Below are 230,686 nucleotides of genomic sequence, written 5' to 3' on the forward strand. Positions count from 1 at the left end.
TTTCGTTCTCTACGATTGGCAAGCGGCGAATTTGATGGTCAGCCATTTTTTCCGCCGCATCTTCAGTGCTCATATCAGGAGACCCGGTGACCATCTCAGCAGACAGAATTTCCGAGACCGGGCGATCCAGTGATTTTTTTTCGGCAATGCCGCGGATCACGATATCCCGGTCCGTGATAATACCGATCAATTTATCATTATCCGTTACTGGAATGGATCCGACATCCAAGTCCTTCATTTGTGCCGCAACTTCCTGCAGTGACGTTTGAGGCGAACAAGTTTCCACATTTCTGGTCATGACTTCTGTGACTTTCATGGATTTGCCTCCTTCAGAATTGAACTTAGTATCCTTTTGCCTTTACAGCCCGAACAAAACATTTTTTTGCGAAAAATAAAAAAATGGTTCCAGTTGACTAGCTGGAACCATTTTCCGTCTGATCGTATTGCCTTACTTAACCATTTGAATGAATTGCTTTGTCCGCTCGTTCTTCGGATTTTCGAAGAATGTCACCGGATCGGAAGATTCAATGATCGTCCCTTTATCGAGCATGATGACGCGATCCGCGACTTCTCTCGCGAATGTCATCTCATGCGTTACAACTACCATGGTCATACCTTCCTGTGCAAGCTGTTTCATAACCTGCAGCACTTCCCCGACAAGCTCAGGGTCAAGGGCCGATGTCGGTTCATCAAACAGCAGTACTTTCGGCTCCATTGCCAGCGCCCGGGCGATTGCCACCCGCTGCTTCTGTCCGCCGGATAGCTTGCTCGGATACACGTCTGCCTTATCGGCCAGTCCGACTTTATCCAGCAGTTCCCGGCCCTTTTTCTCCGCGACTTCCTTCTTTTCCTTTTTCACGATGATCGGCGCTTCCATCACATTCTCCAGCACTGTCTTATGCGGAAAGAGATTGAAGTGCTGGAAAACCATGCCGACTTCCGCTCGGATCTCAGAAAGATTGTCTTTTTTCGGATTCACGGACTTCCCGTCGATTGTGATCTTGCCGCTGTTGATCATCTCCAGAAAATTAAAGCACCGGAGCAATGTACTTTTTCCTGATCCACTGACGCCGACTAGGACGACCACTTCCTGGGGCTGGACATGAAGATCGATGCCCTTCAGCACTTCCAGGTCGCCAAAAGACTTATGGATGTCTTCTCCAATAATCATGTTTATTCCCCCTTACGCTTTGTCCACATCAAGCCTGTTTTCATACCATCTGAGAAGGGCGCTGAAAATCAGGACGAGAACTAAATAATACGCGCCGACTACAATGTACGTCTCAAATTGCTTAAATGATGCGGCAGCTTCCCGTGTCGCGATTGCAAACAGCTCGGAAACACCGATCAGGTAAACGAGTGAAGAATCCTTCAGTGTAATGATGAACTGATTGCCAAGCGGCGGAATCGAGCGGCGGAGCGCCTGCGGGAAGACAATTCGGCGCATGGTCTGCGTGCCTGTCATCCCAAGGGCCCGGCTCGCTTCCGTCTGGCCATAGTCGATGCCTTGGATTGCTCCGCGGAAAATTTCGGCGATATATGCTCCGTTATGGACACCAAGCGCAATCGCCCCCGCCCAGAAAGCATCGAGGACAACGATCTCCGTAATGCCGAAATACAGGAACATAATCTGTACGATCAATGGCGTTCCCCGGATGACGGTGATATAAAAGTTTGCAATGGCTTGAAAAATCTTTGATTTTGAAATTTTCATTAAAGCAAAGACGAGCCCGAGCAGCGTCCCAAGAACGACGGAAACAGCTGTAAGTTCAAGCGTTATAACTACCGCTTTCAGAAACCCGGGCCACGTAGTAAGAAAAATGTCAAAAATCGTTTGGATACTTTCCATCAGGCTTCCCCTCTTTCAGCTTATCGCAGGATTTCGACGCCTTCAGTTTCTGTTTCAAGAAGGTTTCGGCCGAACCATTCTTCAGAAATCTCGGCATATGTGCCATCTTCGATGATTGCATCGAGCGCGCGATTAACTTCTTCGAGAAGCGCTTCGTCTTCCTGACGGACCGCTACTGCCGCTTCTTCAATCCAGAGGTTATTCCCAACATCTTTGATCTCGAGTCCCGCATCCATTGCTTCATACCCGACGATGTCAGCTGTGATAACGGCATCAAGTCTGCCAGTCGTGAGATCCTGCAACGCAGTTACGTCACTGTTGTAGTACTGGATATCTTCTGTATATTGCTGTGCCGCTTCATCGTAAGTCGACTGGGCAACAACACCGATCGTCGTTCCTTCAAGATCTTCAGGTCCTGCGATTTCCGAATTATCGGCAGCTACGAAAATTTTCCCGCCGGACAGGTAATACGGATCCGAGAATGCGACCGTTTCAGCGCGTTCGTCCGTAATGGCCATCGAACCGACAACCGCATCGAATTTTTCACCCATCAGCGCTTGAATAATCGTTTCCCATGGCGTTGTCACCGGGTTCGGCTCCAATCCCATTTCTTCAGCCAGCGCTTTACTGATCGCGATGTCAAATCCGGTCAATTCGCCATCTTCCGTGAAGTTAAATGGCTTGTATAAGCCGCTTGAAGCTGTCGTGAACTGACCTGGATTAACCAAGTTCAGATCAGCTGCCGCGACTTCTTCCCCTTCGACTGCTTCGGTTTCTTCGGTCTCTTCAACGCCTTCAATTTCTTCGACTTCTTCAATCGCTTCTTCTTCTGTCCCCGCTTCTTCTTCACCGCATGCGCCTAAAATCATACTTGCTGTAACTAACATGCCTAACACAGGATACGTCTTTTTCATCTTTGTTCGCCCCTCTTCCAGTTTTATGCATCGCAAACCGCCGGAGCGATTTGTGCGTGCCGAAGATTAAGTATTCCTGATCCTCAACAGGATCAATGGTAAACATTCTTTCTTAAGTACATGGCTTCTGTCCGGTCATAATTCAGCTTTACTTTATCATGTTCTTTCACGGAGAGGAACCGCATGATGGAGGTGAGAAGAGCGCTGGCTGCTGTATACGAATCAATGCCGAGATCCGAATTCATCGGAACTTCCAGTACAATATCCGCGTACTTCACAGCAGGCGCCGATACGGAATCCGTAATCACAATGACGCTGGCTCCCTGCTCCTTGGCTGTGTTCAGCGTCTCGGTCACTACCTTTTCATAGCGCGGAAAGGCGAAAGCAATCACTGTACTGGCTATACCCAGTTTTGAAAGCTGCAAATAGTACTGCCCGTCTCCGTATATGAGCATCTCGGTGTGATCTAGCGTATGATTCAGCCACGTCGTGAAAGAATACGCCATTCCATAATCAAATGTATTGCCGGTAACATAGATCTGCTCCGCCTGGCTGATCAGATCCACAGCCTGCAGCAGCTGCTCTTCATCCAGTGACTGTTTCAGCTGCTGAAGGTTACTGATATCTGAATTGAGCAGATTTTTCAGGAGGGATTGCCCCTCCGTCTGCGGCGACACATCCGTAGTCAGCTGCTCCAGCCGTTCTTGTGCCAACTTCTGCTGCACAATTTGCTGAAATTCGGCATATCCCTTATAGCCGAGTTTCTGCGCCCAGCGAATCACAGTGGATTCACTTACATTCACATTGCGACCAACTTCCAATGCAGATGAAAAAGCAAGAAAGATTGGTTGCTCAATGAACAGATCAGCGACTTTTTTTTGCCCCGTACTAAAATTCTTATAAGAATTTGCGATGTTTCGCAGTATTTCCTGCAAATTTTCCACCTCCATTGCAAGAAACCGCTCAAAATCCTGTTTTTATTATACATCCATGCAGGAAAACCTGCAACATTTACCTGAAAATTTAACTTTTATCCGCGCGTTCAAGTCACCAGATTCCCCCTTGCCGGCATCATGGATTTTTGAAGCTAAAAGCACCAAAAAAGCTTTCCGGCTGCTGTCAGCCGGAAAGCTTTTTGCACATTAGCTGTCGATCAGACTGACAGCCACTTTTACATCCAATGTCTGGTTGCCGCCCCGGTACACGCCCTGCACCGGACTTACGTCGTTATAATCCCGTCCGACGCATACGCGGATGTGATTTTCGAGCGCTTCCACGTTATTTGTGGGATCAAGGCCGACCCAGCCGATCCCAGGCACCATGAATTCAACCCAGGCATGACTCGCTGCATCCCCGACAAGCGCTGAATTCTCTCCGACATATAAGTAGCCGCTGACATAGCGGGCAGGAATCATCTTACTGCGGAGAATTCCCAGCATCACGTGCGTGATGTCCTGGCACACTCCTTTGCGCAGATTGAAGGATTCCTGTGCCGGTGTTGATACATTTGTGGATACTTCGTCGTATGAGAAACGGTCGTGCACCAAATCCATTACATTCAGTGCATACTGGACCGGATTCGTCATTTGGCCGAGTTCTTCATCCACTTCTTTGATCTGGTCCGGCGTCAAATACGTATAGGATGTATTGCTCAGATAGGCGAAATAATGCTCTCTGAATAACTGGGAGTGGAAGATCGCATTCATTTCCGGTGAGTAATCGATCCGGCGGACAAACGGGCTCCGCTGAATGCTGACGATGGACGTCGTCTTCACTTCCAGGTGCTGATGGTGTTCAGCGATATAGAATGTTTCAACACTATTGCCCCAGATGTCCGTGTACTCTTTCGTAAGCGTGGCGGGCTTTATATCCGCCCGGTACGACAGCAGCCGCTGCACTTCATCCGTCCGCGGCTTCAAGCGGATCGTGTTCATGCTCTGATCCACGATCGTTTCATAATCGAAAACATTCGTATGTTCGATCTGGTACTTCATCGTCGCGTGTTCGCGGAATTGCGTGATCGGCACAAAGCCACTCGCTTGACTCTGGAATGCCGGCTCACTCAAATAATACGTTTTCGAGAAAAGCTGGCCGATCTGGTTGCAGTCATTCTGGAACCCGTTCAGGAAGTTCATCATTTCCCCGGAATCCATTTTTTCCACGTTCAAATTCTTCAGCACTTCAAGCAAGCGGTCAAGCGCGGCGAACAGATCCTGCGAGTAATGCATGATCTTCCCGTTTTCGATTTCCGATACTGAATCCCGGACATGTTCCATGCAATAGCGGATGGAACGTGGAAATGTAGGATCCGATACCAGGAAATCCAGAACCGGTTTCGGATCAAGTTTCGGCGGGTGATTTTTCAGATATGCCTCATAGCCATTGCTCATCCGAAGTGCGGCCCGCCAGTAATAATAGTCCTCCACGCCCGCTTCCAGCTGCCGTTCCCGTGTATGTTCGCACACCACATTCAGGATGCGGGCTGTTTTTTCTGCCCGTTCCAGCCATTTGCCGATTTTGATGATCTGGTAAGGCATGGCGCGCGACATGGCCGATTCGATGATCCCCTGCGACAGTAGGGAAGTCTCTCTCACCTTCTCAAGAAAAGCGCGCATTTCCCGGACGGACGCGCTCGCCAGTTTCCGCTCTTTCAACTCCAGGTGACTGGAATTCCAAGCCTGCCAATAATCTTCCGGAATAAGATCGCGGCTTGTGCGCGCATTTTCACGCGTATATCCGACACAATTCATTACGGAATTGGGATTATCTTTTGATAGGGCAAGGAACCGGGCAAACCGGTCTTCGTCTTTCGAAGTAGCCGTCAGCTCCTCCAGTTCTTCAGTGGAAGCGCAAATTTCGAAAATCAGCCGCCAGTCCCGTTCCCAGCTCAATTCTTCTTCTGATGTCTCAATTTGCTGCAGCAATTGCACGTCCAGAATACGCGCGTTATTCTCTGCCCGTTCTGCATTTCGGGACATCCAATACAGCGAGTTCGCTACGCGACTCAGCATTAGTCATCCCTCCTTTCCTGTTTAAACACCCATGTATCCTTGCTGCCGCCGCCCTGTGAGGAATTGACGACGAGCGATCCTTTTTTAAGCGCTACGCGTGACAGTCCGCCCGGCAGCACATGGGATTTCTTGCCCCGCATCACAAAGACGCGAAGGTCCACGTGAGCCGGGTAAAATTCTTCCCCTTGATAAGCAGGCGCTCTTGACAGCTTCAGTGTCGGCTGCGCAATGTACTGGTTCGGCTGCTCGATGATTTTTTGTCGGAACGTTTCAATCAGCTCTTTTGAGGCATGCGGGCCGATCAGCATATCATATCCTCCGGAGGCACCTACATTTTTCACGACCAATTCCTCCAGGTGTTCCAGTACGTATTCCCGTTCATCTTCGCGGTCAAGCATATACGTCTTGACGTTGGCGATGATCGGTTCTTCCTTCAGATAATAGCGGATCATTTCCGGAACGTAAGCATAAATCGCTTTATCATCCGCGACTCCGTTCCCGACTCCATTCAAAATGGCGACATTCCCCTGCCTGTAGGCGCCCATCAGACCGGCGACGCCAAGTTCGGAATCTTCCCGAAACGCTTCAGGATCCAGGAAATCATCATCAATTCTGCGGTAAATGATATCCACTCGCTTCAGACCTCGGGTTGATTTCATATAGACAACGTTATCTTTAACGATCAAATCCCGTCCTTCGACCAGTTGCATCCCCATCTGCTGGGCAAGAAAGACGTGATCATAGTAAGCGGAATTATAAGTCCCCGGCGTCAGAAGGACTGCGAACGGCTTTTTGTTTTTTCCGCCGGGCGCTGTTGCCGGCGCGTGATCAAGCACCGCTTCGTGCAGGTAAGAAAGCTGATGTTCAAGCGTCTGGATCCTGTATTTGCCGAACAGTTCCGGATAGATCTGCCGCATCACATATCGGTTCTGGTATACATAGGACATACCGGAAGGGTTGCGGAGATTGTCTTCCAGCACATGATATTTACCGTGCTCATCCCGGATTAAATCCACACCGGCCAAGAAAATATGATTATTGAGCGGGATATCAATCCCTTGAACCTGCTTGGCGTAGTAATACGGATTGTTCTCGATCAGATGCCGGGGAATCACGCCATCATTCAGAATCTGCTGCTCTTTATAAACATCATCCAGGAATAGATTCAGCGCCTCCACCCGCTGCACCATTCCCTTTTCAATGATTTCCCACTCTTCCGGCGGAATAATAATCGGCACGAAGTCAAATGGCATTGTCCGTTCCGTGCTGCCGCTTTCCTCATTGTATACAGTGAATGTAATTCCTTGTCTTAAAAAAGACAGCTGCGCAGTGATATGCTTTTCCCTCAGTTCCTCCTCGGAAAACTGCTCCAGCAAATCACGGAATTTCCGGTAATGCCGTTTAGGTGTTCCATCTGCATCGAACATTTCATCAAAAAACGGTTCAATCGAATATGAATCGAACATAAACATTCCCCTTTCGTAAAATTCTGAAAAACGTATGTAATAAAAAAGCTAAGGTCCGTCGCTACGGACAATAGCTTTCCTGCAAACTATTCCGTTATTTCTTTTCTTCTGAACTATTGAATGAAGTTGTATGCGGAGGCTCGAAATGGTTCACATTGCTTTCAGTGGAATCGGGTTTCACGGTTGTACCGTCCTGCCGTTCTGCTGTGCCTTCCCCTACACCCGTCGGCGCATTGCTCACTGAAGTGCCTGCCGGTACGCCAGCCGCTTTGCTGTTCGTAGTGCCTGTCCCTGGCGCTCCTCCGGGGGTCGGCGTGCCGGTTGGTGCACTGCCGGATATTCCTGTTGTGCCAGTTGAATTCGTCGTCTGCTGCTGTTTTTCGATGGCTTCCTTCGCTTTGTCGAGCGCCTTGCTCACTTGCGGCATCGCCTTATCAACCATGCCGCCGGACTTTTTGTTCAGTGTATCAAGCCCTTTTTGCAGCGTGTCTTTCATGTTGCCCTGCCCGGCGCTTCCTGTGCTGCTTGACGTTGAGCCCGTCTTCTTCTTCTTCGACGCCATTGAACCGATCAGTGCGCCCGCTCCAAGCAGTGCCAATTTGCCGAATTTGCCTCCAGATCTTCTTTTGGCCACCATAACCCTCTCCTTTTCTAATAAAAAGCATTATTAATCTATTATAGACTAAATACTCAGTATTTAAACATATCGAAGGTGAATGGACAGTTTATTATTCAAAATTGAAAGTTTCTGCACACCTGGTACATCGGCAATTTCACTCGTAACTTTTCTTATTCTCATTTTTTTCCGGGATAGTAAAAAAGAATGAGGATTCCTGCATCGCCTGCCGGATTCCTCATTCCTGCTGTGTCAGTTTCCCTTCTTCTTTCAGTACTTCCATAAAAGCTGCCACCACTTCAGGGTCATACATAATCCCACTGAGTCGCTGGATCTCATCGACAGCCGTCATGACAGAAAATGCTTTCCGGTATGCCCGGTCTTCGGTCATTGCATCAAACGTATCGCATACCCCGATGATCTTAGCTTCCGTCAGAATCTCTTCACCCTTCAGTCTGAATGGATACCCGGAACCATTCACCCGCTCATGATGCTGTTCGATAATCGGAGCAATATGGGCATAAGCCGTCTTCCGGACCATGTCCGCCCCGTCCACCGGATGCTTTTTCAGCCCGTCGAACTCTTCATCCGTCAGCTTCCCTACTTTATTCAATACTTCTTCAGGGACGTTGATCTTGCCGATATCGTGGAGGACAGCAGCGATCATAAGATTTCGAATTTTCTCTTTATTATGTTGCATTTTAGTTGCAGTTTTTACTGCATAATTAGCCACACGAGTACTGTGATTAAATGTATAACGATCTTTCTGCTCGACCTGTTCACCGACTTTTCGCAGTTCAGCCATCTCTTTGCTTACGAGATGGAAAAGCGGCGTTGATGTAACGACGAGTACACTAACTTCTGTTTTCACTTGAAATTGCACAATCTCAGATAACCCTTGTGCACTGAAAAAGTCCCCAGCATTCAATTCAATAGTTTCTCCGTCTACAACCCCTTGAATAACTCCACTGATAATATAATAAAACTCGACTGAGTCAAGATCATCGCCAGGAAACAGAGCTAACTGTTTTCCTTCAGCTGACGTTAGTTTCGTCACTTCTATTCCATCTCCATGGCCTAATAATGACACAGACGCAGCACCTTGCTTTACTGTCTCGAGATAGGAATTTTTTAAAAAAGAAAAGCCCTTCAAGAGCTACACCCCTTACAGAAAAATTAACGAAAATTCCTCTAAAGAATATATTACTCTATCGGGCTTTTCTTCTCAATACAGTTTTACCAGCCAATCGGAATAAGTGGCGCACTTACCGGTCCGCTTGTTGCAGGTGCTGCCATTGCAGACGTGCCGAACAAGCCCATAACTACAGTTGATAGAACAAGAACTTTTAAAGTCTTTTTAATCATAGCAATCTCTCCTATCCTATTAGGTGTGAAACATTTCCAGTATAATTGAATCATTTTAAAAGAACAATAGTTTTCAAAAAATTCGTTTTTACTTATTTTATATTTCGTAATTTTAAATAATTAACCAATACTTTAGATATAAAATTACTACCACATCAACGTTCATCAAACTTATTTGAATATACCTCTAGGTCTGTAGACTTTAGGTTTTTAAACTATATTAATGGGCTTATTGCCATAACTCCTTCTCTTCATATATAGAAAACCTTTTCACTGGTCGGCAGCTTTTCCGTATAACTCTTCGACGTTGATTCGCGTTTCTCCCAACATGCACAGCTTTTTATCTTGTATGAAAGAATGTTCTGCTCCTGTGCCAACTGTTTCTAAGCCTGACGATAGAAAGCAGGATGATTGAATTCCTTATCTTGGCTGTTCGTTTTCGATATAAAGACCATCCACTGCAAAGTCTAGGCCCATGTTTTTGGCCCTCTGCTTCTTCTAATCATTATTTACGCAACCTGCTTACCTATTAAAAGACCACATCAGCTTTTCTCCAATTATTTCCCTATTTAATTAATAATTTGGATAATTTTATTGTTAATTCAACCGTTTATAAAGTCTAATTACCTATATACCATAGTATTTATGGTTCACATGTTGCGATTTACTTTTTTTCATAATGTTTTTGTAGCTTTTTTCCAAACTGCGATATATATTGTAATAGTTAGAAAATTGGACATCAATTTCAGGGAGGAATCTTGTTTGAACAAGAAATTACTCACAACCACAGCAATCGCTGCAACAGTAGGATTTAGCAGCTTTTCCGTCGGTGGTTACTCATCCGTACCAACTGCACAGGCAGAAGAAAAATTAACAGAGTTCCAAGCAACTCAAGGCGGATCACCAGTTGATATCGGTCTTGCTAATGACGAAAAGCTCATTGAGATGCTGAAAAAGGATGGACGCATTGCTGAAAATGCAAGTCCTGCAGAAGCACAGAAAGTCCTGAATGCCTTCCTCGCTAAGAAAGAAAAAGCGAACAAAGTAGCAAATAAGGAAGCCTTGGCCAAGAATGGTGCCAACCAGCTGCAAGATAAAAATAGTAAGAATGGTGTCTTAAACGGCAAGGGGAATAAGCTTGGCCAAGCGAAAAAAAATCAAGTAGATTCAGTTAATCTAGAAAACTTTGATGGCGAAGTACGAGAAGATAAAGTTCTTGTCTTAGCAATTGACTTTCCTGACTACCGAGCCAGCTCAATTACAAAAGAAGAAACAGACATGTTTTATGAAAACTACCCAATCAGTCATTTTCAGGACATGGTGTTTGGTGAAGATGGTTATGCCGGTCCCAATGGTGAAGATTTCGTCTCCATGAAGGAATACTACGAACAGCAGTCAGGCGGAAGCTACACAGTTGATGGTGAAGTAGCCGGCTGGTATACAGCAGAACACAATGCCGCTTATTATGGCGCTAACGTTCCTGCTCCTGATGGAAATGACGCCAATGCAGCTTTGTTAGTTTATGAAGCATTGAAAGCAGCTGCACAAGATCCAGCAATTGATCTTTCAGAGTACGACGAGTGGGATCGTGACGATTATGATGGTGATGGCGTGTATGCTGAACCTGATGGTATCATTGACCACCTCATGGTCATCCATGCAGGTGTCGGTGAAGAAGCGGGTGGAGGATTTCTCGGCGACGATGCAATTTGGTCCCACCGCTCGAGCCTTGGACTGGTTGCGGTACCTGGCGCCAAATCGAACAGTGACCGTTTTGGTGGTTTGTTAGGAGCAGCAGATTACACTATCGAACCTGAAGATGGAGCGGCTGGCGTATTCGCTCATGAATACGGCCATGACCTTGGCCTACCGGATGAATATGACACAATCTACTCTGGTGCAGGTGAAGCCGTTTCTTATTGGTCTCTTATGTCCAGTGGCAGCTGGGCAGGCGATATTCCTGGAACTGAGCCTCCTGGGATGAGTCCATATGCAAAAGAGATGCTCCAGACAATACATGGAGGCAACTGGCTGAGCGGAATTACGCTCAGTGCAGCAGAAATCACAACAAAAGGAACAGACATTCTGTTGGATGAAGCTGTTACAAAAGGAACCAATAACGATGCCGTGCGCATTGATCTCCCACAGAAATTGAATGTCCTGAATACACCTGCAGCCGGTGAATTCGAGTATTATGGCGGTAAAGGTGACGAGATTGACCATAGCATGGTTACTTCTACAATCGATCTGACCAACGCAACTGAAGCGTCTCTTACATTTGACACCTGGTACAACATCGAAGAAGATTGGGACTTCGCGATGGTACAAGTTTCCGCTGACGGAGGTCAAACTTGGACTTCACTCTCTAATGAGAACACAGTAAGTGAAATTCATCCACAGGGATACTCTACAATCAAGGAAAACATTCCAGGATTCACTGGTTCCAGCAATGGATGGGTTAACGAAACCTTCAACCTGAATGATTATGCCGGTCAAGAAATCCAAGTTCAGTTCCGTTACATGACAGACTGGGCTACGAACATGGATGGATTTTTCGTGGATAACGTCACAGTCACCGCTGACGGCGCTGAAGTCCTTTTTGATGGCGCAGAAACAGACAGCCAGTTTACTTTCGATGGTTTCAAAAAACATGATGGAACATACTATACTGATCAGTACTACCTGCTTGAATGGCGATCTCATAATGGCGTGGATGAAGGACTTTCTCATATCCGCCGCGGGGCCAGCCTTATGAGCTTTGACGACGGACTTGTTGTCTGGTACGTAGACGAAGCTTATGATAATAACTGGACAGGTCTTCACCCTGGAGATGGCTTCCTCGGTGTAGTCGATGCGGACCAGCACACGAACTTCTGGAGCAATGGTGAAGTTGCTTCCACTCGTTATCAGGTTCACGATGCAGCGTTCAGCTTGGAGAAATCCGACAAAATGCTCCTGGATTATTCAGCTATCAACGGAACCACACTGAAGGATTACTTCACACAGCGCAATCCATTGTTCGACGACAGTGCTGATTACAGCAATGCCGGCCTTGTAGATGCAGGACGCAATGTACCAGAATACGGTCTGAAGTTCCGCGTCACTGGCCAGAGCGCTGATGGCACTGTAGGTAAAGTAACAGTTTTCAAGTAAGAGATTAAAATAAAGCTGATTCAGAACCGGATACCCGGTCTCTGAGTCAGCTTTTCTTTTGTTCTAAGGAAGTATGAAGCAAAACAGCGGAGACTCCTGCGGGACAGCGCCGTGCCGAAATCCACTCGGGCGCCATGCCCGAGTTAGTTCGGCGCAAGCCTGCGGAAAGCGTAGCTGTTTTGCGAAATACCATCAAAAAAGACACCCTCTCCCGAAGGTGCCTTCTCCTGCTTATATCTCCATATCCCAGCGTTCCTGCTGGGTCTTCTTCAGCTGCTCTTCTGTCGCTTCCGGATAAACCGTCCGGAATTTATGGTGATCCGCCGGAATAACCTCGATCATTTTCGTGATCATCCCTTCCGGATCATACTCATCCTTCAGGCTCTCTTCCGCTTTCTCCATGCTCTTTGCCGGTGTGAAGTTCTTGTCTTCACTGTACCATTCCCATTTCTCTTCAGCTGCCCGACGGTTGAAACCTGTTTCAAAGGTACCGGGATTGATGGTCGCCACTTGAACCCCGAAATCCTTCATTTCTTTCCGCAGCGTTTCAGCCATCGCTTCAATCGCATGCTTCGTTGCACTGTACGGTCCGACGAATTTTGAAGCAGCGATACCGGCCATCGAACTCGTGAATACAATTTTTCCGGATCCTTTTTTCACAAAATGCCGAATAGCTGCCTGAGCCGTCGCCAATGTGCCGAACACATTCACTTCAAACAGCGCCCGGAACCGGTCCATCGGCACTTCTGCGAGCGGCCCTTCTTCATTGATGGCCGCGTTGGCCACGAATACATCAAAATCGTAGTCTTCAATCCTTGAGACATCCCGTGGATTCGTGACATCCAGCTTCAGGACTTCTAAATCCAGCCCTCGCTCGCCCGCTTCTCTGATCAAGTCTGTCTTCTGCGGGAGAATTTCCACGCCCGCAATCACTTTATGTCCTTTTTCAGCAAGACCCAGTGCAGTTCCTTTGCCAAGTCCACTGCCTGCCCCTGTGATGAATATCGTTTTCGCCATTAACTTTCGCCTCCCAAATTTTCACTGATAGTCCTTATGTTCCCGGACTGCAGAAGCGTAAACGAAATCCAATCAAAACGGAGAGCCTATGGAGATCTTCGGATTAATCTCCGGCAACTGCGCGATAAAAGCGTTCTGGCCTTTTGGCGAAATTATAACCGTACCGCAAATCTCCTTGTTCCATTTCCAGCCGGTCCAGCGACAGCGCTGGAGATGACAGCGGCAGGAGGAATATTGCGGCAACCCAATCTCCTCTCATAACGAGCGCACCTGTAAAGACGATTGCGGTGCGCCAAAAACCACTGCCAGCCATCCTTTTTTTGATAAAAAAAACGATACTACCCTCTCCAACTTCTAAGCTAAACCACAGCAACTATTATTCGGGCAATCAAAAGACCTATCCGGCCGGCTGCTGCCGTCCAGATAGGTCTGTACATTCCATTTATAGATTCCCGTAATTGCCCATGCGGCGTCTCACTTGGATGTATGAGGCCGCATCCGCTATTTCATCCTCATTCATCGGTCGGTTGTCGACAACGAACGTATAGCCACTCAGCCCTTGTTTGTTCTGCAGATCAAGTTTGACCTGGTCAGTCGAGCGATCAAGCAAATAATCTGCCGAAACACCGAAAAAGTCTGCAATATTTGTGAGGTGGGTAACCGTGATCAATTTCTTTCCGCCTTCATATGCCCATACTGTACTTTTTGCAATGCCAAGTGCTTTTGCGAACTCCTCATCCGATAAGTTCCGCTCTTCACGAAGCGCTTTTATTTTCTTGCCGATAGATTCCATTCTCTCTCTGCCCTTCTATTAATTAACTGACAATTTAAAATTTACTGTTCACTTTATTCATTCTATCATAGAAATGAGTTATCTTGTTTGAATTTTTTATGAACGTTTAGAACTATTTTTCTTTTCTTTTATTCGTTCATTATCTTTATTATATCAGACTAGGGAATGTTAGTAAAAATATAAGCAATTGTCGGAAAAGTATGATTTGGAAATAATGTTTTTTCTTTCGTTTGGCGAAAAGCATTATTCCAGAAACTGAATGATACGTCAGTCAGTTTCTTTCACAATCAGGCCTAATTGTTTCGCAAAACCGATCGCTTGTTGAGAAGTGACGATGCAACCCGCCAGTTTTTCTGTGGTCACTTGGATGGAGTCATAGTGGGAAGCCGTTAAATCGATTCCGGCTAAATCCGTCTCCGCAAAACTGCTGCCGCTCAGCTCACATTCATTGAACCGGACGGCATTCAAACCAGTCTCATAGAAATCGGCGTTTTCCAATAGGCAATCCTGATATGCGGTTTTTTGCAGACGAGCGAAACTGAACATTGTGTAATTCATCTTGCAGCCGCTAAACATTGCGTCTTTAATGGAGCTTTCAGTAAAGTCCGTCCCCGCCAGCCGGCAATTCCAGAATTCCACCCGGCGGAAAACAGATCCTCTAAGATTGAAGTTGGACAAGTCACAGTTCACGAATTTCACATCCAGCCACTCACTGTCCGGCCAGCCGCCTTCCTGAAATGTCACGTTTTCAAAAATGACCCCATCAAACCGCAACGGTTCCTCGGGTCCATGTGAAATCGTTTCTTCTGTAATTCTGCAATTCGTTATGTATCGGTTATCCACTGCCTCCCGCCACTTTACTTCACTTAATTTTGCCGGCAGTTTCGGCGCCTGGAATTTTACAGATTTCATGCAGCCCACATCCTTTTCTGTTTCTTCCATTGTACGCCGGAAACAGTAAAAAGGACTGAAATCGGTTGATTTCAGTCCTTTTTGCTTATTTATCCTAACGGAGATTAAACACTGTCAGCAGCAGCAGCCATAACTTCACTCGGGCGGATGGTTTGCCTGTTCGCTGCTGCCAGCGGTACCGATGAATGTCCGTGTGCATTTCTTCCCTTTTCAGACGCAATACCAATTCATCCAAGTGGTTCATGAAAAATTCCTCCTTTTAGTTTATAGCGATAATTCGCCAATGTTCTGCAGACTGCTTGTTGGCACTTGGCGGATCTCTGATATCAGTCCTTCGTTCACCCGAAGTTTCGTCCGCAGCGCCGCCCGGACTTTCGCGTTGTCCGTCTGCAACTCGCCAAACAGATCGAGCGTACTGATCTTCTCTCCCACGCTCGCCGGCTCCACATCATCCATGAAGGTCAGCTTCCCTTCAATAATGACGGCTGATGGCTGCCCGATCGCCTGCAGCTGCGCTTCATCCCACTCCTGTTCACCTTCAATGAAAATGAAATCGGTTTCGTACGGGAGAATTTCCGTCTCAAGATTTTCGAGTTTTTCATACATCAGATCTTCCAGTTCGTCATTGCAGACAATGTACGAAGTCGACCGGATACTGCCGATTGCCGCTGCCTGCTCACGCCCGATACCTGCCTCAAATAAGAGTGGCTTTTTGGTGAAGATGTTCTTTCCAGCCAGACTTCGGATAGAGCGTGCATTCAGCCGCCGTGTTTTTTTCAGCCGCTCATAACCTGCCGGCAGTACTTCCATGGCACCGTGTACCCCCGATTCCATTTTGCTGTGGACTGCTGTCAGCTGTTCCTCAAACAGCTGGATGAGCCCGTTCACTTCCATCTTTTCAATCTTCTCTGTGAACAAATCCAAGTCAAGCTCTTTCGACAGCTCCAGTTTCCCGTTAACCACCAAATGGACCGCTGTTTCAGCTGACCGCAAAAACGCGTTGGTCATCGTGAAATGGCCGTTCTCCATCCGGATATCTCCTGAATAACTCTTCACATCCCGGCTTCCTTCAGGAAAACGCTGACTGATCATGCCAACGAGAGGGGATGGCGCATATATATCACCGTGGACGATCAGCTGCAATTCCTCACGGTCGAGCAGTTCCCCGGTCACATCTTTCCTGATGATGACTCTGCCGCTGACGACAAGCCGCAGCGGTTTCTTCAGCGACTCCAGGTAATTGCGGTCGATCTCCAGGACGCCAGTGAGATAGCTGTAGCCATCCGGCACTTCAACGGTCGATCCGATGTTCTCGGCTGTCAGGGAGGAAAGCAAATGGCCTTGGCCACTGCGATAAAGCACGACACCAATATTGCCGATTGCCCCTGCTTTTCGGATACTCTCTTCAGTCGCCTTCAATAAATTCAGCACACCCACGTTGCCAATTTGTTCTTTCATATCACTTCAGCCTCCAATTGTTTTCTCAGTTTTTTGATTGCAAAATGCAGTTTGTACCGGACGGTCGCGGCGGGCATTCCAAGAACCTCGCCAATCTCTTTGCTGGTCATCTGCAGCCAATAGCGTTTGAAAACAATATCGCTCAATTCGGAATCGAGTGTCGACAGTAATTCCATCGTTTCCAGCCGATTGCCCATGAATGATTGCTCCGGGAATTCCTCTTCTTCTTCTTCTTCCCAGCCCGACAGGCGTTTTTCTTTACGTCTGTCATCAATCAGCCGGTTTTTCATCACCCGGAAGAACCAGGCCCGCTGCTTGTGGACGGGCAGATCAGCTAACCCTTCCTGTTTTAATGATTTTTCTGCAGCATCCTGCACGAGATCAAAAGCTTCCTGCTCATGCCGCGCGATGGAACGGGCGAAGCGCAAGAGATCCTCTTTCAGGTTTTCATACATCTCAACTGCTTCCACGCCGCCCCTCCTTTCCGCTTATTGCCTTTTTCATTAAGATAACGGCTCAGAGGGCAAAAATGTTTGAACTAATTTAATTTTTTTCAAAAAAAATCCGCCAGACCCTTTTCAGGTCTGACGGTTGGCCAGTCAATTAATGACGTTTCGCCGGGTGTCCTTCTTCTTCAGCTTTGTTGACACCTTTATTCGCTGACAGGGAGCTGTCGCCAACTTCCATTTCATTCATCATGTTCATTTTCTTTTCGATCGCTTCTTTTACACGGCGGCCATAATCTTCGTCCGCTTTCGTAAAGTTCTCGATCATCTGGTCTTGGATACGCTTATCGCTGACAGCGAGTGCATCACCCAAGTTGTTGATCAGTTCATCACGCTCAAAGTCGTTGAAGCTGCGATACGTTTCGCCTGCCTGACCAAAGTTATTTGTGCGGTCGATCGGCTGGCGCACGAGACGCGCATTGTACTCTGGCTGATACTCTTTGTTATCGCCCTGGTCGGCTTCTTTCAGACCGCCAATGACAGATGGCTCATAATTAATATGCGGGTTTGAACCGGCTTCGTCTGAACGGTGCACATCCATCGCTCCTCGCTGCTGGTTAGTGTTCACCTTGTTCTGCGGTGCATTCACTGGCAGTTTCAGATAGTTGGCACCAACGCGGTAACGCTGTGTATCCGAGTACGAGAACGTACGCCCCTGAAGCATTTTGTCATCCGAGAAGTCGAGTCCATCAACAAGGACGCCTGTTCCAAATGCCGACTGCTCGATTTCTGCATGGTAGTTTTCAGGGTTGCGGTTCAGTACCATCTTACCAACCGGCAGCATCGGGAATTTATCTGTCGGCCACAGTTTTGTATCATCAAGCGGATCAAAATCCAGTTCCGGATGTTCATCGTCGCTCATGATCTGAACCTGAAGTTCCCATTCAGGGTAGTCTCCGCGTTCGATTGCTTCGTACAGGTCCTGTGTCGCATGTCCAACGTTTGTCGCCTGAATTGCATTCGCTTCTTCCTGCGTCAGGTTGCGGACACCTTGTTTCGGCTCCCAGTGATACTTGACAAGTACTGCTTCACCATCTTTATTGACCCATTTGTACGTATTGACGCCCGAGCCTTCCATTTCGCGATAGTTCGCCGGGATTCCCCATGGCGAAAACAGCCATGTGATCATGTGTGTTGCTTCCGGTGTGCGGGCAACGAAGTCAAACATACGTTCAGGGTTCGGGATGTTTGAAGCAGGATCCGCTTTGAACGCGTGGATCATGTCCGGGAATTTCATCGCATCACGGATAAAGAAGATTTTGATGTTGTTGCCGACGAGATCCCAGTTGCCGTCTTCTGTGTAGAATTTGACTGCGAATCCGCGCGGGTCGCGTGCCGTTTCAGGTGAATCCTTTGCACCTGCCACTGTTGAGAAGCGGACCAATGTCGGTGTCTGTTTGCCTTTGCCTGAAAATACTTTTGCACGTGTGTATTTTTCGACCGGCTCATCACCGACAGTGCCGTATGTTTCAAAATAACCGAAAGCTCCTGCTCCGCGTGCGTGCACGATTCGCTCGGGAATTTCTTCACGGTCGAAATGGGAGATTTTTTCAATGAAGTGATAGTTCTCAAGAGTTCCGGGGCCGCGGTTGCCGACAGTGCGGATATCCTGGTTATTAACGACCGGATGCCCTTGCCGGGTAGTGAGCGTTTCACGTTCCTCATTGTTGCCAGACTGATTATTTGTCTTGTTTTCGTCCTTCATTAAGTAAATTCCTCCTTTAGAATGATTATTATCTTGGAATCATACTTCCTTTCTAAAAATAACATATACTTTAAAAAAATTCGACTGATAACCCTTCTTTTTTTCTCTTTGTAGAAGATGGAAAAAGCATGTCAGCAGACTCCCAAACAGTCGCTTGTCCGCAAAACACCGGAATGCATAACGTTGCGCAGAAGCAGAACGGCCGCCTTCCCAACGCCGGTCAGCGAATCTGTTCCTGCAGGTCGTCAGGCCACAGCCAGTCACTGACTTTTACCGCATCGGTTATATGATGCGGCTTGCTTGCACCGATGATCGCCGAAGTGACGCCCGGCTGATTCAGCACCCAGCCAAGTGAGAATTGCGAGAGATTGACGCTGTGCTCCTCAGCCAGCTGGCGATAGATCGCCACCTGTTCAAAATTTTCATCGGTGAAGTATTGCCGGATCAGTTCTTCGCCGAGTGCGGCCCGACTGCCTTCCGGCAAATCGCCGGCTGACGTATACTTGCCTGACAGCATGCCGCGGGCCATCGGACTGTACACTAGAAGTCCCATGTTCTCTGATTGGCAGAACGGAAGGATTTCCCGCTCGAGCTCACGGGACAGAAGATTATATTGAGACTGGGATGAAACGAAATGCTCCAGCTTCAGCATATCGCTGATGCCATTCGATTTCGCCATTTGCCAGGCAGCGAAATTCGAGCAGCCGATATAGCGGACCTTCCCCTGTTTAACCAGTTCCGTCAGTGCAGTAAGTGTTTCATCAAGCGGCGTCCGCTCATCAAAGCGGTGTACTTGATACAGATCGATATAGTCGGTCTGCAGCCGCCGGAGTGATTGTTCCGCTTCCCGCATAATATGAAAACGGGAAAGTCCGCGGTCATTGACCCCCTGCCCCATCGGCAATCCCACTTTCGTTGCCAGGACGACGCTGTGCCGCCTGCCTTTCAATGCCCGGCCGATAATTTCTTCCGACTCCCCGGTACCGCATTTAACAACTTCATCCTGGCCTTTTCCATAAAAATTCGCCGTATCCACCACGTTAACTCCCGCTTCAAGTGCCGCATCCAGAATATCAGCAGATGCCTCTTCATCGATCCACCGGCCGAATGCCATCGTGCCAAGGCTCAGGTTTGATACCTGTAAACCTGTTCTTCCCAGGTTCGAGTACTTCATACGCATCCTCCTCTTATCTTTCATTGTAGGCTGAATGTTTTAATTTTTCCAATAAGCACTTTGGAATCGAAAAATTTCTTGTGCTATAGTTAGTAAAAACAGTCAAAAGGACAAGGGGTGAATGCAGTGACAACAGAGCTCTATTTGGACGACAGTTACTTAACAATGTGCGAAACGACAATCATTGCTGTGGAGGGCAATAAAGTGCAATTGAGCGGCACTGTCTTTTACCCGGCGGGCGGCGGACAAGACAGTGATACGGGCATGCTGATGCAGCTCGGAGAACAGGTGGAAGTGCTCCGCGTCAAAAAAGAAGCGGGCACCATTATCCATTATGTAGAGGAACCGCATAAACTGGCACTCGGGCCGGTGACGGCTGCCATCGACTGGGACCGCCGGAGCGGGCTGATGAAGCATCACACCCTGCTGCACGTGCTTGCAGCCGTGTGCCACCGTTCGTATAATTCCCTTTGCACCGGAAATCAGATTTATCCGGACAAAGCCCGCATCGACTTGACCGGAATATCCGAGCTCAGCCGGGAAGCCATTGACAGACTGATCCAAAAAACGAATGAAGAACTTCTCGAAAACCATGAAGTCACCGTCCGGACCGTCCCGCGCAGAGATGCCGAACAGCTGTCCGGCGCCATCAAAACGGTCGTGAACCTGATTCCGGAAACGGTGCAGGAAGTCCGGCTCGTAAAGATCGGGGATATCGATGAACAGGCGTGCGGCGGAACGCATGTTAAAGAGACCGGCATCATCGGCCAGTTCATATTGGAGAAAATGAAGAATAAAGGAAAAGGTGTAACCCGCCTTGAGGTTCGGGCCATCTGATATGCAGAAAGCGTTCCCCCTATACCAGGAGAAACGCTTTTTTTGCTGATTACAGCCGGATCTGCAGTTCAATCGGACAATGATCGGAACCCATTACATACCGGTGGATCACCGCATCGATCAGCCGGTCAGCCAACCGCTCCGATGCGAGGAAATAATCAATCCGCCAGCCGATATTCCGCTCCCGGCAATTTGTCCGGTATGACCACCATGTATAGCTGCCTTCCTGCTCGGGGTAGATGTAACGATAGGTATCGATCAACCCGCCGGCCAGCAGATCGGCAAACTTTCCCCGTTCCTCCGGCGTGAACCCGGAGTTTTTCAAATTCGCTTTCGGATTGCGTAAATCAATCTCCTCATGCGCCACATTCAAATCTCCGCAGAAAATCACCGGCTTGTGATTGTCCAATTTCTGAAGATGATTCGCCAATGCCTCTTCCCAGCGAAGCCGGAAGTCCAGGCGCAGCAACCCATGCTGGGAATTCGGTACATAGGCGGTAACGACATAGCATTCTTCCATTTCCAGTGTAATGATCCGGCCTTCCGTATCAAATTCCGGGATTCCTAATCCATGGCGAACAGACAGCGGACGCTGTTTGGTGAAGATCGCCGTGCCTGAATAACCTTTGCGTTCCGCATAATGCCAGTAGGAAAAATAACCGGGCGGACTGAAATCGATCTGCCCTTCCTGGAGCTTGATCTCCTGCAGACAGACAACATCTGCATCCGACTGTTCAAAAAAATCAATGAACCCTTTTTTCATAACGGCCCTGAGTCCGTTCACATTCCATGAAATCAGTTTCAATGCCATTCCCGCTTTCTTTTTGCCATCCTTTTATCTTACTGGACCTCTTATCCTGCCACAATCATTGAGACAAATATTAAATCAGCATTAATTTTCAGATTCTTGTACCCTCAAAGCGGTTTTCTCTAGTAAAATAGGAGTATGTTTAAGCGCAGAGGGGACGAAACTTTCCATGAAAAATCTCTACACGAAGGAAGAACGCAGCTGGATGCTTTATGACTGGGCAAGCTCTGCTTATTCCATCATTATCACGACTGCCGTCTTCCCGATTTTTTATAAAGCGGCGGCAACGGATGCCGGTGTTGCCAGTGCCGATTCCACCGCCTACCTCGGCTACACCATCGCAATTTTCACGTTCATTCTTGCCTTGATCGGTCCCATTCTCGGAACCATCGCCGATTATCAGGGAATGAAAAAGCGGTTCTTCGCCTTCTTCTTCGTCCTTGGTGTAGGAGCCACCGCTGCCCTTGCCTTCATCCCTGCCGGTGAGTGGTTTCTACTGCTTGCCTGTTATACGGTTGCAGCGCTGGGTTCTACAGGTGCAAACGTATTTTACGATGCCTTCATCACGGATGTTACAACAGAAGAGAAAATGAACCGGGTCTCCGCACGGGGGTTCGGCCTTGGCTATATCGGCAGCACAATCCCGTTTTTGATCAGCATTGCCATCATTGTGCTGGCGCAGCAGCAGCTTATTCCGCTTTCTCCGTCAAATGCCAGCCGGCTTGCCTTTCTGATTACAGCGCTTTGGTGGGCCGTATTCGCTATTCCCATGCTGCGGCATGTGCGGCAAATCCATTTTATCCGCCGGGAACCGAAACTCATCGCAGAAAGTTTCCGCCGGCTTTCCAAAACGGTCCGCGGCATCCGGCAGTATCAGGCGCTGTTTCTGTTCCTGCTTGCCTACTTCTTTTACATTGATGGCGTCGGGACCATCATCTCGATGTCCACTGCATACGGAACCGACCTCGGCATCGGAGCCATCAGCCTGCTTATCATCTTATTTGTGACTCAGGTAGTCGCAGCTCCGTTCGCCATTCTTTACGGGCGGCTCGCCGAGCGGTTCGGCGCGAAACGCATGTTGTATGTTGGGATTATCGTGTATATTTTCGTCTGCATCTATGCCTATTTCATGGAAACCGTTACCGATTTTTGGGTGCTTGCCATGCTGGTTGCAACGAGTCAGGGTGGCATCCAGGCGCTCAGCCGCTCGTATTTCGGAATGCTCGTCCCTAAACAGAATTCCAATGAATTTTTCGGCTTCTATAATATCTTCGGTAAATTCGCTTCCATCATGGGTCCATTGCTGGTTGGCGTCACAGCTCAAGTAACCGGAGATTCAAGCAAGGGCGTTTTCAGCCTCATCATCCTGTTCGTCATCGGATTGGTGATCCTGTCCTGCGTTCCGGAACCGGAAAAAATCGCTGAACCGGAAACGGTCCTATGAAAAATGGCGCCGGGCAAAATGCCCGGCGCCACTTTCTATTCAGTTATTTTTTCTTTTTCACTTCAGTTTCCGTCTGCTTCACAACGACTTCATTGTCATCGTGTTTCACTTCAGCATCGTCCAGTTCAAACACTTTCACGCCGCTGCCCTGGCCTTTCTGCTGTTCTTTTTCAGACTTCTGCATTTCCTTTTCAGCCTGCTTTTGAGCATTTTCATGCTCTTTGCGGGCTTTTTGTTCCGCTTTCACTTCTTCAGCAACTTCTTTCTGTGCCTGCATCATGTCTTTCTTTTCTTTTACTTGCGCAGCTTTATCGCCCACTTTGCCAGACATATCTTTCGCTTTTTCTGTTACGCCAGACGCTTTATCGCTTGCTTTTTCTTTGACGTCTTTCGCTTTATCGGTAAGACCGGAAGCTTTTTCTTTTAATTCACCAGCTTTTTCTTTCAGCTGACCCATTTTGCCGCCGGAAGACTGACCTTGTCCAGAGCTGCTTTTTTCCTGCATAGTTTCTTTCTTTTCTTTTACCATTTCTTTCATTTCTTTACCGCTTTTCGGTGTCAGAAGAAGTGCGGCTGCTGCCCCGGCTGCTGCGCCAGTAGCAAGTCCCGCTACAAAAGTACCGCCGGAAGATTTCTTCGGTGGCTGCTCTTCAATTTTACCGGCACGTGCCAAACGTTCTTCCACTTCTTCCACAACTTCGTTTACCGTACGGCCACGGGCTTCAACAAGTGATCCGCTCATACGGAAATCAGCGAAATCTTCATGATCACGCACGACTACTACGTCATAGCTGACTGCGTCTGTTTTCTGTTCAATCATATCCGCCTGATATCCTTTGTTCTCCAATGAGCGGCGAATGTCTGTGAATGGGTGTTCGACTGCGATTCTAATCATAATTGTTATCCACTTCCTTTACAGATATTTTATACTACTATGTAATTCCCATACATCCCGCCTGCTTAAACATCCATTCTGCGGATAAATAAAAAAAGAGAGCCTCAGCTCTCTTCTGATTCCTCATATTCAGCTTACGCGTTTTGCAAATAAAAACCGGTCAGCCCAGTAGCCCTCATCAACCGGCGCGTACTTCACGCCGCCATTCTGGGCGCTGACCATTTCACCGTTCCCCGCATAGATCCCGGCATGGCTGACACCGCCTGAACCTGAAGTGGCAAAGAAGAGCAAATCTCCCACTTGCAATTCATCCATTGCGACAGCTTCACCGATCTGTGCCTGCGCCGAAGAAGATCTCGGCAACTCAATACCGAGCTGAGAAAAAACCCGTTTTGTGAATGAAGAGCAGTCAAATGCATCTGTCCGTGATGTGCTTGCCCCCAACAGATAATCCGCTCCAAGATACTGTCCTGCAATATCCAACACTTTGGAGGAAGCCTGGCTTGTGCTTACCCCTTTTACTGCAGGCGCTGCCGGCAGCGCTTCAAACACCACTTCCCTGCCTTGAAGAACCGCAATATCATTTTCTGCCGGTTCAGTATTCCCTGAAACGACACCAAAAAGAATAGAAGTTCCCAGTGCAGCTGCTGCGCCTGTCAGTAAAAGAGTTTTTTTCAAGATTGGTTTCCTCCAAATTATTTAGTATTTTTTTGTTACTATTATCACTATTCATATTGTACAAATTACTTCTAAAGAAATACACCAATCTGCATATTAAGAATATGTTACAAGTATTGCAAAGAAATTACCGATTTCTATTAACTTCTGAAATTGTTTTTTAAAATATGATATTCTTTACTTTTTTTGGGTATAAATCTATAAGTTAGTTTTTTGAATCCATCCCATTAATCCTTTGCAAATTATTAGATTTTTTTGTTACTATAGCCGTTATATTGTTTTAAGTTGTATTCATCAAGCTGTCAGAATCTGATTGTATAGACGAAATTCACAGAGAGGAGCGTGCATTTTCCAGTTACTTATCCAGGAACTTATATCTCCTCTTTCCCTTTTCACGTGAATGGCTGCAAGAAGTTTTCAGTGGCCTTTTTTGCTTCAAGTCTGTAATTTCTTTTTAAACAATGGATCACTCAACGAACTTTACACCAAGATAGGATGTGGAAAGATGAAATTACTCCGGCAAGAATGGCAAAAAGTTTTTCAAAACAAAATGTTACTTCTTTCAGTGATCGTTATGATGTTCATTCCCATTATTTACACAGGAGTAATCTTAAATTCTTACTGGAATCCCTATGACAGAACTGATAATTTGGCGATTGCTGTTGTTAATCAGGATGAACCGACCCGATTCGAAGAAAAAACACTTCGTATCGGTGAAGAACTGGTCGATCGTCTGAAGAACAGCAATGATGCCGACTGGCATTTTGTGAATGCAGAAAATGCGAAAAAAGGCTTTGCGCGCGGTGATTACTATATGGTCATCACCATACCCCCGAATTTTTCTGAAAATGCTTCCACCGCTTTCAGTGATACCCCCGAGCAGATGAATCTTCTCTATGAAGTGAACCCCGGACGGAATTTTTTCTCTGAAACGCTTGGCAGAGAAGCGATCAACGACATCAATATCGAAGTATCCTCTAACGTTACAAAAGAGTATGTGAAAACTATTTTTGCCCATTTTGAAGAAGCGGGCACTGATTTGGACCTGGCAGCCGATGGGGCATCTCAAATTGAAAAAGCCAGCGATCAGCTGCAGACAGGAAACGAACAAATTACAGCAAACCTGAATGAACTCTCCGCCAGCACTTCGGAATTTGAAGATGGCACAAGTGAAGTCGATTCCGGCATCAGTGAAGTTACAGATGGCGCTGAAGAACTGAATACCGGTGCAGCCCAACTGAACGGTTCCCTCAATTCACTGGCGGCAGGAAGCGCTGATTTGCAGAGCGGCCTGGAAGAGATGAACAGGCAGCTGCCTTCTGAAAGCGAGATCAGCCAGCTGACCCAAGGGCTTGCCGAAGTCCAGTCTGCTGTAAATCGGCTGCAGGCGATTGCCGCAGAATCAGATCTTGCTCCTGAAATGCTGCAGCAAGTGAATGAACTTGCCAGCTCCGTCAATTCCACCCAACAGGGAGCAATTGATGCACTCGGAGGTTATTCAGTCATCCGGACAGCACTGGAGGGCGAAGGCGGGCTCATCCAAGGATCATCACAGCTGACGAGTGGACTGTATCAGGCGGCTGACGGAAGTGCCGCTCTGGCTGAAGGAACCGGGGAATTGACAGAGCAATTGCCTGCACTGGAGGCAGGTGTCAGCCAACTGGCTGATGGCGCATCTGACATCCACAACGGATCAGCTGCATTGGCAGACGCATCCGGCCAGCTTGGTGAAAGAATTGAATCATTGAACGATGGCACAAGCGCACTTTCTTCCCAATTGAATGAAGGCATCAACACCATTAACAGTACAGCAATGATAGACGGCAACTACGACATGATCGCCAATCCGCTGACTGTTACGGAAGAGGAGACGAACACAGTTCCGAATTACGGACATGCACTTGCCCCTAACTTTTTGTCGCTTGGTCTCTATATCGGCGTCCTGGCATTCAACCTGGTGTTTCCAATCCACGCTGCCATTCACGGACCGGCCACCGGCAGAGTCCGATGGTTCAGTAAATTTTCGCTGGGGTTTGCTTTTGCAGTTGCCGGAGCGCTGATTCTCGATATCATCATGATTTTCGGCATGGGGCTGGTCGTGGAAAATGCTTGGAAATTCATCGTGATTTCGGTGTTGGCCTCTCTCACGTACATGTTTATCGTCATGCTGCTTGGAGTCGCTTTGGGTGATCTTGGACGCTTTTTATCAATGATTTTCTTGGTCCTGCAAGTTGTCGCAAGCGGCGGTATGTTTCCGGTTGAATTGCAGGGCACTTTCTATCAGGCAGTGAATCCTTATTTACCGATGACTTATGTCATTTACGGATTCAGGGAAGCAATGACGTCCGCTCTCGGAGACGGTATTTTTATAACCAGCGTTTCCATTCTTATAAGCTGGATTATCATCTGCAACCTGCTGCTGTATTTGGTCGTTCGCAGACGGAAGGAAAATACCCCTTTCCTGCTTATCAGAACTTGAAGAAAAGCCCGGTTTCTCTGCGTAAGAGAAACCGGGCTTTTAGCTTTTTCGGTATCATCATCCTGTAAATACACACCCGGATATCCAGGCGCTAAGTTTGATTCTATACTATCAAACGGTTTGTTTTTTCTTGATCTGCTTGCTGCGGAGCTGTCCGCAGGCAGCATCGATATCCGTGCCGTTCTCGAGACGGACACCGCAATTGATGCCGTTTTTCTTCAATGTTTCATAGAAAGCTTTAATCGCTTCCGGCGTGCTGCGCTGGTATTGTCCATGCTCATCAACCGGGTTGTATGGAATGAGATTGACATAAGATAAATGGCGCTTATCCTGCAGCAATTTCGCCAATTGGCGCGCTTCCTCTTCGTGGTCGTTCACATCGTGAAGCAGGATATACTCAAACGTGATCCGCCGGTTCGTTTTCTCCAAGTAATAATCGATTGCCGCCATGAGTTTTTCGACCGGATACGCCCGGTTGATTTTCATGATGCGTGTCCGAAGTTCATTCGTCGGCGCATGAATTGAAATGGCCAGATTGATCTGAAGACCTTCTTCTGCATACTCGTAGATTTTCGGTACGATGCCGCTCGTCGATACGGTAATATGACGGGCGCCGATGGCCAAGCCTTTCTGATCGTTCACGACGTTCAGGAAGCTCATCAAATTCTCGTAGTTATCGAATGGTTCACCAATTCCCATTACGACGATATGGCTGACCCGTTCGTTTTTCTCTTCCGCATCAAAATGCTTCTGCACTTTCATGATCTGCTCAACGATTTCACCTGCAGACAAGTCCCGGCTCTTCTTCAGCAGCCCGCTCGCGCAAAAACTGCAGCCGATATTGCAGCCGACCTGTGTCGTTACACAGACGGATGCCCCGTAGCTGAAGCGCATAAGTACTGTCTCGATGAGATTGCCATCTGCAAGGCGGAACAGGAATTTGATCGTTCCGTCTTTCGATTCCTGTTTAACAGCGACTTCCATTGTGTCGATATTAAAACTGTCTTCCAGAAGCGCAATCGTCGCTTTGCCGATGTTGCTCATCTCTTCAAACGACGTTACCCGTTTTGTATATAACCAATCCCAAACCTGCTCTGCCCGAAACGGTTTCTGACCTTGATCAACAAACCACGTTTTCAGCTGTTCCATGGTCATGCCATAGATGGATGGTTTCATGTTTTAGCCCTCATTTCAAAAATTTCACTGCCACCTATCTTACTAAAAATCTGCCGCACATACAACTTTCCGGCTTCTGTGATGGCTGGTATGGTAATTAATCCGCATTCAGCGGTCGCTTATCCGCATTCAACGGTCGCTTATCCACGTTCAACACACGTTTATCCGCGTTCATAGAAAAAAGACGGCCGCAGCCGCCTTTTTGCCATCAGTTATTTATCGTCTTCAACCGGGAACCAGCCCGGGGCATTCATGATCGTGTTCCATAAATTATCCGGTACAACCAGCCGGTCCTGGTCATTCGGGTCGAGGGTCACTTTGATGGAATCCTCTTCGCCGTACTGGACTTTCTGAACCCACGTCGGCTCCATGATCAGTTCACGGCCGAGCGCGATAAGCGGCACGCCGGTATCGAGTGCCCGCTTCACGTCTGCCGGTGTATGGAGTGAGCCGACTCCGATTACTGGAATCTTGTCACCCACTCGCTCCTGAATCATCATAACACGTGATTCCGTATCCTCTTCATCGCGGATCGATCCGCGCCAGAAATCCTGAACCGACACGTGAAGATAATCCAGTTCCTGCTTGGCGAGTGTATCCACCAACTGCAGGGTATCTTCCATCGTAATGCCCGGCTCTTCGATTTCTTCCGGTGACAGCCGGTAACCGACGATGAATTCATCATGCGAATGCTCTTCAACGGCTGCATTCACGCGGTCAATAACAGCGAGCGGGAATGCCGCCCGTCTGCTGATCGTCGTACCGCCCCATTTATCGGTCCGGCAATTGGAATGCGGTGAGAAGAATTGCTGGATCAGGTATGTGTTGGCACCGTGAATCTCCACACCGTCAAATCCGGCTTCAATGGCCCGGCGTGTCGCATCACCGAATTCCTGAATAATGGTTTCAATCTCTTCTTCCGTCAATTCACGCGGTTTAACCAGGCCCGGCCGATTCGCCTGTACGGCGCTTGCACTGACCGACTGGCCATCCGGCAGCAGTTCCGGCGGCGCCATGCGTCCGGCATGGAAAATCTGCAGGATCGCTTTTGCGCCTTCCCCTTTAATGGTTGCGGCAAGCCGGCGCAGACTCGGAATCATGTCATCCGAGTGCGCAGAAATTTCACCCGGGAATCCCTTGCCGCCCGGCGTAATATACGCAACAGCCGTCACGACTGCTCCGACGCCTCCTGCCCGCTCTTTATAATAAGCCAGTTCTTCTTCCGTCACTTTCCCTTCGTCATCCGATGAATAATTCGTCATCGGCGCCATAAGAATCCGGTTTTTGAGCTCAATACCGTTAGGCAGCGTGAAGGGTTCGAATAATGATTTATACGTATCGTTCATTGTTCGCGTGTTCATATTGATTTATGGCCTCCTCGTTGGAATAAAATCCCTTTCTGTTTTAGGACCTGTTACAAATATTCCCGATAAGCCCTTGTTTAATCCTTGAACTCGTGATTTATTGTTAACAATTCACGGGGGTTATCACATTTCTTTCACGAGCAGCAGATCGGTTTGCCGATCTCCACCCAATTCGAATGTGTGGCGGCCACGCTCCTCGAATCCGAGTTTTTTATAAAACTGAAGAGCTTTCTCATTCTTCTCCCACACTCCGAGCCAGATATGCCGCTTGTCGAGGTCAAAAGCCGCCTCCAGCGCCTGTTCGATCATCGCTTTGCCGAAGCCCTGCCCCTGAAACTTCTCCTTCACGTACAGCCGTTCAATTTCAAGCGAATTCTCAATCACGTTTTCAGTTTGCGCTTCCTCATCATTCAGCTTTAAATATCCGGCAGTTTCGCCGGCCGCCTTCAGGAAATAAAACAGGGAATTCGAGTTGACGAGTTCATTCGTCAGTTGATCCAGGCTGAAAGCCTCTGCTGTATAAGCTTCCAAATTGCCAGCCGTATTCCCGTCCCGGAAAGTTTCTATGAACGTTTCCCGCGCCACTTGCTGCAGTTCTTCCAAATCTTCCGGCGTCAATTTCACAAATTCCGTCTCCATATTCTCCAGCTCCTTCCGGTTTATTCAACTAACAGAAAAACCTGCTCCGGCGGAACAGGCTGTTCTCCATTATTCATCTCTTCCCGTTTAACATCGGAATTATTCTTCCGGTATCAATGGATATCCCTTTTCTTGAAACTGCCGCCGCGCACTTCATTAATATCCGCTACCGCTAAAAATGCAGACGGATCAAGCTCTTCGACAATCGATTTCAGTTTGGCTTCTTCAATTCGGGTGACTACACAGAAAATCACTTTTTTGTCCTCTCCCGAATAGCCGCCGATACCGCTAAGATAGGTTACCGTGCGTCCCAAGCGGGCGACGATTGCATCTCCCACTTCTTCGGGATTATTGCTGATGATCCAGGCTGACTTGGACTGGTCGAAGCCGTCAATCACGATATCAATCGTCCGAAAGGCGATGACATAAGCGAGCACGGAATACATGGCCCGGTCCCATCCAAGGACAAAACCGCCCCAGCCAAAGATGAATACATTAAAGAACATGATGATTTCGCCTACGGAAAACGGGAATTGTTTATTCAGTAAAATCGCGAGGATTTCACTGCCATCAAGTGCGCCGCCATAGCGGATGACAAGTCCGACCCCCGCGCCAAGGAAAATGCCGCCGAATACAGTAGCCAGTAACTCATCTTGTGTAAAAGCGGCGACACTGTGAAGGTAGTTTGTTGCCAGCGACAAAACAGTGATTCCGAATACCGTTGAAATCGCAAATGTCTTACCGATCTGTTTATAGCCTAAAAAGAAGAAGGGAATGTTCAGCAAGAAAATGAACAGCCCGAGCCTGACATCCGTCAGAGTATACAGAATGATGGAGATACCGACAATGCCGCCATCCATGATCATATTGGGCACAAGGAACACTTCAATTCCCATCGCCATCAGGACAGCGCCTGTAAAAATGAACAGCATCCGCTGGAGGATTCTGCTCTTGCCCAATCGCCGGTGCTGCTGTCTGCGCTTGATCTGCTGGTATATCTCCTGGTTGTCGCTCAATCGATCAGCCCCTCTCATTCCAGTACTGGTCCAAAACGGAGGGCAGACCCGCCTGCCTTGACCGCAGAATATCCTTGTTCAGAATTTTTCTGTCGCGCATCGATGTCCGCTGTCTGAATTAATGCAGGGTTTACAAAATATATCTTAATTATAAAGCAATTCAGACTTATTTTTAAGTTTTTGGGCAGAATCTTTTTGCTTCCCCGCAAAATGGAGTTTTTTAAATTTTCACCATCAAAAAGACCTGTCCCACAGATTGGAACAGGTCCTTATTATTGAATTGCCGATTCAACTGGTTCCGGTTTTCTGAAGGGGATGAAAGATCACCACTTATCAATGTCTTTCCGTTCGCCTTTGAAATTATTTTTAACCGCATGCCGCGCATGAAGCACGTCTTCCACTTCCCGCAGCGATACTCCCTGCTCATGCAGCAACACAGTCAAATGATATAAGAGATCCGCGGTTTCATTCACCACTTCCCCGCGGTCCCGGTTTTTCGCCGCAATCGCCACTTCGAAACTTTCTTCGCCGAATTTCTTAATGATTTTATCAATTCCGGCTTTAAGTAAATACCGGGTATATGACGACTCATCTTCCGCCTTCGCCCGGTTTGCCACTGTCGTTTCAAGTCCTTGAAGCGGTTCCGGTGTGACTTCACCAAAACAGCTCTCTGTCCCCAAATGGCATGTCGGTCCGGCTGGTTCTACTTGAACGAGGAGCGTATCATCGTCGCAATCGAGCGCCATGCTTTTTACATGCTGCACGTTGCCGCTCGATTCGCCTTTTTTCCAAAGGCGATCCTTGCTACGGGAGAAGAACCACACGACCCCATCCTGCTGTGTTTTCTCAAACGCTTCTTCGTTCATATAGCCAAGCATGAGAACCGTCCGCTTGGTCCAGTGCTGCAGGACGACCGGCAGCAGGCCTTTCGAAAAATCAGGTTTCACGTACTGCCACCCCGTTTCGTTTGGATAACGCCTTCACTTCATTGATCGTTACTTCTTTATTGTGAAAAATGGATGCCGCAAGCCCTGCCGATACATCCGTCTCCAAAAACATATTGGCAAAATGTTCGGCGTTCCCGGCTCCGCCCGATGCGATGACCGGCACAGACACACGCTCTTTCACGCGCAGCAATAAGTCATGGTCGAATCCTTGCTTCATGCCGTCCGTATCCATGCTCGTCAGGAGAATTTCCCCGGCGCTGAGCGCTTCCGCCTGTTCGACCCAATCCAACACCCGGACATCCGTCTGCTGTCTCCCGCCGTGCGTATAGCAGAACCAGTCGCGGGCTTCCTCGTCCCATTTCGCATCGACCGACAATGCGATGCATTGACTGCCATAGCGTTCGGAAGCTTCCCGGATCAGTTCCGGGCGTTTCAGTGCCGCTGAATTGATGCTCACTTTGTCAGCGCCCGCGTTCAGTAGCCGGCCGACGTCTTCCGCTGTCCGGATACCGCCGCCGATACCGAGCGGGATGAACAGCACTTCCGCCGTCCGCTGGATCACTTCAAGCATTAGATCGTGCCCCCGCTCTGTAGCCGAAACATCGAGAAAAATCAGCTCATCCGCGCCTTCTTCGTTATAGCGCTTCGCTAATTCGACCGGATCGCCGACATCCCGCAATCCTTTGAATTGGATTCCTTTAACAACGCGGCCGTCTTTTACATCAAGGCATGGGATAATCCGTTTTTTGATCATCGGATATCCCGCCAGAATTCCGGTGAATTGGCGGCTTTCCCGACAATCGCTGCCGCAACGCCTTCCGCTTTCAGCCGGTTGATGTCATCGATGTTCCGGACCCCGCCCGATGCGGTCACCGGCCATTTCGATGCGCGTGCGAGGCGGCCGGTCATTTCAACGTTCGGCCCTTCCATGCGCCCGTCTTTTGAAATGTCCGTGTAAATGACACCGCCGATTTCCGAACCGGCCAGCTCGTCAAGCACATCGAAAACCGTTTTTTTCGATTCTTCCTGCCAGCCGTTCAGCGCGACCCGTTCGCCTCGCGCATCGAGCCCCAGGTAAAGCCTGCCTGGATACTTTTTCGACAGCCCGGTCAGCCATTCCGGATCGGACAGCCCCTTTGTGCCGATGATAAGGTACGTCGCCCCCATATCGAAATAAGTCCGGACAGTTTCTTCCGAACGGATGCCGCCGCCGATCTGCACCGGTTTTTTCGCTGCTTTAATCAGCTGTCCGAACAGATCCGCTTCAACCGGCGCTTTTTTCAGCGCGCCCATCAAGTCGACTGTATGGATGCGGCCGACTTGTTCAAACCCGCTGTAGAATTCGACTGCTTCCAGCGGTGTCCGGCCCATTGCCGTCTTTGATCCGTAATCGCCTTCCGTCAGGCGGACGTTCTGTGAATTGATAATATCGATTGCCGGCCAGATCTCAATCACCGGAATCCCCCTTTCATCGCGCGGTCCAGGATTTCCAGCCCTGCGTCTCCGCTTTTTTCGGGATGGAACTGGATGCCGATCAGATTGTCTTTCTGCACAATGCCGACGACTTCCGCGCCGCCATACTCGGCAGACGCCACTGTCAGGTCATCCGGCACCGCCCGGTAGGAATGAATAAAATACACGTCTTTGTGAAGGGTTTCGTCTTCGCTTTTCAGCTGATTCCAGCCAAGATGCGGCACGGGCAGCTTCGTCCGGATGCGTTCGATTTTCCCTGGCAGGAAACCGAGCCCTTTCACATTGCCTTCTTCACTTTCTTCGTACAGCAGCTGCATGCCGAGACAGATGCCGACAAACGGTTTCGCGTCTTTCAGCTCTGCCAGTACCGGAATCAGCCCATCCGCTTCAAGTTTGCGCATCGCGTCACCGAAATGCCCGACGCCCGGCAAAATGAGTGCGTTCGCCCGGCGGAGCGCGTCGGGATCTTTCGTCAGTTGCACTTCATAACCCAAGTACTCGAGTGCCCGGCGCACGTTGGCGATGTTCCCGAGGCCGTAGTCGACGATGGCGATCATTAGAGAACCCCTTTCGTCGACGGCAGGCGGCCGTCCCCCGGTTCCATCGCTTCGCGCAGCGCACGCGCGAACGATTTGAACAGCGACTCGATTTCGTGGTGGGCGTTCCCTCCGCGAATCAAATCCATGTGCACAGTCAGTCCTGCGTTTATGACGACCGCCCGAAAAAATTCTTCGGCAAGTTCCGTATCGAACGTTCCGACTTTTTCCTTTGAAATGACAGCATCATATACAAAGAACGGCCGGCCGCTGATGTCGACGACCGTCCGGCTGAGTGTTTCATCCATCGGCACATAGCTCATGCCGTAGCGCCGGATGCCGGATTTGTCTCCGATCAATTCCTTCAATAGACCGCCGAGCACGATGCCGGTATCCTCAGCTGTGTGATGATCATCGATGTGCGTATCACCTTTCACCCGGCACTCGAGTTCCAGGCCGGAGTGAAAGGTGAAAAGCGTCAGCATGTGATCGAGAAAGCCGACTCCCGTGTCGATGACCGATTCTCCTGTCCCCCGCTGAAGCGTCAAGTCGATGGCTGTTTCTTTTGTTTCCCGTGAAGCTGATACTTTCATTCTGAATCCCTCCGTTTTCCAAAGCGCGCTTCAATGGACGCGGCATGCGCATGCAGTTCTTCAGAGCGTGCAATCGGAAGCGCCGCATCTGCCAGCCGGCTATAATCTGTTTCCGCCACGCGGATCACCGCATTGGCCGTCAGGAAATCATTGACGGATAACCCTGACTGAAAACGCGCATTGCCGTTCGTCGGCAGCACATGGCTCGGTCCTGCCGAATAGTCACCGAGCGCTTCCGGTGAAAAGCCGCCGATGAATAATGCGCCGGCATTACGGACGTCCGCCGCGTATGTTTCCGCGTCTTCCGTCTGGACCGCCAGATGCTCCGGCGCAATATCGTTCAGCAAGCGGATGATTTCCGCCCGGTCTTCAGCCAAAATGGTGTAATGATTGTTTTTCAGGCTTTCCTTGATGATCGCCGACCGTGGCGCTTCTTCCGCAAATTGTGCAGCAAGCCGGCTTACTTCTTCCAGTTTTGCCCGGTCAGTGGACAGTAAAAACGTTCGCGCCATTTCATCATGCTCCGCTTGTGCCAGCAGATCGAGTGCGGCCCATTCAGCGTTCGACGAGGCATCGACGACGACCGCAAGTTCGCTCGGCCCCGCAATCGAATCGATGCCGACGTCGCCGTATACGAGTTTTTTCGCCAATGCGACGTACTGGTTGCCCGGTCCGACGATTTTATCGACGCGGGCAATGGACTCCGTGCCGTAAGCGAGTGCGGCGATAGCCTGCGCGCCGCCCACTGTATACACCCGGTCAATGCCGCACATATAACAGGCAGCAAGGGTTGCCGGGTTAACCGGCGGTGGTGTGACTACGGTCAGTTCTTCCACACCGGCGACACGTGCCGGCAGTGCTGTCATGAGCACCGTCGACGGATAGCTCGCTTTGCCGCCGGGCACGTAAATGCCGGCGCTCCGGATCGGATGGAGAACCGGATACAGGCCTTCCGCTTCCGGCTGCGGCCATTTGATTTTACGCTGATATGCTTCGATGTTCTTTTTTGCCTGGGTCAATGCCGCTTTCAGATCCACAGGCAGGGCGTCATGTGCCGCTTTCAATTCCGCTTCCGGCACCGCCCGGACTTCGGTTTCCGCACCATCGAATTGCTTCGTGTAGCGGTCAAGCGCGGCATCACCTTCTGTCTGCACCGCTTTAATGATTGCCAGTACATCATTCACTTTCGACCAATCAAACTGGTTCTGAGATGTATAGACGTCGTCAAATTCTTTTGCTGTCAACATTCAATTCACCTGCAATTCATTGATAAAGGCGCGGATTTCCGCCGATTTTGTGAAAAACGCGTGTTTATTGGCCACAAGCCGGGCGCTGATCTCATCCAGTTGAATCCGTTCTTCCAGCCCGTTCATGCGGAGCGTCTCGCCGGACTGGACGATATCGACGATGGCATCCGCCATACCGATGACGGCAGCCAGTTCGACCGATCCGTTCAATTTAATGATTTTCACCGGCTGTCCGGCCTGATCGAAATAATCGCGTGTCACGTTCACATATTTCGTGGCGATCGTCCGGTATGCCGGCAATTCTTCTTTCGAAGCGATCGCAAAATGGCAATGGCCGAACGGCAGCTTCAGCAGCTCGTTCACGTCAGATGACTGTTCGGCGAGAATGTCGCTCCCCGTGATGCCGAGGTCCGCGATGCCTTCTTCAACATAGGTCGGCACATCGTCTCCTTTGACGAGCAGGAAGCGGATCTCCCCTTTTTCGACAAGCAGCTCGCGCTGTGCGTTCGTCAACGCATCATACCAGCCGGGATGGCCATTCTGGTTCAAGTAATCGAGGAAGCTCTTCAGGAGCCGCCCTTTTGATAATGCGATTGTAAGCATAATTTTCACCCTGACTTAATACTCTAAATGAGTGTATTTAGCTAAAGATAATTCCATCGTTGAATGTCTGCAATCTATGAATGAAGCGGTCAATTGATCCTCTTCAGTGTTAATGAAAGGAATCGCTCGAGCCAGACGCTTTCCGCGGGGCGGTCTGCAAGCCGCTTCGATCGCTTTGCGATCTGCAGGGTCTTGCCAAGCCCGTTGATCCCGTCGGAGTCGCCGTCTCTCGCTCTCCCTTTCAAAAAATTGTTTCTGAGAAGGAGATTTCCGAAAAAGGACAAGAAGCTAGTGACAGGCATAAGGACTTTGGAGTCGGTTTGTTCAGCGGACTCCAAATCCTCCTCACTTGTAAATTGTCTTCTTTTTTCACTGTGCTTTGTGAGCAGCAGCTCGGTGAGTCGCCTGCGGAAGACCGGACGGAAGAGACCCCGCAATGCTGCACTGCACCCCAAATGTTGGACACCCACATTGGAGGTGCAGTGCTAATGAGGAAATTCACAGAAACCGAAAAATTCGAAGCGGTCCAGCAATATCTGAATGGGAATGCCTCCTATCGGGGCATCGCTGAACAGATTGGGATTGATCACAAATCAGTCCGGAAGTGGGTTGGTCTGTATCGGGCGCACGGGATGGATGGTCTCCGGCTCCGTTCTTCATGTACAAACTACTCGGTTACGTTTAAACTGGACGTACTCAAGGACATGATGGAGACGGGCGCCTCCCTCCTGGCTACGGCTGTCAAGTACAATATCTCTTCCCCGCAGACCGTGCTTCGCTGGAAACGGCAGCTAATGGACCGGCCAGAGACGCTCCTCTCCCTCGAGAAGGAGGAGTCGGCGGTGAAACGGGACCAACGGAAGACGTCAGATCAGCAGGATGCACTGGAAAAGGCGTTGGCAGCTGCCGAGGCGGAGAACGAGCGCCTGCGCATGGAGCTTGCCTATTCAAAAAAGCTGAGAGCCTTAGCTCAGAAAAAGGAGTCATCACCAACCAAGAACGGGCGCAAGCCGTCTTCGAGTTAAGGCATGAATTTCCGGTGAATCAACTGATCAAGGTGGCGGGCATGGCCCGCAGCACCTATTATGCATGTGTAGCGCGCATGAACCGGCCAGACCCGGACGCGGCACTCAAAGAACAGATCCAGGCCATCTATGATGAACACGACGGCAATTACGGGTATCGCCGCATCTGTGATCAACTGGTGAACCAGGGGATACGGGTGAACCATAAAAAAGTACAGCGCCTCATGGGCGAACTGGGATTGAAAAGCACCTTTCGACCGGTACGGACCCGGAAGTATAATTCGTATCCCGGCAAAGGCAGCCATGTGGCGCCGAACCTTCTGGATCGCCAGTTCACAGCGGATCAGCCGAACGAAAAATGGGCCACCGACATCACGGAATTCAAAGTGTGCAGCCAGAAGCTGTATCTGTCACCGGTGCTGGATCTGTTTAACGGTGAAATCATTACGTATACCTTAGGCGCGCGTCCAACCTACAAACTGGTGTCCACCATGCTGGACCAAGCGCTCGAGCGCTTAACACCGGGCGATGACCTTCTTCTGCATTCCGACCAAGGCTGGCATTACCGGATTGAGCCGTACCGTGAAACGCTTGTGGCGAACCACATTACCCAGAGTATGTCCCGAAAGGGTACCTGCTTGGATAATTCGGTGATGGAGAACTTCTTCGGCATCATGAAATCCGAATTTCTGTATAAGCGGACATTTGCGACAGTTGAGCAGTTCGAACGGGAATTGGCCGACTACATGGAGTACTACAACTGCAAGCGCATTAAGAGCAAACTGAATGGCCGGAGTCCGGTTCACTACCGACTCCAGCTACAGGCCGCTGCCTGAAAGCAAATTCATGTCCAAGAATTGGGGGTCACTGCATGCGCAGAGCGCATGAGGAGGCTCGACCGTTCGTCCGCGGCAAGCGAGCGGGCTGCGTGAACAGAGAACTGAAGGTATCCTAGTGAGCTTTTTAACGGATAAAAGAGCTTATTCTCACATATTATCTGTAAAAGCATAGAATAAATATGCTTATTTAGATTTAATAGAAGATTCCCATGCCGAAAGCTTTCGACTGGGCTGTATATTGGCCGCCGGATGCGAACGGTGTCGTCCGGCCCGGCTCGTAAAATTGAATGAAAGCGCCATCGTAATAAGACTGCGAAGGCAAAGCCGTGATATCTGGATACACCGCTTCAATGCCGGATTTCCGGATCTCCTCTTCCCAGTCGACCAGTTCTTCTAGGATCGGCTGGAGCTGCGGAAACAACTCGCGCAGTTTATGAAGCTGGGACTCCGGCTGCAATTCCAGCAGCTGCGGCAGCGGATGATCGCCGAGCAGCTGGCGGAGCCTGGAAATACTGCGCTGGGACAGTGCCCGGCGAATGTCCGGATTCTCATACTGTTCAGTAGTCAGAATCGATTTCAGCAGCGCATAATGGCTGATCACCGCTGTGCGGATATCTTTTTGCATCCGTCTCTGGATAAATTCCAGCAGCAGTGCAAGCCCCCGCTGCTGGCTTGCCGGGTTATCGGAAAACACTTCCATGCCGAACTGATGGGCGCCTTCCCCGTTCTTGTAAACAGGACCTGAATAGGCCACTTGTTCAGATTGCAGCCGGTATTTCTGCAAGTAACGCACAATGGCATTCGTCCAATCATGGCGGAGCGTATGAACTTTTCCGTTCTGCACCCATGTTTCACGGCTTGGCATGAGCTGCAGATCGTCCGGTGTCATGCCTGCCCAGTCGAACACTTCCACGACCGGCAGATCAATGACATCAAAATGATGCGAATGGAAAAACGTCAGAAATTCCACTTCCTGCTCTTTCTGGCGAATCAATGACGGATTGAAGATGAAGGCGGTCATAACAGGCACTCCCTTTACTTTAGCACTCTACCTTGTTAAAGTGTTTATTAGGTGAAATAGTATCATATCTTATTTTTCTTTGCAACGGCATAAAAATTCTTATACGATCATGGTACCAAAAGGAGGGATCACCATGCGAATCGACGGACACGTTCACTCTCATTTCTGTCCCCATGGAACAGATGCGCCGATGGAAGAGTATGTCCAAAAAGCAATCGGGCTGGGACTTGAAGTTATTACATTCACAGAACATGCCCCGCTGCCTGAAGGATTTGCCGATCCGGTACCGGGACAGGACAGCTCAATGCGTGCGGAAGACGTGCCGGCTTACCTGGCGGAAGGCCGCCGCCTTGCCGATAAGTATACCGGACAAATCGAGGTGCGGACAGGGTTTGAAGTCGACTACATTGAAGGGTTTGAAGAAGGCACCAACGCATTTCTGACAGCTTATCCGGACGCCGCCCGCCATTCAATTCTGAGCGTGCATTTCCTGAAGCTCGATGACGGCTATTTCTGCCTGGACTACAGCGCAGAAATGTTTGAAAGAAAAGCGGAAGAAGTCAGCGTCCAATCATTGTACCGGGCATATGAGCGGACACTCCGCCTTGCCATCGCCCGGCCGTTCGGTGATTTGACGCCGCCGGTGCTCGGTCACATCAATTTAATCCACAAATTCCGGAAGCGGGTAAAAGCGGATGATCCGATCGACTGGGAAGACGTGCTGCGGCAGGCAGAAACAAACGATTTTACACTCGATTATAATTTCGCCGGAATCGACAAAGCGGATTACGGCGAAGCTTATCCGGATGCAGACATTCTGGCTATTGCCCGGCTGTATTCAACCCCTTTGCAGACCGGATCTGACGCCCATCATCCCGATGACGTCGGAAGGTATTTTGCCGGCGATGACGAATTGCAAAAGCTATAGCAAAAGGACCGCTGCGGCGGTCCTTTTAAAATAAGATTGATTGTTCACGTAATGCCGACCAGGATATCCGCCTCTCTTAAAAATGCGGCTGTTTCCTGATGCACCAGTTCTGAGCCTTTCCCGAACCAGATAAGATGTCCCCACGTGTCGACGATAAGCATCAGCGCGTCCGGAATCGCTCCGCTCGCATGCAACGCGTGATCCAGACGGACTGCCTGGTCATGCTTGCTGTGGATGATCAGAACCGGGCAGCGGATTTGCCGTGAATGGGCCGGATCCAGCTGGGCGGTTTGCTGAAGATCGATAAAGAAGCCGCTGCCTGAACGCTGCCGGCTGTTCATTTTCCGGAACGCCTCGAGATCCCCTTCTTGTATATAGGGCTGTACCTCTTTTAATTTCAGCGTGCTAAATGACGGCAGCATTTGCCGGAACAGAAATTTCGGTGAAAGATTCGTACAGAGACTGACCAGCTTCCAACTGTATTTCTCGCGCGCCGGATGAAATAGAATTCGGGCTGCTTTATATTCCTTGTCCTGAGGAGTCAGCCATTCTTTTGTGACAGCCGACTGCAGGGTCAGACTGCTCACCCGGCCGGGATAAAGAGCCGCAAAGGTGATGGCGCTTGGCCCGCCCGCAGACATTGCGACGAGATGCACACGTTCCACCTCCAAGTGATCCAGCAATTCGGCGTAGGCCCGGCAGGCAGATTTCAAACTGTTGCCGATTAACCGGTCGGTCTTTCCATAACCCGGACGCGAAGGCGTGATGATCGCATAGCCTTGATCCATTAATTCCTGATAGCCAAATTCTTCCTGACAATTCGAATGGCCGCCATGCATCATGAGGATGGGTCTCCCTGTACCGGCCACTGAATATTCCAGCTGCAGGCCGTTCCTGGTCTGAAAATAACGCGCCTCTCTCATTACATCACCCTTCTTTCCTTTATAGCTGTTTAATTCGATATAGAATTACAAAAAACCTTTACGGAAAATAAATAACTCATTCAAGGCTGCGGACGCAGCTGTCGGAGACCGGCAATTCCGCTATGGAAGGCAGCGGTATCGCACAACACTTGCGGGTTCGGGAAAACCGCTTGCGGATTTACAGGGATTACTTGCAGGCGAATCCGGCCCGCTGAAAATCCCGGACTGCTTGAAGTAAGTTTGCAAAAGATACCGTAGTATTCCCGAAATTTCCGATTTTATTCAAGGTTCCCTGAAGTTCCTGGAGCACCAATGATCAATTGCTTTTTCCGTCCACGAGAACACTTCCTTTGCTTCCGGTCCGCGCTTCCTCTATGTTAGTAGCAGACACAGCGACAAAAGGAGGGCTATGCAAATGCGTTTTCATCAAAAACCCATCATGCACGTTTCCCAAGTGAATTTGAAAGTGCAGAATATCGACCGCTCATTGGCGTTCTATACGTCGGTCATCGGACTGAGTGTGCTAAACCGGACCGAAACATCCGGCCAGCTTACTGCGGATGGAAAGACGGTTTTAGTGTCTCTTGAACAGCCGGAGGGCGTCACGCCGAAACAGCCGCGCACCACCGGCCTTTATCATTTCGCTATTCTGCTGCCGGAACGGTCGGATCTTGCGGCAATCGTCCGCCACTTCACGCAAATCGACCTGCAGTTCGGTGCCTCCGACCATCTGGTCAGTGAAGCCCTGTATTTTTCTGATCCGGACGGAAATGGCATTGAAATTTACAGGGACCGCGATCCCGATGAATGGACATGGAATGGAGAAGAAGTCGTGATGACGGTTGATCCGCTCGATTTTGATGATTTGCTGGAGAACAGTGAACCGAAAGAATGGCAAGGCTTGCCGGCGGATACGGCAATAGGCCACATTCACCTGCATACAGGTGACTTGCAGCGGTCGGAACAGTTCTACACCGAGGGGCTCGGACTGGACATTGTGTGCCGATACGGCAGTCAGGCTTCCTTTATCTCTGCAGGGAAGTATCATCACCATATCGGGATCAATACGTGGAATGGAGTCGGCGCACCTCCCCCTTCGCCGCACAGCGCCGGGCTGGCGTCCTACTCGCTTATGCTGCCGGATGAAAACACGCGTCTCCAGATCATTGAGCGTTTGAAAGCGAAGGAGGCACCGGTTTCCGAGGCGGATCACGGCTTCACGACGGAAGATCCATCAGGCAACCGAATACAGCTTCTGGTCTAATGACGATAAACAGTTTCCCGGAGATTCGGCGGACCATGTTAGAATCTCCCTTTCTCCGGGTATAGTAATAAAAATTTGTTCAGAGTCGAAGGAGGATGCGGAATGGAAGAAGAAGTGTGGTATTACATAGCACTCGGAATCATCGTCGCGGGGATTGCGGCAGTCATCATCGCTGCTGCCATGTCAATGAAAGCGATCAAAGGACCCATGAAAGAAATGAAGAAGTCGGCGGATGACCTGAAGGAACGGATGGACCGGTTTCAATTGGAAACGACTGCCCTGCAGCATAATGTGCAGGAACTGACAGATGACATGAAGTATAAAACAACAGCGATTTCTGTACTGACCAATGCAGTGAAAGGTACGGTCAACTCGGTTCTGGATTTGAACGCCTCCATTCGGTCGATTACAGCGCATATTACCGAGCGGACAGACCGGGATCCCAAGCAGCAGAAAGAGACGAACCGCTTCGTCGATACAGCGATGGATCTTGTTGATTTGGTGAAAGAGTCAAATACATTGAAGCCCCATTCGTACACGACGCATTCGGAACGGATCATCATCCGGGAAGAACCATCAGATAGAATCCGTTAATCCACATGCGAATAACAAAAGGGTGACCCCTCCAGTTTTAGGGTCACCCTTTTTCATTTAGCCCATTGCATGAAACACGAAGTTCATAAAGAACAATGCAGCAATGATATATAGCGGAATCGATACGTCACGCGCTTTGCCGATCGCGATTTTCAGAATCGGATACAAGATGAAACCGACTGCGATTCCATCTGCGATGCTGTACGTAAACGGAATAAGCGCGATGATCAGCAATGCCGGGAAGCTCTCACTGAAATCCGACAGATCCAAGTGACGGATGTTCTGCAGCATCAGCCCGCCAATGATGATCAGGATCGGCGCAATAGCACTGTCCGGAATCACTTTAATAAGCGGGATGAAGAACGTCGATAGCAGAAACAGAATCCCGAACACAATGGCTGTAAGGCCGGTCCGGCCCCCTGCCGCTGTGCTTGCAGTCGTTTCCACCGTCGCCACTGTCGGGCTCGTGCCGAAAATGCCGGACAGCATCGTCGAGATTGACGTCGCCTGAAATGATTTCTTATACGCTTCCGGGCGGCCGATGAATGCCGTATGGCCATGGACAAGTCCGATGTTTTCAAACACAAGGACCATGGTCAGTGAGAACACAGCAATCCAGAACGGGAACGTCAGCAAGCTGTCGAACGACAATGCACCGAATACGCCAAGGTAATCGGATAACACAAATGGCTGCTGTTCCTGTCCCACACCGGTGATTCCAAACAGGAGACCGATGATCGTTCCGGCTACGACAGTGATGAGGAAATTCCCCGGCACATTGCGGACAAATAAAATGATGGCAATCAGGAAAGTCAGCGCTGTCGCCTGCACATACGGATCCGTCAGTGAACCAAGCACGAGAATGACGCCGTCCCCCTGCTCCACGATGCCGCCTTTTTCAAGACCGACGAGAATGAGGAACATTCCGAGCCCGACGGTGATGGCTTCTTTGAGCGAATGCGGAATCGCCGCACTCAGCAGCCCGCCCATGCGAGTGAACGCCACCAGCATGAAAATCAGGCCGGAAACGAATACTGCAGCGAGCGCTTCCTGCCACGTCAGTCCCATTGACTGGACCATCGTATAAGCGAATAACGCATTGATCCCCATGCCCGGAACGAGCAGAATCGGCGCATTCGCCCAGAAGCCCATCAGAAATGCGCTGACGACCGATACGAAAATCGTTGCCAGTATTGCGCCTTCCAGCGGGATTCCCGCTTCCGATAAAATCAGTGAATTTACGGCAATGATGTAGATAAGTGTGAAAAAACCGATCAGTCCGGCCATGATTTCCGTCTTCACATTCGTGCCGTACTTTTCCAGCCCGAATCGGTTATTTAACCAATTGTTCATTCATATTCCTTCTTAAAAAAATAGCCCTCTCCCTACCCGCTTTTCCTGAAACAAATCAGGCAAGCCAAGAAATAATATTAGGGACAGAGCAAAGAAAAGTCAAGAGAAGAGCTTACCGGCTGTCAAAAGCGGAAATTTTAGATTAGCAGAGATTAGGGACTATTTGCCAGAAGTAGAGGGTTATTCGCCAAACTCCGGTTCCATTCGCCAAAACTGGCAACCTATTCGCCAAACTCCGGTTCTATTCGCCAAAACTGGCAACCTATTCGCCAAATTCCGGTTCCACCTGCCAAAGCCAGGTTCCTGGCCCCGTTCTCTTGAACTAAAAAATCGCCGGCCCGTTTCCGGACCGGCGATTCTCTTTCATTCAATTAAACGAACATACCTGCAATCGCTGCGCTCAGAAGTGATGCGAGCATACCGGCTGCAACGGCACGCATGCCGAGGCGGGCAATATCCGGGCGTCGGGATGGTGCAAGACCGCCAAGACCGCCAAGCAGAATGGCGAGCGAGCTCAAGTTGGCAAATCCACACAGAGCGAACGATACAACGATCACCGTCTTCGGTGACAGTTCTTCGATCATCGGCGCAAACGCAGCGTAGGCTACAAATTCATTGAGCACAAGTTTCTGGCCGATAAAACTTCCTGCCAGCACGGCTTCATCCCACGGAACACCAATTGCGAACGCGAGCGGCGCAAAGATGAAACCGAGAATGCCTTGCAGTGTCAGATCACCAAAACCGAACGGTTCACCGATAAAGCCGATAATTCCGTTGACGAGTGCGATCAATGCAATGAAGGCAAGGAGCATCGCGCCAACATTAAGCGCGAGCTGCAGACCGACGCCTGCACCGCGCGCGGCTGCGTCGATAACGTTGACGGTTTCTTCGTCTTTTTCAAGTTCTACAGGATCAGTGTGCTTTGGTTCTTCTGTTTCCGGTAAAATCATTTTCGCCATGATCAGACCGGCTGGCGCAGCCATAAAGCTCGCCGCAAGCAAATATTCAAGCGGAACTCCGAGAAGTGCATAACCAGCAAGCGTAGAGCCGGCGACTGACGCAAGACCGCCTGTCATGATAGCGAATAATTCCGATTGCGTCATATTTCCGATGAACGGCCGGACAACCAGCGGCGCTTCAGTCTGGCCGACGAAAATATTCGCAGCAGCCGACATGGATTCCGGACGGCTCGTGCCAAGCATTTTAGCCAGCAATCCGCCCAATAATTTGATAATGACCTGCATGATTCCCAAGTGATACAGCACCGCAATTAAGGACGAGAAGAAGATGATGATCGTCAGCACCTGAAACGCAAAGACAAATCCGAACTCCTCTACGTTCGCTGCAGGACCGAATACAAACGAAATTCCCTCACCTGCATAATCAATGATATTCTGGACGCCTTCAGCGAATGTCTGGAGCGCCGCTCTTCCGGCTTCCCATTCCAGCACGACAAATGCAAATGACAGCTGAATCGCCAAGCCCACTAAAATCGTGCGCGGGTTGATCGACTTGCGTTTTGATGACAATAAAAACGCGATACCGAGTACCACGATAATCCCTAAGATTCCCCATAAGAAATTCACAAATTTACACCTCGATTGAATGATAGTTAAAACGCTTCCACAAGAGAGTATAACAGGTTTTCCTTGGTTGTCGGTCGTCAGACAACCGATTTAGTGAATTAGGTGCATGAGAATTTGAAAGGTTTGTGAACTCTCGAAACCAATAAAAAAAGAACCTGCTTGTCAAGCCGGTGCCAAAAGGCTTTTCAGCTTAACAAGCAGGTTCAGCGTTTTTCATTTTATTTGTGCCTATCGAGTGTCGGTCAAACTGCAAAAAGCAGCATCAGGGAGCCTCATTCCGCTGACCGTTTCTTTTCCATCTCTTCCTGGCTGATCCGCTCCACCGGAAATTTATCCGATAATTGATCGATTTGCTTGAGGGCTTCTTTGTAAAATTCCATATCCGTGAATTCATCCGCATAGTAAAATGAACCATTCCCGGTCTCTAGCAAGAGGCGAACGGCCTGCGTCGCCTGATTGCCGACATCTTCATCCCCGACAACCGGACCGCCCGGCTGTCCATCGATCTCCAGCAGATAAGCCGTGCCATTCACGCCATCCTGTTTCGCTTTATCTGCAAACTCAAGCACTTCCTGCATATCTTTTGCTGTTTCCCGCATCGTATCCGCTCCTTTCAAAACTAGCTCTAATTTAAGTATTCACTTTCGCTTCATTCCCTAAACCCGTATACTTGTCAATGAAGTCAGAAAACTCTGCGTAAGGAGATATGCAAATGACTTACACATTTACGTCGCTTGGCGACCGGGCAGTCATGATCGAAGCCGCCTCTGAGATCGGTTCCGATGCACAGCGCCAGGTCCGGATGATTACAGCCTTACTGGAATCAGAATCCCCTTCCTGGGTTCTTGAATACATTCCTGCCTTCACAACAGTCGCCATCTTCTATGATCCCATGCTACTTACATACCGGCTGGCAGTTCAGCAGCTGCAGACATTGCTGAACCGGCTGGCAGAGAATCGGCTTCCGGCTGCACGCACGATTGAAATTCCGGTATGCTATGGCGGTGAATTCGGACCGGACTTAGCATTCGTCGCTTCCCATAACAATCTCACTGAAGAGGATGTCATCCGCTTGCATACAAGCGGCGAATATTCCGTCTATATGATCGGCTTCGCACCTGGCTTCCCTTTCCTTGGCGGCATGCCGGAACAAATCGCTGCACCCCGAAAAGATTCACCGCGCCTTCGCATTCCGGAACGGACAGTCGGAATCGCGGGCAAACAGACCGGTATTTATCCGATTGAGACGCCTGGCGGCTGGCAGCTGATCGGCCGAACTCCACTCCGCCTTTTCTTACCGGAAAATGAAGTGCCAAGCCTTCTTCAGGCGGGCGATTCAATTACATTCAAAGAAATTTCAAAGGATGAGTACTATGCATATAAGGAGCAGTCCCATGCTGAAGATCAATAAAGGCGGCCTCCAGACAACGGTCCAGGATTCAGGCCGCTATGGCTTGCAGAAATTCGGCGTTATCACAAACGGTGCCATGGATCCGTATGCATTCCGCATTGCGAATATCCTCATAGGGAACACAGAATTCGAAGCGGCTCTCGAAATCACGCTCGCAGGACCGGTGATTGAGTTTGAGCAGGACGCTATGATTGCGTTATGCGGCGGAGACCTCTCACCGGTAATCGATGGACAGAATGCAAAAATGTGGCGGCCGCTGTTCGTTCCAAAAGGCAGCACATTAACATTTGGCGCACCGCGAACTGGCACCCGGGCTTATTTAGCGGTTGCCGGGGGAATTGATGTGCCGGAAATCATGGGCAGTAAATCGACGTATCTGCGGGCGGGCATCGGCGGATTCAAAGGGCGGGCACTTGAAGCGGGAGATGAACTGACTGCCGGCCGGCTCTCTTCCCGGCAATCCGCCCTCCTGGCTGCCCATAGCAAGAATAATGTGTGTCAGCCCAGCTGGTCTGTTGCATCTCTTTCTTACTCCGCTGAACCGGTGATTCAGGTAATGGAGGGAAGACAATTCAGCTTGTTTGACAGCCGGAGCAGAGATCATTTTTTCCAGGAGACATTCTCCATATCGGTCCAGTCTGACCGGATGGGCTGCCGGCTGGAAGGTGTGTCATTGCATTTGGAAGAAACCCAGGAATTGATCTCCGAAGCAGTTGCGTTCGGATCTGTCCAAGTTCCGCCGGACGGCAATCCGATCGTTTTATTGGCAGACCGGCAAACAACTGGCGGTTATCCGAAAATCGGTCAAATCGCTTCTGTCGATCTTCCGCTGGTCGCTCAGTTAAAACCGGGCGACCGGCTTCACTTCCAGAAGATCAGCCTCGAAGAAGCCCAGCAGCTTTACCGGGCACAAGAACAGCTGATCCGGCAGCTTAAGACCTCAATTCGATTAAAGCAGGAGGAATGGATATGACATTTCAAGTGGACATAAATTGTGATATGGGAGAAAGTTTCGGTGCCTATTCAATGGGACGGGACGCGGAGATTCTGGACTATGTGACATCGGCTAATATTGCCTGCGGGTTCCATGCGGGTGACCCGCCGACGATGCGAAAAACCGTAAAACTCGCCCTCGAGAAAAATGTCGGGATCGGCGCTCATCCGGGGCTTCAGGATCTAGCCGGGTTTGGGAGGCGCACGATGAATATTTCGCCCCGGGAAGCATACGAACTGACGGTTTATCAAATCGGGGCATTGGCGGGTTTCGTGAAAGCGGAAGGTGCACAGATGCAGCATGTAAAAGCACACGGTGCTTTCTATAACATGGCCGCAAAGGATGCCTCCCTTTCAGAAGCAATTGCAGAAGCCGTATACGATGTGGACCCGCAGCTGATTTTATTCGGCTTGTCGGGGAGCGAATTGATTAAGGCGGGGAATAAAACCGGACTCCGGACAGCGAGCGAAGTGTTCGCAGACCGTACATACCAGCAGGACGGCTCGCTCACTTCCCGGTCGGAACCGAATGCGTTACTGACCAATACCGAGGCTGCCATAAACCAGGTCATCCGCATGGTCAAGGAGCAAAAAGTACATTCTGTTCAAGGTCTGGATATCGGGTTGCAGGCAGATACGATCTGCATTCATGGCGATAAACCGACGGCACTTGATTTTGCTATGCATATTTCAGCATCATTAAAAGAAGCCGGAGTGGACGTCACAAAAATACGGGATGTTCTTTAATCCATCAAGCAAAAGGAGCATTTATGAAAAATTCTAACCGCAGTATTTTACTGGGAGCCGCATTTCTGATGGCCACTTCCGCTATCGGACCCGGATTCCTGACTCAGACCACTGTTTTTACTGAAACCCTTCTTGCATCATTCGGTTTTGTCATCTTAATTTCCATCATTATTGATATTGGCGCACAGATGAACATCTGGCGGATTATCGCCATGGCGGAAATGCGGGCACAGGACATCGCAAATGCCGTTCTTCCAGGGCTTGGCTACTTCCTGGCTGTACTGGTTGTCATGGGTGGCCTTGCATTCAATATCGGGAACATCGCCGGCGCGGGCTTGGGGCTGAATGTATTGTTCGGCATCTCTCCTGCAATGGGGGCACTGCTGAGCGGCATTCTGGCGATCGGCATCTTTCTGATCAAGGAAGCCGGCCGGGCAATGGACCGGTTCGCCCAGCTGCTCGGCTTTATCATGATCGCGCTGACCCTGTATGTGATGTTCACGGCCCAACCGCCTGTTGGTGAAGCAGTGGCCAGAACATTCGCCCCTGATACGATTGATATTCTCGCTATTGTTACGCTCGTCGGCGGAACAGTCGGCGGCTACATTACATTTGCCGGCGGGCATCGCTTGATTGATGCCGGATTGAGCGGTAAAGCTGCACTTCCTGAAGTGACTCGGAGCTCCGTCTATGCAATCGGTGTCGCTTCCATCATGCGGGTCTTTCTGTTTCTTGCTGTTCTTGGCGTTGTTTCCCAAGGACTGGCACTGGATCCTGATAATCCGCCTGCATCGGTTTTCCGGCTGGCGGCCGGCGAAGTCGGCTACAAGATCTTCGGCGTGGTCATGTGGTCGGCGGCTGTCACTTCCGTCGTCGGAGCAGCGTATACATCCGTTTCATTTATCCGGACATTCAGCCCTGTACTCGAGAAGTATCATCGCTGGCTCATCATTTCATTTATCATCATCTCCACCATTGTCTTCGTGTCCATCGGGCGTCCGGTTCTGATCCTGATTCTGGTCGGTTCGCTGAATGGCCTGATTCTCCCGATTGCGCTTGGTGTCATGCTTGTAGCTGCACACCGCGCTGATATTGTTGGGGAGTACAAGCACCCGGTGTGGATGACGGCATTTGGTGCAATTATCGTGATAGCCATGGCCATTCTCGGAGCCTATGCACTTATGAACGGGATTCCGCAGCTCTTCCGCACATAAACGCCTGTCATGTACGCAGGTTCTTCCTGGCCCTGTTGCAGTAATCTCCCTGCAACAGGGCCTTATTTGCTAAAGTTCTACTAAAAAGTATATAAAAGTGGTTTAATAACTCCCTTTTTTGGTTATACAGTAGTATTACACGTTATGTTATGCAAAATTGTCCAATTGAAGAGTTTTCTGCCCACAGTCCATTTTATTTGTGCAGATAAATCCCAATTGCCGCCGTTTGAATTTTAAACGAAAGGGGTTTTTTTTAATGAAAAAAGTAATTACGTACGGCACATTCGATCTCCTGCACTATGGCCATATCAACATTCTGAAGCGGGCAAAACAGCATGGTGATTTTCTTGTTGTTGCGCTGTCCACAGATGAATTTAATGCTATTAAAGGAAAGGAAAGCTACTTTAAATATGAAGAACGAAAACAGCTTTTAAATGCGATCCGCTATGTCGATCTGGTTATCCCGGAAGAAAGCTGGGATCAGAAAGCGCGTGACATTCAAAAATACGATATTGATTGTTTTGTCATGGGAAATGACTGGGAAGGAAAATTTGATTTTCTGAAGAAGTATACAGAAGTCGTCTATCTCCCCCGGACACCTGAAATTTCAACAAGCAAGATCAAAGATGACCTCGGATTCGGCTCCACCGGCTAAGTCCGGGGCCGTTTCTCAGTTAGGAGCGTGAAGGAAACCCTTGATGACACAATTGGCACGCTGGATCGCTTCATTCCTGGCCGTATTCGTACCGATCAAGCGGGGTACTGTGCTGCTGCTCGAGTACAGCTATCCCTCCGGTTCGAATACAAAAGTGCTTGGTGAAGCATTAGAAGAAGAATACATAGTATATACAACGGATGGCGCTGCGTTCCTCAAACCGATTGAACATATCAGCGAGCTGCTGCCGAAAATCCGGCTGTTTGTGTACACAGCGCAGTTCGAAATCCTTGTATCGACGCACGGACTGAAAAAGATCAAAAAAAGACAGCTCATGATTGAGCTGTGGCACGGCATCCCGCTGAAAGCGATGGGGTCAATGGAAACGACGGATGCCGACAGTGTCAACAAACGCTTTAATATGGATTTCCTGATGACCACATCCAAATTGCATTCCCTCCAGCTTGATGCCTGTCTGCATATCGATTTCTACCGCCACCGTATTCTTGGCAACCCGCGCAATGATTTGCTATTCCGTGAACCCGCCGGTCTGATCGGCCAGCTGCACATCAGGCAGGACTTCGACCGGGTGCTCTTGTACATGCCGACCTTCCGCCAAGGATACCTGGACCGGACAGAAGGCAAAGTCGGCCCGGATCTGTTCAATTTCGGCAGCTTGGAAGAAGAAGCGGCATTCCTGCAATGGCTGGAAGAACAAAACATGCTGCTGATGGTGAAATTGCACCCGATGGAAGAGGAAGTGCTGATGGAAAAGGTCCGCAGACTCAAATCGGACAATATTCTTGTCCTGCAATCATCGCTTCTGAAGCAGCACGGCATCGATTTATATGAACTGCTGCCGGAAACCGACCTGCTCATCACTGATTACTCAAGCATTTACTTTGATTATCTGTTGCTGGACCGGCCGATCGTCTTCACGAATGCTGACCTTGATTTGTACCGGGCGGCACGGGGCTTGCTTCTTGAACCATATGATTACTGGACGCCCGGTCATAAAGCACAGAGTTATGCTGAGCTGCAGACTGCTATTTCTAGAAGTTATGCCAACGACAGTTTCGCAGACAAGCGAAAAGAGATTAAAGACCTGTTTCATGCCCACCAGGACGGTCAGACATCCAGAAGGATCACAGATTTTATTCGCGGAAACCGGAAAATCTAATAAAGCGACGGGCATATCGGTAACCCGCTCGATTGAATCGCATGAAATCTAAAGGACCACGCTGCCCTTCCCGCTAATTCCAGTACGAATTAGCGGGCCTTTAACATGTTGCATACTGTCCGTGTAGCGTTTCCAAATAAATCGCATCGTTAATCAGCAATTGCCAACCAATCAAATTAACCATTGATGTTACGTTATCGTTTTTCCAGGGACAATATGCATAAAAACCTAGACGAACCTATTGGGCCAGATTATTATACAACGTTTTCTAACCCTGTAGAATGTAAGTTAACTGGAATAAAGCAATTTGACAGTTCTAAATATAAGTTCGGTAAAATGCGGCAGACGATAGCGCTGCCTGCAAAGCCGCAAAGGGTCATTGGATCCTTTGCGGTTTTTTTATCCTATTTAATGAATCAGCACCAAGGCCACGGCAGTCACAGAGCAGCGGATGAGATGAAATCAACAGAAACAGCAACTCGGTCTGTCATTGTTCCTCTTGATATGGGACAGGAAACGGACCCAGGAAAGTAGATGTTCAGTTAAAGGTGAATTATGTTTTGCAGTCTCCTTTGAAAAATCTTTCTCTCTTGTTCATTCCTTTTAAAGAGATTAAAAGCAATAGTCCGGTCTGTTTATTGATGAAGTGAGACCCACTCAACCAAATCAGCGAACAGGAGATGATCTAAATGCCATATGTCATAATTGCAGTCAAATTAATCATGGGATTGGCTGCATTAGTTGCAGTGGCGCGGCTGCTTGGAAAGAAGACGATGTCTCAGGTGACACCATTCGATTTTGTTTACGCCATTGTGCTTGGAGGGCTGCTGACAGAGACGGTTTACGCAAAAAACGCATCGATCTGGCAGCTATAGTTCGCTGTAGTCGTATGGGGTGTATTGATGTACGCAATCGAATTAGGGACCGAAAAATCCGATAAATTCCGGATCTGGATTAAAGGAGAAGCCGCAGTGTTGATGAAAGATGGCGAATTCAATTACAGTGAATTGCGAAAGAACGAATTGGACATGGAACAGGTCCGGTCAATGCTTCGCCAGCAAAGCATCTTCTCCATCGATGAAGTAAAAGACCTGATTTTGGAACCAGGCGGGAAATTCAGCGTGAACAAATACAAAAAGCAGGGATCCGTAACACCGGAAATGCTGGGATTGAAACCACTGGACGACCCTGTGACCTATCTCTTGGTCGATAAAGGGGACCTCGAAGAAAAGATGCTGGAACGGATGGGCAAGTCGGAAAATTGGCTGCGCGAACAATTGGAAAATCGCGGGTATCCGCCACTGGAGAAATTGCTGTACGTCGAGTGGTGCCCGGAAAAGGGATTTTCGGTAAAAACGAAACTGGATGATAAAATACAGCGGGACAAGCTCAATTAACAACCCGATTGAGGTATCACCTGAGAGCAAAAGGCAGAACTATTTTGCAGAAGGGCAATGGAGAGATTTAACCTAGCTCAACAAAAAGGAGTGTACTTATGACAACGACAAATTGGATCAGTTTATTGTTCATCATCGGCTTGATTATTCTTCACTTCAGCGAGAAATACTTGAACTTATCAACTAAGGATCCGCGCAGTAAACTATTGTCATTCGCTGGCGGCGCAACCATCGCTTATTCATTCATCTTTCTCATTCCGGAGCTTGCTCATTATAATGATGTATTGAAACGGCTGATCGGATCAGAAAGCTGGCTGGCATTCTTCGAGGAATACACATATACCCTTGCGTTTCTCGGACTGCTTATCTATTATGGACTCGATCTATTGATGAGCGCGCGGAAAAAAAAGACTGGAGACACTGGAAATGGGTTGTTCGCAGTCCATATCGCCGCTTTCTTTTTCTATAATTTTTTCATCGGTTACCTTTTAGTCATCCAGGACTTCAAGAGTTATTGGGCCATGATCGTTTTCTTTATCGCATTGGGACTCCATTTTATCGCCTCGGATCACTCGCTGAAAGCTATTCACGAGGAGGACTATGACAAGTACGGCAGGTGGTTCCTCGTAGCCGCCATTTTTGCCGGCTGGCTGACTGCAGTTCTGTTCAACCCGTCTGAAGCCTTTGCCGCAGTCGGTATCTCATTTTTGGCAGGCGGACTTCTTTTTAATACATTTAAGGATGATGTGCGAGAAGGCAGCTCCCACAATTATTGGGCATTCGCAGGAGGAGCGGTTCTTATTGCATTCCTCTACATGCTCACCCATTGAGCCAACAGCAAAGTAACCGTATTATCGATCAGCAAACACAGAAAAACCCGGCAGGTTCGCAAATAAACAGGCTCACTTCGCAAGTGTTCAAATGTGTCCTCTTTCAATATAACGAAAACAGCCTGCTGATCCGCATATGGATCAGCAGGCTGTTGCTATCGAATATTTATAAATTCTCAAGGAAAACCCGGATAACATCCGCTCCCCCGATGAAGGTGCCGATCGAGCTGCCGACATTCGACAGGACGACGACAAGCAGCACCCGGGTGACTTTATTGTCCCAGAACCCTTTCACTGTAAATACATCTTCTGACAGCCGCTCGAAATCTCCAACGTTCGGCCGGCGGAAGTAAGCCTGGGCGAACCCGGCGAACCAGCCTGCCGCAATCAGCGGATTGAGCGATGAAATCGGTGCGGCGATGAATGCTGTCAAAATGGCCAGCGGGTGCGCGAAGGCAATCGCCGCACCGAGCGCCGACAGTCCACCGTTCCATAGAATCCAGCTCATCGCCTGATAGAGCCCGTCCTGCGGATTGGTCATGAACGTATACGCAATGATGGCGATAATCGACAGCGGGATGAGCCAGCCGATGACTTTCGGCCATTTCGCTTTCGGTGGCCGCTGCGATAACGCCGCTAAATCATGTTCCCGGTGGATTTCTTTTGTGATTCCCGGTACGTGAGCAGCGCCGAGTACAGCCACCACTTTATTCCCCGGCGCCTCTTTGATCTTCTGCGCCAGGTACTGATCCCGTTCATCGATAAGCGGTGTTTTCAATTTCGGAAATGACTTCGTCATTTCCGCAAGTGCGGCATTCAGCGTATCCTGCGATTTCATTTTCTCGAGTTCTTCCTCGGAAATCTCTTCCCGGCTGAAGATGCTGTAGAAGACGGAAGTTAGGAGCTGAGACTTGCCCCAGAACCCGATATTGCCCCAAATGCGTGAAAACGTCACTTGGATATTGCGGTCTGCGAGTACAAGTTCCGCGCCTGTTTCTTTCGCGGACTCGATGCCTTGGATCATTTCCTGTCCGGGCGAGATGCCGAATTGCTTCGCCAGCCGGTTCTGGAATGACGAGACAGCCAAGTTCATCAGCAGCAGCGAGGATTGCCCGCCCCGGATGACTTTGAAGATATCCGTCTCTTTCCATCTATTCTTATCCGTGACCGATTGATAGCGCTGTTCATCCAGTTCAATGCAGACAGCATCCGGACGTTCCCGCTCAATCACTTCTTTTACCTGTTCGGCACTCAATTTCGAAACATGTGCAGTGCCGATCAGAATTACTTCTTTTCCATCTAAGTCGATTCGGGTCACATTTTCTTCGTGCATAGTTGCCGTCCTTTATTTGAAAGATTTTCTGTCTATTTCAATAATGAACGAACGGACGCCGGATTTCAATCAGCTTCCGCATGTCCGTGAGAAGTTTCTCTGTCGGCAGCCGCTTGGGGCATGCTCTTATTCCCTTTCGGGTTTGGCAAAAGAAGGGCGACGATAATTCCGATCGCACTTGCGACACCGACCGCCATGAATGTAACGTTGACGCCCCGGACAGCTCCTTCAGCTCCATAGACGTCGGGATTCAGTGCAGCGCTTGCCATAATGGTGACCAAGAGTGCCGTTCCGATCGAACCGGATACCTGGCGCATTGTGTTATTCAATGCTGTTCCGTGCGGGATAAGGCGCGCCGGAAGCTGATTGAGACCGGCCGTGGTCGCCGGCATCATCACCATCGCGACACCGAGCATCCGGAACGCGTTTACGACAGCAAGGTAAGTAAATGATGTCTCTGTCGACAGATCGGAAAACATGAACGTCGTAATGGTCACAAGCGACATGCCGCCGATTAAGAGCCACTTGCCGCCGCCTTTATCGAAAATACGGCCGGTGATCGGATTTGAAAGTCCCATCACAATGGCGCCGGGAAGCAGCATCAGCCCGGATGCCAATGGTGTAAAATTGTGCATCTGCTGCATGTAAATCGGCAGGATGGTCGCCCCGGAAATCATGGCGACGAACACGATGATGCCAATAATGGTCGCCAGTGTAAACACCCGATACTGGAACACCTTAAATTCAAGCAGCGGCTGTTTGAGCTGAAGTTGCCGCCGGATGAACCAGATCAGCGTTACTGTCCCCACCCCGATTGAGGTCAGCACCGGCCAGCTGCCCCAGCCGAAGTCGCCTGCACTGCTGAAGCCGTACAGAATGCCGCCAAAACCGAGTGTCGACAGGATGACCGATAAAACATCCAGCTTTGGATAGGACTGCTCGGTTACATTTTTCAATAAATAGTATGCTGCTACAAGATTGAGCAAAGCAATCGGAATGATGATGTAAAAAAGCGACCGCCACGGATAATGTTGCACAACCCAGCCCGATAGCGTCGGTCCGATTGCCGGCGCAAACGAGATGACGAGACCGAAGAGCCCCATCGCCTGGCCGCGTTTTTCTATCGGGAAAATCACAAAAAACACTGTCATGATAAGCGGCATCATGATTCCTGCTCCGGCTGCCTGGACAATCCTTCCTGTCAGCAGAACCGGAAAACCCGGCGCAATGGCGCATATGACGGTCCCGACCGCAAACAGGCCCATGGCGGTCAGGAACAGACTCCTCGTTGAAAACCGTTCAATCAGGAATGCTGTTACTGGAATCATGACACCGTTGACGAGCATGAATCCGGTCGTCAGCCACTGGGCAGTGGTTGCATCAATCTCGAGATCGTCCATGATCGGCGGCAATGCCGTGGCCAGCAGCGTCTGATTCAAGACAGCGATGAACGCCCCTGCAATCAGGACGGCCAGCAGCGGCACTTTATTTATTTCCTGCGGTTCAACCGCATTTGTTTTCACCATAATTAAAACCCTCTTTGTTAAACTTCCTCATGTCTTCACAAAAGAAGCAGTGTTTTTTCGGGAAACGAACTTTCTCCTTGTCTGTCTGATTATACGCATTTTCCATGCGACGGGCAAAGACCGCACTCCAAAAGGGACGGAATGCGGTCTTTTTAAAACTGACTGACATCTTACAGTTCGATTGCGTTGAATGTATCACCGGCTTCAATCGTCCCCGACTCGAAACCCCGGTAAAACCAGCGCTGCCGCTGTTCACTCGTGCCATGCGTGAAACTTTCAGGTACAACATAGCCCTGCGTCCGCTGTTGAATCGTATCGTCTCCGACAGCGCTCGCCGCTGCCAGGGCTTCCTCCAGGTCCCCTTCTTCCAAATAGCCCATGCCTTCCGCGTAATGCGCCCAGACACCGGCGAAATAGTCAGCCTGCAATTCAAACCGGACTTGGTATTGATTGTACTCTTCCTCGTTCAGCCGCTGCCGGATTTCCTGTAATTGTTCCGTCGTACCGAGAAGTGTCTGCACATGATGGCCGACCTAGTGGGCGATGACATATGCCATCGCAAAGTCACCCGGAGCCTGGAATTGCTGACGCAATTCCTGATAGAAACTCAAATCGATGTACAGGTTTTGGTCCCCCGGACAATAAAACGGTCCGACAGCAGCATTTGCCGTCCCGCAGGCGGAATCGACGACTCCGGTATACAGTACAAGAGACGGCTCTATGTATTCAAGCCCCTGTTCGGCAAACAATTCACTCCAAACTTGCTCTGTATCTGCCAAGACGACCGATACGAAATCGACAAGCTCCTCTTCCTCCGCCGTTGCTTCGTATGGTACGTCACTGGCAGGTGCCGGGTCATTACTGCCCAGCAGGACGCCCGGGTCACCGCCAAGGAACACGAACAGCAGAACGATCAGGACACTCCCGATTCCGCCCCCCGCAATTACTGTCCCGCCGCGGCCACCGCGGCTGCCGCGCCGGTCTTCCACGTTCCTGCTCCCTTTTCTTCCCCGCCATTTCATGTCAGTTCCTCCAATTCTGGTTGCTTGTCTTTCGTCTATACCCGGAATGGACGGACATTAATTCACTTTCTGAAAATCATAAACCGCTCATTGCTGTTGCGTTCATACAGGCCCGGCACTTTCACTTCACCGATCAATTTAAATGACTGTTCCGCAAACTGAATGTAATCTGCCGTCGGGAAATAAAGGATTAGTGTAACCGGACGTGGATTCTGTTCTGCCGATTCAAGAATCCGGCTGATCACAGTCATGAAAATTTGGACAGAAAACGGATTGAAAAAGTAAAACATGCTGTCCTCGGGATTGATGGGATACTCTTCTGCGAACGTCCGGATAAAATGGACACTCCCTTTTTTCTGTTTTGTTTTTGCCATATAGCTTGCCTGGTTTTCCAACGCTTCCTGATAGAGGTGACCGCTCATCTCAATACCGGTCGCTGTTATACCGAATTTGCGGTGTACATAAAAAGGCACCCGCCCTTTACCGCAGCCAAAATCGACGAAATGCCCGTCCGGCTTTAGCCCGTACTCTTCAAATAACGCCTCAAGCCCTGCATAAGGCGTGGCTTCATACCTGTTATAATGCGCTGACTGGTAAATGCCGCTCAACGTCCCGGCTGTTTTAATACGGAGTGCCCGGTCCCATTCATGTTCTGTCATGCAGTTCCCTCCAGTTTCTCCTCTTTATCCATTATACAGAGCCGCCAGCCGTCAGCGAATTCTTAAACTGAAATTGGAATGATGTGGAGAACGAAAGAGCTGATGGACCTGAAGAAGGGGTATGCAGAAAAAGCGAATCAGCGCGTAATCAGCAAATACCTGTCATTTACTTTAAAAAAATACTTCAGTTTCTATAAAAACTGATATGATTACTTTACATTGACATTTCAAATGATTCAGACAGGGTGATATGATATGAATACTGTTCCTTATCGGAACCGACTCGCGCAAGTTTATATGCTGATCATATCGGCTCTTGGCTGGGCAGCTGCTGCATACTCACTGTTTCATCTGCCTGCAATCGGAGAGCCGGTTGAACTGCTGCTTCTTTTGGCGTTTCTCTTTGTCTGTGAATTCTATCCGATGCCTTTTCCAAAAGGCAGCTCATCGCTGTCTTTTCCGGTAGTGTATTTGACGTATTTGATATTCGGACTGGAGATAACGGTCATGTTGCATTTCATCTCTGTGCTGCTGGCCGCCCTGATCAATCGACGGCCGGCGCGCATCGTGTTTTTCAATCCTGCTCAGTTTGTACTGAGCCTCCTGGTTGCACATTTCGCATACAGCGGAGTTGCGGTTTTAGACGCGGCAACTCTCTGGCCGGTCTTCGTTTCGTTCCTGATATTCATCTGCACCTATTATACAGTGAACAACGGAATTGTGGATTTCGTCCTCCTGATTCGCCCGGAGAAGTACCCGCTCACTGTATGGGCGGCGAAAACACGCGGAGAACTGTTCAGTTTCACCATTTCTCTCATCTATGGCTTCCTGCTTCATTTCCTCGGCAGTCAGGCACGGCGGGAAGCCGATATTTTTTCTTATTTCTTCTTTTTATCACCACTTATTTTCCTGTCGATCTTAAGCTCGGTGATTATCCGGCTTCGGGCTGACAAACAGCGGCTGAAAGCACTGTTTAATTTTTCGTCAGAGCTCAATAAGGCAATTCCAGTGAAGCGCTGGGAAACCGATATCCAGCAGCTGATCGGCCAGATCGTATCTTACGAGGAGTGTTTTCTGTTCCTGACGGACGAGAAAGATGGCTGGCGGCTCGCGTTTGCCAACGGCTCCTTTCAATTGCCGGAGGACCGGTATAAGGAGTTAGATGCACTTCAGCAACTGCAACAGACTACTGTCTTCAATAAACCTGATTGGATGTACGCCCCGCTTTCCCAATATTTTGAGGAAACGGTCCAGACGGCGGTGTACGCACCACTCACGCTGGACTCCGAATCGGTCGGCTGCCTGATTATGACAAAGACCCGGACCAAGGGATTTTCAGGTGAAGATGTGCAATCCATTGCAACGATCGCCAATCAGTTGGCCATCTTCCTGAAGACGCAGCTGTTATTCAGCGAAAAAGAGCAACGGATGCTGCTGGAAGAACGGAACCGAATTGCACAGGACATTCACGATGGCATCGCTCAAACGCTGGCCGGCGCTATTATGAAGCTCGATACTGCCGCAAAGAAAATAAGCTCCCGTCCGGCAGATGCCCGGCAGCTTGTCATTAGCAGTAATGATGTTCTGCGGGATGGGCTGAAAGAAGTGAGGAATTCAATTTACGCCTTGCGGCCGATGCCTACTGAAGAACTCGGATTGCACGCAGCCATTGAGCGGAAAATTGAGGAATTTGCACGGAACGGCCCAGGAGGCCCGGCAATTTCCTTCAGTGTCCGCGGTGCACAGCAGCAGCTTAGCCTGCTCACTGAAAAAGTCATCTTCTCTGTTATTCAGGAAAGCATCCAAAATTCCTTAAAGCATGCTAACGCCACAAAAATCGATGTTCTCCTGCGCTATCAGCGGGAAGAAATTTTCCTTAAGATCAAAGATAACGGCATTGGTTTTTCTCTTTATGAAGCCATGACGAAAGCGATGAAAGAACCACATTACGGCATCATTCAAATGAACGAAAGCGCCGCAAAAATCGGTGCTGCGCTGCAGATCAGCAACAGTGGTGAAACAGGTACAGAAATCATAATGCGCATACCGAAAATGGGATTGGAAGGAGCGGAGGCTGTTGATTAACGTCATACTGGTAGACGATCATGCCGTTCTTCGGGACGGACTGAAAACGATTATTTCGCAGGAAAATGATATGGAGGTCGTCGGGGAAGCGACCGGAAGTGAAAAACTGCAAACGATGCTCGAAAACGTCACCCCGGACGTCATCATCATGGATATCAATATGCCGGACATGAACGGCATTGATTTGACCAAATGGGTAAAAGCCCGCTATCCGGCTATCAAGATTATCATGCTGACGATGTACAAAAACGATGAATACTTCATGGCAGCAATACGGGAAGGCGCAGATGGTTACCTGCTGAAGGATTCGCCATCGGAAGATGTTGTCGCGGCCATCCGCACAGTCAGCAATGGTGAGTCGGTGATTCCCCAAGCAATGACTAAAAAACTGCTGTCACTGCACCAGGCGGAATCGAAACCCGAAGATAACGCCTTGACGCCCCGGGAAAAGGAAGTGTTGCTCGGGCTCGTGGAAGGGTTGTCGAATAAAGAAATCGCAGACCGACTGTTCATCAGCGACAAAACCGTCAAGATCCATGTCAGCAATATCTACCGGAAACTCGACGTCAAAAGCAGGTCCCAAGCGATTATTTATGCAGTGCAAAACAGGCTCGTGCCGCTGCTGTAGAAGGAGTACATAAAATCCCCCATGCTTTTCTCAGCATGGGGGATTTTAATTTGCCCATCAGCTTTTCTCTCGAAGTCGAGCCTGATTCTAACGAATGAAGGATAGCGATGTGCAAGCAGTCATTTTTATACTTTCGAACAAGCCAGTTTACCTGCCCTTTCACTGCTGCTAAACTCATTTTAGTGAACTACCCGCCACTTAATTTTCTTCGAAAATTTGAAGTGGGGGCTTCGGGAAAGAAAAATTCCCCTCTTTTATTGCTTGGTCATTCACAGGGCCAACGCCCCATGTCACAAGCCTTGAATTCGTGGCGTCCCGACCACTACTCAGCGGGAAAATACGTTAGCTGGAGACGGGGGCGGCTAAGAACCCCAAATTCGACAGCTTGCGGATGCCGTAGTTCTTGAGGTTGAGGGCCGCGTTATGGTCCCGGTCGATCACGGCTTGGCAATGCGCACACGTATACGTCCGTTCAGAAAGCCGCAAGTTCTCTTTTTTTGTGCCGCAGGCGCTGCACAGTTTACTGGATGGGAAGAAGCGGTCGGCGACGATGTAGTGTTTCCCTTTTCGTTCCGCTTTGTATTTGAGCATATTACGGAACATGCCGAACCCGTTGTCGTGCAGTTTCTTGCCGAGTTTCAGGCACTGCGCCAGGTTTGACAGATCGAGGTCTTCCACCACAATCGCATCGTAATCATTGGTTATCTGATGACTGCGCTTGTGAAGGAAATCGTTCCGCTGGTTCGCCGCCTTTGCCATGGTCTTTTGATAGTGTACAACTGTTTGCCGGTAGTTCTTCGAATAGACAGGCTGTCCGTTTTCATCTTTCATCGCGCGTTCTTTCATCCGGGCCAGTGATTTGTTCAGCCGCCGCTGCCGTTTCCCGATCAATTCATGGAACCGCGGGTATTCCGCCTTTTGCCCCTCGCTGTCCATGTACAAATCGGATTGGCTGTAGTCCAAGGCGGTAATTTTGGATGTGGCGACCTTTTCCACGAGTTGCAGCTTTTCAAATGGATAATCGACGGAAATGGCCACGATGTAGCGGTCACCTTCCCGTTTGATGGTCGCCTTTTTGATCAGCCCATCGGCGGGCAGTTCCCGATGCAATCGAACGGGTATACCTTCAGGGAATTTCGGAATCCGCAGAAACGTCGCGCCGTCCCTCGATTCGATGCGGATATTCCCGTTCGTCTGGTTGGTTGTATAGCTGAATCCGCCTTGCTTTTTACTGTGGAATTTCGGCAGCCCCTTGACGTCTCGAAGGGAAGGCACATAGCCGGCTTTCATCTTTTTCTGTACAGATTTCTTGTAGTGCAGCGGGCGTTTACCGTAGGTCTCGTTATATTTTTTGATGGCTGCCTGAAAACGGATCTTGGCATCGTTGTAGACAAAGGCGTCATTTGACTTGTCAAGGAAATCAAACCGATTAGTGATCGTCGTGTAATTCGGAACCTTGTAGGTCAAAAAACCGCCTGAGAATTCGATGGATGTTAGGTGTTCAACCAACCCGGCCACGTACTCATTGTAGATTTTCCGCTCACATCCGAATGCCATCTCCAGGCGCTGCTTCTGTTCATCGGTCGGAAAAATGGCATAACGGAACGCGCCTGTTATCCACCCGTCAGGCAATTGCTTTTTCGTGCCTTTGATGTGACTTCCCTTCTTGTCAGCCGCCATAACGATGCCTCCTTCCTGTTCATTCATTGCCCTTTGTATACTGGAACTCACGTTCTGTTTATGTCGAGTATACAGGCTAGTTTGACAGAAAGAAAAGAAAAAATGTCGGCGTTCGCCGACCGAAATTCATCCCCACCCTGCTCGCTCCGCTTCCCGAGGATGGGAACTTCTTTCGGAATTCGTTAAAAATACGCCATCGGTAGTACTGGGACTAGTCCATCCGGATTTTTAAAATACGCCATTAGCGGAATAGGAAATGCTCTCCAGTACCCCCATAATCAAAAGTAAGAATTTTAAACCAATTATGAAAAGAGGCGGAGAGATGAAAAGATTATTTTCCATTGTATGCACCTTGGTCCTGGTGCTATCGCTGGTCCCTGCAGCATTCGCAACGGGCCTTGCCCCTGCTGCAGCGGTCGATGACAAAGTGTGGTCTGTGCTTGAAGAAAGTGAGACAGCGCAAATTGTCATCACCTTTAAAGGAGATTCAAAGCCGTCCGCAGACCAGCTGGCTCTGCTTGAGAATCTCGGCATCGATTCAGCAATTTCAATGAAGAGCTTGCCGATTGCCGGTGCCATAGCAACAAAGAGCCAAGTGGAAAAACTGGCAACAAATGACGAAGTCCTTTCGGTTTATTTGAATGAAAAGCTTGCGTACTACAATGCGGACGCCACGCAGATTACGGGTGTCGATAAAGCCGCCGCCGACCGTACATTCCAGGAACTGAACGGCGGATTCCCTGTCTCCGGCAAAGATATCGGCGTTGTCGTCAATGACAGCGGCGTGGATGGCGCACATAAAGATCACGAGTTTGGCCGTAATCTTGTTCAAAATGTGCTCGGGCAGACAAATCTGCAGAGTATCGTAGGAATTGTTCCCGTCTCTTATACTGAAGGAGTCATCAACACAGATACGAACTCCGGTCATGGCACCCACGTCGCCGGCACAGTCGGCGGTACAGGCGCAATGTCAGGCGGTGAGTATGCAGGAGCGGCACCAGGTGCTGATTTGATCGGCTACGGTTCAGGCGCAGCATTATTCGTCCTTGACGGCATCGGCGGATTTGATTATGCCATTACCCATCAGGAAGAGTATAACATTCGAGTGATCACAAACTCATGGGGTTCTTCCGGTGATTTTGAACCTCTTGCACCGATCAACGTAGCCAGCAAAAAAGCTTATGATCGCGGAATTACTGTTTTGTTCGCAGCTGGCAACTCCGGCCCTGGCGAAAACACACATAACCCTTACGCAAAAGCACCTTGGGTCATCTCAGTAGGTGCCGGTGAAAAAGACGGCACATTGGTTGATTTCTCCTCACGCGGTACAGAAGGTGTCGGCGGCACATTCGAACTTGACGGCAAGACATGGACTTGGAAAGACGAACCGACACTCGTAGCACCTGGTGTGGATATCGTCTCAACTCGCACTGTCTCACCGGTCACTTCACTAGCCACTGAGCAAGATGTAAATACATTGGATCCCGCTCACCTGCCGTATTACACAATCATGAGCGGAACATCGATGGCGACACCGCATGTTGCCGGTATCACAGCTCTTCTCTTGGATGCGGATCCGACACTGTCTCCGGATGAAATTAAATCGATCCTGACACAGACGGCGACGAACATGCCGGGCTATGAGACATGGGAAGTCGGCGCCGGGTATGTGAACGCTTATGCTGCACTCGATGCGGTATTTAACGGCAACACGTATGGCGCAACGCTGAACAGCACGAAGGACTTCAACGCGGATGCGGTTGCAGAATCCAACACACAGGATTTTGCAGTCGACTACACAGTGAACGTTAGCACCCAGCATAAGTTTCCGGTAGCGGAAGGCACGTCTGTCCTTTCGGCTACTGCGAATGCTCAGGGACTCATTGAGCAGACTGGCAATCCGGTCAATCTTGTACTGATCGCTCCAGATGGAACGGAATACAGTTCCGGCATCAGCCTGCTGTTTGCCACCACCTATGAGCGGACAGTCGTTGTCAATGGTCCACAGACAGGCGAATGGACACTCGAGGTCCGCGGCTTGAAAGGAACAGCGGAAAATCCGATCGCCCTTGCCGTTCCGGAAACTGTCCAAGGTACGGTTAAAACAACCCGTATCAGCGGGATAACCGGTGCGGCGGATATCGCTGGACATGAAGCGGGAGAAGCGATCGCATCAGGCATCGAGAACCGCTTGTTTGATTCTTATGAGAATGGTCTGTTCAAACCGGATTCTAAACTGAGCCGCGCTGAACTTGCGACTTACCTGGTAATGGGTGCCGAGGTTCGCCAGAACTTATCTGAGGCACCAAATTTCACAGATGTTTCAGCCGAACTATCTCCTTATGCAGAAGCAGTCACAGCCCAGGGAGCAGCGTTCCGTGATTATGATCAGTTCAATGCAGGCGTCATGACTGTCAAAGCAGACGGCACGTTCGATCCAAAAGGAACTGTTTCAAAAGCGGAACTCGCTTACTCACTTGTTCAGAGCCTCGGTCTTGAAGAAGAAGCTGAAGCATTTTCAGGAGATGTGACCGTCCAATACGGTGATACACGCGTTGCAATTACTGACCAAGGGGATATCCCAGCTCACTTGAAAGGCTATGTGCAGCTGGCACTTGATCTGAATATCCTGAATGCGCAATTCTCTGTAACTCAAGGCACATACGACCTGACACCGACAGTACAGGCATCATTCAGTCCGGCTGAAAAAGTTTCGCGCGGTGATTTTGCTGTAGCGTTCACACGGTATTACGAAGTGTTCTTTGCACAATAAGAGATTGATCGAAGCCGGCTCCTGGAGTCGGCTTTTTCATTGCAACTATGGTGTATTTGCTGCGTTACCTATGAGTTCCGTTAATCTCTTCCTAAATTCATAAGCATTCTTTATTTGTGCTAAGATAAAAGAAGCTTGGTATTGAAAGATTCCTTCACGCTGAACTGATATTAGAAAAAACAAATGTGAAAATGATTCATTTATTCAGCATCGATTTGCTGGAACTCGAATGGAACAATGGCTCCAGTTTGGGAAATGAAGCATTGACAGCGATTAAGAGCTTCGATGCCTGGAATTTCTCTCTGGAGCAGTACACAGAAACGGCCTTGGAGAACACGTAGTTTTTCGATGCTCTTCCAAGCTTTCAAGCAAAATTTAAGAGGAAGGCAGATTCCTCATTAGTCCTGAAAACAGGCGCCTGATGCCTCACATCAACAGAAACGAAAAGAGAGGAAGTTAGCGATGCGCCTGACAGAAGAACGAATTGTTCCGGATAATATGGATCCGATGAACGGTATGCTGCTTGAACACATCGCCCGCTATCATTTCGCAATTTACTATTGCCGCGGCACTGTGCTCGACATTGCATCCGGTGCAGGCTATGGAACACAATTGATCGCAAAAACATGTAAAGACAAAGTCACCCAGGTCATTGGCGCGGATTTGTCACAGGAAGCAATCACTTATGCACGCGGCCGCTATCATCATCCCCTTGCATATTTCCGACAAGGCGATGCATTGGACGACTCTTTCATGGACTCACTCGGTCAATTCGATACAATTTTAAGCTTTGAAACCATCGAACATGTCCCCGATGACCGTTTGTTTTTGGAACAGCTGATGAAGCGTCTGAAACCCGGCGGCACGCTGATTCTGTCCACTCCGTTCGGCCGCGGCCGCGGACAGCCAAGTAATGACCCTTTTCACGTGCATCAGCTCACACCCGGAGAATTCCGCAATCTCTTCAGTCCCTATCCCGGGACTGAATTCTATTACCAGCGGGGCGTCCTGATCGAACCGCCGCGCGAGAATATGTATCATCCGATCGGCATTGCCTTATATACAAAAACAAGCGGCCGCTGACTGCGGCCGTCTGCCTGTTATTCACTGGAGAATTCCTCGTTCAGCCACTCTTTGAATAATTCATAATCCTGTTCCACCTGCCGCTTATAAAACAGCGCCAAATGTGAAATATCTTCTGCAAAACGGTTGATATCGCCGATCGCTTTCAGAATTTCCGTTTCGCTGTCATATGGAAGGGCATCGTCCACATCGTGGTCGGCCCGCGCATGGATTTTCGCAGTCACTTTCCCCATGGCTTCTATCGTGTCAAGCATGCTTTCAGTGCTCTGCAGCGACTCCGGATCAACACCTTCATCAAACGATGAATTTTCCCGCACATAGAAATGGCGTTCACCGATCGAAAAGAAACCAAGATACGGGTCCTGCAAATAATGCATCGCTTTTTGCGTTCTGATTACGCGGCGTCCCTGATGCATGACTTCATCCGGACTGAACAGGTCATCATAAGAGAAATAATAGCCCGTTGCGGGATAACGCGCTTCTTTTGCTTCCAGGATGATATCATCCAGGTGGTCCTCCCCTTCACCTTCAATCAGGATGAAGTAGCGGTTCAGGCCGATTGACCCTGTCCCTTTCCCTTCAAGCCGGACGGCATCTTTTATCTTAAAGTAATTATTGACGGTCTCTTTATTTTCATCCAGTGACCGGATGTATTCCGGCCAGGCAACTTCCAGCTCTTGCCGTTCCGTGTCAGTCAGTGCCTCAAGCTCTCCATCCGTCTTAAACTGACGTTTACCGTCTTTCACCGCCGTCATTTCCTTCAATTTCTCTGCAGCTTCACGCGCCTCAAGACTGCTCAGCGCATTGGCGACAGGTCCGCCTGTGTTGTTTTTGGTGAACAAAAGCGTTTTCGGATCCTCTCCCTGTTTTGCAAAAATCTCAAGCTGCTGGTGGTACATCTTCAGAAAAGTAACGATGAATTTCGCTTCATCAGCCTCACTGTAATCCAGCTCTTCCGCATACAAGCCGATGCTGACAGCCATCCGGAAGACATCATATAAATAAGATCCTAGATAGCCTTCATCAAAATCATTCGAATCGAACACCATCTCGCCCTGCTCATTCCGGAAACCGCCGAAATTATCAAAATGCAGGTCCCCCTGAATCCAGGTCGGTTTATCCTCGGGCGTATGGTAGGAAAGTGGGAATCGGGAAATATCAAAGTAAAACAAATAGGCGCTTCCTCTGTAGAACCGAAACGGATTCCGGCTCATCTTTTTGTATTTGACCGAACGCTTTTGCCGGTCCAGGCCAAGGATTTCACCATCATAATGATTCAGCACTTCAGCGATCGTATACTTGCGCAAGCGCGCTTTCAATTTCTTGGTGCTTTCCATATTCACCCTCCTTTGAGTGATTTTCATTCATCATACCATCATTGCAGGGTGGCATCTAAAGCAAGGAGTTGAACATGAACTTATCTCCTCTACGGGCACCGGCGTTTTTCTGATAAATACAGAGGGTATTGAAGAAGAAATGCTTTTGGAGCGGCGACTGTGCCAGACTGCTGGGTAAACTCGCTCTGTTCCTTCAGCTGCGTGCCGGAAAGGGAGGAGAACAATAGTGCATGAACTTTACTTTATTTTCGGCGTTTTCATCCTGCTTTTCGTGATTACGGATCTGCTCTGGACTACTTTATGGGTGGATGGAGGTGCTGGACCGATTTCAAGCCGGCTGACAACAGTCATTTGGAAAGGGCTTCGGTTCATCACCAAAGACAGATCAAAACTACTGAGTCTGGCAGGGCCGATCATTCTGGTTTCCATTTTATTTATGTGGATTTTATCAATATGGGCAGGCTGGGTCTTCCTGTTCACAGGAGATGAAAATTCATTGATTGATACCCGTGATGATGAACCGATTACCTGGGCAGCCCGAATATACTTTGTGGCATATACAATGTTCACCATGGGAAATGGTGACTTCTCTCCCAAAGACGGCTTCTGGCAGATCGCCACTTCGCTGACAACAGCAAGCGGTATGCTTTTTGTAACGCTCAGTGTTTCCTATGTCCTTTCCGTACTGGGAGGCGTTACACAAAAACGGTCATTTGCAGAAGGTGTTACCGGTCAGGGAGAAAAAAGCGAAATCATTGTAAAACAAGGATGGAACGGCAAGGATTACAGTAATATCGACCTTTTCCTGAAAGATTATTCCGCCCAACTCAGCACACTGACTCAGCAGCACAAAGCTTATCCTATCCTCCACTATTATCACAGTGAAAAAACGGAACAAGCCTCCGCGGTGGCAGTAGTGGTATTCGATGAGGCGCTGACGCTGTTCAAGTATGGAATACCCGAACACCGGCAGCCAAATAAAGTCTGGGTTAGAGAAGCCCGTTCAAGTGTGCAGAGCTATTTGAGTACCCTGAACTCCGCTTTCATCAAATCTGCGGATCACGCACCCCCGCCGGTTGACCTGGAAAGCCTTCGATCAGCCGGCCTGCCTGTAACTTCAGAAAAAGAATTTGAACAAGCACATTCCAAGCTTGAAGAACGGCGAAAAAAACTGTTAGGGATGATCAGAGCCGATGCTTGGAAATGGCCCGCTGAACAGCAATGAACTCAGAAGGCATCACGCCAGCCCAGCAGAAATGGAGGTGGACACACATGAAGAAGTATCTATTCGTTTTAACGCTATTTACAGCTTCACTGACAGCTGCCGGATGCGGCGAGACAGAGGAAGTCCCTGAAGAAGAAGTCACTGAGGAAGAAGTAATTGAGACAGACGGAAGTCCCCTGGAAGATCCGGATGCTGAAGCTGTAGAAGAACCGATCGAAGAAACGGAAGAAGAGACAGTGGAAGAAGAAACGGATGAAGTATTGGAGGATGCGCCGCCGGTTGAGGAGTAATTTACCTGTGCGCTATTTAAAACCGTGCCGGTCTCATGCCGAAAATACACAGCTTCTTTTCTACAACATAGAAGAGGGGCTGTGTATTTTACTTGCCCGGTAATTTATCTATTACTCCTTTATGCCTCTCAACGTCTCTTTTGAGCTGTCTTCTTCCTTTTTGACAATTGACAGTGAACCGTTTCCTTTGAGCACGATCGCTTCCACTTCATCCAATGAACTCATTCCATGTTTTCGCACTTTTGCATACAGATCCTCGATACGGATCTGCTGCTTCTGCATCTGTTTTTCATTGAACCGGCCGTCAGCATACAAAAAAGCGGGAGAAGCTTTAATAAGATCAGCAATTGCATTGAAATTTGTCGTTAACTTCGCTACGATAAACTGCAGCAGAGTCAGCATGAATAAAATGACTGCTCCCTCCGCAAACGAAACCTTGTCATTCGTCAGAACACTTCCCAGTGTCGCGTCATATGTAATGGTGATGATGAAATTGAAAATGTTTATTTTAGTGAGAGTGCGCTTTTCGAATAGCCGCAGCAGCAGAATCAGAAAGGGATATGCCAGCAGGCCATGAAGAAGGCGCGCATGAGACTGTTCCAGCCGTCAAACACTAATGTATCAAGCATACATATCCCTCCTTTTGATATAATTCTGCAGAAAACATCCTAGCCCAATGAGACTTGAAAAGTTCCATTTAAATCAATCGGCAGAGCTGAACACGCCCGAATCACCCTTATTTTGAGTTTTCCTCTTCATCCTTACCATCCGGCCAGGGCCGTGCATCAAGTTTTACCAGTGAATAAAGAGATTTGCGACGGTCATTCAACTTATCGAGCGCATTCAGAAACTTTTCATCAGCCACTGTCGGCAGCCCTTTCTCTCTAAGATGGGCTAGATTCGGATGTGGGGGAACCGAACTTTCAGACCCATCAATTTTTGCCGGCAACGCTTCCAAATAGCTTTTAATGCCGGAACGGGTGTCTTCCAGGAGGAAGCGGTTCGACTGATGGGTCTCCGGTACGCCAAACTCCAGAATAGTCAATGCTTCATCCAGCACGGTAACACCAATAGAAGCCGCTTTTGTCAAGTCCAAACTATGATAGTAATGAAGAATTGGAAAAGCCCGATGCTGTGAAGCAAGGGTGCCTAATTGGGAGATCGCTGAATTCAAGAGGAGATCAATATCACGAAAATCCTGTCCGTTCCACGCTTTCCCCGCAACTTCATGTCCTGATTGTCCGATACCTGTAATACCAGAAGCGAAGGAGCGTTGGGTTGTCACAGCTCCGAGGATTGATAAGATATACGTAACTCCGAGTGTGATAAAAAGCATTCCGTTCCCGGATGCAATAGCTGTTGCAACCTGCCAGGGACCTTCCTTCGGTACATAATCTCCGACGCCTAATGTAAAAACCGTAAAACCAGTGAAATACACGAGTTCCCTTAACTCGGTCGGCAAATTATCCTGCGTATCGATGACTGCCTGGTCTCCGCCCATAAACAGCAGCAGCCAGCCGAGCCAGAGTAGCAGAATCCATCCTACAAGTGTCAATGTCAGAATGACCGGCCCCGCTAAGCTGAGTATCCGGCTATGTTTTCTTCCAATTGTCCGGATGAATTTCCATGTATACACCGCAATCCGATTAGAGACAGGTCCTGCTCCTCCTTCCACCTAAATTGTCGTTATAAATATATCTGCTGTAACAAGCAGCAGAATTAATAATCCGCTTATGAAAAAGAAAACTTCCATATTCCTCCTCCCTTTCAGAATACCTTTTTCCTTTTTTCTTTTAATTCCCTTGGATTCCAGCCACCAGCGGATTGCCCGCTTGCCGTAAGACACGGGCAATGACAAACCGAATTTTCATGGGGATTACTGTGAGACATAAACCAGAAGGCCACAGGACTGAAAATCCCTCAAGCATGGACAATTCAACTTTCCCTGGCTTCTTGCTTACCGCCTTCTCCTGCTTCCTGCCTTTCTCTCTTCAGCGCAAGCCCCATTGATAAACAGACGACCAGCAGGATGAAGGCGAAAGGAAGTGCCACAATAACGGAGGCGGCTTGCAGGGCTTCTAAACCTCCGCTGAGCAGCAATGTTGCTGCAATTCCAATGATGCCGGCTCCCCATGCAGCTTGGATTTTTTTACTCGGCTTCAACGTTCCGGCCGAAGACAGCACACCGAGTACATAAGTGGCTGAAACAGCGGAAGTCACGAAAAAAATGATGATCAGCACAAGGGCCAGAATACTGAGCGCAAATCCGAAAGGCAATTCATCCAGTAACAGGAATAATGCGATTTCCGGCGTATTTTGTGCCTTAGCCGCAATATCCGCAGCGCCACTGCGTTCTAAATAGATAGCGGTTCCGCCGAAAACGACAAACCAGAAAGCCCCGAGCAAAGCCGGGACAAGCAAGGCACCCAGCACAAACTCCCGGATGGTCCGTCCTCTTGAGACACGGGCGATGAACATGCCGACAAACGGCGCCCAGGCAATGAGCCAGCCCCAGTAAAAGAATGTCCATTCCGCCTGCCAATTTGTATCGCGGTTCGGGTGCAATTCCAGACTTAAATATGCATAATCTCTAATATACGTACCGAGAGAGACGAAAAAATCACCGATCAGCCGGACAGTGGGACCAAACAAAAATACGGCCAGCAGAAGCAGTGCGGCAAGTGCCAAGTTAGCATTGCTTAACCGCCGCATGCCTTTATCGATACCGGCAAAGACAACACCGATAAAGACAACGCCGACTACGCCTGTAATTATAAGTTGAACCATTACGGAATTCGGAGTGCCGAACACCTCGCTTATGCCGCCGCTCATCTGCATGGCACTAAAACCGAAGGTAGTCGCAATTCCTACAGTCGTCGCCACTGTGGCGATAATGTTGACTGTCTTGCCGAGCGGTCCATCGACCTTGTTGCCCAACACCGGCCTCAGCGTTTCACTGATCAGGCTGGGCTTGTTTTTCCGGAATTTAAAATAAGCGATCGCTATGCCGACAACCGCATAAATCGCCCATGGTTGGATTCCCCAATGAAAAATACTGTAAACGAGTGAAGCCCGGGCAGCTTCCACAGTACGGCCTTCCACACCGGGAGGCGGCTCGATATAATGCAGAATCGGTTCTGCTGTCCCCCAAAACACAAGACCGACGCCCATACCGGCGGCAAAAAGCATGCCGATCCATGACAGAAACGAATAATTCGGTTCGCTATCGTCGCTCCCCAGCTTCACGTCCTGGTTTCTGCCGAACGCCAGATAAATACTGAACACTACAAAAACCGCAGTCGTCATCACATAGAACCACCCCAAATTGGTGGTGACCCATTGAAGCCCTGCACTGGTTACGCTGTTGAAATTATCAGTCGCAAAGACACCCCAGGCTACGATGACCGCAACAATCAAAATTGATAAATAGAAGACGGATCCCGGTTTCTTCTTTTTTAAAGCAGTCATATAATCCCCTTTCTCTTTATTGGTATAAAACAAGGTTTGTTAAACAGCATTATTGAAAGCGAAGATGATTCCCAAAACCGCTTCCTTTTCACCTATAAACGAAAAAGGACACATTGCGAATGGAAATGCATCCATGAAAAGTATTTGCTGAAATCCCAGCTTTACTTATTTCCCCCTTTCTTAGAAATTAAGTCATTCCCCCTTCTTTAGTTTCATCAGACTTTCGAGTTCCATTATCAGGCATAACATAAAAGTGATATCAACGGTATAAAACGGTTGCTTCCGATTCAATTCATCATAAACATAGAGACCACATTCCTTTTCGTCCTTACCTTTTATACGAACCTGGAAGTGGCGCCGTTTTACGGGATAGGAACAGTGAGAAGCAATCATCTTTGCCCTCCTTGAGCGTTCTGTATACACGGTCTTTAATCCAACATATATAATAACAGCCCGTAAGAACCCCTCCGGTTCAATAAAGCAAAAAAGACCATCATGGATGGCCAGTCTTCGCTGACTTTCCCGAATAACCCTTCTTCCTCGGTCATTAACGAAAATCCCTTGATTCTTCACGATATTGGCTCATAAGCCGATAACCTGCCAACGACCCCAGAATGACCGCCAGTCCGACCAATACGTTCTTCATCTGCAATTTCCTCCTCATTTTGCCGTCTTCGTCCCGGCTGCAGCCGGAACGATCAGAACGGCCGCAGTTTTCCTTTTTTCAGTACCAGTTTTGGTCCGCCCATGAGGTAAAGGGAGCGGTTATCTACAATTTTCTTCATTGCCGCAGCCTGTTTGCCTTTCAGTTTGACACCGGTGAATACATTGCCGATGCCGTCTGAATTGCCGAGTGATGCGACTGTTCCCTTGTCATCAAACACAAATTCCTTCAGCGCCCGGCCGGTGAGCAGCGCCTGCAGGTTCGCCGCCACCGTATCTGCTTCCTGCATCGCCAGCTGGGCAGTCGGCGGATAGGGCCGGTCCGCTTCCTTATTCCAGACCCACGAACAGTCACCGATCACAAATATATTCTCTTCGCCCGCAAGGCGCAGATCACCATTGACATTGACCTTTCCTTTTGTCAGTTCAAAGCCGGATTTTTCCAAAACCGGACTGCCTTTAACGCCGCCGGTCCAGACGATCGTGCCCGCTTTGATCAATTCCTTTTCGTCACCGACGATAAATCCTTCCGGTGTACATTCTGAAATCGCAGCGCCGGTCCTGATTTCGACACCACGGTCTTCAAGTGATTTCCTTGCATATTCCACAAGCTCTTCATCGAACATTGGAAGAATCGACGGTGACGCTTCCACATTGATAATCCGGGCTTTGCTGCGGTCTATGTCATATTCCTTGCAGAGTTCCGGCACCCGTTCTGCCAGTTCACCCACAAATTCGATGCCGGTGAACCCGGCACCGCCGACCAAAATATTCAGGTTTTCTTCATCAGCGGCCGGATCACTTCGGTATTTTGCGAATTGATACTCTAGATGTTCGCTGATCAGCCGGCTCGAATCAATATCTTCGATTGCGAATGCATTTTCCGCCATGCCCTTAATGCCGAAATCATTGGATTTCCAGCCGAGCGCAATAACCAAGTAATCATATGTGAGTTCGTCATTCTCCAAAATGACCCGGTTCTCATCCTTTCTGATTTCCACTACCGTGTCATAAATCAGCGTGGCCTTGTCCGGACTGATCACATCGCTGATCATGACGCGGGCCGAATTCGGCGAACGCGTTCCGGCAGCCACTTCGTGCAGCCAAGTCGCCTCATAATGGTAATTATGCTTATTGACCAGCACGATTTCCGCTTGCTCAGATGACAATGTCCCGATTAATCTCCTTGCGGTTGTCAGGCCGGCATAGCCTGCCCCAAGGATGACGATTTTCGGTCTAGCACTCATTACATCTCCGCCTTTCTTCTATATATTAATTAACAGTAAAAGCCGATAGGACCCGACGCTTAACCTGGACGCCGCTTTCCTTCCCGAATCGGGGTATTCATTTATCGTACCAGAGTCCGTCATATTGTGCGAAAGTACAGAATAATATCGATTACCAAATCAGCTGTTCGCCAATACTTATAACCATCACTGTACTTATTTCCTATGAGTGACCCCGATAAACAGATTGGAATGATTGTATACCAGAGATCATAATTATCAATAACTTCTTTAATTGACCATAACTCGTCAATATTAAAGAATATTCTGTCTAAAAAAGCCCGAGTAGATTATAATAAAAGCAGTACATCCCGATAAGTAAATGCCAAGAAAAAGATATTCATAAGGTCGGACGCACCACTGATACACGGCCCGGAAATGGAGGAGGAAGATGAATGTACAACAAAATTTTACTGGCTTCTGACGGTTCCGCCCATGCTGAGCGTGCTGCAAAGGCTGCGATCAACCTGGCACTGCCTGAAAAATCATCAGTCACCGTCTTATATGTTTGGGATTCGTCAAAGTCAAAAAAGGAAATCGCTGTCAGGAATGACGCTGACACTTTACAGGAAATCAGAGAAAGCCGGCTGGCCGGTACTGTGCAAATACTGGAGCGGGCCGGGCTTTCCTACAGCATTGAACTGACTGAAGGCGAACCCGGTCCAGCCATTGTTTCCTTTGCCAATGCCCGGGATTTCGACATTCTTGTCATGGGCAGCAGAGGACTGAATGCATTTCAGGAAATGGTGCTGGGCAGTGTCAGCCACAAAGCCATCAAACGGGTATCCTGCCCGATTCTGATTGTAAAATAATCATGAATATCAAAAGGCAGGCTTCACTGGCGCCTGCCTGTCGTTTCATCGCAATAATCGGGATTCCCTCTTTGTCGGCTGGGTGCTCAGAAAAGCTGCTGCAGCGCCGATGGCCGGAATGATCATCGCCAGCCACACCGCTTCCGTATAGTCCCCGAACATATCGTATGCCAACGCGAACGGCAACGGACCCAACGCTGAGCCGAAAACCATGACTCCAGTCACAAACCCCTTGATCGAACCGATATGGCGGCGGCCGAAGTATTCAGGGAACACCACCGCGAGTGTCACCCGTTCGATGCCCCCGATAACACCCCACAGTACCGCGAACCAAATTGCCGCTGTAAAAGTGCTCACTTCCTGCAGGACCAGCAAATATAGAAGCTGGCCGACAAAGATTGCCGCCAGCACAAGCCGGATCTGGACTTTCTCAAGGATGAACCCGATGGCTAACGTCACGGGAAACCCAACGACCGCCATGATACTTAAGAGCGCTGCTGCTTCCCCTGCCGTCAGTCCTTTGCTGCTGAAGATCGAGACGATGTGGAAGGTAAGGCCCGTATTGATCAGTGCGGGAATCGAGACACAGATGAGGAGCAGCCAAAACTGGTAGGTCCGCATCGCTTCTTTAAGAGTCCAGGATATTTCCGTAAACACGGTGTCTTTCCCATCAGCTTCCGCTTCCACCGGTTCCACCGCAGCGTTATCCGGCAGCAGGCCGATGTCTTCAGGTTTATTCACAAGAAACTTCAAGACAACCGGAATCATAATGACTGCTGTCCCGATGCCGAGCACCAGCCACGCTCCCCGCCAACCGACCATGTCAATCAATTGAACATTAATGACAGGAAACAGCGCCGAACTGATAAATGCGCCGATTGCCATCAGACTGAACGCCCGCCCTTTCTTGGAGATGAACCATTGCGGGATGAGCGTGTTGCCGAGCAGCGACATTGATCCCTGTCCAAGGAGCCGGATAAAAAAGAAGCCGATGAACAGCATCACCGGATGTGTGATAAAAGAGTTCCAGACAAGCGCGCCGGCAAACAGGGTGATAATCGCCACCGCCATCTTCCGGTGCCCGAACCGGTCAATCAGGCTCCCGATAAAATACAGCAGAAAACCGGCGCATAACGTGGCAGCGGAATAGATGCCCGAAACCAGATTCCGGCTCCATCCGAGATCTTCTATATAGGATTCGATGAACAGCGCGTTTGAGTACGTCTGCCCCGGTCCGGAGAAAAACAGGAACAGTCCCCCGATCGCGACGATCGTCCAGCCATAGAAAACAGGGGAAGTTCTGCGCTGTGCAGCTGATTCATTCATTTGCTTTCCCCTCTCAGCTTTCCAGATTCCGGTAGAGTGTCGATTTGCTGATACCTGTCTTTTCTTTGATTTCCTCCAATGAGTAGCGTTTGGTATGATACATTTCCAGCGCCTCGTTTATCGCGTCCGGCGATTTTTTCGGCCGGCCGGCGTTATTGCCTTTCTTTTGCGCTTCCAACAGCCCCATCTTTGTTTTTTCACTGATCGCTTCTGTTTGAAATTGCGCCAGTTCTTCTAAGACCGTCAAAAAAGAATAAGCGGAAAAAGGCCGCGTATCGATTCCGCTCGACAGTACATGAAGCTCTGCTTCCCGCTCATTCAAAAGCCGCACGATATCCAGCAGATGGCGCGTCGAATCCGCCAGCACATACAGACTGAACACATACAACCTGTCCCCTTCCTGCACTGCTTCAAGCAATCCTTCCAAGGCAACCCGGCGTTTTGCACCGGCATGTTCTTCTTCAACAATCTGTATTCCTCCGACAGACTCCAGCTCTTTCCGCTGATGGCGGTTCATTTTATCATCTGCCAGCGGACGGATGTATCCGTAATTCATCTCAGTCAACCTCCAACTCTTGCACGCCGTCCATTATAGCATATTCTTCTCCAAAACCTTTCTCTTAATTGTTCCTTTTTGGGAACATGCATGGTATACTCCATTTCGTGATTCAATATAGAAAGGATGGAATGAATTGATAGATACAATAAAAACTGAATGGTTTTCGAATGTCAAAGGGGACATCCTGTCCGGCGTCGTCGTCGCCATGGCATTGATCCCTGAAGCGATCGCCTTTTCGATCATCGCCGGTGTTGATCCGATGGTCGGCCTGTATGCTTCATTCCTCATCGCCGTCATTATTTCGTTTGCCGGAGGACGTCCCGCGATGATTTCAGCTGCAACCGGAGCTATGGCACTCGTCGCCGCTCCGCTTGTCGCAGATTATGGTGTCCATTATTTACTGGCTGCCACGATTCTGACGGGGGTGTTCCAATTATTATTCGGTGTGTTCAAAGTTGCGAAACTGATGAAATTCATCCCGCGGGCGGTTATGATCGGCTTTGTCAATTCGTTAGCCATTCTTATTTTCATGGCTCAGGTTCCGCATTTCCTCGGCATTTCGAGCATGACCTATGTATTCGTCGGCATCACGCTCGGTATCGTTTATATTCTTCCGCGTTTTTTCAACGCTGTTCCGGCCCCGTTGATCGCAATTGTTTTACTGACGATTGTCGCGGTTTACTCGAATTATGACTTGCGGACTGTCGGCGATCTTGGCACGATCACTCAGTCGCTGCCATCCTTCTTTATTCCGGATGTGCCATTCACGATTGAGACACTCATGATCATTCTGCCTTACGCACTTGCCCTGTCTGTCGTCGGACTGCTCGAATCCCTGCTGACGGCAACAATCGTCGATGATATGACGGACACAGGCAGCAATAAGAACCGGGAAGCCCGCGGACAAGGCATCGCCAATTTTGTCACCGGCTTTTTTGGCGGCATGGCGGGTTGCGCCATGATCGGTCAATCGGTCATCAACGTGAAATCAGGCGGACTTACCCGGCTTTCCACATTCATTGCAGGAGCGTTCCTCATGTTCCTGATTCTCGTCCTCGGATCGGTCGTCGTCCAGATTCCGATGGCTGTTCTCGTCGGCATCATGATCATGGTATCGATCGGTACGTTTGACTGGTCTTCGTTTTCTTACATGACGAAAGCACCGAAATCGGATACAGCGGTTATGCTCGTCACCGTGATCATCGTGGTTGTTACACATGACTTGTCGCAAGGCGTCATTGCCGGTGTCATCCTGAGCGCGGTTCTCTTTGTTTCTAAAATCTCAAAGATCCAAGTGAAAAAGACCATCGAAAACAGCGTCACCCGCTACGCAATCGACGGACAGCTGTTTTTTGCCTCCGTTGAAGATTTCCTTGATGCCTTCGAATTGGATGTGCAGCATAAAAAAGTCGTGCTCGATTTCACCGACGCCCATATTTGGGATGATTCCGGTGTCGGAGCCGTAGATCGGATCGTGCTGAAACTGAGAGAAAACGACAATGAAGTCATCATCGAAGGCTTGGATGGCGGCAGCAGAAAATTGGTTGAAAAAATTGCCGTGTTCAACAGCAAGAACGCCAAATTGCCTTCTCATTAAAAGGAGTGTTTACTATGTATAAATCTATTCTACTGGCAGTCGATGGCTCTGATCATTCCATCCGCGCAGCGCGTGAAGCGATCAAAGTCGCTTCGCTCTCTCCGGATTCGAAAGTGACGGTCGTTTATGTGGCGGATCATAACAATGCGAAAACAGAAGTGCTCCATAGCGGCAGTACAGCAGAGCTTGACTTCACCCGCCGCAAGCGGCTCCAACCGATCGAGGAAATATTAGCTGAAAACAACATCGGCTGTGCTGTCAAAATGCTGCATGGCACACCGGGGCCGGCAATCGTTGAATTCGCCAATGAGAAAAATTTCGATATCCTCATTATTGGCAGCCGCGGACTGAATACCTTGCAGGAAATGGTGCTCGGGAGCGTCAGCCACAAAGTCGTCAAGCGGGCCGACTGCCCTGTACTCATCGTGAAGTAAGAAAACCAGCCCATCCGCTCCAGTAAGCGGATGGGCTGGTTTGTTGTTTTTCAGCAATGGCAAATACAGTCTGCTGCCATCGATTGGATTGCGTTAGTATCAAAAGAAAGGGATAATGAAAGTAACATTGAAGGCCTGGATGGCTTCAGCAGGATGCCAGACCACCTTCTCAATAAAAAGGAGTGTGCTGAATGTATAATTCTATTTTATTGGCAGTAGACGGTTCTGACCATTCCATCCGCGCAGCGCGTGAAGCGATCAAAGTCGCCTCACTTACCCCGGATTCAAAAGTGATTGTTGTCTATGTCGTTGATCACAATAAGGCAAAAGATGAAGTGCTGCAAAGCCCGAGCATAACTGAGCTCGATGCCGCCCGTCGCAAGCGGCTGCAGCCTGTTGAAGAAGCACTGGCGGAACATAACATCGATTATGCGGTTAAAATGCTGCATGGCACGCCGGGTCCGGCAATCGTCGAATTTGCCAATGAAGTTGGTTTCGACATTCTGGTTATCGGCAGTCGGGGCATAAACGCTTTACAGGAAATGGTGCTCGGAAGCGTCAGCCACAAAGTCGTCAAACGTGCTGAGTGCCCGGTATTGATCGTAAAGTGAACAAAAAAACAGCTCCTTCCGTTTTCATGACGGAAGGAGCTGTTTTTTCACTTTTTGCCAATCGAAACCCGGCTCTCAATGCCGTGAAACGCAGGTTTAGTCACCAAGCAGTCATAGCGGGGGAAAAGTACCCGCAATTCCGCTGCGATTTCTGTTTCGCTGCCTTGCGGGACAGCGATGAAGATGGAAGGCCCGGCGCCGCTGATGGCTGAACCATACGCACCCAGCGTCCGGCATGCCTGTCTGATTTCATCAAAATCAGGCAGCCGGTCTTTCCGGTAGGGCTCATGGAACAGATCCTTCTCCATCATGCGCCCGGCTGTCTTCCAGTCCCCGCTGATCAGCGCTGCACTGACGACATTGGCGGCAGCACTTCCGGTAATCGCTTTTTCATAAGGCAGTACAGATGGCAGCAGTCCCCGCGATTCAACCGTCAAGAAGGCAGCTGCCGGCACAAGCAGCAGGATACCGAGCGCAGGTTCAGCCACATGGACGGTTGCCAGTTCGTCTTCATCATAGTAGGAAACGGTCAGTCCGCCCATCAGCGATGCCGATATATTATCCGGATGGCCCTCCAGCCTGCTGCCAATTTCCACTTTCCTGGTCATCGGCCAATTCAGGCCCAGCAGCCGATCCGCAATTTCAATGCCAGCCGCGATGGCTGCGGCACTGCTGCCAAGCCCTTTTCCAAGCGGAATTTCAGATATCACCTGCAGATGGGCCGGCGGCAGTGAACGTCCTGCTTCAGCTGCGACGGTCCGGGCTGTGTCGATGATCAGATTATCCGGTTCATCGGATAAATGCTGATGATGATCATCCAGATATTCTGCCCGCCATTCATCCGCGGGCGAGACCTGAACAGTCAAATAGAGATCAATCGCCAAGCCGATGGAATCGAATCCCGGTCCGAGATTTGCGGTCGAAGCCGGTACTCTGACAGAAAATCGTTCATCCGTCATACAGATACGCCTCCGCGCAATTCCGCCCAAAACCGCTCTCTGTCCGCCGGCGTCAGTTTCGCTTTATGCTGATTCACTGCAATGGCGGTATCAGGATCTTTCAATCCGTTCCCTGTCAGGACCGCGACCACTGTTGCGCCTTTTGGCAACGCACCGCTTTCCACCCGTTTTTTAATCCCCGCAATCGATGCACAGGAAGCCGGTTCTGCAAATACACCTTCCGTCGCAGCCAGCAATTGATACGCTTCCAGGATTTCTTCATCCGTTGCAGCCAGAATCGTGCCGTTCGATTCCTCGAGCGCATTCAATGCAAGCTGCCAGCTTGCCGGATTGCCGATCCGGATTGCCGTCGCGACTGTTTCCGGTTTTTCAACAACCTTGCCATTGACGATTGGTGCCGCTCCCGCTGCCTGTACGCCGAGAAGTTCAGGACGGATTGCACCGGTCCGGTCAGCATGTTCCGAAAATCCTTTCCAGGCAGCGGAAATATTCCCGGCATTGCCGACGGGCAGTGCAAAGATATCCGGCACCTTGCCAAGCTGCTCCACAGCTTCAAATGCGATGGTTTTCTGACCTTCCAGGCGGTAAGGATTGATGGAATTCACAAGGGCAATATGCTCTTCTTCGCCCAGTTCCCGCACCATCTCCAGTGCCTCATCGAAATTCCCTTCAATTTCAAGAATTTCCGCACCGTACATTTTTGCCTGCGCCAGCTTGCCGAGTGCGATGCGCCCTTCCGGAATCACCACAATTGTCCGAAGACCCGCCCGTGCGCCATAAGCGGCAGCAGAAGCGGACGTATTGCCCGTAGAAGCACAGACCAAGGTTGTCTTGCCTTCTTCTTTTGCTTTTGCGACCGCCATGACCATTCCGCGGTCCTTAAATGAACCGGTCGGATTGGCGCCTTCAAACTTTACATGGAGGTCAATTCCCCATTTTTCCGATAACGTATTAAGCCGGATGAGCGGCGTATTGCCTTCCAATAATGTCAGTGCCGGTGTGTTTTCTGTCACCGGCAGCCACTCTTTATATCGTTCAATCAACCCTGGCCAATTCATGCTTATTCCTCCCCTGCAATCCGGTAATGGCTAATCATGCCAGCCAAGCCATCGAGATCTGTGATGATATCCAAATGCTGCTGCCTTGAAATGCGGTGTGTGACGAGAATCAGTTCCGCCTGTCCATCCTGCTCGCTCGGATGCTGCATGACCGATTGCAGGCTGGCTCCGTGCTTGCTGTAGACCGCTGTCACATTGGTCAGTACGCCGATTTCATCATTGACGAGCAGCCGGTGAAAATATTTGGCCTGCTGTTTATTCGCCGGTTTGATCGGCCGGGCATGCTGAGGGGCATGCTGCCTTTTGCCTTTCACTTCAAGAAGAATATTGCGGCAAGCCGCAATCACATCGGCCACAACGGATGTCGCAGTAGGAAGCGAACCCGCTCCGGGACCGTACAGCATGGTTTCCCCGACTGCCGCCCCCCGAATGTAGACAGCATTAAATTCATTATTCACAGAAGCAAGCGGATGGGCATCCGGCAGGAACACCGGTTCAGACACCACTTCAATCCCGTCTTCATCCGTCTGGGAGGCGCCCACCATCTTGACGGTGTAGCCAAAGCGGGCAGCCAGTTCCACATCCCCTTCCTGGATCTCATCCATGCCGCGGACAACCACATCGTCGAGGGACACTTCCGTGGAATATGCAAGTGAAGACAAAATCACCATTTTCCGTGCCGCATCAAGCCCGCCCACATCCGCTGTCGGATCGGCTTCCGCAAAGCCAAGTGCTGTTGCCTGGGCGAGCGCATCTTCATAGCTCATGTTTTCCTGTTTCATTTTTGTCAGGATGAAATTCGTCGTTCCGTTCACAATCCCCATTAAATTCGAAATGCGGTCAGAAGCCAGTCCATCTTCAAGTGTGCGGATGATCGGAATTCCGCCGGCAACGCTCGCTTCATAGAACAGGTCCTGCTTTTGAGCATCCGCCAGCTGCAGCAGTTCATGTCCATACTGCGCCATGACATCCTTATTGGCGGTCACTACCTGTTTGCCTGCCTGAAGCGCCTGCTCAATAGCCTGTTTCGCCTCTTCAATTCCTCCCATGACTTCCACAATAATATCGATGGAAGGGTCATTCACGATATCCGCCAACTCGGTTGTGAACACATCGGGAGACAGCCCGGTGTCGCGGTCCTTCGTCAAATCTTTAACCAGTACTTTATCGATCGATACCTCTGCTCCCAATTTATGCAGCAAATCCTGCTGATGCTGCTGAACGATTGCGGCGACTCCGCTCCCGACTGTTCCAAACCCTAATAATCCGACTGATACTCTATTTTCCATTGACGCACCTCCATGGTCTATGTACACTGATGGGAATACCCATTTACCTTTGTGATTTATGCCATTATAGAGGTCATTGCCGGCAAGCACAACCTTAATCGAAAAATTCAGCGAAAATGGAGGGGATGAGATGAAAGTCTGCAAATTCGGAGGCACTTCTTTGGCAAGTGCCCAGCAAATCAAAAAGGTGGCGAATATCATTACCGCGGACACCTCTCGCCGGATTGTTGTTGTCTCAGCCCCGGGTAAACGGTTTGATACTGACATAAAAATAACCGATCACCTGATCTCGCTTGCAGATGCCGCATTATCCGGAAATGATACGTCTTCAGGCTTCCGCCAGATCATGGAGCGCTACGAGGAAATCATCAGCGGGCTCGGGCTCGAAAGCAGCCTGCTGAATGATATCGAAGAAGACCTGTATAACCGGCTGCATTCCAGCAGGAAAGATGCCGGATTATTCACAGATACCTTGAAGGCGAGCGGTGAAGATGCATCGGCCAAACTGGTTGCAGCTTATCTGACAGCGACCGGCCTTTCAGCTCAATACTGCAATCCAAAAGATGCAGGGCTTCTCTTGAACGATCCGCCTGCTTATCCACAGCTCCTGCCGGAAGCATACGGCAGATTGGCTGCCCTTAAGGATAATGAAGCCATTTGCGTGTTCCCTGGCTTTTTTGGCTTCACAGCTTCAGGTGTTCTGCGGACGTTCAACCGGGGAGGCTCAGACATCACCGGCGCTATTCTGGCGGCCGCTGTCAAAGCCGAACTGTATGAGAACTTCACGGATGTGGACTCCGTCTTTGCCGCAAACCCCCGCGTTGTGGATCAGCCGGTCAGCATTTCACACATGACGTACCGGGAAATGCGCGAGCTGTCGTACGCCGGTTTCGCTGTTCTGCATGATGAAGCGTTAATGCCTGCATTCCGGGCGGCTGTCCCAGTATGCATTAAAAATACAAATAACCCGGAAGCGCCGGGTACGATGATTACAGCGGAACGTGATTTTTCCGAACAGCCCGTCACCGGCATCTCGGCCGACAGCGGTTTCTCTACGCTTTATGTCAGCAAATACTTGATGAACCGGGAAATCGGGTTCGGCCGCAAGCTGCTGCAGATTCTGGAAGAAGAGCAAATCTCCTACGAGCATGCGCCGTCAGGAATCGATGATCTGTCGGTCATCATACGCAGCCATCAGTTGAAACCCGGCCAGGACGCCCGCATTGTTGAACGGGTGAAAACCGAACTGGCAGCGGATGACGTGCACTTCCGCCATGATTTTTCCATGGTTGTCCTCGTCGGTGAAGGTATGCGCCATACAACCGGTCTTACGGCACGCGCCGCTGCAGCCATTGCCCGGACAGGGGCTAACATCGAAATGATCAATCAGGGGTCTTCTGAGGTCAGCTTGGTCTTCGGAATACTCAAGCATGACGAAACGAGAGTCCTGCGGGAGCTGTATCAGGAATTCTTTGCACCGGTGTATGCGGAACTGTAGAATTCAATAACTTTTTAAACATAACCAGCGTCCCGGGCCATCTGCCCGGGACGCTGGTTTTACTGTGCATTTATCTTCAGCCGGGCCAAGATGAGTTCCGCTAACTTCCGGCACCGGTCCCAGTCCCGCTCCTGCGGCATCAATTCCACCTTCAGCGTCACTGCCAGATCTGTCCGGACGTGCAGCATGTCCCGGAAACGGTCCACTGCGCCGCAATAATCCGGGTAAAAGCTGTCACCCGTGCCAAATGCCGCCGTGATAAGCTCCTTTCTTGCAGCCGTTTCCAGCGCAGAATAGAGGCTGTGCATCTCTGTTGGAACATTGCCGTTCCCCCAAGTATACGTACCAACCATAACTGCATCATAGCTGCAGAGCCAGGACAGCGGGAATTCAGCAATTCGGAACAGCGATACATTCACTTCGTCACTGAAGCAGCTGCCGATTATGCGGCTCAACTCTTCCGTATTCCCCGTAACCGATGTGTAGACGATTGCAATCCGGGGTCTATAATTCGTCGAATCCATTGGACTGCGACACTTTCGAATAGGTCCGCGATTTTTGTTCAAAGAAATCGGATTTCGTATCGTTCATCATGTCGTCTCCAAATACTTGAATCCACGGCATCGGGTTGTTCTGCTCTTCATACATATTCGCCAAGCCGAGCTGCCGCAGGCGTTTATTGGCCAAGTATTCCACATACCCCTCAAATTCTGTAAGATCGATGCCATCGATTCCTGTAAGGATGTAATGCGCCCATTCTTTCTCAAGCTCGACCGCTTTTCCGATTGTTTCGTAAATATAGCGGATGTTTTCCTCTGTATTCAGCTCCGGATTTTCCGTCAGCAGAATCCGGACGAACTGACCGATGAAGTAGGCGTGCTGCATTTCATCGCGCTGGATGTAGCTGATCATCGTGCTCGTCTTCAGCATTTTCTGCTGGCGGGCCAGGTGATAAAAGAACGCAAATCCGGCATAGAAATAAATGCCTTCCAAATTGATTGAATTGATGCCAAGGCGGAACAATGTCTCCGGCGTCGGGTTCTCGCGGAATGCATCGTATGCGGCAAGAATCAGTTCATTCCGTTTACGGACGATCGGGTCCGCTTTTGCCTGGTTGAAGCGTTCGTTCTGCTCGCTTAGCGGCACGAGTGAGCTCAAGATGTAGGAGTAGGATTCATTGTGAACAGCTTCCTGCTGGGATATGACCGCAAATATTGCTTTGAAGCTGGAGTCGGTCACATAATCCATGACCTGGCTCATCGTTGGCGTCTGCAGGCTGTCGAGCGATGCAAGCTGCGTATTGATGCGCAGGAATACATCTTTTTCGATGTCAGTCAGTGAATCCCATTGCTTGATGTCATCCTGCATATTGATTTCCTGAGCCTTCCAGAAATTCGCAAGCAGCGCCTGATACAATTCATACATTTGCGGGTACGCAATATCATTCCAGTTCAGCAGTCCTGACGACTGGCCGTTGATGATTCCCGTTGACTTGTTCGGGTGATCCGGGTTCAGTAAGTTAATTTTCGTTAATGTCTGCACAGCGTTGCCCCCTTTAGCTTTCACACGCTTCACATGCTTCCAGTTCAGCCTGCGAAGTGCTTCTGATGTAATAAGTTGTTTTGAGTCCCTGCTGCCATGCTTCCATGTGCAGGGCGAGAAGCTCTTTTGCTTTAATATTATGCCGGACATACAGATTAAAGCTGATGCCCTGGTCGATATGGCGCTGACGGGCCGCATTCTGACGGATGCTCCACGCCTGATCGATCGTGTGGCGGGTCCGCCGGTAATAATCGTACGTGCGGTGATTCAAATCCGGGGCCGTCACTTTAAATTTGAAGTTCTTTTTCTCTTCCGCGTATTCCACTGCGTACAGCGGGTCGATCCCGTCGGTGGAACCGCCGATTTTTGCTGTTGACGAGTTTGGCGCGACAGCCATCATCCACCCGTTCCGGACGCCGTGTTCCGCCACTTCCGCTTTCAATGTATCCCATTGCTCGCCTTCGTAGCCCCTGCGCTCGAAATAAGCACCGGTCTGCCATTCAGAACCTGTGGACAGTGAATATGCGCCTTTTTCTTTTGCCAATTCCATGGAAGCATGAATGGTATGATAAGCAATTTCTTCATACAGCTCATCTGCAAACAATACCGCTTCGTCAGACTCCCAGTGAATTCCTTTGAGCGCCAGGAGGTGATGCCAGCCGAACGTACCTAATCCAACAGCCCGCATCTTCTTATTCGTCGCCTGAGCTTGACCGACTGAGATGGTATTCAGATCGATAACGTTATCAAGCAGGCGCATCTGAATCGGAATCAGCCGTGCCAGCACACCCGCGGCCTCTGCCCTCGGCAAATTAATGGAAGACAAATTGCAGACGACGAAATTTCCCGGTTTCCGCACGATGACTTGGTTGCCGTCAGCATCCACATATTCATTCACAATCGTGGTGGCCGACATGTTTTGAAAAATTTCAGTACATAAATTACTGCTGTAGATAGACGTGCGGCCGATGCCGTTTGCGTGCTTGTTCGGATTCTGCCGGTTCACTTCATCCCGGTAGAACATATACGGCGTGCCTGTCTCCAGCTGGGCAATCATGATGCGCGCCATGATATCCATCGCGCGGTACGTTTTCCGCGGCAGGAGCGGATGATTGACCGCTTCCTCGTATTTCTCGGCAAAGTATTTCTTGTCGTGTTCATCATAGAAATCCTCAAGTCCGAGTGCGTTGCCGTTTTCGTCTTTCCAGCCCATGACTTGCTTTACTTGATGCGGACAGAATGTATGCCATTGGCCAACACTCCGCCCGCTGTCGTCCGTTTCTTTTAACGTTTCCATGAAAAGGTCCGGAAGGGATACGCCTGTGAAGATATCATGCGCTTTCCGGCGCTCATCCCCGTTATTCGTCTTCAAATCGAGAAAGCCGTTCATAATGTCCTTATGGAACACATCCAGGTAGACGGCAACCGCTCCCTGGCGCTGGCCGAGCTGATCCACGCTGACCGCCGTATCGTTCAGCAGGCGGATCCATGGAATGACACCTGAGGAATTGCCTTTGAACTTCTTGATGTCCGACCCCAGCGCCCGCACTTTTCCGAAATACACGCCAAGACCGCCGCCATCCTTGCTCAACCTCGCTACATCCCAATTGTTCAGGTAAATGCCATCAAGCGAGTCATCAACGGTATCAATGAAGCACGAAGACAGCTGACCGAAGCTTTTTCCTGCATTGGATAGCGTTGGTGTCGCCACTGTCATATATAGATTGGAAAGCGCCCAATACGCTTCTTTCACGAGAGCCGTCCGTTGTTCGTTCGGCTCATTTTGCATCAGCGCCATCGCAATGATGAGAAACCGCTCCTGCGGCAATTCATACAGGGTGCCGTCGTGATCCTTCGCCAAATAGCGATCCGCCAGAAGGAACAGACCGATGTAATTAAACAGGAGATCCCGTCCCGGTTCAATCACGGTGCCCAATTCATCAATTTCTTCTTTTGTATAGGCAGCAAGCAAATCCTGCGAGTAAATGCCGGTCGCCGTCAGCTTTTCAAGGAGCAGGTGGAAATTTCCATATTTTGCTCCGGCGTCATATTTGCGGGCGGCTGCCGCTTTTTCATAAAGTTCTTCCAAATATAATCGAGCTGCCAGGAATGTCCACGAAGGTTCGGACATGGAGATCCGGTTCAATGCGTAAAGCATCGACGTCTCCCGTTTCGCATTTCCTTCAAGTTCTGCCACTTTTGCTTTCAATTGTGTTGCATCCAATTTATATGTCTCTTCTGCATTTTGGATTGCTTCCATTACGGTATCCATTTCTGAGCGAGTTTCCACTTTCATAAGCTCACATCTCCTCTGCGTATTCATTGATTTTAAGTCGCCATTCTTTTCTGGCCTGAGCACTTTGGGACAGCCGCTGTTCCTCTTCTGTTTCAGGCGATACCCGTGCGACCGGCGTCGGTTTCCCATCTGCGCCTATTGCGACCATTGTCAGGAGCGCTGTTGTCGTGAGCGTTTTCCCGCTGGTCTCCATGTTCTGGCATTCCACTCTCACGTATACTTCCATCGAAGTCCTGCCAGTTGAAACAACAACGGCCTCCAGGCTTAGTATGTCCCCTACCTTGGCGGACGAAAAAAAATTTACTGTATCAATTGAAGCGGTCACTACCACATTCCTGCTGTGTTTCATTGCGGCAATCGCAGCAATTTCGTCAATATAGGAAAGCACAGTACCACCGAAAATCGTTCCCATATGATTCGTGTCGGGCGGCAGCACCAGTTTAGTCTGCGCTGTTCTTGAATCACTTGCAGATACTTGTTTTTTCATCTGCTGCTCCTTCCTTCAATCTCCGGGATAGCAAAAAGACCCCATCCTTCCCAAGGATGGGGTCTGTCAGCGCAATATCAATTGAATAAAACAGGAAGAGACCCGCTTCATCCAACGTACCCGCGCTGCAGCCTCTCAATTCCCGAAGAAGCGTGCAAGCTATAAAAACGGCAGGTCTCCTGGCTCATGCGTCATCCTCCCTGTGCCCTTCCCGTCTTATCAGACAGTGGATTACACAGTTCGTCAGCACTTACAGTTGCGGGGACAGCTCCGGTTTTTCACCGGATTCCCTCTTAGGCCTTATCAGGCACCGTTCTTACTGGCATTACTATATGTAGTAGTAAAACAATACTAATCATCTAAATATTGTATATAACAAACTATAACTTAATACATTGCAGCTGACAAGCCTTTCTTGCAATTTTTCATACTGCCACTTGATTCCGCCCGGCGTGTTTTGCCCGATACAGGGCCTGATCTGCCTCTTCAATCGCTTCATCAAGTGTTTTGCCGTTAATGACGCCGCTCAAACCAATGGAAATCGTCAGTCGCCCGTCCGGCTGTGTTCGTTCGCCATCAAACACTTGGGCTTCCACCTGTTCCCGGAGCCGTTCGGCAATCACTGCTGCCATCTCCAGGCTTTCCACATCTGAAAAGCAGAGGATGAACTCCTCCCCGCCATACCGGGCATATACATCTTCTTTCCGCATATTTTCACTCAAAATCCGGCTGATTGTCTGCAGCACTGCATCTCCTGCCGGATGACCGTGTGTATCATTAAATTGTTTAAAATAATCGATATCAAACATCGCAATAACATAGGATTCGTTATGCGAAGCAAGATTCTTCACTTTCTGCTCGAAATACGCTAGATTATACAAATTCGTCTTACTGTCCATTCTGGATAAACGCTCCAATTTTTTCACAGTCAGCATTTTCTGGCTCGACTCATTCATCATAAGCGCAATGCAAACGATACCTGCCAATTCAAATACAACCAGTGCAGCCAGAATCCGTACTTCAGCAGCTGTGCCGAGCACCATAAGAGAAACCCGGAGTACTTCATTTACAGCAAAAGCCATCAGCATATGCCTGAACCGAATAATGGTGAACGGCGGCGTATAGAAAGCTTTCCGGTGAAACAATGCCCCCACAATATAAGGCATCAGGATTCCAAGCATAATACCTTCTTCGACTGTCGGACCGCCAAAATAGAACCTGAGAACCGAGGGAATGATGATGGCTATCAGACCGAGCCGCCAGCCAAACATGTAAGAGATGAGAAATAACGGAATTCCTCTCAGATCGAACAAAATTCCATTGTGCTCCAGCGGGTGGAACATGACTGCAACACTTAGCAGACTGAGGACAAGTGGAACAATCCAGATCTGACGGGAAATCATTTTTTCCTTTCCGACTAAATATTCTTTTGTCTTTAAAAAAACAAATACAAAGGATATGATCAGCGTTATATTTGCGAAAAAAGAGTTTAAAATAGCAATCATGCGTTATCTCCCAGTAAATACATCATGATTTAAGTGTAGCAAAAATGGTTCATAAGTCTATATGTGAAATCGATGGAATGGGGTTATTTTTCCTGTCTTCTATCCCTGTCCCGGAAATAAACAGCCGCTGATTTCCGCAAATAAAAAAGGGCTGCCCGAACAGATCATGATTCATGACCTTCCGGGACAGCCCCTCAGCATTGATCAGTTCCATATATAGAAGTGGCAAAAATTAATAAGATGAAAATCCGCTCATGCCGATCAGCAGAATGAAAATCAGAATGATAAACAACACAAACAGCACGAGTGGGAGGAGGACTGTAAAGAAGCCCTTCCATCCGCTGAACCGATGGGCTTCTGCCACGCCCAAACACTGGATGACAAAGCCCCAGATCCCCACAACCGCAGAAATCAAAAAGGTGATCATCCAAAATATATTCTGTCCTCCGCTTAACGGCTCATACCCCACCTGCCAGAAAAACGTCTCAGGCGACAGAAGCATCCAGATAAACAGCAGGGGCAGCAGCCAGATCTGCGGAATTCCGGCAGCCGCCACCGCACGGAACAGCTCCGAATACGTGCCTGTACCCTGAAATAATTTCCCGATCCACAAAAAAACGCCCGCTGCAAAAGCGGCGCCGATAATGCCCGCAACCGGCCCAAAAATAATCGCCAGAATAATTGCTCCCCAGCCAGGAATGCTTTCACCTGTACCTGGAGCCGACATATTCCCCAACGAAGCGGCAATACCGGTCAGGGCAATAAGCAGCCAGATATAACCACTTGATTTTTCTTCGATGACATAGCGGGTTATCTCCCTTGGCCGGAGCCAGATAGCAGTGAACGGATTCAAGTCATCATGATACTTTGTTTCTTCCATATTACGCACGTCCTTACTTTTATTTCTATTTTAGCAGATCCCACGATGACTTGGCCGATTATTTCAGGGATACCCGGTTCTGCGCTTTTTTTCCACATCGTACAGTGAAATGATAAAAAACCCGGCAGCCGCCGGGTCTTCTTCATGCTCGCTTAAACTTATTTTTTGCGTAAATATAAGTTACGGCAAGTGCTGCCACTAAGACTGCGCCTTTGATGATATCAAACGCGTAATACGGGAGGTTCTGAATTGTCAGTCCATTCAGCAGGATGCCGATGACCGCCGCCCCGAAGAATGTACCAATGGCATTAGGCTTCCCGATGCCGAGCACCGAGTAGCCGACGAATGCCGCTGCGACGGCTTCCATCATAAGCGGTGCGCCGGCATCGATCTGACCGGATCCGACACGCGCTGTGAAGAGGAGACCGGCAATCGCTGCAAATATACCGGAGATGACATAAGCCGAGAGTTTCACTTTCTTCACGTTAACACCTGATAGCGTTGCCGCTTCTGCATTGCCGCCGGTCATGTACAGAATGCGGCCCCACCGGGTGTGGTTCAGCACAATATAGCTGATCGCCACCAGCACGAGCATGATCCAGACCGGCGCCGGGAGACCGAGCAGAGCACCCTGGCCGATCCACAGAAATGCTTCCGAAATCGTCCCGGGTGCCGTCGCGCCTGAGGTCAGCGGCATATTGTTATAAATGGAATACCCTTCTGTATACGTCCGGTGAAGTCCTGCGACAACGTACATCGTACCGAGTGTTGCGAGAAGGTCCGGTATGCCAACCACTACGATCAGAAATGCATTGAACAGCCCGACGAGTACCCCCACCGCAATCGGCAGCAGGATGACCGCCCAAAGCGGTAATTCGTACCACACCATGAGTGAAGCGGACACGACAGTGGCAAGCGACATGGTTGAACCGACCGATAAATCGAATCCGCCGACCGTGAGCGTGAATGTTACACCGAGTGCCAGCACAGTAACGATTGAAATCGACCGCAAAATATCTGCGAAATTATTATAAGTAAAGAATGCGCCGCTGACTGAACTGAAATAAAGGATGATTAAAACGAGCAGGGCGATTGCCCCGTATTTATACAGATACTGAACTGTCCGCTCTTTTGTGTTTGTCACGCTCTTCTTTTCCGCCACTTGCATAAAGTAAAATCCTTTCCTGGGTCGCTTCTTCCCGTGAAAACTCCTTCACGATCTGACCGTCATACATCACATAGATCCGATCGGCGATTCCGAGCGCCTCATGCATTTCACTGGTGAAGTACAGACAGCCCCGGCCATCCGCCGCAATGCCCCGAATCTCCTTGAAAATATCAACCTTCGCGCCGATGTCGACTCCTTTTGTCGGTTCATCGAACAAATACAGCAGTGAATCGAGCGACATCCATTTGCCAATGGCTACTTTCTGCTGATTTCCTCCGCTTAAGTGGACAAGGGGCGTTTCGGTATCACGCGTTTTGATTTTTAAACGGTCGATAATATCTTCCGCAAATCTTTTTTCTGCCCGGCGGTTCATGAACAGCCGGGGGGCAAACCGTTTCAGATTCGGAAATGAAGCGTTTGTTTTTAATGATTCCTCCACGAACAGCCCTTCCTTGCGCCGTTCTTCAGGCACGAGTGCCATTCCTGCCTGAATGGCGTCTTTCGGATGACTGAGCTTCATGCGTTTTCCCTTCAGCGTGACCGTTCCGTCCACATGTTCGGCGTGACCAAACAGCGCTTTGGCGAGTTCCGTCTTCCCGGCCCCGACCAAGCCGACAACACCGATGATTTCACCTTCCGCCACAGTCAGCGAAACATTCTTCAGTTTATTGCCGTCCCGGAGACCGTCCACTTGAAGGAGGGTATCACCGATCGGATGCAGACGCCCTTCCAGTTCGTTCTTCAGCGCTTCACCGAGCATCGCTTCGATAACTGCCTCAGAACTTGCCGTCGCTGCCCCAAATGTCTCCACTGTCTTCCCTTCCCGCATCACGGTGATGCGGTCACTGATCTCAAACACTTCCGGCAGCCGGTGTGAAATGAACACACAGCCGACGCCTTCCTTTTTCAATTTATCGATGACCGCGAACAGTTTTTCCGATTCATGGGATGAAAGAGGAGCCGTCGGTTCATCAAAAATAATGAGTTTGGCTGAATGGACGAGGGCCCGGGCAACCAGGACGAGCTGTTTCTCTGCAAGTGACAGCTTGAACGCCGGTTCCCGCACGTCGATAAACTCCGAATGCAGCTCCTTGAGCGCGGCTTCTGCCCGCGCATATTGTTTCGGCTTTGAAATGAACAGTCCGCCGCCTTCTGAAAAAGTATCCAGCAGGATATTTTCCGCCACAGATAAATCCGCCACGATGGCTGTATCCACTTCCTGGTAAACTGTATAAATGCCGTGTTCTTTCGCTGCTTTCGGCGAACGGAAGTTTACGTCACTGCCGTCCAGTGTGATTGTCCCGCGGTCCTGTCCGTAGACCCCTGACAGAATTTTGATGAGCGTGCTCTTGCCTGCACCATTTACACCAAGCAGGGCATGGACTTCGCCTTTTTCCAGGTTGAATTCTGCGCCATTCAGCGCCCGCGCATTGCCGAACGTTTTTTCGATGCCATTCATTTCAAGCAAAGGGTTCGCCATTGCTGTCCCCTCTTTCTGAGAAAGAAGCTGCCCCCATTACTGAAGACAGCTCCACATTTATTTTTTATAGGCCTTCCAGTTCACGGAGCTCATCCGTATAACCTTGTTCGCTTGCGCCCCATCCTTCAATGTACTCGCTCAGCTGATCTGTTGTAATCTGCTCTTCCGGCAGATTTTCAGCTTCCACGAATACCGGTTCCAGGACAACTTCCGCTTCTGTTTCTTCACCGGCAAGCTTCTGGTACAAATACCTCACCTGAATGCGGCCGATGTCTTTCGGGTCCACTGCAGCCGAGGCAACCCACGGGCTGCCTTCAGTCTGCATCATCTGCAGATCTTCGTCGCTCATGTCAATTCCGTATACTTTAATATCCGTTCTGCCTGCCTGCTCAATCGCACGGACGGCGCCTTTCGCGAATTCATCCCATGAAGCCCATACAGCTGTGATGTCCCCTTCGTTCGGGTACTGCTTCAGGATCGCTTCCATCTGTGCCTGTGTATCAAGGGCCGTATTGTCTGTTGCAGCACCGAATGCCGCCACTTCGTTGATGCCTTCGTTATTGTTCATGAATTCTTCGTAAGCCACTTGGCGGCGTTCCATCGGAGCAAAACCGGCAACCCAGATTTTCACGATGTTCGCTTCACCGCCTGCATCTTCCGCTAATTTGTTAAGGGTCAGTTCAGCCATCTGCTGATCGCCCTGACGGAGTACTGTCACACCGTCGACTTCAATTCCCGTATCGAATGCGACGACCGGGATTTCAGCATCCAGCGCTTTTTCAACGCCCTGATTAAGGGCTTCTTTCGTACCGTGATCGATCAGGATTCCGTCAAACCCCTGATTAACTGCGGCATCCAGGTTCGATGCCATTTTGGCCAGGTCCCCGTCAGAAGTAAATACGGTTACTTCACCGCCGAACGCTTCCACTTGTTCTTTGACGCCTTCAATGTACTGAGCCGAGAATGTGCCGAGGTTGATCTGCATAATAAGGGCGATTTCTTTACCTACGAGCGGGTGGTCGGATACTTCAGTGGCGGCATCGGATACGGCTTCTTCTGTCACAGCGCCTTTTGGCTGGCAGCCTGCAAGCAAAAAGCCGATAACAAGCAGCGTTGCCAATACCCATAATTTCTCTTTTTTCATTTATTGTTCTCCTTTTCCGGCAGCCGCTGTAAGCAGGCCGGCAATATTTTGGTGGAAATCCGGTTCGATGACGCCTTTTTCCGTGATGATGGCGGTGATGTATTTGGAAGGCGTTACGTCGAACGCCGGGTTATACACATTCGTTCCGGCCGGTGCGACCGGCACATCACCGAAATGAGTGATTTCCTCAGCTTTGCGCTCTTCTATCGGAATATCTTTTCCGCTGTCAATTGACAAATCGAATGTTGAAACAGGAGCGGCTACATAAAATGGAATGCCGAACGTGTGAGCGAGCAATGCAAGGTTCAGTGTACCGATTTTATTCGCCGTGTCGCCATTCGCTGCAACCCGGTCGGCGCCGACAATGATCGCTTCAATGTCCTTTGCGCCAATTGTATGAGCAGCCATGCTGTCGGTGATGAGTGTTACATCGACCCCTGACTGCTGCAATTCCCATACTGTCAGCCGGGCGCCCTGATAAACCGGGCGGGTCTCGCAGGCATATACGTCAAATTTCTTCCCGCGTTCGCTGCCGAGATGGAACGGAGCAAGGGCTGTTCCGTATTTTGCAGTGGCGATCGACCCGGCGTTGCAGATTGTCATAACTCGCATCTTATTTTCCAGCAGTTCCAGGCCATGCTCTCCGATCTGCCGGCAAGCCGCCTCGTCTTCTGCCCTGATTGCTTCCGCTTCCCTGAATAACTGCTGTTTCGCATCAGCCACTGACGCTGCACACGGCAATGTGCTGAGCAGCCGTTCAAGCGCCCAAGCCAGATTGACTGCCGTCGGCCGGGAGCTTGCCAGGTAATCGGCATCCTTTCGCACATACGCTTCAAAGGCGTCAAGCTCATCTGTATCATGACTCTCCGCTGCAAGCGCTAAGCCGTAGGCAGCCGTAATACCGATCGCCGGTGCGCCCCGCACTTTCAGGGAAAGGATGGCATCAAATACTTCTTCAATGGTTGTAAGGTCGATAAATTCAATGATATGCGGCAGTTTCTGCTGATCCAAAATCGTAAGCTGCCCGTCTTTCCATTCGATGGATACCGGTACTTGCATCAGCGCAGCGCCCCGATCAGTGACAGTACGTCATCGATGGACGTAAGTTCTGCCCGCTTCAGAATGAACGCTTCACCTGTCCGCAATGCCTGCCGCTTCCGTGCAATTCGCTCTTCATCGTCTTCAATGCCGTCAAGGTCGCTGACATGTGCCAGACCGATTGTCCGGCGAATCAGCTCAGCGCCGGCAAAGCCGACGGAATCCCGGAAGATTTTTTCCAGCACGGTTTCTCTGTAACCCGTTGTATCTTTAAATGCACTTTGGTTTTCCTGTTCCCATAGCTCTGAAAACCGGGAAGAAAAGACGTCCCATGTATTCCGGATATGGTCTGTGATCACATCCCGGCCTTCTTCTCCGCGCGTGATCGACTGGAACACAAGATTCGCGAGGAAGAGGCCGACGTCAAAACCGATCGGACCATAAAATGCAAATTCCGGGTCGATGACTTTCGTTTCATCTTTGCTTGCAAAAATACTGCCTGTGTGAAGATCGCCGTGCAGCAAAGCTTCTGCTTCAGTCAGAAAGCTCTGTTTCAGTTTCGCCGCTTCCAGTTGCAATGCCTTGTTGTTCCAGATTGCTTCGGCATCAGCAGTGAGCGCTTCTTCGAAATCATTGGTTTCATTATTGAAGAAAGGATCTGTAAAAATCAGGTCTTCTGTAATTTTGCATAATTCCGGATTGGAGAATTCGGCAGCAAGCCGTTTTTTGTCGAATGGATGAAGTCCGAAATCCGAGGTATGGAACAGCGTCTGCGCCAAGTACTCGCCAATGTCATCCGACAGTTTCGGATACGTCTCACCAGCGATCAGGCCAGCCCGTGCAACGGTAAGATGCGACAGGTCTTCCATGACCGTGTATGCCAGCGCTTCGTCGGTTGCGTATACTTCCGGTACTAGATGCGGCACGTATTCCCCGTGCTTTTTCAGTGCATTTGCTTCAATCTTTGCCCGTTTCAGTGTCAGCGGCCAGCTTTCACCGACCACTTTTGCATACGGCAATGCCTGTTTAATGATAAGGCCTTTGCCGGTTTCGTCTGTTATGTGAAAGACGTAATTGAGATTGCCATCGCCGATTTCCCGGCTTGAAAGTGCCGCTCCTTTCGGAAAGAAATCTAGCTGAGCGGCAAGCTCGACTGCCGTTTGTTCTGTCAATGGGGTGTAATTCGCCGTTTCTGTAACCGCCATCTGTACTCAATCCTTCCCTGAAAAAAATAAAAGCGCCTCTTCGGAAAGAGGCGCAGAATAATCGGATTCCCGCCTCTCATCTTCTGGAAAAGTTTCTTTCCAGTGGAATTAGCACCGTGCCTTGCGGAATGGATTTGTCCATTCCGGCGCAAAATCTTAACGCGCCCCGTTTCACAACGGTATTATGGTCGGTTGCTGGGCTTCATCGGGCCATTTTACCCTCCGCCTGCTCTTGATAAGAGTGCTGATAATTTATAAAGTTATTAAAGTCTGACATGAATCCTATCATGATTCAAAATAAAGTGCAACAACTTTTCAAAGAAATAGTTCTTAATTGTCTGGCTTATTACAAAGCGGTAAATTATAGATTTATCCTTTCAGAATATCGCTTAATTTTTCGCTTTTTTTCGAGTTCCACTAATTGGACGCTGAGTTCCGCTAATTCGGCATTGAGTTCCACTAATTTAGCATTGAGTTCCACTAATTAGGCGCCGAGTTCCACCAGTTAAATGGAAGCCGCTTCCATTCAGTCAGGAATTGGTCTTCTGTTACTTCTTCAGCCAGCCGGCATCCTTGTAAGCACTATTGATGGCATCTTCGTTTTTCATTTGACAGAATTAAGATCCCATGAAATAATCAGCATAATTTCTAAAAAAACTAAATACGTTATTCTTATTCAGAGCAGGCGGAGGGACAAGCCCTACGAAGCCCGGCAACCGGTCGATTGACACGGTGCTAATTCTTGCAGCCTTCAAGCGACGGCTGACAAATAAGAAGATGGTATCCGATAACCTCTTCTTAGGAAGAGGTTTTTTATTTGTTACAGGAACTGGAGAGTGAATTTATGAGTGGATTGACAGCCCGCTATCAACTGTACGGGCGGCCTGGATCATTCGGGAAGAAAGCGGAAGGCATTGCTCTTGGTCTCACGGTCGGATCTTGGACTGACCTGCCGCAGCTTGAACAGGAACAGCTGAAGCAGCATAAAGGAACCGTGGAGTCCGTCACGGAATTCGGTGACTCCCCTCACCCGTTAAAACCGGAATTGATCCGGGCGGAAGTGGAAATCCGTTACCCGGCGGCCAATTTTTCGGCGGATCTGCCGGCGATCCTGACGACTGTGTTCGGGAAATTATCGCTCGACGGCGAAGTGAAATTGCTGGATCTTATTTTCGATGAAGAATTACTCGCCCGTTTCCCGGGTCCGCGGTTCGGCATCGAAGGAATCCGGGAAAAGCTCGGCGTCCATGACCGGCCGCTCGTCATGAGCATTTTCAAAGGTGTCATCGGCCGCGATCTCGGTTATCTTGCCGACCAGCTCCGCCAGCAGGCGCTTGGCGGCGTGGATCTCGTGAAAGATGATGAGATTTTATTCGATAACCCGCAGACCCCATTTGAAGAACGGATCGTGCGGGGGAAAGAGGTGCTGGAACAGGTGTATAAAGAAACCGGCCACCGGACATTGTACGCAGCCAATCTGACCGGCCGCACATCCGGACTCCGCGATAAGGCCCGCAAAGCACGGGAACTCGGCGCGGACGCGCTGCTGTTCAACGTCCATGCCTACGGGCTGGATGTGCTGCAGGAACTTGCGGAAGACGCGGAAGTCGGATTGCCGCTCATGGCGCATCCCGCATTCAGCGGCGCATTCACGTCTTCGCCTTTTTACGGTGTGGCGACGGAACTTGCGCTCGGCAAACTGACCCGCATTGCAGGTGCGGACTTTTCCCTGTTCCCTTCTCCTTACGGCAGTGTTGCACTTGAGAAGAACGCTGCACTGGCGCTCGGCCGGGAACTCGTATCCGACAGCCCGTTAAAACGGACATTCCCGGTTCCATCAGCCGGCATCCACCCGGGCCTCGTCCCGCTTCTGTTTGAGGATTTCGGCACCGACAGCATCATTAACGCAGGTGGCGGTGTCCATGGACATCCGGATGGCGCTGCAGGCGGCGGACGGGCGTTCCGTCAGGCCGTCGATGCCGTACTCGCCGGCACTTCGCTTGAGGAAGCGGCGGCATCCCATGACGAATTAAAAACGGCGCTCAAGTTATGGGGGTGAACAATGTGAAAAAACCAATCATTTTCTGCGATTTCGATGGAACAGTCACGGACCGCGACAATATCATGAACATCATGAAGGAATTCGCACCGCCGGAATGGGAACCGATCAAGGAAGGCATTTTAAACCAAAGCATTACAATACGTGATGGTGTAGCGGAGATGTTCTCCCTGCTGCCTTCATCAAAGAAAGATGAAATCATTTCTTATGTATTGGATGCAGCGGAAATCCGCGAAGGTTTCGCTGATTTCGTCGCTTTTGCCGACCGGGCCGATATCCCGCTGTATATTACGAGTGGCGGCATCGACTTTTTCGTCCGGCCGCTCCTCGAACCATACGGGCCGTTCGCCGGCATTTATTGCAATGAAGCGGATTTCTCTGATGATTGCATCCGCATCCGCTTTCCGCACGGCTGTGATGAACAATGCAAAAGCCAAGGCTGCGGATTATGCAAACCGACGGTCATCCGGCAGCTTTCAGATGAGGATACGTTCAGCATCGTCATCGGGGACTCGATTACGGATCTCCAGGCAGCCAAAGGCGCGGATCTTGTCATCGCCCGCGATTTCCTGATTGAGAAATGCAAAGAGCTCGGCATCCCGTATGAGCCGTTCGAAACCTTCCATGATGTGACGGACATTCTGGAGCGGAAGCTCGGTGTCCGTGTATGAGTATTGTGGAAGAGCGTTGGACGGAACTTGCAGACATCAAAGACGAACTTGCCGCCCGCGACTGGTTCATGGGCACAAGCGGCAACCTCGCCATCAAAGTGAACGATGAGCCGCTCCAATTCCTGGTCACCGCCAGCGGCAAGGACAAAAAGAAACGGACGGCGGAGGACTTCCTGCTCGTCGACGCGGACGGCCAGCCGATTGACGAAACGCAATTGAAACCATCAGCGGAAACGCTACTGCATTGCGCGGTTTATGGTCAGACGGATGCTAGCTGCAGCCTCCATGTGCACACGGTGGCGAACAACGTGATCTCTGAATTATACGGGGATGCCGGGAAAATCGGATTCAAAGGCCAGGAACTCATCAAGGCGTTCGGCCTGTGGGAAGAAGACGATGTGCTCACCATTCCCGTCATTCCGAACCCGGCGCATATTCCGACGCTGGCCGAAGAGTTCAAGCAGCACGTGAACGCTGATTTCGGTGCTGTGCTCATCCGTAACCATGGCATCACAGTCTGGGGCCGCAGCGGATTTGAAGCAGCGAAGCTGTTGGAAGCAAGCGAGTTTTTATTTCAGTATCAATTGACTTTACACCAATATAAACGATAAAAGAGAGGAAGATTCACTATGGCAATCATCAAACTCCAGGAAACAAACGAAACAATCAATGAACAGCACAACGTCGCGACGTTCCTTGCCCAGCAGGAAGTCATTTATGAGCACTGGGACATCAATAAACTTCCGGATAATCTCCGTGAAAAATTCGATTTGAATGATGAAGAAAAAGAACAGATCTTGGAAGCATTCCGTCCGGAAATCAATGACATTTCCGAGCGCCGCGGCTATAAAGCGGCAGATGTCATTTCGCTGTCGGACTCGAATCCGAAGCTCGACGAACTGCTGAAGAACTTCCAGCGCAAGCACATTCATACGGATGATGAAGTGCGTTATATCGTCAGCGGCCACGGCGTATTCATCATCCAGGGCAAAGATGAGAAATTCTTTGAAGTCCACCTGGATCCAGGCGATCTCATTTCCGTGCCGCCGAACATCACGCATTACTTCACACTCGCTGATGACCGCAAAGTCGTTGCCGTCCGCATCTTCGTAACAACTGAAGGCTGGGTGCCAGTGTATCAGGACGAACAGGAAAGCGTGCAAGGATAGTCGAATAATGGGATCCGGTTCAGTGAGCCGGATCCTTCTTATGTGCCAAAATCCCTCTCCTATTCCCCCTCCTTAAAAATACTTAAAAATATGACACCTTTTCTCTTCCGATTCGTATTATTACTAATTAACCCCCTAATTCATTGATAACGTACAGGAAGGAGTGAAATTATATGACACGATCCGATGATCAACGAAGAAAAGACCGGTTGGGCAGCGGCGCGCGATCAGAATTGTTTTCAGCAATAGCCCCTGATGTGGTGTTATGGCCATTTCACCTGGTTTTATCTCTGCTGAGAGGAACGGGAAAAGCCATCCATTCGATTCTGAGCGGGTTTTGAAAAGCAACCGAAATCGACTATTGTAAAGTGCTCGAATTTACAATTAAACATACTATCTTAAAACCAGCCTAACATTCTCCCTTTATACTGAAACTGAACACAGAATGAAGGGAGACGGAAATGAATATGAAAATTGCCGTGACTGGTGATCTGCATTATCCGGAACTGCATGAGGCGATTGAGTTTATCCGAAAGGATCATCGTGAATTTTTTGAAACGTTCATCGGTCGGTTTTTCTCCATACCTGCAAATTTGTATGTATCCATTGGTGACTTGACCAATATCGGCTCGGCGGAAGAATTGAATGATGTGTATGCGCTTCTCCGAAAATACGATAAACGGTTCATGCATGTCCTTGGCAACCATGATATGTATTCACTAACGCGGAATGAAGTGCTGGCCATCACGGAACAGGACCGCTCCTATGTCATTTCGACAGAACAGGCCGTATTGGCATTCATTGATACCGCCAGGGAAAAAGATTTTAAGGATTGGGGCGGAACGCTCGATGTCCAGCAATTGTCATGGCTGGAAACGGTCATCGAACAATCCGGGGAGCGCCCATTGATTCTCTTTGCCCATCACCCGCCCAACGGAACAACCGCCCGGTCTGAAAAAGACAAGCGGTGCATTCATCCGGATATCCCCATTTGGGACGTGTTAAGCAAAAAGAAAGGGATCGGCCTGTATGTCAATGGGCATAACCACTGCAATTCCATCGTGCAAAAAGGACAATGGACGTTTCTCCAGCTAGCTGCTGTGCTGGATGAACAGGCCGTGCGGACCATTGAAGTCACCGATTCTGAAATCATTATCGATTTCGTCGATGTATCGGATCCGCTTCTGAAAGCAAAAGCGCAGATTATCGGGAATTCCATCCCTTATTTTCTGCTGAACCGGAATTTCGCAGGAACAGAAAGGGATGTCCGGCACGTGATTCCTCTGGTTCCGACGGCTGTCGCGGAATAAAACCACGCAATTTGATGAAAGACAAAGAGAACCCAGCGAATGGCCGCTGGGTTCTTTTCATTGTTTTCATTGCTTAACGATTCTTCAGATATCTCCTTCTCAGCATTTCTCACCGATATTCACTATGCAAAAGTATAAGTGTTTTTTCTCACTGTTTGAGCAAATCGGCATAGACGACCAGCCGCTCTTCATAATGACCGGTGGCTTCATTAAATGGTCCTGTACAAGTGATCAAGTTCAGATGGGATTCCGGACTGGCGCCGAAAATTTTCTCAAGCGGTGCCTCTTCCGGTGCATAGGCGGCCGTTTCCGTGACGATAAATGTCAGGGCCTGCCCTTCTGTTCCTGTGATATGGATTTCATCACCCGGCTTCAGCTTTTTCAGGTTATAGAAAGTGCCGGGGCTCGTCATGCCATCAACGTGCCCTGCCATGACGGCATTCCCTGCACTGCCGGGCATTGCGCCGGGCGCGTACCAGCCGATTTGATAAATATTCGCCGGGGCTTCCATTGCACCTTCACTGGTTACTCCAACTTCAATCACTTCGGCACTTTCACCGATTGCCGGGATCTCGATCAATGCCGGAGTAATGCCGATAAGTTCCGCATCAGTTTCAGCCGAAGATACAGCAGGTTCAACTGCAGGCTTGCCCGGAACTTCAGTCCTTATTTCCTGTACTGTTTCTTCCGCTTCAGGAAGTGCAGGCTGCTTTGCAGGTTTGTTTGCCACTATCCTTTCAGTTACCACACCTGTCCCGTTTTCTGCAGAAATCGGCTCTGTAGCAAAGCCGGGGTTATCATTGATGGTCGTCAGAAGAAACAGAAAGTAGATAAGGAAACCTTTTTTCACGATTCCGCGCATGCAGTTCACCCCTTATGTAGAAAAAAGAGGGGAAACGTTCTCCCCTCTGCATTCATGAAGCTATTCCTGAACTTGCTTTCTTCTTGTGAATACTGTGATGCCAGCAAGAGCCAGTACCGGCAATGTCCACAGGATCCAGTTCAGATTGTTTGAATCAGCTGTGCCGCCCATACCGGTTTCAGGCATGCCCGGCATATCGTCGAACATTTCCGGGAACTGCTGGACAATTGCAGAGCTCAGCAGTTTGGCTGGCATGAACATATGCGCATAGCCTTCACGTGCAATGGTCCATGTCTCTTCGTATTCACCTTCCACATAGCTGTTGAATGTGCCAAGTGCCTGTTCTACGTGTACCTGTAACCCTTGGGAAAGCGTTTCTGCTTCCACACGGTCATTTGTTGCTACACTGATGAACTGGGAGAAATCTTCCCGGTACTGTTCCAATTGTTTCAGTGCTGCTTCTTTTTCTTCCGGATTATCATTGGCTACTGCTTCCACATACTCCATGAAGTACATGATGTGGTTGCTCCAGATATCATAGAACTTTTCTCCAGCTTCTTCTCCGTAGATCGAAGCGATGGCTGCTGCAAGCTGTTCTGTGTTTGCATTCAGCAATTCACGGTTGGCTTCGAAGCCAGGAGCGTCATCATAATTGTTCTGCATCGCCTGCTGCAGAAGTGCAAAATGCTCGGCCAGCAGGAAATTGAAGTCTGTCCGCAGATTTGCTGCATCTGTCACTGCTTCGGTGTGATTGAACATGTCAGCAAATTGATCCGTATAAGCTTTAGAAAGCGACTTACTCACCGTATTCACCAGGTGTTCCATCGCTTCACTTTGAATCGTGTATGCTTCTTCATAGTCTTCAGCTACATAAGCATCATAGCTTCCTGTAACCTGATTGATATGTGTGGTCAGCACTTTTACTACTGTCTCTTCTGTCACACGGCCATTTGTCAGCCGTTCCTGGAATTCACCGGAAATATATGTGTATTCCTGCAGATTGTTGAATGCTTTCTGTCTTTCTTCTTCATTATCATTTGCTACCGCTTCCGCATATTCCATAAAGTATCCGATATGATCCGTCCAGTTTTTGATGAACGTTTCCCCTGCCTCTTCACCATACAACTTAGTGATGGCTGCCTGGATATCATAGCCGTTCTGATACACGGCTTCCAATGCTTCCGCCGCATCCGGATCTCCGTTATATGCTTTACGCATCGCTGTAATGATCAAGTATGCATGCTCGGAAAAAAGGTGATCCGTGCTGGCTCTGAAATCAACGGCCGCTGTGTCTACTTCCGGCTCACTGTCCTGGTGATTGTCTGCAAGTACTGCTCCGCCGCCGATCGGCACCAATAGAACCAGACTCATCAGTGCCACTGCAATGTTCTTAAGCTTCATCAAAAAACCTCCCTGATTTTTTTGATAGCTTCTGCTTTCCCATTATGTATAACTAAGGCGACAGGTTGGAAATCAGTGCTACCGCTTACAAGATTAAAGTACCCCCTGAATTTTTTGATAAACTTTTAATTTGTATGTTAAAAATGTCATTGCCTTGTAATTCAACGCCCAGACTCTTGTACAATAATTAATATATACTGACCAGTGGGAGGATTAAGCAAAGCACCTTACCTCTTTTTCAACTGCAATTAATAAACCCTCTTCAGTTGTCATTTTCATGCTGGCTGCAGTAAATATTTCTATTCTATTGCCTTCTTCAGATTATCGAACCTTTCTTCATTTCCTGTCACTTTTGCTAATGTCTCCAGTTTTCCGAGAAGCAGCCGCTTGTCGATATCATAGATGATGGCTTCCGGCACATTTTCGACTGTATTTTCCACGAAGCGCCAAATATCCGTATGACGGACCGATTCAGATGATTGGGCAAGCATCTGAAGAGCAGACACGATTTCCACAATGATCGGCAAATCCCCTTTAGCATAATGACGGATCAAGCCGAATCCTCTGTAAAGTGACTCCTCGAATCGCTGCTCCCGCGTGATGATCCGGACTTGTTCGTCTTCATCAGCCAAATAAGGAGTGAATGTGATGTATTCATCAATTGTCTGCATAAGATAGGCCAATTGATAAATGGCATTGATGGCGGAACGGGGATCTCCATTCGCCATGGCTTTGATTGCGATCTCCGCCAGTTTGCTCATCGCTGCGTAATTATCCTGAATTTCCGTCTCCTTATTGCCAAACAAGATGAAGTGCTTATACGCTTCTTCGTCCACTTTGTCAGCCCCCGGTCCCCAGTAGGAAAACAGTGAATTCCCACTCAGTATGAAATCACCGATCCGTTTATGGAGCGCAATGACGATATCATCATTGCGGGCTTTTTCTACAATTCCCGGAAAATCCACAAGCTGAATGTATCCGGCATCCGCCGCTTTTACTGTCTTTTCCTGCTGGCGGTATTCCTCTTTTAAATCTCCGGGATGTTCCGTTTTCAGTTTTTCCATATCTTCAGTCAGGGATTTCCGAATGATGTCCTCAGAGATCTTCCGCATATTTCCCGTTACATTATGTACCTGCATCCAATAGATGGCATGGTTGATGAAGAAAAGGAAATTGATCGCTGCGATGAACATGACGAGCACCGTCGTAAGGGGGACAAGAACAAACTCTTCCTGCTGGAAATTATTCATGAACAGCAGGATAACCAGCACATAGACGAAACTGCCGTTGAAGACGCCGACGAAATTCTGCAGCTGCCGGGTCGATACAAAATCCTGCAGCATGCGGGGTGAAAACTGCCCGCTGAATGTAGTCAATACGACAAGCAGGATATTCAATGTGTAAGCAGCGAGCAGCAATAGCGAGCCGATCAATGTGCTTACCAGCAGCTGGGTTGTACTGAAGCTGAAGACGATAAAACCGGTCGGCAAGGCAATATTGAGCCCCAGATCGATAAACAATGTGGTGATCGCCAGCACGATGGCTGCAATGACATATATCAACGGCACACGCCAAAGAGACATGCGCAATTCATATTTCCGCTGCCGTTTAGGCATCAGAAAGTACTTTCTGATTTCCCGCGGCAAGAATTTGGCTGGCATAGGCGGACTCCCCCTTCTGTTATTTTCGCAGCTGTCCGATAATTTCTGTATACCCCGCCAACAGACAGAATAAGATTATTTTCGTTACATGGAACCTGTTTGAATAATCGCCGCCTTGAACGATGCTTCATGGCATTGTACGCTATATAGCAAACGAGGCTGAAGAAGGGAAGTGAGGAAAAATGGATAAAACCGTGTATTTGCTCAGGCATTGTGCAGCTGCAGGCCAGGAACCATCGGCTGAACTGACTGAAGAAGGAAAAGAACAAGCTTTTCAACTTGTGCATTTTTTTAATGACCGGGGCATCAAGTGCATTCTTTCCAGCCCCTATACGCGAGCTGTGCAATCCGTCGAACCGCTGGCCAATCATCTCGGCCTTCCTTTACAGACCGATGAGCGGCTGGCTGAACAGTGGTTGAAGTCGGGGAATATGAAAGAGTGGTTTGTGCGGATTAAAGAGTCAATTCAAAACAGAGAATTGGAAATGACCGGCGGCAAATCGATCGACGATTTGACAGCCGGCGCAATGGAGGTTTTTAAAGAGGCGCCGAACGGAACTGTTCTATGCATCCATGGCAATATAATGGGCCTGATGCTGAAACAGATCGACGGCGTGGCAGGATTCAAGGAATGGATCGGACTGTCGCACCCCGACGTGTACGAAGTGAACGTAAAAGACGGCAATTATCACGTGAAAAGAATCTGGGAATAGAAAAGGCCCGGCAGTTTTGCCGGACCATTGTTTTATAGTTATACCTGAACCATCGCGGCTTCCCGTGTCCAAAGCTGGTCAGGGCGATTGGATGTGAAGAGAACATCGGCGCCATATGAAGCGATCCGGTCAGCTTCCGCCGGATCGTCCACTGTCCAGATGACAATTTCCGTGCCATTGCGCACAAGGCTGTCAATCATCAGCTGATCAATGTATTCCGCATACATGGACACGGACGTCGCCTGGATTTCATTCACCTGCTCTGCCAGGAGAAGTGGAGACCCCATCATGACAAGTGTCCGGCTGATTTCAGGTGCGATTTTCATGCAGGTCTGGAGGCTTTTATGATCAAATGAAATAAGACTGCATTGGTCTTCGAGACCATATCGCCGAATCAGTTCAATTGTCTTCAGCTCGAGCCCGAGGTACAAATCGCCCACTTGCTTCAGCTCGATGTACAGCGGTTTTTGTCCGTTTACGAGCTGCAGCACTTCTTCCAGCGTCGGGATTTCCTCCCCTGCAAATTGCTCATCAAACCAGCTGCCTGCATCGAGCGCTTTCAGTTCAGCCAGTGTTTTATTTTTCAGCGCACCGGTTCCGTTCGTAGTGCGGTCGAGTATTTTATCATGAAAGACAATCGGAACGCCGTCCTTCGTCAGTTGAATATCGATTTCAATCGCATGGATCTTCGGTTCTTCCAATGCCAGTTTAATTGAACTTAATGTGTTTTCCGGTGCAATTCCTGACCAGCCGCGATGAGCCATCAGCGTCTCCACAACAGTTCCCCTCTCATTAGTTAAAGGTTTCTTTCCACTGCCTATTATAATCACTGTTTGTTAATTGCATATGTACGAATTGTAAAGATTTTATGACGGCGCGTTGAACCTTGTCCGGAGACGAAATCCATACAACGATACATATGAAAACCAATAGTACAATAGAAATCAACGGTTGAAAAGAGGAAATTTCAAACGAAATTACCTTTCTGCCGTGTGGACTGCCAGCTTTTCCGTTCTCCGCTCTTCCCTTGTGTTTATAACAGGACTGGGTTCTTGCTAAAAGCCAGTTGCTTTTGCTTCAAGCTCCTCCAAATCAGAAAAAAATCGCCTCCGGCTTCAGTCCTGCTGAATAGATTGGTATAACAAAAAACAGCTATCCGCACCGGATAACTGCTCTGATCACCAGTTCGGATTTGCTCGTTCTTTGAGTTCATCAATTACATCACTGAAACTCCTCTCAGCCATCGAATTCAGCCGGAGAACATACCCTTCGAACGGCAGGTCAGCCGTCACCACACTCGGCACAATCACACAATCCAAGCCGGCACTCACTGCCGCCTTACAGCCATTCACCGAGTCTTCGAATGCAATCGCCTGCTCCGACTGCAGCCCCAGCGCTTCAACTGCTTTTACATACAATTCCGGCGCCGGCTTCACTCGTTCGACATCATCCCGGGTCACCAGTACCTCAAAGTATGACATCAAGCCGAGTGCTGTCAGGAAATGCGTCGCCCAGGCCCTGGAAGAACTCGTTGCCAGCGCAACCCGGTAACCTTGCCGCTTTGCCTCTGCTAAATAGTCCGCCACGCCTTCACGGGCGACCGGATTTTTCATCTTTTCATCGACCAGCCGGGCAGCCTGCGCTTCAATCTCTTCAAATCCGGCCCTGTTGCCGATCAATTCCCGGAAAACTCCATAGAGCACGTCATCGGTCGTGCCGACGCATTCCGCAAAACGGGCAAGCGGCAAGTCCGCTCCATAGGAAGCCACTACCTCTTTGTATGCTTCAAACCATGCCACTTCCGTATCGATAATCAGCCCGTCAAAATCAAATACGACTCCTTTTATCATGCCGTTTCCCACTCTCCTGTCGATAATCAATAATGCATAATCTCTGGCAGAAGTTGCAGCGTCAGTCCATAAGCTTTTTCAGCGCAGCCTCATACACCTCATAATCACTTTGAGAAAACAGGGTCATCACCACTTCGCCGAATTCCCGGCTATCCAGAAATTCAACGATCGTTGAGAGCGCCACAGTCGCTGCCCGGTCAATGGGAAACCGGTAAATCCCGGTTGAAATTGAGGGGAAGGAAATGCTGTGGATTCCATGCGCCGCCGCAAGCTGCAACGAATTGCGGTAGCAGTCTGCAAGCAGCTTATCCTTCCCTTCTTTGCCGCTCCACACCGGACCGACCGTATGAATCACGAAGCTTGCCGGCAGCCTGTACCCTTTTGTGATGACCGCTTTCCCGGTCGGCAGCTTCTCTCCGTTCAGCTGTTCCTGCCGGATTTGCCGGCATTCCGCGAGCAGTTCCGGCCCTGCCGCCCGGTGGATGGCACCATCAACTCCACCGCCACCGAGCAGGGTGCCATTTGCGGCGTTGACAATCGCTTCGGTTTCCTGTTTCGTAATATCGCCGGTTATCAATTTCAATGCATTGCCGTTTATCTCTATTTGCATATGCTTACCCCTTTCCTTATTCCTTGTTCGTTACCTTACCCGGAAACGGAAATCGGAAAAACTGAAAGAGTGCTGGCAGTCTTCACTTTACTGAAATGAAAAAAGAACAGCCTTAACTTGACTGTTCCTGATTTGTTCATTTTTCACCGAACGCAATGCTGATGCCGATCAAGGTGAAAAGCGCTCCCTGTAAGACGTTCAATTTTCTGGACATCGCTGGACTGCGGTTCAAGAACCGCCCGATTTCACCTGCAAAAACGCTGATCAGCGAAAAGATGACAAGTGCCTGGATAATGAAGAGAAAACCATAGCCGATCATCTGCAGGCTGATGCTGCCTGCACTGTAATCGATGAACTGCGGGAAAAGCGCCAGGAAAAACAGCGAGACTTTCGGATTCAGCAAGTTCATGATGACGCCCCGCTTATACAGCGACGGATAGTCAAGCGCACGTCTGGCCTTTAGATCAAAGCTGCCGCCTCCCGCCCGGAACGATTGACAGGCAAGATACAGCAAATAAGCGGCGCCTGCATACTTCACGATCGCAAAAGCAACCGCCGACTGATAGACGATGGCGGAAATTCCGATGGCTGCCGCTGTGATGTGGGCAATAAGCCCACTGCATAACCCGAGTGCCGTCGCAATGCCCGCCTTTTTATCCTGCGCAATGCTCTGGGCCAGCACGAACAGATTATCGGGTCCAGGCATAAGCGTCAATAGTACCGCCGCTCCGAGGAATGAGATGACCGATGTCAGATCCATATCGCCGCTTCCTTTCAAAATGAGTTGGAGTCATTATAGCAGAAGAACACCGGATGCACGTTGCTGAAAAAGAAAAATCCGCAAAAAAACAGAGGGCGGATTAACCTTGCCCCCAGTCTGATATCAAGTCATTCATCTTGTTCCTTCATTTGTTCGCGGATCCCGCCTGAAACGCCGGTTCCTTCCGCCATCGGTTCATGCAATGCCCCCGACGTCGGACCGGCAGGCGGTGCCTGCTGGATGAGTTTCTGCACATATTTGGCATTGAGAGTTTCCGTCGATTTCGGCAGGAATTTATGTGAAAGGACCGTACCTGACACTTTCGTTTCCACATCGACGCTTTTCTGCGGCTTATCGATGAGTCCAATCAGAACCTCGACCACGACTTCCGGTCCGTCCATCGGTTTCAGCTGTGCCCGGTGGCCGGTGTAATTGCCGGTATGGATGAACCAGGGAGTGTCCGTCGCCCAAGGATGCAGCGTGCATACATGGATATCGCCATAGCCTTCAAGCGCAATTTCCTCATGCAGCGCTTCTGTCAGTCCGGTCACTGCAAATTTCGTCGCGCTGTATGGCATATAGTACGGAAACGGAATCCGGCTGGCGATCGATCCGGTATTGATCAGCGTCCCGTACCCCTGTTCCTTGAACTGGCGCAAGGCGAAATGGCTGCCGATCACCATGCCGAAGACGTTGATTTCGACGACCCGCCGCATATCTTCTGCCGGCACTTCCGTGTAAGGCCCGATCAGTCCGATCGCCGCGTTGTTGATCCACACATCGATCTTGCCGAATTTGTCCATCGCCGTCCGGTACAGCCGCTCCACATCTTCTTCCTTACTGACATCCGCTGTCACAGCTGTTGCATTCGGACCCAATTCGGCCGCCATGTCTTCAATCACTTCCGTCCGGCGGGCTGCGAATATTACGCTGGCCCCTTCTTTTATCAGCTGTTCTGTCACGCCCCGTCCGATGCCGCTCGAGGCCCCGGCGATGACGACGGTCAGCCCGTCGCGCGATTTTGTCTCTGCCATTCTGTTCCCTCCCGTCTAGTCATCCTTCTTCCCTGCATCTTCTTTCCGTCTCCTGTCCCGGTTGCCGCCGGAAACGTCCACACCTTCCGGAATCGCTTCGTGAAGGCTGCCCGCTGTATTTTCTGCGGGCGGTGCCGCCTGAAGCAATTCCCACAGAATCAGGCCGGTCATCCTGTCGGTGAATCCCGGCACCACATTGTGGCCTGCCACCACGGCTTTCGATTTGATGCCGACTTCCACGCTTTCCGCCGGTTCACCGATCAGGCCGATCACCGTATCAATGACGATTTCCGGATCATCCATTGGCCACACATCGATCTGATGGCCGGTGTAATTGCCGGCATGCGTTGTCCACGGCGTATCTGTGACCCACGGGTGTACCGAACTGATATGAATATCATCATAGCCTTCCGCTTCCATTTCCTGATGAAGCCCGGCTGTCAGTCCTGCAATTCCGCGTTTCGTCGCGCTATAGACGGCACCGAACGGCATCGGCACTTTGCTAATGAATGAAGACATATTGATGAGCGTGCCGTGCCGGGTCTCCTTAAAGTGGCGAAGCGCACAGCGGCTGCCGATCATCATGCCGAACAAATTCGTCTCCACCATGCGGAGTTGATCACGCAGCGGGATTTCAGTGAATGAGCCAAGTGCTCCGAGCCCCGCATTATTGATCCACACATCCAGCCGGCCAAACGCGGACAGCGCTGTTTCAGTTAATCGGCTCATGTCTTCTTCCTTGCTGACATCCGTCGTTACTGCAATAGCGTTCGGACCGATTTCCTGCGCCATCCCCTCGATCAAATACGTTCTGCGCGCTGCCAGTACGACATTCGCGCCTTCTTCCGCCAGCCGCAGAGCAATCCCTTTTCCGAATCCGCTCGATGCGCCGGTGATGACCACCGTCAGCCCTTCTCTGGATCTCCTGTTTGACACAAGAACGCCTCCGTTCCTATTCTTCCCGCTGCTCCCGTTCCATCCGCTCCCGGTTGCCGCCGGAGACACCCGTCCCTTCTGCAACCGGTTCATGGAGATTGCCGGATGTATGTGGTGCCGGCGGTGCGCCTTCTTCCATCTGCAGCATGCTTTTTCCGGTGAGTTTCGATGTCAGGTTCGCCAGCAGGTCTCCGCCTGTAGCCGCCCCTTTCACTTTTACCCCGATTTCCACGCTTTCTTCCGGATCGTCGATCAGACCGATAATGGCATCGATCACTGTCTCCGGATCATCCATCGGCTTCAGGCTGATTTCATGGCCGGTATAATTTCCGGCATGCACCGTCCACGGCGTGTCGGTCACCCACGGATGGACCATGCAGACGTGGATGTCCTTCCAGTCCTCCAACGCCATTTCCTGATACAGTCCAGCCGTCAGTCCTGCAATGGCCTGCTTTGATCCGGTATAGGCGGCAGCGAACGGCGTCGTCACTTTGCTGGAAAAAGAAGCAATATTGATCAACGTGCCATGCCCTTGTTCTTTGAATTGCCGCAGGGCCAGCCGGCTGCCGTACATTTCACCGAGCAAATTTGTCTCGATCGTGCGGAGATGGTCGCGCAGCGGCGCTTCCGTAAACGAACCGAATACGCCCGTTCCGGCATTATTGATCCACACATCAATCTTTCCAAAAGCTTTCATTGTCTCGTTGAATAAGTTTTCCATGTCTTCTTCTCTGCTGACGTCTGTCGTCACGGCAATGGCATTCGTCCCAAGCCGGTTAGCCAGTTTCGAAATCACATCCGTCCGGCGGGCAGCGAGAGTAACGTTCGCTCCCTGTGCCGCCAGCCGTTCCGCAGTGCCTCTGCCGATTCCGCTTGATACGCCGGTGATGACGACCGTTAGCCCTTCCCGAATACCCTGTTCTTCCATAAACGTACCGTCCCCCATCGTTTTGACGTTATCTTTCTGTACCCCTTGTTTTCAGGAGATAACCCGGTAACCAGAAAACCCGCTGACCTTCAAATGGGATCGGCGGGTTTTCTATATGTATCTACACTGGCATCATTTTCCGGCTCCAGCTTTTCAGCACAGCTTGTTCCTTTCCGGGGTCAAGCCCCGCTTTTCGTTCCGTCTCCGTCCGGGCCGATTCCCAGGTTAGTGTGTCCCACATTATTTCACGGAGCGGTTGGAATGTCAGCCCTTCATTTGTCGCCCGCTGACCTCCATCGGCAGGAAGCTGGATTTCCTCATCCACCCACGTGTACATGCTCGCTGCTCCGCCAGCTGCCTGACACGTATTCCAGAATTTCCCCATTATCAAAACTTCAGCGGGGCTGGTCGCGTCGAATGTGCCCGATACTTGCTATTTCTATAGGCTGTTTAGGAAAGCTCCGTGCTTCTCCCGGCATTCATTATTCTACCAAAATAAAAAAAACACACGAGCCCTTTTGTAAAAAGGACAAGTGTGTTTGATCTCGTGGTTCCATTCAGCTTTCCGTCTCCCGCTGATTGCAGCATGGGACGGCTCTGTACTCAGCATTAACGCAGCTGCCGCGGCACTGATTACTCATTATTCACCAGCGCTGCTCGAAGGAGGTATATTTTCCGGCTCAGTTAGGAAGCTTGCACCGTCGCTTTCCCTCTCTGGGAACCGGCCTGGAAAACACTTGTCCTTGTCATCGCATTTAATATTATCTTGAAATTAATATATAAGACGATAACAGTTTCGTCAACAGTTTTTGTTCATATCTCCAGAATATATTGAAAAAATGTGACAGATTTCTCCTGCTGTCTCACGTTTTCTTCCTGTCTGTTCATTTGTCGAAATCCATTATTCTCCAATACCTTTTGAGAAGCGAAATTGGTTGATGTCGTTTTAGCCTTGATGCGCTTGATGCCCGGTTCCTTCGCCAACAGCGATCGCACAGCATTCCGGCCGATTCCTTTTCCTGTGAAATTCTCGCCGATCCGGAAGCCGAGTTCCGCTTCCTGAATCGCCGGATCAATATCGATCAGATTGATGCGGCCGACGAGCTGTCCATCACTGGACCAGATCAGGTAAAAACGGGAAAGTCCTTGCGCTTGCTCAGCCAATAGCTCCTCATGTCTGACTTTGAAGACGGCCGGATCATAATAGGCCTCGCCCCGGCTTGGCACCGACTGTTCGAAAAGTGACCGGTTCCGGCGCTCGAAGTCCAGCAACGTCCCGGCGTCTTGTTCTTCCAGCAGCTTAATGACGATATCCATATCCTCACCTCAATCTTCCCATGACGACTGTATTATAAAATTTGCCATCCGACAGGGTTTTGTCGTTGACCAACACACCTTCTGCTTGAAACCCCAGTTCCTCATATAAGCGGATGGCCGGTTCGTTGGTTTCCAATACATTCAAAGTCAGCTTTGCAAGTCCGCTTTCGTCAGCCCATTTGATGGATTCACTCAAAAGATTCTTCCCAATGCCATTACCCCAGTAGGCTTTCAAGACGCCGATTCCAAACTCCGCTTTATGTGCAAACCGCTTCAGTTCATTTCCTTCACAGCGTGAGAACCCGACAATCCGGCCATCTGCGATAGCCACCAGGAACAAGTTCCGATCACTCTCTGTGTCCGATCGGATCAATTGTTCGAATCCCGATGCATCGATGAATCCTTCCCCCGGTTCCCGGTCCAGGTTTTCCGTCTCGCTGTCCATCTGGAGCCGGAGCTGAGACAGTTCCGCTGCATCTTCCTGTCGGGCAGAGCGGATGAGATAAGGGAGTCCGTTTCTGCAGAATCGTTGTTCGGCTACTTTCATCCCTTATTCAGCTCCAATTGTGCGATTCTCTTCCAAGCCTTCACAAAACTTTCGGCCATCAGTTCCGCTTCCATGTGCTGCGACCCGACCTGTTCGAGAAAATATGAACTTTGATACGCATACTTGATTGGCGCAACGGCTGCCATATAATCGAACATCGTGATCAACCGGTCGTTTCGCACGTTGGGATCAAGTGCCAGCAGGTAAGCGTCCCGAAGCTGTAGCTGTGCAGCCGACCATTGGATTTTATGCTTATGGCCGCTGTAGCTGTTCTCGAATTCCGCTGCTTCGTCCAGCAGCTTCTCCAGTGAAAATAACGGACAGCTGATCACCGCTTCCTCGAAATCAAAGACGATGACTTCCCCGCCTTTAGTACGAATAGCGTTATTGCTGTGCAGATCCAAGTGGTCGATGGAATACGGAAGCGAAAACCCGTCCAGCTGACCGCATAATTCAGCCATGGCTGACGCCATCCGATCGAGAATACCGGCATCGCAGATCGCCAGCAAGTCCTCTTTTCCATCCAGATTGTTTTTAATCAGCTGCTCCTGCTGCGCCGTCCATTGCGGCCGATAGACATTCTTGGCATGTTCGACAAAAACCGGCAGCTGCACAGCGAGATGCCGCAATGAATAATAGGGAATGGCATGTTCATTGGCAATCGGCGTAAACTGTTTCTGAAGGTCAGCCATCTGCTTGGCTATATCGATTAATGCATTCAAATTCGCTTCCTCACGGATAAGATGGCCGGAAAATTTTTCAAACAGAAGCCAAGTCAATCCGTCTTCTGTCTTCCCATTGATATATACAGGCACCGCCCCGGAGTTCAGCTGGGACAATGCCGTATAGATCGCCGGAGATGACTGAAAGATCGGCAGAAATGCAATCTTACAGACCACTTCCTGCACGGAATGCCCGTTATATACATGAAATGACGCAGTAATGCCCCAGTCATTCGACCTAAAAATTGTAATCGGCCCTTCCACTTTCCTTGAATCAGGAATGGAAGAAGCAATCCACTCCCTAACATCTTCCAATCGCACACGGTCATTCCATTTTAACTCAGCCATCGAAACCCCTCCAAAAGAACTAGTGCTCCCGGCGCCAGTTTTTCTTCTGATTCAATTTTACTGCAAACAGAAAAACTGTACAATTGCTTCTTTAAAGAAGCAGTAGGATGAGTCAGACGCTGAGTCCGTGAAATTCTCTCCAGCAAAAAAACTCCTGCAAATGCAGGAGCTCAGTCATCGGCAGAAGGGGCAGCTGTCTATTAGTCCGTCTGCTTTAGTCGTTGATTATCAGTTGCCTTCATCTTCATCTTCGTCCTCGTCTTCTTTTTCTTTTTCTTTCTCTTTTTCTTTCTCAGCAGCTTCCCGTTCTTTTTCTGCCGCTTTTTCAGCAGCTTCCCGTTCTTTTTCTGCTGCTTTTTCAGCAGCTTCCCGCTCTTTTTCTGCTGCTTTTTCAGCAGCTTCCCGCTCTTTTTCGGCTGCTTCCCGTTCTTTTTCAGCTGCTTTTCGTTCTTTTTCGGCCGCTTTCTCAGCAGCTTCCCGTTCTTTTTCTGCTGCTTTTTCGGCTGCTTTGCGTTCCTGTTCAGCCGCTTTTTCGGCTGCTTTGCGTTCCTGTTCAGCCACTTTTTCTACTGCTTTCTGTTCTTTTTCGGCTGCTTTTTCTACTGCTTTCTGTTCTTTTTCAGCCGCTTTCTCGCTTGCCTTTACTTCTTTTTCTTTTTGTTTTTCTTCTTTGGCTACAGCCTCTTGCACATCGTCAGCTCCATCGTCCTCAGATTCCAGCTCCTCAGATTCCGGTTCCTCCGACTCCGCCTCTTCGTGCTCTTCTTCATCTTCCAGAGCTTCCTCTGTGACTTCATCCGCTTCTTCATTAATTTCTTCCATAAGCTCTTCCTGCTCTTCTGCCAGCTCTTTTTCAAGTTCAGCAAGCTCAGCCTGGTACTCTTCTTCCGAAATTTCACCTGCCGCAAGCAACGCATCAAGCTCAGCCCGTTTTTCTGCGGCTTTTTCTTGCTTCTCTGTAATATCCGTCAGTTTTTCAGTAATTTTTTCTTCCCATTTCGCTTGCGCTTTTTCAATGTTTTTCTGCAGTGCTTCCCTTGCTTTCGGATTCTCGATCTGCTCCAGCGCTGCTGTCAGCGCCAGGATATTGGCAGCGAACTTCTCTTCCAATTCTGCCCGGAACCCGTCTATAGTATCCGCTTCACCTGAAGGTTCTTCCGTCACGGATTCCTCGTCAGGTTCAGTCTCATCCTCAGCTTCCGATTCTGCACTCTGCTCGTATTTCTCCAGTGCCGCCTCCTGCTGTTCGATGGCTTCCTGAAGAACTTCATTCGCCCGCTCCTCGTCCCCTTGGTCAAGGAGCGCCAGAGCTTCCGAAATGCGTTCTTCCGCAAATCCAGCCAGCAGCTCGGCCTCTTTCACTCCATCGAACGTCAGGGCCAACTGCACATTTTCCATCAGGTTTTTTACGAAGTAGAAGAAGTCACCCGGCAGAAGCGAAGGGTCTTCAGCAGCCGTTTCATCTTCTTCCACTGCTGGTTCTTCTGTCTCCTGCTCTGGTTCTTCTTCAATAAGCACTTCTTCCGTTTCCGTTGTTTCAGGTTCCACCGGCTGTTCGTGCTGATCTGCTTGAATCGGACTTGCCCCGACTGTAAACGTGAGTGCTGTCGTAATAATACCGGTTGCTAACACGTTGCGGACCTTAAGATTGATCACGGGTTTTGACATTTTTCCATTCCTCCAAAACAGTATTTTTGGTTCGGAGAATGTCGACATAACCCGTGTTCCCACAGGCTATTCTCCATTCTTCAGCGGTTCAGCCGCCCTAGTGACGCGCACCGTAGGCCTGGAACTTTGCGTATCCACCTTTCGATGGAGCTGCCTTTTTCAAATGAGAAGCGCTGGAAGCTATTCGGTTTCCGACTTCTTTATGTAAATATACCCTACATATAAGCCAAAAGATACATTTTTTTAATGGATAAAAACTAATTTTCCCGCCTTTGTTTCCACAATGAAAGTTAAGCATTTTGTGTTTAAAATCGGCGAATCGAAGACATCAAAAAAACCGCTCACCCTACCAGGGAGCGGGCACATCATCACTTCTTTTTCGGACAGGTGCCGCAATACTTGCCGGCACCCGCCCCTTCATAATGGAAGCAGCACGTCTGGCGAATCCGGATGCCGCCTTCCGGTTTTTCCCCGTGAAATTTCTGTAGCGGGTTCTTCCGTTCGCCGAACGCTTCTCCCGGCAGGCCGTCGATCAGCCAGCGGAAATCCGCCACCTTCCGAGCGCTGTCGACCGGTTCTTCCGCCATTCGCTTCTCATACAGCCAGTATACGTAAATGGCGACATTCTCCCATAACACCGGCCGCGGCACATTGCCGGCCTTCGATACCACCCGGACCAATTTCCCGATTTCAATGAACAGTTCCCAGGAAAATGCCCGGAACTCCTCTGTGTCAATCGGAGTTGTCTCCATGTCTTCAAGCAGTAAATACGGCAGCCATTTGCCATCCGCATTTTGCGGAACGAGTGCGCCTTCTATTGTATTCAGCCGGTGCCGATGGACTGTTGCGGTAAATAATGCCGGCACAGCAAGCAGATATCCGAGCCGTTTGACGAGCTGCGACGCCGCAACCCGGGTTTCACCGGTTTTGAAATCCGCTTTGATGCCATCAATGAATCCATCCAGAAAGGCCTCGTCCGTGAATTGTCGGAGGGGGAACCGCTTTTCTCCCGGCGTTTCCATTACGACACGGAAGTCGGAAAGCGTCCTGTGAAAGTATTTAACCGCTGGCAATGTCGGCACGGCGCATCCCGCCTTTCGCACGCTTTCCTTTGCTGAACGGAATGCACATCGGCGTCCCGGAGAACGGGTCGCATGCCACCTGACAGCGCAGTCCGAACACGGAATGGACAAGCTCCGGCGTGATAATTTCTTCCGGGTCCCCCTGACGGAACACTTTCTTATCGTGAATCGCAACGATATGATCCGCATAGCGGCAAGCCAGGTTCAGATCATGCAGCACCATGACAATCGTGCGCTGTTCGGTCTGATTCAGCTCAAACAGCAGATCGAGAATATCGATCTGATGCGTCATATCGAGATATGTCGTCGGCTCATCGAGCAGAATAATATCCGTATCCTGCGCAAGCGTCATCGCAATCCATGCGCGCTGGCGCTGACCGCCTGATAAGGAATCGACTTTCCGGTCGGCATATTCCGCCATGCCGGTCGCTTCCAGCGCATCGTTTACGGCTTTCTCGTCCGTTTTTGACCATTGCTGCAGCCAGCTCTGGTGCGGATAGCGCCCCTGTTTCACGAGCTGGAGAACCGTCAGCCCTTCCGGCGCCACAGATGACTGCGGCAAGATAGCGAGCTGACGTGCGATTTTCTTCGTCGCCATGCTGGAAATATCCCGGCCGTCGAGCACCACGCCACCTTCCTGCGGCTTCAAAAGCCGCGCCATCGACCGAAGCAGCGTCGATTTACCGCAGCCATTACTGCCGATGAACACGGTGATTTCACCTTTCGGAATCTTGAGATCGAGCGCTTCAATGATATTCTCTTCTCCATATCCCAATGTCAGTTTGCGCGTCGAAAGTGCCTCCATCTGTCATTCCCCTTTCTGTTCGTAGCGTCTTCCACTATTTATTCCGTGAACGGTACAGCAGATAAATGAAATACGGCGCCCCGATGGCAGCTGTGAACACGCCAGCCGGAATTTCAAGCGGCGCAAACGCTGTTCGGGCGATCAGGTCCGCAATCAGCACGATCATGCCGCCGATGAGTGCGGATACCGGCAGAAGTGCACCGAACGACGAGCCGACAAGCTGCCGGGCGATGTGCGGCGCCATAAGGCCGACGAAACCGATCCCGCCGGCGAACGCAACGGCACCTCCGGCGAGCGCACTGCTCAAAAACAGCAGCGTGAAGCGATCTTTCTGCACAGAACTCCCGGCGTTTACTGCGAGTTCCTCCCCGAACTCCTGCATGTTCAGCCGTCTGGCATAGAAAAACAGCACAATCGTCAACGTCAAAATCCACGGAATGACAGTCAGCACTTCATCCCAATTCGTGCCGTTGACACTGCCTGTGATCCAGATATTTGCGCGGGATGCGGTGAAAATGGGACCAAGCACCATCAGCATCGTCGTCATCGCCTGAACGGCGGCAGACAACCCGACACCGATCAGAACGAGCCGGACCGGGGCGACGCCGCTGCGCTTCCATGACAGGAGATAGACGAGAAAGCCCATTGCCACGGCCCCGATGAATGAGGCGAGCGGCAGCCACTGGATGCTGACGGTCAGCGTATTGCTCCGGTCACTGAACAGCGCAAGGAACGCCACGGTCGTGAACGATGCACCTGCTGTAATGCCGATGATATCAGGTGAAGCCAGCGGATTGCGGATGATGCCCTGCAGGATGGCACCGGACATCGCAAGGCCGGCACCAGCGAACACGGCAAGCAGGATACGCGGCATCCGGAATGACCAGACAACGAGACGTTCCATTTCAGTTCCGATGCCGAGAAGGGCCTGGATGACCCGGTGCGGTGCGATGGCGAGCTGGCCGATGCCGAGACTTACAATCATCATTAAGAGCAAGACGGCGACCAAACCCGTTACGATTTGCAAGGCGCGCCGATTCATCAGAAATGATGCTCGCCCCGTGCGAAAGATGAAATGCTTGCTCATTCGTTAATCCCCCTTCTCGCAATCCACACGAAGAAAGGAGCTCCGATGGCCGCTGTCATGACGCCGACAGGAACTTCCGCCGGCATGATAATGTACCGGGCACCGATATCCGCCGCAAGCAGCAGCAGTGCACCGAGAATCGCACTGTACGGGATGACCCAGCGGTAATCGATACCGACAAGCCAGCGGGCAATGTGCGGAATGATGATGCCGACAAATCCGATCGGCCCGGCTACTGCCACGGAACCGCCGGCGAGCAGGACGACGATCACTGCGCCGAACAGCTTAACGAATACCGTCCGCTGTCCAAGCCCGGTCGCCAGATCCTCCCCCATCGCCAGCACGTTCATCTGCCTGCCCATCAGCAATGCGAACAGAAGACCCGCTGCCAAGTACGGCAGTACAGCCAGCAGCAATTCAAGATCCCGGCCTTCAATCGAGCCGGCGAGCCAGAACAGCACCTGATCAAGCGCCCGCTCATCAAGTGTCAGCATGCCTTGGGTCAAGGAAGAGAACAAAGCCGCGACCGCTGCTCCGGCGAGTGTCAGCCTGATCGGCGTCAGCCCGTCACGCCCCATCGAGCCGCAAATATAGACAACCGCCGCTGCAAGCGCTGCACCAGTGAATGCAAGCCATGTAAAGGCGTTCAATGACGCCACGCCAAAAAAGGAAATGCCCAGAACAACAAAGAAGCTGGCCCCTGCGTTGATGCCGAAAATGCTTGGAGACGCCAGCGGATTTTTCGTGAGACCCTGCATGATGGTTCCTGCCACCGCTAAGCTCGCCCCCACTGCAGCTGCGATGAAAGCCCGCGGAATCCGGCTATCTCTTATAATGATATGTTCATTTGACTGATCAAACCGGTAGATGGAATCGATGACCATGCGCGACGACACATCGGTAAGGCCGAATATGATGCTCGCCCAGATCAGCACAAGCACAAGCAATAGTCCGGCTGCAATTCCGCCTATTCTGAATGGATTCGTTGAAATCATGGTGGCTGCCTTCCTTAATTCGTACTTGCAATTTTCTATAGTCAATTCTCATTTCAGACTAATGTAATTGATAATCATTGTCAATAAACTTCCTGAATGCTATCACTACAATAATTCATTTTTTGAAAAATGTTGACTTTTCTACTGAGAGCCATTATCATTTGTGATGAAATTGAAAATCATTATCAATGATTGAGGAGGAATTACATAATGCTGAAACACCCTGTACTGCTGCTCACTCTGCTCGCCTCCTTTGTGCTCACGCTGGCCGGATGCGGCGCGGAAGAAGAAGCAGCGGCACCTGAAACTGGAACGGAAGCTGAAACTGCCTATACAGTTGAACATGCAATGGGCTCCACCACAATCGAGGGTACCCCTGAAAAAGTTGTTGTCCTGACAAACCATGGTACGGAAGCACTGCTTTCAATGGGTATTACACCGGTCGGCGCCGTTCAATCCTGGACAGGCGACCCATGGTATGACCACATCACTGATGAAATGGAAGGCGTTGAAGTCGTCGGTACGGAAAGCGATATCTCCCTTGAAGCGATCGCCGCCCTCGATCCCGACCTTATCATCGGCAATAAAATGCGCCAGGAAGAGCATTACCAGGCGTTAACTGATATCGCTCCGACGGTTTTTGAAGAAACGCTGCGCGGCGACTGGAAAGTGAATTATGAATTGATCGCCCAAGCTGTGGGTCAGGAAGAAAAAGGCGCTGAAGTTCTCGCTGCCTATGACGAGCGCATTCGGAGTCTGAGCACTGAACTTGAAGAAGCCGGCAAACTCGATACAAAAGTTTCGATGGTACGGTTCATGCCGGATGATGTCCGCATCTACCATAAAGATTCCTTCTCGGGTATTATCCTTGATGAAATCGGACTCGCCCGCCCGGAATCCCAGGACGTCCCTGATTTCGCTGCCAAAGGGGTAACGAAAGAACGGGTGCCGGAGATGGACGGCGACGTCATCTTCTACTTCACGTATGAACCGGCTGAAGGCGGCGGCCAGCAAGTCGAAGATGAGTGGATAAATGACCCGCTTTGGAATAACCTTGAAGCCGTCAAAGCCGGGAATGCCTATGAAGTGAGCGACACGATCTGGAATACGGCAGGCGGCGTGAAAGCAGCCAACCTTATGCTCGATGATCTGGAAGCTAAACTATTAAGTGAATAATAATCTTTCCTGTTGAAATCCCCCGGAGCTTTTCTCGCTCCGGGGAATTCTTTATGTGCCGCTTTCGATTTCCACGCGTTATTTCTCGTTTCTACGCTTTATCAAGTTTTAGGAAGAGCGCAGACACTTTATTGATCATTCTGTTTTGGAGTCATCGGATTCCACATTGACAACCTCCCCTGTTTTGCGCTTTTCGGTAACTTCTTATTATAGACTCTTGCCAGGTCGCTGCATCTTCCACTTCCCTTTTCCGTTCTCTCCCGTGACGCGTTTTTTAAACTGTTTAAATTTTTCCGCTCGCCTCTTCCCTTGCCCCAACTGAATTTAAGCGACTTACGGCGTTTATTGGACAATAAAAACGCTTCCAAAAGAGGTCCGCTTATTATATACTGAATAATATAACATTTAATAAATATTAAACGTTTTAAATCAACTGTATAGAAAGGGAGTTATGGATGAAGATTTTCAGGGTAACCATTTCCAAATTATCGACTCATATCACATCCCATCATCATCCCTCATAGGCCGACCGCTGCCGTTCATTCACCTCTGAAGCTGGCCTGTATGGCCAGTGTCCCCTGTCCCTGACGTCAAGAGAGAACCACCAATCTGAAACTCAGGAGTGAATCCACAATGAAAAACAGGCGAAAAAAACTGACCTTAACAACGATGTCGTTAGCCGCACTGACTCTTGCCGCATGTTCAAGTGAGGATGCGGGAGGCGCGGAAGAAGCACTGGAAGCGCAGGAGACCTTCATTTTTGCGCGCGGCGGTGATGCCGTGTCCCTCGATCCTGCGGAAGTGACAGACACCGAATCGGAAAACGTTTCCCAAAGCATTTTGGAAACATTGACGACGTTTGAAGAAGGCACTACAGAAGTCGCTCCGATGCTCGCAACAGACTGGGAAGTGTCTGAAGATGGCTTGACGTATACGTTTGAGCTCCGGGAAGATGTGCTGTTCCACGACGGGACCGAATTTACAGCAGAAGATGTCGTTTATAATTTCGAGCGCTGGGCAGCCGGCGATGCGGACAGCTTCCCGATGTACGGCAACGTGTTCGGCGGTTTTGAAGGGGACGAATCCCATGACTTCGCTTCTGTTGAAGCGATTGATGAGAATACCGTTGAATTCAACTTAACGAAGACACAGCCGACGTTCCTGAAAGATTTGGCCTTGACACCGTTCTCCATTTCAAGTCCGGAAGCGATTGAAGAGTTCGGTGCGGAATACGGCAGCAACCCGGTCGGCACCGGTCCGTTCATCTTTGGGGAATGGCAGCGCAACGACCGCATCGTGCTGAATGCGTTTGAAGATTACTGGCTTGAGGATCACCCGAAAGTAAGCCAAGTTATCTTCCGGACCATCCCTGAAAACTCAGCCCGCCTGAATTCACTTCTAAGCGGTGAAGTCGACATGATCAATGGCGTGGACCCGGAAAACTACGAGACCATCGAAGAGAATCCCGACTTGAAGTTGCTCTCGCGGCCGCCGCTCAATATCGGTTATCTCGGCCTCACTGTGACACGAGAACCATTCGACAATCCGCTCGTCCGGCGGGCACTGAATCATGCAGTGGATAAAGAAGCGATGATTGAAGCATTCTTCGGAGGGCAGGCAATTCCGGCGAAGAACCCGATTCCGCCGGCAGTAGCCGGCTATAACGATGAACTTGAGCCTTATCCGTTTGATCCGGAAAAAGCGAAAGAGCTACTCGCTGAAGCCGGCTACCCGGATGGCTTCGAAATGGAGTTGTACGCAATGCCCGTTGCCCGTCCGTATATGCCGGATGCCGGCCGGGTCGCTGAATACCTGCAGTCCAGCTTTGCGGATATCGGCGTAACAGCTGAAATCGTCACATTCGAATGGGCGACATATCTCGAGAAAGCGAAAAACGGAGAGGCGGATGCCTTCCTGCTCGGTTGGACCGGGACGAATGGTGACGCAGATGATTTCATCTATTCCCTATGGCATGGTGAAAACATCGGTTCCCTGAATTCCACTCAGTATGACAATCCCGAACTGAATGCGATTCTCGAGGAAGCGCGGACCATTACCGACCAGGAACAGCGAAATGAACTGTATCGGGAAGCACAGGAAATCATGCATGAAGATGCACCGATCATTCCGCTTGTCCATGCCTCCCCTGCCTTGGCCGCAAAAGAAAACGTCATTGGATTCGATCCGCATCCGACAGGCCGTGTGATCACCACGACAATTGATTTCGAAGAATAAGAAGCACAGTGGCCAGGCGGGTACCCACCCGCCTGTTGCCGTGAAAAAGGAGGAACTCTGCATTGACACAGACAACTGAGGAACAGACTATTAAAAAAGCGTTCGATCAATTAGATAAGCTTTACCCGGAAATGGTGGAAATCCGCCGGGACCTGCACATGAATCCGGAACTGTCATTCCAAGAGCAGCGCACCCCCGCCTTCATCGCCAAGTATTTGAAAGACCTTGGCATCGAAGTTCAAACAAACGTCGGTGACGGCGGGGTTGTCGGCACGCTGCGGGGAGGAAAACCCGGCAAGACGATTGCTTTGCGTGCTGATTTTGATGCGTTGCCGATCGAAGACGAAAAAGAAGTGCCGTTCAAATCTCAAGTGCCAGGCGTGATGCATGCCTGCGGCCATGATATTCATACAGCTGCGCTGCTTGTGACAGCGAAGGTGCTGATCGGCATGAAAGAAGAAATTCCCGGGACTGTCGTGTTCCTGCACCAGCATGCCGAAGAGCTGGCTCCGGGTGGCGCAAAAGCGATGGTCGAAGATGGCTGCCTCGATGGTGTCGATGAAGTGTATGGCGCCCATGTGGAAGTGAATTTCCCGGTCGGCCAGATCGCGGTCAATGATGGATACGTCCAAGCCTCTTCTGACGCGTTTGACATCACGATCCACGGGAAAGGCGGCCATGGGGCTGAACCGCATCGCAGCGTCGATCCGCTTGTGATCGGCAGCCATCTCGTCGTGGACCTGCAGCATATCGTCAGCCGCCGGGTCGATCCGCTGAAACCCGCCCTTATCACAATCGGCGCGTTCAATAGTGGGGATGCCCATAACATCATCCCGGATAAGGCGTTTCTGAAAGGTACTGCCCGCACATATGATCAGGATGTGCGGCGGCAGGTTGAAGATGAACTGAAGCTCATCGTTCGGCACACCGCAGAAAAATACAGAGCGAAAATCGATGTGGATTTTACCCACGGCTACATTTCACTTTACAATCATCCGAAAGAAACGGCATTCATCAAAGAGCGATCGGAAGAAATCGTCGGTAAAGACAATGTCGTCATTAAGCCGCCGGATATGGGCGGTGAGGATTTCGCTTATTATGTCGATAAAGTACCCGGTTCATTCTTTTGGGTCGGCGGCGGAAATCCCGAAATTGATGCAATTTATCCGCATCACCATCCGAAATTCGATGTTGACGAGAAATCCATGCTGCTGACAGGTAAAGTGTTCGCCTCTGCAGTCCTGAACAGCTGAACCACTCGCATGCCACTTTCAGCGGAATTTAGTTTATGATAATAATAGAAGCTGATAGTAAAGGTGGGATGGCCATGAACGATAAATTCAAAGAAGCGAGAGAACGGATCATCGATCAAAACTCAGAGAGCCAGACACTGTTCGGCATGTCGCCCACTGTCCGGCGTCTGATGTCGGTCATGTACTATAATGAAAAACCCATGACACTGGATGAGATGACCGAGATGCTCGGCATGAGCAAAGCGAGCATGAGCAACGCCGTCCGTGAGCTCGACGAGATGGGCCTTGTTGAGAAAGTGTGGCGCAAAGGCGAACGCAAAGACCTGTACCGGGTGGAGGAAGATAATTACGAGAGCTTCTTCAAGTATTTTGGCTATCACTGGCGGAAAGTACTGACACCCAAAAAGAGTTCACTCCGAAAATCGATCAGCGAGCTGAACGATTTGAAAGCAGCCGGTGATCTGGATGCGGAAACGGCAGAACAGATCGACAAGGATCTCTTAAAACTTGAAGCGGGGCTTGAGTATTATGACTGGCTCAGCCGACTTGTGGATTCTTTTGAATCGCATGAGATTTTTGATTATATTCCTAAAAAACCGGCCGGGGAAAAAATTCCGGAATAATCCTGCTGCAAGGCGCCGAAACTTTGGCGCCTTTTTGTTTTGCGCACTTTTTGCATCGTCTGTCGGGAGTTATCGAAATAAGCTTATTCTACGCTGTTCTTCTCCTATGATCTTTGAATATCTTCTATAAAAAACAGAAATTTCATTTAAATGTACTTTTTTTGCTATATACTGAATACTGTGACGTTCAACTTATTGGATGGACAATTTAAGTAAAAACCCAGGAGGTGTTTGCGTGCAGATCAAGAGAAAACGATTCCTTATTCCATTAGAAGTTCCGATTCCCCGCTCTCCCTCGTAATGCAATTGCACTTCATTCATAAAATCTTATAACTGCCTAAGGATGATATTCTTATAATTGGAGTGAAGCCTGCAATGAATAAAAAACAGATTACCTCTATCTTAATCGCTTTACCTTTATCCACCTTTCTTCTTTCCGCTTGTTCCGGCAATGAAGCAGCAGATCCCGGGGCTGATGGAACTACCCAGGATATTTTTGTGTTTGCCCGCGGAGGGGATGCCGTGTCCCTTGATCCATCGGAGGTGACCGATGGCGAATCGGAAAATGTGGCCCAGAGCATCCTGGAAACGCTGACCACATTCACCGAAGGCGGGACGACTGTCGAGCCATTGCTTGCAACTAACTGGACCGAGTCAGAGGATTCGCTGACGTACACTTTTGAACTTCGGGAAGGCGTGAAGTTCCATGACGGAACGGACTTTACTGCAGAAGACGTCGTCTATAATTTCGAACGCTGGATGAACGGCAACGGCCAAAGCGCGCCGATGTACGGCAACGTTTTTGGCGGCTATGAAGGAGACGAAACTCATGATTTCGCTTCCATCGAAGCCATCGATGAATACACGGTTGAGTTTACATTGAACTCACCGCAACCGACATTTCTGAAAGACTTGGCTCTGACTCCATTCTCCATTTCGAGTCCGGAAGCGATCGAGGAATTCGGCGAAGACTATCGAAGCAACCCGGTCGGCACCGGCCCATTCGTCTTTGAGGAGTGGCAGCGCAACGACCGCATCATGCTGAATGCGTTTGAAGATTACTGGCTTGAGGACCACCCGAAATTGGAGCAAGTCATTTTTCGAACCATCCCGGAAAACTCCGCCCGAATGAATGCGCTATTGAGCGGCGAAGTGGATATGATTGCCGGTGTGGATCCTGAAAATATTGAACAGATTAAAGAAAATCCGGAGCTGGAACTGTACTCGCGACCACCGCTTAATCTCGGCTATCTTGGAATGACGGTGACACATGAACCGTTCGATGATCCGCTCGTGCGCCGGGCGCTCAGCCATGCCGTTGATAAAGAAGCAATGATTGAAGCTTTCTTTGGCGGTCAGGCGATCCCGGCAAAGAATCCGATTCCGCCGGCTGTTGAAGGGTATAATGACGACATCGAACCTTACCCGTATGATCCTGAAAAAGCGAAAGAAATGCTTGCAGAAGCCGGTTATCCGGATGGCTTCGAAATGGAATTATGGGCCATGCCGGTGTCCCGGCCTTATATGCCGGATGCAGCAAATGTAGCGGAATACCTGCAGTCCAGTTTTGCTGATATCGGCATCACCGCTGAAATTGTGACATATGAATGGGCTACGTATATTGAAAAAGCAATCGACGGTGAAGCAGATGCCTTCCTTCTTGGTTGGACCGGAATGAACGGGGATGCAGATAACTTCTTATATACGCTGTGGCATGGCAGTAACATCGGAGCGACAAATTCAACACAGTATGATAACCCGGAACTGAATGCCATACTGGATAAAGCGCGCACGATTACAGACTCAGAACAACGCAACGAACTGTACCGGCAAGCCCAGGAAATCATGCACGAGGATCCGCCTGTCATTCCGCTTGTCCATACATCGCCTTCTCTTGCAGGGAAAGATAATATCACCGGATTTGATCCGCATCCGACAGGGCGGGTGATAACGACAACTATCGATTTTGAATAATCATATATAAAAAGGATGGAGTAAAACGCTCCATCCTTTTTATCAGCCAAATTTCTTTTCAAGCCGTACCATCAAATCCTCTGCCATTTCTTCTAAAAATGAATGATTCACATTCTGAAAAAACTTCAGAACGACTTCATGGCCGGCACCATCTTCAGTTAAATAGCTGAAGTACTGCTTCTGCCCATTGATCGATACTGATCGATACGACTACATCGTGTTCCCCGTGCATCAGCAGAATCAGTGAGTTGCCCTTGTTCTTGCTAGTCGGATCATTCTTTTATCACCGCCTCTTTTTCTCCTCTATCTCCCCTTTCCCATATCATGCCTTGCTGAAATGGTGTCTTTATTTTGCCGATTCTTCACTTCGTCCATTTTTTTATAAAAACTCTCCTCAAGGTCCACTTCAAAGAAATTCGCGAATTTTGTGATATACGCCAGACAGTCGGCGAGTTCTTTTCCGATGTCCCCTCTCACCGTTTCCTGCGCCAGCCGAAACGCTGTCTCTTCATCCATTCCTTCTGAAGCATACCGATACGTCAGATTGAACATTTTCCGCAGTTCTTCTGCCACTTCCCCGACTTCCGTAGTCAGCAGCATATAATTATTCAATAATGAAGCCCGGCTTCCTTCAAAACTCTTTTCATCAACTTCCCAACCCATTTCACGCTGAAATTGCCCGGCAAATTCCTGTATGTCTTTCATCCAGTACCCCGTTTCATTTTCTTTCTATCGTAGCACACTCTGTACTGTCACTTGCTGCGCAGTCGCCTGAAGAAGAAAATCTCGATTTCCGAGAGTAACAATGCCAAAATCGGGAATACAGAATCTATGGTTCACTCCAGAAATGACAGAAAGGAATGATTTTATAATGACACAGCTTTTATATATCACCGCGCATCCTCATGACGATACGCAATCGTACAGCATGGCGGTGGGAAACGCATTTATCGAGACATACAAAAAAGAAAACCCCGACCATGAGGTTGTGAATGTCGATCTTTATACGGAGCACATCCCGCAGCTGGATATTGATATCTTCAGCGGCTGGGGTAAGCTTCAGTCGGGCACAGGATTCGAAGAGCTGTCGGCGGAAGAAAAAGGCAAAGTCGGCCGACTCTCGGAACTCAGCGAACAATTTATCGCCGCTGATAAATATGTGTTCGTCACGCCAATGTGGAATTTTTCATTTCCACCGGTCATGAAAGCGTATATCGACTCAATTGCCGTCGCCGGTAAAGCTTTCAAGTACACCGCGGAAGGGCCGATTGGGCTGTTGACCGATAAAAAAGCGTTGCACATCCAATCCCGTGGAGGCATTTACTCGGAAGGACCCGCTGCTGAAATGGAAATGGGACATCGCTATCTGGATATCCTGATGCAATTCTTCGGCGTTCCGTCATTTGACGGGCTGTTCGTCGAAGGACATGCGGCCATGCCGGAGAAAGCGGATGAAATTAAAGAAGATGCAATTGCCCGCGCCAAGAAAGCCGCACAGAACTTCTGATTTACGCCAATTCGCTGAATGATTAGAGGACCGCTGCAGAAGCGGTCCTCTTCTCTTTTTGGTATTGTTTTCTGAATATTGTTGATAATAACGGACAAGAATGATAAACTGGTCTTACAGTACCGAATTTGCAGGCTGGAGGTGACCACCATGAACGGCAAACCACTTCATTTTGACGGCAGCAGCCATCCTGTCAGCACAAACAGCAGCAAAGAGCCACGGCAACCTTTCAAACTGACACTTGAGATGAGAAAATATCTTAGCGGAAATCCCTATCAGATCCCAAGCAGCAAATAATTGCATATCCGCACATCGAAGCCATCCCTGGAACCAGTCCTCTTATCAGTTAAGAGAACCGGTTCGAGGGATGGCTTATTTCATTGTCTTTCACAGACTGACACATCCATCCATTTCTATGGCGCTGCCGTTCCACAGACCTCCTGAACCTTTCAACCCGCTTAAGCCACTCATTTTTTCTTCCGCTCTCGGTTCATCAGGTCTTTCAGAATAACCTGCCCCCTCCTTTCATCACAGGGATTTTACCGCTTCCCATTGCTAATTAACTGAATTTTATTAATACATTTACTGTTATAGAATTTATTGCTACGATTTTGCTGACAGCCTTTCCGGCTGTGAAAATCCGAACTGGACAAAGAGGAGTGGGAGCAATATGATCAGGAAAAAATTGTTTACAACAATGGGGATTCTGGGACTGTGTACGGCACTTGCCATGCCGGCTTATGCGGCAGAAACCGCAAGCCAGGCAGAGACGCATCATCATGACCAGGCCATTTCAGGATTCATTGATTACGAGGAAATGCAGAAGACGCTGCTGCAGATCGAAAAAACAAGCAAAGGCCTTGTTGAAGTCGATGTTGCCGGGCAGTCGTTTGAAGGCCGTGACATTTTCACAGCGCGCGTCGGCACAGGCGATAAAGTCATCCTTATCCAGAGTGAAATCCATGGCAATGAAAAAACCGGTACAGTTGCTCTCCTCAATCTGCTGAAAGAACTGTCCAATAACTCGAAGCAGTCGCAGGCCATCCGTGAAGAAGTGACGCTTGTGGTCATGCCGCAGATGAACCCGGACGCGTCCGTCGCCGACAAACGCGCCAACAGCATGACATGGGCGGATGTGGTTGCCGACTTCCCGCAACTGGCGGGGGCGGAGCCAGCATGGAATTATTACGATGACCGGGTGATTCAATCCTATGATTACGCGGCGAATCCCGGCTTCGATGTGAACCGCGACTTTAATCCGGACTTTGACTATGTGCCGGAGGCGGACGACTTCCCGGGCAGCTCGAATGATCCGGGCTGGTTCATCACACCGGAAGCGCAGACATCCCGCGATGTTTATACAGCCCTTCAGGAAGAGTTCGGAAATGTGGACGTCTTCATCGATCTCCACCACCAGGGCAAGTACTATGTTGCCGGCACTGATAATCCCGTGACGCTTTCGCTGTCCGCCCAATTCGTTCCGGATCCAAGCACACCGGAAGGCGCAGAGTACGCGGAATACGCGGATACGTATAATTACGATTTCTCACGCCAGCTGAATGTTGCTGCTTATGAGTCACTGCAGTCACACGGCAATTCGGTTTTCTCAAATATCTCACTTTATTCGCAAGGCCTTGATTTGCCAGGTACTGCGCTTGCCTCCTATGCGCTGAACGGCAGCGGAACGGTACTGTTCGAAGTCCGCGGCCAGACGCAGATGATGGGCCATAAAGAAAAAGGCAAACTCGTCAAAGCAGTCGAACGCGGACTGACCGGCATCATTGAAGCGGTCGCGGACGGCTCGGTTGAAACGCTTGATCCGGAAGTATATGAAACCATTCCGACAACGGCATACCGTCCCGCAGATTTATAAGCAATTGGAAAAAACCCCGTATCGGCATGAACTGGGCCCCATTTAATGGACAATTTAATAAAAGTACCCTGCAGCTAGGCTGCGATGAGATGACTCCGGTATTGGGCCGGCGTCATCTTTTTTAAATTCCATTGTTTTCGTGTTCCATTGTAATGCTCCATGTACTCATCAACCAGCGTTTTCAATTCGGCTAGACTGGTCGCCTGTTTAAAATCAACGTCATCCTTAAAGTGACCAAAAACGATTCCATGGGGGCGTTGTCGATACAGTTGCCCCTACGGGACATTGACTGAGTCAATCCCAGTTCCTTTACGCGCTGTTGATATTCCGGATGAGTATAGTGGAAACCCTGATCGGAATGAATCATTGCTTCCGGGTGGATGTTTCCATCCAACGCTTCCTTCAATTTCTTTAATGTACGATAAACAATTTCCATCGTGAGAGTGGTCGTAACTTCATAGGCGACGATTTCACGGCTGGCGACATCTTTCACGGCGGACAGATACGTCATTTGCCCTGAACGGTTGGGCAAGTAAGTGATATCGGTGACGAATACCTTGCCAGGTTCATCTTGATCGAATTCCCGGTTTAACAGGTTGGGGCAAACGGCGTGTTCCTGTGTGGCTTTGGCGATTTTCTTATAGGGATTCGCTTTCCGGATGTTGGCGAAGAGGTTGAACTTGCGCATGAGGCGCAGAATCTTTTTGTGGTTCATCGGCGTTTCCAGCAGTTCGGCCAGCGCCATATAAAAGCCGCGGTACCCGATTTTCCCACGATACGCATCGTAGATGCTTTTGAGCAACAGGTAATCTTGGTAGTCCTGCTCTTCGCGAATTGCGTGTTGTTCCATCTTTTCCAGCCAAGCATAATAGCCACTGCGGCTGACATTGGCTGTGTGACAAAGGATTTTCACCAAGTGTTTCAATTGAAATTTGCGGATCACTGCGTTGATCGCTTCATACTTTTCCGCTGGGGTCAGCTGCGTCTCTTCGCCTGCCTCTCGAGCTCCTCGAGCTTTTTTAGTAATTCATTTTCCGCTTCCAGGTATTTGATGCGCGCTTCCGCTTTCTCCAGCTTTTTCTCAGCGGAGAGATCGTTCGTAGAAGGGTGGCCTGTACTGCCTTTTCCGCGGCGCTCTTCGAAGAAGCCCTGTTCGCCGTAGAGTTGATACGACTTCCGCCAGCGTTTAAGCGCACTTTTTGGCTTATCTGTCCCAATCACCATCAGGTCAAATCCGTGTTCAACAAAGATTTGAGAAGGTCCTTTCCCTTGCAGGTTTTCTTTAACCGCCTTCACCTTGAACTCAGGTGTATATTGGATAGCACGCTCCGATACAGCCGCGACATTGGGATTCGCTTCCAACTGCCGACACTGATGTTCGTTGAAAATAATCTTACTCATGTCAATCGCTCCCGTTCCAGTAGTTATGTTCAGTATACTGGGGTCTGAAAACAGAAAGAACCCCAAATGGGGTCACTTTTATAAAGTGTCTACCATTTGGGGTTCAGTTCAGCAATGCCGATACGGGGTTTTTCTCCATAGAGAATTTAGTAGTACATCCAGAGTCCTGCAATGGATAATGCGAATGATACAATCGAGCAGGCAACGACTGTATGAAACAGCCAATCTCCCATTGACCGTTTAAATTCCTGCAGGGAGGCATCCTGCTTGAGCTGCTCGTCTGCCCGTTCCATCGCATTTGAGCGCCCTGTGACTGCTTGTCCGAGACGCTGAAACCCATCCAGGAACAGCTCAAGAAAGCCCGACTGCATGATTTTAATGGAAGCAGCGATTATGGCTGTGATGAGACCGACCATGAATGCGCCATTTATTACTTCTAGCGCCGACCATTGCAATCTGATTACGATGCCTGCCCATACCAGAACAAAAAACAAATACAGGAAGCTTACTTTTTTCATACAACGCTCTCCTCATTGCGAAAATAATGACAGACAGAAGCTGAACGGCTTCTGTCTGCCCTTTTTCTCTTATTCAGGTACTACTTGAGCCCATTTGAAGCTTGGGTAGCTATTGACATAATAAGCAACGTCTTCAATATCGCTGTCTGTCATGTACGTGTTTGTATAGAAATAAACAGGCATGAATGGCAGGTCAGTCATCAGGATTTCTTCAGCTTGATGAAGTAGTTCAAAGCGTTTTGCTTCATCTTGCTCCACTTTCGCTTCTGCAATCAGACGGTCATAATCTTCATTCACCCAGTTCGTACGGTTGTTCGGGCTGTCACCGAGGTAATAGTCGAGGTTTGCAACCGGATCAATGAATGAACCGATCCACCCCATACGCGCCATCTGGAAGTTACCCTGTTCAGTTGTTTCCAAATACGTTTTCCATTCCTGGTTCGCCAGCTGCACTTCAACGCCGAGGTTCTGTTTCAGCATTTCCTGTACGGCTTCAGCAAACTTCTTGTGGTTTTCAGATGTATTATACATCAGTGTTACTTCCGGAAGTGTATCCCAGCCTTCTTCAGCCATACCTTCTTCCAAAAGACGTTTCGCTTCTTCATAGTCCTCTTCGAAATAGGCGCCGCCTTCTTCACGGAAATCTCCTTCAGGAGTTGTAACGCCTGTTGGGACCATTGCATATGCCGGAGACTCGCCAGCTCTTGATACGTTTTCAGTCAATGATTCACGGTCAATCGCCATGGCGAACGCTTTACGGACCTTTTGGTTTGTAAACGGTTCTTGCTCTACATTAAACATGTACATATACGTACCATAGTAAGGGATCGACTGGAATTCCGGATTGTCTTTTTCAGCATCCAGTGCATCCGGCGGCAGTGTCATGATAAAGTCGAGCTCATCTGTTTTGAACATCTGATAGTACGTTGTTGCGTCATTTACCATTTCAAAAGTGATTTGTTGCAGATCAATTTGATCGGCATTGAAGTACTCTTCATTTTTTTCGATGACGACTTGCTCGTTATGTGACCATTCCGTCAGTTCGAATGGACCGTTGCTGATATACGTCTCCGGTCCGGCTGCCCAATTCGGATCTGCTTCCACGACTTCCTGCTTCAATGGGAGGAAAGTACGTTGGGTGAGAAGTTTATCAAAGTACCCAAGCGGTGAATTCAGCGTTACTTCTAATGTTCGCTCATCAACTGCATTGATCGCGACATCTTCCACTGAACCTTCACCTTTATTGTATGCTTCAGCACCTTCAATATAGTAAAGATAGAAAGCGAACGCACTGGCTGTTGCCGGATCGAGCACTCGTTTCCATGCATATTCAAAGTTTTCGGCGGTTACCGGCGTCCCATCTGACCATACTGCGTCTTCCCGGATAGTAAAGGTATAAACAGTACCGTCTTCTGAAATATTAACGTCTTCTGCTACACCAAGAACAGCTTCTCCTTCTTTATCCTGTGTATACAGACCCTCGAACATATGGTCCAGAATCCAGAAAGATGTCGTATCTGTCGATAAAGCCGGATCAAGTGTCGGCGGCTCTGTCATCGCATTTACCGTAATCTCCTGTTCAACTTCCTCCTGGCTTACCGCTGCGCCTTCTTGTCCTTCTTCTGCGCCACCACTACAACCGGCAAGTACAGAAGACAACGCCAATGTTGCAGTCATGCCTACTAGCATTTTCTTCATTCTCTTTTCCTCCCTTTACTTTCTTCTATTAATTATTGTACAAATGGCAAGCAGTCCAGTGATCTTCTCTGACTTCTCTCCATTCAGGTACCTTCTCTGCGCAAATATCCATTGCAAATGGACATCTTGTTCGGAATCTGCATCCGCTCGGCGGATTCACCGGGCTTGGCGGGTCTCCCGCAAGGACAATTCGCTCTCTTTTGACTACTGTCGGATCAGCGACCGGGATCGCCGAAAGAAGTGCTTGGGTATAGGGATGCAGCGGCTCTTCAAACAAATCGTGGCTGTTTGACAGTTCCATCATCATTCCCAGATACATAACGCCAATCCGGTCACTGATGTGTTTCACCATTCCAAGGTCATGGGCAATGAATAAATAAGTCAGATCCTCCTGCTCTTTTAAGTCCTCCATCAGATTAATAACTTGTGCTTGAATGGAGACATCCAGAGCAGATATTGGTTCATCTGCGACGATAAACTTAGGTTCCACAGCGAGTGCACGGGCAATCCCGATCCGTTGCCGCTGCCCGCCGCTGAACTCATGCGGAAATCGCTTTGCATGTTCCGCGCGAAGTCCGACTTTCTCCAGAAGTTCATAAATCCGGTCTTTTCTTGCCTGGCCTTTTAATAGTTTATGCGCATCAATCCCTTCAGCGATAATGTCTCCTACCCGCATTCGCGGATTCAGTGAGGCTTGCGGGTCCTGGAAGATAATTTGCATTTCACGGTTGACCCGTTTTTTGTCTTTGCCGCTTAGCTTCTCGACGTTTTGATCGTTGTAGAGGATTTCTCCTGCTGTCGAATGCTGGAGACCGACAATTGTCTTGCCGAGCGTCGATTTGCCGCTGCCACTCTCACCGACCAAGCCGAACGTTTCGCCTCTTCTAATTTCAAAACTGATATCATCCACCGATTTAACTGATACGTTTTTTGCGATTTGAAAATGTTTTTTCAGGTTTTTTACTTCTAGCAGCCGTTCACTCATTTAGCTCCACTCCCTACCACAATGGGTTCGTGTGCCACTTTCGGAGCCCGTTCATCATTCAGCCAGCATTTTGCTGTGTGGCCTTTGTGTCCTTCGATTACTTCGAATGAAGGCGGCATATGATCGATACACACATCCATCGCATACCTGCATCTTGGTGCAAACGGACAGCCTTTAGGGGGCGCGAACAGATCAGGCGGCGCCCCTTCGATCGGTACGAGCCGTTTCTTATCGGCAGTCGTGACATCCGGTGTCGATTCAAGCAATCCCCACGTATAAGGATGTCCGGGTTTTGCAAAGATCTCTTCCACCGTTCCTTCTTCGATCATCATACCTGCATACATGACGATGACCCGTTCGGCTGTTTCTGCTACGACCCCTAAATCATGGGTGATCAATATAATAGAGGTGTTCGTCTTTTCTTGCAGGCTTTTCATCAACTCCAGCACTTGCGCCTGAATGGTTACATCGAGTGCTGTTGTCGGTTCATCGGCAATCAGCAGCTCCGGGCTGCAGGCAAGCGCAATGGCAATCATTGCCCGCTGACGCATCCCTCCACTGAATTCGTGCGGATATTGGTTGTACCGAGATTCAGGATTGGGAATACCGACAAGCCGGATCATTTCGATGGCCTGTTTTTTCGCTTCCGCTTTTGAGGCCCGGCCATGCACAATGAGGCTTTCTTCAATTTGCTTGCCGACTCTCATCGTTGGATTCAGCGATGTCATAGGGTCTTGGAAGACCATACTGATTTTGGACCCCTTAATTTTCTGCATTTGGCGCTTCGACATCTTCAGAAGCTCTTGTCCTTGAAACTCAATACTGCTGTTTTTCCCAATGATGCCTGGTGGCGTAGGAATAAGCCCCATGATCGATTGGACGGTTACGCTTTTGCCGCTGCCGCTTTCGCCGACAATGGCGACAATCTCTCCTTTATCCACATGGAAAGAGACATCGCGGACCGCTTTGACTTCGCCTCCGTAAGTCTTGAAGTTGACCTCCAAGTTCTTTACCTGTAACAAGTGATCCATTCTTTCCACCTCTTTTAATCGCGAATTTTCGGGTCAAGTGCATCTTGAAGTCCGTCACCGAACGCATTAAACGCCAACATGGTCAGTGAAATCATTAGACCCGGGAAGAATAGCCGCCACCATTGCCCGCTTAGAATTACACCGAGTGCATCGTTCGCCATGGTCCCCCAGCTGGCATGCGGTGCTTGTACGCCAAGCCCGATGAAGCTCAGGAACGCTTCAGCGAAAATAGCGGTTGGAATGGTGAATGTCAGGTTCACGATAATAATGCCGAGCGTGTTCGGTATTAAATGCCGGCTGATGATCTTGCCATGAGAAGTTCCGAGCTTTTCTGCTGCCAGCACATATTCCTGTGACTTCAACTGGAGAATCTGTCCCCGTACGATCCGGGCCATCCCAACCCATCCAGTCACAGATAATGCGATGATAATTGTAACAATTCCAGGTTCCATCATTACCATAAGCAGAATAACAACGAGCAGGTAAGGAATCCCGTAAAGGATTTCAACGAAACGCATAAGTACATTATCCACCCGGTCGCCTTTTTTCCCCCTGCCGGCCATATAACCAGAGATGCCACCGACAATGGTTCCAAGCAACAGGTCAATGAACGCTGCAGCAAATCCGATTGTCAATGAAACCCGCGCACCGTACCATGTTCTTGCCCACATATCCCGTCCAAGATCGTCCGTTCCAAACCAATGTTCACTGGATGGCGCAAGATTCGATTGGGTCAGACTTTGATCGGATGGACTGTATGGCACCATGAGCGGGCCAAAGATCGCAAAGAAGATCAGAAGGAAAAGCAGGATCAAGCCAAGTACAGCCATTTTGTTCTTCAGTATACTGACAGAAGTTTCCCGCCACACACTTAAGCTGGGCCGTACAATTTCAGGCGGTTTTACCCTGTCCGGGTCTGCTGGCCGGAATAATGCATCATCTATCGGTTTTCCGGTCATGTTAATCCCCCTTGCTTGTAAGTTTAATTCTCGGATCAATCAATCGATATGAGATATCGATCAGGAACAGCGTGATTACCAGAACGGCACTGAAGAAAATCGTTGTTCCCATGATAACCGGATAATCCCGGTTGAAGATGCTGTCAACGAAGTAACGGCCAATTCCTGGTATTGCAAAGATTTTCTCGATAACGAATGTACCGGTGATGACTGCCACAAACAGTGGTCCAATGAACGATACAACTGGCAGAATGGCGTTTCTGACACCGTGTTTGATGACCAATCCTGTAGAGGACAGCCCTTTAGCATCAGCTGTTTTAATGTAATTCTGATTTAGTACTTCCAGCATACTTGCACGCATAAACCGGGCAATAATTGCGAGCGGTGTCACTGCCAACGCAATCGTCGGCAATACCGTGTGCTGCCAGGTGCCCCACGTGGCAACCGGCAAGAGCCCGTAATCCACAGCAAATACTTTGATCAGCAATGGGGCGAGGATAAAGCTGGGAATTGAAATTCCGATAATTGCAAGAATCATCGCGGTGTAATCCAACAGCCGGTTATGGTTCAATGCGGCGACGATTCCTAAAAATAATCCGAAGACGAGTGCCACTACAATGGACTGTATACCGAGCAGCGCGGATGCAGGTGCTCCTTCAGCGATGATGTCGTTCACTGTCCGGCTTTCCGATTGAATGGAAGGGCCAAGATCAAACGTCGCCAAGTCTCTCATATATAATGCGTATTGCACTGGAACCGGTTCATCCAAGTTGTATTTTGCCCGGATGTTCTCCAGCACTTCCGGCGGAAGCACGTCAGCATCCGATGCAAAAGGATCACCCGGGATAAATTTCATGATGACAAACGTCAGAGTCGCAATGACCCAGATCGTCAGTATCATGATCAAAAAACGTTTTACTATATACATGTTTCGCACCTCCATTTGCTGTCTGCTGAAAACGATTCGGCAGCTCTATGCGTTGACGCTTCCAAGAACGCCATTTGTCGCTGTCATCGCGATAATGACGCAGCCCCACATATGCTTATACGCTGTTATGATATCGTCACATGTAAAGCGAATCCGTTTTGGGGAAATCCGTTCCACAGTCGGCAATGTCGTTGTCATATGAGCCTGCTGCGGTCCTTTGAATTCAATCTCGAATGTGAAAGGCCCTTCCATTTCCAGCGGTGAGAACCGATCAATTTTACTGACTGCCGCTTCAGCGTGCTGCCGGATCAGTTCATAGGCTCTATCAGGATGCAGCAGTTGTGCCGCGAATCGGTCAACCGCCTTTTTTACGACAACCGCTTCTATATCCAGCAAAGTCTCTTTTACTTCTTCCACGTACGCATCGTCTCCACTGATGAAGATTGCCGGCACGCCGAATCCGCCTGCAACGATCGCATTCATCTCTGTTTCGCCGACGACTTTTCCGTTGATCTTCATTTCATTGACACAAATACCGGCGAGCGTGTGGCTGATGACAGCATCCGAGCCGCCTTCTCGGCCATGGTGACCCACGAACATGATGGCATCGAACGATTCATCCAGTCCTTCTAGCTGGCACATGACCCGATTATTTCCGGATACAAGTTGCGCTCTTGGGTCCAGATCTTCAATTCGGATATTCGACATATTGCCATGCCCGTCTGCTACAACGACTTCTTCCGCCCCTCCCCGGAACGCACCTTCTATCACCGCATTTACTTCACTCGTCATCAGACGCCGAAACCGTTCATATTCCCCCGGCGTTTTCAGTTGCTGATTGGTGGCGACGCCTGCAATTCCTTCAATATCCGCTGATACAAATACCTTCATCTTTTTATCCCCTTTTCATTCTGATCATTAGCTCTTCATGCAACCTGTTTAAATGTACTCGAACGTATTCTTGAAGATCTCCAATTGGACGATTGTGTTGATTCCATTGATTTCCTCGATCTGATTCAGCTGGTAAATCGTTTCGGTGATCGCTTCCTGATCCCGTACATTGACTTGGATTAACAGCGGATACTCACCTGATGTCAGCGTGATAAACCGCACTTCCCGGATTTGCTGCAGCTGTTCGACAACCAGTGCGACCGCTTGAGGCTTCACTTTAATCTGGATGATCGCCCCCGCCTTCAAACCGAGCGCAATCGGATTCACGACCCCGACCACATCGATGATTTGGTTTTCCAATAAGTTCTTAAACCGCAGTCGGATGGTCTTCTCTGTGACGTTTAACGCGGAAGCCAAATCGGTAACCGGCATCCTCCCGTCTTTGGACAGTAATTTAATGATGCCTCTATCCAGCTCATCAATTTCGTAAATCCCCAGGTTATCCAGTTCTTTTGTTGCCTTGTCGAAAACCGCCAAAGTATCAACTTCCTTTACTGTTTTAATCAATCGCTATGCGTTTTCGATACAAAATATGCTTCAAGTATCTATTTACATTATTTCAAATTTACTTTAATATCTGAAAAAGTAAGATGAGAGTTAGTATATAGAATGAATTGTCAGAATGCAATGCTTTTTCTAAAAAAGGAGGATTTTTTTATGTTTGCAATCATTAACGGTTTGATCCATATCGGAACTGGTGAAGTCATCGACAATGGAACGGTGCTCATTAAAAATGGTAAAATTGAAAAATGCGGCACCGATATCCAAATCCCTGATGTCTATGCTGTCATTGACGCAGCAGGAAAAACGGTGACGCCCGGCTTGATCGATGTACATACTCACCTTGGTGTTCATGAAGCCGGTCTTGGCCGTGAAGGGCAGGATTTCAATGAGACGAGCAGCGCCATCACCCCGCAAGTACGCGCTCTCGACGGCATTAATCCACTGGAAACGGGGTTCGAAGATGCACGGGCAGCCGGTATCACGACTGTGCAGATTATGCCCGGAAGCGCTAATGTGCTGGGCGGTGAGATGGTCACCAGAAAGACAGTCGGCCCAGCGGCAGATGACAATGTTCTAAGAAATCCTTCCGGCATGAAAGCGGCAATGGGCGAAAACCCGAAGAGATTGCACGGGGAAAAAGGCAAGATGCCAACCACCCGAATGGGGGTCGCAGCAATGCTGCGGGAAAATCTGATCAAGGCGCAAAATTACAAAAACCGTTCAGGGAAAACAGAAAACGAACGAAACCTCGGTCTGGAAAACCTTGTAAAAGTACTGGATAAAGAAATCCCCCTGCGGGTCCACGCCCACCGTGCGGATGATATTCTGACCGTATTGCGGATTCGGGAAGAGTTCGGAATCGACGTGACAATCGAGCATTGCACGGAAGGCCATAAGATTGCTGACCGGATTGCAGCGAGCGGTGTCCGCGTATCGGTCGGCCCTACGATGTCAACCCGTTCAAAAGTGGAACTCGCAGATAAAGGATGGCATACGCTGCGCAGCCTTGCGGACGCCGGCGTTCCATTTTCACTCACGACCGATCATCCGGTAATCGGAATCGAATACTTGCCGGCGAGCGCAATCCTGGCAGTGAAACACGGTCTGACAGAACAACAGGCATTACAGGCCATCACGCTGAACGCAGCCCGACATTTGGGCGTAGAAGATCGGGTCGGCTCCATCGAATCCGGGAAAGATGCAGATGTTGTCATTTGGGACGGCGATCCCTTTGATCTCCGGACAACCGTTACAGCAACATATATAAATGGAGAGCTCGTCTAAAAAAGTTATTGAATAGAGTGGTTCGAAAATCCCCGCACCGGTCAACACCGATGCGGGGATTTTTCTTCTTTCATTCTTTTGAACGGATAAATTTTCCGAAGAATGAAATACATGAATTTTGTTACCATAACCAAATCAAGCGATAGCGTTCCGTTCTGACCCTGATTTCGCCGGATTGTGAACGCTCTTGTAACAAACGGCAGTCGGATCATCAAGACTCCATGCGTCCGCAGCGTCTTTTCACTCGCTGGATTTTATAATAGAGGGAGAGCCACAAAAGGAGAGATCCGCATGGATAATCTGAAACAGCTGGCATTTGGACGAAAAAATGCGATGCGCCTGCTCATGGCCGGCGCTACGGTGAAAGGACTGGCAATGGTGGGCCAGGCATTGTTCTTTGTGCTGGTCGCCGACGCCGTTTTCCTTCAAGACCGGTCATTCACTGATATATTGCCGCTGCTCGGCGGCCTGTTCGCCGCCATCCTGCTCCGGGTGCTGAGCGGATATATTATTGCGCGCACCGGCATCAATTTAGCGGCTGCCGTCAAAACGGACCTGCGGACGAAGCTCATCCGGTCATTCGCCGACAGCCCGCTGCAGGCTTCCATTCACGGGCAGTCCGGCCGGAAAGTGAGCCTTCTGCTGGATGCAGTGGATGAGACCGATGGTTTTTTCAGCGTCTATATCCCGCAGCTCATTCAAAGTTACATCATCCCTGTCATTCTGCTGGCAGTTATCTTCTTCCTTCACTGGCCAACAGGTGTCATCATTTTGCTGACTGCCCCGTTCATTCCCGTATTTATGGCGATCGTCGGCAAACGGACGAAAGAAAAAGCCGACAGACAGATGGAGGAATTGAGTCATTTCTCTGGCAACTTCCTGGACGTGCTGCAGGGACTGACATCGCTCAGGCTCTATGGCAAGACTGCCGAGCAGAAAGACAGCATCCGGCAGAACAGCCTGAAATTCCGGGATGCGACGATGGATGTGCTGAAATCCGCTTTCCTGTCGTCACTTGCCCTTGAATACATTTCCATGCTGTCGATCGGTATCATCGCCCTTGAAATCGGCATGCGTCTTATTGCATTCGAAAGCATCACGTTCTTTACGGCGTTTTTCGTCATGGTTCTTGTGCCTGAGTTTTTCGCCTTGCTGAAAGAATTCGGCTCGGCGTTCCACACGGCCCGGGGCAGTCTCGCTGCAGCCGGTCAATTCGAAGCTGTATTCAATGAAACCGAACGGCCTGTCGCCTGGGGAACAGAATCCCTGTCCGGCACGCCGCCGCATATTTCACTGGCCGGCGCGTCATTCCAGTATGGGGAAGGTTTCACTTTACAGCCGGTCGATGCAGAGATTCCGCCGCACAGCCAAGTGGCGATTATCGGCGAGAGCGGATCAGGAAAAACAACCTTGCTCCATTTGATCGCCGGTCTCCTGCCGCCGGCTGCCGGCACTGTCATGCTGAACGGCATGCCGCGGGAACAGATCGGTGAAGATGCATGGTTTGATGAATTAAGCTATATCTCGCAGGATCCGTATCTGTTTGCCGGGACGATCGAAGAAAACATCGCTATTGGCGCAAGCCGGGAAACCAGCCGGGCGGAAGTGGCGGCCGCGGCGGAAAAAGCCGGAATCGGCGAATTGGTCCAGTCGCTCAGCCAAGGATTCGACACACCGGTCGGAGAAGGCGGACGCGGCTTGTCGGGTGGTGAAAAGCAGCGAATTGCATTGGCACGGGCATTCCTGAAGAAACCGTCCGTCATTTTATTCGATGAGCCGACGACCGGACTCGACTTGCATACCGAACGGGTGCTGCAGGCCTCGCTGGCGGAACTCGGGAAATCAGCGACCGTCATCACCGTCGCCCACCGGCTGCATACCATCCGGCAGGCGGATGTCATCCTGTATCTCTCCGGCGGCGAATTGCTGGCCGCCGGCAGTCACGAGGAATTGATGGGCCATTTCATTCCGTACAGTGAAATGGCTGCTGTTCAGCAAGGAGGCGGAGTACGATGAGTGAATTGACGAATATAATAAGCGTGACATTGCGGGAGAAGCGGGATGTGGCATTGGCAGTTACCTGCGGCTTTTCAGCTGGCCTTGCCGGCGTTGCCCTTCTCGCTTCAAGCGGCTACCTCATCTCACAAGCGGCACTGTCCGCACAAATGGTCACACTTGTAGTGCTCGGCGCCTGCCTGAAATTGTTCGGACTTGCCGCCGCCATCAGCCGCTACGGAGAACGGCTGTTTTCCCACCGGGCGACGTTTACCATGCTCAGTCATTTGCGGAGCTCGTTTTTTGATAAACTGGCACCGCTCGCCCCCCGGGTCTTCCAGCAGTACCGGAGCGGCGACCTGCTGTCACGGATTGTCGGAGATGTCGAGAGCCTGCAGAACTTCCTGCTGCGCGTCCTTTATCCGCCCGTGGTACTGCTGCTTGTGTTCACAAGCACGATTTTCTTTACGTCATTCTTCTCCCTTTCCATTGCGCTTGTCTTGCTGGCGGGCATGCTGCTGACCGTCTTTATCATTCCCGGTTTTGCTGCATGGCGAAAAAAGAAAAGCGGATCCGCCGTCCGGGAAAGTCGGGCGATGCTTTCATCGGAAGCGGCTGAGTTTCTGTATGGATTCCGGGATCTGAAGATTTACCGGCAGGCGGAAGCAAAAGAGCGCCGGCTTGGCCGTTTCGCCGAGGCTTATGAAGAAGAGAACCGGAAAGAAGCGCTGCGGAACACGCGGAATCAGTCGGTCAATTCACTTGCTGCCATGCTGACGGTACTGGCTGTACTTGCACTCGGTGCGTACTTTGTCACGACCGGCGAATTGGAAGGACTGTACTTGGCAATGCTCGTCATGATTTCCCTTGCTTTGTTTGAGAATATTGCACCGATGGCCGTATTCCCTTCCCATTCCGAGGAAAGCCGGAAAGCCGCCGTCCGGCTGGAGAGCATCACATCGGCACCGGTACCGGATACCGGTACCGGAACCCTGCAGCCCGGCCAGCATGAATTAGCGGCTGATCACTTATCCTATACGTATCCGGAAGAAGAACGGCCGGCATTGAAAGAAGTGTCTTTGCGCATTGCCCCGGGTACGAAGACAGCCATTGTCGGACCGAGCGGCTCAGGTAAATCCACATTGCTTTACGCCTTGCTCGGCATCCTGCCTCCGGACAGCGGCGCCGTCACAATCGATGGCCGGCCGCTCGGTTCTATCGATTCCGAATCGCTGTGGCGCCGGATGAATGTAGTATTACAGGACAATCATTTCTTTTACGGTACGATCCGCAGCAACCTGCTTATCGCTGACGGAGAAGCGACGGATGCGGAACTGGAAGAAGCGCTCGGACGTGTCCGGCTCGGTGCCTTCCCTCTCTCCCATTCAGTGGAGGAAAAAGGCGGGAATTTATCCGGCGGCGAAAAACAGCGGCTTGCCATCGCCCGGGCCTGGCTGCGGGGTGGCAGTCTTTGGCTGCTCGATGAACCGGTGTCGTCCGTCGATGCTGCCACAGCGCGCGCCATCTACGCTGAACTGTTCCAGAAATGGACAGATGATACGTTCGTGATCATCAGTCATGACCTGTCAGGACTCGAAGGGATGGATCAGATCATTGTCATGGACGGAGGACGGGTTGTGGAAACCGGTTCATACGCGGAACTTATGCATGCCAAGGGGTATTTTTACGGGCTGAAGGAAATTGAAAAGAGTGTATTCGCTTAAAGAAACGAAGCCATCTGCCGCGCGCGGGTGGCTTTATTGCGTTTCAGAGCTTTTCTGAAGTATGCAGTGACAAACGACAGTCAGCACTATAATTGAATGACATTTTCTCCGTTCAGAAGTTGGTTAACCCTAACCCGCTCCTAACTATGAAACCGCAAACCCTTGACTGCGGATTGCTTGTTAACATGGTTACTTTTGCTGACTAAGTGGGTATATAGCAACTAGTACTCTTTTTAGTCCTTCGTGCTGACGCCTCTCCCTTTGTGAGAAGCGTCTGCGGGAGGTGACCAAATTGAGAAAAGTGCATGGTGTTAAACCGTTGATCTCATATCTCGCTTCACAGAATCGTTCATACAGTGAAGCGGAGATTCATGAGCTGATAGCAAAGAAAGTGCTGCCTCACAGCAACCCGATGAGCAATGTGCTTGTCTTCGATCTTGACCATATTGATTGGTGGATCGATCAAATGCAGCCTGAAAAGTAAGATTGGAGCCCCGCTTGTGAGCGGGGCTTCAATTTCGATGCAAACCGCTAATGGTCAATGATCTGCCCGCAAGTTCCAGCCGGCCTTTTCCTCGATAACCACCAGGAGAACGTTGGGTTTCTATACGCAGCCAGACATGTTATGATGGCATTGCAAGCATATGTTTGCCTCTTCTCGCTGATTGCCGCTTGAAGTCTTTGCAACGTCATGTGCAAAAGATCCAAGCGGAAAATGCGCTTGAAGGATGCCTTTTGAGGGTGCACCCTCGATTGGCTTTTTTTGTTTTCTTTTCTATCCCCGCGAGTGATCCCGCCCCCTTTTTCTCTCTTATCTTTACCCTGCATCGCTCTCTTAAAATAAGCCTCTTCAGCTTGCCCAATTCTTCTTTGCCCGTTTTTCCCTTTTCACCCTTGAATCAATGAAATATTATGCTATCATTGATAGCGAAATTCGATATTGGAAGTCGATACTTATAAAAGGAGGCGAAGCGCTTGGAAGAGAAAGTGCTCCGTAAACTCTTTCTCGGATTCATTCATATCCATATTCTTCATCATGCAAAAGAAGAACCGATCTACGGATCTTGGATGCTCGATGAATTACGGCAGCATGGGTATGAAATGAGCGCAGGAACCCTATATCCCATCCTTCATGGAATGGAAGCGGATGGCTTGCTGACAAAAGAAGAAAAGAACATCAGCGGAAAGATCAGGAAGTACTACACGATCACCGAAAAAGGTGACATGATCCTGATGGAAGCACGAAAAAAAGCGTACGAACTTTTCAAGGAAATCAAAGATGAATAATAAGGAGAATGACATGGCACCACACGAACCGAAAAGCGCTCTTAAAGCCTTGCTGGAGATTCTAATGGTTTCCACCCGGCTCGGGTTCACTTCGTTTGGCGGACCGATCGCTCACCTGGGTTACTTCCATGATGAGTATATCCGAAAAAGAAAATGGCTGGATGAAAAGAGTTACGCAGATCTGATAGCGCTCTGTCAATTCCTGCCGGGGCCCGCTAGCAGTCAAGTCGGAATCGGCATCGGCGTGATGAGGGCCGGGGTGCTGGGCGGGATTGTTTCCTTCATCGGCTTCACCCTCCCTTCTGTTATCGCCCTTATTTTGTTTGCTGTTCTCTTACGGGAGTTCGACGTGGGGGAGTCCGGGTGGATCCATGGATTGAAGATTGTGGCTGTGGTGGTTGTGGCCCATGCAATTTTAGGCATGGCGCCAAAATTGGCACCCGATTTGAAACGGAAAATGCTGGCGCTGTTTGCGGTGGTCATCACGTTGCTGTGGCAAACGACATTTTCACAAGTCAGTGTCATCCTGTTTGCAGCGCTTGTGGGCTTTTGGCTGTTCCGGAACCAGCCGGAACAGGAGGACTCGCATATTAAAGTGCCCATCTCGCGCCGGTTTGCAGCCGGATGCCTGGTCCTGTTCTTCGGTCTCCTCTTCCTGCTGCCGATTGCAGCGGAAGCAACGGCATGGGGCTGGCTTGCCCGGTTCGACAGCTTCTACCGCTCGGGCTCGCTCGTATTTGGTGGCGGGCATGTGGTTTTGCCGCTATTGGAACGTGAATTTGTACCGACCGGCTGGATGACGGAAGAAGCATTCCTGGCCGGATACGGAGCGGCGCAGGCGGTGCCGGGGCCTTTGTTTACATTTGCAGCATATTTAGGAGCTGTCATGGGCGGCTGGACAGGCGGCCTGCTCGGAGCCGCTGCGATCTTCCTGCCGGCATTCCTGTTGATTTTTGGGACGCTTCCATTTTGGGGTGCTCTGCGCGGCAATTCAAAAGTCAGAGGTGCCTTGCTTGGCGTGAATGCTGCAGTACTTGGCATTCTGATTGCCGCTTTTTATGACCCGATCTGGACCAGCTCGATTTTTGCGCCGCCCGATTTTGCGTTCGCTGCCATTCTGTTCAGCATGCTGGTCTACTGGAAACTGCCGCCTTGGGTTGTGGTTTTGACTGGTGCAGCAGGCGGTGCGCTTTTAGGGTTACTTTATTAAATTGATGAAAACAAAAGGCTGCCACAGACTTGGCAGCCTTTTGTCCTGGTCGTTAAATATATCGGCAAACTTATGATTCCCAGTCTTTTATTCAGTTGCCGATTACAGCACCGCGCATAACAGCGAGCAGTAAAGAGCTTCATCGGTGGACCATGATTTTCGCTTTCATATCAATCATACCGGATCGGCCGAAGACAACCCGGCAGTTTTTCTTTATGCTGAATGAGGGAATGTCAGGAGGAGAACTTCGTGGAACCGTTACTTCATGGAATTGTATTAGCGTTCGGCCTGATTCTGCCTTTGGGAGTCCAGAACGTCTTCATCTTCAATCAAGGCGCAACTCATCCGAAATTTACATACGCATTGCCCGCCGTCATAACGGCTGCCCTTTGCGACACCTTGCTCATTGCCCTGGCTGTCACGGGCGTCTCGGTTGTCGTTCTCAACTTCGATTGGCTGAGAACCGCCTTATTTCTCATAGGCTTTATTTTTCTAACGTATATGGGCTGGGTCATGTGGCGGACAACCCCTGAAACAAGTTCGAACCAGCAGGCCCGCCGCTTATCCGCCAGACAACAGATCCTGTTTGCGGCATCCGTTTCGCTGCTGAATCCCCATGCCATCATGGACATCATCGGCGTCATCGGCACGAGTTCACTCGTCTATACCGGTGATGAGAAATGGATCTTCACAGCTGCGGTGATCGGCGTCTCCTGGATCTGGTTCATTTCTTTGGCGGTCGCGGGAAGAAAGATCGGTCAATTCGATACGAGCGGCAAGCTGTTAAAACGGATCAACCAATTATCGGCACTGATTGTCTGGGCGATGGCGTTGTTCATTTTAGCTCAGTTATTTTCTGTTTGAGGAAAAATGAAAGGCAGCCAACAGAAAACCAAAATGCAGGCAACTGATCAGGAATTTGATCAGCGGCCTGCGTTTTTTCACTTAATGCTGATGGTCATGCCCAGCAGCGGAATCATCGGAACCCAGTTCGCAAAGAAGCGATTCTTCATGTGGGTGGTCATCACTTTCCATCTGGATCGTCGCGTGACCGATGTTTTTCTCCAGCAGCTTCTGTCCGATCAGCTGTACAAGCTGTTCACTTTCACGGATGGAGAGGTTCCCGTCCACTACAGCATGACAGGAAAGGGCATTCTGACCGCTTGTAATGCTCCATACATGCAGGTCATGGACGCCGGTTACGCCCTGTATGCTTTCGACGGTCTTTTTCACGTCACCAAGGTCCACGTTCTGCGGTGTCCCTTCCATGAGGACATGAAGTGAATCTTTTGTGACCCGCCAACCGCTGATCAGTACGAGCATAGCTACGATGACACTCGCCAGCGGGTCGGCCCAGCCCCAGCTGAAGAACATAATCAGGAGCGCCGCGATGATGGCTCCCACTGAACCGAGCAGGTCACCCAACACATGCAGGAATGCCGCCCGGACATTCAGATTGTCTTTCGTATCGCCGCTCCGGTTCAAGATCCAGGCAACCACAAGGTTAACAATCAGCCCGATAACCGCAATCACCAGCATGCCGCCGGATGCCACTTCCGGCGGATCCGCAAACCGGTGATACGCCTCATAGAAAATATAGATTGAGATCAGCGTCAGCGTGACGCCATTGAAAAGAGCAGCCAGCACTTCAAACCGCTTATAGCCATAGGTTTTACTGGCATCCGCCGCTTTCTCGCCCATGACAAATGCGGCCACCCCGACACCGAGCGAAACGGAATCGCTCAGCATGTGGCCGGCGTCTGCAAGCAACGCCAGGCTGTTCGTAAGCCAGCCGCCGATCGCTTCGACGATCATGTAACTGGTCGTGATGATAAATCCGATCATCAATGCTTTTTTGTTCGCATTATGGGTATGCGAATGTCCTGCGCCCATTTATAATCCCTCCTGCAGCCTTATATTGATAAATGTTCATATGACCATGTTTCATTTTTAAAAACGTCAGTCATGCTGGGCATGCTCAATCATCTGGTGCAGAACATCAACAACGTGCCGGTCAGCATGCGAATAAAAAATGGTCGTTCCCTGCCGCCGGCACTTGACCAGCTGGAAGTTTTTCAGCAGGCGAAGCTGATGGGAGACCGTAGACTGTTTTAAACCCAATGCTTCTGCAATCTGGTTCACTGCACATTCTCTGTGAAACAGCAGCGAGAGAATGCGTAGACGCGTAGGATCACTGAGCGCTTTGAACAGCTGCGATACACGTTCAACGGTTTCCGCGTCCATGTCAAGCGGTCCCCGTCGGCCGGCCGTCATCGTTCTTTCTTCCATCTTCATCCCCTCGTTTTTCTTAAGGTACTGGCCTTAAATCCGGATCAACCATTTCCGTCAATATCTTTTACCCGCTTCAAAACAGGTTAAGCACCCATTTCAGAATGATGAAAATGTACAGGAGCAATAATGCATCAAGCAGCAGCACATTCCATAGTTTCAAACCAGAATGCTTGTTTTTCAGTACCATCAGCGAAAATGCGACCGGCATGAGTGTGACGAAGACCAGGTTGATCCAAAACAGCTGAAAATCATTGATGGGCGTTGTCACGAGTGCCAATGGCACAAGACCCAGTGACAGCGTGATCGCTTTATCTCCGATGACGCTTGTACTCCCGGCTGTCGTCTGGCCGCTGCCGACGATTTTCCATGTCTTGAACACTTCCGGTGCCGTGCTCAAGGTCCCGGTGATGAAAATACCGCCAATAATTTGGGAGATGCCGATGGCGGAAATTACATTTTCAGCAGCTGTGACCGTAAAATAAGCACCTGCGATTAAGGCCACGGCTCCAAGCGCGGCCAGTTTAATCTGCTTTTTGCTCCATTTTACATCTTCTCCTTCTTTCCGGCCGCGCCAAAGTGCCTGGCCCAGAAACAGGAAAAACACGCCAAGCATGATCCAGCCGTCGACCGGCTGAAGTCCGCGCCAGCCCGGCGGCATGGTGAGTAGCGCGACGATGGCGATAATAACAACATAAGGCAGCGCCAACACGGTTGCTGCCCGCTTGGACAGCGACAGCAAATGCTCCCGCAGATGCTCCTGATGCTTCCGCTCGAGTTCCTTCTGGTCCTCATCTTTTCCCTTTCCGCCGAATTTTTTACGGGAAGCGGCATATGCCACTGTCATGATCAGCGGGATGGCGATGATATTGGATCCGAGAAGTGTACCGAGACCGATATCGCCCGAGTTCCGGATTGCGCTGACCGTGCTGATCCCGACTTCGGGACTCGCTGTCAAAATAGCCAGCAGGCTCGCACCGGCCACTTGTGTAATTCCCCATTGTCTGCGCACTTTTTTCAGCGGCTCAACCATCTGGTCGGCGCCCCATTTGGCGGCGTAAATAGCGACCAGCATGACGATTCCCCAAATCCATGGACTCATCCGCTCTCCCCCCATCTGTCTGGTTTGTTCCTCCTTTACCCTATATGGAAAGCGATATTTATCACTCGAACATCTTTTGTTGTTTTTCTGCAGCAATGCTAGAATTCTTCAAAGAAAAAAGAGCCCGGAAATCGGGCCCTTTTCATTCACAGCAAGTGAGCGCGCCAATCGGTATGGACGCGGACTGTCTGCCTTCAATTATGCACATGCGCAGTATTCCCGTCCGGTTCGCTTCCGCTGCTATTTCCCTGTGTCTTTAAACTGCCGGATCCGTTCCCCGATGCCGTCGCGCACCTGCTGGAACACCGCCCATTTCTCTTCTTCGGTTCCTTCCGCTTTCGCCGGGTCCGGGAATCCCCAGTGATCACGCTTGACGTGAGGCGGTGTCATCGGGCATTTATCCGCCGCATCGCCGCAAAGCGTGATGGCAAATTCGGCATTGTTCAGGATGTCGGTATCAATGATATCCGATGACTGGTTCGAGATATCGATCCCGACTTCATTCATCGCCTTCACCGCTTTCGGGTTCAGGCCATGCGCTTCAATGCCGGCGCTGAGCACTTGCCACTCATCTCCAAGGATTTCTTTGCCCCACCCTTCCGCCATCTGACTGCGGCAGGAATTACCTGTACACAGGAAGTAAATCGTCTTTTTCGTCATAACTAAACGCTCCTTTAGTAATCATAGTATGAATGAAAGCCATAAATAGAGGCCGACAAGCGTGATGAACAGCGTCGGAATCGTCAGAATGATTCCGATCTTGAAGTAATAGCCCCAGGAAATCTTGATGCCTTTCTGCGCAAGGACGTGCAGCCATAATAAGGTCGCAAGCGAGCCGATCGGCGTGATTTTCGGTCCGAGATCGGAGCCGATGACGTTGGCATAAATGAGCGCCTCTTTGATCGGTCCTGTTACGCCGGAATCGGTGATGGCAAGTGCGTCGATCATAACGGTCGGCATATTGTTCATGACCGAAGACAGGATTGCGGCAATGAAGCCCATGGAAATCGTCGCAACGAACATGCCCTGTCCTGCCGCTGATTCAATAACACTCGCCAGCATGTCGGTGAGTCCGACATTGCGGAGTCCGTACACGACGACATACATGCCGATCGAGAAGAACACCACCGCCCATGGCGCACCTTTGACAACCGTCATCGTTTCCACTGCATGGCTTCTGCGGGCCATCAGCAGGAAGAAGACCGCGACCACACCGGCGACAAGTGACACCGGGATGCCGAGCGGTTCGCTCAGGAAATACCCGGCGAGGAGAACGGCCAGAACTGCCCAGGACAGCCGGAACATTTTCAAATCCTTGATGGCGTCTTTCGGTGCCTTCAGCTGATCCAAGTCGTAATTCGCCGGAATGTCTTTCCGGAAGTATAAGTAAAGGACGATCAGACTTGCTCCGAGCGCAAAGAAATTCGGCACGATCATACGGGACGCGTATTCCGCGAAGCCGATGCCGAAGTAATCCGCCGATACGATATTGACGAGGTTGCTGACAACAAGCGGCAGCGACGTCGTATCGGCGATAAACCCGCTCGCCATGATAAACGGAAACACCATCCGGTCCTCGAATTTCAATGCCCGCACCATCGCCAATACGATCGGCGTCAGGATAAGCGCTGCTCCGTCATTGGCGAACAGTGCAGCGACGACTGCACCGAGCAATGTGACGAGCACGAACATCCGGACTCCGTTTCCTTTGGCAAGCCGCGCCATATGCAGCGCCGCCCATTCAAAGAAGCCGATTTCGTCCAAGATGAGTGAAATAAGGATGATCGCGATGAATGCGAACGTTGCATTCCAGACGATATCGGCAACCGTGATGACATCATTCAAGTCGATGACACCGGCGATAAGCGCCAGAAGCGCTCCCGCCATGGCCGGCCAGCCGATTGACAGCCCTCTCGGCTGCCAGATCACAAAAACTAACGTAACGATAAAAATAACTGAAGCTGCAAATACTAAACCCACTGACTGAACCCTCCGCTACTCACAAATAATCCGTAATCCTTGTTTCTCCAATTCCTTGATGCGCTCATTCTGATCCGGGATGAAATTCAGGATGCTTTGCACCAGCTCAACCATGTCGCTGTTCCGGTTCAGTGAATAAAAGATCCACTGTCCTTTCCGGTTTTCCTTCACAAGGCCGATGTCTTTCAATTTCCGGAGATGCTGGCTGATGGCCGACTGGCTGATATCAAAAATCTCCACGAATTCACACACGCAGCAATCGTTCTGCTCGAGCAGTTTCATCATGGACAACCGGGTTTTGTCGCCCAGCAGTTTCAGCACCACACCGGCTTTTTCCACTTCTATTTCCCTGGATTTAACTTTCATCTGCCCGTTCACCTCAATCACCTCAAAGTGAGTTCAATCACTGAATTTTCAATTCATCGAATCTTTCTGTTCTGCTTCAAAGCCTTTAACAGTGTATCAGCATATGCTTATATGTTCAATGGTGATTTTCCCTTTTTAATTGTTTAGATGAGGCTTTCGATTATTCAGGGATCATTCCGCAACTGATTCGCAGACTATATTGGACAGCGGATGTCACTTAGAAAGGCGAAAATTCTTCTACCTTTGACCATTCCTTATGAAGGTTCATTTATCATCTTCCGACAGAAGATGCCCACTTCAATTCGTGCAGTGCATCAGCCGGAAGTAAGTGAGCGATGTATGTCCGCATGTATAAGCCTGAGGAATCTTCTCGGCAGAAATGATAAAATGCAGCTCAGGGGAAGCAGCCGCTTAATTGGCGTATCAATATTTGTCCTCATCACAACGTAAAAGAGCTCACCTGAAACCAGGTAAGCTCTTTCGCATGCTTCATAACCAGTCAATTATTCTCGTCTTACTCGGCCGATAATTCGTCTCCCGTTACCCACATATGATTCATGACTTCTTCTCCCGATGATGTAACATAATCAATCGTGTAGACCGTCGTTTCCTCAACTGTATCGATTGTTGCCGCTGCTCCTGCCATGCCAGCCATGTGGTCAGCAATCACAGTCACTTCTGTTCCCGGTTCCAGCGGCTCCGGGCCCGGGTTCTCAAGTTCCTCATGGACAACCCATTTATGGTTTTCAACCGGGTTCCCGTCTTCCGGCGTATAGGAGATGGAGTAGACAGCCGTATCATATGCACCGGATATGGTCGCTTCCACCCCCTGCATTCCCATCAGGTGATCAGTTTCCACGAAGACTTGGCTTCCGACTTCAAATGCGGGATCCACTGCCGCCTGCAGACCTTCCGGCAGCTCAGCTGAACCTGAATGATCCATTCCCTCATGTGCGTCTTCAGCCATTCCCATATCTTCAGCCGGATCTTTTTCCATGTCCATCCCTTCATGGGAACCGTCTTCCATGTCCATGCCGAGCGACCCTTCCGCTTCTTCCGGTGCCTCTGAACACGCCGCTAAGGATAAAACGAATACAGTTGCGGTCATTCCCGCTGATACTTTTCGGTTAATCATACTAATCCCTCTTCTTTCATAATAGCTTGTACTCAGTATAAGCGAAATCCTCGCATTTGTTGTGCAGAAACTATGGTATTTCCGTGACACAGAAATTCTATTTACTCTTTGAAGCAAAAGATGGTAAATGATCAAAAAAATGACGACATTTTCATGCCGTCATATATTTCAACATCGGCTTCTTATTCCAAGCTGTCAATCGGCTGGGCACCATCAAACAGCCGTTTTAAAGGTTTAGTCGCAGGTCCTTCCACCACTTCTCCATTATACGAAAAACGGGAGCCGTGACATGGGCAGTCCCATGTGCGTTCACTGTTATTCCAATGCGTTTCACACCCCATGTGCGTACAAGTTGTATCGACGACGTGCAGGCTGCCCTGCCGGTCCCGATATGCACCAGCCCGCTGTTCGTTATACTTCACGACTTTCCCTTCATCAGTCTGCAGATCGGCGAATCGGCCCTTCGGTTCTTCGGCCTTATCTTCTGCAAACATTTTCCCTGCGTGAAAACTGGTCTGGGTAAGCTGTTTCATATTGGGCTCTGAAATCGGCCGCAGCGGAGAGAACATTTCCTCATACTTTGAGCCTTCACCGCTGATCAAATCGGTCAATAACCGGCCGGCCAGCACACCGGAACTCATGCCCCATTTCCGGTATCCGGTCGCGACGAACACATTGTTCATTTCCGTCGAATACTTGCCGATATACGGTATCTGGTCCAAAGTGCCGGGATCCTGAGATGACCAGCGGTATGGAACGTTTTCGATGCCGAAAACCTGATCTGTAAATTCATATAACTTGCTGTAGTTTTCTTCCGTATTCTGTTTATGGCCGATTGGATGGCCGTAGCCGCCTGCCAACACCATTTTTTTCCCATCAGCATGAATGCAGCGCAGGGAGCGGGCAGGCTGTCCGGCATTCACATACATGCCGCCAGGGTAGTCCCCGGTTGTTTCTGCCGCGATGCTGTATGAACGGCTCGGGCTCAGCCGCGCATAATAATAGCCTTCCTTATCATAAAAAGGATAATGGGAGCAGACAACCAAATAATCCCCTTCCACTTTATGACCTTCCCTCGTCACGGCAGACGGCCGCGGATTCGGCTCAATATCGGTTACGCGTGTATTTTCAAATACCTCGCCGCCTTGGGTGATGATTTCTTCAATTAAAGGCTTAAGGAATTTAACCGGATTGAATTGGGCCTGACGGTTCATGACAACCGCCCCTAAATGCTCGATCTCAAGCGGAAGTGTATGAACAAATTCTCCGTCAATTCCAAGCTTCTGATAGGCTTCCCCTTCCTTTACCACTTTCTCCTTCTGCTCCTCGTCTTCCGCAAAGACGTACGCAGGTTCTTCAGAAAAGTCGCAGTCGATCCCTTTTTCTTCAATAAGGGTTCTAACATACTGAACCGCTTCCGTGTTGGCTTCATAGAATTGTCTGGCCGTTTCTTCTCCATTGTGCTGCAGGAGGTGATCGTAGATAAGACCATGCTGGGCAGTCAGTTTTGCCGTCGTGAAGCCTGTTGTTCCGTTCAGCATACGATCTGCCTCGATGAGTGCAATGCGGTATCCTTTTCGAGTGAGCTGGTAAGCAGTCATAATCCCGGAAATGCCTCCGCCGGTGATGACCACATCCGCCTTTCGATCTTCCGTCAAGGAAGGAAAAGTGGGCAATTCTGTGGAATTGAGCCAGTAAGATTCCGAAGCATCAGGCATCTTTTCAATATGCTTGTTAGTCATCAAACATCCTCCTCGAGTTGGTATGGATTTCGATTTACCGGGATAAACAACGGCGGCCGGCTGATACGCTTAACATACCCGGTCAGACAGCTTTCACTGTTTGAATCTCCATATGCCATTTCTGCTGTTTACTGTTATATTTTTTCCTTTTACCCTTCGGTTCCGCCTTCAAACTGTTAAACATCAGAATAGTAATAAGGCAGTTTCCGAAGTATGATGCAATTTGCCGAACCATCAAGTGCATGGCGGCAAGCCAACTTACGGTTTTGTTCAAGTTTATCCCTAATTTGCCAGTGGTAAAGTTACGATACAAAGAAAAACTCCAGCAGAAAAGAAGGGATGATCATATGTTACTGCCAGCTGCCGACTTAGGTCTGATCAGCTCACATTTATCTTCGCACGATGGCATTATCAGAAAAACGAAGATGCAGTTAAAGAAAGTGGAAAATCCGGTGTTGAAACAATTGTTTGATGCCCAACTTGAAGCATTGCGCAACCATGTAGCCGTTATGCTTGAAATGATTGATCCGGATAAAGAAGACTTTGCTGAAGTGCCCTCCGTGGATAAACTGAGCGGCGATTCAAAAGCAAAGAAAAAAGATGCGGAAACAGGTCGCAAGCTGGAGATTCACCTGGCACTGGAAGCAAAAGCCACCGCCCAGCAAATGGCTGTGGATAACATGTTTTCAGCAATGAAGATGAAAGAACCGAAAGTGAAACAGGCACATTTGGATATGGCACATCAGCAAGTCGAATTAGCGAAAGGAATCACCGCATTCCTGAAAGAAAACAATGCTGAGGTTACACCAGTCAGCAGCGCAGAGGAGCAAAAGAAAGTTCTGGATCATTTCAAGCATATGAAAAAAGAATGATCCTGCAGGCTGAGCGCAATCCATCAAAGCAAGCGCTTTGCCACTCGCGCTTCCATATCTTGTTTAAGTTCAATTCCGCTGATTTACTTAGCCCATTTTCAATCGGCGGGCATAACTCTGTATGTGCCCGCCTACTGTTGTCATCTATCGGTGGAATCCCGCGAAAGAGAATAGTCCATGCATGCGCTTTTCATGAAAAACGGCCATCCCGGTTACCGGATGGCCGTTTTTTGTGTCATTGATGTGCTAATGCAGCACAGCCAGACTCCCTGCTTTCAAATCGTTCTGTATACCGATTATCAACTCAGAGGCAGGGGCTTTGCTGATTCCTATTCGTCTTCCGTTTCTTCAAGGTCGTCAATCAGTTTTTTCATTTCCTCGATTTCCCTGCGCTGTGCTTTAATAATATCCTGTGCCAGTTGTTCCACACGGGGATCCGAAATTTCAGCACGCTCACTTGTCAGGATTGCAATCGAATGATGGGGAATCATCGCCTGCATATAGTCCACGTCATCAATCGTCGCTTGGCTGCGGGCAAGCCAGAACGGAACAATAATTAAAAGTGCGCTGACCACATAAATGGTAATATTCTTTTTCTTATCTTTATACATATGCTGCATGAATGCCAGCATAACAATTGCCATGACAGCTCCCATGTACAGAGCCATATACGTCCGCATTTCACTGAAGAAAACATGATCCCAGCGGTATACCGTGGAATACATGAGCCCGTACATGATTACAGTGGCTGTCAGGACCATCAAAATGAACCGGATATACATTTTCATGTCCCTCTTCCTTTCTTCATCATGGTTATTTCCTCTTTCCCCTCTTTTCTTCTTTTGAAAACAGTTTAAGTAGAAAATCCGTAAAATCCGCACACTCCAGAGAAGCACATCGTTTCTCATTCCCTGAAAAACTTCGTTTGATTGACCGGAATACCAGGCAACCAAATGCAGTTCAGAAACAATGTATCCAGCTCCGGAATCAAAGCCCAATCAAAGAAAAAAGCCATCAGCTTGACGGCTTTTTGACGTTTGACAGGGTATCCCCCACTTTTTTCTTGATGATCGACATGCTGCCGTCCGTTTCCAGGACCACTGCCTTCACTTCATCCAAAGAACCGATTCCCTGCTTACGGATGGACTGCAGAATTTCCACTTCCTTCACCCGTTCGCTTTTCATGGCATCCCGATAATACTGTCCTTCTGAATACAGCAATTTTGGTTCCGCCTTGATCAGCGAAGTGAATTTATCTGACCGAAAAGAGATGAACGTGACAATAAATTGAGAGAAAATCAGCACCGCAAACCCTAATAACCCTTCCAGAAGACTGACACTTGAACTTAAAATGACAGACGCCATGGCAGAACCGAAAGCGATGGTGATGACAAAATCAAACATATTCAGCTGCGAAAGAGTCCGTTTTTTGGAGACCCGCAATAGAATAATCAGACCGACATATGCAAGAACCCCGCCTAAAACAATTTGAACAAAACTGTCCCATGTAATATCAAACATCTAATCTTCCTTTCATAAAGTATTATGGCTCTCCGCCAAGAAATGTACTTGATTTCTTTCCGGTAACAAGGGGAATAGCAATAGAATTTAATGAGGGGAAGAGTGGCCGCAACCCAACCTGAAAGAAAGAATCGCAAGCGGCGAAAGAGCAGGACAAACGCAGTTTGAACTGGTCTTTTGCGACGAGTTTGCGCAGGAGCAACGGTTTTTGGCGGGATCAGCGGGCCAAGCGAGCCCCTGCAGATTGCGTAAGCGTACGAAGCGGCTTGCGACTGCCCGCGGGAAGCGTCCGCTTCGAAGCGATTTCTTTTTGATAAGTGCAGACGTTGACGAAGAGCCATTCTATATCCATGGTGAAATCGTACAGGCGACAAAGTAAATGTGTTTTGTTCAGGAGATGAGACCCTTGTCCCGTGTGTCAATAATGGAATTTTCATTTCCTGTAAAAAACAGTGTCCATCCAGCCCAAAGTAACAGCACCCATGTAAACAAGATGCCAACCAGAATGACCGGTCCTGCACTGCCATCCGCTCACAAGGTTGCCTGAAAAAGAGCTATCGTTGTCTCAATGAGCAGGATAGCTCCCACAACCCGGTAAAGTCGTTCCGCAGTACTGCCTCCTAACTTAATTGATTGGTGTTTTTGTAAGTAAGAGCTCCATTTCCCGCGCTTCCAATAGCGTATATAGATGTATTACCCTAATATTTCAGAAGAAACAGATAAAAGAAGCGGAATTTAGTTTTTCTTGGGTAAGAAACGTGGGTGGATACCCGTAATCGTTCCTTTTACAGGGGCATAAACCAAAAAACATGCGGACACATCCCGGTTAAGATGTGTCCGCATGTTTTTAGAATGCCTGCTTCACTGATTCATTGAATTGAAGCTTACCGCTATTTTTGATCCAATCACTGCATTGTGTTTAACCAGCGCAATGTTTGCATCCAGGCTCTTGCCTTCTGTTAATTCTTTTACTTTGCCAAGCATGAACGGCGTAACGTCCTTGCCGGAAATGTTTCGCTCTGCCGCTTCTTGCAACGCCGAAGCGATGACGCTGTCGATAAACGCCTCATTCAGCGCATGTTCTTCTGGAATCGGGTTCGCAATGACAGCGCCCCCTCTGAGATTCAAGTCCCATTTCACCTTCAGCGTTGACGCAACTTCTTCCGGGTTTTGTGCATTGATTTGCAAAGCAAATTCGCTGGTGCGTGTAAAGAATGCTGGAAGCACATCAGTTTGGTAGCCGATGACAGGCACCCCTTTTGTTTCAAGATATTCCATCGTCAAGCCCAGATCCAAAATCGATTTGGCGCCGGCACAGATGACCGCTACATTCGTTTGCGCGAGTTCTTCTAAATCCGCCGAGATATCCATCGTCGTTTCAGCACCTCGGTGAACGCCCCCGATGCCGCCGGTTACGAAAATATGGATATCTGCGAGTTCAGCGCAAATCATTGTTGCGGCTACAGTTGTGGCACCCATTTTTTTAGTCGCGAGCAGGTAAGCGAGGTCACGTCTGGACACTTTTGCCACATCCTCGCTTTTCCCGAATATTTCCAGTTCTTCGTCGGTCAAGCCGATTTTTATTTTTCCATCGATCAAAGCAATCGTAGCCGGAACCGCACCATTTTCACGGATAATCTCCTCTACTGCCCGAGCGGTTTCCACGTTTTGCGGATAAGGCATGCCATGAGAGATGATGGTGGATTCAAGAGCGACGATCGGTTTTCCCTGTTCTTTCGCAGTCTGTACTTCTTCAGAAAATGTAAGGTGCTGTCTCATATTAATTCCTCCAAGTTTTTTTGTAATTGTTCTGCTGATAAATCCTGTCTCACTGTATAAGGTGATTCCAAAGTTTTAATCGCATTTGCACTTCCGGCTTTCGCTATGTCGATCAACGATTTACCTGCCAGCCATGAATGGATCACAGCGGATGAAAAAGCGTCCCCTGCGCCCGTGACATCTTTGACTTCTCTTGCTGTAAATGCAGGGACGTGAAAAATCCCTTCTGCTTCATTGCCGATCATGGATCCTTCTTTTCCATTAGTGATGATCACATTCTCAACTCCGCGTGACAGCCAATTGTCCACCGCTTTTCGCCAGTCCTCGTCATTCCGGATTTCCTGCTGAAAAAAAGTTTCCGATTCATCCCGGTTGGTGATCAGCCAAGTGACGCCATCCAAATCCTCCGGCAACCGATTCATTTTCGGCCCCGAAACAGAAATCAGGAAAATCGGCACTTGATGCTTTCTGGCACACTGGCACAAGAACTGAACGGAATCCTTCGGACAATTCAAATCAGCGACGATACTTTTCGAGCGGCTCAATAGACTTTCATACTGCTGCAGCAATTCAGGGGTGATGGCATCATAGATTTCCATATTCGCCAATGCGATAATCATTTCACCCTCTGTATCCAGTACCGCTGTATACGAGCCGGTTGAACTTCCCATAAGCTGTGTCACCATATCCAGATTCATGTATGATTCTGATGCCTCTTCGATAATCGACCAATCCTTATCGGTGCCGCTTGCAGAAATCAGAGATACATCCATACCGAGGCGGCCGAGGTTCTCTGCGATATTGCGGGCTACGCCACCTACGGTCCTTCTTACATTGACGGGATTCGACGTGCCTAATTGCGCTTTGTCCTTGATATGGAATTTCTGATCAATATTCGCGCCGCCAACACAAATCACCGGGTCCGAGCCACTTAAAATATAAGCCCTGCCAAAAATATACCCTTTACGCGTCAAACCGGAAATGATGTTGGCAATCGACGGACGGGACAGGCCCACCGCTGTCGCAAGCTCCTGCTGGGAAACATAAGGGTCCTTCCGGATCAGTTCCAATACAGCTTGCTCGTTGTCATTAAGTTTTTCAGGCATCCACTTCACCTCTTCCCATCTGACAATTTCCTTCTCTTTACCCTATCATTAGTTTAAACAAAAGTTCTTATATATAAACTTATGTTTACAGTGTACGTTTTATCCTGTGTTTCGTCAAACATATTGCATTAAGAATAAAAAAACCATTGCATGGGAGTAAGCGCTGAAATGTATATGAGTTGAGGTAACCATTCACCATCCCTTCTGACATCGGAAGGAGTAAATGCTAGACGCCTGTGAACCGCCGCGGTAATGCAGTTGCCGCGGTTATTTGCGACGAGTAATCGCAGGAGCAGTAAGACGGATCAAGACCCCGCATGCCGGTCTTAAAAAAATGTAAATCCTATAGATCGACTTATGTAGATACTTCAAAAATCGGGGAATGCCGATTTAGTTTCTGATAACGCAAAACAAAATCAGAAGAATGGACCAGAGAGATTACCAAGTGACCAATTTACATTGCTGAAAATAAGAAAGACAATAGGCGATGTCACTCCCGATACTTTTTTTAGGATTTCAATCTCAATTTTTATCTTCACTTGAGTTTATGTTTTTGCCCATGCAAAAACACCTCCGATTTCTATACCTGTCTCCAGTGTATCTGCACGAAGGTGTTTGATTATAATCCATTAGTCCGTTTCAGAACTTGCTGCCGCTTCTTCATCTGATGAATCTTCCGCTGTCCGCGCAGTCTCTTAATCAATAAGGGGAAATTTTTTATATTCCCCACCGCTTTATTGCATAAAGCGTCCGCTTAGCAAACAATATCAAACTATATAAATTGAGCTAAATACTCTGCATTGAAAACAGCGTTAAAAAGGGAAAAACGCGAGACGCCTGCGAGTTGCCGAGGCAAAGCAATTGCCGCGGCGGTTTGCGACGAGCTTGCGCAGGAGCAAGCGAGCGTTGGTGCCTTGAATACCAGTAACCGAAAAATGCTGGTTTTTTAACTCAATCTATATATATGGCAATTAGTAAGTCAATCCATGGCCAAGCGTATAAACATTTCCTTCTTCATCTCTATAGGCATACTTAAGGCCTTCCGGCATATAGAGATCCTTATCATACCCCGGCACGTCATTCCTTGATATACAATTTCCATTTTCATCAACGGCAATGACCGCTTCACTGGCTGGCAATGTAAGCGGCAGGACGCCTGTCGGATGACCCGCTCCTGCCATGACTTCAAACTGCGCTTTAAAGAAAGTATCATATCCGGCGATCAAAGCATCCGCCAGCGGTTCAATACTTCCAAGAATCCATGGCAGAGTGACATTCACACTTATGACCACCTTGCCCCCGCGGTCGCGAAGGTTCGATGTGATTTCATCAAGACGGCTCATATCGCTTAAGGTCGTCTCTTCATAAGGTTTCCCGTCCAGTGCAGTTAATGGTTTATTTTCACATACTTCAAGTTCCAGCAATCCTGGCGTTGCGGAAAAATACGACCCCGATTTAGGATGTAAAAACAAAATGGCGACATCCGCTTCTTCGTAGTCGGATGTCTGGTTAAACTGCCCGAGTTCCTGACATTCTTTTCTGGCTTCTTCGGTATATGAGGCGGCCCGTTCCGGCTCTTTATGAAACACTTCCACATAGACCTTCTGCCCGGTCAGTTTCTCTGCGGTCAAGGGCAGAACCTGTCGCTTATTTTTCAGTAGGGTGACTGATTTCTTATGGCCTTCATAAGCCGCTTCCCAATGCGCCGGCGTACTCACGACCGAATCGGCGCGTTCAGGTGATACATACGTGCGGTCATCAAACAAGCCCAAGGTGAACATCTCCGTGAGCAGTCGGATATTCGCTTCATCGATTCGTTTTTCACTGATCCAGCCATTACTGATAGCCAATTTAAGATTTTCGATATCATTCGTGTCCGCTATGAGATCGGTCCCCGCGTTGATGGCCTTTGCGAACCGTTCCGCTTCACTCAGTCCTTCAACTCCCCATGCCATTTTATTCACGATTCCGCTGTCACTGTTCACATAGCCCTTGAATCCGAGCTGTCCTCTGAGAATGTGATTCAGGAAATAATGATTGAACGTGAAACCGACTTCCTCAAACGGAATGTCTTCCCCTTCAACTTCCTGTACGACACTTTTTTTGATGCTTGGAATCGAGTAATATGGCATGATGGATGATGTCCCGTGATCTGCCGCTGTCTTGAATGGCGGCAGATGGTATTTTTCCAGGCTTCCCGGAGTCGGGTACAGGTTCCACTTGCCTTCCTCATAATGCGGATCAAATCCGTTCTCCCTGGCACCGCCGCCTGGGAAATGCTTGGTTGTCATGGCGATGCTGTGGTTTCCCAGTTCCTTGCCTTGAAAGCCGTCGATGATGCGGCCGATCGCCTCGGAAATAAACGCAGGATCCTCACCGAAGGTTCCGTATGTCCGCTGCCACCGGGGATCGGTGACTGTATCCGCCATGTACATATAGCCTTTCCGCAAGCCCACTGCATCCCATTCGTCATGCGCAATTTCGGCAAATCGGCTGATCAGAGACGCATCTCCGCCGTTTTTCATATCCCCTTTTGCTGCTGCCGCAAGGCCTAAAGTACCTGGCCATGTCGAAAAAATACCGGACGCATCATTCATGCCAAATATAGCTTCCGCATGCTCATTTCTGGAATTGGACGCAATCAGGCAGGGAATCCCGAGGCGGGTGCCTTCACATACTTCGTTCATTGCATTGACCCACTCAGCCATCTGATCCGGGCTCCAATTGTCCCGTAAAATGAAATGCCGCAAATGCATCTGTTCAATGGTATGTGTTGTTCCATAGATTTTGGAAGCGGCGAATATACTTTCACCCTTCTCGACAATCCCTTCATCCAGCCTGCCGTCATGGCTCGTCTTGTCCTTGTCCTTTTGTGAAAGTCCCATCTGCCGGGTATTGATAAGCATCATCCCGACCTTTTCATCGACCGTCATCAGGGAGACCAGATTTTCCGCCCGCTCTTTCGGGCTCAAACGCCAATCCTCATAGGGATCGAGCCGACCGTTGCCATTCAAATCCTTGAACTTCAATCCGTCCGCTTCGATGATTGCCTTGGCTCTGACTTCTAATTTCGGCTGTTGATCATCCATTCTCACTTTCATTCCTCCTAAATCCACTGACGAATCCAACCGATTTTTCAAGAACCGGCATTTTCCTCCCGGGTGGCTTCATAGGCATCCCACAGCCCGAGCAGATACATGATTCCAAGCGCACGGTCATACAAGCCATAACCCGGCCGGCAGACTTCACCCCAGATATGGCGGCCATGGTCCGGCCGCACGTATCCCGTATAATTTTGCTCATGCAGTTCCTTTACAATTCCTTTTACATCAATCGACCCATCTCGGGTATAATGGGAGGTTTCCGTAAAATTGCCGTTCTCATAAATCTGCACATTGCGGATATGCGCAAATGGCGCCCGGTTGGCATATCTTTTTGCGACGGCAACCATATCGTTCGATGGACTCGCCCCCATCGACCCCGAGCAGAATGTGAAGGCATTCGACGGTGAATCCGAGATACGGATCAATTTCTCATAACTTTTTTCACTGGTGATAATGCGGGGCAAACCGAAGATCGAATATGGCGGATCGTCCGGATGAATCGCCATTTTAATACCCGCGGCTTCTGCCACCGGTAAAATCTCTTTGAGGAAAATCTCCAGATTCGTCCATAATTGCCCTTCATCAACTTCCTTATAGGCTTCGAATAACTCGGTGATGCGGTCCAGTTTTTCCGGCTCCCAGCCGGGAAGCGTCAAATCCGATGCTTCGCTTACAGTGCGGATCAGTTCTTTCGGGTCCAGTCGCTCCACTTTCGTCTTCTCAAAGAACAATGCAGTGGAACCGTCTGCTAGCGGATGGAACATTTCCGTCCGTGTCCAGTCAAAGATCGGCATGAAATTATAGCAGATCACTTTAACTCCAAACTCCGCCAGGTTCCGGATGGATTCCTTGTAGTTTTCAATGTACCGGTCGCGGTCCTGATTGCCGAGTTTGATCGATTCATGGATATTGACGCTCTCCACCACTTCCGCGTGGAAACCATGGGACTCGATAGCTTCCACTTCTCTTCGGATTTCCTCTTTCGTCCACACCTCTCCAGCCGGTTTGTCATGAAGTGCCCAGACGATGCCTTTGACACCCGGAATCTGTTTTATATGTTCAAGCGTAACGGTGTCATTGTCCCGACCGTACCAGCGAAATGTCATATTCATCGTAGTCTCTCCTTTTATTGCACGCTTTTTTGCATGTACTGTCGGCTGAGTTCAACAGCCGCTTCAAAACCGCCGGCTGCATATGCTTTGTTCAAATCACTGCCGATTCCGACAGCTACCGCACCACTTGCCAACCAAGTTTGGATGTTATCCAGGTTAATTCCGCCTGTCGGCATGATGCGGACATGCGGCAGCGGTCCATTGACCGATTTAATGAAAGATGGTTCGAAGCTATTGGCCGGGAACAGCTTGATGATATCACTTCCCCATTCCAACGCCTTGACCATCTCACGGATTGTCATACAGCCCGGCAAGTAGGGAATGCCATAACGGTTACAGACAGGTGCGATTTGTTCATTAAAATGCGGACTGACGATGAATTTGGCACCGGCCAGGATGGCATGGCGCGCCGTCTCAGGATCGAGTACCGAACCCGCGCCGAGCAGGATATCTTCGTGATCGAGCGCCCCGAATACCTTATGGATGGAAGGGGTCGTGTAAGTCAATTCAACCGTGCGGATTCCGCCTTTGGCCGCCGCTTTTGTTAGTTCGATCGCTTCTTCCGGACTCGCGCCACGGATGACCGCCACCACTTTTGCGTCAGTCAATTGAGATAAGATGGAGTGTTTTAACAAGCGCTGCTTCCTCCTCTGGATTAACGTTCGATAATTTTTTCTTTCCGGATTAACGCCAATACTTCTTCCAGGTACGGTAATCCCTCATTATCACCGGAGACAGTCGTCACGAGAGCGCCGACCCCATTGGCAAATTCCAGTGTTTCTTCCGGTGACCAGTCATGCAGCACACCATAAATATAACCGGCATCAAAACCGTCTCCTGCACCAACCGTATCAATCGGAGTGACGCTGAACGCTTCTTTTTGATGCCATACACCATCTGTGTAGACACGCGCCCCGTTACCGCCGTCTTTGATGACCAATTGTCCGATGCCGAACCGGGTGGCACAGTGCTCCAGCGATTCCTTCGAGGTATCACCGATGATCAATTCGAATTCATCAAGCCCCGTCAATAAAATATCCACTGATGGCAGAATCTCCATATATGCGGCTTTTGCCTGTTCCAGCGTCCAAAGCTTAAGCCGGATGTTGGGATCAAACGAAATGGGAATGGCCCTTTTTTCTGCAATCTTCAGTACTCTCCTGACGATTGCGAGATTCTCAGAGTCGATGGCCAGGAAAACACCTGTCAGATGGATCAGGTCGATCCCTTCGAACATCTTTTCCGTGATGTCTTCAGGTGCCATCGTCAAAATTGGGGACTGATACCGGTAATAGAACGTTTTGCCGGATCCGTCTTCCCGAATTTCTTTAAAGTTCAATGAAGTCGGATAGCCTTCGACAAATTCAACATCGGTCATGTCAACACCTTCTCCGCGCGCAAAATTATAAATGACACGGCCGAATTCATCGCCGCCCAGCCGGCTCGCCCATTTGGAACGCAACCCGAGGCGCGAACAGCCGATAGCGAAATTCAGCTCGGCACCGCCAACTTTGCGGGTAAAGTTTGGGACATACCGAAGAGGGCCGGTATCCGATGGGTTAAATGTGATGAGTGCATCACCCAATGTAAAAACACCAAAGTTTTCTGGCAAAACAATTGCTCCTCTCTTGATCGCTGTGCAGTCTTTATAAAAGCTTAGATTGTCATACTTCCAAAGCCGCCGTCCACGCGGAGCAGCGAGCCGGTCACGAAGCCGGAAGCCTTATCAGAAGCGAGATAGACTGCCGCTCCCTGGAGTTCTTCCGGTTCACCGAAACGATCCATCGGTGTATGGTTTAAAATCGATGCAATCCGGTCTTCACTTAAAATTTTCCGGTTTTGTTCAGCCGGAAAGAATCCCGGGATGATTGCGTTGACACGAATTCCGTAAGGCGCGAATTCTCTCGCCAGGAACTGGGTCACACTGTTTACACCGGCTTTTGAAGCGGAGTACGTAAACACTTTGGACAGTGGCGTCGTGGAAGAGACAGAAGAAATGTTAATGATACTGCCTTTTCTTTTTTGTTCGATCATTCGCTTCGCAAAGACCTGGGTTGTAAACACAAGCCCTTTTAAGTTCACGTCCATGATTTCGTCCCATTCGTCAGGCTCAAGCTCGAAGAAAGGAGTGGAACTGTTTTTCCCGGGGGCATTGAGCACAATATCCCATCCGCCGGCCCATGCTTCGACTTCCTCGGCAAGGTTCTGTATCGACTCGAGCGAGCTTACATCCGCCTGAAAGGATTCAGCCGATCCGCCGGCTGCTTCGATTTCTTTCGCCACACTTCCCGCTTTTTCCATGTCCCGTCCAACGATGGCGATTCTTGCGCCCTGTTCAGCCAGTCCTTTAGCTATTGAACTCCCTAATACACTGCTTCCGCCCAGAATTACCGCTGTCTTTCCTGTCAAATCGAATAAGTTTCCCAATTATTGTACCTCCAGTTTATTCTTGATTTCCCGATTGCCTTCACCGGGTAGCGACCGGGTTGAATTTCACACATGGTTCACAGCACTGCTGGAAGCTTGCCTGCTCTTACGGAAAATGAGCTGTGCAAAAAAATCCGCACAGCCATTCTCCTCACTTGATTCCATTCCAGTCGCTCGGGTTATGGTCAATCTTCACCATTTCCCATTTCTATGAACGGACCGGCAAATGAAGAAATGGAGCATCCAATGAAAAATACCGTTCTCGGTCAAGATGAGAACGGTGTTTTTCTCATTTCGGACTCGTGATAGGATTGAGGGCGTCTTTGCTTCTTTCAACCTGATCGGGTGAAGTGATGACGACTCCTTCTCTTTCCGCTTTTTCTTTAACATCTGCAATCGTCCGTTGAATTTCTTCCATTCTCTCACTGTTCAAGTGATAGAATTTCATTGCAATAAGAGACGCAATCCAGCCAAGCACCGGGATGCCGAACGCCAGGAAGATGGTCATTCCATATAAAGGAGCGGTCAAAGGCTCTCCGATTTCCGGAAATTCATTTCTGAAACCGATCAGTGCAACGGCGAAACCGACCAGTGCCGGCGCCAGTGACGAAATCAGCTTATCAACGAATGAGAACAGGGTTCCGATCATGCCAGGGACATACCGGCCTGATTTATACGTCTCATAATCCGATACGTCCGCGATCATCGGAATGACCAGCGCAGAAGGAAGTCCTCCGAATCCCATTCCAAGCGCATAAAGTATGAGAAAACCGATAGTGGCAAAGCCAAGGTTTTCAAGAGAAATGGTTCTTGGATCTACAAGGAAAAGAAGTGCAATCAGTAGTCCGAATGAGACGAGGCCGATCCATGTCGATGCCACAAACGATTTTTTCAAATCCGTTTTTCTTGCATACCATACACCCGCAAAAGTAATCAGCAAGGTCGGAACAATGATAATCATCGAAACAGTTCCGCTTAACTCATAGTCTCCGAGTAAAATTCCGAATAACATAACCACCACTACAGCATGACGGAGAACACTCAATGTTAATTTGTCACTGGAAGCTGCAATAATCAGCATCAGCAGCGGGCGATTCCCTTTCAGAATCGGCCAGTAATCACGGAAATTCGTTTGAACGTTCAGGTCCGCCAAACCAAAATACTCTTTCCGGTCCTTCGGCCAGATTCCGATTACCGCCAACCCAGTGAAGATGAATCCCAGGACAATTGCATAGGTGTTTAATTCAGTAAACAGGGGCATTGTAAATCCGCCGTGTTTTGCAACGAGAACGGAAGCGACAAAAACCTGTCCGCCGACAAACAACAAGGTGTTGTAGACGCCATCGAATACAGCGAAGAGCGGCCGCTGCTTCGGATCGTTCGTCAGTACAGTCTGCGCCGCTTTCGTGCAGGCAGTCTGGAATGTGTAACCGATAATGTAGATGCCGTAGATTGCGATGAAAAACACAAGCTGCAAAGATTCAGGCAATAAATGCGTAAAATTGTACATAACCAGGATAGAGCCGGCTAAAATAATATTCCCCATGACCATCAGCGGCCGGAATTTACCAAACTTCGATTCGGTCTTGTCAATGACAAAGCCGATGATCGGATCGGTGATTCCATCAAATACCCGCATGAATGTCAGGATCATACTGACTACAACCACCGTCAGTCCAGCAACACCGGTAGCGTAATATGTGACAAAAGCCAAAATGAACATATATAGATTTGTGGCTGTATTATTCAGTGCAAAAAATCCGATTCGCCAAACCTGCGCCTTGTGATATTCATTGATGTTGCCTGCTGCTGTGCCAGTCATAAGAATTCCCCTTTTCCTATAAATAGTGTGTCCATCGCCGAGTTTTCAATCATCACTTGGATACGCTTTCAAAATCGGTTGTCGTTCCCTTGGCTGTTTCGATCGGAATATTTGCTGTTAATTAAATATTTGTTTGGCCAACAAACTATTTAATTAACAATATATATGAAAGCGCTTTATTAATCAACACTTTTTCGTAACTTTTAGAAAACTTTTTGCTTATCGGTAATCCGGCCCTGTCATCCGACGCGATTGCCGGTAAACCCAGCTGTTTTTTGTTGAGTGGTCCCGGCGACGGGAAAAGGGAAATGCAACGGTTATGGAGTTACAACCACCGCTTGTTCTTGAGCTTTAAGACATAGTTCCGCCGCCTTGAATGCATGCTCTTGAGTCATGGCATTCTCTGTCCGATTGAGGCAATCCTTTATGAACTCCCCAAAGAAAGGGAAGCCGACTTCACCTGCCAGTTCATAATGCTTTTCTCCTTCTTTATTGACCAGATAAAGATGGTCTCCTGATTCTTCTCTCGCCACGTCGATGTATTTACGGATTTCGATTGTGCCTTCCGTTCCTGTGATGAATGTGCGGCCATCTCCCCATGTCCGCAGTCCTTCAGGCGTAAACCAATCCACTTTGAAGATTTGTGTGGCGCCATTATCCCCAAGAAGGGTCGCGTCACCGTAGTCCTCCAGTTCAGGGTGTTCCGGATTATTGTAATTACCCACTTTGCTGTGGAGAACTTTCGCATTCTTACATCCGGCATAGTACAGAAACTGCTCGATCTGATGACTGCCGATATCACAGAGGATTCCGCCATACTGTTCTTTTTCAAAGAACCAGTCCGGGCGGCTCGACGCGTTCAGTCGGTGAGGCCCGAATCCGGTCACTTGAATGACCTGGCCGATCGCCCCGCCTTTGATCAGGTCTCCGGCGAATACGGCTCCTTCCACGTGCAGGCGTTCACTGAAATAGACCATGTACTTCTGCCCGGTTTTTTCCACGACCTGTTTCGTCTCTTCCAATTGCGCCATGGTGGTGAAAGGCGTCTTATCTGTAAAATAATCTTTTCCGGATTCCATCACCCGGTTTCCAAGCGCACTTCGTTTTGAAGGAACGGCAGCTGCGGCAATCAATTTAACCGTTTCGTCTTCCAGTACCTGCTCTAACGACCCGGCGATTTCCACTTCCGGAAATTTTCCCTTAAACTCTTTCACTTTATCCGGATCCGGATCATATACCCATTTTAAAGTAGCACCGGCTTCCACCAGCCCATTAACCATTCCGTAAATATGGCCATGATCCAAGGCGACAGCCGCAATCGGAAATTCCCCTTCTCGCACGACAGGATTCGGCTTTCCTTTCGGCGCATATGTCATTCCGTCTTTGCTCATTTGTTTTCGATCTCCCCAAAAAATTTCATCTGTGTCATTAAAACCAGTCCGAATAGCCGAGTTGGCGTAGATTTTCTGCTGAAGTCTTCAGACAATCGAATGGATCACGGCCATATGTGTCATCCTGTTCCACGAAAAAGTACCGGACACCGCTGCTCTTTCCGGCTTCGATCGCCGATTGGATGTCCATGTTCCCTTCGCCCACTTCCGCAAACTCTATCAGGTTCATGAATTTTCCGAAAAACTTACCCATATCTTTGAAATCTTCATCATCCACTTCCAAGCTGCCAATCCGGTAATCCTTTAAGTGCAGCAGGGAAATCCGGTCCTTATACCGGTTGATAATATTCACCGGATTTTCCCCTGCCCGCTGGATCCAGTGAATATCCAATTCAAACCCCAATTTGGTCGTGTTGTTCTTGATCAAATCAAGCAAATATTCGCCGTCATACTTCTGGAATTCAATATGATGCGTATGATAATAGAGTTCGATTCCCTGTTCCGCTAACCGGTGTGCCATTTCTTCCGCTTTTGCGATAAAATCCATGATCTTTTCTTTATCACCCATGACCGTAAATGGAAGCATCCCGATGCGCAGAAAGCGACAATCAAGTGTTTTGCAGTCCGCAACAATCTTGTCGAAGTCGGCAGTCAGCGTTTCACCAGGCATGCCAGGCAGCATCGGTTCAAGCGGTGCGGACAACGCTGCAATTTCAATATCAAAATCACCGCTTGCCCGTTTCAGCTCTGCCACGTTTGCTTCAGTCATCGGAATCTGCGACACTTCCACTGCCCGGTACCCGAGTTCATTGATGTTCCGCATTGTGTCATAGACGCCGATCTCTTCCACCTTTTCCTTGAGCATCATCATTTGCACACCGATTTTTCCATTCGTCATTGATAAACCTCCATTGCTATCTCTTTTTTTGTGTCACTCGACTGGCGGATTGCATCAATCACTTCCATTGACTGCAATGCGTCGTACGCGTGGATGTAATCATCCGTGTCATTCAAAATGCATTGATAGAACTGATTGATCAGTTTCATATGGCTTGCTCCATAGTAAAACTTGCTGCCGGGTAATTTTTCGTCTTCGATGATCTTTTCTTTTTCGCCCTGATCATTCAGCTTTGTCAAAATACTATCCTTAATGGTGAATTTCCCATTCTCGAAAAGGACTTGGAGCTCCACCGACGAATTCACCGCATTTGCATTGGTCGCAAAAAACAGCCCCGTCGCCCCGCTTTCAAATCGGAAAGAAGCGACTGCTGTATCTTCCACTTCAATGCCATAATCCAGCAGCTGGTCCACCGACCCTTTAATGGCCGTCATTTTTCCGCCGATCAGCTGCATCAGATCCACCGTATGAAGGGACTGATTGATCATCACTCCACCGCCGGAGAGATCCATCTTTCCGCGCCAAGGTTTAACATCGTAATATTCTTTCGGGCGGAACCATGTCACTAATCCTTTTATTCCCGTGACTTTGCCGTATTCCCCGCTCGCGGTGATTTTAAGCAATTCTTCGACCGTCTCATTAAAACGGTTTTGAAGACAGATACAAATTTTAACGTTTTCATACCGCTCTTCCAGTTCGACCAATGCCGCTCCTTCGTTTGCATCCAACGCCAACGGCTTTTCCTGAAAAACGTGGATTCCCTTTTCAACACACGCTTTTGTGACCGGGTAATGAAGATGATGAGGCAGACAGATATGAACGCAATCGAGTGCTTCTTTCTCAAGCATTTCATTGAAATCCGTGTAGAAGGCGACTCCGGTAAAGGCTTCCGCGGCTTTTTCATCAATATCACAAACTGCCGTCAACATCGCATGGGGGTTATTTTCAATGGCTTGGATATGGATCGTTGAAATGTCACCAAGTCCGATTACGCCTATTTTCAGCATAAGACATAAGCTCCTCTTGAAAAACAACTCATAGCCGGATCGGCAATGAGTTAGTTTTCAGATTATTTGTTCGCAGGCACGCCTTTTTCTTCCTCAATCTTCTTTGTAAGTTCAGCAAAGTACAGGTCTTCGTCGATCGGAAGCTCCACTTCTTTGCCCAGCCAGCTCGACAGATGAATGGCATTTGCCAATGCCACTCCCTGTATGCCATCGCTGCCAGGCGCGAGTAACGGCGTCCCGTCCAGAATATTAGCGGCGAAATTCTCCATGACGGATGTATGCTGGGCACCCCATACACTTTCGAATTCGATGATTTCCTCGTTGTAAATATCGTCGGTTCCTCCGCCCATGAAAATCTTCATGACATCCTGCATATCCATCTCAGCGCTCATTTCAGCTTCCGGCCGTTTCAGCCGCTTAATGGTCACTTTCCTGCTGTCATCCACAACGATTTTTCCCTTGTCCCCCAAAATTTCAAAACGATCGGTGCCCATGATATCATGCGTGGCAGTGATGAAGACGCCTGTCGCGCCATTTCCGTAATCGAGAACTGCTGTCACTTCATCTTCCACCGCAATATCCCGCTGGTACCCGTACTTTACGTTGGAGTAGACTTTTTTCGGCATTCCGGCAATCCATTGCAGCAGATCCAGCTGATGCGGTGCCTGATTGACAAGCACACCACCGCCCTCGCCTTCCCAGGTAGCTCTCCATGCACTTTGGTCGTAATAGCCCTGTGGTCTCCACCACGTAGTAATGATCCAGTTCGTCCGGCGGATCCCTCCGATTTCACCGTTGTCGATAACCGCCTTGACTTTCTGATACAGCTCGTTGGTTCTCTGGTTGAACATGATTCCGAATGTCAGCTCAGGTTTCGTCTTCGCGAATTCGTTCAGTTCCCGGACTTGCTTCGTATAGACACCAGCCGGCTTTTCCAATAACGCATGGACATCTCTTTGCAGTGCATTGATCCCCATCTCCGGATGCAGATAATGTGGCACACAGGTAACGATGGCGTCCACGTCACCGCTGTCCAGCATGGCAATATAATCGTCATAAAACGGAACTGCCGGATACTTTTCTGCTGCAACCGCTTTCTTTTCAGGATCAATATCGCAAATCGCACCGATTTCCATATTGGATACCCGTCCTTCTGCGATAAATCCAGCGTAAGCTCCTCCCTGTGCACCCAATCCGATAATGCCTAATCTCACTTTTTTCATAGCTTATTCTCCTCGCTTCACTTTTTCTGACGCAACTCCCGGTAAACTTTCGGAGTTACACCGACTTTCTCACGGAAATAACGACTGAAATGAGAAATGCTCTCGAAACCGCTTTCATGCGCAACTTCCTTCAGCGCCTTGTCCGGCTCTGTTTCGAGCAAATATTTCACCCTGTTCAGCCGGCAGCCCATGACGTATTCCATGATGGTAAAACCCGTCATTTCCTTGAAAATATGGGACGTATATGACTTACTCAGACTCAACGCATCCGCAATTGAAGCCACCGATAATTTCCGGCTGTAATTCCCCTGAATGTATGAGGCGATATTTTCCGCGTGTTCCTCTTTTTCCGCTTTCTTGCCCGGCAGTTTCAGGGAGTCCGCTTCACCGAGATGGTTAACGTTGACCAGAATTTGCAGCAAGAGAATTTTCATCTCAGCTTCTTTTCGATTGTCAGCCATATTGGCGCTTCGATATACTTCCTCCAGCCGGCTGATCAGCTTTTCCAACTGTTTGGACCCTTCATTTTCACTTGTCCGGATCAGGCAGTAATGCAGTTGCCGGAAGACATCCAGCAAATGCAGGCCGTCCAGTTCCTTCAATGCGTTCTCGATCCACTGCGGCGAAAAGTGCACATGGCTGCGAATATATTCGCTGTTCGGAGGAATATTGGGCTTATGAAGCGCCATCCCATCCATCAGCAGAATATCGCCTGCTTTCAACTCGTAAATCTGATCATGGATCAGGTACCTGCATGAACCGGCATGAAAAAAATAGATCTCGTATTCCTGGTGTGAATGGTAATCGATATGCTGCCAATGCTTGTCCATCCGGTAATTTACCATCAATGGCTGATTGATCATTACTCTGCCTTGCATTTGATTCACCTTCTATTCTAAACTTTTTTCAGATAATTTCATTGCCTGTAAATGCTTACATTTCACCTTTTATTATCTGAGAGTGCTTTAAATTAAACTTCATTAGACAATACCACATACCAAGACTTTCTTTCCTTATCATAAAGGATAGCTTGGAAGCGTATAATTTATTTAACCAAAAGATGTAAATTTTTTTCTTTATGGTATTCTTTATATGAGAAGAAGTTTGGCAAGCAAACAAACAAACTCCTGCCAGTCTTTAACTGACAAGCAGCGGCAGTGAGTTTAATGCTGCTCAACCTTCTTGTGGCTGCTGTGCTTTACTGTGTTCCAGCAGATATGTGATTCACCGACAGCTGCAAAACTATTACTGTGGGGGAAACAAAATGGTTACTGGCGATGGCTCCTATATAAAAAAAATAAACAGAAGTCTGATTCTGCAAACGATCATCGGGCACGGAATAATTTCAAGGGCCGACCTATCAAAAGTGGTTGGACTGAACAAAGCTACGATATCCGTTCAGGTTTCGGACCTGCTGGATGAAGAATTGATCATTGAAACCCAGCAGGAACATTCCGGCGTTGGCAGAAAACCAATCATGCTCTCCCTCAACCGGGATTGCGGATACGCATTGGGAATCGACTTGGATTATAAACATATTACATTCACTTTATCCGACTTGTTAGGACACCCCGTTCTGGCAGAGACTTTACCGCTCACGACTTCAGATTATGACACGATCGTCAGTTTGCTGACGGACCGGATCAAAAAATACGAACAGAAATGCTCAGACAGCCGCTATGGAATGATAGGCGTCGTCATTGGGATACATGGCACAGTCGGTAAGGACGAAAAAGTATATTTCGTTCCACAGCACCAGTGGCGTGATAAGGATTTAAAGGCTGACTTGGCAAAAGAGATTGAAGCAAGTATCCATATTGAAAATAATGCCAACCTGTCGGCATTTGCTGAAAAAGTGTTTAATTATCATGACAGCGATAACCTGCTGTGTGTTACCATGTATTCCGGCATGGGACTCGGTATCATCATGAATGGCGATTTGCTGAAAGGATATGATGGTTTCGCGGGTGAGATGGGCCACATGGTCATATTTCCACATGGTAAACCTTGTCCGTGCGGCAATAGAGGCTGCTGGGAACTATATGCTTCGGAATCGAAGCTGCTGGCTCAGCTTGCAGAGCTAAAAAACAAGCCTGATATCACCTATAAAGATGTACGAAATTGGATAGCGGACGAAGACCCTGCTGTCTGTGGGCATCTTGACCAGTTTTTCGAGTACTTGGCAATCGGTTTGAATAATATCATTAATCTCTATAACCCGGAATCACTCATCCTCAACAGTGATATCCTGAAAATGCAGCCGAATGCGATCGACAAAATCAGAGGCCATCTCCATTCCAAAATGAGTCATTACCGGGAGCTGAGCATCTCTGTACTTGGCAAAGACGCTTGTGTAATGGGCGCCTGCGCAATGGCGCTCAAGAACTTCCTGGAAGTACCCGAACTGCGTCTGGAACTGCCGAGCCAACAGCTTCCCTTGACTGTCAGCAATGGTTCAGGCACGACAGCCGCCCTATAAAAAAATCCCCTCTTCTTTAATGGAAGCAGAGGGGATTTTTGTTTACTTAAAGAAGACCGGAAGAACTAACCGCTTTTTCCTTGATATCAAAAAAACGTCTGGCGTTGTAGTAACAGATATTTTCCACGTATTTTCCAAGCAGTTCCATATCTCTTGGCACTTTGCCTTCTTCTGCCCATGAACCCAATAGATTGCATAAAATTCTTCTGAAGTATTCATGTCTGGAAAATGACAGAAAGCTTCTGGAATCTGTCAGCATGCCGATGAAATTGCTGATCAGGCCGATGTTTGCCAAGGTCTTCATCTGGTCTTCCATTCCGTCAATATGGTCATTGAACCACCAGGCGGTTCCTGCCTGCACTTTCCCCGGAGTTTCCGCGTTCTGAAAATTGCCCGCCATGGCAGCAATGACATTATTATCCCTCGAATTGAGACTGTACAGGACAGTTTTCGGCAACTCATCCTTCACGTCCATGGCATCCAGCAAGCCTGAGAGCTTATCGGCCAGCAGAAGATCCCCGATGGAGTCAAAGCCGCTATCCGGTCCAAGCCGATTGAACATTTTTGTATTATTATTACGGAGCGGGCTCAAGTGCAATTGCATGACCCACCGTTTTTTCGTATACAGACCGCCCAATGTCAATAATGTGTATGTCTTGAACTGGTCCACTTCCTTCATCGTGAGCGCTTCTCCCCGCAACCGCTTCTGGAAAACAGCCGCGACATCTTCTTTTTCCGCTTTTTCAAAGAACAGCACACTGATCCCGTGATCTGAGCTTCGGCAGCCGTGCCGGTCAAAATAGTCCACCCTGTCTGACAGCGCTTCCAAAAAATCGCTGTAGTTTGCGATGGATGAACCGACCGCTTCCCCGAGTTTTTTCACCCATGGCAAGAACTCGTCTTTTTCAATGCCCAAGCCCTTATCCGGCCGGAAAGACGGAGATACATCACTGCTGAAATCCTCTTTTGCCAGTTTTTGATGAATGGCTAAATCATCTGTCGGATCATCCGTCGTTCCCACAAATTCCACCTTGTCTTTTTTCAAAATGGATCTGACCGACAATTCCGGCGCAGCCAGTTTACGATTGGCTTCTTCCCATATGGCAGGAGCCGTCTCTTCATTCAGAAGCTCATCAATCCCGAAGTAGCGCAACAGCTCCAGATGCGTCCAGTGGTACAGCGGATTGCCGAACATATTGGGAACCGTTTTGGCCCATGCCAGAAATTTCTCATAATCGCTTTTGTCCCCGGTAATATACTCTTCGCTTATCCCGTTGGCCCGCATGGCCCGCCATTTATAATGGTCGCCCCCAAGCCAGATTTCGGTTATATTTGTGTAATTTTTATCTTCATAAATCTCTTCCGGACTCAAGTGATTATGATAATCAACAATCGGCAAATGTTTGGCGATGTCGTGATAAAGGGTTTTTGCTGTCTCGTTATACAATAAAAAGTCATCGGTGATGAATGTTTTCATTCTTGTTTATCCCCTTTTCGGTTTATTCGCGTCTTTACGGTCGCTGATAATTTGTTTGTTTGCCAAACTAATTATTACTTTCTATCATAGAGCGAAGCCAGAGAAACTTCAAGCCATGCCTTATTATTTTCTGAATTTATGTATCTTTCCGGTATCTTAATAGTTGAGCTAACTTCATAAATTACCTGTTTAAAAAAGTACAGACTGCTTTTCCGATCAATTTTCCTCTAAAAAATGGATGAGGCCCGCTGAAGGAGGGCCAGGGGACCGGACTTTATCGGACCCCTTCCTCTCAAGCCTCACCGCCCGTTCCTTGCGGCGGACTTACCTGCCAGTGCTGTTTTCAATGTAGAATGTTTAACTCAACCTATATACTAATCTCTAATAAACTCCTCTTACTGCCCCAAGTGGCCTGAACGCTTTATTTTTGTCTGGAGGTAGTTTACGTTAAATTCCGATATATCACCCCATAGCGACTGTCTACTGGAAAGTTTTAATCCGGCATTCTCCAACGCCTCCAGTTTTTTCGGGTTGTTCGTCATCAAGGTGACCGGCTTGGACCGGAGGGTTTTCAGCACCCGGACCGCATCGTCGTAATTCCGCGAATCGTCCACGAACCCTAGGCTTTCATTGGCCTCGACCGTGTCCTGGCCATTTTCCTGCAGGAGATACGCCAGGGCCTTGCTGAACAGACCGATGCCTCTTCCTTCGTGGTTGGCCAGATAAAACAAAGCGCCTGCGCCGTGTTCCGCAATCATTTTCATGGAATGCTTCAATTGAAATCCGCAGTCACATCGTTTGCTGCCGAAGATATCGCCTGTATGGCAGATGGAATGCATCCGGATGAGCGCATCATCCGCTTCTGTAAAATTCCCGTAGACCAGCACGCTGGACTGCTGCAGTTCAGCCAGATTCACCTTCGATAATTTTCCGATCATCTCTTCATAACCGGCCGTGCCTTCCCCGTAATTCAGCCAGCAGTACCACTCGAAGACGACCGTCTCTCCATCCAGGTCGACCGGCAGCCGGACAGGTCCGACCAAGTAAATGGCGCCATTTTCCGTATCGATTAACCGGATTTTATCTTCCAGGGCAGCAAGGACATCTGAATGAAGCGCTGTTTTCATCATTTATATTCCCCCTTATTTGTTTTCATCCACTTATTCCGGCATCCCGCTTTTCAATATGCCTCCGGCCGCATAGCGGTTCCAGGCAATAAAAGAAAGCATTACTCCCATTTGTGAAGTAATGCCCGTTTGGCTCGTGATTCTCATATAAGAATCAATTTACTGAAACTGCCTTCTCCTTGCCTCGTTCCTTAGCGATATACCAGTCCAGTGCAAAGGCCTTCGATCCGGTAATGGCAAGGGAGACGGCTATTGCCAGGAACGCCAAATCCAATTCATACCCGGCCATCTGCCCATTTCCTAAAAAACCGACAGCCAGTTTCACTTTCAGAATAGCGCCGAGCATCAATACGCCGAGCAAGACGGAAACCCAGCGCGTAAGCAACCCAAGGACCAATGCGATGCCGCCTGCGACTTCCAGTGAGGCGACTCCGTACGCGAGAACCCCCGGCAGTCCGATGCTTGTAAACCAGCCGACGGTGTTTTCAATCCCGCCCTGGAACTTCACCATTCCGTGAATAAAAAACGTCATCCCCAATACCAGCCGTAAAATCAATGCACTCACTTCGTACTTATTATACATTTTTAATCCCCTCCGTGTTTTGTGATTTATATCGGTTCACTGATTGCCCGCTTGCTCCGGTCTCCCGAATTGCCATACACTGTGACTCAAGTTTCCATACCGGTAACTGCGGTACAGGAGTTGCGCCTGTTTTTCCCGGTCCGCTGCCCCCATCGCGTAGAAGAGCGGGATGAAATGCTCGTTTCCGCGTGGTGGTACCGCCAGTCCAACGGCGGGTGCCAATGCCTCATACCGGAACAAGGAGTCCGTGTTCCAATCGGTGAGGTTATCCTCGAGCCATTTATCGAAATCCACCGCCCATTGGTCGACCGTTCCATCCCCGCCTGCCATCCGCAGCGCCCCGAGATTATGGACTGTCCCGCCGCTCGCGATGATCAGCACGTCCCGTTCCCTCAGGGGAGCTAATGAAGCGCCGATCGTGTATTGTTCCGCGGGCGTTAAGTGCGGATTTACGGACAGGGAAATGACCGGAATATCGGCAGCCGGATACAGCATCTTCAGAACCACCCAAGCCCCGTGATCCAAGCCGCGCGCGGATTCCACTTCTGCGGGCACACCTTGTGCCGTCAGTAACGCCATTATTTCCTCCGTGACAGCGGTGTCCCCTTCAGCCGGATAGTTGATCCGGTATAACGCCTCCGGAAACCCGCCAAAATCATAGATCGTCTCGAATCGCTCCACATCGCTCACCTGCTGGACGGCTGATTCCCAATGTGCCGAAAACAGCAAGATCGCCCTTGGCTTCGGAAATTCCGTCCCCAGTGAATGCAGGAATTGCGTATAGTCGTTGTTCTCAATAGCCAATAATGGTGCGCCGTGCGCCACGAATAAAGCTGGCAGCATTCCTTATTCCTCCTTTTCCTTGTTTTTCGGTTTCCTGAGATCTTCCAGTACCCATTCCGTGAACGCCTGCTTGTTTTCTGCTGAAACGGTGTGACTCTCCGGATAATGGCGGAATGCGACTTGCGCGCCTTGGCCTTCGAAGAAATCTCTGCTTTCAAGTCCCCATCCGTAAGGCAGGACGTTGTCGGATTCCCCATGGGAAATGAACACGGAAAGCTGATCGACCGGTCTGATTGGGTACTGTTCCTTTACGAAATCGGGGATGTAGCCACTGAACGCTGCGATTCCTCTGATCCCGCTTCCAAGTGTCAGGCCGAGTGTCATGGCGAGGATGGCGCCTTGGCTGAATCCTGTTATATACAGCCGGTCTTGATCTACCGGATATCGCTCCGTGGCATAGTCGATAAAGCCGGTCAGCTGGCCGATCGCATGGTCGAATACATCCTGGTGCGGTTTTCCGTAACCTTCGATGGTGAAATAGGCGAAACCCGGCGGCTGCCGTAAAGGGCCGCGAATGCTGAAAATGTAAAACCGGTCTTCCAATCCCTCAACGAGCTGCAGCATGTTCTGTTCGTTACTGCCGATCCCGTGGAGGACAAAGATGGCGGGATAACTCTCACCGGCTTCAGTCTGCTTCGGTTTTTGCAGCTCATAAATCATGGGTGCATCCACTTTACATCATCCCTTCCTGGTCACGGCTCTGGATAAGTAACCGCATTTTAATTAATATAGAACTATTATTCTTATTTGAAAACATAAAGGTAAAAATAAAAGCCATTCATTTGTTTCCCAATAAGAATATTAGTTACATAAAAGATAACTATTAGTCAATGGAATGTCAAGCGCTTATTTGTTAATATATAAATAAGTTTCTTAAAAGAAAACTTCAGAGGTGAAGAAAATGGAAATCGGAACAAAGATCCGGGCCATACGGAACAGAAAAAAGATGACCATTGCTCAGATGTGTGAAGCGACCGGTCTGTCCAAAGGCTTTATAAGCAATATCGAGAACAACAATACTTCCCCTTCTATCAACACGCTCGGCACAATCGCGGAATTCTTGGACGTCCCGCTGCCGTATTTGCTGCTCGAGAAGAAACAGCATATGCGCGTGGTGCGGAAAGACGGGCGGACCAGCACGTCATTCAACCAGCTGAAGATCGAACATTTGGCTTCAAAAGGCGGGCTCCGGACTATGATTGTCGAATTTCCACCGGGTGCTTCGATCGGGGAACCGCACGCACATGAAGGGGAAGAATGCCATCTGGTGTTGGAAGGAAAGATTCTGGCCGAGCAGGGAGAGGACTCCATCGTTGTCGAAGAAGGGGATTCCTTTAGCTGGAACGCCAGTGTCCCACATTTCGTGAAAAATGTCGGAGATGGTAACGCCACGGTGTTCATTTCGATTTACTCGGATATCGAATTGAAGGATGTGCTGTAGCCGGGAAACACTGTTTTACAGAAAAAGAAAATTAAACTTCCACAAAAAAGCAACCCGATGGCTGGGTTGCTTTATTTCTCGGCGGTAAATCCGGTAATTGATCATTGAGTCGGACGACATTGGTTATGATTTGACACGTTCGCTAAACCAACCCTTTCCCTCCAACCCACGGAAGACTTCTTTTGCTGAACTCTGTATCATGGGATAAAGCGCTGTATCGGCTACCGTGTTATCATCAGCAGCAGTGGATGCCGGAAATGCAATGTTTTTCTTCCATCGCATCGAATTCAATTGGCAATTTCACTCAAGATCCTGGATATGCCAATACTGGGTGAGCCTAAGAAAGTGGCTAAAGCTGAACAAGAACCGAGCAGACGCTTTATCAATCCGTTTTTGCCCCTTGGATTACCAATTGCAGCATTCTCCTGCATATATAAGCCGCCTTTAAAAACCCTTTGATCTCTGAAAATCCATACATCATCGGGCATTTGCATTGTATCGAGTGATTCGCGTATCACAATTCGTTAGTGCCGAGATACCGGCAGACGACCTGTCCGACCGACTTGGCTGCCACCAGGATCGCCGCTTCATCGATATCGAATTTCGGATGATGGTTAAAGTAAGGTTTCTCCGCTCCTTTTGGCGTACAGCCAACGAAGAAGTAGGAGCCTGGAATTTTCTCCAGATAGTACGCAAAGTCCTCGGACGGTGACATTTTGGGAAATTCCTTCACTTCCCTGATCTCTTCATCCTTCGCTTCATCCAGTGTCATCGCCACAAATGCCGTGAGTTCGGGATTATTGTATAAAGGCGGGTAATCCGGCGTATACGTAAGTTCACACCGGACATCGAACATTCCTTCCAATCCGTTCACCATCCGGCGGATCTCTTTATCGATCGCCTCCTGTGTCTCCGTATCCGAATAGCGGATATCCCCTTCCAGCTCAACGCTGTCTTTAATGACGTTGAAACTGCCTTTCCCATCAAACGAACCGATCGTCACCACTCCTGCAGCGAGCGGATCCACCCGCCGGCTGACGATCGTCTGGGCTGCCGTTACAAAATAGGCTCCCGCGACAATGGCATCATTCGCTTTATGAGGTGAAGAACCGTGTCCGCCGGTCGCCTGTATCCGCAATTTGAAATACGTGCGGCCGTTAAAGGCATACCCGCTGCGGTAGCCGACTGTTCCCGCGGGAGCCACCGGCAGGAGGTGGACACCAAAAATCGCATCCAGGTCACCCAATTTACCGGTTTCGACTATGCTTTTCGCACCGCCAGGCGGCTGTTCCTCCGCATGCTGGTGGATGATTTTGACCGTTCCGCTGATTTTATCCTTCAACCGGATCAGGCAATCAGCCAGCACCAGCAAATAAGCGGTGTGCGCGTCATGTCCGCACGCATGCATGACCCCTTTATTGACCGACTTGAACGGGACCGTCGTTTCTTCAGTGATCGGCAGTGCATCGAAATCCGCACGAAGTCCGACTGTCCTGCCCGGCAGTGCTCCTTTGATCGTCACGATAATCCCATGCCCGTTCCCCACTTCCGTTTCGACTTCAGCTTCCTTGCCCTTGTAAAAGTCAGCAATGTAGGCGGCTGTCTGTTCTTCCTGGAACGACAGCTCGGGATGAGCGTGCAAATAGCGGCGGATGGCAATCATCTCATCTTCTCTTCGTTCCAGCATCTTCATCAATTCATCCTTCACTGTTAGGACTCCTTTCTTTATCATGGAGACGGGCATATTGAATGTCGCATCATTACTTACACAGCGTGTCTGGCCGGGGACAGGATCATTATGCCGTCGGTCCGGCTATGCAGCAGTGTTGAAAACGAATCGACTGCCGGTAGACAGCATTGTATTCATGCAGATAGCTTCCCCCGGGCCCCGCTCGGCAGCTGAATCGATGCATAGATGAGTGCCGCGATAAGGAACAGCCCCAAATAACCGATGAGGGGATAGAAAAAGGCGACCAGTTTGGTGAATCCTGCAAAACTTGCGAAGAACGCAACCGCCAATGCAGCGGCAATGAACCGTTTGAACTTGCCGGTCCCTATTTTTGTGAAGCGGGCACCGAATGCATAAAACATGCTGACAGCGGTATTGAAAATCATGCCGCACAGAATGAGGGCATACACGCTTCCCAGTACTGGAGAAATGCGATCGACGATTTCGAGCATCGGCATCTCGAAGCTGGCTACGGTCCCGATTTTCGAGAAGATGGCAAGATGGCTCAGTATGATCAGGACACCGATCCCTAAACCGCCGACGAGCCCGCCAAGCGCCGCTGTCCGTTCATCCCGCTCCGTTCCGCCCATGACGAGCGCCATCGCTGCCCCCACGGCGATGTTGAAGGAAACGTAATTGATGGCTGAGACGATCCAGTTGGGCAATGCGGTCGGCTGCTCTTTTGCGATGGGATCCAGTGCGGCGAACGAACCATCCATCGCCGAAAAACTGTAAACAGATACAATAATTACAGCCAGGATAAGAAATGGCGTGAGGCTTCCGATGATTCCGACCACCCGATCGATATTGAACATCACCGCCAAGAGGACCAAAAAGGTCATGACCGAGATGCCGATGAACGAAGGCAAGCCGAATTGCTGTGATACAATGGATCCCGCTCCTGCAAGCATCACCATACCGACACCAAAAAGGGTAAAGATGATGACCGCATCGACAATTTTGCCCAGATGGTGCCCGCTTATTTTATAGACCGCTTCCTTATGGGAAGTTGTCTGCAGCCTGCTGCCCAGCCTTGTAAGTGTCATGCCCAGATAAGCGAACAGGATGGCCGCGACTGCGGCTCCGACTGTTCCGATGAGCCCGAAACTGGTGAAATACTGCAGCACTTCCTGACCTGAAGCGAATCCCGCGCCGACGATGATTCCGATAAATGCACTTCCGATCTGTAAAATTTTCTTCATGATAGCTCCCTTTCCAATCAAAAAGATATAGAACGCCTTGTTCCACTTGCCTCCAGCAGACGGCAAGCGGACTGATTGCAAGGCTTTTCGCCTTATACTGTAAACCGAAGAACTTTTCTGTCCCCCTCCCTTTGACAGCTGTAAAATCAGGTCATCCCCCTGACTTGGGAACCAGATGAGTTCATGCACCAAGTTCCTCGCTCACCGACTGTCTTCCTTATTTTTCAGGCTCTGTTAAAAGAGCAATGTTGATTTTTCACTGCAAAAATACGGAGCAAACAGCAGAAACTCCTGCGGGAAAGCTTGCGGAAAGTGGAGCTGTTTTGCGGAAGTTCAACAGAGAGATTTAACACAGCTTTTAAAAAACGGCAGGCCGGGCCTTCTCCCCCTTCCGAGCAGGGGCGGCACTTCCAAAGGCATCTTTTTCATAATCCGCCATTCGCCCATTATGCTGCAGTAAATCTATAAGTATTCCGTCATCAACTTCAATGGAGCCGGATGAATAAACTGCTTTTCCAGCGATAACCACCTTAAACATGCCGGAACGGCAGCTGCCATTTGTATAGGGCAGATGAAACCCGCAATGCCGTGATCAGGACGAACAGGATGATAAGGCCCACATCGGCGCGCACAATCTCCAGTCCGATCATGAGGCCGGCCAGCACCGCCCAATATGAATACGCCGGAAATATCGTATTTTTCCTCCATCGCAATGAACGCGCCTGAAATGGCGAATGCCACCGTGCCGATCATGCTGAGCAGTTCCCACGCCATCCGGACGCCTCCCTCTGATAACAGTGAAATAAGGCGCCTATGTAGTTATTGTAGCAATCTTCCGGTTAGAAAAAAGCCGGCTGATGTTAAATTGCCAGCAACCGGCTTTTTTGAATTCTTCGATCCGCCTTTCTTGGGGCAGACTGATCAATCGCAGCCCTGCGGAAATTCAACGGTACGCCCGAATTTCCTTGCCCGCTTTCCGGAACCCAATGTTTATACCTGCCGGTTCTCGATTATCGTCGAAACGCCCATCCCGCCCGCAATACACAGCGTGACGAGTCCATAGCGCTTGCCGGTGCGTTCGAGTTCATGGAGCAGTTTGGTAAGCAGGATGGCACCTGTTGCGCCGATCGGATGCCCCATTGCGATGGCTCCGCCATTCGGATTAACTTTCCTCCGGTCCAGTCCCAGCTCATTGATGCAGGCAATGGCTTGGGCGGCGAAGGCTTCATTCAATTCGATGATATCCAGGTCATTAATGGACAGATCCGTTTGTTTCAGCGCTTTTAATGTCGACTGGACAGGCCCCATGCCCATCAATACCGGTGAAACACCTGCTGCCGCCTGGGCGAGAATGCGCGCTTTCGGCTTATAACCGTGTTTCACCGCCTCTTCTTCCGACATAACCAGCAGCGCTGCTGCTCCGTCGTTGCGTCCGCTGGCGTTCCCCGCTGTCACAGTGCCGCCTTCTTTGAATACCGGTTTCAGCGAAGCCAATTTTTCAAGTGACGTTTCACGCGGATGTTCATCTGTCCTGAATTCCGTAATGCCTTTTTTTGTCTTCACCGGGTATGGTGTGATCTGCGACTCGAAGTAACCGCTCTCGATTGCATGCGCCGCCCGCCGCTGGCTTTCCAGCGCGAACTCGTCCTGCTCTTCCCGGGAAATGCCGTATTTTTCCGCGATATTTTCGGCCGTGATGCCCATGTTCAAATCGCCATATGTCTCGGTCGGCTGCGAGCCGGGCTGGCTGGCGGTGTTCGGATCTTTCAAAAGCACGTCACCGGACTTCGTGCCGAACCGGACATTATTGACATAGTAGGGCGCCGTGCTCATCGATTCGGCCCCGCCCGCGATGATGATATCGCTGAGACCCGTCTGGATCTGCTGCGCCGCTGAATTTACGGCTTGCACCCCGGAACCGCATTGGCGATGCAACGTGTAGCCCGGCACTTCAACCGGAAGCCCCGCGCGCAGCAAGGCCAGTCTGGCCAGGTTTGAAATGTCCGGATTTTGCTTGGCCTGCCCCATGATGACTTCTTCAACAGCGCCTTTATCCAGGTCCGTCCGGCGGATCAATTCCCCGATGACATGCGCACCGAGAAAGTCGGCGGGTTCATTGCCAAGACTGCCGCCGAGCTTGCCGACCGCCGTACGGACCGAATCTACGATAACTGGTTTCTTCAAACTCTCATCTCCGTTTCTGACTGGAACTCACGTGCGTAATGCTTCACTTTTTCTTTATCGATTTCCATACCGAATCCAGGCCCGTCGGGAATAATGACTTCAAAGTCCGCGAATTCGATGTCGTTGACCGTGATGTTGTCTTTGAATAATAGCGGTCCGAAAATTTCCGTACCGAACTTCATTTCCGGGATGGTCGCATACAATTGTGCGCAGATGGCCGTCCCAAGGCTCGATTCGATCATCGTGCCGCCATATAGGCCAAGGCCGGCCGCTTCCGCGATGCCGGCCGCCTTTTTTGTCTGCGTCAATCCGCCATGCTTGCACGGTTTCAGGGCGATGGAGTTTCCGGCACGGGTCTTGGCGATGCGAAAGACTTCCTGGATGCCTGTCGCCGCTTCGTCTGCCATGACCGGCACATCGAATTTCGCCGTCAGCCGGGACATGCCTTCGAAATCCCAAGCTGCGAGCGGCTGCTCGACCATTGATACACCGGCATCCTGAAGGGCGGCGATGCAATAATTCGCTGTATCTTCATCCCATGCCTGATTGATATCGACCGTGATGCGCGCTTCATCGCCCACTGCCTGTTTGATCTTGCGGACATGTTCCACATTTTTGAACGGATCGCCTTTCCCGATTTTCAGTTTGAAGATGTTATGGCGTTTTTTCTCAAGCATTCCCCGGGCTTCTTCAATATCGGCCGCCGTATCGCCGCTCGCCAATGTCCAGGCGACGGGCAGGGATTTATGGATTTGGCCGCCGAACAATTCGAAAGCCGGCACACCTTTACTGCGTGCCGCCAAATCGATAATTGCCGCTTCAACGACGGTTTTCGCGAAAGTATTGCCGCGTACCTGCTTCGATACATCCATCATGATCTTATCGAAATGAATCGGATCCCGCCCGATGACCAATGGCGTGATATACGCATCGATATTGGCTTTGATCGCTTCAGGTGTGGATTCGCCGTACGAAGCGCCGCCGATGGTCGCCACTTCCGACCAGCCTTCCCGCCCCTCTTCGTCCATCACCCGGCCGACGACAACCGACTGCGCCGTGATTGTATGCATCGCCAGTTGATGGGGACGGATGATCGGCAAATCCAGAATATATGTGTCAAAAGAACGGATTTTCATACTCGGATACCTGCTTTCCGGAAGTTATTTTTCACTGAACGCCGCTTCTGTCTTCTCCCGGACTTCTTCAATCGTTGCGCCCGGCATCAGATCCACGAGTATCAGCCCGCCCTCTTCCACGCTGAAGACTGCAAGCTCTGTGAAAATCATATCCACTTGGCGGGTTGAGGTAATGGGATAGGTGCATTCCCTCAATAATTTCGGACTGCCGTCTTTCGATGTATGGCTCATCGTCACGAACACTTTTTTCGCGCCGACCAGGAGATCCATTGCGCCGCCGACGCCCATGATGTTTTTTCCGGGGACCGCCCAGTTGGCGATGACACCTGTCTCATCGACTTGCAGGGCACCGAGGATCGCGACATCGACATGGCCGCCCCGGATCATGGCGAAGGAATCAGCGCTGTTGAAAAAAGACGCACCCACCGCTTCGCCGACCGGTAATTTTCCGGCATTGACCAGATTCGGATCCACGCCTTCTTCCTCGACGTCTGTAACACCCAACAAGCCATTTTCGGTATGGAGATAAATATTGTCCGCTTCCATATATTCCGCTACCAGTGTCGGAATGCCGATGCCCAGATTGACGATAGCGGGACCGTGGAGTTCGCGTGCCACCCGCTCTGCGATCATATGTTGCATTTCGGTTTTACTCATCCCGACCGTCATACATTTACCACCCCTTCTTTCGTCAGCACCTGCTGCGCCGTAACCAGCGTATCCACGTAGATGAATGGCGTAACGATTTCCTCCGGATCCAGTTCACCGGGTTCAACGATTTCATCGACTTCCGCAATCACTGTCTTTGCAGCCGTCGCCATGAGTGGATTGAAGTTCCGGGCTGTCTTGTAGTAAGTAAGATTACCGAGTGTATCCGCTTTATGGGCGCGAATCAGGGCCACATCCCCACGGATTGCTTTTTCCATAATATACCTGACACCGTCGATTTCCCGTTCTTCTTTGCCTTTGGCGAGGTCTGTCCCGACGCCGGTCGTTGTGTAATAACCCCCGAGTCCGGCGCCGCCCGCGCGGAGTGATTCCGCAAGCGTGCCCTGCGGCAGCAGTTCCAGTTCGATTTCACCTTTCTGATACTTGTCCCCGACGTCGCGGTTGCTGGTGAAATAAGAACCGATGCCTTTTTTGATTTTGTTCTGATTCAGTAAAATCCCGAGTCCCTTTCCGGATTCCCCGAGGTTATTGCTGACAACGGTCAAGTCTTCCACATCCCGTTCAGTCAGTCCGTCGATCAGCGAAAGCGGCGCGCCAATCAGCCCGAAACCGCCGACCAATACCGTATCCCCTGTTTTGACGCAGGATAAAGCTTCAGTTATGTCATGTTGTACGTTAGCCATCTCTTATCCCCCGTTTTCTTCACTCAATTGTGTTCAATGAATCACTCAGCTCAAACCAGGCCGGGATGCCGGCCGTCAGGATGCAGATATACCCCATATCCGCCAGCTCAGCTTCCGATGCACCTGCATTCCGGGATTTCACGATCCATGGAGCAGCGCCTTTACCATCCAGTTCCATGATGTGATTGCCTGCCATGTTCAATTGCTTCAACCTTGAAGACACCTGTCCATCCGACAGTATTTCAGCTGCCGTTTTTTCAGTATTCCCCTGCTCGATGGCAGCCAGTACTCGCTCCAGATAAGCCGTATCTTCGCCATCGAGCCAGGCCAGTATGAGCCGGAGTGAATCCGCGGCAGCGTTCGGCGTCTGTTCCGTCCGTTTCACTGTCTTTCCCTTCAACTCCAGTGCATAGGCAACGGCTTCAAGCGACAGCGCCAGGGCTTGATCGCCCCGGTACAGATACGCTGTCAGGAAAAATTCGGCCAGTTCCGGAACGGAATATCCGAAATCGATTGCGCCTTTTGTATGGAACAGCATGCTGCGTTCATACAGACGGGCGGCATTCATGCTGGCGATCAATGCATCTTTTTCCTTTCGCGACAGCGCCCGGTCCTGCATGATGCCGCCCCGTATTTTCGTGTAGTTATCGAGTACATCCGGGCCATAGTCGTGCATTTTCTGCACCCAGCCCGGCACTTCGTCATAAACTTCCTTGAAATAATCGAGAGACTTTCTCATCTTTTCCCTCCTGTCGGCAATTTATCTCAATGCGTCCGGATATTCGAATTGATTGATCCCGAACACAAACGGCAATACAAAATAGACGAATATAATGATCAGTGCAAACGCAAGAACAGTCAGCCATGTGCCTTTCCGCACCATATCAACCATTGTAATTTTGCCTGTTGCAAAGATGATGGCATTAGAAGGCGTGCCGATCGGCAACATGAATGCAAATCCGGCCCCCATTGCCACGGCGGTCATCAGCGGCAGCGGGTGGACATTGATGGCCATCGCAAGCGCGGCAGTGATCGGAATCAGAATGGTCACCGTCGCTGTATTCGATGTCATTTGGGTCATGCCAATTCCGAGGAGCACCGTTACAGCCAGCACCAGCAGATACGAAGTGCCTTCAAGCAGCAGCAGCTGATTGCCGATCCAGCCAGCCAGATCCGTGCCATTGAAGCCGGCAGCGAGCGCCAGCCCCCCGCCGACCAGCAGCAGGACCCCCCATGGCATCTGTTTCAAGGAATCCCCGCCGAGGATGCGTTCCCCGTCATTGCCTGAAGACGGAATCAGGTGGAGCAGAATGGCTGCGACCATGGCGATCATCGTATCACTCAATCCTGGAATGAGATCGGACCAGATAAAGGTTCTCGTCACCCACATAAAAGCTGTAACGCTGAAAATCGCCAGCACCACTTTTTCTTCGTATGACATTTTTCCAAGTTGTTTTTTTCTGTCGCGGACGAACTGCTGGCCATTCGTGATTTTCTTGACTTTCATCGGATAAGCGATTTTTGTAATATAAAAAATTGCGAACAGCATCAACACGGTAATCAGCGGAAACGCGAACAGGAAAAACTGACCGAAGGAAATGTCGATTCCTAGTAATTCGCCTGCAAGTCCTGCCAGGACGAGATTTGTCGGTGTGCCGATCAATGTTGCGCTTCCTCCGATCGTACCGCCGAATCCGATGGCAAAAATTATTGATTTTGTAAACTTCGTCTCTTCCTCTTCTGTGTATACCCCGTCTTCTTTCATGAGTCCCACGACTTTTGTTATGATGGCGAGACCAATCGGAATCATCAGCATAACCGTCGCCATATTGGATACCCACATAGACAGAAAACCGGTTGCCAACATGAAACCGAGGACAAGACCCGGCGTGCTGGCGCCGACCGCGCTGATGATCGTAATCGCGATGCGCTCATGAAGATTCCAGCGCTCAAGTGCCAGTGCCAATGCAAAGCCGCCGATAAACAGAAAAATCAGTGATGCGCCGTAACTGGAAGCGGCGACGTTGCCGTCGACAGCCCCGAGCAGCGGCAGTAAAACAAGCGGCATTAATGAGGTAATGCCGAGCGGAATGGCTTCTGTAACCCACCAGGCGGCCATCCAGGCTGTCGTTGCCAGGACAGCCTGGCCCTCAAAACTGAGACCGGGCAAAGGCAGGGCGAACAATATCAGAAGAAACAGCACCGGTCCAAGCAAGAGGCCGATCAATTGCATCGTGCTGTACGAATTATTTCCGCCCATGTCTGTCCGGCTAAAACCGGTTCCCGTGTCCTCTACATCAGCAGTCGCCACCCCCGCACTGCTGTATTGACGGAGTTCCGCCATAGTGATCAGGTCCTTCGTTTCCTTGTGTGACTTCCAGGCACCCCGATTTAACGATCTGAGCGAAAACTTCATCTTTTTCCTCCTTCTCAGTCCTTTGGTTTTCTTTAATTATTTTCCAGGAATTTATCCATCGCCCTGTAGATGTCCTCGCGCTGTTCAAACACCATCGTGTAATGACTCGAGTCGGAAATGAAGATCTCCAAGTCTTTCAACGCATCCTTCGTCTTGTCGTAATCCGACAAATAAAACAGCGGCGGCATCGCGCCGATTCCACTCTCTGCATAGACGAGCAGAACCGGACAATCAATCCCGGCGCACACCTGCTCGGGCCTGAATTCATAGAAGCTGTCGAAATCGGCGAGAATGCCGGCTTCATCCGACTTGTTTTCCCAGTGATCACCGATTTTCTCCACCTCGTACTCGACTGTCTTTTGCATCGTGTCGTTCCAGCTGATGCCGAGTTTTGCATAAATCGCTCTGATTTCTTCCACATACTGTTCTTTGGATCCGTATTCCTTACTTAATCGGCCGAGTGACGGCTTGACGATCTCCTGCTGGTGCTCTGACATTTCTGCCGCGCCATCCAGCAGCACTACGGCCTGTACGGAATCCAGTTCACTTGCAACCAGCGCTGAAATGAATGCACCCATTGAATGGCCGACCAAAATCGGATTTTCGATCTGCATTACCCGGAGCAGACCGATAATATCCGCCGCGTGCTTGAAGATAGAGGGCTCCCTGTCCAGCGGGTCACTGTTCCCGCGTCCTCTCAGATCGAGTGACACGACGCGATAATGCCTCTTATAGCGCTCTGCGTAATAATGCATGTTGCGATGGGTTCCAGTCAGACCATGAATCATTACGATCGTTCCTCCATCTCCCGGATAGTCCATCACTTGAATATCATTTCCATCTACATTCACCTGATAAGATTCCATTTATGCCACCTCTATTTCTTTGTATCTGACTGAATTGATGTCCTGAAAACAGTAAGCTGCCAAGATTTCTTGACAGCTGTGAAAGTTTTTATTCAGGACGCATGATGAAATTCAGGGAAGCCTCTTTGTGATCACCTTTATCTTCGAGCTTTGTCAGGAGTGAAGAGCGGACACCGCTGGCCACGTCCGTCTCCAGCCATTTATCGCCTTCAAAGAACACTTGCGTGATCAGTGTTTCGTGTCCTTCGTGCTCGAACTTGATATGGATGTGAGCCGGTCGATATGCATGATAACCTGCTGCGAATGTGAATTCACCCGTCGGCCCGTCTGTCGGAATCTGATAAGGGATCGGTACAATCGACTGGACTTCGAAGTCACCGTTATCATCTGTATAAAATTGACCTCTCAAGTTAAAAGCGGGCGCCGGAGAATCGTAATTCGAATAGAGGCCTTCCGCGTCATCCTGCCACCATTCGACTTTCGTGTTGGCAAGCGGTCCATCGACCGAGCTCACATTTCCCCGGAACACCAATTTATCCCCTGGTTCATCCGGCCGTTGCGGCATGACTTTCGTCGCCCCCTCAATGAGCGGCGATCCTTCATCATAATAAGGTCCAAGCAAAGAAGGTTCTGTGCCCGGCAGGCCTTTGTATTTCGATTCCAGTACGTACGTTTCGACGAATACATCAAGGAACAGCGGGATTTCACCGCTGCGGCCGAGCCGGTCCGCCCATTTCACAAAATTCGTGTACTCTTCATGATTGAACTGCTGTTCGTCGAGAAAGTTTTTCATGTGTTTAACGAATCCCTCATAAGCTTTCGCTACTCGTTCATTCTTCGTTACCGTCTCCGTCATTTTAATTTCCTCCCCCTGCTTGTTTTGGTCTCAATGAATTCTTTTCTTGCAGAAAACCAATGTAAACGCCTTCATTGTTCCATAAAATTTTTACCTGCTGCTTGATTATCTACGAATTCTATTGTACGATATACGTACAATTATTTGTTATTCGTACAAATATATCTTAGCATAGGGGGTATTGACATTGTCAACAAAAAAATCAGATAATTTTAAAAAGACGGGGGATTATATTCAATCGCTGGAACGGGGACTTGAAGTGATCCAAGCCTTCTCCCAGAAGGATCCTGCTTTGACTGTCAGCGAGGCAGCCAAAAAAACCGGGCTCAGCAGGCCGACGGCGCGGCGGATTTTGCTGACACTGGAGCATCTGGGATTTGTCGAATCCAGAAATAATGCTTTTCTGCTGACTCCCAAGACGCTGTCACTCGGATTCGCCTACCTTTCCTCCAACAACACGTGGAGCATCGCACATCCAATCATGCGGGATTTTGTGTCCCGGACAGGTGAATCATGTTCCATCTCGATTTTGGACGGTGCAGATATTTTATATGTTGCCCGGGTTTCAGCCAAACGGATCATGTCTATCAACCTGGATGTCGGTTCCCGGCTTCCGGCTTATGCCACATCGATGGGGCATGTGCTGCTCGCCGGGCTGTCTGAACAGGAATTGGACGAGTACTTCGAATCCGTGCAGCTTGAGAAATTCACGGACAGGACCATCACTGATGAAGAGCAGCTTCGGCATACACTTGCTGAAGTACGGCAAAAAGGCTGGGGCGGGGTGGATCAGCAGTTCGAAGAAGGGCTCCGGTCAATTGCTGTGCCAATTTCCAGTCCGGATGGAAAAGTAATTGCGGCGATCAATTGCTCTGCACATGCAGGCCGGATTTCAAAACAAGTACTGCGCGAAGAATTTTTGCCGATTCTCCAAAACACGGCGGAGAAAATCAGCCAATCGATTGCGGCTGCCACTAATTCCGCTTATTTATAGTTCCGGAAGATATAGAACCGTCAATACATCAAAGGCGTTTCCTGTAACGCATGCCCAGCGGCTGCAAATGTTACAGGAAACGCCTTATTTGTCGCGGACCTCTAAACCGCGGATTTCCGGTCTGTCATTTAAGAATTTGGCCAAGCAATGCGATGCCTTTCCTTATCTCTGCCGTCGATATCAGACTATAGGATAAGCGGAAGGTCTGCCCCGGACGCGAAGTGAACCCGTTGCCCGGACTTACCGCTATGCCCTTTGCTTGGGCTTTTTGAAACAGCAGCCGATCCTGGCTGTCCGGATTCACCCGCACCCAGATATAATATCCACCGGCCGGTTCCGTCCAGACGGCACGTCCGGTCAAATGTTCTTCCAGTGCTTCAAGAGCCACTTCCCTCCTGAGACGCAGTTGTCTTCTCAAATAATCCAGATGCTGTCCGTGAAGTTCGCTTGCCAGCCATTTCGCGGCGGCAAGCTGCTGCAGTAGGCTTGTGCCGCCGTCCATCTCCGCCTTTACTGCGGCAAGACGGTCAATGACCGCTTTCGGCCCGACTGTCCAGCCGATCCTGAAATCAGGGCCAAGCACCTGTGACAAGCTTCCGATATACAGGACATTTCCGAAGGTATCCCGCGTTTTCAGTGACAGAGGCGGCGGTGAATCAATCCATAAATCTCCGAAAGAATCGTCTTCGATGATCGAAATCTGCTCACGCTGTCCCAGTCGGATCAATTCCGCGCGGCGCTCTTCCGGCATCAGCGATCCTGTCGGATTCTGGAAAGCCGGCATCGCGTATAATACAGCACGCCGTTTTTCATATGGCGGGAGACTCTCCGGCCGGAGACCGGCTTCATCCACCGGCAGCCGGACAAGCCGCATGCCGGCGTCCCGCAGTCCAGCTGAACGGGATAGCGGAGAGGGATCTTCGGTTATCAGCATCTCGCCCGGTCGGACAAGCGCTGTGGTGATCAGATGCAGCGCTTGTGTGGCCCCTGATGTGACAAGGACAGATTCCGGAGATGTCTGGATGCCTTTTTCCTTCAAGTGATTGCAGATAGCTTTCCGCAATACCGGATCTCCATTTGGTCCTCCCGCAGACGTGCCTTGCCAATCTGCAAGCACCCCCCTCATGATCACTTGCATATCCCGAGCTGGAAACATTGTCCGCACCAGCTCATCCCGATCTAATCGGATCAGCTTGTTTCCCGTTTCATCCATTTGAACTCTTTCAGCAGTTTCCGTCCCTCTATGAAGAAGGCCTGAAATCCAGTTCAGCGGCACGCCTTCATCCCTCAGTGTCCAGCTGTTATTGGCGACAATCGTGCCTTTTCCTGTAATCGTTCTAAGTAGACCATCCGCCTTCAGCTCGTCCAATGCGGCGACTACCGTACTCCGGTTCATGCCACACCGCTTCGCCAAATCTCGTTGACTGGGGATCATGCTGCCGATCGCCCATTCTCCGTCCGAAATTTTCCCTTTCACGAGATCCACCAATTGTCTGTGTTTTGTCTTCCGCATCCCTCTTCACCTCTCTAACTGGTTGGATAAAAATCCGCTGACTGGTTGGAGACATTATAGCAAAGCCTTCCTACAATAGGATATAGCCAGGATACGACGAATCATCGGCTGGATTCATTGCTTGGGAGGTGGAAAACGGATGAATACAAAAGCGTGGACAATGGCCTTGTTGACTGTTCTGATCTGGGGGACGACATTCGCGGCAATCCGAGTTAGCCTGCACGGCGGTTACGAAGCGGGACATCTTGTACTGGTGCGGTACCTCATTGCATCCGCCCTGTTCCTGCTATATGCCCTTTGGCCCGGCGTGCGGTTCCGGCTGCCGCACCGGAAGGATCTGCCAAAGATTTTCGGGCTCAGTCTCATTGGTATCAGTGTTTACCATATCGGCATCACATTCGGTGAACAGACGATTTCAGCCGGAACCGCCGGCATGCTAATCGGTTCCGCTCCGATTTTCACGGCCATCATTGCGATGTTGGTCCTGAAGGAACGCCCCGGCACAGCGGGCTGGCTTGGGCTCGTTACTGGCTTCATTGGTATCCTGCTCATCATGTTCGGCACAGAAGGCGGTGCTTTTTCACTTGAATGGGGCGCAATTCTCGTGCTCATCTCCGCTCTCGCCGCATCGATTTTTTTCGTTTTTCAGAAAGGACTGCTCACCCGCTACACGTCGATTGAATTGACCGCCTATTTTACCTGGGCTGGTACGATCCCGTTTTTCCTGTTCGCACCCGGCGTGGCGGATTCCATCTCGGCAGCAACAGCGGAGGCGAACTGGGCGGCGCTGTACGTCGGAATCTTCCCGGCTGCAATCGGTTATGCCCTGTGGGCCACGGCCCTTTCTGCAGGCAATGCCGGTTCCGTTGCAAGCGTTCTTTACCTTGAGCCGGCGGTCGCCGTATTCACCGCCTGGCTGCTGCTTGGCGAATGGCCGACTGCTCTGTCCGTCACGGGCGGGATCATCGCGCTTTTCGGAGTGCTCCTAGTGAACAGCTTCGGTCCGAAACGGAAGGAACAGCGTGTGCAGGAGGAATGGTCACACCAAAATTCTTAATGGAATAAGGATAAAGAGGGGCTGTCCCGAAAGGTCATGAAAAATGACCTCGAGGGGCAGTTCCTTTTTCTATTCGTAAAGAAGTAGCTGGGGTTCGGCCCGGCGGACGCTTTCCGCGGGCACGGCTTCAGACGCTTCCCTCGCTGGGCTCGGTCCAGGGTCTTCAGCTCGTGTTGGTCCCGCAGGAGTCGCCGCCGGCCTTCCCGCTAGTCAAGTCATCAATGCATACAAAAATCGTCCGTTTCTGTAAAATGGGAGTTACCACACAACCACTCAGAAAGGACGATTTTTATGCGCAATCCAACGATTGCTTCTACCGATTATACCATGCAACCACCTCTTCCGTCAGGTGAATTACTTGAACATGAAATCGTAGTCTCCACCCAAGGGCGCCCGCCGGCGCCCGCATTCAAACCGTATGATCCGACCCAGGCCTTATCCATTCCTGATATTGGCGCCCTGATTCCCGACCATCATGTGGCTCGTGTGGTGGATCAGTTGGTTGAGGCTTTCCCCGATGAGGTGTTGACCGCCTGCTACCCTGGCGGGGGGCGACCACCCTTTCACCCGAAACTGATGCTCAAAGTTATTCTCTATGCCTATTCCCAAAAAGTTTATTCCTGCCGGGGCATCGCCACGATGCTGCACGAGGATCTTCCGGCGATCTGGCTGGCGGCGATGCAGAAACCGGATTTCCGGACCATCAACCATTTCCGGAGCGTCCGAATGGGAGCGGTCATCGATCAGTTATTCGAGTTCACTGTTTTGGAACTTCACCGGCAAGGGTTTGTCGAGTTTGAGAACTATTTCCTGGACGGGACGAAGATGGAAGCGGACGCCAATAAGTATAGCTTTGTCTTCTGTAAGGCGGTGACGGGGCGGGAAGCGAAACTGAAAATCAGAATCCAGGAAACGCTTCAGGAAATCCAGGAGATTGCCAAGGCGGAGGGATTGGAACTGGGCCAGCTGGCCGAGGAGCCGGCGGCTGTGGAATTGGCTTCAGTTGCGAACCGGCTGGAAGACCAAGTGGATATCCTGACGGATCTCATCGCTGAGGAAAAGCTCGTGGAAAACAGAAAAGGACTCCGCAAACGGCACAGTCTCCTGAAAAAGAAAGTGAAACTGATTCGTGAAAACTTCATTCCTCGCCAAGAAACGTATGCGGAACAGCTCGCCGTCTGTGGAGAGCGCAACAGCTTCTCGAAGACGGACCCGGACGCCACATTCATGCGGATGAAGGAAGATCATATGAAGAATGGCCAGCTGAAACCCGGATACAATATCCAGATGGCGACCGAGAATCAATTTGTACTGTTCTATACCATTCATCAGCGCCCAGGAGATGCTCGCTGCCTGATTCCACATCTGGAAGAGCTGCAGGCATCTGCCCTGCCTATGCCGAAGACCATCGTCGCGGATGCCGGCTATGGAAGCGAAGAGAACTACCTCTACCTGATCGGGGATGAAAAAGAACCACTTGCCGGCTTCCTGATCCCGTATGGCACCTATCTGAAAGAGCAGACGAAGAAGTTTAAAAACAATGAATGGAACGCGAAAAACTGGACGTATGAAGAAGCGGATGACCGATTCATCTGTCCAAACGGCCGCCGCGTCGTTTTCAAAAGGTATCAGGAGAAGAAAAATGCATCGGGCTTTGTTCAGTCCTATAGAATCTACGAATGTGAAGACTGTACCGGATGTCCGCTGAAAGAATCGTGTACCAAGGCGAAAGGGAACCGTCAGGTTCACTGGAACCCGGTCTACGAGGAATTGAAAATGAAAGCGAAAGAAGCCCTTGAATGTGAGGACCGAAAACTGGTATACGCCCGAAGAAAAATCGAGGTGGAAACCGGTTTCGGCGATATCAAGGGCAATTTGGCGTTCCGCCGGTTCCATCTCCGGGGGCTTCAGAAAGTGCACATCGAATTCGGACTCATCGCCATGGCGCATAATTTTCGGAAAGTGGCCGGTTTCCTCCGGTCACTTTCCGAAAAAGCGAACTTTAAAAAAACAGGGAGAGAACAACCGATTGGTTATTCTCTCCCTGTTTTTAATTTAGGGGGCTTTTTGGACAGCCCCTTCCATGTGTTTCAGCTCTTATCCGAATTGCCGGAAAGGTTGATCCCGTTTCAGTGTACTTAAGCGGATTCCTTGAACAGGCAGGAAGAGACCGCAGCGTGGTGGTCGGGCCGGACAAAATCATAAGCTGCGTATCGGTGCAGATAAATGTCCAATCCAGTCAAGAGACTGACCGGCACAGTCCCGGTTAATCCATGCAGGAACCGGTCAATACAGCTGACAGCATGACGGTCGGCAATGCCATATCCAATTCAATTGCACGGATTAGGCCTTAAATGGTGAATGCCGCCGTGCCAACATACTTAGCAATTCCTATGCCAACCGAATGCTCCTGCTAAGAACCCGGTGCATCCTCTTTTTAATGATTGCAGCAGTTCAACTGGCAGGAATAACTCACCGAAGCAATCTTTATTGGTTCTCCTTCGACTTAACCGACCTTTCGGGAGGAAAGTGATCGAAGCGAAAGGTTCAACATTCACTTTTGTCAATACACCAGAAAAAGCCGGCAGATGTCATTTCAACATCTGCCAGCTTTTCGGTTCTTCCATCAGGCTTACTGTCCGTCCGTCTTACTGGACGTCCGCTGTTTCCTTTTCTTTGCGAGTCGGAATCGTTTTTAGAGCCGCCGACCAGTCAATCAGCTGATCAAGCATCTGTCCGACTGAATCCGCCTGGACATCCGCCGGCTTGAATTCAGCCATATTTTCAAAATCCGTGAACAGGGACAGGGCCGGATGCACCCGCACATCAGCAACCAGCAATTCGCCGAGGATGCCGCGGAGATGCTCTGCTGCACGCGCACCGCCGACCGAGCCATACGACACAATGCCTGCCGCTTTATTGTTCCATTCATCACGCAGGTAATCGAGCGCATTCTTCAATGCTCCTGTAATGGAGTGGTTGTATTCCTGGACGATGAAGACGAAGCCGTCCTGTTTGGCAATGACTTCAGACCAGGCAGCGGCGCCTGATGCGTCGCCCTCCGGCTCACCGAGAAGCGGCAATTTATAATCCGCGATATCGATCACTGTATAATTTGCATCACCGCGCTGATCCGCGATTTCTTTTACCCACTGGCCGACTTGCGGGCTGAGGCGCCCTTCGCGTGTGGATCCTAAAATGATGCCGATGTTGAGTTTTGTCATGTCTGATTCCTCCTGGTTTTTAGTGGTTTTTCCTCCGAAAAATTGATTAATATTCATATTACAGATACTCCTTTTCAATGTTTCTGGTGCTGCGGACCGTATCGATCGGTCTCACCAGCCGTTCGATTTCCGTGCGGTTCGGTTCAAGGAACGGCGGCAGTGACAGGGCCTCCCCAATCGTTTCGTACGGCTCATCACCCATGAAGCCGGGGCCGTCGGTCGCCCATTCAAACAGAATGCCGGGTGCGACGCGGGCGTAGAGTGATTCGAAGAAGAAGCGGTCGACGTATCCTGACGTGCGGAAACCTGATTGTTGCAGATGGCGGATCCAGTCATTCAGCACGTCCGTGTCCGCCACGCGGAACGCAGCATGATGTACGGTGCCATACCCTTGCAGGCCGGCCGGCAGGATCGTATTGTATTCGACGATGACACGGGCGCCGTTTCCGCCTTCCCCGAATTCGAATAAGTGAAGCGATCCTTCCTTCGCCACCTCACGCATACCCATCGTATTTTCCAGTACATTCTTAAATGCATCGAACCGGGCAATCCGGATATGCAGCGGCCCGAGACCGGTAATGATAGGAATAGGTAAACTTTTGAAGTAATCTCCAGCTTTTCCCCTCCTGAGTACCGTGCGTGCGATTTTCACCGCACACGGCACGCCATCGATTCTAATTAATCCTGTTTTATGGGATTCAATCCAAGGATTATCAATCCTTAGACGAGATAGTGCCATACTATACGTCTTAGCTAATGTCACCTATGAGTTTCGCTCTGTATTTCTCGACTTTCTTCGCTATTTTTGTGTCCTCCGGCACGGAAGTGCCATGTACTAGTTCATGACATTTCTTGTGGAGGCTAGCGAGATTAGTAATTTTGTTTACTTCGTCGAGTGGTAAGGTAGGGCTGATATGGTGGCATTGTAGCTCCACTGGTAAAATATCGCCGGCACATACTTTACATTTTCCTCTATCTCTGTTGAACGCATATTCCCTGTTCATATAGAATTCAAAGTTATACTTTCTAAGATTCTTTTTATCGGATTTCAGCATGTTTCGTTTGGCTATTCGGAATACGTCTTCGTTCTTGTCATAGAGTGGGAGTCTGTTAAGACTCTGATTCTTTTTCGCATTCTTGTAGTAAAGTTCTCGTCCTTCAACCGTATAAGGGGTTAAATTCTGATTAAAGCACTGTGGGTCTTCCGATTTCGTGTGTAGGAATTTTGTAATTCCAACCCATTCTCCTTCTACTTCCACTGCATGAGTTTCGGCGGTATAGCCTTCGTGTCTCTTGCGTCGGTTAGAAAGTTCGGAATATCTTTTCAGTTTAGCTTTATTTTTACCATTGTTCTGGTTGCGATAGAGTTTCTTCCACGTGTAGTGACTGGTAACGAAGACTTTATGGTCTAAGGAGTCAAAAATTTCTGTCCAGACCGCTGTCTTGTAATATTCAGATAAACCAACGATTTTAGAGTTCACTTTCTCGATTATCACAGCTTTCTGATAGTCGCATTGTGTTCTCCTAATCTGCTTAATGTCCTTTAGAATCTCTGCCGTTTTTGTTCTAACCTTTTTCATATCAGGTAGAATTCTGGCATATAACTCATGTTTCTTAGCATTTCCAGTTCTGCCTATGCTCTTTCGAGGTTTGGCCAATTCAACTTGGAAGCCGAGAAATTTCATTCTATTTTCTTTAAGGTCAGTGATGACAGTCTTTTCTTCCGAAAGTTCAAGATTCAATTTCGCCTTGAAGTATCTTTTCAGATACTCCAATTGCTTTTCGGCTTGTTCTTTCGTTTTCGTGAAGATCACCCAGTCATCTGCGTATCTAACTAGAAATACAGGTTGCCTACCTACCTTCCGAAATTTCCTACGAGCATTTTTGACGTTCGAGAATTCATCCGCAAAGTATGGATTTTCATACCTGCTGGAGACAGTCCAATCAAAATCGTTCAAATACACATTTGCGAGAATAGGGCTGATAATACCACCTTGCGGTGTACCTTTGTCGGTATCGTGGAATTTGAAATCTTCCTCGATAATCCCCGATTTCAGCATTTTCTTGATTAACGCGAGAACGCGTTTATCAATAATCCCAATTTTGTGCAATTTACGCATTAGCACAGCATGGTCAATATTATCGAAGTAGCCTTTTATATCTCCTTCAATGACGTATTCATATCTCCCAATGTTAATTAGATGAGCAACTCTTGCGATAGCATGGTGTGTAGACCTGTAAGGTCTAAATCCGTAACTATGCTCGTAGAGTTTTGCCTCTATTATGGGTTCTATAACAATTTTAATGCACTGTTGGATGATTCTATCCAACATAGTTGGAATACCGAGGGGTCTAGTTTTACCCGTATTTCCTTTCGGAATATGTTTTCTTCTGGCGGGTTGAGGATTATAGTTCTCCATCGCTCTCCGTACCGTCCGAATGAGTTTCTCTCTGGGCATTTGTAGAAAATGGTTGATGGTCTTATTATCAATGCCCGCTGTCATACTGCCCTTATTCGACTTTATGTCGTGTATTGCAGTTATGATAGTTTGGTCATTAATAATGACTTCATACAATCCATTTAGGGATTTTCCCTCTTTGGACTCTTGATACATGGAGTCCAGAGTCAGCTTCAAGTCCTTTTCGGACTTGATTTGGCAATTAACCTCCACCTTTGTACACACAACCTTCCTGAGAAATACGAGGCTAGGTTATAGGTGGATTAGCGATTATTATGAGTACTGTACAATACCCATAACGTTAACCAAATGACGTTTTGTATAGTCTTTATTTTTCTTTTAAGTGAAAAAGTCTATCTCTTAGAACCGACTTCCCCCCTTCGCTCCACAGACATTACATCTGCTTCAACACTACTATGAGGGACCTGACTTCCTATCAGTTATCATAAGGCTGACACCCTTCTTCTGACAGGCTCTCTCACGTTCCCTAACATCTATCCCTTTATTTACTTATCCTTAGACTCTCACCCTATCCCGGTAATCCTTAATACAGCTCTGAATCTTTAGTTAAGTGCTGTATTTCCCACCCTGTTTCAAGGAATGGGGCAGTAAGTTGAACACACAACAACAAACCGCTGATTACTTTCAAACTCGTTTCCGAATTAAATCTACGTAACGAGACTGCATGAGTTCCCACTAAAGTTGGTAGCCATAGACAAAGTTTTTAAGGAGTCCCGCACCACTTTCGCCATATCTTTTACGACTTAGGTTACTTGGGCTACGACCTCACCTAGCTTCACACGGTTTCAATTGTCAGATTGTCGCCGCATGTAGGGGTATTAGACTGCGCACACGTAAATTTTCTTAAACGTCCATAAGGAGGTAGGTTAATTAAATTTACGCAAGATTCTGTGCGATTCTCGGTTTTCACGAGAAAATTCAATGTTAGAGTTCTTGATTTCTTCTATAATACTTAGTAGGAGAAATCCGCTGCTGTTCCCACAAATTCGTGGTTAGGCAGAACGTGACGCACGCGTATTCAAGCGGAACGGGGCCGTTCTGCCAAGGCGTACCGGACGCAACTCCTTCGTTGCCTTCATCCGAAATCAGCATATACTGCTGGTCATCAAAATCGGTGAACGACACCGTCTTCCGGCCGAACACTTCCTTGATCCCTTTGTTCTTCACTTCGTACTTGGCGAACCGTTTCAGCCAGTAGTCCAGCGCGGCATTATCCGGCACCCGGAACGCCGTTTTGTAGATCTCATTCGTCCCGTGCGTCCCTTTCGGAATTCCCGGAAAATCGAAAAACGTCATATCCGTTCCCGCCGAGCCTTTGTCGTCTGCGAAGAATAAGTGATACGTCTGGATATCATCCTGATTGACCGTTTTCTTCACAAGCCGCATGCCGAGCACATAGGTGAAAAACTCGTAATTCTTTTCCGCGCTGCTCGTAATTGCCGTCACATGATGGATTCCTTTAATCTCTTCCATTTGCCCCTCCTCTTTTATCTCGAATTCGAGATTTATGTGTAAAAATAATGCGGCTTTCGCCGTTCCGTCATCCTGCCTTCCGTTGGCCCATGATCAATAAACTTCTGAAACCAGGAACTGGAAACTGAAATTATCTCGAATTAAATTATCTCACATTAAATACTCTAACAGGGTCATTTTTAGCTGTCAACGGATCAAATCGGTGACTTTTCTTTTCATATCCCCTCCAAAAACAGAAAAATCGGTTCTCCTCCCATAAGAGAACCGATTTTTCTGAAAAAACACAGCATGGAAAACCCGATTATTCAGGGAGAGGGACTACCAGCACATCGCATTGGGATGAACGGACAATCGCTTCAGATACGGAGCCCGGCAGAAACGAAACCGTTCCACTCCGCCATGACCGGCGGCACCGCAAACGATCAGATCGGCCATTTGCCAGCTCCGCCTGTTCCTGTGCAATGGCAGTTCCCTATAGCCATCCACCAACTCCTCCGATTGCTGCTGGGCATGATCGAATATTGATCGCAAGAATCCGGTGTATTGAACGGAGGATTGGATCCATGGAATTGCCGTGGCGGTAAACCGTCTGGAATTACCTGCCTCCATTTTTGTAAAAAGATCCGAACGTATAAAATACGCTTATTCCTGTGTCGAAAATCATGCCGCACAGGATGCCAGCATAAAAGGATGGAAGGATTACTTTGTTTAAGGATGTTGGTGTTTAAGGATGTTGGTCCTGTGAGTACAAAAAAAACAGAGCTGTCCTGTTGAGCCAGCCCCGTCTTGCCATAAGAAATATAGAAACAATCAGCAAAGCCATACATTCCTACAGAAATAAACTTAAATACTCTGATACATATCGATATCTATATCCTGGGATTGATAAAAATTGATTTCTCTTTTAAAAGTTAAGAACGAGCACTTTGTCGCGCAGCATAGAATCAATACTTCTACCGATGCCCTGTACACCTTGTCCAGAGTTCTTCACTCCCAGGAATGGGAAGTGATCCGGTCCACGGGAGGTTTTGCCGTTCACTTGGATAGTTCCTACATTCAGCTTGTCTGAAATAGAGAAGGCATTCTCCAGATTATTTGTGAAGACGCTGACTTGGAGGCCATACTGGTTGCGCTTTTCAAGCGCGATTGCTTCCCGTTCATTCTCAATCCGCATAAATGGAAGCACTGGTCCAAACTGTTCTTTCCAAGCGATCTCCATTTCTTCCGTTACATGGTCAAGAAGAGTCGGGCCGAGCAGATTCTTTTCCTTAATACCTTCCAGCACTACAGTAGCTCCTTTATTCCGGGCGTCTTCGATCAGATTCGTAACAAAATCCGCTGATTTCTGATCGATCATAGGAGTCACACTCGCGTCTTCACTGGATCTTCCCACTTTCAGTCCGGACACCATTTCTTTCACTTTGCCAATGAGTTCGTCCGCAACACTGTCAACCACCATAACACGCTTTATGGCTGTGCAGCGTTGTCCGGAATAGCTGAGCGCTCCATTGACAATTTCTTTTGCTGCTTTATTCAAATCTGCATCTTCCAGTACAATGGCGGAATCTTTGCCGCCGAGCTCAAGCACAATCGGAATCATAGACGCTTTTTTAGAGATATGCTTCCCGGTTGCCGTTCCTCCAGTAAAAGTAATCATATCTATAAGAGGATGAGTAACAATGAAGTCACCGATAACAGCGCCCCGACCCGTTACTACGTTTACTACTCCCTCCGGCAGACCCGCTTTCACCAGAGCTTGCACCATTAACAGTCCACTGATTGACCCCTGGGTAGCAGGCTTAAAGATAACGGTGTTGCCTGTAATAAGCGCCGGCGCAATTTTAGAAGCTGCCAGGTTTACCGGGTAGTTAAATGGCGAAATGGCCAGCACTACGCCATGAGGGACTTTCTGCACTATGGCTTTTGTCTGTTTCGTGGCTCCCGGAAACGCGTCGCCTTGGATAAAACTCCCTTGTGTACGAAGGCCTTCTTCTGCCGTATAACGAATCAGCTGGGCAGTACGCTCCACTTCACTTTTTCCTGCTGCAAAAGTCTTGCCTACTTCTTTATGGATCATTTCGCCGATTTCATCGGTCATCTTTTCTAATTCTTCCGCCCAACGATGGAGAAGTGCAGAGCGTTCATGGATTTCTTTCGCTTCCCACGTTTCCTGCACGTCAGCTGTTTTTTGAATTGCAGCAGCAACTTCCTCTTGACTTAAAGCGGGAACTTCACCCACTACTTCATTATCATCCGGAGAATAAATCTGTATAGTTTCCCCACTGCCGCTTCCCATCCACTTATTATTAAGTAACGTATAAAACAAATTTTCAGCTTGACGTACTGTCATGTTCTCTTCACACTCCGTTTCTTTTTAAATCATGAAAAACTAATGTTATCTATCAAACTAAAGGTAATCTCTTTCAAGCAAGGCTTTGTTAAAACCAAGAATTATGGCTGACGATTCTAAATCTTTCCACTCGAGCTGCTGTTCAACCCAGTGATCACTGGTGTCTGGGTCGATGCCAAGTGCAAATCCGGCTTTCCAGTTGAGCGGCAGAATAATAGACTTTCTTCTTAATCCAAGATGCTCTTGCTGAATTTGATAAAATCAATCCCTCATTAAGGAAATGTGCAGCCTGGACGGAAGTTCCGCTTCACTGAATCGGCTATTATTGAAGGGCGGCAGTCGTGACAAAACATTGGTCAATGATCTTTTGAAGAATCAACCCTCTTCTCAGTTTTTTAGTATAAGATTCATCGCTAATAACCCCATTTATTTAAGCGACGCATGTTATATTGTTCATTATATAATTTGTTTACCCAACAAACAATTAAATTATTCTTTTATTTAAACCTTTCTGATAACTTACTTAAAATGGATTCCTGTGTTTTTATTTGTGTATTAAATTCATCAACAAGCCAAGTTTTCAAGACATTTCAAATTTTTCTGTTGTCAAAGGGAGCGTATTTACTTAAACAGCAAAAAAGCGCCCTTCAAGCAGCTTGAAAGGCGCATCTCCCGTATTTCAATTTCGTACAATTAACGTTTAGTGATTCATCTTTAAAACAGGCTTGATGACTGAACCATTCTCTGATTCTTCAAAGGCTTTATTTATTTGATCAAACTCATAGAACTTTACCATCCGGTCAAACGGGAATTGTCCCTTCTTGTAGTAAGAAATCATTTCCGGAATGAATGTTTGCGGCGTTGCATCGCCCTGACTGGTTCCTACAATGCTGGCGCCTCTTAATGCCAGGATTTCCAGAGGGATTGAAAGATGATAATCTGTGACGACAGTAGCCAGTTTCCCAAAAGAATCTAGTGCCGCGATTGCTTGTGCAACCACTGAGTCCACGCCGGTCGTATCGAGTGCATGCTGCACTCCTCCGCCGGTGATTTCTTTGATCTTCTCAGCAATATCCACGTCTTTGCCACTTTTTATAGAAGCTGTCGCGCCCAGCTCTTCAGCCAGCTCTAATCGATTTTCATGGAGATCAATGGCAATGATATTTTTGCAACCGGCGATTTTAGCGGCCATAATCGCACTTAATCCAACGGCTCCGACTCCATACACCGCGATGGAACTGCCAGCTTCAGGCTTTAGCACATTCAATACACTGCTGGCTCCTGTTTGCAGGCCGCAACCCAGTGGTGCCGCTAAAGCCAAGTCCATGTCCTCATCGATTTTCACAACATTCCTTTGGTTAACGAGTGAGTATGTTGCAAAGGAAGATTGCCCAAAGAATCTGGAAACCAATTTATTGGTGTCTTGATCTATATGGCTGTTTAAATTCAATTCACCGTAATGCCTGCAATGTGCAGGATGGCCGGTCATGCAATTATCGCAATGCCCGCAACTTGCAAATGAGACGACCACGTGATCCCCTTTTTGGAGATCGGTAACTTCAAAGCCTGTCTCTTCAACGATTCCAGCGCCTTCATGGCCAAGAACTGCAGGCGGATCGACCATCCCTGTGTCTCTCCCTGAAACATCCGTATGGCAAATACCGGATGCTATCACTTTGATTAACACATCTTTCGACTCAAGTTCAGGCAATTCAATATCAGTCATTTCAAAAGGCTGTCCCGTTTGTGGGGTGACTGCAGCTTTAATTTTCATGATTATGCTCTCCCCTTCCATAAATTATGTATTCGTTTTCTTCCGACAATTAATTATAACAATAGATTTATACCCAATCCAAACATCGGCCTGGTGGTTATTGATATGCAGTTCTTTTAATTTAATTCATGTCTGTCCTTTCCCTGTCTTGAAAGTCGTTCGAACGCACTGCGGATGAATACTTCCCACCACTCCTGCTGGTGCAGGCTTGAAGTGGGGGCTTCCCACTTCGAAAGCCGACACCTTTGCCACCTGTATTCCTTCTAAGCAATCACCCTCTTCGGGCCGCCTGCTGCACCGGATCCCATGTCCCGTTAAACGGCGGTGCATACGCGAGATCCAGATCTTCCAGTTCATGAAGCCGCATGCCGACATAGAGAGCTGTCGCCAGCACATCGATCCGCTTATCCGCCCCGTTTTCCCCGATGACCTGCCCGCCGAGCAGCAGCTCATCATGCGCGCCATATACGAGTTTGACGTGCAGCGGTTTCGGATTTGGATAATAGCCGGCGATGTCTTTCGCTTTTACAGTCATAGCCTTCACCGGAATCCCCATCGCTTCCACCTCTTTTTCAGAAAGACCCGTCCGGGCAAGCGTAAGATCCATGAACTTCAGGATGGAAGTGCCGACGATCCCCTCGAATGTCTTAGGTATGCCAATCATATTGAGTCCCGCAATCCGGCCCTGTTTATTCGCTGTCGTGCCTAGCGGAATGTAATCGTCTTTCTTCTCTACGCGATGGTATTGAACGGCACAGTCACCGGCCGCGTAAATATCCGGCACGTTCGTCTTCATGTAACGGTCGACCTGGATGGCGCCGCGCACGCTCGTGACAATGCCGGTGTCCGCAAGAAATTTCGTGTTCGGGTAGGCGCCGACCGATAGCAAAACAAGCTCCGCGGGATACGTTCCCTTATCTGTTTGGATGCTTTCCGCTTTGCCGTCGCCTATGACCGCTTCCACATTCTCTTCTGTGTGCACGTGAATGCCGTGCCGGTCCGCTTCCGCATGGATGTGCTCCGCCATGTCGGCATCGAAGATTTTCGCGAGATGTCTGCCGCGCTCAATGATGTGCACTTCCTTTCCGAGTCCGCGGAACACTTCCGCCATCTCGAGTCCGATTGCGCCTCCGCCGACAATGGCGACATGTTTTACGTCGTTTTCCAGGTTTCCCATGATGCTGTGGGCATCCGGAATGGTCTTCAGTACATGGACGCCCGGCAGATCATTGCCTTCGATCTGCGGTATGACCGGACTGGCACCTGTCGCGATAAGCAGCTTGTCATAGCTGTATTCGAACGGTTCCCCGGTCGCTGTCCGGGTCCCGGAAACTGTCTTTTCAATTGGATTGACTTCTTCAACGAGATGACCGGTTCTCGCATCGATTCCGTATTTTTCGCGGAACGTCTCCGGCGTGCGGGCGATGAGCCGGTCTGTTGATGGAATCTGCCCGCTGATCGTATATGGAAGCCCGCACTGGCCGTAGGAGTAGGTTTCCCCTTTCTCGAGCGTCAGCACTTCCGCATTTTCACCTTTTCGCACGATCTGCATGGCGGCACTCATGCCTGCCGCGTCACCGCCGATAATTACATATTTCATGGCTGCATCCTTCTCTTATCGTCATCTTCAGTTTTATCCCGCTGGTTATTCCTTTACTTACCCTGTTGCCGACTGTACACACGTATGGACACGCCGTGCTTCACAAAATATCAAGCCAAATCTTGACCGCTGTCGCCAGAATCAGGAGTGCCAAGAGCCATTGGAGGAATTTCGTATTCGCTTTCTGGCCGACTTTCGCGCCGAGCGGAGCCGCAAGGAGGCTGGCCACGACCATGACAGCTGCCGGTCCGTACAGCACCTGATCGGTCAGTACTTTCCCGATCGTCGATCCGATCGACGAAATGAACGTGATGGCAAGTGATGTGGCGATGGTCATGCGGGTCGGAATCTTGAGCACCGTCAGCATAATCGGCACCAGGATGAAGGCACCGGCCGCCCCGACGATGCCGGCTGCGACACCGACAGCGAATGCGAGCCCCGCCGCGAGCCATTTATTAAACTTAACTTGATCTGCGGGGATATCATCCAGCCCTTTTTTCGGAATGAACATCATGACGACGGCAATCGTCGCCAGAATGGCGTACACCGTATTGATCGCAGCAGCCGACAGCAGGGTCGACCCGTAGCCGCCGATGAAACTCCCAATCAGGATGGCGCCGCCCATATAGGCGATCAGTGTCTTGTTCAGCAGCCCACTCTTCCGGTACGCCCAGACGCCGGCGATGGTTGCAAAGAATACCTGCACGGCACTGATGCCGGCCACTTCATGGGCGCCGAACGCGGCAAAGCCGAGCAGCGGCGGAATGTATAAGAGCATCGGATACTTGATGATCGAGCCGCCGATGCCGACCATGCCGGACAAAAAGGAGCCGACAAAACCGATCAGGAAAAGCACAATAATAAAATCGATGGACATACTACCCCTTCTTTCACATAAAAATAGCGGGACATCTGTGCGATGCCCCGCCGTCCCTGAATTTAGCCTTTACGGATCCAGAACTTCAGGACGTCTCCTTCTTCACGCGTTTCAAGCAGCTCATGGCCGCCGGATTTTGACCAGGCGGCGAGGTCCGCTTTCGCTCCTTTGTCGGTTGCGTGGATTTCCAGCACCTGGCCGGATTCCATGTCTTTCATTTCTTTCCGTGTCTTGACGATCGGCATCGGGCAAGCGAGCCCTTTTGCGTCGAGTACTTTATCTGCATTCATCAATAAATCGCTCCTTTTATATGGTAGTTGATTGTTAGTTCTTTTGAATTACCTTACTGCACAGCGGTTCGGTCCGATTTCCATTTCCCGCTGACTTTCCTCATCCGGTGTGATTTTCCCCATATTCATCTGTCGGATTTCACCATAGGCGTTCGGCTGCGGCGGCAGGTTCTTTGTCACCATGTCCCGGAATGTCTGCTCATCTCCTACATTCAGTCCGTGGTTTTCTTCGAACAGCTCACCCAATTTTTTCGCGACCGAGCCATCTTCATTCAGTTCATCCATGATCATGAAATGGGCCGGCAGCACGATCAGTTCATCCGAAAGCTCACGATAGCGGCTGTACAGCGTCTCCCGCAGATCACCCACCCAGTCTTCCGCCAGGCCGGCGAGGTCGGGACGCCCGATCGAATCGATGAACAGAATATCACCTGTCATCAGGTATTTATGGTCGACGATGAATGACGTCGAGCCGATCGTGTGGCCCGGTGAATAGAGTGCCTGTACGGCAATCGGTGTACCGCCGACTGTCACTTCCAGCCCATCTTCCAGCGGTGCGTATTCGAATACGACTTCTTCCGCGTCTTTCGGCGGCAAATAGTACGTCGCCCCTGTCGCTTCCGCGATTTCGCGGCCGCCGGAAATGTGGTCGGCGTGGAGGTGCGTGTCGAACACATGCTTGATCTGCGCATTTTTTTCTTTCGCAAAATCCAGGAATGTATCAGCCATGCGGGTAGCATCGATGATTGCCGCTTCCCCGCCGGAAATCGCCATATATGACAGGCAGCCTTTTCCGAGACGGACAAACTGGTACAGTTCGCCCCCGTCTTTCAAGTCCCCGATTTTCACGGGTTCCAGGTATTCACTCCATGCTTTCATGCCGCCTTCCAGATACGCAACATCCAGCCCCTCATCCGACAGCATTTCCGCCACCATCTGAGAAGAGCCGACTTTCGCGCAGACCACGAGGATTTCGCGGTCCTTCGGCAGTTTCTCCATGATTTCTTCCACCCCGTCGAGCAAGTCGAAGTACGGGACGTTCAAGTAATCGACCGTATAGCCTTCGATTTTCCAATCCGCATAGGCATCTTCATTGCGGACATCCAAGATGAATAAGGGTGAGCGGCCCAGTACTTTCCGGGCCACTTCTTTTGCTGTCCAAGCTGTTACTGTCATATCTAAATTACCTCCCGGGGTATATTATTCGTTAAAAATTTTTTATTCCACTTAAAATGTCAGCGTGACATCCGCGTCTTTTGCGAATTCCAGAAATGTCACAGCGCCGCCGACTTCAATGCCGTCAATAAAAGCTTCCTGCTCCAATTCCAATACGTCCATCGTCATCTGACAGCCGATGAACCGCACGCCGAGTTCCCGGGCCATTTCCACCAGTTCGGGAATCGCCGGCACGTTCGCTTTCTTGAATCCTTCAGCGATCCCTTCCTTGCCTTCAGGCAGCGCCAGCTGGCCGTATGCTTCCTTATTAATGAGATTCAGGCCTTCGAATGTGAAGAAGATGGCGACTTCATGATCGCTCGCCGCTGCCGCCGTCGCGATATTGTACACTTTATACGCATCGAATAACGTCCCGTTTGATGCGATGATTGCTGTTTTTCCTGCCATGTTGAATTCCTCCTGTACTGATCGATTTCCTGATTTTCAGGCTTCGCTTTTTTCTGTGGGGCCATTCCATTCCGTCATGCCGTCCACGGCATTTTTGACCCGGTTGAATCCGTTATCCGCCAGCTGTTTCGCGGCAAAATCGCTTCGGTTGCCGGTCCGGCAGATGACGATGATCTCTTTATCCGTTTCCAGTTCTCCTGTGCGGCTTTCCAGTTCACCGAGCGGAATGGAAACAGCGCCCGGAATGTGGCCGAATGCGTATTCCGCGGGCTCCCGGACGTCCAACACAAGGATATCCTCACGGTTCAGCCGGTCCTGCAGATCTTCGTTCGTCACCGTGTGCGGGAACTGTTTTTCTTCTTTTTCTTCCGTTTCGCTCGCTTTGCGGAGGTAATGCTTCAGCGCGTCCCCTTCTTCTGTGGTGCCGAGGTATTGATGGCCGCTGGATTTTGCCCATGCCTTGATGTCCGCGAGCGACCCTTTATCCGTCGCCTGCACTTCGATCACCTGACCCGGTTCAAGCTCTACCATCGCTTTTTTCGTCCGCACGATCGGCATCGGGCAGGCAAGTCCTTTCGCATCAAGCACTTTATCGGTCTGAATCATACTAATTCCTCCTGTTTGGTTTCTTGCATTTAATGTCGTTTAAACCGTGGGACCGTCCCATTCCAGCATACCGCCGGCCATGTTGATGATCCGGTATCCTCTCGCTTCAAGGAAACGTCCTGCCATTCCACTCCGTTTGCCGGAACGGCAAACGAGAATGTGCTCTTTCGATTTGTCGAAATCCTGTATCCGGAATTCCACCAACCCAAGCGGAATGTTCACTGCCTGCGGAATCTTGCCGGCCCGGACTTCCGCCGTTTCCCGGACATCGATCACCGATGCTTCCGGATTACTCTCCAGATACGCCTGTACTTCCTGCGGTGTCATTTCTTTCATGTCCATTCTCCCCCTGTTGCTGATCAGCGCCATGCACCCATGCCGCCTCTGATATTTGTCACTTGGCTGAATCCATTCTTCTTTAATATGACGCACGCCCGATTGCTCCGCGCTCCGCTCTGGCAGATGACAACCGTTTCTTTTCCGCTGTCAAGTTCATCAAGCCGCTTCGGCAGTTCATTCAGCGGGATGTTTTTGAATGCCTTCAGTCCGTTCATCCGGTATTCCCCCCATGTCCGCACATCGATGAATTGCTTGTCTTTTGTCTTCAGCATCGGTTTCACTTCATCGGGCGTCACCGAAGAGATGCCTTTTGCCGGTCCGATGACCTTATAGACCAGCCAAACAGCGAGCGCACCGATAGCCAGCCAGCTTATAATCTCCATTCGATCCCTCTTTCTTTGATTAGATGAACAGATTGACATTCCCATCTTCCGCATCCGCCAGATACGCGGCGACACCGGCGTAAGTGATATCATCGAGCAATTCCTCCTGCCGGAGACCGAGCAGGTCCATCGTCATCGTGCAAGCCACCAGGTTGATCTCCTGTTCCTGCGCCATTTCAACCAGTTGCGGCAAGGTCATGGCGTTGTGCTTCTTGATGACCTGTTTGATCATCTTCGGTCCCATGCCGTTCATATTCAGTTTGGATAACGGCAGTCTGTCCGCTCCCCGCGGCATCATTCTGGCAAACTGCCGTTCCAGGAACCCTTTTTTCAATTCCGGCGGATGTTCTTTCCGCAGTGCATTCAGTCCCCAGAATGTATGGAAGATGGTGACTTCATGATCATAAGCCGCCGCTCCGTTCGCGATGATGTATGCAGCCATCACTTTATCGTAATCTCCACTAAAAAGGATAACGTTGGTCGTCTTTTTCTGTTCCATTCCGATTCTCCTTCTAATTATACCCTCCGGGGTATATTTTAAATTAAAAAAATAATGCGATTGACGATACGATGAGTAATACCACCAGGGGTATGTTATCAAGCAAAACCAAATCCGTCAACAATGACGTCTGACGGATTCGGTTATCTGCTTCGGACGAGCAGTTCCACGGCTTCCTTCACAACTTTATCCGTATCTTCGCCGCTTTCGACACTTTCACGCACACATTGTTCCAGGTTTTCGCTGACGATGACCCCGATTGTACGATCCACTGCACTGCGGACAGCCGACAGCTGCATGACCACATCGCGGCAGTCGCCGTCTTTCTCCATCATTTGGAGTACGCCGCGGATTTGACCCTCAATCCGTTTCAGCCGATTTTCGACTTTTTTATCATACTGCATCTGGAATCGTTCTCCTTTTTAAAGTGGAATCTCTTGCTTACATCCCCTATAATATACCCCTTTGGGTATGCAAGCAAGTATTATGCTCCACTCAGGAGAACATGAATCGTTTTAGTGTTGGCCACCTTCATGGTGCTGATCATGCAGAGCTTCCATCTCCTCAAAGTCCATCGAATCCATATGCTCCATCATCTGTGTATGATGGCCTTTCATCAACTGCTCGCCGTTTCCATTCATCATGCCATGCATCATGTTCATCATGCCATCGCCATTTCCATTCATCATGCCGTTCATCATATTGACCATGCCGCCATCTTCCGGCATTCCATTTTCTGCGCCATTGCCGTGTGCCATTCCCACTGTACCCGTCACTAGTAAAGCGGCCAAAGCGGTTGATGCGATGAGTGTATATTTTCTGCGTTTCACCGGTATCCGTCCTTTCGTTATGATTACCGTTTAAAATAATTTCTTTAGCGAAAAACCAAGCATTTCATCGATCAAATTACCTGTACGGGTATAGGGTTCTGCAAAAAAAAATTACGCCGACCGATCAATGCAGGTTTTTAGCCGCTGTTCGATGTCTTCCGCGATCGCCTTCAGTTTATCATTTTCAACCATGTCGATGAGCGCGGTCGGTCTTGGCATCCCGATTTTCGTCGTATCCCCATCTTCATATACGACGATTTTGCATGGCAGGAAGTACCCGACGAGCAGTTCCTCAGACAGCACTTTATTCGCCTCTTGAGGGTTGCACACTTCAAGCACCGTGAACGGTGTATCAAAATCCTCCCCTTTTTCCTGCAGCTTCGCCGTCAGGTCAAAGTTCCAAAGGACGCCGAACTTTTCTTCCTTTAAATTCTCCTCGAGCGCCCGGACAGCTTCATCCTTACTTTTCGCTGTTTCTACTGTGTAATTAAACATCGGTTACCCTTCTTTCTCATTTTGAATGATTTCCTCATTAATCCTTTTCCCTGTTCAGCCCGCTACAAAACTTGCCCTGCAGCCATATACTCAACTTCTGACACTCTAACCGAAGTTTCCAAGACAGTCTCTTTCCGTCGAACGGAACGTTTCCCTGCACAGTTTCTGATGGAGGATCCCTTCTTCGGCAGGCACTGCATGAATCGCATAATGGACAGGATTCAAGCGCGTCACTTTCACATCGAATCCATTCAGCTGCAGAACCGGAACAATTTCTTCGATCGGGATCTTCCCCAGGAAGGGCGGTCCGTTTTGTGTCATCACAGATTCCCATTCAATGATCAGCAACTGGCCGGCAGGTTTTAAGATCCGCTTCGCTTCCCGGACCGCCCGATTCAGATCGTCAGCCTCGTGGATAGAGAAAGCCGCGAGTATTTTATCGGCCGTATTGGCTCCCAGCGGAATTTCTTCCAGGCTGCTTTCTACGTATGCAATGTTATCCAGCCCTTCTTTTTCCGCCTGCCGCTTCAGCAATGCGATCATTTCCGGCTGAATATCAACAGCCGTGACCACTTCCGGCATCCGCTTTGCCAAAGGAATGGTAAAGTAACCGTTTCCTGCCCCCAATTCCAGCACTCGGTCTGTCGGACGAATAGCCAGCTGGTCAATGACCGTATCCGGCGGAAGCAGTGCTTTTCGCTCTTCACTCAACAGAACGTGGGCTCGCGCCGGATCCATCCGCTTTTGAATCATGCGATTTTCACCCTTTCCACTTTCCTTAATTAGGAGAACGTTGGAGAAATCTTTTCTAAAAAATGTTAAAACTTTTATCCGTTTCGCCGGTTTTGGAGGAATTCTTTCCGTCTTTCGTATTCTTCTTCATCGATTTCCCCGCGGGCGAATCTTTCCCGCAAGATTTCCATCGACGTGTCCTGCCGCTTTTCAGGAGCGGATTTTCCCGGATCACGCCTTGTCAGCAGTGCCACCAAACCGTATACGAAGAGTCCGATCACAATGATCCAAATGATTGTATTCAGTCACATGCCGCCACCCATCATTGTCATCATTATCTTCACCTCCTCCACTGATTATTCACTTGCTTCGGATGAGCAAATCAACCGCTTCTTTCATGACTGCAGCGGATTCCTCTCCATTTGTTAACCGCTTGACGAGGCATTGCTGTAAATTTCCACCGACCACGGTACCAATTGCTTCATCTACCGTGTTCCTGATGACCACTAACTCTTCTGCGACGTTCTTACATTCCGCTTCGTTTTCCATCAAATGAAGAATGCTTTTGATCCCTCCTTCAATTTGCCGCAGCTTGTCCATTACTTCACCATCGTATTTCAAATCAGCTTCTCCTCCTTCTGTGTTTACCTGAACTGCTTTCACCCCAAGAGTATACCCCCGGGTGTATGATGTCAATGGATTGAATTCCATGCAAGCCCATGGAGGACAAATCGGAGTTGGCAGAAAAGCAGAGACTCTACGTGTGTGTATTCGCGCGTATTAAGGAAACTTTCACTTTCCCCATCATTTCGCAGTCCCGGTTCTGATTTACTGACCATAGAATCGCAAGGAGTATAGAGTACGTGCTAAAGTTTAGCTTTTTTCTATTCGGGGAATGGAAGGTTATACAAAAATAAAAACCGGATGTACAAAAAGTGCATTGAAGGGAGGTGACGCAGCATGAGAACAGAGGAAACTGGCACAGACCGCAGCGGAATGGCTTGGGCTGGATGGCTTGGAATTATTTTAGGGATCATCGGATTGTTTTTCCTTCCAGTCTGGATGGGTATTGCGGCGATCATTCTCGGTATCGTCGCTTTGAATTCGCCAAGCAGAGGACTCGGTTGGGCGGCTATTATTCTCGGTGTTATTGACCTGTTATTGGTCTTTGTAGTCGGCGGAGAACTATGGTAGAAACTTTATATAAGCCCCCGAGCTTACTGACAGGCTCGGGGGCTTATATATTGGCTGTAACGGAAGGATTCAATTGAATCCAGACAGAAAACACCTCCAGCATCGCTCTTATTCGGCGCGGTGCTGAAGGTGTTTTTTTATCCATGCACACTGTTCTCAAGAAGAGTGAATTCGCCTGTTATCCAGGTTCAAGTCCTCCAGTATTCCGGCTTTCAGATTCGCAAGTTCCCGGCTTCCTCTGGGGCGGGGCCGTTGTTGTTCAATGGTCAGTTCCCGGGCGATCTCTCCGGGTTCCCCCCTTAAAATAATAATCCGGTCGCACAGATACAACGCTTCATCGATATCATGCGTCACCAGGACGACGGTTGACCGGTATTCCTCCCAGACATCCAGCAGCAAGTCCTGAAGCTGCATTTTCGTAAACGCATCGAGTGCACTGAACGGCTCATCGAGCAGCAGGATTTCCGGTGACGTGACGAGCGCCCGGGCAATCGCCACCCGCTGCGCCATCCCGCCTGACAATTCCCGCGGATAAAGGGCATCACTGTCCGAAAGGCCTACGCTTCTTAAATATCGTTTGGCGAGCGCCTGGTTGTCTCCTTTTTTCCCTTTCAGCCCGAACGTCACATTTTCCAGGACGTTTAGCCAAGGCAGCAGCCGCGGTTCCTGAAAGATGAACCCGGTGGTGTCATGAACTTGTTTCCGGGTATCCCCGTTGATGGAAACGGTTCCGTCGTAATCGGTATCGAGGCCGGAAATCGCGCGAAGCAAGGTGCTTTTTCCGCAGCCGCTCGTACCGAGCAGCCCGATGATCTCCCCTGGTTCGGCGGTTAATGAAATGTTGTGGATCGCTTTCTTGCCGTTGAACGTCCGGCTCACATGTTGCAGCTGCAGACTCATGGTTCCGCCTCCTCTTTATGATTTCGCAACGCGGTCCTGCCAGTGCAGCGTCCTGATTTCAATTTTCTTCAATCCCCAATCAGACAGCTTTCCGATGACCGCAAATAAAATGATGCTCGCAAGAATGGTTTCCGGTGACAAGGTGTTTTGCCCGACGACGAGCAGATACCCGAGTCCTTGGCTTGCACCCATCAATTCAGCCGCCACCACGAACATCCAGCCAAGGCCAAGACCGCTCCGCAAGCCTACCAAAAAGGAAGGAAGCGACGCCGGCAGGATGATCCGTCTAATCAGCTGATACGTATTCAAACCGTACATCTTTCCAACTTCGATCAATTTTCTGTCCACGCCGGTGATTCCGCTGACGACATTCAAGTAGACCGGGAAAAAGACGCCGACGGCAATCATCGTAATTTTCGCCGGCTCCCCGATGCCCATCCACAGGATGAACAGCGGTACCCAGGCAAGCGACGGAATCGAACGGAATGCCTGGATGAGCGGATCGAAAAATTGCTCCGCTTTCGTGTAGAATCCGACAAGGGATCCGAGGATGACGGCTGTTGCCGTGCCGAGTAAGAATCCGGCAAAGACCCGGTAAACCGTAATTCCGATATGGCCCCATAATGACCCGTCTGCTGCCATCTCTGTTATTGTGCCGACAACGACCGAGGGAGCAGGCAGCTGATAGGAAGGAAAAACGCCCGCCCGGCTGAGCAGCTCCCAGGCAATGATCAGGATGACCGGCAACACGCTGCCTGCCAGGACGGGGCGGAACCAGGTACTTTTTCCTTTTTGGCTGATTTCCTTTCGTTGTTGCTGCTTGCCCGCCACAAATACAGAAGACAATTCACTTTGATTTTTTGCCATCGGGTTCCCTCCTGCTTTCCCGGATTTACTGCTCGACCGTTTCTTCCGCGAAAGAAGGATCGATCAATGACTCCGTGGTTTTTTCGATATCGACATCCGCGTCAATGACTTCCCCTTCCTGCAGCACTTTACCGGCTGCAGTCAATGCTTCCCGGTGAACATCACCCGGAACCGGGTTGGAAAGGTCATTGCGCTCCATCTGCTTTTTCGCGACTTCCACACTGATGCCCGCTTCCTCGGCCAGCAGTTCAGCCGCTTCTTCCGGATTTTCCAGAATCCAATTCCGTGCTTTCTCATAGGCGGCAATGACGCGGTTTACGTATTCCGGGTGATTTTCAGCAAACTCTTCCCGAACATTCAAAAAGCCGTAGGTATTCAAGTCCGCATTCCGGTGAAACAGCTCCGCGCCTGATTCCAGTTCCAGTCTCGCCATATGCGGATCGAGTCCTGCCCAGGCATCCACCTGATTGGAAGCCAGTGCGGACGCGCCATCTCCGTGCTGAAGATTGATGATTTCAACATCATCCGCTGAAATATCGGAGCCGGCCAATGACCGGAGCAGGAAGATGTAAGGATCGGTTCCGAGTGTAGCGGCGACTTTCTTTCCTTTTAAATCTTCAACGCTTTCAATTCCGGAGCCGGGATTCGTCACGAGTGCCGTCCATTCCGGCTTGGAATAAATATAAACGTTCTTGATCGGCGAGCCATTTGCCTTCGACATAAGGGCTGCCGCTCCAGCGGTGGAACCAAAATCGACGCTGTTGCTGTTCAGAAACTCCAGCGCTTTGTTGCTGCCTTGGCTCAATGTCCACTCCACTTCAATTCCTTCTTCCGCAAACTCCTCTTCCAACCAGCCGAATTTCTTCAGCACGAGACTTGGCGGTGAATAATAGGCATAATCCACCCGGATGGTCTCAGGCGGTGCATCAGCCGAGTCAACAGTCGTGGAGCAGCCGGCGGCGACAATGGCCAGCATAATGGCGGCAACAACTACCAGGAAGCTTCTTATATCGATTAACGGGATATTTCTCATTTTTCATTCCTCCAGATTTTTCTGTAATGGCCATGGACGGGAACTTAACGTCTTATGGAATTAAAGAGCTTTCCCGGTACTGGTTCGTTTAAAGCTGCCGGTCAAGCTCTGGTGAACATTCGCTGTCCGGGTATGTATACGCCCATTCGGGCCGGCTGGCATGCGGTTGAGTTATGCTGCTTTTCTGCCATGATGATTGCCTCCTTTTCCGTTTCTGTCTATTTCAACCGGAGGATAAGAAAAAGCCCCCTTTTCTCAAAGAAGATGAGAAAAGGGGGCACCGTATCGCGAGTGGTCCTGCTTCTCTTATCTCCCAAGAAAAAAATCTTGCTGGAGTTAGCACCTTTCCGACAATTGTCGGAGGTTGCTGAAGCGTCAACGGGCCAGTCCCTCGGCTTCTCTTGATAAGAAGGTTATGAAATTAATACCTAGCATAATACTATGGATTTAAAAAGTCAATTGTTTATTTTAAATTTTCTATTTTTTGTTTGTTACCAATCGGGGAACCTAATCCCAGAACGTCAGTTTCACATTAATTTCGAAAAGCTTCCTCGCTCACATACCCTTTCCACTAGCAAAAACGAAAAAAATTATCCAAAACCAACTTTTATCCTTACTGCAGAAGGTAACTGTACCGTTGCTAGTTACACACAAAAGTATGATGTGCCTAAATCGATGAATAATTCATCACACTTCTGCCTTTGGTGAGCACCGAATAGGGCACAATAAAACACCTTCGAAAATATACTCAGGAAACAAGTAATAAAATCGAAAGTGTATTTACTCTCAGTCTTATAATTTCATTTTTTTGTCACTTTCCAGACGATGCCGGTTTTCATATGGAAATCAACAGGGAATGCCCCGTTGTCCCGCGCTAAACGATTCAGGTTTACACGGAGTGTAGAAAAATCGACGATGTACATAGCCCCGTCCGGTCCGAATTTCACGTCATAAGGTCGCTCGATTCCTTCTCCTTGTTTTCCAAGGTGAGACGCAGGTACCGGTTCTTCGTTTTGAATAAAGGGCTGTACTTGTTGTCCCTTTGCATTTGGATTGATTAGCGAAATTCTGCTGCCGGCGGGTTTGTCCCTGGCCGGATTTGTCAACCACTCCATATTTCCGAACTCCGCAATGAATAACTGATTCGCATACTCTTCCCAGGAGGCAGGAGAGATATCGATCTTAGAAGGTGAAGAATTGACTTCATGCAGACCGGCAATCAGTGATTTATCCGGCTGCTTGAGGCCGCTGGCTTTATGATCAATCAAAAAGTAGATCTTCCGTTCCTGTCTCTCTCCATTTATGTAGACGGGAGCGATCGCTGAACTCACTGGTCTGTACTTTTCGTCAGTCACAGGATCAAAATTTGCTGTAAAATCGGGCCAGCCATACCAAGCATCTTTTTCGACCCGATACGTACCATCATAGACATCCTTTATCGGTCTTCCCGGTGCGTTATCATAGCCATTGACAGCGGCAAACATCTCATCTGCTTCATTCCAGGCGATTCCGATAATGTTACGGAATCCCCATGCATACGGTTTGACGGTCCCTTCTGGATCATCAAGATCAAAGGCCAGGATTGTCCCCCCGCTTTTATCGCGGCCTTTGATCACTTGCCCGGGTCTTGTTACGGTACCAAAAGGCACAAAAGCACCAGTCTGTATCAATTCAGGCGAATCTTTCAGGAAATTGGGAAGCTCGATGTTAATGCCGGTCAGCACAATATCTTTTGCGGTGGTTGGATGTCCGTCCGGCGATCTTTTGACTGCCGCCATCACGTTTTCATCCATAAATCCCGAGTTTCCTCCAATACCCACACAAACATACATTCTGCCATCTCTTCCTACCCGTAAATCATTCGGCTGGTGATCGGATTTAGCGTCAATGATGCCGCCGATCAGCCGGGTCACCTCTCCGTCGACTGTCACTTTAGAAACTGCTCCCGATAAATCCATTTCTCTGTGCGTAATATAGAAGGCGCCATCGTGCCAAGTCATACCGGAAATAGCCGGGTAGATCTTGCCGGTCAGGTCAATGACTTCCGTCGCCTCCCCATTTTCAATCCGCAATATTCTCGCCTTAGCCCCCTCTTCATCCTTGAAGGCACCACCTGCTTCGGCAACATATAAAGCTCCTTCATCATCCCATGCCACAGACGTCGGATAGGTAAGGCCATCAATCACTTTTTCGATTTCAAAACCTTCCGGGAGATGAATGAGCGGAAAATTCGAAGATGGTTTTAATTTTTGACTGGCGACTTCCTGCTTTACACCAAACATCTTCTCTTTCACCATGGTGTTGGTCATCGTGATATTCTCAGTCATGCCATCTTTCAACACACCTAAAATTTTTCTGTTTTTCAGGCCCGCCATCCCGATTCCTGAAACTACAGCTGCAGTGCCTATCAGCATTTTATTTCTCTTCTTCATCCAAATTCCTCCCCTTATTTATTTGGAGCGTTAGAGCAATGGCGCAGATTAGTATTTTTTAAAGGATTAAGAGAAATTTTTCAACAATTAGCTGGCAGCGGGAATTCTTCAAAGAAGCTGTTTCTCATAGAAGGAGTTTAATTGCTCGTGGAAAATACAGATAAAGACAGGAGAGACAGTGCGTTTCTTGGCAATAAGAGCATGGAGTGATGGATAGATATAAGAGGTGTTATTTATGTTGCTTATACGACTAATACTGCTTTTCAAGACTGATACATTTAAGCGTCTTCATTTAACATTTAACCGATACCCTTAGAAAGCTTTTCTAAAACCTTGCAGGAAAGTCGTTTAATTCATGCCAATGCATTTATATTTCACCGTTTTTTTAATCACATATTTAATCCTCCCTGCCTACATTTCTTTATTTCACTGTCGCCACCCGAATAGTTATGATTGCCATATCCGCTGCTTACATAGCTGCGCTTTCCCACTTTTGGCTTCTGTGCACGTAAAACCTGTACAAGTTCAAAGATATTCTACACTTCTCAGGAACCTAAGATTGTTGCATTAGCGGTTGATATTCAAGCGTCTTCAATATTGTTTTAGAAAGTAAAATCTTCTGAAAGTCGAACGCCTCCGATTATGCCTGCTCGCTGACTTTCCCAGTCCGTCTTGTCCCGAAAAGTAACATGTTGCCGTATGGCTATCGATTCGTTCAGAAGCTCTCTGTATCATTGTTATGAGTAACTGAACACCAATGATTCGAGGAAACCCGTCGCAGAATAAATCTTTAATCAGTTTCCTTCGAGCTTAATCGAATGCACGATTTCCTGGAATTCTACTGAACTTTTTAACGATTGATAAAAACCCTTTCACCCAAATCCAACTGTAGAAAATAGAGAAAAGCAAAATTATCATGATTAGGTTAAAGTCGACATCTGAAGTTGCTGCAGGCCCCAATATCGGAAACTTAATGATGAGGAGGATAAATAAGATTCCTAATGTGAGAGAAATGCCAGAAAACACAGCGGCAAGAAACCCGCTTTTAAAGTATCTAAAAGCGAATCCCATGCTTAGTCCTAGAAGTCCGGTAGTAAGTGGGAATGCGAACAGCTCGCTTGGCTGAATAACAGCAATCAAGAACAAGGCTGTCAAATAAGACAAGAAACCGAGCTGCAAGGAGATAACAGTACCGATCAAGATGGCCAGCGTGCTGAGCGCGCTGACCAACAAACCAATCCCCCCTAACATTCCTGCCGATTGCAGAATAGTGGCCAAGGAAGCTAATAATGCCCCATAAGCGATTTTTCTTGCAGGTGTAACAGAAAGTGCAATATAATGATCAACAATTTTTGTCTCGGGATTTATAAATTGCTTGCAATTGTTGAGGAATTTATTCACTCCTGATTATCCAACTCCTTTATACGCAGTTTTTTCTGTTTTCCCTGGCTCTGCAACTCTAAAACTCACTGATCAACAAATATCAAGCTTTACACTTATTCCCTTTAAAATATAAACGGACGAGGAATTGCATTTCTTCCATCCATGTTGAGAATGCACAGGAGCTATTAGAGAAGTTACAAGTCGTTCCGAGAACAAATGGCAATAAATTGTTTTCTGCCACCTGTAACCGTTTAAGCAACAACGCCGGCCTTCCGTATCTTATGCTTTATTACCGCATTGGAGGCGACACATCTTGCGGGGGCTGCGCAGTCACGACTGAACTTGAACACAAGATCTTACCAAATCAATGAAACACCGGGTCAAGCTGATGTCTTCAGTCAACTCCGGATGGAACGAACAGCCCATAAACTGTCCATCCCGCACCATAACAATCCGGCCATCATATTCTGCCAGCACTTCTACTGTCGGACCGGCAGCCGTGATGTGGGGAGCCCGGATGAATACGGCATCAACCGGATTATCGATGCCTTTGACTGCCAACTCGGTCTCAAAACTATGAATCTGCCGGCCAAACGAATTGCGTGCAACCGTTACATCCATCAGGCCGAGATGCGGTGCATCATAGCCTTCCACCGTTTTTGCCATTAAAATCAAGCCGGCACATGTTCCGAATATCGGTTTACCGCTTGCAGCGAAGGCCCGAAGCGGCTCCATCAGCTCATAGCGGTCAATAAGACGCCGCATTGTCGTGCTTTCCCCTCCAGGCAGAATCAGCCCATCCAATCCGGCTATGTCCTCAACCCGTTTAATCACTTTCGCTTCCGCTCCGCATGCTTCAACTTGCTTTACATGTTCGCGGACCGCTCCCTGCAACGCGAGAATCCCAATTTTTGTCACCAGCCGCGCTCCTGCATCCGCTCAGCTGCAGCAATCGACGAAATCTCGAGCCCGGTCATCGCTGTTCCAAGTTCTTTTGATAATTCCCCGATCAGTTTATAATCCTGGTAATGCGTCACAGCTTCTACGATGGCACGGGCAAATTTCTCCGGATCATCCGATTTGAAAATACCGGATCCGACAAATACTCCATCCGCCCCCAATTCCATCATCAGCGCGGCATCAGCGGGAGTTGCTACGCCGCCGGCAGCAAAGTTTACGACAGGCAGCCGGCCCAGACGTTTGATCTCAAGCAGCAGCTCATACGGTGCACCGAGCAGCTTCGCTTCTGTCATCAGTTCATCTTCATTCATCATGACCACTTTGCGCACTTGCGAATTTACTTTACGGATGTGGCGGACCGCTTCTACGATATTACCGGTTCCGGGTTCACCTTTCGTCCGTAACATTGAAGAACCTTCGCCAATCCGGCGCGCCGCTTCCCCAAGATCCCGGCAGCCGCATACGAAAGGCACTGTGAAATTCTTTTTCAATAAATGAAATTCTTCATCCGCTGGTGTCAGTACTTCGCTTTCGTCTATGTAATCAACACCGAGCGCTTCAAGCACCCGTGCTTCTGTGATATGACCGATCCGGGCTTTCGCCATAACCGGAATGGATACAGCATTCATGACCTCTTCGACAAGGCGCGGATTCGCCATACGGGCCACGCCGCCTTCTTTCCGGATATCCGAGGGTACCCGTTCCAGCGCCATGACGGCTACCGCTCCCGCCTCTTCGGCAACCTTCGCCTGTTCCGCATTGACGACGTCCATAATCACGCCACCCTTTTGCATTTCAGCCATTCCCCGCTTCACGCGGTCTGTCCCTTGTTTTGCCATTTCCAATTCCTCCTTTATCGTTCTGCCTCTCAGTATACGGAAGATTGGACATATCAAAAGGGTCACATTTTAACTTATTGACAAGGCCAGAAAGAATAGCATGTAAACTATATTTCTGGAGAGACGGCGTGAATTTATTTCTTTATCGTCGATCTCTTGTTCTCCTTCTTGGAAAAGCCCGAACGGAAAAACTGCATCCGATGTCAGTCACTTCTGACAAGCGGATGCAGTTCTAAAACCTCCCTTACTTGCGGTCTTTCTTTTTTGTAACATCAATGGCTGGCGTATTATTATTCACATAAAGAGGCGGAATGGAATCATCGGACTGCCCGCCTGAGTAGAACTCGTCATTGAGGTCCGCGTTTGCCTGACTGGTTTCATTTGAAGTGTCTGCCTGGCGTTCTTCTGTTCCGCCGGATCCTTCGTAAAATTCCCCGTTAAGCGCACGATTTGCCTGTTCCGCTTCAGCGCCGGACTTGTTTTCATTTTTCTCCGTCATGTTCTTCCCTCCTCAGTCAGCGGTTTGCTTAATAAACTTTTCCCTCATACATTTCCGTACAAACCCGGCTTAACAGAACTTATTAATCTATTGACAAATCCCTTACTATCTTTACATTCTCTTAACAGTGGGTTAATGACCACTTAACATTCCTTCGGTACAATTCAGTATGTAACGGCCAGTAATTGATCAAAAATAATCCGGAATCACAAACGCCGTTTCCTGCCTCTTAACTGGAGCCAAGGCGGATTACTCGCCTGCCTTTTTCTACGGATACAGGAAAATGGTTTTTCCGGCATTTCACTATAAAAATAAGTTCTTAAAAGTTCGGAGGATAAAAATCATGCGTGCAACAATGGACGGCAATGCGATCTTCAAGGTGGAAGATTTGAATCTCTGGTACGGCAATACACATGCACTGAAGAACATCAACATGGAAATTGCCCAGAACCAGGTGACAGCGGTGATCGGCCCATCCGGATGCGGCAAGTCAACCTTCGTGAAGACGCTGAACCGAATGGTTGAGACAGTTCCTTCTGTCCATACATCCGGAGACATCAAATACCGGAATCAAGGGATATTCGATTCAAATTACTTGGTTGAAGAATTACGGACACATGTCGGAATGGTTTTTCAAAAACC

The 230,686-nt window shown here is 49.4% G+C and carries 217 protein-coding genes, 6 pseudogenes and 5 riboswitches (2 of these 228 cut by a window edge); of the genes and pseudogenes, 60 read left to right on the plus strand and 163 right to left on the minus strand.

Features of this window, described 5'->3' with window-relative positions; genetic code table 11:
- The 10 genes from B0X71_RS16070 to B0X71_RS21605 all read right to left on the minus strand — a co-directional run.
- On the minus strand, positions 1-316 hold the 5' portion of the coding sequence (locus B0X71_RS16070; RefSeq protein WP_077590372.1) for a CBS domain-containing protein. 110 nt of this gene lie to the left of the window's left edge; 316 of the gene's 426 nt are visible here — the first part of the coding sequence; it begins with the start codon at positions 314-316; its stop codon lies off the left edge, out of view.
- A gap of 132 nt (positions 317-448) precedes the next feature.
- Entirely contained in the window at positions 449-1,171 is a 723-nt protein-coding gene (locus B0X71_RS16075; protein ID WP_077590373.1) for an amino acid ABC transporter ATP-binding protein, read from the minus strand.
- A gap of 12 nt (positions 1,172-1,183) precedes the next feature.
- The gene (locus B0X71_RS16080; protein WP_198038635.1) at positions 1,184-1,849 is read right to left on the minus strand and encodes an amino acid ABC transporter permease; all 666 of its coding nucleotides are present in this window, start codon (positions 1,847-1,849) and stop codon (positions 1,184-1,186) included.
- A gap of 20 nt (positions 1,850-1,869) precedes the next feature.
- Positions 1,870-2,763, minus strand: a complete 894-nt coding sequence (locus B0X71_RS16085; protein WP_077590375.1) for a transporter substrate-binding domain-containing protein — start codon at positions 2,761-2,763, stop codon at positions 1,870-1,872.
- A gap of 92 nt (positions 2,764-2,855) precedes the next feature.
- The gene (locus B0X71_RS16090) at positions 2,856-3,698 is read right to left on the minus strand and encodes a MurR/RpiR family transcriptional regulator (RefSeq protein ID WP_077590376.1); all 843 of its coding nucleotides are present in this window, start codon (positions 3,696-3,698) and stop codon (positions 2,856-2,858) included.
- A gap of 207 nt (positions 3,699-3,905) precedes the next feature.
- Positions 3,906-5,774, minus strand: coding sequence for an alpha-E domain-containing protein (locus B0X71_RS16095; RefSeq protein WP_077590377.1), 1,869 nt, complete (start codon positions 5,772-5,774; stop codon positions 3,906-3,908).
- On the minus strand, positions 5,774-7,240 hold the full coding sequence (locus B0X71_RS16100; protein WP_077590378.1) for a circularly permuted type 2 ATP-grasp protein: 1,467 nt from the start codon (positions 7,238-7,240) through the stop codon (positions 5,774-5,776). Before B0X71_RS16100 ends, B0X71_RS16095 begins: the two co-directional genes overlap by 1 nt.
- A 94-nt stretch (positions 7,241-7,334) precedes the next feature.
- Entirely contained in the window at positions 7,335-7,874 is a 540-nt protein-coding gene (locus tag B0X71_RS16105; protein ID WP_156889894.1) for a hypothetical protein, read from the minus strand.
- Positions 7,875-8,094: 220 nt separating this feature from the next.
- Complete coding sequence (locus B0X71_RS16110; protein WP_232336719.1) at positions 8,095-8,913, minus strand: HD domain-containing phosphohydrolase; 819 nt, start codon at positions 8,911-8,913, stop codon at positions 8,095-8,097.
- A gap of 179 nt (positions 8,914-9,092) precedes the next feature.
- A complete protein-coding gene (locus tag B0X71_RS21605; protein WP_269750084.1) occupies positions 9,093-9,221 on the minus strand; it encodes a hypothetical protein in 129 nt (42 codons plus the stop codon).
- A gap of 762 nt (positions 9,222-9,983) precedes the next feature.
- Here B0X71_RS21605 and B0X71_RS16115 point away from each other — a divergent pair.
- A complete protein-coding gene (locus B0X71_RS16115; protein WP_232336720.1) occupies positions 9,984-12,374 on the plus strand; it encodes an immune inhibitor A domain-containing protein in 2,391 nt (796 codons plus the stop codon).
- 231 nt (positions 12,375-12,605) lie between these two features.
- Here B0X71_RS16115 and B0X71_RS16120 read toward each other — a convergent pair whose 3' ends face one another.
- The 9 genes from B0X71_RS16120 to B0X71_RS16155 form a co-directional block, all read right to left on the minus strand.
- The gene (locus B0X71_RS16120; RefSeq protein ID WP_077590382.1) at positions 12,606-13,391 is read right to left on the minus strand and encodes an SDR family oxidoreductase; all 786 of its coding nucleotides are present in this window, start codon (positions 13,389-13,391) and stop codon (positions 12,606-12,608) included.
- Positions 13,392-13,494: 103 nt separating this feature from the next.
- Positions 13,495-13,650 carry a hypothetical protein gene (locus B0X71_RS16125; protein WP_156889895.1) on the minus strand — a complete coding sequence of 52 codons (156 nt, stop codon included), beginning with the start codon at positions 13,648-13,650 and terminating at the stop codon, positions 13,495-13,497.
- Between the two features lie 183 nt (positions 13,651-13,833).
- Positions 13,834-14,184, minus strand: a complete 351-nt coding sequence (locus B0X71_RS16130; RefSeq protein ID WP_077590384.1) for a helix-turn-helix domain-containing protein — start codon at positions 14,182-14,184, stop codon at positions 13,834-13,836.
- A gap of 267 nt (positions 14,185-14,451) precedes the next feature.
- Positions 14,452-15,096, minus strand: a complete 645-nt coding sequence (locus B0X71_RS16135) for a pentapeptide repeat-containing protein (RefSeq protein ID WP_198038636.1) — start codon at positions 15,094-15,096, stop codon at positions 14,452-14,454.
- Between the two features lie 94 nt (positions 15,097-15,190).
- Complete coding sequence (locus B0X71_RS21035; protein ID WP_156889896.1) at positions 15,191-15,340, minus strand: hypothetical protein; 150 nt, start codon at positions 15,338-15,340, stop codon at positions 15,191-15,193.
- A 20-nt stretch (positions 15,341-15,360) separates the two neighbouring features.
- Positions 15,361-16,554, minus strand: coding sequence for a hypothetical protein (locus tag B0X71_RS16140; protein ID WP_077590386.1), 1,194 nt, complete (start codon positions 16,552-16,554; stop codon positions 15,361-15,363).
- A complete protein-coding gene (locus B0X71_RS16145; RefSeq protein WP_077590387.1) occupies positions 16,551-17,024 on the minus strand; it encodes an RNA polymerase sigma factor in 474 nt (157 codons plus the stop codon). Before B0X71_RS16145 ends, B0X71_RS16140 begins: the two co-directional genes overlap by 4 nt.
- 133 nt (positions 17,025-17,157) lie before the next feature.
- Positions 17,158-18,765 carry a catalase gene (locus B0X71_RS16150; protein ID WP_077590388.1) on the minus strand — a complete coding sequence of 536 codons (1,608 nt, stop codon included), beginning with the start codon at positions 18,763-18,765 and terminating at the stop codon, positions 17,158-17,160.
- Positions 18,766-18,985: 220 nt separating this feature from the next.
- A complete protein-coding gene (locus B0X71_RS16155) occupies positions 18,986-19,939 on the minus strand; it encodes an aldo/keto reductase (RefSeq protein ID WP_077590389.1) in 954 nt (317 codons plus the stop codon).
- Positions 19,940-20,065: 126 nt separating this feature from the next.
- Here B0X71_RS16155 and B0X71_RS16160 point away from each other — a divergent pair, with 126 nt between their 5' ends.
- The gene (locus tag B0X71_RS16160) at positions 20,066-20,776 is read left to right on the plus strand and encodes an alanyl-tRNA editing protein (RefSeq protein WP_077591047.1); all 711 of its coding nucleotides are present in this window, start codon (positions 20,066-20,068) and stop codon (positions 20,774-20,776) included.
- Positions 20,777-20,825: 49 nt separating this feature from the next.
- Here B0X71_RS16160 and B0X71_RS16165 read toward each other — a convergent pair whose 3' ends face one another.
- Complete coding sequence (locus B0X71_RS16165) at positions 20,826-21,581, minus strand: exodeoxyribonuclease III (protein WP_156889963.1); 756 nt, start codon at positions 21,579-21,581, stop codon at positions 20,826-20,828.
- A 172-nt stretch (positions 21,582-21,753) separates the two neighbouring features.
- On the opposite strand from B0X71_RS16165, the gene B0X71_RS16170 reads away from it, so the two are divergent.
- On the plus strand, positions 21,754-23,028 hold the full coding sequence (locus B0X71_RS16170; RefSeq protein WP_077590391.1) for an MFS transporter: 1,275 nt from the start codon (positions 21,754-21,756) through the stop codon (positions 23,026-23,028).
- Between the two features lie 43 nt (positions 23,029-23,071).
- Here the strand turns inward: B0X71_RS16170 and B0X71_RS16175 are convergent, their stop codons facing one another.
- The gene (locus B0X71_RS16175; RefSeq protein WP_077590392.1) at positions 23,072-23,923 is read right to left on the minus strand and encodes a YkuS family protein; all 852 of its coding nucleotides are present in this window, start codon (positions 23,921-23,923) and stop codon (positions 23,072-23,074) included.
- A 129-nt stretch (positions 23,924-24,052) separates the two neighbouring features.
- A complete protein-coding gene (locus B0X71_RS16180) occupies positions 24,053-24,601 on the minus strand; it encodes a C40 family peptidase (RefSeq protein ID WP_198038637.1) in 549 nt (182 codons plus the stop codon).
- Between the two features lie 505 nt (positions 24,602-25,106).
- Here B0X71_RS16180 and B0X71_RS16185 point away from each other — a divergent pair.
- The gene (locus B0X71_RS16185) at positions 25,107-27,080 is read left to right on the plus strand and encodes a YhgE/Pip family protein (RefSeq protein ID WP_198038638.1); all 1,974 of its coding nucleotides are present in this window, start codon (positions 25,107-25,109) and stop codon (positions 27,078-27,080) included.
- Between the two features lie 111 nt (positions 27,081-27,191).
- Here the strand turns inward: B0X71_RS16185 and rlmN are convergent, their stop codons facing one another.
- The 11 genes from rlmN to hisG all read right to left on the minus strand — a co-directional run bounded on the left by rlmN (position 27,192) and on the right by hisG (position 36,674).
- Complete coding sequence (gene rlmN / locus B0X71_RS16190) at positions 27,192-28,256, minus strand: dual-specificity RNA methyltransferase RlmN (protein WP_077590395.1); 1,065 nt, start codon at positions 28,254-28,256, stop codon at positions 27,192-27,194.
- Between the two features lie 212 nt (positions 28,257-28,468).
- A complete protein-coding gene (locus B0X71_RS16195) occupies positions 28,469-29,602 on the minus strand; it encodes an NADH-dependent flavin oxidoreductase (RefSeq protein ID WP_077591048.1) in 1,134 nt (377 codons plus the stop codon).
- 141 nt (positions 29,603-29,743) lie between these two features.
- Positions 29,744-30,259, minus strand: a complete 516-nt coding sequence (locus B0X71_RS16200) for a GNAT family N-acetyltransferase (protein WP_077590396.1) — start codon at positions 30,257-30,259, stop codon at positions 29,744-29,746.
- 113 nt (positions 30,260-30,372) lie between these two features.
- Positions 30,373-31,293: a YitT family protein gene (locus B0X71_RS16205; RefSeq protein WP_198038639.1), complete on the minus strand. Its 921-nt coding sequence runs from the start codon at positions 31,291-31,293 to the stop codon at positions 30,373-30,375.
- A 305-nt stretch (positions 31,294-31,598) separates the two neighbouring features.
- Positions 31,599-32,222: a bifunctional phosphoribosyl-AMP cyclohydrolase/phosphoribosyl-ATP diphosphatase HisIE gene (gene hisIE / locus B0X71_RS16210; RefSeq protein WP_077590397.1), complete on the minus strand. Its 624-nt coding sequence runs from the start codon at positions 32,220-32,222 to the stop codon at positions 31,599-31,601.
- Entirely contained in the window at positions 32,212-32,976 is a 765-nt protein-coding gene (gene hisF / locus B0X71_RS16215; protein WP_077590398.1) for an imidazole glycerol phosphate synthase subunit HisF, read from the minus strand. Before hisF ends, hisIE begins: the two co-directional genes overlap by 11 nt.
- Positions 32,973-33,677, minus strand: a complete 705-nt coding sequence (locus B0X71_RS16220; protein ID WP_077590399.1) for a HisA/HisF-related TIM barrel protein — start codon at positions 33,675-33,677, stop codon at positions 32,973-32,975. Before B0X71_RS16220 ends, hisF begins: the two co-directional genes overlap by 4 nt.
- Positions 33,674-34,252, minus strand: coding sequence for an imidazole glycerol phosphate synthase subunit HisH (hisH, locus tag B0X71_RS16225; RefSeq protein WP_077590400.1), 579 nt, complete (start codon positions 34,250-34,252; stop codon positions 33,674-33,676). Before hisH ends, B0X71_RS16220 begins: the two co-directional genes overlap by 4 nt.
- Positions 34,252-34,824 carry an imidazoleglycerol-phosphate dehydratase HisB gene (gene hisB / locus B0X71_RS16230; RefSeq protein WP_077590401.1) on the minus strand — a complete coding sequence of 191 codons (573 nt, stop codon included), beginning with the start codon at positions 34,822-34,824 and terminating at the stop codon, positions 34,252-34,254. The genes hisH and hisB overlap by 1 nt, the downstream gene beginning before the upstream one ends.
- Positions 34,821-36,071 (minus strand): histidinol dehydrogenase, encoded by a 1,251-nt coding sequence (gene hisD / locus B0X71_RS16235; protein ID WP_077590402.1) that lies wholly within the window; start codon positions 36,069-36,071, stop codon positions 34,821-34,823. The genes hisB and hisD overlap by 4 nt, the downstream gene beginning before the upstream one ends.
- Entirely contained in the window at positions 36,072-36,674 is a 603-nt protein-coding gene (hisG, locus tag B0X71_RS16240; RefSeq protein ID WP_077590403.1) for an ATP phosphoribosyltransferase, read from the minus strand.
- A gap of 488 nt (positions 36,675-37,162) precedes the next feature.
- Here hisG and B0X71_RS16250 point away from each other — a divergent pair.
- Positions 37,163-38,535 (plus strand): IS3 family transposase gene (locus B0X71_RS16250; RefSeq protein ID WP_156889851.1). Its coding sequence is split into 2 segments (ribosomal slippage): positions 37,163-37,622 and positions 37,622-38,535, totalling 1,374 coding nucleotides; the frame shifts between segments, so codons are not numbered across the junction.
- Between the two features lie 196 nt (positions 38,536-38,731).
- Here the strand turns inward: B0X71_RS16250 and B0X71_RS16255 are convergent.
- Positions 38,732-39,559: an ATP phosphoribosyltransferase regulatory subunit gene (locus tag B0X71_RS16255; protein ID WP_077590405.1), complete on the minus strand. Its 828-nt coding sequence runs from the start codon at positions 39,557-39,559 to the stop codon at positions 38,732-38,734.
- Between the two features lie 133 nt (positions 39,560-39,692).
- Between B0X71_RS16255 and hisJ the strand changes: the two genes are divergently transcribed.
- Positions 39,693-40,487, plus strand: a complete 795-nt coding sequence (gene hisJ / locus B0X71_RS16260; protein ID WP_198038640.1) for a histidinol-phosphatase HisJ — start codon at positions 39,693-39,695, stop codon at positions 40,485-40,487.
- Positions 40,488-40,531: 44 nt separating this feature from the next.
- Here the strand turns inward: hisJ and B0X71_RS16265 are convergent, their stop codons facing one another.
- Entirely contained in the window at positions 40,532-41,410 is an 879-nt protein-coding gene (locus B0X71_RS16265) for an alpha/beta fold hydrolase (RefSeq protein WP_077590407.1), read from the minus strand.
- Between the two features lie 415 nt (positions 41,411-41,825).
- Here B0X71_RS16265 and B0X71_RS16270 point away from each other — a divergent pair, with 415 nt between their 5' ends.
- Entirely contained in the window at positions 41,826-42,674 is an 849-nt protein-coding gene (locus B0X71_RS16270; protein ID WP_077590408.1) for a VOC family protein, read from the plus strand.
- Between the two features lie 102 nt (positions 42,675-42,776).
- Entirely contained in the window at positions 42,777-43,268 is a 492-nt protein-coding gene (locus tag B0X71_RS16275; RefSeq protein WP_077590409.1) for a DUF948 domain-containing protein, read from the plus strand.
- Between the two features lie 57 nt (positions 43,269-43,325).
- Here the strand turns inward: B0X71_RS16275 and B0X71_RS16280 are convergent, their stop codons facing one another.
- The 3 genes from B0X71_RS16280 to B0X71_RS16290 form a co-directional block, all read right to left on the minus strand.
- Positions 43,326-44,621, minus strand: coding sequence for an NCS2 family permease (locus B0X71_RS16280; RefSeq protein WP_077590410.1), 1,296 nt, complete (start codon positions 44,619-44,621; stop codon positions 43,326-43,328).
- A 371-nt stretch (positions 44,622-44,992) separates the two neighbouring features.
- The gene (locus B0X71_RS16285; RefSeq protein ID WP_077590411.1) at positions 44,993-46,207 is read right to left on the minus strand and encodes a NupC/NupG family nucleoside CNT transporter; all 1,215 of its coding nucleotides are present in this window, start codon (positions 46,205-46,207) and stop codon (positions 44,993-44,995) included.
- Between the two features lie 272 nt (positions 46,208-46,479).
- Positions 46,480-46,806, minus strand: a complete 327-nt coding sequence (locus B0X71_RS16290) for a hypothetical protein (protein ID WP_077590412.1) — start codon at positions 46,804-46,806, stop codon at positions 46,480-46,482.
- Positions 46,807-46,919: 113 nt separating this feature from the next.
- Between B0X71_RS16290 and pxpB the strand changes: the two genes are divergently transcribed.
- The 9 genes from pxpB to B0X71_RS16340 all read left to right on the plus strand — a co-directional run bounded on the left by pxpB (position 46,920) and on the right by B0X71_RS16340 (position 54,634).
- Positions 46,920-47,618: a 5-oxoprolinase subunit PxpB gene (gene pxpB, locus B0X71_RS16295; RefSeq protein WP_077590413.1), complete on the plus strand. Its 699-nt coding sequence runs from the start codon at positions 46,920-46,922 to the stop codon at positions 47,616-47,618.
- Positions 47,602-48,591 carry a 5-oxoprolinase subunit C family protein gene (locus tag B0X71_RS16300; protein ID WP_077590414.1) on the plus strand — a complete coding sequence of 330 codons (990 nt, stop codon included), beginning with the start codon at positions 47,602-47,604 and terminating at the stop codon, positions 48,589-48,591. Before pxpB ends, B0X71_RS16300 begins: the two co-directional genes overlap by 17 nt.
- Positions 48,588-49,358, plus strand: coding sequence for a LamB/YcsF family protein (locus B0X71_RS16305; protein ID WP_077590415.1), 771 nt, complete (start codon positions 48,588-48,590; stop codon positions 49,356-49,358). The genes B0X71_RS16300 and B0X71_RS16305 overlap by 4 nt, the downstream gene beginning before the upstream one ends.
- A gap of 23 nt (positions 49,359-49,381) precedes the next feature.
- Positions 49,382-50,572 (plus strand): NRAMP family divalent metal transporter, encoded by a 1,191-nt coding sequence (locus tag B0X71_RS16310; protein ID WP_077590416.1) that lies wholly within the window; start codon positions 49,382-49,384, stop codon positions 50,570-50,572.
- Positions 50,573-50,828: 256 nt separating this feature from the next.
- Complete coding sequence (tagD, locus tag B0X71_RS16315) at positions 50,829-51,227, plus strand: glycerol-3-phosphate cytidylyltransferase (protein WP_077590417.1); 399 nt, start codon at positions 50,829-50,831, stop codon at positions 51,225-51,227.
- A 43-nt stretch (positions 51,228-51,270) separates the two neighbouring features.
- Entirely contained in the window at positions 51,271-52,407 is a 1,137-nt protein-coding gene (locus tag B0X71_RS16320; protein ID WP_077590418.1) for a CDP-glycerol glycerophosphotransferase family protein, read from the plus strand.
- A gap of 689 nt (positions 52,408-53,096) precedes the next feature.
- A complete protein-coding gene (locus tag B0X71_RS16330; RefSeq protein ID WP_077590420.1) occupies positions 53,097-53,282 on the plus strand; it encodes a DUF421 domain-containing protein in 186 nt (61 codons plus the stop codon).
- Positions 53,283-53,309: 27 nt separating this feature from the next.
- Complete coding sequence (locus B0X71_RS16335) at positions 53,310-53,804, plus strand: DUF421 domain-containing protein (RefSeq protein ID WP_077590421.1); 495 nt, start codon at positions 53,310-53,312, stop codon at positions 53,802-53,804.
- 98 nt (positions 53,805-53,902) lie between these two features.
- Positions 53,903-54,634, plus strand: a complete 732-nt coding sequence (locus tag B0X71_RS16340) for a hypothetical protein (RefSeq protein ID WP_077590422.1) — start codon at positions 53,903-53,905, stop codon at positions 54,632-54,634.
- A gap of 166 nt (positions 54,635-54,800) precedes the next feature.
- Here the strand turns inward: B0X71_RS16340 and B0X71_RS16345 are convergent, their stop codons facing one another.
- The 4 genes and pseudogenes from B0X71_RS16345 to B0X71_RS16360 form a co-directional block, all read right to left on the minus strand.
- On the minus strand, positions 54,801-55,967 hold the full coding sequence (locus B0X71_RS16345; protein WP_077590423.1) for a TraB/GumN family protein: 1,167 nt from the start codon (positions 55,965-55,967) through the stop codon (positions 54,801-54,803).
- 65 nt (positions 55,968-56,032) lie between these two features.
- Entirely contained in the window at positions 56,033-57,493 is a 1,461-nt protein-coding gene (locus B0X71_RS16350) for an MDR family MFS transporter (RefSeq protein WP_077590424.1), read from the minus strand.
- 170 nt (positions 57,494-57,663) lie between these two features.
- Positions 57,664-58,515, minus strand: a pseudogene (gene ypfJ, locus B0X71_RS16355) (KPN_02809 family neutral zinc metallopeptidase).
- A gap of 62 nt (positions 58,516-58,577) precedes the next feature.
- Positions 58,578-59,174, minus strand: a complete 597-nt coding sequence (locus tag B0X71_RS16360) for a class I SAM-dependent methyltransferase (protein WP_077590425.1) — start codon at positions 59,172-59,174, stop codon at positions 58,578-58,580.
- 255 nt (positions 59,175-59,429) lie between these two features.
- Between B0X71_RS16360 and B0X71_RS16365 the strand changes: the two genes are divergently transcribed.
- A complete protein-coding gene (locus tag B0X71_RS16365) occupies positions 59,430-61,259 on the plus strand; it encodes a GAF domain-containing sensor histidine kinase (protein WP_232336721.1) in 1,830 nt (609 codons plus the stop codon).
- A complete protein-coding gene (locus B0X71_RS16370) occupies positions 61,252-61,887 on the plus strand; it encodes a response regulator (RefSeq protein WP_077590426.1) in 636 nt (211 codons plus the stop codon). Before B0X71_RS16365 ends, B0X71_RS16370 begins: the two co-directional genes overlap by 8 nt.
- Positions 61,888-62,229: 342 nt before the next feature.
- Here the strand turns inward: B0X71_RS16370 and B0X71_RS16375 are convergent, their stop codons facing one another.
- Positions 62,230-63,567, minus strand: a complete 1,338-nt coding sequence (locus tag B0X71_RS16375) for an RNA-guided endonuclease InsQ/TnpB family protein (protein ID WP_198038641.1) — start codon at positions 63,565-63,567, stop codon at positions 62,230-62,232.
- A gap of 322 nt (positions 63,568-63,889) precedes the next feature.
- Between B0X71_RS16375 and B0X71_RS16380 the strand changes: the two genes are divergently transcribed.
- The 3 genes from B0X71_RS16380 to B0X71_RS16385 all read left to right on the plus strand — a co-directional run bounded on the left by B0X71_RS16380 (position 63,890) and on the right by B0X71_RS16385 (position 67,423).
- A complete protein-coding gene (locus tag B0X71_RS16380) occupies positions 63,890-66,340 on the plus strand; it encodes a S8 family serine peptidase (protein WP_077590428.1) in 2,451 nt (816 codons plus the stop codon).
- Positions 66,341-66,525: 185 nt separating this feature from the next.
- Positions 66,526-66,681: a hypothetical protein gene (locus tag B0X71_RS21040; protein WP_156889898.1), complete on the plus strand. Its 156-nt coding sequence runs from the start codon at positions 66,526-66,528 to the stop codon at positions 66,679-66,681.
- A 121-nt stretch (positions 66,682-66,802) separates the two neighbouring features.
- Positions 66,803-67,423 (plus strand): class I SAM-dependent methyltransferase, encoded by a 621-nt coding sequence (locus B0X71_RS16385; protein ID WP_077590429.1) that lies wholly within the window; start codon positions 66,803-66,805, stop codon positions 67,421-67,423.
- A 17-nt stretch (positions 67,424-67,440) separates the two neighbouring features.
- Here the strand turns inward: B0X71_RS16385 and B0X71_RS16390 are convergent, their stop codons facing one another.
- The gene (locus B0X71_RS16390) at positions 67,441-68,760 is read right to left on the minus strand and encodes a DUF2252 domain-containing protein (RefSeq protein WP_077590430.1); all 1,320 of its coding nucleotides are present in this window, start codon (positions 68,758-68,760) and stop codon (positions 67,441-67,443) included.
- 226 nt (positions 68,761-68,986) lie between these two features.
- Here B0X71_RS16390 and B0X71_RS16395 point away from each other — a divergent pair, with 226 nt between their 5' ends.
- Positions 68,987-69,985 carry a potassium channel family protein gene (locus B0X71_RS16395; protein WP_077590431.1) on the plus strand — a complete coding sequence of 333 codons (999 nt, stop codon included), beginning with the start codon at positions 68,987-68,989 and terminating at the stop codon, positions 69,983-69,985.
- Between the two features lie 47 nt (positions 69,986-70,032).
- On the plus strand, positions 70,033-70,275 hold the full coding sequence (locus B0X71_RS16400; RefSeq protein WP_077590432.1) for a hypothetical protein: 243 nt from the start codon (positions 70,033-70,035) through the stop codon (positions 70,273-70,275).
- 111 nt (positions 70,276-70,386) lie between these two features.
- Here B0X71_RS16400 and B0X71_RS16405 read toward each other — a convergent pair whose 3' ends face one another.
- The 4 genes from B0X71_RS16405 to B0X71_RS16425 all read right to left on the minus strand — a co-directional run bounded on the left by B0X71_RS16405 (position 70,387) and on the right by B0X71_RS16425 (position 75,653).
- On the minus strand, positions 70,387-70,677 hold the full coding sequence (locus tag B0X71_RS16405; RefSeq protein ID WP_077590433.1) for a YetF domain-containing protein: 291 nt from the start codon (positions 70,675-70,677) through the stop codon (positions 70,387-70,389).
- A 334-nt stretch (positions 70,678-71,011) separates the two neighbouring features.
- On the minus strand, positions 71,012-71,950 hold the full coding sequence (locus tag B0X71_RS16410) for an ion channel (RefSeq protein ID WP_156889899.1): 939 nt from the start codon (positions 71,948-71,950) through the stop codon (positions 71,012-71,014).
- 260 nt (positions 71,951-72,210) lie between these two features.
- Positions 72,211-73,743 (minus strand): BCCT family transporter, encoded by a 1,533-nt coding sequence (locus tag B0X71_RS16415; RefSeq protein WP_077590435.1) that lies wholly within the window; start codon positions 73,741-73,743, stop codon positions 72,211-72,213.
- A gap of 698 nt (positions 73,744-74,441) precedes the next feature.
- Positions 74,442-75,653, minus strand: coding sequence for an NAD(P)/FAD-dependent oxidoreductase (locus B0X71_RS16425; RefSeq protein ID WP_077590437.1), 1,212 nt, complete (start codon positions 75,651-75,653; stop codon positions 74,442-74,444).
- A 434-nt stretch (positions 75,654-76,087) separates the two neighbouring features.
- Here B0X71_RS16425 and B0X71_RS16430 point away from each other — a divergent pair, with 434 nt between their 5' ends.
- On the plus strand, positions 76,088-76,504 hold the full coding sequence (locus B0X71_RS16430; RefSeq protein WP_077590438.1) for a universal stress protein: 417 nt from the start codon (positions 76,088-76,090) through the stop codon (positions 76,502-76,504).
- Between the two features lie 45 nt (positions 76,505-76,549).
- Here B0X71_RS16430 and B0X71_RS16435 read toward each other — a convergent pair whose 3' ends face one another.
- Positions 76,550-77,830, minus strand: a complete 1,281-nt coding sequence (locus B0X71_RS16435) for an MFS transporter (RefSeq protein WP_077590439.1) — start codon at positions 77,828-77,830, stop codon at positions 76,550-76,552.
- Positions 77,831-77,843: 13 nt separating this feature from the next.
- Positions 77,844-78,386, minus strand: coding sequence for a recombinase family protein (locus B0X71_RS16440; protein WP_077590440.1), 543 nt, complete (start codon positions 78,384-78,386; stop codon positions 77,844-77,846).
- Between the two features lie 136 nt (positions 78,387-78,522).
- Here B0X71_RS16440 and B0X71_RS16445 point away from each other — a divergent pair, with 136 nt between their 5' ends.
- From B0X71_RS16445 to B0X71_RS16455, 3 genes are all read left to right on the plus strand, one after another.
- Positions 78,523-79,986 (plus strand): SulP family inorganic anion transporter, encoded by a 1,464-nt coding sequence (locus B0X71_RS16445; RefSeq protein ID WP_077590441.1) that lies wholly within the window; start codon positions 78,523-78,525, stop codon positions 79,984-79,986.
- 14 nt (positions 79,987-80,000) lie between these two features.
- Positions 80,001-80,420, plus strand: a complete 420-nt coding sequence (locus B0X71_RS16450; protein WP_077590442.1) for a universal stress protein — start codon at positions 80,001-80,003, stop codon at positions 80,418-80,420.
- 191 nt (positions 80,421-80,611) lie between these two features.
- Positions 80,612-81,031 carry a universal stress protein gene (locus B0X71_RS16455; protein WP_077590443.1) on the plus strand — a complete coding sequence of 140 codons (420 nt, stop codon included), beginning with the start codon at positions 80,612-80,614 and terminating at the stop codon, positions 81,029-81,031.
- Between the two features lie 47 nt (positions 81,032-81,078).
- Here B0X71_RS16455 and thrB read toward each other — a convergent pair whose 3' ends face one another.
- Genes thrB through B0X71_RS16470 form a run of 3 tightly spaced genes read right to left on the minus strand, consistent with a single transcriptional unit; the run spans position 81,079 to position 84,337 of the window.
- Positions 81,079-81,990 carry a homoserine kinase gene (thrB, locus tag B0X71_RS16460; RefSeq protein ID WP_077590444.1) on the minus strand — a complete coding sequence of 304 codons (912 nt, stop codon included), beginning with the start codon at positions 81,988-81,990 and terminating at the stop codon, positions 81,079-81,081.
- Positions 81,987-83,048, minus strand: coding sequence for a threonine synthase (gene thrC, locus B0X71_RS16465; protein WP_077590445.1), 1,062 nt, complete (start codon positions 83,046-83,048; stop codon positions 81,987-81,989). The genes thrB and thrC overlap by 4 nt, the downstream gene beginning before the upstream one ends.
- Before the next feature lie 2 nt (positions 83,049-83,050).
- The gene (locus B0X71_RS16470; protein WP_077590446.1) at positions 83,051-84,337 is read right to left on the minus strand and encodes a homoserine dehydrogenase; all 1,287 of its coding nucleotides are present in this window, start codon (positions 84,335-84,337) and stop codon (positions 83,051-83,053) included.
- Between the two features lie 130 nt (positions 84,338-84,467).
- Here B0X71_RS16470 and B0X71_RS16475 point away from each other — a divergent pair, with 130 nt between their 5' ends.
- Positions 84,468-85,835 (plus strand): aspartate kinase, encoded by a 1,368-nt coding sequence (locus tag B0X71_RS16475; protein WP_077590447.1) that lies wholly within the window; start codon positions 84,468-84,470, stop codon positions 85,833-85,835.
- A 59-nt stretch (positions 85,836-85,894) separates the two neighbouring features.
- On the opposite strand, the gene B0X71_RS16480 is transcribed toward B0X71_RS16475, so the two are convergent.
- From B0X71_RS16480 to mtnK, 11 genes are all read right to left on the minus strand, one after another.
- A complete protein-coding gene (locus tag B0X71_RS16480; protein WP_077590448.1) occupies positions 85,895-86,359 on the minus strand; it encodes a flavodoxin domain-containing protein in 465 nt (154 codons plus the stop codon).
- Entirely contained in the window at positions 86,340-87,377 is a 1,038-nt protein-coding gene (locus tag B0X71_RS16485) for a ribonucleotide-diphosphate reductase subunit beta (protein WP_077590449.1), read from the minus strand. The genes B0X71_RS16480 and B0X71_RS16485 overlap by 20 nt, the downstream gene beginning before the upstream one ends.
- Positions 87,378-87,390: 13 nt before the next feature.
- Entirely contained in the window at positions 87,391-89,673 is a 2,283-nt protein-coding gene (locus tag B0X71_RS16490; RefSeq protein ID WP_232336722.1) for a ribonucleoside-diphosphate reductase subunit alpha, read from the minus strand.
- Positions 89,674-89,677: 4 nt separating this feature from the next.
- Positions 89,678-90,160, minus strand: a complete 483-nt coding sequence (locus B0X71_RS16495; RefSeq protein WP_077590451.1) for an acyl-CoA thioesterase — start codon at positions 90,158-90,160, stop codon at positions 89,678-89,680.
- Positions 90,161-90,312: 152 nt separating this feature from the next.
- Positions 90,313-90,490: riboswitch (cobalamin riboswitch) on the minus strand.
- Positions 90,491-90,585: 95 nt separating this feature from the next.
- The gene (locus B0X71_RS16500) at positions 90,586-91,665 is read right to left on the minus strand and encodes a GGDEF domain-containing protein (protein WP_232336723.1); all 1,080 of its coding nucleotides are present in this window, start codon (positions 91,663-91,665) and stop codon (positions 90,586-90,588) included.
- Between the two features lie 232 nt (positions 91,666-91,897).
- Positions 91,898-92,545, minus strand: a complete 648-nt coding sequence (locus B0X71_RS16505; RefSeq protein WP_077590452.1) for a Yip1 family protein — start codon at positions 92,543-92,545, stop codon at positions 91,898-91,900.
- A gap of 142 nt (positions 92,546-92,687) precedes the next feature.
- Positions 92,688-93,713, minus strand: a complete 1,026-nt coding sequence (locus tag B0X71_RS16510) for an ABC transporter permease (protein WP_077590453.1) — start codon at positions 93,711-93,713, stop codon at positions 92,688-92,690.
- On the minus strand, positions 93,649-95,193 hold the full coding sequence (locus B0X71_RS16515) for a sugar ABC transporter ATP-binding protein (protein ID WP_077590454.1): 1,545 nt from the start codon (positions 95,191-95,193) through the stop codon (positions 93,649-93,651). Before B0X71_RS16515 ends, B0X71_RS16510 begins: the two co-directional genes overlap by 65 nt.
- A gap of 64 nt (positions 95,194-95,257) precedes the next feature.
- Positions 95,258-96,337 (minus strand): sugar ABC transporter substrate-binding protein, encoded by a 1,080-nt coding sequence (locus B0X71_RS16520; protein ID WP_077590455.1) that lies wholly within the window; start codon positions 96,335-96,337, stop codon positions 95,258-95,260.
- On the minus strand, positions 96,338-97,396 hold the full coding sequence (gene mtnA / locus B0X71_RS16525; RefSeq protein ID WP_077590456.1) for an S-methyl-5-thioribose-1-phosphate isomerase: 1,059 nt from the start codon (positions 97,394-97,396) through the stop codon (positions 96,338-96,340).
- Complete coding sequence (mtnK, locus tag B0X71_RS16530; protein ID WP_077590457.1) at positions 97,396-98,580, minus strand: S-methyl-5-thioribose kinase; 1,185 nt, start codon at positions 98,578-98,580, stop codon at positions 97,396-97,398. Before mtnK ends, mtnA begins: the two co-directional genes overlap by 1 nt.
- 73 nt (positions 98,581-98,653) lie before the next feature.
- A riboswitch (SAM riboswitch) is annotated at positions 98,654-98,822 on the minus strand.
- A 427-nt stretch (positions 98,823-99,249) separates the two neighbouring features.
- Positions 99,250-99,356, plus strand: a riboswitch (SAM riboswitch).
- Between the two features lie 68 nt (positions 99,357-99,424).
- Between mtnK and mtnW the strand changes: the two genes are divergently transcribed.
- From mtnW to B0X71_RS16555, 6 genes are all read left to right on the plus strand, one after another.
- The gene (mtnW, locus tag B0X71_RS16535; protein WP_077591052.1) at positions 99,425-100,639 is read left to right on the plus strand and encodes a 2,3-diketo-5-methylthiopentyl-1-phosphate enolase; all 1,215 of its coding nucleotides are present in this window, start codon (positions 99,425-99,427) and stop codon (positions 100,637-100,639) included.
- Between the two features lie 5 nt (positions 100,640-100,644).
- Positions 100,645-101,310: a 2-hydroxy-3-keto-5-methylthiopentenyl-1-phosphate phosphatase gene (locus B0X71_RS16540; protein ID WP_077590458.1), complete on the plus strand. Its 666-nt coding sequence runs from the start codon at positions 100,645-100,647 to the stop codon at positions 101,308-101,310.
- Complete coding sequence (locus B0X71_RS16545; RefSeq protein WP_077590459.1) at positions 101,307-101,921, plus strand: methylthioribulose 1-phosphate dehydratase; 615 nt, start codon at positions 101,307-101,309, stop codon at positions 101,919-101,921. The genes B0X71_RS16540 and B0X71_RS16545 overlap by 4 nt, the downstream gene beginning before the upstream one ends.
- A gap of 18 nt (positions 101,922-101,939) precedes the next feature.
- On the plus strand, positions 101,940-102,479 hold the full coding sequence (locus B0X71_RS16550; protein ID WP_077590460.1) for a 1,2-dihydroxy-3-keto-5-methylthiopentene dioxygenase: 540 nt from the start codon (positions 101,940-101,942) through the stop codon (positions 102,477-102,479).
- A 173-nt stretch (positions 102,480-102,652) separates the two neighbouring features.
- On the plus strand, positions 102,653-102,820 hold the full coding sequence (locus B0X71_RS21045; protein WP_156889900.1) for a hypothetical protein: 168 nt from the start codon (positions 102,653-102,655) through the stop codon (positions 102,818-102,820).
- Between the two features lie 120 nt (positions 102,821-102,940).
- Complete coding sequence (locus tag B0X71_RS16555; RefSeq protein WP_077590461.1) at positions 102,941-103,789, plus strand: metallophosphoesterase family protein; 849 nt, start codon at positions 102,941-102,943, stop codon at positions 103,787-103,789.
- Between the two features lie 148 nt (positions 103,790-103,937).
- Here the strand turns inward: B0X71_RS16555 and B0X71_RS16560 are convergent, their stop codons facing one another.
- The 3 genes from B0X71_RS16560 to B0X71_RS16570 all read right to left on the minus strand — a co-directional run bounded on the left by B0X71_RS16560 (position 103,938) and on the right by B0X71_RS16570 (position 107,713).
- Complete coding sequence (locus B0X71_RS16560) at positions 103,938-104,651, minus strand: class F sortase (protein ID WP_077590462.1); 714 nt, start codon at positions 104,649-104,651, stop codon at positions 103,938-103,940.
- A 60-nt stretch (positions 104,652-104,711) separates the two neighbouring features.
- Positions 104,712-106,052, minus strand: coding sequence for a copper amine oxidase (locus B0X71_RS16565; RefSeq protein WP_077590463.1), 1,341 nt, complete (start codon positions 106,050-106,052; stop codon positions 104,712-104,714).
- A 299-nt stretch (positions 106,053-106,351) separates the two neighbouring features.
- Positions 106,352-107,713 carry a DUF2254 domain-containing protein gene (locus B0X71_RS16570; RefSeq protein ID WP_077590464.1) on the minus strand — a complete coding sequence of 454 codons (1,362 nt, stop codon included), beginning with the start codon at positions 107,711-107,713 and terminating at the stop codon, positions 106,352-106,354.
- A gap of 182 nt (positions 107,714-107,895) precedes the next feature.
- On the opposite strand from B0X71_RS16570, the gene B0X71_RS16575 reads away from it, so the two are divergent.
- Positions 107,896-108,426, plus strand: coding sequence for a histidine phosphatase family protein (locus tag B0X71_RS16575; protein ID WP_077590465.1), 531 nt, complete (start codon positions 107,896-107,898; stop codon positions 108,424-108,426).
- Between the two features lie 38 nt (positions 108,427-108,464).
- Here B0X71_RS16575 and B0X71_RS16580 read toward each other — a convergent pair whose 3' ends face one another.
- The 16 genes from B0X71_RS16580 to B0X71_RS16655 form a co-directional block, all read right to left on the minus strand.
- Positions 108,465-109,202 carry a glycerophosphodiester phosphodiesterase gene (locus B0X71_RS16580; RefSeq protein WP_077590466.1) on the minus strand — a complete coding sequence of 246 codons (738 nt, stop codon included), beginning with the start codon at positions 109,200-109,202 and terminating at the stop codon, positions 108,465-108,467.
- Between the two features lie 402 nt (positions 109,203-109,604).
- Positions 109,605-110,276 carry an HAD family hydrolase gene (locus B0X71_RS16585; protein ID WP_077590467.1) on the minus strand — a complete coding sequence of 224 codons (672 nt, stop codon included), beginning with the start codon at positions 110,274-110,276 and terminating at the stop codon, positions 109,605-109,607.
- Between the two features lie 61 nt (positions 110,277-110,337).
- Positions 110,338-110,886, minus strand: coding sequence for an O-acetyl-ADP-ribose deacetylase (locus B0X71_RS16590; RefSeq protein WP_077590468.1), 549 nt, complete (start codon positions 110,884-110,886; stop codon positions 110,338-110,340).
- A gap of 136 nt (positions 110,887-111,022) precedes the next feature.
- Positions 111,023-111,646: a LysE family translocator gene (locus B0X71_RS16595; RefSeq protein WP_077590469.1), complete on the minus strand. Its 624-nt coding sequence runs from the start codon at positions 111,644-111,646 to the stop codon at positions 111,023-111,025.
- A 128-nt stretch (positions 111,647-111,774) separates the two neighbouring features.
- The gene (locus B0X71_RS16600) at positions 111,775-112,680 is read right to left on the minus strand and encodes an SDR family NAD(P)-dependent oxidoreductase (RefSeq protein ID WP_077590470.1); all 906 of its coding nucleotides are present in this window, start codon (positions 112,678-112,680) and stop codon (positions 111,775-111,777) included.
- A 15-nt stretch (positions 112,681-112,695) separates the two neighbouring features.
- Positions 112,696-113,616 (minus strand): SDR family NAD(P)-dependent oxidoreductase, encoded by a 921-nt coding sequence (locus B0X71_RS16605; RefSeq protein WP_232336724.1) that lies wholly within the window; start codon positions 113,614-113,616, stop codon positions 112,696-112,698.
- 16 nt (positions 113,617-113,632) lie between these two features.
- Positions 113,633-114,544 carry an SDR family NAD(P)-dependent oxidoreductase gene (locus B0X71_RS16610; RefSeq protein WP_077590472.1) on the minus strand — a complete coding sequence of 304 codons (912 nt, stop codon included), beginning with the start codon at positions 114,542-114,544 and terminating at the stop codon, positions 113,633-113,635.
- A 121-nt stretch (positions 114,545-114,665) separates the two neighbouring features.
- On the minus strand, positions 114,666-114,929 hold the full coding sequence (locus B0X71_RS16615) for a hypothetical protein (protein WP_077590473.1): 264 nt from the start codon (positions 114,927-114,929) through the stop codon (positions 114,666-114,668).
- 428 nt (positions 114,930-115,357) lie between these two features.
- A complete protein-coding gene (locus tag B0X71_RS16620; protein ID WP_077590474.1) occupies positions 115,358-115,861 on the minus strand; it encodes a GNAT family N-acetyltransferase in 504 nt (167 codons plus the stop codon).
- Between the two features lie 4 nt (positions 115,862-115,865).
- The gene (locus B0X71_RS16625) at positions 115,866-116,408 is read right to left on the minus strand and encodes a GNAT family N-acetyltransferase (RefSeq protein WP_077590475.1); all 543 of its coding nucleotides are present in this window, start codon (positions 116,406-116,408) and stop codon (positions 115,866-115,868) included.
- Positions 116,405-117,478 (minus strand): phosphotransferase, encoded by a 1,074-nt coding sequence (locus B0X71_RS16630; protein ID WP_077590476.1) that lies wholly within the window; start codon positions 117,476-117,478, stop codon positions 116,405-116,407. The genes B0X71_RS16625 and B0X71_RS16630 overlap by 4 nt, the downstream gene beginning before the upstream one ends.
- 228 nt (positions 117,479-117,706) lie before the next feature.
- Complete coding sequence (locus tag B0X71_RS21050; RefSeq protein WP_156889901.1) at positions 117,707-119,146, minus strand: DUF5667 domain-containing protein; 1,440 nt, start codon at positions 119,144-119,146, stop codon at positions 117,707-117,709.
- Between the two features lie 79 nt (positions 119,147-119,225).
- Positions 119,226-119,311: riboswitch (cyclic di-GMP riboswitch) on the minus strand.
- A 203-nt stretch (positions 119,312-119,514) separates the two neighbouring features.
- Positions 119,515-120,228, minus strand: coding sequence for a (2Fe-2S)-binding protein (locus tag B0X71_RS16640; RefSeq protein ID WP_077590477.1), 714 nt, complete (start codon positions 120,226-120,228; stop codon positions 119,515-119,517).
- Positions 120,206-121,033, minus strand: coding sequence for an ABC transporter ATP-binding protein (locus B0X71_RS16645; protein WP_077590478.1), 828 nt, complete (start codon positions 121,031-121,033; stop codon positions 120,206-120,208). The genes B0X71_RS16640 and B0X71_RS16645 overlap by 23 nt, the downstream gene beginning before the upstream one ends.
- A 34-nt stretch (positions 121,034-121,067) precedes the next feature.
- On the minus strand, positions 121,068-122,120 hold the full coding sequence (locus B0X71_RS16650) for a FecCD family ABC transporter permease (protein WP_077590479.1): 1,053 nt from the start codon (positions 122,118-122,120) through the stop codon (positions 121,068-121,070).
- Complete coding sequence (locus B0X71_RS16655) at positions 122,117-123,115, minus strand: FecCD family ABC transporter permease (protein ID WP_077590480.1); 999 nt, start codon at positions 123,113-123,115, stop codon at positions 122,117-122,119. Before B0X71_RS16655 ends, B0X71_RS16650 begins: the two co-directional genes overlap by 4 nt.
- 210 nt (positions 123,116-123,325) lie before the next feature.
- On the opposite strand from B0X71_RS16655, the gene B0X71_RS16660 reads away from it, so the two are divergent.
- From B0X71_RS16660 to B0X71_RS16680, 5 genes are all read left to right on the plus strand, one after another.
- Positions 123,326-124,291 carry an ABC transporter substrate-binding protein gene (locus B0X71_RS16660; RefSeq protein ID WP_077590481.1) on the plus strand — a complete coding sequence of 322 codons (966 nt, stop codon included), beginning with the start codon at positions 123,326-123,328 and terminating at the stop codon, positions 124,289-124,291.
- 633 nt (positions 124,292-124,924) lie between these two features.
- Positions 124,925-126,526, plus strand: coding sequence for an ABC transporter substrate-binding protein (locus tag B0X71_RS16665; protein ID WP_077590482.1), 1,602 nt, complete (start codon positions 124,925-124,927; stop codon positions 126,524-126,526).
- Positions 126,527-126,588: 62 nt separating this feature from the next.
- Positions 126,589-127,779 (plus strand): M20 family metallopeptidase, encoded by a 1,191-nt coding sequence (locus B0X71_RS16670; RefSeq protein ID WP_232336725.1) that lies wholly within the window; start codon positions 126,589-126,591, stop codon positions 127,777-127,779.
- 74 nt (positions 127,780-127,853) lie between these two features.
- The gene (locus B0X71_RS16675; protein WP_077590483.1) at positions 127,854-128,402 is read left to right on the plus strand and encodes a GbsR/MarR family transcriptional regulator; all 549 of its coding nucleotides are present in this window, start codon (positions 127,854-127,856) and stop codon (positions 128,400-128,402) included.
- 375 nt (positions 128,403-128,777) lie between these two features.
- The gene (locus B0X71_RS16680; RefSeq protein ID WP_077590484.1) at positions 128,778-130,376 is read left to right on the plus strand and encodes an ABC transporter substrate-binding protein; all 1,599 of its coding nucleotides are present in this window, start codon (positions 128,778-128,780) and stop codon (positions 130,374-130,376) included.
- A gap of 303 nt (positions 130,377-130,679) precedes the next feature.
- Here the strand turns inward: B0X71_RS16680 and B0X71_RS16685 are convergent, their stop codons facing one another.
- A complete protein-coding gene (locus B0X71_RS16685; RefSeq protein WP_077590485.1) occupies positions 130,680-131,081 on the minus strand; it encodes a MazG nucleotide pyrophosphohydrolase domain-containing protein in 402 nt (133 codons plus the stop codon).
- Positions 131,082-131,247: 166 nt separating this feature from the next.
- On the opposite strand from B0X71_RS16685, the gene B0X71_RS16690 reads away from it, so the two are divergent.
- From B0X71_RS16690 to B0X71_RS16695, 3 genes are all read left to right on the plus strand, one after another.
- The gene (locus B0X71_RS16690; RefSeq protein WP_077590486.1) at positions 131,248-131,883 is read left to right on the plus strand and encodes an FMN-dependent NADH-azoreductase; all 636 of its coding nucleotides are present in this window, start codon (positions 131,248-131,250) and stop codon (positions 131,881-131,883) included.
- Positions 131,884-132,033: 150 nt separating this feature from the next.
- On the plus strand, positions 132,034-132,180 hold the full coding sequence (locus tag B0X71_RS21055) for a hypothetical protein (protein WP_156889903.1): 147 nt from the start codon (positions 132,034-132,036) through the stop codon (positions 132,178-132,180).
- A 373-nt stretch (positions 132,181-132,553) separates the two neighbouring features.
- On the plus strand, positions 132,554-133,756 hold the full coding sequence (locus B0X71_RS16695) for a M14 family zinc carboxypeptidase (RefSeq protein ID WP_077590487.1): 1,203 nt from the start codon (positions 132,554-132,556) through the stop codon (positions 133,754-133,756).
- A gap of 74 nt (positions 133,757-133,830) precedes the next feature.
- Here B0X71_RS16695 and B0X71_RS16700 read toward each other — a convergent pair.
- The 9 genes and pseudogenes from B0X71_RS16700 to B0X71_RS16740 all read right to left on the minus strand — a co-directional run bounded on the left by B0X71_RS16700 (position 133,831) and on the right by B0X71_RS16740 (position 142,704).
- A pseudogene (locus B0X71_RS16700) lies at positions 133,831-135,157 on the minus strand (IS3 family transposase).
- A gap of 146 nt (positions 135,158-135,303) precedes the next feature.
- Positions 135,304-135,675 (minus strand): DUF3899 domain-containing protein, encoded by a 372-nt coding sequence (locus B0X71_RS16705; protein ID WP_077590488.1) that lies wholly within the window; start codon positions 135,673-135,675, stop codon positions 135,304-135,306.
- 69 nt (positions 135,676-135,744) lie between these two features.
- The gene (locus B0X71_RS16710) at positions 135,745-137,373 is read right to left on the minus strand and encodes a peptide ABC transporter substrate-binding protein (protein ID WP_077590489.1); all 1,629 of its coding nucleotides are present in this window, start codon (positions 137,371-137,373) and stop codon (positions 135,745-135,747) included.
- 28 nt (positions 137,374-137,401) lie between these two features.
- A complete protein-coding gene (locus B0X71_RS16715) occupies positions 137,402-138,358 on the minus strand; it encodes an ABC transporter ATP-binding protein (RefSeq protein WP_077590490.1) in 957 nt (318 codons plus the stop codon).
- Positions 138,355-139,389, minus strand: a complete 1,035-nt coding sequence (locus B0X71_RS16720; protein WP_077590491.1) for an ABC transporter ATP-binding protein — start codon at positions 139,387-139,389, stop codon at positions 138,355-138,357. Before B0X71_RS16720 ends, B0X71_RS16715 begins: the two co-directional genes overlap by 4 nt.
- Before the next feature lie 14 nt (positions 139,390-139,403).
- Entirely contained in the window at positions 139,404-140,348 is a 945-nt protein-coding gene (locus B0X71_RS16725) for an ABC transporter permease (RefSeq protein WP_077590492.1), read from the minus strand.
- Between the two features lies 1 nt (position 140,349).
- A complete protein-coding gene (locus B0X71_RS16730) occupies positions 140,350-141,276 on the minus strand; it encodes an ABC transporter permease (protein ID WP_077590493.1) in 927 nt (308 codons plus the stop codon).
- A 45-nt stretch (positions 141,277-141,321) separates the two neighbouring features.
- Positions 141,322-142,167, minus strand: coding sequence for a M55 family metallopeptidase (locus B0X71_RS16735; RefSeq protein ID WP_077590494.1), 846 nt, complete (start codon positions 142,165-142,167; stop codon positions 141,322-141,324).
- Between the two features lie 48 nt (positions 142,168-142,215).
- Entirely contained in the window at positions 142,216-142,704 is a 489-nt protein-coding gene (locus B0X71_RS16740; RefSeq protein ID WP_232336726.1) for an Lrp/AsnC family transcriptional regulator, read from the minus strand.
- A 180-nt stretch (positions 142,705-142,884) separates the two neighbouring features.
- On the opposite strand from B0X71_RS16740, the gene B0X71_RS16745 reads away from it, so the two are divergent.
- The 7 genes from B0X71_RS16745 to B0X71_RS16780 all read left to right on the plus strand — a co-directional run bounded on the left by B0X71_RS16745 (position 142,885) and on the right by B0X71_RS16780 (position 151,095).
- A complete protein-coding gene (locus tag B0X71_RS16745; protein ID WP_077590495.1) occupies positions 142,885-144,015 on the plus strand; it encodes an amidohydrolase in 1,131 nt (376 codons plus the stop codon).
- A 291-nt stretch (positions 144,016-144,306) separates the two neighbouring features.
- Positions 144,307-146,031 carry a thiol reductant ABC exporter subunit CydD gene (gene cydD / locus B0X71_RS16750; protein ID WP_077590496.1) on the plus strand — a complete coding sequence of 575 codons (1,725 nt, stop codon included), beginning with the start codon at positions 144,307-144,309 and terminating at the stop codon, positions 146,029-146,031.
- On the plus strand, positions 146,028-147,734 hold the full coding sequence (gene cydC / locus B0X71_RS16755; RefSeq protein ID WP_077590497.1) for a thiol reductant ABC exporter subunit CydC: 1,707 nt from the start codon (positions 146,028-146,030) through the stop codon (positions 147,732-147,734). The genes cydD and cydC overlap by 4 nt, the downstream gene beginning before the upstream one ends.
- A 301-nt stretch (positions 147,735-148,035) precedes the next feature.
- Complete coding sequence (locus B0X71_RS16760; RefSeq protein WP_408634150.1) at positions 148,036-148,218, plus strand: hypothetical protein; 183 nt, start codon at positions 148,036-148,038, stop codon at positions 148,216-148,218.
- A gap of 491 nt (positions 148,219-148,709) precedes the next feature.
- Positions 148,710-149,021: a PadR family transcriptional regulator gene (locus tag B0X71_RS16770; protein WP_077590500.1), complete on the plus strand. Its 312-nt coding sequence runs from the start codon at positions 148,710-148,712 to the stop codon at positions 149,019-149,021.
- A gap of 13 nt (positions 149,022-149,034) precedes the next feature.
- Positions 149,035-150,231, plus strand: coding sequence for a chromate transporter (locus B0X71_RS16775; protein WP_077591054.1), 1,197 nt, complete (start codon positions 149,035-149,037; stop codon positions 150,229-150,231).
- A 249-nt stretch (positions 150,232-150,480) separates the two neighbouring features.
- Positions 150,481-151,095 carry a LysE/ArgO family amino acid transporter gene (locus B0X71_RS16780; RefSeq protein ID WP_077590501.1) on the plus strand — a complete coding sequence of 205 codons (615 nt, stop codon included), beginning with the start codon at positions 150,481-150,483 and terminating at the stop codon, positions 151,093-151,095.
- 81 nt (positions 151,096-151,176) lie between these two features.
- On the opposite strand, the gene B0X71_RS16785 is transcribed toward B0X71_RS16780, so the two are convergent.
- The 8 genes from B0X71_RS16785 to B0X71_RS16820 all read right to left on the minus strand — a co-directional run bounded on the left by B0X71_RS16785 (position 151,177) and on the right by B0X71_RS16820 (position 158,845).
- Positions 151,177-152,124: a cation diffusion facilitator family transporter gene (locus B0X71_RS16785; RefSeq protein ID WP_077590502.1), complete on the minus strand. Its 948-nt coding sequence runs from the start codon at positions 152,122-152,124 to the stop codon at positions 151,177-151,179.
- A gap of 66 nt (positions 152,125-152,190) precedes the next feature.
- Positions 152,191-152,505, minus strand: coding sequence for an ArsR/SmtB family transcription factor (locus B0X71_RS16790; RefSeq protein ID WP_077591055.1), 315 nt, complete (start codon positions 152,503-152,505; stop codon positions 152,191-152,193).
- Positions 152,506-152,596: 91 nt separating this feature from the next.
- The gene (locus tag B0X71_RS16795) at positions 152,597-153,622 is read right to left on the minus strand and encodes a sodium:calcium antiporter (protein ID WP_077591056.1); all 1,026 of its coding nucleotides are present in this window, start codon (positions 153,620-153,622) and stop codon (positions 152,597-152,599) included.
- A 240-nt stretch (positions 153,623-153,862) separates the two neighbouring features.
- Positions 153,863-154,282, minus strand: coding sequence for an arsenate reductase (thioredoxin) (arsC, locus tag B0X71_RS16800; RefSeq protein WP_077590503.1), 420 nt, complete (start codon positions 154,280-154,282; stop codon positions 153,863-153,865).
- Positions 154,283-154,303: 21 nt separating this feature from the next.
- Positions 154,304-155,602, minus strand: coding sequence for an arsenic transporter (locus B0X71_RS16805; protein ID WP_077590504.1), 1,299 nt, complete (start codon positions 155,600-155,602; stop codon positions 154,304-154,306).
- Between the two features lie 15 nt (positions 155,603-155,617).
- On the minus strand, positions 155,618-155,968 hold the full coding sequence (locus tag B0X71_RS16810) for an ArsR/SmtB family transcription factor (RefSeq protein ID WP_077590505.1): 351 nt from the start codon (positions 155,966-155,968) through the stop codon (positions 155,618-155,620).
- Positions 155,969-156,482: 514 nt separating this feature from the next.
- Complete coding sequence (locus B0X71_RS16815) at positions 156,483-157,103, minus strand: YdhK family protein (RefSeq protein ID WP_077590506.1); 621 nt, start codon at positions 157,101-157,103, stop codon at positions 156,483-156,485.
- Positions 157,104-157,285: 182 nt separating this feature from the next.
- On the minus strand, positions 157,286-158,845 hold the full coding sequence (locus B0X71_RS16820; protein ID WP_077590507.1) for an FAD-dependent oxidoreductase: 1,560 nt from the start codon (positions 158,843-158,845) through the stop codon (positions 157,286-157,288).
- A 347-nt stretch (positions 158,846-159,192) separates the two neighbouring features.
- Here B0X71_RS16820 and B0X71_RS16830 point away from each other — a divergent pair, with 347 nt between their 5' ends.
- A complete protein-coding gene (locus tag B0X71_RS16830) occupies positions 159,193-159,717 on the plus strand; it encodes a hypothetical protein (protein WP_077590509.1) in 525 nt (174 codons plus the stop codon).
- A gap of 329 nt (positions 159,718-160,046) precedes the next feature.
- Here the strand turns inward: B0X71_RS16830 and B0X71_RS16835 are convergent, their stop codons facing one another.
- Both B0X71_RS16835 and B0X71_RS16840 read right to left on the minus strand, forming a co-directional pair.
- Complete coding sequence (locus tag B0X71_RS16835; RefSeq protein WP_077590510.1) at positions 160,047-160,505, minus strand: DUF305 domain-containing protein; 459 nt, start codon at positions 160,503-160,505, stop codon at positions 160,047-160,049.
- Positions 160,506-160,731: 226 nt separating this feature from the next.
- A complete protein-coding gene (locus tag B0X71_RS16840) occupies positions 160,732-161,238 on the minus strand; it encodes a DUF421 domain-containing protein (RefSeq protein ID WP_077590511.1) in 507 nt (168 codons plus the stop codon).
- 208 nt (positions 161,239-161,446) lie between these two features.
- On the opposite strand from B0X71_RS16840, the gene B0X71_RS21060 reads away from it, so the two are divergent.
- Positions 161,447-161,617: a hypothetical protein gene (locus B0X71_RS21060; protein ID WP_156889905.1), complete on the plus strand. Its 171-nt coding sequence runs from the start codon at positions 161,447-161,449 to the stop codon at positions 161,615-161,617.
- A gap of 482 nt (positions 161,618-162,099) precedes the next feature.
- Here B0X71_RS21060 and B0X71_RS16845 read toward each other — a convergent pair whose 3' ends face one another.
- The 13 genes from B0X71_RS16845 to B0X71_RS16905 form a co-directional block, all read right to left on the minus strand.
- The gene (locus B0X71_RS16845) at positions 162,100-163,017 is read right to left on the minus strand and encodes a pseudouridine-5'-phosphate glycosidase (protein WP_077590512.1); all 918 of its coding nucleotides are present in this window, start codon (positions 163,015-163,017) and stop codon (positions 162,100-162,102) included.
- Positions 163,014-164,123, minus strand: coding sequence for a carbohydrate kinase (locus B0X71_RS16850; RefSeq protein WP_156889906.1), 1,110 nt, complete (start codon positions 164,121-164,123; stop codon positions 163,014-163,016). Before B0X71_RS16850 ends, B0X71_RS16845 begins: the two co-directional genes overlap by 4 nt.
- Positions 164,124-165,094: 971 nt before the next feature.
- Entirely contained in the window at positions 165,095-167,212 is a 2,118-nt protein-coding gene (locus tag B0X71_RS16855) for a glycoside hydrolase family 3 protein (protein WP_232336864.1), read from the minus strand.
- A 47-nt stretch (positions 167,213-167,259) separates the two neighbouring features.
- A complete protein-coding gene (gene uxuA, locus B0X71_RS16860; RefSeq protein WP_077590515.1) occupies positions 167,260-168,339 on the minus strand; it encodes a mannonate dehydratase in 1,080 nt (359 codons plus the stop codon).
- Positions 168,340-168,353: 14 nt separating this feature from the next.
- Complete coding sequence (locus B0X71_RS16865) at positions 168,354-168,974, minus strand: bifunctional 2-keto-4-hydroxyglutarate aldolase/2-keto-3-deoxy-6-phosphogluconate aldolase (RefSeq protein ID WP_077590516.1); 621 nt, start codon at positions 168,972-168,974, stop codon at positions 168,354-168,356.
- A 20-nt stretch (positions 168,975-168,994) separates the two neighbouring features.
- Positions 168,995-169,951: a sugar kinase gene (locus tag B0X71_RS16870; protein WP_077590517.1), complete on the minus strand. Its 957-nt coding sequence runs from the start codon at positions 169,949-169,951 to the stop codon at positions 168,995-168,997.
- A 44-nt stretch (positions 169,952-169,995) separates the two neighbouring features.
- The gene (locus tag B0X71_RS16875) at positions 169,996-170,766 is read right to left on the minus strand and encodes an SDR family oxidoreductase (protein ID WP_077590518.1); all 771 of its coding nucleotides are present in this window, start codon (positions 170,764-170,766) and stop codon (positions 169,996-169,998) included.
- A 289-nt stretch (positions 170,767-171,055) separates the two neighbouring features.
- Positions 171,056-172,588 (minus strand): MFS transporter, encoded by a 1,533-nt coding sequence (locus tag B0X71_RS16880; protein WP_077590519.1) that lies wholly within the window; start codon positions 172,586-172,588, stop codon positions 171,056-171,058.
- A gap of 317 nt (positions 172,589-172,905) precedes the next feature.
- Positions 172,906-173,979: a Gfo/Idh/MocA family protein gene (locus tag B0X71_RS16885; protein WP_077590520.1), complete on the minus strand. Its 1,074-nt coding sequence runs from the start codon at positions 173,977-173,979 to the stop codon at positions 172,906-172,908.
- 37 nt (positions 173,980-174,016) lie between these two features.
- Positions 174,017-174,877, minus strand: a complete 861-nt coding sequence (locus tag B0X71_RS16890; protein WP_077590521.1) for a sugar phosphate isomerase/epimerase family protein — start codon at positions 174,875-174,877, stop codon at positions 174,017-174,019.
- On the minus strand, positions 174,874-175,884 hold the full coding sequence (locus B0X71_RS16895) for a Gfo/Idh/MocA family protein (RefSeq protein WP_077590522.1): 1,011 nt from the start codon (positions 175,882-175,884) through the stop codon (positions 174,874-174,876). Before B0X71_RS16895 ends, B0X71_RS16890 begins: the two co-directional genes overlap by 4 nt.
- Before the next feature lie 62 nt (positions 175,885-175,946).
- Entirely contained in the window at positions 175,947-177,107 is a 1,161-nt protein-coding gene (locus B0X71_RS16900; RefSeq protein ID WP_077590523.1) for a Gfo/Idh/MocA family protein, read from the minus strand.
- A 17-nt stretch (positions 177,108-177,124) separates the two neighbouring features.
- A complete protein-coding gene (locus B0X71_RS16905; protein WP_077590524.1) occupies positions 177,125-177,985 on the minus strand; it encodes a helix-turn-helix transcriptional regulator in 861 nt (286 codons plus the stop codon).
- 386 nt (positions 177,986-178,371) lie between these two features.
- Here B0X71_RS16905 and B0X71_RS16915 point away from each other — a divergent pair, with 386 nt between their 5' ends.
- Complete coding sequence (locus B0X71_RS16915; protein WP_077590526.1) at positions 178,372-179,586, plus strand: ROK family transcriptional regulator; 1,215 nt, start codon at positions 178,372-178,374, stop codon at positions 179,584-179,586.
- Between the two features lie 46 nt (positions 179,587-179,632).
- On the opposite strand, the gene uxaC is transcribed toward B0X71_RS16915, so the two are convergent.
- From uxaC to B0X71_RS16940, 5 genes are all read right to left on the minus strand, one after another.
- Positions 179,633-181,063, minus strand: coding sequence for a glucuronate isomerase (gene uxaC / locus B0X71_RS16920; protein WP_077590527.1), 1,431 nt, complete (start codon positions 181,061-181,063; stop codon positions 179,633-179,635).
- Between the two features lie 395 nt (positions 181,064-181,458).
- Complete coding sequence (locus B0X71_RS16925; RefSeq protein WP_077590528.1) at positions 181,459-182,193, minus strand: GTP cyclohydrolase II; 735 nt, start codon at positions 182,191-182,193, stop codon at positions 181,459-181,461.
- 151 nt (positions 182,194-182,344) lie between these two features.
- On the minus strand, positions 182,345-182,773 hold the full coding sequence (locus B0X71_RS16930) for a DoxX family protein (protein ID WP_077590529.1): 429 nt from the start codon (positions 182,771-182,773) through the stop codon (positions 182,345-182,347).
- Between the two features lie 36 nt (positions 182,774-182,809).
- Positions 182,810-183,616, minus strand: coding sequence for a dioxygenase family protein (locus B0X71_RS16935; RefSeq protein ID WP_077590530.1), 807 nt, complete (start codon positions 183,614-183,616; stop codon positions 182,810-182,812).
- 3 nt (positions 183,617-183,619) lie between these two features.
- Complete coding sequence (locus B0X71_RS16940) at positions 183,620-184,288, minus strand: alpha/beta hydrolase (protein WP_077590531.1); 669 nt, start codon at positions 184,286-184,288, stop codon at positions 183,620-183,622.
- A gap of 229 nt (positions 184,289-184,517) precedes the next feature.
- Between B0X71_RS16940 and B0X71_RS16945 the strand changes: the two genes are divergently transcribed.
- Complete coding sequence (locus tag B0X71_RS16945; RefSeq protein ID WP_077590532.1) at positions 184,518-185,057, plus strand: helix-turn-helix domain-containing protein; 540 nt, start codon at positions 184,518-184,520, stop codon at positions 185,055-185,057.
- Positions 185,058-185,571: 514 nt separating this feature from the next.
- Here the strand turns inward: B0X71_RS16945 and B0X71_RS16950 are convergent.
- The 11 genes and pseudogenes from B0X71_RS16950 to B0X71_RS17000 form a co-directional block, all read right to left on the minus strand.
- Entirely contained in the window at positions 185,572-186,765 is a 1,194-nt protein-coding gene (locus B0X71_RS16950) for an amidohydrolase (RefSeq protein WP_077590533.1), read from the minus strand.
- A gap of 155 nt (positions 186,766-186,920) precedes the next feature.
- The gene (locus B0X71_RS16955) at positions 186,921-187,988 is read right to left on the minus strand and encodes a YkvI family membrane protein (protein ID WP_077590534.1); all 1,068 of its coding nucleotides are present in this window, start codon (positions 187,986-187,988) and stop codon (positions 186,921-186,923) included.
- A gap of 666 nt (positions 187,989-188,654) precedes the next feature.
- Positions 188,655-188,762, minus strand: a pseudogene (locus tag B0X71_RS21065) (TRIC cation channel family protein); the annotation flags it as partial.
- Between the two features lie 216 nt (positions 188,763-188,978).
- Positions 188,979-190,172: a thiolase family protein gene (locus B0X71_RS16965; protein WP_077590536.1), complete on the minus strand. Its 1,194-nt coding sequence runs from the start codon at positions 190,170-190,172 to the stop codon at positions 188,979-188,981.
- Positions 190,169-191,308: a muconate cycloisomerase family protein gene (locus B0X71_RS16970; protein WP_077590537.1), complete on the minus strand. Its 1,140-nt coding sequence runs from the start codon at positions 191,306-191,308 to the stop codon at positions 190,169-190,171. The genes B0X71_RS16965 and B0X71_RS16970 overlap by 4 nt, the downstream gene beginning before the upstream one ends.
- A 24-nt stretch (positions 191,309-191,332) precedes the next feature.
- Positions 191,333-191,977 (minus strand): 3-oxoacid CoA-transferase subunit B, encoded by a 645-nt coding sequence (locus tag B0X71_RS16975; protein WP_077590538.1) that lies wholly within the window; start codon positions 191,975-191,977, stop codon positions 191,333-191,335.
- A complete protein-coding gene (locus B0X71_RS16980) occupies positions 191,974-192,660 on the minus strand; it encodes a CoA transferase subunit A (RefSeq protein WP_077590539.1) in 687 nt (228 codons plus the stop codon). Before B0X71_RS16980 ends, B0X71_RS16975 begins: the two co-directional genes overlap by 4 nt.
- A 19-nt stretch (positions 192,661-192,679) precedes the next feature.
- Positions 192,680-193,399, minus strand: coding sequence for a carboxymuconolactone decarboxylase family protein (locus B0X71_RS16985; protein ID WP_077590540.1), 720 nt, complete (start codon positions 193,397-193,399; stop codon positions 192,680-192,682).
- Positions 193,400-193,420: 21 nt separating this feature from the next.
- Positions 193,421-195,076, minus strand: a complete 1,656-nt coding sequence (locus B0X71_RS16990; protein WP_077590541.1) for an SLC13 family permease — start codon at positions 195,074-195,076, stop codon at positions 193,421-193,423.
- 32 nt (positions 195,077-195,108) lie between these two features.
- Positions 195,109-195,942, minus strand: coding sequence for an alpha/beta fold hydrolase (locus B0X71_RS16995; protein WP_077590542.1), 834 nt, complete (start codon positions 195,940-195,942; stop codon positions 195,109-195,111).
- Between the two features lie 88 nt (positions 195,943-196,030).
- Positions 196,031-196,798, minus strand: a complete 768-nt coding sequence (locus tag B0X71_RS17000; RefSeq protein WP_077590543.1) for a dioxygenase family protein — start codon at positions 196,796-196,798, stop codon at positions 196,031-196,033.
- Between the two features lie 187 nt (positions 196,799-196,985).
- Here B0X71_RS17000 and B0X71_RS17005 point away from each other — a divergent pair, with 187 nt between their 5' ends.
- Complete coding sequence (locus B0X71_RS17005; protein WP_077590544.1) at positions 196,986-197,792, plus strand: IclR family transcriptional regulator; 807 nt, start codon at positions 196,986-196,988, stop codon at positions 197,790-197,792.
- 124 nt (positions 197,793-197,916) lie between these two features.
- Here B0X71_RS17005 and B0X71_RS17010 read toward each other — a convergent pair whose 3' ends face one another.
- Entirely contained in the window at positions 197,917-199,305 is a 1,389-nt protein-coding gene (locus B0X71_RS17010) for an aminotransferase-like domain-containing protein (protein WP_077590545.1), read from the minus strand.
- A gap of 139 nt (positions 199,306-199,444) precedes the next feature.
- On the opposite strand from B0X71_RS17010, the gene B0X71_RS17015 reads away from it, so the two are divergent.
- Positions 199,445-200,362, plus strand: coding sequence for a DMT family transporter (locus B0X71_RS17015; RefSeq protein WP_077590546.1), 918 nt, complete (start codon positions 199,445-199,447; stop codon positions 200,360-200,362).
- A gap of 291 nt (positions 200,363-200,653) precedes the next feature.
- Positions 200,654-202,504, plus strand: a complete 1,851-nt coding sequence (locus tag B0X71_RS17020; RefSeq protein WP_077590547.1) for an IS1182 family transposase — start codon at positions 200,654-200,656, stop codon at positions 202,502-202,504.
- Between the two features lie 506 nt (positions 202,505-203,010).
- On the opposite strand, the gene B0X71_RS17025 is transcribed toward B0X71_RS17020, so the two are convergent.
- The 22 genes and pseudogenes from B0X71_RS17025 to B0X71_RS17130 all read right to left on the minus strand — a co-directional run bounded on the left by B0X71_RS17025 (position 203,011) and on the right by B0X71_RS17130 (position 220,558).
- A complete protein-coding gene (locus B0X71_RS17025) occupies positions 203,011-203,586 on the minus strand; it encodes an NADPH-dependent FMN reductase (RefSeq protein ID WP_077591057.1) in 576 nt (191 codons plus the stop codon).
- A 58-nt stretch (positions 203,587-203,644) separates the two neighbouring features.
- Positions 203,645-204,166: pseudogene (locus tag B0X71_RS17030) on the minus strand (VOC family protein); the annotation flags it as partial.
- Between the two features lie 169 nt (positions 204,167-204,335).
- Entirely contained in the window at positions 204,336-206,201 is a 1,866-nt protein-coding gene (gene ltrA, locus B0X71_RS17035) for a group II intron reverse transcriptase/maturase (protein WP_077591058.1), read from the minus strand.
- Positions 206,202-207,077: 876 nt separating this feature from the next.
- Positions 207,078-207,539: pseudogene (locus B0X71_RS17040) on the minus strand (VOC family protein); the annotation flags it as partial.
- Positions 207,540-207,840: 301 nt separating this feature from the next.
- Positions 207,841-207,971 (minus strand): annotated as a pseudogene (locus tag B0X71_RS21440) (universal stress protein); the annotation flags it as partial.
- Between the two features lie 472 nt (positions 207,972-208,443).
- Positions 208,444-209,889: an NADP-dependent glyceraldehyde-3-phosphate dehydrogenase gene (locus tag B0X71_RS17050; RefSeq protein WP_077590550.1), complete on the minus strand. Its 1,446-nt coding sequence runs from the start codon at positions 209,887-209,889 to the stop codon at positions 208,444-208,446.
- Positions 209,890-210,589: 700 nt separating this feature from the next.
- Positions 210,590-211,663, minus strand: coding sequence for an NAD(P)-dependent alcohol dehydrogenase (locus B0X71_RS17055; RefSeq protein WP_077590551.1), 1,074 nt, complete (start codon positions 211,661-211,663; stop codon positions 210,590-210,592).
- A gap of 271 nt (positions 211,664-211,934) precedes the next feature.
- Complete coding sequence (locus tag B0X71_RS17060; protein WP_077590552.1) at positions 211,935-213,263, minus strand: FAD-dependent oxidoreductase; 1,329 nt, start codon at positions 213,261-213,263, stop codon at positions 211,935-211,937.
- Positions 213,264-213,363: 100 nt separating this feature from the next.
- Positions 213,364-214,140 (minus strand): sulfite exporter TauE/SafE family protein, encoded by a 777-nt coding sequence (locus B0X71_RS17065; protein WP_077590553.1) that lies wholly within the window; start codon positions 214,138-214,140, stop codon positions 213,364-213,366.
- A 62-nt stretch (positions 214,141-214,202) separates the two neighbouring features.
- Positions 214,203-214,430: a sulfurtransferase TusA family protein gene (locus tag B0X71_RS17070; protein ID WP_077590554.1), complete on the minus strand. Its 228-nt coding sequence runs from the start codon at positions 214,428-214,430 to the stop codon at positions 214,203-214,205.
- A 48-nt stretch (positions 214,431-214,478) separates the two neighbouring features.
- Positions 214,479-215,606, minus strand: coding sequence for an MBL fold metallo-hydrolase (locus B0X71_RS17075; protein WP_077590555.1), 1,128 nt, complete (start codon positions 215,604-215,606; stop codon positions 214,479-214,481).
- Between the two features lie 51 nt (positions 215,607-215,657).
- The gene (locus tag B0X71_RS17080) at positions 215,658-216,053 is read right to left on the minus strand and encodes a DsrE/DsrF/DrsH-like family protein (RefSeq protein ID WP_077590556.1); all 396 of its coding nucleotides are present in this window, start codon (positions 216,051-216,053) and stop codon (positions 215,658-215,660) included.
- Positions 216,054-216,089: 36 nt separating this feature from the next.
- Positions 216,090-216,659, minus strand: a complete 570-nt coding sequence (locus tag B0X71_RS17085) for a sulfurtransferase TusA family protein (RefSeq protein ID WP_077590557.1) — start codon at positions 216,657-216,659, stop codon at positions 216,090-216,092.
- A gap of 39 nt (positions 216,660-216,698) precedes the next feature.
- The gene (locus tag B0X71_RS17090; RefSeq protein WP_077590558.1) at positions 216,699-216,995 is read right to left on the minus strand and encodes a rhodanese-like domain-containing protein; all 297 of its coding nucleotides are present in this window, start codon (positions 216,993-216,995) and stop codon (positions 216,699-216,701) included.
- 23 nt (positions 216,996-217,018) lie between these two features.
- Positions 217,019-217,381, minus strand: a complete 363-nt coding sequence (locus B0X71_RS17095) for a rhodanese-like domain-containing protein (RefSeq protein ID WP_077590559.1) — start codon at positions 217,379-217,381, stop codon at positions 217,019-217,021.
- Between the two features lie 19 nt (positions 217,382-217,400).
- A complete protein-coding gene (locus tag B0X71_RS17100; RefSeq protein ID WP_077590560.1) occupies positions 217,401-217,880 on the minus strand; it encodes a DsrE/DsrF/DrsH-like family protein in 480 nt (159 codons plus the stop codon).
- A 143-nt stretch (positions 217,881-218,023) separates the two neighbouring features.
- Positions 218,024-218,284: a metal-sensitive transcriptional regulator gene (locus B0X71_RS17105; RefSeq protein WP_077590561.1), complete on the minus strand. Its 261-nt coding sequence runs from the start codon at positions 218,282-218,284 to the stop codon at positions 218,024-218,026.
- A gap of 111 nt (positions 218,285-218,395) precedes the next feature.
- Positions 218,396-218,710 carry a hypothetical protein gene (locus tag B0X71_RS17110; RefSeq protein ID WP_077590562.1) on the minus strand — a complete coding sequence of 105 codons (315 nt, stop codon included), beginning with the start codon at positions 218,708-218,710 and terminating at the stop codon, positions 218,396-218,398.
- A 111-nt stretch (positions 218,711-218,821) separates the two neighbouring features.
- The gene (locus tag B0X71_RS17115; protein ID WP_077590563.1) at positions 218,822-219,205 is read right to left on the minus strand and encodes a DUF302 domain-containing protein; all 384 of its coding nucleotides are present in this window, start codon (positions 219,203-219,205) and stop codon (positions 218,822-218,824) included.
- A 105-nt stretch (positions 219,206-219,310) separates the two neighbouring features.
- Positions 219,311-219,958: a class I SAM-dependent methyltransferase gene (locus B0X71_RS17120; protein ID WP_077590564.1), complete on the minus strand. Its 648-nt coding sequence runs from the start codon at positions 219,956-219,958 to the stop codon at positions 219,311-219,313.
- A 74-nt stretch (positions 219,959-220,032) separates the two neighbouring features.
- The gene (locus B0X71_RS21445; RefSeq protein WP_232336727.1) at positions 220,033-220,128 is read right to left on the minus strand and encodes an SHOCT domain-containing protein; all 96 of its coding nucleotides are present in this window, start codon (positions 220,126-220,128) and stop codon (positions 220,033-220,035) included.
- 169 nt (positions 220,129-220,297) lie between these two features.
- Positions 220,298-220,558, minus strand: a complete 261-nt coding sequence (locus B0X71_RS17130) for a metal-sensing transcriptional repressor (protein WP_198038644.1) — start codon at positions 220,556-220,558, stop codon at positions 220,298-220,300.
- Between the two features lie 339 nt (positions 220,559-220,897).
- On the opposite strand from B0X71_RS17130, the gene B0X71_RS17135 reads away from it, so the two are divergent.
- Positions 220,898-221,131 (plus strand): hypothetical protein, encoded by a 234-nt coding sequence (locus B0X71_RS17135; protein WP_077590567.1) that lies wholly within the window; start codon positions 220,898-220,900, stop codon positions 221,129-221,131.
- A gap of 156 nt (positions 221,132-221,287) precedes the next feature.
- Here the strand turns inward: B0X71_RS17135 and B0X71_RS17140 are convergent, their stop codons facing one another.
- From B0X71_RS17140 to B0X71_RS17175, 8 genes are all read right to left on the minus strand, one after another.
- Positions 221,288-222,031: an ABC transporter ATP-binding protein gene (locus tag B0X71_RS17140; protein ID WP_077590568.1), complete on the minus strand. Its 744-nt coding sequence runs from the start codon at positions 222,029-222,031 to the stop codon at positions 221,288-221,290.
- A 15-nt stretch (positions 222,032-222,046) separates the two neighbouring features.
- On the minus strand, positions 222,047-222,898 hold the full coding sequence (locus tag B0X71_RS17145) for an ABC transporter permease (RefSeq protein WP_077590569.1): 852 nt from the start codon (positions 222,896-222,898) through the stop codon (positions 222,047-222,049).
- A gap of 25 nt (positions 222,899-222,923) precedes the next feature.
- Positions 222,924-223,931: an aliphatic sulfonate ABC transporter substrate-binding protein gene (locus tag B0X71_RS17150; RefSeq protein ID WP_077590570.1), complete on the minus strand. Its 1,008-nt coding sequence runs from the start codon at positions 223,929-223,931 to the stop codon at positions 222,924-222,926.
- Between the two features lie 303 nt (positions 223,932-224,234).
- Positions 224,235-224,342: riboswitch (SAM riboswitch) on the minus strand.
- A 389-nt stretch (positions 224,343-224,731) separates the two neighbouring features.
- Complete coding sequence (locus B0X71_RS17155) at positions 224,732-226,363, minus strand: PQQ-dependent sugar dehydrogenase (protein WP_156889909.1); 1,632 nt, start codon at positions 226,361-226,363, stop codon at positions 224,732-224,734.
- Between the two features lie 810 nt (positions 226,364-227,173).
- A complete protein-coding gene (locus B0X71_RS17160) occupies positions 227,174-227,764 on the minus strand; it encodes a hypothetical protein (protein ID WP_077590571.1) in 591 nt (196 codons plus the stop codon).
- 312 nt (positions 227,765-228,076) lie between these two features.
- Positions 228,077-228,664 carry a pyridoxal 5'-phosphate synthase glutaminase subunit PdxT gene (pdxT, locus tag B0X71_RS17165; protein WP_077590572.1) on the minus strand — a complete coding sequence of 196 codons (588 nt, stop codon included), beginning with the start codon at positions 228,662-228,664 and terminating at the stop codon, positions 228,077-228,079.
- Positions 228,661-229,545: a pyridoxal 5'-phosphate synthase lyase subunit PdxS gene (pdxS, locus tag B0X71_RS17170; RefSeq protein WP_077590573.1), complete on the minus strand. Its 885-nt coding sequence runs from the start codon at positions 229,543-229,545 to the stop codon at positions 228,661-228,663. The genes pdxT and pdxS overlap by 4 nt, the downstream gene beginning before the upstream one ends.
- A gap of 244 nt (positions 229,546-229,789) precedes the next feature.
- A complete protein-coding gene (locus tag B0X71_RS17175; protein WP_077590574.1) occupies positions 229,790-230,044 on the minus strand; it encodes a hypothetical protein in 255 nt (84 codons plus the stop codon).
- A 343-nt stretch (positions 230,045-230,387) separates the two neighbouring features.
- On the opposite strand from B0X71_RS17175, the gene pstB reads away from it, so the two are divergent.
- Positions 230,388-230,686: the 5' end (the start) of a phosphate ABC transporter ATP-binding protein PstB gene (gene pstB / locus B0X71_RS17180; RefSeq protein ID WP_077590575.1), read on the plus strand. The gene runs 475 nt beyond the window's last position; the window shows 299 of its 774 coding nt (coding positions 1-299); it begins with the start codon at positions 230,388-230,390; its stop codon lies beyond the right edge, outside the window.

This window comes from Planococcus lenghuensis, from assembly GCF_001999905.1.
In the GTDB taxonomy this organism is placed as follows: domain Bacteria; phylum Bacillota; class Bacilli; order Bacillales_A; family Planococcaceae; genus Indiicoccus; species Indiicoccus lenghuensis.

Coding starts and splice junctions, on each gene's coding strand:
- B0X71_RS16290 (WP_077590412.1), bottom strand. CDS start 46,806: ATGCGGGAAACAGCAAAAGATATGCAGGAAGTGCTTGAGTTTGCAGAT.
- B0X71_RS16970 (WP_077590537.1), bottom strand. CDS start 191,308: ATGAAAATCCGTTCTTTTGACACATATATTCTGGATTTGCCGATCATC.
- B0X71_RS16515 (WP_077590454.1), bottom strand. CDS start 95,193: ATGGCGAACCCTTTGCTTGAAATGAATGGCATCGAAAAAACGTTCGGC.
- B0X71_RS16935 (WP_077590530.1), bottom strand. CDS start 183,616: ATGCTGCCAGCTTTATTCGTGGCGCACGGCGCACCATTATTGGCTATT.
- thrB (WP_077590444.1), bottom strand. CDS start 81,990: ATGACGGATGAACGATTTTCTGTCAGAGTACCGGCTTCGACCGCAAAT.
- B0X71_RS17050 (WP_077590550.1), bottom strand. CDS start 209,889: ATGACAGTACGTCAAGCTGAAAATTTGTTTTATACGTTACTTAATAAT.
- B0X71_RS16075 (WP_077590373.1), bottom strand. CDS start 1,171: ATGATTATTGGAGAAGACATCCATAAGTCTTTTGGCGACCTGGAAGTG.
- B0X71_RS16120 (WP_077590382.1), bottom strand. CDS start 13,391: ATGGCGAAAACGATATTCATCACAGGGGCAGGCAGTGGACTTGGCAAA.
- B0X71_RS16545 (WP_077590459.1), top strand. CDS start 101,307: ATGAGTATTGTGGAAGAGCGTTGGACGGAACTTGCAGACATCAAAGAC.
- B0X71_RS16200 (WP_077590396.1), bottom strand. CDS start 30,259: ATGGAGACGGAATTTGTGAAATTGACGCCGGAAGATTTGGAAGAACTG.
- B0X71_RS16150 (WP_077590388.1), bottom strand. CDS start 18,765: ATGAAGGACGAAAACAAGACAAATAATCAGTCTGGCAACAATGAGGAA.
- B0X71_RS17095 (WP_077590559.1), bottom strand. CDS start 217,381: ATGGAGATTATAAGCTGGCTGGCTATCGGTGCGCTCGCTGTTTGGCTG.
- B0X71_RS16735 (WP_077590494.1), bottom strand. CDS start 142,167: ATGAAGGTATTTGTATCAGCGGATATTGAAGGAATTGCAGGCGTCGCC.
- mtnK (WP_077590457.1), bottom strand. CDS start 98,580: ATGGCGGTTACAGAAACGGCGAATTACACCCCATTGACAGAACAAACG.
- B0X71_RS21035 (WP_156889896.1), bottom strand. CDS start 15,340: ATGAACCACTTGGATGAATTGGTATTGCGTCTGAAAAGGGAAGAAATG.
- B0X71_RS16675 (WP_077590483.1), top strand. CDS start 127,854: ATGAACGATAAATTCAAAGAAGCGAGAGAACGGATCATCGATCAAAAC.
- B0X71_RS16430 (WP_077590438.1), top strand. CDS start 76,088: ATGTACAACAAAATTTTACTGGCTTCTGACGGTTCCGCCCATGCTGAG.
- hisD (WP_077590402.1), bottom strand. CDS start 36,071: ATGTTGACAGCAAAAGAATTTGACGACGTCTATACATCTCAGAACCAG.
- B0X71_RS17075 (WP_077590555.1), bottom strand. CDS start 215,606: ATGACAGTAACAGCTTGGACAGCAAAAGAAGTGGCCCGGAAAGTACTG.
- B0X71_RS16730 (WP_077590493.1), bottom strand. CDS start 141,276: ATGTATATAGTAAAACGTTTTTTGATCATGATACTGACGATCTGGGTC.
- B0X71_RS16665 (WP_077590482.1), top strand. CDS start 124,925: ATGAAAAACAGGCGAAAAAAACTGACCTTAACAACGATGTCGTTAGCC.
- B0X71_RS16850 (WP_156889906.1), bottom strand. CDS start 164,123: ATGCCTGAAAAACTTAATGACAACGAGCAAGCTGTATTGGAACTGATC.
- B0X71_RS16915 (WP_077590526.1), top strand. CDS start 178,372: ATGGTTACTGGCGATGGCTCCTATATAAAAAAAATAAACAGAAGTCTG.
- B0X71_RS16925 (WP_077590528.1), bottom strand. CDS start 182,193: ATGATGAAAACAGCGCTTCATTCAGATGTCCTTGCTGCCCTGGAAGAT.
- B0X71_RS16140 (WP_077590386.1), bottom strand. CDS start 16,554: ATGAAAGAACAAATTGGCAACGTGGGTGTGCTGAATTTATTGAAGGCG.
- mtnA (WP_077590456.1), bottom strand. CDS start 97,396: ATGCAAGTACCGGTATCCATCGAATGGAAAGACGGGCAGCTTACGATT.
- B0X71_RS16380 (WP_077590428.1), top strand. CDS start 63,890: ATGAAAAGATTATTTTCCATTGTATGCACCTTGGTCCTGGTGCTATCG.
- B0X71_RS17080 (WP_077590556.1), bottom strand. CDS start 216,053: ATGGCAGGAAAAACAGCAATCATCGCATCAAACGGGACGTTATTCGAT.
- B0X71_RS16955 (WP_077590534.1), bottom strand. CDS start 187,988: ATGAAGAAAATTTTACAGATCGGAAGTGCATTTATCGGAATCATCGTC.
- B0X71_RS16455 (WP_077590443.1), top strand. CDS start 80,612: ATGTATAATTCTATTTTATTGGCAGTAGACGGTTCTGACCATTCCATC.
- B0X71_RS17145 (WP_077590569.1), bottom strand. CDS start 222,898: ATGGCAAAAAATCAAAGTGAATTGTCTTCTGTATTTGTGGCGGGCAAG.
- B0X71_RS16590 (WP_077590468.1), bottom strand. CDS start 110,886: ATGCAAATAGAGATAAACGGCAATGCATTGAAATTGATAACCGGCGAT.
- B0X71_RS16480 (WP_077590448.1), bottom strand. CDS start 86,359: ATGGATTCGACGAATTATAGACCCCGGATTGCAATCGTCTACACATCG.
- cydD (WP_077590496.1), top strand. CDS start 144,307: ATGGATAATCTGAAACAGCTGGCATTTGGACGAAAAAATGCGATGCGC.
- B0X71_RS16930 (WP_077590529.1), bottom strand. CDS start 182,773: ATGTATAATAAGTACGAAGTGAGTGCATTGATTTTACGGCTGGTATTG.
- B0X71_RS16680 (WP_077590484.1), top strand. CDS start 128,778: ATGAATAAAAAACAGATTACCTCTATCTTAATCGCTTTACCTTTATCC.
- B0X71_RS16520 (WP_077590455.1), bottom strand. CDS start 96,337: ATGAAAAAAGAGAAATTATGGGTATTGGCAACGCTGCTTGTTATCGGC.
- B0X71_RS16085 (WP_077590375.1), bottom strand. CDS start 2,763: ATGAAAAAGACGTATCCTGTGTTAGGCATGTTAGTTACAGCAAGTATG.
- B0X71_RS16975 (WP_077590538.1), bottom strand. CDS start 191,977: ATGACGGTCGGGATGAGTAAAACCGAAATGCAACATATGATCGCAGAG.
- B0X71_RS16795 (WP_077591056.1), bottom strand. CDS start 153,622: ATGAGTCCATGGATTTGGGGAATCGTCATGCTGGTCGCTATTTACGCC.
- B0X71_RS16510 (WP_077590453.1), bottom strand. CDS start 93,713: ATGCAAGTGGCGGAAAAGAAGAGCGTGACAAACACAAAAGAGCGGACA.
- B0X71_RS16620 (WP_077590474.1), bottom strand. CDS start 115,861: ATGGATATCGTCATTAAGCTGCTGGAAGAACAAGACGCCGGGACGTTG.
- B0X71_RS16390 (WP_077590430.1), bottom strand. CDS start 68,760: ATGGAAAGCACCAAGAAATTGAAAGCGCGCTTGCGCAAGTATACGATC.
- B0X71_RS16690 (WP_077590486.1), top strand. CDS start 131,248: ATGACACAGCTTTTATATATCACCGCGCATCCTCATGACGATACGCAA.
- arsC (WP_077590503.1), bottom strand. CDS start 154,282: ATGACGAAAAAGACGATTTACTTCCTGTGTACAGGTAATTCCTGCCGC.
- B0X71_RS16810 (WP_077590505.1), bottom strand. CDS start 155,968: ATGAAAGTTAAATCCAGGGAAATAGAAGTGGAAAAAGCCGGTGTGGTG.
- B0X71_RS17150 (WP_077590570.1), bottom strand. CDS start 223,931: ATGAGAAATATCCCGTTAATCGATATAAGAAGCTTCCTGGTAGTTGTT.
- B0X71_RS17010 (WP_077590545.1), bottom strand. CDS start 199,305: ATGCGGAAGACAAAACACAGACAATTGGTGGATCTCGTGAAAGGGAAA.
- B0X71_RS16990 (WP_077590541.1), bottom strand. CDS start 195,076: ATGAAGTTTTCGCTCAGATCGTTAAATCGGGGTGCCTGGAAGTCACAC.
- B0X71_RS21605 (WP_269750084.1), bottom strand. CDS start 9,221: ATGATTAAAAAGACTTTAAAAGTTCTTGTTCTATCAACTGTAGTTATG.
- B0X71_RS16725 (WP_077590492.1), bottom strand. CDS start 140,348: ATGACCGGAAAACCGATAGATGATGCATTATTCCGGCCAGCAGACCCG.
- B0X71_RS17105 (WP_077590561.1), bottom strand. CDS start 218,284: ATGCAGTATGATAAAAAAGTCGAAAATCGGCTGAAACGGATTGAGGGT.
- hisG (WP_077590403.1), bottom strand. CDS start 36,674: ATGCTTACAATCGCATTATCAAAAGGGCGGCTCCTGAAGAGCTTCCTC.
- B0X71_RS16490 (WP_232336722.1), bottom strand. CDS start 89,673: ATGAAAGTGGAAACTCGCTCAGAAATGGATACCGTAATGGAAGCAATC.
- hisF (WP_077590398.1), bottom strand. CDS start 32,976: ATGATCAAAAAACGGATTATCCCATGCCTTGATGTAAAAGACGGCCGC.
- B0X71_RS16500 (WP_232336723.1), bottom strand. CDS start 91,665: ATGATTGCTATTTTAAACTCTTTTTTCGCAAATATAACGCTGATCATA.
- B0X71_RS16785 (WP_077590502.1), bottom strand. CDS start 152,124: ATGGGCGCAGGACATTCGCATACCCATAATGCGAACAAAAAAGCATTG.
- B0X71_RS16400 (WP_077590432.1), top strand. CDS start 70,033: ATGAAGAAGTATCTATTCGTTTTAACGCTATTTACAGCTTCACTGACA.
- B0X71_RS16320 (WP_077590418.1), top strand. CDS start 51,271: ATGACACAATTGGCACGCTGGATCGCTTCATTCCTGGCCGTATTCGTA.
- B0X71_RS16880 (WP_077590519.1), bottom strand. CDS start 172,588: ATGACTGGCACAGCAGCAGGCAACATCAATGAATATCACAAGGCGCAG.
- rlmN (WP_077590395.1), bottom strand. CDS start 28,256: ATGAAACCATCCATCTATGGCATGACCATGGAACAGCTGAAAACGTGG.
- B0X71_RS16610 (WP_077590472.1), bottom strand. CDS start 114,544: ATGGAAGAACAGGGTATTCGGGAAGGGCTAACGGTCGTCATCACCGGC.
- B0X71_RS17120 (WP_077590564.1), bottom strand. CDS start 219,958: ATGATTCAAAAGCGGATGGATCCGGCGCGAGCCCACGTTCTGTTGAGT.
- B0X71_RS17065 (WP_077590553.1), bottom strand. CDS start 214,140: ATGTCCATCGATTTTATTATTGTGCTTTTCCTGATCGGTTTTGTCGGC.
- B0X71_RS16195 (WP_077591048.1), bottom strand. CDS start 29,602: ATGAACGATACGTATAAATCATTATTCGAACCCTTCACGCTGCCTAAC.
- B0X71_RS16270 (WP_077590408.1), top strand. CDS start 41,826: ATGCGTTTTCATCAAAAACCCATCATGCACGTTTCCCAAGTGAATTTG.
- B0X71_RS16255 (WP_077590405.1), bottom strand. CDS start 39,559: ATGACCGCCTTCATCTTCAATCCGTCATTGATTCGCCAGAAAGAGCAG.
- B0X71_RS17020 (WP_077590547.1), top strand. CDS start 200,654: ATGCGCAATCCAACGATTGCTTCTACCGATTATACCATGCAACCACCT.
- B0X71_RS16835 (WP_077590510.1), bottom strand. CDS start 160,505: ATGAAAATGTATATCCGGTTCATTTTGATGGTCCTGACAGCCACTGTA.
- hisJ (WP_198038640.1), top strand. CDS start 39,693: ATGCGAATCGACGGACACGTTCACTCTCATTTCTGTCCCCATGGAACA.
- B0X71_RS16435 (WP_077590439.1), bottom strand. CDS start 77,830: ATGAATGAATCAGCTGCACAGCGCAGAACTTCCCCTGTTTTCTATGGC.
- tagD (WP_077590417.1), top strand. CDS start 50,829: ATGAAAAAAGTAATTACGTACGGCACATTCGATCTCCTGCACTATGGC.
- B0X71_RS16555 (WP_077590461.1), top strand. CDS start 102,941: ATGAATATGAAAATTGCCGTGACTGGTGATCTGCATTATCCGGAACTG.
- B0X71_RS16885 (WP_077590520.1), bottom strand. CDS start 173,979: ATGAGCAAAGACGGAATGACATATGCGCCGAAAGGAAAGCCGAATCCT.
- B0X71_RS16895 (WP_077590522.1), bottom strand. CDS start 175,884: ATGCTGAAAATAGGCGTAATCGGACTTGGTGACATTTCAACGATCCAT.
- B0X71_RS16365 (WP_232336721.1), top strand. CDS start 59,430: ATGAATACTGTTCCTTATCGGAACCGACTCGCGCAAGTTTATATGCTG.
- B0X71_RS16265 (WP_077590407.1), bottom strand. CDS start 41,410: ATGAGAGAGGCGCGTTATTTTCAGACCAGGAACGGCCTGCAGCTGGAA.
- B0X71_RS16095 (WP_077590377.1), bottom strand. CDS start 5,774: ATGCTGAGTCGCGTAGCGAACTCGCTGTATTGGATGTCCCGAAATGCA.
- B0X71_RS16625 (WP_077590475.1), bottom strand. CDS start 116,408: ATGAAAGTAGCCGAACAACGATTCTGCAGAAACGGACTCCCTTATCTC.
- cydC (WP_077590497.1), top strand. CDS start 146,028: ATGAGTGAATTGACGAATATAATAAGCGTGACATTGCGGGAGAAGCGG.
- B0X71_RS16705 (WP_077590488.1), bottom strand. CDS start 135,675: ATGAAAAAAGTAAGCTTCCTGTATTTGTTTTTTGTTCTGGTATGGGCA.
- B0X71_RS16980 (WP_077590539.1), bottom strand. CDS start 192,660: ATGGCTAACGTACAACATGACATAACTGAAGCTTTATCCTGCGTCAAA.
- B0X71_RS17015 (WP_077590546.1), top strand. CDS start 199,445: ATGAATACAAAAGCGTGGACAATGGCCTTGTTGACTGTTCTGATCTGG.
- B0X71_RS16630 (WP_077590476.1), bottom strand. CDS start 117,478: ATGGCTGAGTTAAAATGGAATGACCGTGTGCGATTGGAAGATGTTAGG.
- B0X71_RS16820 (WP_077590507.1), bottom strand. CDS start 158,845: ATGACTAACAAGCATATTGAAAAGATGCCTGATGCTTCGGAATCTTAC.
- B0X71_RS17055 (WP_077590551.1), bottom strand. CDS start 211,663: ATGAAAATTAAAGCTGCAGTCACCCCACAAACGGGACAGCCTTTTGAA.
- B0X71_RS16440 (WP_077590440.1), bottom strand. CDS start 78,386: ATGAATTACGGATACATCCGTCCGCTGGCAGATGATAAAATGAACCGC.
- B0X71_RS16170 (WP_077590391.1), top strand. CDS start 21,754: ATGAAAAATCTCTACACGAAGGAAGAACGCAGCTGGATGCTTTATGAC.
- B0X71_RS16720 (WP_077590491.1), bottom strand. CDS start 139,389: ATGGATCACTTGTTACAGGTAAAGAACTTGGAGGTCAACTTCAAGACT.
- B0X71_RS16550 (WP_077590460.1), top strand. CDS start 101,940: ATGGCAATCATCAAACTCCAGGAAACAAACGAAACAATCAATGAACAG.
- pdxS (WP_077590573.1), bottom strand. CDS start 229,545: ATGGCAAAACAAGGGACAGACCGCGTGAAGCGGGGAATGGCTGAAATG.
- B0X71_RS21445 (WP_232336727.1), bottom strand. CDS start 220,128: ATGGAAATCTTGCGGGAAAGATTCGCCCGCGGGGAAATCGATGAAGAA.
- B0X71_RS16300 (WP_077590414.1), top strand. CDS start 47,602: ATGCTGAAGATCAATAAAGGCGGCCTCCAGACAACGGTCCAGGATTCA.
- pxpB (WP_077590413.1), top strand. CDS start 46,920: ATGACTTACACATTTACGTCGCTTGGCGACCGGGCAGTCATGATCGAA.
- B0X71_RS16405 (WP_077590433.1), bottom strand. CDS start 70,677: ATGCTGACTCTGCTGCAGTTTATCGTAGCGAAGTTAACGACAAATTTC.
- B0X71_RS16305 (WP_077590415.1), top strand. CDS start 48,588: ATGACATTTCAAGTGGACATAAATTGTGATATGGGAGAAAGTTTCGGT.
- B0X71_RS16360 (WP_077590425.1), bottom strand. CDS start 59,174: ATGACAGAACATGAATGGGACCGGGCACTCCGTATTAAAACAGCCGGG.
- B0X71_RS16650 (WP_077590479.1), bottom strand. CDS start 122,120: ATGAGCAAGCATTTCATCTTTCGCACGGGGCGAGCATCATTTCTGATG.
- B0X71_RS16340 (WP_077590422.1), top strand. CDS start 53,903: ATGACAACGACAAATTGGATCAGTTTATTGTTCATCATCGGCTTGATT.
- B0X71_RS16450 (WP_077590442.1), top strand. CDS start 80,001: ATGTATAAATCTATTCTACTGGCAGTCGATGGCTCTGATCATTCCATC.
- B0X71_RS16155 (WP_077590389.1), bottom strand. CDS start 19,939: ATGAAGTACTCGAACCTGGGAAGAACAGGTTTACAGGTATCAAACCTG.
- B0X71_RS16335 (WP_077590421.1), top strand. CDS start 53,310: ATGTACGCAATCGAATTAGGGACCGAAAAATCCGATAAATTCCGGATC.
- B0X71_RS16890 (WP_077590521.1), bottom strand. CDS start 174,877: ATGACGAATGGAAAAATCGGTGTGCAAATGATGATGCTCAAGGAAAAG.
- B0X71_RS16985 (WP_077590540.1), bottom strand. CDS start 193,399: ATGAGAAAGTCTCTCGATTATTTCAAGGAAGTTTATGACGAAGTGCCG.
- B0X71_RS16900 (WP_077590523.1), bottom strand. CDS start 177,107: ATGAAAAAAGTGAGATTAGGCATTATCGGATTGGGTGCACAGGGAGGA.
- B0X71_RS16600 (WP_077590470.1), bottom strand. CDS start 112,680: ATGGCAGAGACAAAATCGCGCGACGGGCTGACCGTCGTCATCGCCGGG.
- B0X71_RS16560 (WP_077590462.1), bottom strand. CDS start 104,651: ATGCGCGGAATCGTGAAAAAAGGTTTCCTTATCTACTTTCTGTTTCTT.
- B0X71_RS16585 (WP_077590467.1), bottom strand. CDS start 110,276: ATGATAAAAGGAGTCGTATTTGATTTTGACGGGCTGATTATCGATACG.
- B0X71_RS17025 (WP_077591057.1), bottom strand. CDS start 203,586: ATGACAAAACTCAACATCGGCATCATTTTAGGATCCACACGCGAAGGG.
- B0X71_RS17155 (WP_156889909.1), bottom strand. CDS start 226,363: ATGAAGAAGAGAAATAAAATGCTGATAGGCACTGCAGCTGTAGTTTCA.
- B0X71_RS16275 (WP_077590409.1), top strand. CDS start 42,777: ATGGAAGAAGAAGTGTGGTATTACATAGCACTCGGAATCATCGTCGCG.
- B0X71_RS16475 (WP_077590447.1), top strand. CDS start 84,468: ATGAAAGTCTGCAAATTCGGAGGCACTTCTTTGGCAAGTGCCCAGCAA.
- B0X71_RS16375 (WP_198038641.1), bottom strand. CDS start 63,567: ATGGCGGCTGACAAGAAGGGAAGTCACATCAAAGGCACGAAAAAGCAA.
- B0X71_RS16385 (WP_077590429.1), top strand. CDS start 66,803: ATGCGCCTGACAGAAGAACGAATTGTTCCGGATAATATGGATCCGATG.
- ltrA (WP_077591058.1), bottom strand. CDS start 206,201: ATGTATCAAGAGTCCAAAGAGGGAAAATCCCTAAATGGATTGTATGAA.
- B0X71_RS16505 (WP_077590452.1), bottom strand. CDS start 92,545: ATGGAAGAAACAAAGTATCATGATGACTTGAATCCGTTCACTGCTATC.
- uxaC (WP_077590527.1), bottom strand. CDS start 181,063: ATGAAAACATTCATCACCGATGACTTTTTATTGTATAACGAGACAGCA.
- B0X71_RS16660 (WP_077590481.1), top strand. CDS start 123,326: ATGCTGAAACACCCTGTACTGCTGCTCACTCTGCTCGCCTCCTTTGTG.
- B0X71_RS17140 (WP_077590568.1), bottom strand. CDS start 222,031: ATGAGTCTGCAGCTGCAACATGTGAGCCGGACGTTCAACGGCAAGAAA.
- B0X71_RS16080 (WP_198038635.1), bottom strand. CDS start 1,849: ATGGAAAGTATCCAAACGATTTTTGACATTTTTCTTACTACGTGGCCC.
- B0X71_RS16495 (WP_077590451.1), bottom strand. CDS start 90,160: ATGAAAAAACAAGTATCTGCAAGTGATTCAAGAACAGCGCAGACTAAA.
- B0X71_RS16695 (WP_077590487.1), top strand. CDS start 132,554: ATGATCAGGAAAAAATTGTTTACAACAATGGGGATTCTGGGACTGTGT.
- B0X71_RS17135 (WP_077590567.1), top strand. CDS start 220,898: ATGAGAACAGAGGAAACTGGCACAGACCGCAGCGGAATGGCTTGGGCT.
- B0X71_RS16310 (WP_077590416.1), top strand. CDS start 49,382: ATGAAAAATTCTAACCGCAGTATTTTACTGGGAGCCGCATTTCTGATG.
- B0X71_RS16745 (WP_077590495.1), top strand. CDS start 142,885: ATGTTTGCAATCATTAACGGTTTGATCCATATCGGAACTGGTGAAGTC.
- B0X71_RS16175 (WP_077590392.1), bottom strand. CDS start 23,923: ATGATTAGAATCGCAGTCGAACACCCATTCACAGACATTCGCCGCTCA.
- B0X71_RS16995 (WP_077590542.1), bottom strand. CDS start 195,942: ATGGAATCTTATCAGGTGAATGTAGATGGAAATGATATTCAAGTGATG.
- B0X71_RS16205 (WP_198038639.1), bottom strand. CDS start 31,293: ATGAGAGGGGCTGATCGATTGAGCGACAACCAGGAGATATACCAGCAG.
- B0X71_RS16100 (WP_077590378.1), bottom strand. CDS start 7,240: ATGTTCGATTCATATTCGATTGAACCGTTTTTTGATGAAATGTTCGAT.
- B0X71_RS16345 (WP_077590423.1), bottom strand. CDS start 55,967: ATGCACGAAGAAAATGTGACCCGAATCGACTTAGATGGAAAAGAAGTA.
- B0X71_RS21050 (WP_156889901.1), bottom strand. CDS start 119,146: ATGTCAAAACCCGTGATCAATCTTAAGGTCCGCAACGTGTTAGCAACC.
- B0X71_RS16855 (WP_232336864.1), bottom strand. CDS start 167,212: ATGGATGATCAACAGCCGAAATTAGAAGTCAGAGCCAAGGCAATCATC.
- B0X71_RS16710 (WP_077590489.1), bottom strand. CDS start 137,373: ATGAAGAAAATGCTAGTAGGCATGACTGCAACATTGGCGTTGTCTTCT.
- B0X71_RS16775 (WP_077591054.1), top strand. CDS start 149,035: ATGGCACCACACGAACCGAAAAGCGCTCTTAAAGCCTTGCTGGAGATT.
- B0X71_RS16185 (WP_198038638.1), top strand. CDS start 25,107: ATGAAATTACTCCGGCAAGAATGGCAAAAAGTTTTTCAAAACAAAATG.
- B0X71_RS17115 (WP_077590563.1), bottom strand. CDS start 219,205: ATGTTTAATTACACAGTAGAAACAGCGAAAAGTAAGGATGAAGCTGTC.
- B0X71_RS21045 (WP_156889900.1), top strand. CDS start 102,653: ATGACACGATCCGATGATCAACGAAGAAAAGACCGGTTGGGCAGCGGC.
- B0X71_RS16945 (WP_077590532.1), top strand. CDS start 184,518: ATGGAAATCGGAACAAAGATCCGGGCCATACGGAACAGAAAAAAGATG.
- uxuA (WP_077590515.1), bottom strand. CDS start 168,339: ATGAATATGACATTTCGCTGGTACGGTCGGGACAATGACACCGTTACG.
- B0X71_RS16685 (WP_077590485.1), bottom strand. CDS start 131,081: ATGAAAGACATACAGGAATTTGCCGGGCAATTTCAGCGTGAAATGGGT.
- B0X71_RS17070 (WP_077590554.1), bottom strand. CDS start 214,430: ATGAATGCAGATAAAGTACTCGACGCAAAAGGGCTCGCTTGCCCGATG.
- B0X71_RS16815 (WP_077590506.1), bottom strand. CDS start 157,103: ATGATTAACCGAAAAGTATCAGCGGGAATGACCGCAACTGTATTCGTT.
- B0X71_RS16135 (WP_198038636.1), bottom strand. CDS start 15,096: ATGAAATCTGTAAAATTCCAGGCGCCGAAACTGCCGGCAAAATTAAGT.
- B0X71_RS16570 (WP_077590464.1), bottom strand. CDS start 107,713: ATGCCAGCCAAATTCTTGCCGCGGGAAATCAGAAAGTACTTTCTGATG.
- B0X71_RS17175 (WP_077590574.1), bottom strand. CDS start 230,044: ATGACGGAGAAAAATGAAAACAAGTCCGGCGCTGAAGCGGAACAGGCA.
- B0X71_RS16830 (WP_077590509.1), top strand. CDS start 159,193: ATGTTACTGCCAGCTGCCGACTTAGGTCTGATCAGCTCACATTTATCT.
- B0X71_RS16715 (WP_077590490.1), bottom strand. CDS start 138,358: ATGAGTGAACGGCTGCTAGAAGTAAAAAACCTGAAAAAACATTTTCAA.
- B0X71_RS16790 (WP_077591055.1), bottom strand. CDS start 152,505: ATGACGGCCGGCCGACGGGGACCGCTTGACATGGACGCGGAAACCGTT.
- B0X71_RS17085 (WP_077590557.1), bottom strand. CDS start 216,659: ATGATTCAGACCGATAAAGTGCTTGATGCGAAAGGACTTGCCTGCCCG.
- hisH (WP_077590400.1), bottom strand. CDS start 34,252: ATGATCGCCATCGTCGACTACGGCCTCGGGAACATCGCCAACGTGCGC.
- B0X71_RS17060 (WP_077590552.1), bottom strand. CDS start 213,263: ATGAAATATGTAATTATCGGCGGTGACGCGGCAGGCATGAGTGCCGCC.
- B0X71_RS16130 (WP_077590384.1), bottom strand. CDS start 14,184: ATGGAATCTATCGGCAAGAAAATAAAAGCGCTTCGTGAAGAGCGGAAC.
- B0X71_RS16595 (WP_077590469.1), bottom strand. CDS start 111,646: ATGGATCTGACATCGGTCATCTCATTCCTCGGAGCGGCGGTACTATTG.
- B0X71_RS16845 (WP_077590512.1), bottom strand. CDS start 163,017: ATGAGACAGCACCTTACATTTTCTGAAGAAGTACAGACTGCGAAAGAA.
- B0X71_RS16575 (WP_077590465.1), top strand. CDS start 107,896: ATGGATAAAACCGTGTATTTGCTCAGGCATTGTGCAGCTGCAGGCCAG.
- mtnW (WP_077591052.1), top strand. CDS start 99,425: ATGAGTGGATTGACAGCCCGCTATCAACTGTACGGGCGGCCTGGATCA.
- B0X71_RS21055 (WP_156889903.1), top strand. CDS start 132,034: ATGAACGGCAAACCACTTCATTTTGACGGCAGCAGCCATCCTGTCAGC.
- thrC (WP_077590445.1), bottom strand. CDS start 83,048: ATGAATTGGCCAGGGTTGATTGAACGATATAAAGAGTGGCTGCCGGTG.
- B0X71_RS16565 (WP_077590463.1), bottom strand. CDS start 106,052: ATGAAGCTTAAGAACATTGCAGTGGCACTGATGAGTCTGGTTCTATTG.
- B0X71_RS17000 (WP_077590543.1), bottom strand. CDS start 196,798: ATGACGGAGACGGTAACGAAGAATGAACGAGTAGCGAAAGCTTATGAG.
- B0X71_RS16415 (WP_077590435.1), bottom strand. CDS start 73,743: ATGACTGCTTTAAAAAAGAAGAAACCGGGATCCGTCTTCTATTTATCA.
- B0X71_RS16615 (WP_077590473.1), bottom strand. CDS start 114,929: ATGGGGAAATTCTGGAATACGTGTCAGGCAGCTGGCGGAGCAGCGAGC.
- B0X71_RS16645 (WP_077590478.1), bottom strand. CDS start 121,033: ATGGAGGCACTTTCGACGCGCAAACTGACATTGGGATATGGAGAAGAG.
- B0X71_RS17100 (WP_077590560.1), bottom strand. CDS start 217,880: ATGGAACAGAAAAAGACGACCAACGTTATCCTTTTTAGTGGAGATTAC.
- B0X71_RS16655 (WP_077590480.1), bottom strand. CDS start 123,115: ATGATTTCAACGAATCCATTCAGAATAGGCGGAATTGCAGCCGGACTA.
- B0X71_RS16280 (WP_077590410.1), bottom strand. CDS start 44,621: ATGAACAATTGGTTAAATAACCGATTCGGGCTGGAAAAGTACGGCACG.
- B0X71_RS16350 (WP_077590424.1), bottom strand. CDS start 57,493: ATGGTGAAAACAAATGCGGTTGAACCGCAGGAAATAAATAAAGTGCCG.
- B0X71_RS16425 (WP_077590437.1), bottom strand. CDS start 75,653: ATGAGTGCTAGACCGAAAATCGTCATCCTTGGGGCAGGCTATGCCGGC.
- hisB (WP_077590401.1), bottom strand. CDS start 34,824: ATGAAAGTATCAGCTTCACGGGAAACAAAAGAAACAGCCATCGACTTG.
- B0X71_RS16125 (WP_156889895.1), bottom strand. CDS start 13,650: ATGAGAGGAGATTGGGTTGCCGCAATATTCCTCCTGCCGCTGTCATCT.
- B0X71_RS16470 (WP_077590446.1), bottom strand. CDS start 84,337: ATGGAAAATAGAGTATCAGTCGGATTATTAGGGTTTGGAACAGTCGGG.
- B0X71_RS16905 (WP_077590524.1), bottom strand. CDS start 177,985: ATGCAAGGCAGAGTAATGATCAATCAGCCATTGATGGTAAATTACCGG.
- B0X71_RS17090 (WP_077590558.1), bottom strand. CDS start 216,995: ATGAAAGAAATGACACCGCAGGAAGTACAGGCGTATCTGGAGAGTAAT.
- B0X71_RS16840 (WP_077590511.1), bottom strand. CDS start 161,238: ATGTTTGATATTACATGGGACAGTTTTGTTCAAATTGTTTTAGGCGGG.
- B0X71_RS16330 (WP_077590420.1), top strand. CDS start 53,097: ATGCCATATGTCATAATTGCAGTCAAATTAATCATGGGATTGGCTGCA.